Raw genomic sequence first — 230,686 nt, forward strand, 5'->3', positions numbered from 1 at the left:
CGGATTAACAGCCAGTCCTGAATACCAGTACGGCCTAAAGCTGAAGCATTACTTACCATACTAATATCCCCGCCAGAATTGCCAGAATGACCGTAATAACAAACGTAATTTTTGCAGATGAATTGCCTGCAACAAGCGTTTCATCAATACAGCCGAAATCCATTAACATGTGACGAATACCCCCACAAATGTGGTACGCCAATGCCGTTAGAATTCCCCAAAGAATGAACTTAGCAAAAAAGCCAGTCATTATTTCGGATGCATATTGAAAACCTTCTGGAGAGGAGAGAGATGTCCCTAACAACCAAAGCAGAATACCTACTGCGATGAAAGTGATGACGCCAGAGACACGGTGCAAGATCGAAGAGATCGCAGTGATCGGGAAGTGTATCGTCTGCAGATCAAGGTTGACAGGTCTTTGTTTTTTCACAATTTTGCCCACACAGCTCTTTATTATTTTCCTTCCTCCGGACCTGGGGCGGAAACTGACAGCGACAGGGGTACAAAATGCAACTTAAGCTAAACGCTAATCCATCATGTTCAAATAGAGTTGCATACTGATTACGCTGGAACTCCTACATCAGGGTAATCCGGAGACCTGCCGTCAGTATAAAGTCTTCACATTGCTATTACAATTCCCACACAAAATGTTTGGTGACATTTAGCCCGAACAGTGAGAGGGATCACGATTTAAACATTTTATATAAATGTGCTTATCTTATTTGACAATGATTCAACATTTATCTTACATATATGGCTGGTAGAATTATTTGAACGTCGCCAGTATCTCAACCGGCGTAAAAAAACAAAAGTTATGAAATTCGTTTCCCTTACTAAAAATAATGATATTGTAGGGAAAACAACAAAAAGAACATAACATCTACACACTCGTAAACAACCTAAAAAAACATTGTCGTCGGTCGTACGGTTTCAGAATTTAATGTGATAGCTAGCTGATTTCCACAACACACCGGTAGAACAATGCGCAAAGACACAGTATAACGCTGGGTTCTGGTTGTTGGGTGTTGATTATCAAGCGCTAAGGAGACCGTAAATGGCTGATAACAAAGCTAAGCTAACGACTGAGAGTGCAAGTACAATTGAACTAGACATTCTATCCCCAACTCTCGGTCAAGACGTTATCGATGTCCGAACTTTAGGTTCAAAAGGGTATTACACTTACGACCCTGGATTTACTTCTACTGCTTCATGTGAATCAAAAATCACGTATATCGACGGTGATAAAGGTATTCTGCTACACCGCGGTTTTCCAATTGACCAATTGGCAACCGAAGCCTCTTACCTTGAAGTCTGCTATATCCTGCTCTACGGCGAAGCACCTACTCAAGAACAATATGAAACATTCAAAAACACGGTCACTCGCCATACCATGATCCATGAGCAGATCACTCGCATGCTGACGGGTTTCCGTCGTGACTCACACCCTATGGCTGTTTTATGCGGCGTTACGGGTGCATTAGCCGCTTTCTACCATGATGCTCTGGATGTTAATAATCCGCGCCATCGTGAAATCACGGCTTATCGCCTGCTGTCTAAAATGCCTACCGTTGCGGCGATGTGCTACAAGTATTCAATCGGCCAACCTTTTGTTTATCCACGTAATGACCTGTCGTATGCAGGTAATTTCTTGTACATGATGTTCTCAACACCTTGTGAAGATTATGTGGTTAACCCAGTGCTTGAGCGCGCGATGGATCGTATTTTAATCCTGCACGCTGATCACGAACAAAATGCCTCTACCTCAACGGTACGTACTGCGGGTTCTTCCGGCGCTAACCCATTCGCTTGTATCGCTGCGGGTATTGCCTCTCTATGGGGACCAGCTCATGGTGGTGCTAACGAAGCTTGCTTGCGTATGTTGGAAGAAATTCAAACTGTTGAGCACATTCCTGCCTTTATCGAACGTGCGAAAGACAAAAATGATTCTTTCCGCTTGATGGGCTTTGGTCACCGTGTGTACAAAAACCACGACCCACGTGCAACCGTGATGCGTGAGACCTGCCATGAAGTTCTTAATGAGCTAGGCCTCAATGACAGCTTGCTTGAAGTGGCCATGGAACTGGAACGTATCGCACTGAACGACCCGTATTTCATTGAGAAAAAACTGTACCCAAATGTTGACTTCTATTCAGGTATCATCTTGAAAGCAATGGGTATTCCTTCATCTATGTTCACCGTTATCTTTGCAATTGCCCGTACTATCGGATGGATTGCCCATTGGAACGAAATGCATGATGACGGACTGAAAATCGCGCGCCCTCGTCAGCTATACACGGGTTATGGCAAACGTGATTTTAATTCGAACCTAAAGGCTAAATAATTCAAAGGGCAGCTAAGCGATCATTGAATACACAACGATACACAGGCACTAGCATGTGAATTCGTGTAAACAGATAAAATCGCCAATGCAGCCACTTGAAATATAAAGAATTAGTCAAAAATAATATTCTAACTAAATAACAAGATACAACCCTACATACCAAAGCCCCATTTTCGGGGCTTTTCTATTTTTTATCCGCAAGGTGCTGATATTCTTTTGGGGTAACACCACTCATTTTTCGAAAGAAACTAATGAAAGCACTATCACTACTCAATCCCAGCTCTTGAGTAATAAAAGAGTAAGTTTTCCCTTGCGCTAATAGCTCAACCGCCTTGATAAAACGCCATTGTTGCCTCCATGCCTGATAACTCATTCCTGTTTCGTGTAAAAATAGACGAGTAATGGTTTTTTCACTCGCGCCTATTGTTTTAGCCAGTTCCATCAAGGGCGGAGGAAGTTGTTCCATGTTTAAATTTTTCATACGACGATCTTGCGGTATCGCTAGTAGCATTGGCTCTTTGCTAGCATGTTGTAATTCATCAATAAACACGGGTAATAAATTAGCAAGCCTTCCCTGCTGCCAATTGCTATCAAATGGAGCCACTGCGATACGCTCAAGTAATTCCCTTAATAATGCGGTTACCGTTAAAATCATCACCTCATCACCTACTTGATGAGCAATTTGTTGGTTCAAATACACTGAACGATAGCCAACCGAAGCCCTCATTTGTGCTCGATGGACAATATTTGCGGGGATCCACGCCACTCGTCCTGGCGGTAATAACGATAAACGATTTTCTAATGAAATAAGAATACAACCTTGCTGAGTGAACAGTAATTGCCCCATGGTGTGAGAATGAAATCCCGAATCATGCCGACCCATTTCTGCTGCAATACCCAAGATAGGCGCCTGATACCAATGGGTTTCAAATTTATCATGCTGATTAAGCCAAGCCATAACATGTCCTGTTTTTGATATTTATTGTCTTTATTATTGTAATAAGACAGCGAAAATACAATTAAACTGCCCGCCATTAGTGACAACTATAGGATTATTAACATGAAACATCCTCTTTCATTATGGCTGGCTGTGGCCTTAATGATGTTTCCACAAATCGTAGAGACCATTTACAGCCCCGCATTGACCAGTATTGCCATTGCATTTCAGGTTAATGCCGAACAAGCTTCACAAACGCTTTCATTCTATTTCTTTGCGTTTGCATTAGGCGTGATATTTTGGGGAAGAATGTGTGACACATTAGGTCGCCGTCCAACAATACTTGCGGGACTTTTGTTATATGGCATAGCTTCCATATGTGCTTTATTTATATCACATTTTTATTTATTACTCTTTTTACGTATGGTCTCTGCTTTTGGTGCGGCAGTAGGCTCAATTGGTACACAAACGGCCATGCGCGACAGCTACCAAGGCCATGAATTAGCAAAAGTCTTTTCAATTATGGGGATCGCACTTGCTATCAGTCCTGCGCTTGGCATGTTAGCTGGCGCTATTTTGGTCAGTGGCGGTGGCTACCAAGCCGTTTTTATGGGTTTAGCCGTTTTAGCAATAGGGTTATTGTTATTGTTATGGTCTTGTTATCGCCTACCAGAGACGCGACCTGAAAATGTGATACGCCACCCATTTTTAAGCACGTTATTGGCCATGATTCAGGATAAAGAAATTATCAGAAATGTGATATTAATAGCATTTTTCAACATTAATTTATTCAGTTATTATCAGTTAGCGCCATTCCATTTTGAACAATTGGCGCTATCGCAACAACAATTTGGTCTAACTGGCATTTTATTAGCGCTAGGCGTAGGCATAGGTTCCATCGTAAATCGTCATTTACTGGCTAAAAATTGGACAGCAGAAAAGTTAGTGAAGCTATCAAGCTTTATTTCACTGCTTAGCAGCTGCTTAGTTTTTATACTTATGCATTCCGTTTGGTTTGTTTTGCCCGTTATTGGGGTCGTAATTGGTTATGGTATTGCCATCCCAAACATTCTTGCTCATGCACTTAATCGTTATTCGAGCAATAAAGGGACTGCTGGCGCAATATTAGGGCTGTTTTACTATGTTGGACTTGCGATAGGTTTACTGATTGCGGGTTGGAGTCAACATTTAGGCGCTACTTTAATCATTTCTAGCATCATACTTGGCGTATCATCATTACGTTATCGAACTCATTAATCTAATCATGTGCAGCACATACTGTCTTGTGCTGCACTTCTTTTATTTTTTATTCTAAAAACCGTTTAAGCTGGATTATCGATATCCACAAACACGGCATCTAACCCATGATTATCGACCAACCATTGGGTGAGTGCTTTAATTCCGTAACGTTCCGTGGCATGGTGCCCTGCCGAATAAAAATGGATCCCCATCTCTCTTGCAATATGAATCGTTTGTTCAGAAACTTCCCCTGTCACAAACGCATCAACACCAAATTCAGCCGCCTGAAGAATAAAACCTTGCCCGCCACCAGTACACCAAGCAATTTGACGGATCTCTTGTTTACCTGTTTCTCCACAATGGAGTGTTTTACGATTAAGACGAGTTTCCAATCGTTCATTGAGCTCAGCAGGCGTAATAGGTTGATCAAAATAGCCAAAAGGCATTAGCGGGTCGATGTGCCCATCAATTTTTACCCCCATGAGGTGCGCTAGCTGAGTGTTATTACCAAGGTGGGGATGTGCATCTAAAGGTAAGTGATACCCGTATAAATTAATATCATTTTCAAGCAAAGTTTTTAAACGCTTCCTCTTCATGCCCTTGATAACCACAGGTTCATTTTTCCAAAAATAACCATGGTGAACAATGACCGCATCGGCATTCATCTCAACCGCTTTATCAAGTAGAGCTTGGCAAGCTGTCACCCCTGTCACTATCTTTTGTACATGTGAACGGCCTTCAACTTGTAAACCGTTAGGTGCATAGTCATGAAACTCGCTAACCTTCAGCTCATTATTGATAAGTTCTTCCAACGCTAAATTACGCATAATCGAGTCCTTTTACAGCATCATTTTGTCTTTACTGGATAAAAATGATTTATTCATTGGCAAAATTCAATACTGCCTAGCTTATAAGCCTATGCCATAAAAGGAAACGGCTATTTTAAACAATTCGTAGAGAGCTGATCTCTACAGAAACTAAAGATGACTCCGTCGTTTATCCTATGCTGCAATCACAAAGCGCTTGTCAATATGTTATCTAGCGCTTTTAAACACAGATAGCCTACCTCAAACACTTGCTCCCATATGACGCGAGCTTATTTCAATAAGAGGAATATTTTATGCAAACACTTTTAACGTCAATAACATTAAGTTTGCCCTGCAACCTCTAAGCAAAAGTAATGTTATTATCTTTAGGCATACCCCTCTTAAATAAGCGTAAAATCAGACTGGGTATTTTACGTCGTTTTTCCTCTAAAGATTATCTACTTTAAATTAATCATTAAAATAAAACCCTTATTACAAGTATATAAATCAACTTATCATAGATTAATCATTTTTTATTTTTAAACAAACGAACATATTAAAAACAGGCAACCTAAACACTAAAATAAAAACAACAAAAATGTGTTAAACCCATTCTCAATGATAACCCTCTGTTATACAAAACCATTAATAAACACACCAATATAAAATATAAATCAATCTTTTGAATTTATTACCTTCATTATGATAAACAACATAAAAAAAACACAAATTATTTGTGTTTCCCCCGCATATATGTCAGCACCTTTTTATTTTATATTCATAGGGAAATTAAACGAAATTTAAATAATGTGTTATTTTTCGTTGCCATCAAAAACAATCTAAAATATTACTAATAATCCGATTCAGTCTTAATAGGTACTAATAATAATGATTAAATTACCCTTATTGGTGGTATTGTCTTTTTCTTTGGCGGGTTGTTCCTCAAGTGAGAAAATTAAAATTGGTTATCCTATTTTAATAACAGAAAGCACCAAACAAAAAATCAATGATATCATTAATAATGACGTCATACCGAACCAGACGTTGAGTTATGATGAAAAGATCAATCGTATCTCAGCTACATTTTTAGGCACGCCGTATGTTGCGAATACATTAATAGGTGGTCCAGAACAACAAGAAACCCTCGTCGCGAACTTTGAGGGTGTCGATTGTTTTACATATCTGGATTATGTCGTTGCACTTAGCCTTTCTAATAATGAAAAATCCTTTTTAAATTCATTGGTTAATACCCGTTATAAGGATTCCCAAGTCACTTATTATAAACGTAAGCATTTCTTCACAGATTGGTATGCCGTAGCACCTAAAAATGCCATTGATGTTACTGCAACAATTAGCCCAAATAGCATCACGGTAGAAAAAAATTTAAATATAAAATCAGATGGCAGTGAATACATAAAAGGATTAGGCGCTATTCCTAGAACAATCACTTATATTCCGGGTAATATGATCAACCAATCGGTGATTGATAACATAAAAACAGGTGACTATATTGGCGTATATTCACCAATAAGTGGTTTAGATGTCTCTCATACTGGCTTTGCGATTAAGAAGGATGGTCAATTATGGTATCGAAATGCCTCGTCTTTATCTAAAAATAATAAAGTCGTTGATACGCCCTTTCTTGAATATATGAGCACAAGGCCCGGTATTTTAGTTTTACGCTCGATATCTAAATAAATGCATATGAAAGTAAAGAGCCCCTTCACTTTTCACAAGTAATTTAAAACTGATAAAAACACTAAGCGCATTTTATTTTTCAACACCATCATTTCATATATTAAACGCTTTAATTAATACTGTTTGGAGGAATAATGAAATATACAATGTTACTTATATCGACATTTTACCTACTCCCTCTAACGGCAAAAGCAATTACCGTTGAAGGCAATGATGTTAAACCCATCAAAAAGATTGAATATTGTTTTGTCGATTGGGTTAATAACCCACTAAAATTACTCTCTTGTAGCTTAATTGGAGAAGTCCCACCTGATAGTGATAAATAAACCTATTCATCACTCGTCACGATACTCATTCTATCTTATGTTTGATTTATCAAAGAACATAAAAATTCATGATGAAAAATCGTCAGAAAAGGCGTGATAGAAAGAGGGAGATAACGAGTTAAAGTCATCGTTTGATTTAATCCCCTTTCCCCACAATATTTTGTCGTTATTGCGGGGACAGGGTCGCACTAATACGTATCGTTATTAACGATGCGTCTCCATTGTCATTTCAGAACGATCAAGCCAAACAGGCTTATCGCTTGTTTTTGCCCAAACTTTATGGAGATAACTATAAAACTTAGCGCGTTGTGGATAAAAAGCCATAACCGGAAATGCAAGTATGCCAGCGGTTAACGCTGCTGTGCGGCGTAAAAGCACCTGATTACGGGAATATTCGTGATATGTGGACATCGATATCCTCCTGTCAGTAGCCACATTATTTGCCGATTTTAACTTCTCTCTTTCACAACACATCATCTCATTGGAGAGTGACTAAAATCGGACAGATAGTATGAAAGGTAAATTAACTACCTTAATAATACTCTTCATTTGGTAATTTTACTACTGATCTGACCACTTAAATAAGAAAAAAATCACTAATTCACCCGTAAAAATGTAAGTTTATTACAGATATTAACAAAATAACGAACAAAAGAAACAAAATAACCACAGAAAATTAACACTGTATTGTTAACAAATCAGGCCATGACTGCTTTTGATTGCGATTTTTATACTTTTTTTACACCGCTCTCTGGTTTTTTTTCAGCTTATTTACAACGCAATTCTTATGCTGTCTCCATGGGAATAATAAGGAGAAACTACAGTGTCATTACTTTCCATCCTCGGGACAGTCTTCGTTGCTTTACTGTTGGTCTATCTAATTTATGTTCTGCTTAATGCGGAGGAATTTTAAGATGGCCGTAACTGCGCTTCTACTCATCGCCAGCTTTTTGCTGGTTCTTATTGTATTAGCAAAACCATTAGGTTTGTTTATTGCTCGTTTAATTGAAGGTGACATGCCACGTTTTGTTATGAAAACTGAAGCCGTGGTATGGCGTTGCAGTGGACTAAAACAACCAGGTCGAGAAATGACCGAAATGAATTGGTCACGTTACGCTCTGGCGATACTTCTATTTAACCTTTTAGGTTTTATCCTGCTGTTCACTCTATTGATATTTCAAGGGCATCTTCCACTTAATCCACAACAGCTGCCAGGAATGAGTTGGGATCTCGCGTTCAATACTGCGGTGAGCTTCGTGACGAATACTAACTGGCAATCGTACAGCGGCGAAAACAGCTTAAGTTACCTTAGTCAAATGGCAGGCTTAACAGTGCAAAATTTTTTATCTGCTGCGACAGGAATTGCAGTCGTCTTTGCATTAATCCGTGCTTTTGTACGCCACAATAGCAAAACGTTAGGTAATGCTTGGGTAGATATCACCCGCATTACCCTCTATTTACTCTTACCTTTAGCCATTATTTTTGCGCTATTCTTTGTAAGCCAAGGCGTCATTCAAAGTTTTTCCCCATACGCTTTAAGTGATAACTTAAATAGCTCCGCACAATTCATTCCAATGGGGCCAGTTGCATCCCAAGAAGCCATCAAACTATTGGGAACAAATGGTGGCGGTTTCTTCGGTGCTAACTCATCCCACCCTTTTGAAAACCCAACAGCACTGAGTAATTTTGTGCAAATGCTCGCGATATTCTTGATCCCAACAGCATTGTGCTTTGCTTTTGGTCGTACTGTTGGCGATAACAAGCAAGGCAACGCCCTGCTTTGGGTGATGGCCATTATCTTTGTTATTGCCGCAATGCTGGTGATCAATGCCGAATATGTTGGTAACCCTTTCTTAAGTGAGTTTTCCGCAAGCAGTACCGCCAATATGGAAGGTAAAGAAAGTCGATTCGGTATTCTTGGCTCTGCATTGTATGCCGTTGTCACTACCGCTGCGTCATGCGGCGCAGTAAATGGAATGCATGATTCGTTCACCGCTTTAGGTGGCATGATCCCAATGTGGTTAATGCAGATCGGTGAAGTGGTGTTTGGTGGTGTGGGTTCAGGCCTATATGGCATGCTGTTATTTGTTTTACTTGCCGTATTTATTGCTGGCTTAATGATCGGACGTACACCTGAGTATTTAGGTAAAAAAATTGAAGTCCGTGAAATGAAATTGGTCGCTATTGCCATTTTAGTCACGCCCACTTTAGTACTTTGTGGTACGACTCTGGCGTTAATGACCGAAACAGGACGTGCTGCCATTTTAAATCCAGGTGCTCATGGGTTTAGTGAAGTGCTGTATGCCTTCTCTTCAGCAGCAAATAATAACGGTAGTGCTTTTGCTGGACTCAGTACTAATACCCCGTTTTATAACACAATATTGGCGATTGTTATGCTACTAGGACGTTTTGGTGTCATCTTACCCGTCTTGGCCATTGCAGGTTCTCTGACCATGAAAAAACCACAAATAGCCAATACGGCAAACTTACCGACTCATGGCCCTGTATTTGTCGGCCTATTGATCTTAACCGTTTTACTCATCGGTGCGCTAACTTTCGTTCCCGCTCTCGCATTGGGACCGATAGCAGAACATTTGCAAATTAAGTTAGCAGCATAATGAGGGTCATTAAAATGAACAGTAAAAAAACTCAATTATTCGATAGTGCGTTAGTTCGTCAATCAATTATTGATGCAGTTAAGAAATGTGCTCCACAGGCGCAATGGCGCAACCCTGTTATGTTTGTGGTGTATATTGGCAGCATTATCACTACCCTGCTATGGCTAGCCATGTTAGCGAATTACGCAGAAGGTAATGCTTGGTTTAGTGGCATGATTACGCTATGGCTATGGTTTACCGTTTTATTTGCTAATTTTGCTGAAGCACTTGCAGAAGGACGCAGTAAAGCTCAGGCGGCGAGTTTAAAAGGCGTTAAAAAACGCAGTAGCGCTATCCGCCTTGCTGAGGCCAATTTAGATTCAGCACAAGAAACGGTAAATTCAGATCAACTTCGCAAAGGTGACATTGTTTTGATCCGTGCGGGTGACATCATTCCTTGTGATGGTGAAGTTCTGGAGGGGGGAGCTTCCGTCGATGAAAGTGCGATCACGGGTGAATCAGCCCCTGTGATCCGTGAGTCAGGGGGGGATTTCTCTTCTGTCACCGGCGGTACTCGTGTCTTATCCGACTGGCTGATCGTGGAATGTACCGTTAACCCCGGTGAAACCTTCCTTGATCGAATGATTTCCATGGTTGAAGGCGCACAACGCCGTAAAACACCGAATGAGATAGCACTCACCATTCTATTAACTGCGCTTACTATTATCTTTTTATTGGCCTGTGCAACCCTCTACCCATATACCCTGTTTTCAGCGGAATATGCTGGGGCAGGTAACGCCGTTTCCGTTCTCGTGCTTATTGCGCTATTAATCTGCCTCATTCCTACAACCATTGGAGGGTTACTTTCCTCGATTGGTGTTGCTGGCATGAGCCGTATGTTAAGTGCCAATGTCATTGCCACCAGCGGACGTGCTGTTGAAGCTGCTGGTGATGTTGATGTGTTGCTGCTCGATAAAACAGGAACTATCACGTTAGGAAATCGACAAGCGTCGGCATTTTTACCGTTAACAGGCGTAACCGAACAACAATTAGCGGATGCAGCACAACTGTCCTCTTTAGCGGATGAAACCCCTGAAGGACGCAGCATTGTCGTCCTTGCAAAACAAAAATTTAATTTGCGTGAAAGAGACATTCATTCATTAAATGCTACTTTTGTTCCCTTTTCAGCAATGACACGAATGAGTGGAGTTAATGTGGGTGACAGAATGATACGCAAAGGCTCTGCCGATGCGATACGCCGTTATGTTGAAGCCAATCACAGTAAGTTTCCACTTGAGGCGGATCAACTGGTAGAAAAAGTTGCTCACCAAGGAGGCACCCCATTAGTTGTTGTCGATAACCAAACCGTCCTAGGTATTGTCGCTTTAAAAGATATTGTTAAAGGGGGGATCAAAGAACGTTTTGCTCAGATGCGTAGCATGGGGATCAAAACCGTGATGATTACCGGCGATAACCATCTAACGGCTGCCGCTATCGCTGCTGAAGCAGGTGTTGATGATTTCTTAGCGGAAGCGACCCCAGAAACGAAATTAGCCTTGATCCGCCAATATCAAGCAGAAGGTCGGTTGGTTGCCATGACGGGTGATGGTACTAACGATGCTCCAGCTCTGGCTCAAGCCGATGTCGCTGTTGCCATGAACTCAGGAACTCAAGCGGCAAAAGAAGCGGGTAACATGGTGGACTTAGACTCTAACCCGACTAAATTAATTGAAGTCGTACACATTGGTAAACAAATGCTCATGACGCGAGGTTCGTTAACCACATTTAGTATCGCCAATGATATCGCCAAATATTTTGCCATTATTCCTGCTGCTTTTGCCGTGACTTGGCCACAGTTGAACGTATTGAATATTATGAACTTGCATTCACCTGCTTCGGCACTGTTATCGGCAGTCATTTTTAATGCGTTGATCATTGTCTTTTTGATCCCCTTAGCCTTAAAAGGGATCAACTACCGCCCTATGAGTTCGCAATCACTGCTACAACGAAATCTCAGTATTTATGGTCTTAGCGGCTTACTCGTTCCCTTTATCGGTATCAAGCTTATCGACATGATTATTAGCTTATTTGGTTTTTAAGGAATAGATTATGAACACGATTCGTTCATCAATTGTGGTATTAATTTTATTAGCGATAATAACTGGTGTGGCTTATCCTTTACTTGTTACAGGACTCGCGAATGTACTGTTTCCTTGGCAGGCGCAAGGGTCGCTCATAGAACAAAATGGGCGAGTGGTTGGATCAGCATTAATTGGTCAACACTACCAGTCCGACCGCTACTTTTTCGGCCGCCCTTCAGCAACGGCGGAGTTCCCATATAACTCATTAGCCTCTGGAGGCAGTAATCTTGCGGTAAGTAATCCAGTATTATATGAGTCATTTGAACAACGTCGTGAACAACTGAGAAAACAAAATCCAGATGCTGGACAAGCCGTTCCCGTCGATCTACTAACCGCTTCTGCAAGTGGCTTAGATCCCAATATTTCGGTTGCGGCTGCACTTTATCAAGCGCCTCGTATTGCGAAAAAAAGAGAGATTGCGCTGAGGGAGGTTGAATCTCTCATTGCAGCACAAACTGAAAGCCCCCTCCTTGCCTTTATGGGAGAACCCGTTGTGAATGTATTGCAATTGAACATCGCATTGGATGAGCTTAAACCACAAACGCATCAGCCCACTCACTGAGGTTAATTATGGATAATCAAGACCCAGTACGCCCAAATCCAGATGAGTTGCTCGTAAAAGCAAATGAAACTGGCCGAGGCAAGCTTAAGATATTTTTCGGCGCCTGTGCAGGCGTCGGAAAAACGTATGCGATGTTACAAGAGGCTCAACGCTTACGCACTCAAGGGTTAGATGTTGTGATTGGCGTTGTCGAAACACATGAACGGGAAGAAACGGCGGCATTACTGGATGGGCTATCTCAACTGCCGCCTCGTCGGTTAAACCATCGTGGGCGCCGCATGAGCGCCTTTGATATTGATGCTGCAATTGCAAGGCATCCAGCCATTATTTTAATGGATGAATTGGCATTTAGTAATCCAGCCGGTAGTCGCCATCCTAAACGATGGCAAGATGTGGAAGAACTTCTTGATGCCGGCATTGATGTTTTAACGACAATTAATGTACAGCATATTGAAAGTTTAAATGATGTGGTCGGTAGCATCACGGGGATCCGTGTGCGAGAAACCGTGCCCGATCATATTTTCGATGCAGCCGATGAAATTGTCTTAGTCGATCTACCTCCCGATGATCTCCGTCAGCGTCTTAACGAAGGCAAGGTCTATATCCCAGCACAGGCAGAACGCGCTATTGAGCATTTTTTTCGTAAAGGGAATTTAATAGCCCTAAGGGAATTAGCGCTACGTCGCACCGCGGATCGCGTTGACGACCAAATGCGAGAGTTTCGCGATGGTAAAGGACAAGCCCCTGTCTGGCATACGCGCGATGGCCTGTTATTATGCATAGGGCATAATCGTGGCAATGAAAAGCTCGTTCGTGCCGCAGCACGGCTCGCTGCAAAATTTGGGTCTGTCTGGCACGCCGTGTATGTTGAAACGCCAAAACTGCATCGGCTTCCAGAGGGGCACCGTAGAGCGATTCTTAAAGCATTACGTTTAGCTCAAGACTTAGGCGCTGAAACAGCAACGTTATCTGACCCTTCTGAAGAAAAAGCGATTTTACGTTACGCACGTGAACATAATCTTGGCAAAATTCTGGTTGGACGGCGCATTAAACGCCGTGGATGGTTAGGCTCACGCACTAGCTTTGCGGATCGATTAGGTGCATTAGGGCCAGATTTGGATTTAATCATCGTTGCACTCGAAGAAAAGAGTGATTGGGTGAAAGAGCCTGAACGGAAACCATTTTCTGAAAAATGGCGTACTGACATTAACGGTTTTTTAGTTGCGATCGCGATATGTGCGCTTATCACTGTATTTTCGCGTACTTTTTTACTGGCGCTCGATAAAGCCAACCTAGTTACCCTGTATTTACTCGGTGTGGTTCTTGTGGCGCTCTTTTATGGACGCAGACCATCCATTTTTGCAGCGCTTATCAATGTCATTAGTTTTGACCTCTTTTTTGTACAGCCCCACTTTTCTCTGGCCATTATGGACATGCAATACTTGGTGACCTTTACCGTAATGCTTATTGTCGGTGTGGTGGTTGGTAATCTCACGGCAGGTATGCGATATCAGGCAAGAATTGCCCGTTATCGAGAGCAACGGACTCGCCACCTGTATGAAATGACGAAAGAATTAAGCCAAGCGCTCACCGAGCAAGATATCGGTAAAGCAGGCTACCATTTTATTAACAATGCCTTTCAGGCGAAAACCTGCTTACTCTTGCCAGATGAAAACAATCAATTAATGCCATTGTTATGTGAAGGCCATAGCGCGATGCAAATTGATCAAGCTATCGCTAAATGGAGTTTTGACAAGCGTCAACCCGCGGGTGCTGGTACCGATACACTACCAAGTGTACCTTATCAACTACAACCCATTACCACGGTCGATCAAACGCTAGCCGTGCTCGCTATCGAACCCAATAATTTGCGCCAACTATTGATCCCTGAACAACAGCGCATGCTACAAACATTTACAGGGTTGATTGCTAGCGCGCTAGCGCGTTTACAATTAGCAAAACAAGCGGAAATCGCAAAACTCAACATTGAGCGCGAGCAGTTGCGAAACTCTTTGTTAGCAGCACTATCCCATGACCTAAAAACACCGTTAACGGTACTGTTTGGCCAAGCAGAAATTTTGACCTTGAACCTTAGCGCAGAAAACTCCCCTTATACGGAGCAAGTTAACCAAATGCGCCAGCAAATACTCAGTACTTCCCGTTTAGTGAATAACTTGTTGGATATGGCAAGACTGCAATCAGGGGGGATACAACCGAATTTTGAGTGGCAATCACTGCAAGAGATCACAGGCAGTGCGATAAGAACCCTTGATTACACATTGCATAGTCATCCTTTATCCATTGAAATCCCAGCTAATTTGCTGCTCTACTGTGATGGTAACTTAATTGAACGAGTATTAATTAACTTATTAGAGAACGCCATCAAATACAGCGAAAAAGATACACCAATGGGGATTTGTGCCAATATAGAGGATAACCAAGTACACATTGAAGTTTGGGATGCCAGTAATGCGATTCCCAATGGGCAAGAAAAAACAATTTTTGATAAGTTTTCTCGAGCACAAAAAGAGTCCGCAATCCCCGGTGTTGGCCTTGGATTAGCGATCTGTCGCGCCATTATTCAATTACATGATGGCACCATTTGGGCTGAAAATAACAAAAAAGGTGGAGCCAGCTTCCATTTTGTTTTACCTTTTAAACAACTTCCTGATATTGAAGAGATAGCTGACTATTGTGAACCCCCATCAAATATTGATCATTGAAGATGAAAAAGAGATTCGTCGCTTTGTCCGATTAGCTTTGGAGGGGGAAGGCTGGAAAGTTTTTGAAGCGGAAAATGGCCATCGTGGGTTAATTGAAGCCGGAACTCGCCAACCAGATTTGCTTATACTGGATCTTGGTTTGCCTGATGGTGATGGCCTAAACCTCATTCGTGACCTACGCCAATGGAGCAGCATCCCAATTATCGTACTATCGGCTCGCGAAGAAGAATCACAAAAAGTCGCCGCATTAGATGCTGGCGCAGATGATTACCTCACTAAACCCTTTGGCATTAGTGAGCTGCTCGCAAGAGTAAGAGTCGCATTACGCCGCTTCAGCAAAAATCAAGAAAGTTCACTATTTCAGTTCGGTGATATCTGTATTGATTTTATTAATCGCATCGTCACTAAACAAAATGAAGAATTGCACCTCACCCCCATTGAGTTTCGCTTACTCAGTGAGCTAGTCGCCAATAGCGGTAAGGTTCTAACCCAACGCCATCTGTTATTGCAGGTTTGGGGGCCAAATTATGTTGAACACAACCACTACTTACGCATTTATATGGGTCACTTACGGCAAAAACTGGAAAATGATCCAGCCCGCCCGATTCATTTGCTCACCGAAACGGGGATTGGCTATCGCTTTATGCCATAGCGATTGCATATCAAACGACGGGTTCTGCCGCATTAATACAGTGGAGCGACAGAACGTTAATTAGCTTCTAAGACTAACACCCCAGACGCCGACGATTCGCCAGAAGATAATGCAACACCGGTTAAACTGGCGGTGACATTAATATTGATTGTTTTTAGGGCATTTAATGCAATACCTGAGCCATTCGCGCTAACATTAATATCATTAAGCGCTATTTTAGCTGCGACACCATTTCCAAAACTTAAATTTCCATTTGTATCTACCTTTGAAGAGATTAATTTCAAGGTATAGTCTCTTGCATTACCGCTAGTACAATTTATGGCTAAGTTTCTATTTTGCTTAGCGCTATTTACATCCAATGCGTTCGATAAAAAGTTAAAGTTTAATAATTGATCATTTAGCGTACAGATACTTTTTTGATTTGGCGGATTAATAATCTCAATTTCCCCGTTACGACTATTTCTACCTAGACCTGCTGAAGCTCTATTTATTGCATCATAACAAGCATAAATAAACTCTACATTAATATTTTCCATAAGTTCTAAATTTAGCGGATCACCAAATGATATCGCTGGAATATTTATTCTATTGTTCATGAGATTTGTTATTGTATTTATTGCTGCTGCCCGAGAGCCCAACCGACCATTACACTCATTAGTTGACAGCCTTTCATAATAGGCCGTGTAATTGCCTCTATTTGGAATATAACCAAAAGCTTCCAAACCAACCCTTACCGATGTAGGAAGACCCGTTCCCGGTCTGTTATAAGTTATAAATGTAATCTGTCCTGTACCACCATTACTGACAACCGCGTTCCTATAAGGCCTAGGACCAAAGTCTACCCGTGAATCAGCGAAAGCATCAAAACTGAGGATTAGTGGGAATATTAAACATAGATTGATCTTGATTTTATGCATTGCCATATATCACTTTTCATGAAGTTATAGAATATTGTGTTGCTGATTTATTATCATTAACTTAAACTATATTAAAAATTCACCTTTAATCTTTTTTTTGATTGATGAAAATAAATATCCTCGCGCATCGCTATCAATATTCTCACCGAGAATAAAATCACCTTAAATAAAGAAAATAACTCACATAATTACTAACACAATCTTAATAATAAATGACAGCCAAGCTAGCGTGTATACCCCTCTATTGTTTTCACTATATAATGCGTTATTTATGAATTGCACGGTTATTTATGAATATATTTTAACTTTTTGAGATTTTTTAAAATTAACTTTACGTAATACGTTTTCTTTTTCATATCATGAATAGTTAATCGTTATAATAAATTAAATAATTATTAATAATATAAAATAGATGACTATCCCTCAATAAATGATAAAAAACACTGTAAAAATTATCAGGCATCACCATCAGAAAATCAACACCACCATTTATACCTATGAAAAAAAACACCGAACAAGGGTTTCTTTTTATATCTTAAATTAATATATAACAATGAGTTATATATTAATCGCCATTTATCGTCTTAATAAGATGGTGATAAACGCTATTTACTATAAAAAAAACAAAAAAGAACAATATATTAATCCAAAAATAATTATTATTAATAACCCCTCACCTTTTGACACATTTTACTCAACTCTAGCGTATTAACAGGCTATCACAACACATCTTAGCGCTTGGTTATTCTTTTGACACAACAAGGGCAACGTATTGTTATTCCGGTGATAGCCAACTATTCCTGCTGAGAACAAACCGCCCTTGATAAAACATTGCCATCCATTCAATCGCCAATAATAGAATTTGTACAGTAGGAAAAATTTTAAATTCCAATATGGTTCGTACCCGCCTTTTAATATTTCGACAGCCTTACCCCGCGGCTATGGCCTAAATAAATCATCCCGCGGTGCAGCGTTAAGTCAGCAACCTAGATATCCCTTCTTCCAGAAAAGCTAAGCTCAAAGAATTCGCTAAATAGCACCGGACACATAGTGCAATGATATCGGTTGGATCTTGGAGCCGTGTGAAGGCTTTTGGGTAAGTAAGATATGATATTTCCGTTCAATGGTGGCCCGCTTACCGTTATTGCGTCTTTCTTAGGCCGTCACCTTTAGCCACAATGGTTCTGAATACCGCACTGCCGATGCGGGATCACATCTACGCTTAAAACTGAGCAGAATACAAAAACGTTTGAAAATCCCTAAACAGTTTATCGATAATATTGCCTCAAAATCATCGTTTACTAGGTGAAGAGTATCAAGTTATCGGTGAAAAAAGTCAGGTGACCTTAGGCAGCAATGACCTTCATGATTGCTGAAATGAAAAGATGCCGCCCACAGCGCCTTAATGTATTTTATCGCCATAAAAAAATCTCAGGCTCCATTAAGAGTCTGAGATTTTTATTTGTGGCCTTGACATAGCAGACCATCATCGCATTTCCTTTCGATCATTCGTACCACAGCTAAGTGGTCAGCGAAGTCTGAGGAGGAAATTATTGAGCTTCGATCTTAGCCCAAGTATCGCGCAATCCTACTGTACGGTTAAACACCAACTTATCAGCGCTGCTTAAACGATTATCGGCACAGAAATAACCTTCACGTTCAAATTGATATGGCTTATCTGTTGCTGCATCACGTAGACTTGGCTCAACAAAGCCTTGTCGAATCACTAATGACTCTGGATTAATCACCGATAAGAAATCATCTTCAGCAGCAGGATTTGGTACAGTAAACAAGCGGTCATAAAGACGAATTTCAGCCGGTAGTGCATGCGCTGCACTTACCCAATGGATAACGCCTTTCACCTTACGGCCATCTGCTGGGTCTTTATTTAGCGTTTGTGGATCGTAAGTGCAGTAAATCGTTGTAATGTTACCCTCTGCATCTTTTTCAACACGTTCCGCTTTAATGATATAGGCATTACGCAAGCGTACTTCTTTACCTAATACTAAACGCTTATATTGGCGGTTAGCTTCTTCACGGAAATCCGCACGATCGATATACAACTCACGGCTAAATGGCACTTCACGAGTTCCCATCTCCGGTTTATTCGGATGGTTAGGCGCGGTTAAGATCTCTTCACCTTCAGGCATATTTTCAATGACTAAACGAACGGGATCAATTACCGCCATCGCACGTGGTGCATTCTCATTAAGATCATCACGAATACAAGATTCTAGCGCTGCCATTTCAACGTTATTATCTTGTTTAGTTACCCCAATACGCTGACAAAATTCACGGATTGATGCCGCTGTGTATCCTCGGCGACGTAAACCGGAAATAGTCGGCATACGTGGGTCATCCCAACCATCAACTAATTTATCAGTCACCAGCTGGTTCAGCTTACGCTTAGACATTACCGTATATTCAAGGTTTAACCGCGAGAACTCATATTGACGAGGGTGGCAATCAATGGTGATGTTATCGAGCACCCAGTCATACAAGCGACGGTTGTCTTGGAATTCCAATGTACATAACGAGTGTGTAATTCCTTCCAGCGCATCAGAAATACAATGCGTAAAGTCATACATTGGATAAATACACCATTTGTTACCTGACTGGTGGTGCTCCGCAAACTTGATTCGATACAAAACAGGATCGCGCATAACGATAAAAGGTGATGCCATATCGATTTTGGCGCGTAAACATGCTTTACCTTCTTCAAAGCCACCAGCACGCATTTTTTCAAACAGCGCTAAGTTCTCTTCAACACTACGATCGCGGTAAGGGCTATTTTTACCTGGCTCTTTTAATGTGCCACGATATTCTCGAATTTGTTCTGGGCTCAGTTCATCAACATAAGCCAAACCTTTGTTGATCAGCTCAATCGCATATTGATATAGAGTATCGAAATAATCAGAAGAATAGTGAACTTTACCGCTCCATTGGAACCCAAGCCACTTAACATCTTCTTGAATTGAATTCACATATTCAACATCTTCTTTGACTGGGTTGGTGTCGTCAAAACGTAAGTTGCACTGACCCTGATAGTCCTGTGCGATACCAAAATTCAGGCAAATTGATTTTGCATGACCAATGTGTAAATAGCCATTCGGTTCAGGTGGGAAACGTGTATGTATCGATGTATGTTTCCCGCTCGCCAGATCTTCATCTATGATCTGACGGATAAAATTGGTTGGGCGAGTCTCTGCCTCATTCATTGTCATCATTCCTCAATGCCAAAAGCGCGTAATAGCAAAATATATTCTACCATAATCTGTCAAGAAACAACCGTTTGATCAAATATGTATAATTAAAGATATATTAGCGGATATTTCTCGTACTCATGATGACTTAACCCAATTAATATTCAAATAATTAAGTTAACAACATGACAGCCAATACTATCAGTAATAGCAGTGGATAGCTTTGCGCATGGCGTTTATCACTCAAATATGGCATGAGTAAATTCGCGAAGCGGATCCCTAACCAAGAGCTGACAATTAAGATTAAAGCCCCTTTGACATAAATCATTCCAAGAAACCCATCACCTAGCTCAATATGCTGAGTAAAAGCAAAATAGAGATAAGTGAATGTTCCAGTCACTGCCATCGGTAATGTTAGCGGGTTAGCGAAAGCAGCTGCTTGGATCATACTCGCCCCACGACGGCGCATGAGTGGAACGGTCATCACGCTGCCACCTACCCCTAAAAATGCGGCGACAGCGCCAATCAATAAACCAATAGGTGTATCTGCAACATGGTGCCTATGTGAAGGTGTGATGCCCTCGCGCGATGTCTGCATAAACCCAGGCCTCAAGAAGCAATCTAAAATAGTGATAATAAGATAAATAATAAATAACCAACGGATCCATTCACTATTGACAGAAAGAGCAATAAAGGCACCTAAAACGCCCCCTAAAGAAATGGGGATAATAAATGGACGAATAATGTTCCAGTTTAAATGACCTTTACGATAATGTGCACTCGTCGAAAGTGAAGCCGAAAAAATCATTACACAAGTTGAGGTCGCCACAGCAATTTGCATTGCCACATCATTCGCCTCATTTTGAGGCCCCCATACCAAGGTAATAAGTGCATAAAGTAGCGGAACGGTAATAAAGCCACCACCAAAACCAAACAAAGCGGTAGTGATCCCTGATATAAAGCCAAAAAGACACAATAATAAAACCACAACTAAATCTCCACACATGATTGTTTTATTATCATATCGAGAAGAATTAAAGCCGACTTACGCAAATCAGACAAACTGCATTGAGATTCCGCCAAATTAACATTGGCCTGTCGATCAAAAAAGGGAGGCGATTGCCTCCCTTTGCTCTGTCAATTATATCTTTGCAAACTCTTATTTTAGTACGTTGTAAATAACGGTTTCGCCTGCCGTTACATTACCACTAGCTAAAATTTCAACACCGGCAAAATCATCAATATTACTGATAATTACTGGGCTAATCATGGATTTTGCATTCGCTTCTAAGAAGGCGATATCCAGCTTCAGAATCGGTGTTCCTGCTTGAACTTCACTACCTTCTTCCACTAAACGAGCACAGCCTTCACCTTTTAGAGCAACGGTATCGATGCCCATGTGAACAATTAACTCAACGCCATTATCTGTTTCAATACAGAATGCATGGTTCGTTTCGAAAATTTTCACAACGGTGCCCGCTACTGGTGCTAACACTTCATCACTAGTCGGTTTGATCGCAATACCATCCCCGACGATACGGCTAGAGAATGCTTCATCAGGCACATCATCAAGAGAATAAACTTCACCACTCACTGGCGCAACCAGTGACAGAATAGTTTCACCTTTCGCCTTTGTTGGCTCAGTTACTTTTGTCGTTTGTGCCGCTGCGGCTGGCGCCGAACCGGCAATGGCCCCTTTCGCCATCACTTCTTTCATGGCAGATGCAACCAACTCAGCACGGGTACCAACAATAACTTGAACGCTTTGTTTGTTCAGACGAATAACCCCTGACGCACCAAGACGTTTTGCCATCGCATCATTAACAACACTAGAATCTTTCACACTTAAACGAAGACGAGTGATACATGCATCAATACCTGTAATGTTGTCACTTCCCCCCACTGCCGCAACATATTGGCGCGCTTCTTTTTGAATGTCGCTTTCTGAGCTATCGGCTGGGCTTAGATTCTCATCATAGCCATCGATAGTTTCATCACCAGCACTCTCTTCACGGCCCGGCGTCATCAGGTTGAACTTACGGATCATGAAGCGGAAGATAACATAATAGATGCAGAAGAAGACAAGCCCTTGAACAATCAGCATCCACCATTGTAATGCAAGAGGGTTACGTGATTGCAGCAGCATATCGACTAAGCCCGCACTGAAGCCAAATCCTGATAACCACTGCATTGATGCAGAAATAAAGACCGAAATACCGGTTAAGAATGCATGGATAACATACAATACTGGTGCCACAAACATGAATGAGAATTCAAGTGGCTCAGTGATACCCGTAAAGAATGCGGCAAAAGCACCGGCCAGCATGATACCAGCGACTTTCGCTTTATTTTCAGGACGTGCACAATGATAGATCGCTAACGCCGCCCCTGGTAAACCGAACATCATGATCGGGAAGAAACCAGCCTGATAACGCCCCGTAATACCTGGAATTGCCAGACCTTCTTCAATTGACTTAGCACCGCCAAGGAAGTTAGGAATATCGTTAATTCCTGCAACATCAAACCAGAACACCGAGTTCAAGGCATGGTGTAGACCGACTGGAATCAGTAAACGGTTAAAGAAGGCATAAACACCAGCACCCACTGAACCTAAATCTTTGATACTCTCACCAAATGAGACTAGGCCATTATAAACTACCGGCCAAACATACATCAGCACAAAAGCAAGGATGATCATTAGGAACGATGTCAAAATCGGGACAAGACGGCGTCCACTAAAGAATGACAATGCTTTTGGTAACTCTACCCCGCTATAACGGTTATATAACTCAGCAGAGAGCACACCAACAAGAATACCGACAAATTGGTTGTTAATCTTATTGAAAGCCGCTGGCACATTTTCAAGCGGAACATTCATAATCATGGAGTAAGACGCCGGTGAACATAATGTTGTTACCACTAAGAAACCGACAAACCCCGTCAGTGCAGCTGCACCATCTTTATCTTTTGACATACCATAAGCGATACCGATAGCAAACAGCACAGACATATTATCAATAATAGCTGCACCTGATTTTATCAGTAACGCTGCGATTGCACTATTGGCACCCCACCCATCTGGGTCAATCCAATAGCCAATACCCATCAGGATCGCGGCGGCAGGTAATACTGCCACAGGCACCATCAATGCCCTACCAATCCGCTGTAAGTAGCTAAGAATATTCACAAACTCCCCCTTTATAGCCCAGTATTGCCCCATTTACGGGATCTTATTGTTCATACACCTTGATAATAGTTTAGGTGATTGAGCGTAGCAATTTCATAGTCTAGTTGAATTCTTTCGCGATACAAAATAAATAGGTGTGATTTGTGATAAATGTCAATGATAAATTTCATTATCCGCCTAAATTAGTGGCTATTATTGAAAACTTATTTTATGATTAAAAATAACTTATCCACTGGATTTAGCTTTATAGCTAATAGAGAATCTGTACTCCCTGAAACATCCTATAGTTAATTAATAAAACTCAGGGACATAGCAACTGGAGAGTAGCGAAAGTGCATATCGGCAACGGAAAACAATCACGGAATTGCAACCTATGCCATGTCGATTAAGCTACGCCAGATAAAAAATATTCAAGATTTCATAGAATTAACAGACTGTTACTAGAGGTAAGTATCATGAGGCTTCTGCCACTAAAAACGGCTCACGCCGTTGGGATTTGGTCTGCACAATATATCGTAGACAAAATCAATGCATTTAACCCAACTGCCGAGCGTCCTTTTGTGCTAGGTTTGCCAACCGGTGGAACCCCGCTTGCAACCTACAAAGCGCTTATTGCTCTATATCAAGCTGGCAAAGTGAGCTTTAAGCATGTTGTCACCTTCAATATGGATGAATATGTCGGTATCCCAGAAAATCATCCACAAAGTTATCATGCCTTTATGTATGAAAACTTTTTCAATCACATTGATATTCAAAAAGAAAACATCAATTTACTCAATGGTAATGCACCTGATGTTGATGCGGAATGTCAACGTTATGAAGACAAGATCAAATCCTACGGCAAAATTAACCTCTTTATGGGTGGTGTTGGTAACGATGGGCACATCGCATTTAACGAACCCGGTTCATCATTAAGCTCTCGTACGCGCATCAAGACGTTAACACCAGAGACTCGTATCGCTAACTCACGCTTCTTTGATAACGATGTGAACCAAGTTCCTAAGTATGCATTAACCGTTGGCGTCGCAACGTTAATGGATGCCGAAGAATTGATGGTATTAGCGACTGGTGCGAATAAAGCAAACGCTGTACAAGCCGCGGTTGAAGGTTCAGTCAACCATTTATGGACCGTCAGTTGCGTACAGATGCACCAAAAAGCACTGATCGTCTGTGATGAGCCAGCGACACTTGAGCTAAAAGTAAAAACGCTAAAATATTTCAGTCAATTAGAATCAGACATTATCGAAGCATTTAATTAATAATCATTCGAACACCCGACTTGTGAAAGCAAGTCGGTGACCCGAAGTTTATCTCTCCAGAAGTCAGGAGCCAAAGACTATGTATGCACTAACTCATTGTATTATATATACCGGTCATGAAAGACTAGATAATCACGCCGTCATCATTGATGGTGCTCTTATTAAAGATATCTGCCCATTAAACCAACTCCCAGCAGGTATCGAGCAACATGATTTACAAGGTGCGATTCTTTCTCCCGGTTTTATTGATCTACAAGTCAATGGCTGCGGTGGTGTCCAATTCAATGACAACAAAGAAAATGTGACACTGAAGCATCTGGAGATAATGCAAAAAGCCAATGAACGTACCGGATGCACAAGCTACCTACCAACGTTAATTACTTGTTCTGATGACCTCATGAAACATGCCATTGAGGTGATGACTGAATATCTAAAAACTCATCATCATCAAGCTCTTGGATTACATCTAGAAGGCCCTTACATCAACGTGATTAAAAAAGGTACTCACAATCCTGAGTTTATTCGTAAACCTTCAGCAGAAATGATAGCGCATTTAGTGGCGCATGCTGATGCGATTACCAAAGTCACTTTAGCGCCTGAAATAGTGGATGAGTCCTATATCCGACAACTCACTGACGCTGGTATTGTGGTTTCAGCGGGCCATTCAAACTCAACCTATGAAGAAGCTCGTCTTGGTTTTAAAGCAGGTATTGGTTTCTCGACCCATTTATTTAATGCAATGCCATATATCTCAGGGAGAGGCCCAGGCTTAGTTGGGGCAATTTATGATACTCCTGAAGTGTATGCTGGCATTATTGCAGATGGTCTTCATGTTCAATGGGCAAATATTCGTAACAGTAAGCGCTTGAAAGGTGATAAATTAGTTTTAGTTACGGACGCTACAGCGCCTGCTGGTATTGATCCACAAACTGGTGAAATGGATCATTTTATCTTCGCAGGCAAAACCATATACTACCGTGATGGATTGTGTGTTGATGAGAACGGAACCCTCAGCGGATCATCACTAACAATGATTGAAGCAGTTAAAAATACGGTAGAACATGTCGGTATCGCATTAGATGAAACATTAAGGATGGCAACACTTTATCCCGCAAGAGCCATTGGTGTCGAATCTAGCTTAGGCTCGATTGCACCGGGTAAGGTTGCAAACTTAACTGCGTTTAACCACGACTTCCAAATCCTATCAACTTATGTCAATGGAGAGGAAGTCTACAAAAAATGAGTATATAGCTGATGAACCATAGTCACTCGCTAAAGCAAATTGGTAATATTGATCTGGTAAAACAACTCAACGGTGCCGTGGTATATAGCCTAATTGACCAACAGGGTCCTATATCTCGCATCCAAATCGCAGAACAGAGCCAACTTGCGCCTGCAAGTGTCACCAAAATCACTCGTCAGCTACTCGAACGCGGCTTAATTAAAGAAGTCGACCAACAGGCCTCAACCGGAGGCCGACGTGCCATATCTATCGTATCTGAGTATAAAAACTTTCATACGATAGGTGTGCGCTTGGGTCGTTATGATGCTACCGTCGCACTGTATGATTTAAGCGGCAAACTGCTCAATGATGCCCATTACCCTATCTCAGCACCATCCCAACAAGCCTTAGAGCAAAAACTGACTGAAGCGATTGAAGATTTTATTGCTCTCAATCAGCGACGCATTAAAGAGCTTATTGCAATATCCGTGATCTTACCGGGCCTTGTGAACCCCCATAACGGTATCGTTCACTATATGCCGCATATCAAAGTAGATAATTGGCATCTCATTGATAATTTACAAGCGCATTTTAAAATTACCTGCTATGTGGGTCATGATATTCGCAGTCTCGCGTTAGCTGAAAGCTACTTTGGCGCCACCAAGGATTGTGAAGACTCACTACTGGTGAGAATACATCGGGGTACAGGTGCTGGGTTGGTTATCAACAATGAAATTCTGCTAAATCATCGGGGGAATCTCGGTGAAATTGGGCATATTCAAGTGGACCCTTTAGGTGAGCTGTGTCATTGCGGCAACTTTGGCTGTCTTGAAACAATCGCTTCCAATCAAGCTATTGAAAATCGGGTAAAACAACGCTTAGAACAAGGCTTTGTCAGCTCACTCTCACTGGAGCAATGCACCATTCAACAAATTTGCCAAGCCGCAAATAAAAATGATCCACTCGCAACGGAAGTCATTCAGCATGTGGGCCGCCAAATCGGTAAAGCTATCGCCATTTCAATAAACTTATTTAACCCTGAAAAAGTAGTGATTGCGGGTGATATCACCGAAGCTGAGCAGGTATTGCTACCTGCGATTCAAAGCTGTATTGATACACAAGCTTTGAAGGGATTTCGCGAAAATTTACCCGTTGTGACTTCGCAATTAGTTCATAACTCGGCAATTGGCGCATTCGCCCTGACTAAACGTGCCATGCTCAATGGTGAATTACTCCAAAAACTCCTCGATAACTAGTCCTTTTTATCATTGTTCAAAAAAACCAGAATTTGCCCGTTGCATTTCTGGTTTTTTGTGCATTAAATTAGACAAAAAATAAAGACTCAGATGTTTATATCGTGCCATGTTCATGCTAATAAACGTAAAAACTAAGCCTTAATTCGCACAATACCGTTGAGAATTTTGACGGAGACTGTTTGTTTTCTAACTTCATTATTTACATCATAATTTATTACGATATATCGCAGTAGAGATAATCGCCTTCATGTGACACACTTCCGTTATTTTGATGCAAGTCTTGTTTTTTGCTGTCTTTATCGACAAAATGATTATTCATCAAACAAACGGACGCATTTTCACAAAAATAGTGAAAAAAGCAGTTGACTGTCTCAGCTGTAATTAGCATAATGCGCCCCGCAACGCCGATGAAGGTAATGCAAAAAGATGGCTATGTAGCTCAGCTGGTTAGAGCACAACACTCATAATGTTGGGGTCACAGGTTCGAATCCCGTCATAGCCACCATGTTTGCGGGAGTGGCGAAATTGGTAGACGCACCAGATTTAGGTTCTGGCGCCGCAAGGTGTGCGAGTTCAAGTCTCGCCTCCCGCACCATTTTCCTTCTCGGTAATAGAATTTAAGATTGGGGTATCGCCAAGCGGTAAGGCACCAGGTTTTGATCCTGGCATTCCCAGGTTCGAATCCTGGTACCCCAGCCATCTTAAATCAACAAATTTGAAGACATCCTCGGATGGGGTATCGCCAAGCGGTAAGGCACCAGGTTTTGATCCTGGCATTCCCAGGTTCGAATCCTGGTACCCCAGCCATCTCTCCTCTCCAAGGAATGTCTTAAAAATCCCATACAGTAACTTTATAAAGATAGATTAACTGTATAGATGGCTATGTAGCTCAGCTGGTTAGAGCACAACACTCATAATGTTGGGGTCACAGGTTCGAATCCCGTCATAGCCACCATGTTTTGCGGGAGTGGCGAAATTGGTAGACGCACCAGATTTAGGTTCTGGCGCCGCAAGGTGTGCGAGTTCAAGTCTCGCCTCCCGCACCATTCCCTTCTAGGGAATAAAATTAAGTATTGGGGTATCGCCAAGCGGTAAGGCACCAGGTTTTGATCCTGGCATTCCCAGGTTCGAATCCTGGTACCCCAGCCATATTTATATAGCCGGTCTTAGTACGGGTTATAAGAAACCATCCTTTATTAAGGGTGGTTTTTTTTTGCTTATTATTATTCGCCTTCCAATAGAAACACTTAACCCTGACTTTTATTTATTTCACTTCAATTATTAAGTTTTACTCACATTTTCACAAATTAACTTTCAGACTTTTCCCTATTTAAGGTAACTACCCCCCTCCTTTTAATAACCATAATGCTGGGGTTTACCTGTTCTTATTACCTATAAGCATCATAAAATAACAATTAGAACATTTTTTTTACTTTTAATTATCTCTGATATCAATTATGTGATTTTAGTCATTTTTTCATAACGACTAATAGTGGTAATCTCCAGTCAGATTTTGGTTAGTACCGATTAATGGCTTTCGGGATCCCTCTACCTTCCGCCATGACTCATGCATTATCCAACTCATGACCCCAAATAAATAAAAAGTTCTCACAACCTAATAATTATAAATTGCAGCAATGCAATACTTTACAGAGAAAATTTATGCAAAACATGATGAAACAACCACTCTATAAAATCCTATATGTACAGGTCATTGTCGCCATCGTGCTAGGTATCGCACTTGGTCACTTTTTTCCTGATATCGGAGAATCCTTAAAACCACTTGGTGATGCCTTCATCAAGATCGTTAAAATGATTATTGCACCAGTCATCTTCTTAACCGTTGTGACAGGCATTTCCGGCATGAGCAACATGAAGGCCGTCGGGAGTGTTGCTGGAAAAGCCATGCTCTACTTTATTACCTTCTCAACCATTGCACTTATCATTGGTTTGATCGTGGCTAACATTATTCGCCCTGGCTCAGGTCTAAATATTGACCCTGCAACTCTCGATAGTAGTAAAGTCGCAGGTTATGTAGAGAAAGCTCACGAATCATCGATTGTCAGTTTCTTGATGAATATCATTCCTGATACTGTCATTAGCCCACTTGTGAACGGGAATATCCTTCAAGTGTTATTTATTGCGGTGATTTTTGGTTTAGCACTTGCTGCTACCGGTAAGCACGGTGAGCCAATTGTGAAATTACTGCAAAACTTTTCTGAACCTGTGTTCAAAATGGTTGCCATGCTAATGAAACTGGCTCCTATCGGTGCATTTGGTGCGATGGCATTCACGATAGGTAAATATGGTATCTCTTCTATCGGCAACTTAATGATGCTGATCATGACGTTCTATATTACGTCATTATTGTTTGTACTTATCGTATTAGGTGCGGTTGCTAAATATAATGGCTTCTCCATTATTGAACTCATCAAATATATTAAAGATGAGCTTTGGCTAGTCTTAGGTACGTCATCCTCTGAAGCAGCCTTACCGAGCTTGATGAGGAAGATGGAGCATGCAGGGTGTGAAAAATCTGTCGTTGGCTTAGTGATTCCAACAGGATATTCATTTAACCTTGATGGCACCAATATTTATATGACCATGGCAGCGTTGTTTATTGCCCAAGCAACAAATATTGACCTAACAATTTGGGAGCAAGTTTCACTGTTACTTGTGGCAATGATCAGCTCAAAAGGTGCCGCAGGCGTTACTGGAGCCGGTTTTATTACTCTAGCGGCAACACTGATGGTCGTTCCAAGTATTCCCGTAGCAGGTATGGCGTTAATCTTAGGTATCGACCGCTTTATGTCCGAATGTCGTGCACTCACTAACTTGGTGGGGAATGCTTGTGCCTGTATCGTCGTTGCACGTTGGGAAAAAGAATTAGATACCGACAAACTGGCTAGGGCATTTGCAGCAAAAGGGGAAAGTATCGATTCAATTATTACTGAAGAAAACGTTGAAATCCCTTCCCATCATGCTCAGCCATTTGATGTTGCGAAAGATAAATAATTAGCGCCTCGCGATAACCTCATCGGGGAAGCCTCATTGTGATGAGACTTCCCCTTATGACTTATTAATTTGAAATGATGCTCAAAGCCCTAAAGCATACTTCAGTGCTAGCTTCTTCGCTTCTCCAGCACGTTGCGCTGCCATCAAACCAAGATTTCTCAGTGCTTTCAAACCTGGCAAGTTCTCACTAAACGCCATGTAAAATACATCCATGCCCGCTTGCATGACTAAATTATCAGGTAAACGACGACGCTGATAACGCTTTAGCACTTCAAGAGACGACCAAGGCTCTAGGTATTCTTTCGCTTGCGTCACCACGTTAAGTAACACATCGACATCGCGATAACCTAAGTTCACACCCTGTCCAGCCAATGGATTGATGGTATGGGCAGCATCACCAACCAATGCAAGCCCCTCGATAACATAGCGATTCGCATGGTGACGGGTGAGTGGAAACGCCCCAGAAGCAACCGCGACGACATTCCCCACACGTTCAGGGAAAGCTTCATAAATGGCCCCCGTCAGTTGCTCCATCGACATTGACTGCAAACGGCGAATTTTGGCAGGGCTATCATACCAAACCAATGACGCCCAGTTATCATAAAGCGGTAGAAATGCTCTAGGCCCCGATGGGAAAAATTGCTGCCATGTTTTATCTTGCTGTGGCTCCGACGTTTTCACTGTAATCAACATGCAAGATTGGCGATACTGCCAACCACGGCTGCCAATCCCCACCAATTTGCGCACTTGAGAATTGGCACCGTCAGCACCAATAACCAGCTTCGCTTGCAAATCACGCCCATCATCCAAAGATATTACCCAATCTTTTTGACCATGAGGTTGATAAAGATGTGTTAACTGTGCCGGACAAATTCGCTCGAGGTTGGTGTATTTTTCGCATTCTCGCCATAACGCTAATTGTAAAACGCGATTCTCTACCATAAAACCCAGTTCAGGTAGCCCCAAGTCATGGGCATCAAAAACAACGTTACTCCCCTGCTCTTCCCACGTTTCTAATTGCCGATAAGGCGCACTACGCATCGCTTCAACATGCTGCCAAGCGCCAAGTTGCTTGAGTAAATCGACAGATGAACGACTAATCGCAGAAATACGAACATCAGGTGAGCTGTTCACATCGAATGCTGCTGGTTCTGCTTTTTCGAGTAATGCAACACTCAGCCCTTCTTGAGCAAACCCCAAAGCTGCTGCTGCACCTGTCATGCCAGCCCCAACCACGACAACATCATAATATTCTGTTAATTTATTCATTACATTAGCTACTATTAACTGTTTGATTTATGTAGTGTACCGAAAAATTGTTACACTGACAGGGAATATCTCTATCACAGACTCTGGTCACTGGTGCTTCAAATGAATACAATACACGTTAATCTTAAAACAATGGGCGATAACCTGTCTTTGAGAGTGCGTACCGCATAGCCTTAGAATTTTCGAGCCTGGCTATTTTGACATTTTTCGTATCATAGAGTGATGTTTGTGATCAAAAATGCGTACGCCTTCCCAAAACGGGACAGGACTTTGGATTTATACACAAAATAATTCGAGCACGCGCGTATAGCACTGCTGCTTGAAGTATAACGGGTATACAACGCGTTTCGGAGTCCATTATACTAAGCCACTTCGAAAACACCGGATATAAACATGTCGACGAATAAAAAGTTATACATTAAAACATGGGGCTGCCAAATGAATGAGTACGACTCATCTAAAATGGCATCATTATTAGAAAGCACCCATGGTTATCAGATCACTGAAATTCCTGAAGAAGCAGACGTCTTACTGTTGAACACCTGCTCGATCCGTGAAAAAGCGCAGGAAAAGGTTTTCCATCAGCTTGGGCGCTGGAAAAATTTTAAAGATAGTAATCCTGATATCATCATTGGTGTCGGTGGCTGTGTTGCCTCTCAAGAAGGGGATTTTATTCGTCAACGCGCACCGAGTGTCGACATTGTTTTTGGCCCACAAACGCTACACCGTTTGCCTGAAATGATTAATCAAGTAAAAGGCACTCGCAGCCCTGTTATTGATATTAGCTTCCCTGAGATTGAGAAATTTGACCGCCTTCCAGAACCTCGCGCTGAAGGCCCTACCGCATTTGTTTCTATCATGGAAGGCTGTAATAAATATTGTACATTCTGTGTCGTACCTTATACACGTGGTGAAGAAGTCAGTCGCCCTTGTGATGATATCTTATTTGAAATTGCACAATTAGCAGCACAAGGTGTACGTGAAGTTAACCTACTCGGCCAAAACGTAAACGCTTATCGTGGTGAAACTTTCGATGGTGAAATTTGTACTTTTGCCGAATTAATTCGTTTAGTGGCGGCAATTGATGGTATCGACCGTATTCGTTTTACCACTAGCCACCCCATTGAATTTACTGACGATATCATCGAAGTCTATGAAGATACTCCTGAGTTAGTCAGCTTCCTGCATTTGCCTGTACAAAGTGGCTCAGATCGCATCTTAACGTTAATGAAACGTGCTCATACCGCACTCGAATATAAAGCCATTATTCGTAAATTACGAAAAGCACGCCCAGATATTTTGATTAGTTCTGACTTCATTGTTGGCTTCCCTGGCGAAACCGATGATGACTTTGAAAAAACCATGAAGCTCATCGCCGATGTCAATTTTGATATGAGCTTTAGCTTTGTTTACTCAGCACGTCCAGGTACACCGGCAGCTGACTTACCAGATGATATTAGCGAAGAAGAGAAAAAGCAGCGTCTCTATCTCTTACAACAGCGCATAAATCAGCAAGCAATGAGCTATAGCCGTGCTATGTTGGGAACAGTGCAGCGTGTTTTAGTCGAAGGCCCTTCTCGTAAAAATGTTATGGAGCTTTCAGGACGTACTGAAAATAACCGTGTAGTCAACTTTGAAGGCTTACCCGATATGATTGGTAAGTTTGTTGACGTAGAGATTGTCGATGTTTATGCCAACTCACTACGCGGTAAAGTGATCCGCACAGAAGACCAAATGGACTTACGCGTTCACGAATCACCAGCTTCCGTCATCGCACGTACTCGTAAAGAAGATGAGCTTGGAGTGGGTAACTACCAACCCTAAAGATAGGATACTCAGTGACCGATAAAAAACCGTTGCAAATAGCAACACAAGAGATCTTTCTAGAGCCCGCAGATAACCAACGCTTAATGAGCCTTTGCGGGCCATTTGATGATAATATCAAGCAACTAGAACGCAGACTTGCGATCGAAATTAATCGTCGTGATAACCGTTTCAAATTATCAGGCAAGCCATTTAACGTTCAAGCTGCCAGTAAAATTTTACGCCAACTTTATGTTGAGACTGCCCCAATACGTGGCGTGATCCCTGATATTGACCCCGAACAAATCCATCTTGCTATCTCTGAAAGCCGCGTATTAGAGCAAGCCGCAGATAGCATCCCGGATTATGGCAAAGCCGTTAATATCAAAACCAAGCGTGGTGTTATCAAGCCGCGAACACCAAATCAAGCCCAATACATTGCGCATATCTTAGATCATGATATTACCTTTGGTATTGGCCCCGCTGGTACAGGGAAAACATATCTTGCCGTTGCAGCAGCCGTTGATGCACTTGAACGCCAAGAAGTACGCCGTATTCTCTTAACTCGACCAGCCGTTGAAGCAGGCGAAAAACTTGGTTTTTTGCCGGGCGATCTGAGTCAAAAAGTGGACCCTTATTTGCGTCCACTTTACGACGCACTCTTTGAGATGCTTGGGTTCGAGAAAGTTGAGAAACTCATCGAACGTAATGTCATTGAAGTCGCACCACTGGCTTATATGCGGGGTCGAACACTCAATGATGCCTTCATTATTTTAGATGAGAGCCAAAATACCACCATTGAGCAAATGAAAATGTTCCTGACTCGTATCGGTTTTAACTCTAAGGCCGTAATTACAGGGGATATCACTCAAGTCGATTTACCACGAGGCAATAAATCAGGCTTGCGTCATGCCATTGAGGTTCTCTCCGACGTCGATGAATTGAGTTTTAATTTCTTCCATAGCGAAGACGTTGTGCGTCACCCAGTGGTGGCGAAAGTCGTTATTGCCTATGAAAAATGGGAAGAGCAAGATAGCAAACGTCGTCAGCAACTCAAAGAAGAACGGGAACAACAAAAAGAATTAGAAAAGCAGGAAAACCATTAAATGCGTGAAGTCATTCTCGATTTACAACTTGCTTGTGAAGAAACAACTGATTTACCCAGCGAAGCCCTATTTCAACGCTGGTTGGAAGCTGTATTACCTAAGTTTCAAGCACAAAGTGAAGTCACCATTCGTATTGTTGATGAAGAAGAAAGTCACCATTTAAACCTGACTTATCGCGGCAAAGATAAACCGACTAACGTGTTATCATTCCCCTTTGAATCACCTCCGGAAGTTGAATTACCGTTACTTGGTGATTTAATTATTTGTCGCCAAGTGGTTGAACAAGAGGCCATTGAACAGCAAAAAAGTGCGGAAGAGCATTGGGCACATATGGTGGTACATGGCTGCCTACATCTGCTGGGTTATGACCATATTGAAGATGATGAAGCAGAAGAAATGGAAAGCCTAGAAACAGAAATTTTAGCTGAATTGGGCTATGCTGATCCTTATCTAGTAGAAAAAGAATGACCCATAGTCTATTTTTATGTTAAATATTAGCTGAGTAACTTTAAAGCCTGTCGTTTAGGGTGTAAATGTGAACAATATCACTTTTTGTTGAACACTCGCAGGAGTGTATTATCACCCCTAAACGACTGACTGGTTAACTTAATAAATCTTATTATTAATTGAGGAATAATTAATTAAACGCCATGAGCGACGATAACTCTTCGAGTAGTGACAACCCTGGCCCTAAGAAAGGGTTCTTTGCACTATTAAACCACCTCTTCCATGGTGAACCTAAAAACCGTGATGACTTGGTCGAGCTGATCCGTGATTCTCAGCAAAATGACCTTATCGATCCAGATACTCGTGACATGCTAGAAGGCGTCATGGATATTGCCGATCAGCGGGTACGTGACATTATGATCCCGCGTTCCCAGATTGTGACGTTAAAACGAAATCAAACGCTGGATGAGTGCCTTGATGTCATCATCGATTCCGCACACTCTCGTTTTCCTGTTATCAGTGAAGACAAAGATCATATTGAAGGGCTATTAATGGCAAAAGATTTATTGCCATTCATGCGTACCGATGCCGAGCCATTCAGTATTGACAAAGTGTTGCGCCAAGCTGTTGTTGTCCCTGAAAGTAAAAGGGTCGACCGCTTGTTAAAAGAGTTCCGTTCACAACGCTACCATATGGCCATTGTTATTGATGAATTTGGCGGTGTTTCTGGACTTGTTACCATTGAAGATATCTTAGAGCTTATTGTTGGGGAAATTGAAGATGAGTATGATGATGAAGACGATGTTGATATTCGTCAACTCAGTCAGCACTCCTATTCAGTAAGAGCGTTGACCCAAATTGAAGACTTCAATGACGCGTTTGACACTAACTTTAGTGACGATGAAGTTGATACTGTCGGCGGCCTAGTTATGCAAGCCTTCGGCCATTTGCCATCACGAGGTGAAACTATCACGATAGATGGCTATCAATTTAAAGTTGCAATGGCGGATAGCCGTCGGATTATTTTACTGCATGTAAAAATTCCTAATGGCGCTCCCGTCCCAACCTTAGATGAAGAAAAGAGTTAATGAACTTAGCGCCATCCTATCAAAGTCAGTGGTTACGCCTGCTACTGGCTTCAATTTTCGGAGCCAGTGGTACACTGGCTTTTTCGCCTTTTGATTTATGGCCTGCGGCACTCCTGTCGATTCTCTTTCTCCAATTATTAACCTTACATCGCACTGCCAAACAATCCTTTGCAATTGCCTTTGTCTGGGGCTTTGGCCTATTTGGCTCAGGTGTTAATTGGGTTTATGTCAGTATTGCTGACTTTGGCGGTATGCCGGAAGCCGTCAACGTTTTTCTCGTTATATTGCTCGCCGCATACCTTTCTTTATACACAGGGCTGTTTGGTTATCTACTCAGTCGATTTTTTCCAACAGCAAACGTATGGCGACTCGTATTTGCAGCCCCTGCAATTTGGCAGCTTACTGAATTTCTCCGTGGCTGGGTTCTTACGGGTTTTCCGTGGCTACAATTTGGTTACAGCCAAATCGACGGTCCATTGAAAGCGCTTGCCCCTATTTTCGGCGTGGAAATGATTACCTTAATACTGTTTAGTATTAGTGGATTGATTGTTTTATCTCTCGTGCGTCGTCGTTTTAGTGTACTTGCCATTGCGGCGGTACTACTTTTTGCGCCTTTTGCGCTTAAAAATCTTCAGTGGTATACCCCATTAGAATCAAAAGCGACCGACGTCGCTTTAGTTCAAGGAAATATCCCACAGGCAATGAAATGGGAAGCAAGCTACTTACAACAAATTAAAGATACCTATCTTAAGCTATCTAGCCCGTATATCGGCAAAGCCTCATTAATTATCTGGCCTGAATCAGCGGTTCCGTCCGTTGAGCTTGATAACCAATCTTGGTTAAAATCACTGGATAAAGTGCTGGCAGAATCAAATACTCGGCTCATCACGGGGATTGTCGATGCTCGACCTATTGATGGTGAGTATGAGTTTTACAATACAATCATAGTATTAGGTGACAAAAAACCTTACCTATATCCGTCCCAAAATCGCTACAACAAACACCACTTAGTTCCATTTGGTGAGTTTGTTCCACTAGAAGATATTTTACGCCCTATCGCACCTTTCTTTAACCTACCAATGTCTGGTTTTAGTCGTGGTGATTATCAGCAAGCTCAACTTGCGGTTGGTAATATGCATCTGACTGCTGCAATTTGCTATGAAATTATTCTAGGTACACAGGTTCGCGATAACTTTCAACCTGATAGCGATTACCTGCTCACCATTTCTAATGATGCATGGTTTGGTAAATCGATCGGTCCATGGCAGCATTTCCAAATGGCACGCATGAGAGCCTTAGAGCTTGGGCGCCCGCTATTACGCGCCACCAATAATGGTGTCACCGCCGTTATTCGTGCAGACGGAACTGTTCAAGCTGAATTACCTCAATTTAAAGCGGCAACACTATCGACATCAATTATTCCAACCACAGGTTTAACGCCGTATGCGCGCTGGAGTAATTGGCCTATGTGGGGAGTGGTTGTCATATTTATATTCATCGCGCTGTCATTAGATCGCCGGCCAAAAAACAATTCAAATAAATAATAATCAACCCCAATAGTATGCCAAATAAAACTACTGGGGTTATTATTTAACTTGTTTATTACTAAGTATTTAACCAATCAATTGCCCTTTTACCTTTGCAATACCAATAGAGGCAATGCAGCCCGAGTTGAAATGCAAATAATCGTCCTCAATCCCATCTGAAAAAATGATGCCATTTTCTGGCATAAGTGATTCCAGCTGAAGAGGTGAATGGCTATCAATGGCACCGAAAACCAATTTAACCCCTGTAGTTTTGCTCGGAAAAGGCTCCCTAACACTAAATTGCAATTTACTTTCCTCCCAAGAAAATCCTTGAGATAAAGGATGAGAGGTCTCCCCCATCACAGCTAAAGCGCCCGCTAAAATAGACTGGAACCACCCGGTTGAACCTAATCCTGTGGAAACAATGATGCCAGATGAAGATTGAAATTCCTGCTGACCATTCCAGTTAAGTTTATAACGAGCAGATGTGTGACTCTTAGGACCAATAAAAAGATCATTCACGGCTAATAATGTCTGTCCATCGTTGGTTGTCGCCTGCGCAAACGTAATGGATTTACTCGGCATCTTTTCTTTTAATGTCTTTAAAACGGTTTCTCGAAGCTGACTAATCTCAAAGGGCAATAACTTACCATCCCAGCGAGTAGGGTCTGGATTTACTGCAATGACAGGCTGACCATTTAAATATTTCAATGCATTTGCAACCAATCCATCCTGCCCTATGACAATCACAATATCACGATGAGAAAACTGATAGCTTGGCAGCAATGAGCGTTCTAATAGTTGGAATCGCCCCAATGACCTAAGAATCGCTTCAGCCTCAGTTAATTGCTTCAGATACCGATTATGCTCTTCCAGATAATCATTGACCTCAACATGATTGTGTTCTAAATAAAACTTGGCTTGTGACCATGTATTAAAACGTTCAATCAACTCCTGCATACGCGTTTTGCGCATAATCAAAACAAAGCGAACATCATCTAATCTATGCATGTTTAGCGCCCTTTTTAACTATTTGGCTAAATAGATCAGGCGAAATATTTAACTCACCAATTTTTCCCGCATTTAACGCTAATGACTCGAATGCCATTGCCATTAATTGCTCTGGATTCATTTTTGCCAACGCCATTGCTTTTAAGTTTTCCACGGGGAGTTCTCGATAAGCCTTCATTTTTGCTTGGATAGCATACGCATCGGCATCGGATTGAATGCGTTGATTTTCAACGCTTAAAGCCACCAGCTCATTGCGTTTAGCTTCCTCATTAACTTTGGCAGCCAATCTTTCTTGTTCGAGTTCAGCGCTTTCACGCAATAGAGTACGTTCATTTTCTAAGCGCGCCTCTTCAATTTGTTGCTGCTTGTTTTGAATAGACAAGTCTGTTTCAAGTTCAGCCTCTTTCAGCATGCGTTCTTGTTCAACAGAAAATTTACGTCTAGCGTAAATAGCATCGTCGGCTTCTTTAAGAATTGACTCTCTAGCCTCTGCTTCAAGCGCTTTTAAGGTCTCTGGTGAAGGGGTAATTGCGCTTATCGAAATATCCAGAACCTCGATTCCTAATGTTGCCAATGCATCATGGACAGCCAACTGATGAGTTACTTCAGAAACTAATGTTTGTCCCATCAACAATGCATCACGCATTGAAGTGCGTTGAATTTTGGCTTGGATGAGCGTTTGTACACTACGAACGATTCTATCACTGAGCTTTAGAGGATCTTCAGAGGCATAAGACTGACCATCTTGAGCAAGATTATAGTTGAGCACATCCGCCGTTTTTTCAGGATACCTAATTTGAAATGAAACCTGCCCCTGAATCCGTAAACTTTGAAAATCAGCAGATTGCATATTAAAAATAAATGGCGCTTCAAGTGCATTCAGTGGTAATACAGAAATGGATGTTGTCGCAGAGTTATACCAAAAACTGAGCCCCTTACCTTGCTTAATCACTTTGCCATTGACTGATTTGATAATAAAACTCGAAGAATTGGCCTTGAAATAATTAATATTAAACATAGTTAACCTCTTTAGTGTCCTTATGACAATAACAGATTATTGTCCTATAGACACTAACATGTCAAGCAATAAGTGTCTTAATGACACAAAGAAAATTTTAACGTATCATCATTACCATCAACATAAATCTGCTTTTATGGTCATAACACTATGAATGAACAACAATATTTAGCTAAATATGACAAAAACGCCTATCTTTCCCCGCTTGTCACTGTGGATGGCGTCCTGTTTACCTACCATGAAGAAACGCTGAAAGTATTGATTGTTGAACGCGCGAATTATCCGAATAAGGGGATGTGGGGATTACCTGGCGGGTTTATTGATGAAACTCAAGACAAAACACTTGAACACGCTATTTTACGCAAACTGAAAGAAAAAACGGGGGTCATCCCACCTTACATAGAACAACTCTGCACTATTGGTAATGATAGCCGAGATAAACGAGGCTGGTCAGTAACGGTTTGTTATACCGCTCTTATCGCCTATCAAGCATGCCAACACGATATTGATAGTGTTGAGTCGGCTAAATGGGTGACAATTGACGAAATTGAAAATATGTCACTGGCCTTTGACCATAATGAACTCTATCGACAAGCACGTGAACGATTAAAACAAAAATCGCTATATTCAATTGTGCCAGGGTTTGCCTTACCTGACGTTTTCACACTGACAGAATTGCAACGCGTTCATGAAGTTCTCATTGGTAAAACGCTGCAAAAAAAATCTTTTCGTCGTCGCTTAGAACAAGCCGACTTATTAATTGATACCGGAGAGAAACGCCAAGAAACAGGTAGACCAGCAAACTTATATCGTCTAAAACCGGAATCAGCAGATTACCGTTTTATCCGTAATTTGGAGTTTTAATCTTAATACTATAAAACCTTGTGTGTATTTTTAATACAGGGTTTTATATTACCAAACACTATACTGTCATACATCGATAAATATGATGATATATCCCAGTTCATTAATTGATTGGCTCTGGTCGCTCAAATCATTGCAAAAATGATATCGCTCACGAGAAAATTAATTTGCAAATGAGTTTATTATGCCATATTCATTTTTTATTAAAAATAGTGGCATACTCAATATAAAAATGCGTTCTATTCCCCTCCGCATCATTTATCCGTAAATAACATCATCTAATATGGCATTTTTTAAATTAAAGCATTTTTCTAACTCAGCTTAATAAGCTACAACCTTATTTTTTATTCTTATCGAGTAATGATGACTACTTCCCCCAAGACTAGAAGACTTGTTTAATAAAAGTAGTCATCATCAATTAATTATTTTTTAAAATGATAATAGTGCTTATTTATATCGACAAATAGCAATACCAACCGTGTTACTCGGCACATTTTCATTAGGTGGAAGGAATATAATTTCCAATTCCATTTTATCTGCTGGTTTTGAGTTTAGTTTACACTCTGTATAATAGTTCCAGTACGCCATAAATACCTCTGCGGATCCACCAAGAAATTTGAGGTCACCTTTAATAGGTGGTGATAAGAACTCACTACCATCCATTCTTTGGTAACTAAATTCAACCACGATTCCCTCAGAAGAAGTACCAGAAATCGAATATATATTTTTAACAATATTAGTCATCTTACATTCCTTTTTTAAATTAATATTTAACTTGCACCATTAACAATAGTATAAGTTGGTAAAATTTAAATTAAATAAAATCAAAAAAGACAATGTTTTTTATTTTCATTTTATTTTTTATCTTTATGCAGTTTGCGCTCTCATTAAGAACGACTACCCTGTTAAAATTCCACCATGATTTTCTTATTTAGATTTTCGATTTACCCATACTGAATTTGTTTATTCAAAATAAAGTTAAATTACTCAATTCCTTTTCGATTAATATTCATAATATCTAACCAAATTAAATCTGTAACATTCTCTAATTCTGATTAATTAAAGTCGCCTCGCCAAATATTAACTTATTAAAAGAATTTTAATTCATTACTCGATTATTTATCGAGCATGTATTTTTATCAATATTAAAAATAGTCATTTATCTATTATCATTAAACACCTTATCTTGCCAAATAGTAACCATAAAAACAGATAAGCATTCCTAACAGAGTAATGCTATTATCGGTTTAATCAAAAAAAGATAAGTTACGTGGAGACGTGAGATAACAACGTCAATATAGGCGATAAGCAACTGTACCAAAAATACCATTATAGAACACGAGAAAAGCATTGTAACAGTAGGCTTTTCAAGCCCACCAGCTAAGCTTAATGCGCCATTTAAGGATAAAAAAGCCTTACTTAGATTGAAGCAAGAAAGGCTAATTTGATAATGAGTCACACCATGATGTATTAGCCGTTTGGGATAAGAGCGATACGTCTATATAAATTAAGGGCACAGTAAAGTAATATTTTTAAGCTGATAACCGCGCTCACTAACGTAAAAAATAATACGCTCCAAATCGCGTTAACACGTTTTAAATTCACTCATACAATGCTTCTTTGCAACGACGTATATCGCTCAGCCTAATCCCTCACGCAAATTTGATAACACTGTCAAACCTTCTAACGAAGACATTCATTAAAAAGAAGCCATCCACAGGCGTGCTTTAAGTCCCCAATAGCTAGTGTAGCCACTGGTAAAACTGACCATTTCACCTTTATCAATAATCATAAATGTCGGCGTAGCACTTATACCAACGGCATTAGCGAGTTGCCCATTCATGTCATTAATGACAGGAAAATTAAGGTCCTTTTTTTCCATTCCCACCAACAAGCGTTGGCTATCACCTGAACGTATCGCAACAGAAATAACAGGAACACCTGATTTGGCTATATCAGCAACAGTCGGTGAGGTGATTTTACACACCCCACACCAAGTTGCCCAAAAATAAACCAAAACAGGCTGTTTTTTGCTTAATTCTGCTAACGAGACACTATCGCCTGTTGCAAGCATTTGTGGCTCAAGCAAAACGGGAGCTAGGCTTTCAGGTTTTCGCCAAAAATCCATTACCGTAAAGACGATGAACAGAATCACCACCAAACCAATAATTTCTTTTGACCACTTTCTCAGTCTAGCCATATTTTCCTTACTTAACTTTTTCTAATTGCGCTTTAACAATTGCTTCCAGTTGTTGAGTATCAATAGCTCCTGGGATCATTTCATCGCCAACTAGAGTTGCAGGTGTCCCATTAACCCCCAGTTTTTCAGCCAATATCATATTCGTACGGATAGTCTCCATGCTCTTATCATTAGCAACCAGTTTCTCGTTACCCGTTGCCTTCAATGCTTGCTTAATGTTTTCATCCGTTAACATTCCTTGTTTTTGCATAAATTTTTGATGCAAGGCTTGGAATGCTTTTGGATCTTTTTCCCACAATGTCAGCGCTAATTGTGAAGATTCAACAGACGTTTTACCTTTAAATGGTAGTGGCTTTATCACCACCGCAACATCTGGGTATTTCTTCAATATCTCTTCTAACTGAGGGTCAAAACGCTTACAGAATGGACAGTTATAATCGGTAAAGTTAACTAAAACTAATTTAGCGTCTTTAGCACCGATACGAGGGCTTGCAGGGTCATTAAACAGCTTATCATGCTCAGCTTTAAGGGTTTCTTTCATCTGCGCTTGCTGCTTTTCGCCTTGTTTAGCTTGCAACGCAACAATCGCTTCTTCTAGTATTTCAGGATTTTCAACCAACGTATCACGTACCAGTTTGCGAACTTGCGCTTCTTGGTCTGCTGTTAATGGAGCCGCATGAGCAGTTGCACCAAACACTAGCGATGAAAACAGGACAGCTACAATCGTTTTTTTCATTTTTCGGCTCCTTTGGCCTCATTCATAATTGATAATAAAACGTCACGATCAAGTATTGTTGACAGTATTTCACCCTCTGCCAACTTAGGGCCATAAATTTGGTTAAATGGTACGGCCACTTGCCCACGCTTTTGTAAAAACGCGGTAATTTCAGGTGAGGGTTTAGTCCAATCCCCTCTTAATGCCACAACATCTGGCTCGTTTAATAATTGCTGTACATCATCTCTCAACAATACATTATATTTATTTGCCTTACAGGTCACACACCAATCAGCAGTTACATCGATGAACACACGCTTATTTTCTGACAGGGCTTGTGTTATCGCCTCTTCACTTAAAGGCTGCCAATTCACATTATCTTGTACAATATTGCGGCTACCCGTGGTTTGTTCCATGGTCACCCAAGCGAATCCAGCCGCGAGCAACGCAAACAATACAAATGCGACAGATGCCGCTCGTAAACTGTATTTTTTCCAAATAAATGCAACAAGTAATAATAAAAAGACAATAGCGATTATTAATGCAGCTATTTCACCGAAATGCGGGATCAGCAAACTGATCAACCATAAGCATGACAACAGCATCATCATACCAAGGATGATTCTAAGTTTATTCATCCACGCGCCAGGCTTAGGTAGTAGACGTGAAATCGCAGGGAAAGCAGCGATCAGTAGCCAAGGCAAACTCATTCCTAAACCAAGCGCAGTGAAGACAAGCCACAACTCTTCGATAGGTGCCGCCAATGCAAATGCCACTGCTGTGCCCAAAAATGGTGCGGAGCATGGCGTAGCAAGTAACGTCGCAAATACCCCTTGCCAGAAATGTCCACGATTACCCTGTCCCCCCGCAGTTGCTAAACGCGTGTTCGCCTTACTGCCTAAGTGGATTTCGAACAAACCAAACAAGTTAGCCGTGAAGATTCCGGTGATTAAGACCATAAACCCGATAAACCAAGGATTTTGGAACTGGATCCCCCAGCCTACGGCTTGCTGACCTACCCGTAATAACGTCATTAACAACGCGAGTAACCAGAAGGATACAAGGATCCCCGAGGACGATAGGAGGAACTGCCGGCGGATAGTTTTTTGTTCACCTTGCGGCACCATTAAAACTGAACCGAGTTTCATGGCAAGAACAGGCAATACACAAGGCATCAGGTTTAAAATCAAACCACCCAGTAAGGCAAAGGCGAGGATCTGCCACAGTGGAATAGCCTGCCCGCTATTTCCTTGATTAATTGCCCCTGAAAAAGGCGTAGCGGGTACATCAATTTGTTGTGAGAGTTCACCCTCTGTGACAACAAAAGAGATATTTTTTCCTGTAAGATCAGGTGCTTTATCTCCCCAGTCATCACTGACGTCAATCGTCGCGGTCAATTTTCCATCCGCAACACTCACCTTCGGAACGCCTAACGTTGTTCCTTCTGGGGTGTCAGTGAAGATCCCAGCGTTGTGACGCCAAGGTTCCCCAGAGGCCTTTTGCAGCTCAATCACTAATTTATCGCCAGTGAATCCAACTGTCGGATCTTTCACTAAGCCTTTGGATGGCGGAACACTCCCCATCGCTTGATTAAACGCCCATTCAAAGTTTGAAGGCGCAGGCTCGGTTAAATCAAGCTCAAAAGGGTAATCCGTTAAGATGCAGACATTACTACAAGTCGATAGCGTTAACACACCCGAAAGTTTATTAAGCTTTTCATCCACATCGACAATAATAGGGAAAACAACATCCCCCATATAGCCCTGCGTTGAAATCCCTGCGACATCAAAACGCCCTGGAGCTGGCCACTGCCACTCCATATTCTTGATAGGTGATTGCCAATTGATCTCAGGGGCTATCCCCCCTTCTCCTGGAGAACGCCAATACGTTTTCCACCCATCCTGTAGTTGGACATCCAATAATAAAGCGACTTTCCCATCTTTTTGAGAAGCGCTTAAAAAACGTACTTTTGCGTGATCATTATGTTTATCTGTCAACCAGCCAGTATCCGCAGCATGTATCATGCCAGATAAAAGAGCAGACAAAATAATTAACGCATTAATAAAAAAACGCATAATTCCTCCAGAATAAAAAACACCAACATGCCGAACGCAATGGTGTTCTAATCTCGAAGATTACAATATTGTAGATGAAGTCTAACTTTAGGTGGTGGGTGCTTATCTTCACGATTTGTTCGACGTGAGAATAGATTAGAGCAAAAAAGACTTAATGCAGCGATTGATAGAAATAAAAAGAAAAAGGGTTCAATAACCGCTGGCGTTAATGTTAATAGGGATTTTGCACTCAACTCACAGGTAGACAGGTGAGAGCCTTTATCGTCTATTTGTGGGGTTTGGAAAATAGCTGACGGTGCATTCTGTTGCAGCTGTATAACAGGGGATTGAGGCGAAAAATGGGCGAAAAGACGCTCTCCGAGGGCTCTTTGGTTCATACAAAGTAAAACCATCAGACAGGCGAGTAATACTAATCCTTTGCCTAATTTAAGTTGCCTGTTCATGCGTGTCTCTATCTATTCGTCCTGAAATGCACACTGTTAAATACAGATTAGTTAATCCACTATTAAAATTTAACCAATTTACTAAAGGTTACATCTTACACAGCAAACGTCCTTACACAAGTAACATAATCTAACTTTACAAATCCTCGTCAGATTTATCCATTTTCTCTAAAAACTGGTACGTAAAATGCATTATAACTTTACGACATCGAAAAATAAGCTTGTTTTTCACTCTAATGGTGCATAACTCGCTTTTTTAGCGCATTTTTCCCAGCAATAGTGCAACAAATTAGGAACTGCCCAAATAATATGCGAGACAGCTCCCGATTTTGAAACAATTCGTTTTCATTATTTAACATTTTTATTTAGTTTTTAACAATAATAAAACATACAGCCGATGATCGCGACTCCAATTGAATCAACGAGACATCAGCAAGCACAACAAACAAGACAGATACCCGATCTCAGAAAGGAGCTGTAACTATGCGTATGAGCAAGATTGTATTATCTATGATGGTGTTAGGTGCGACCTGTGCCGTTCAAGCCGAAGAATTGACCGGTACACTAAAAAAAATTAACGACAATGGTGTCATTGTTGTCGGGCACCGTGAATCATCAGTGCCATTCTCTTATTACGATAACAGCCAAAAGGTGGTTGGTTATTCTCAAGACTATTCCAACGAGATTGTTAACGCGGTCAAAAAGAAACTTAATAAACCTAATCTTGAAGTTAAACTCATTCCAATCACATCACAGAACCGCATTCCTCTATTACAAAACGGTACCTATGACTTTGAATGTGGCTCAACTACCAATAATTTAGAAAGACAAAAACAAGCCGCTTTCTCAAATACTATTTTCATTGTAGGGACTCGCCTACTGACTAAAAATGACTCCGGAGTCAAAGATTTTGCGGATCTCGCGGGTAAAAACGTTGTCGTCACTTCAGGTACAACGTCTGAAATTTTACTCAATAAACTTAATGACGAAAAAAATATGAAGATGCGCATCATCAGTGCAAAAGACCACGGTGACTCTTTCCGTACACTGGAGTCTGGCCGTGCCGCTGCCTTTATGATGGATGACGCATTACTAGCAGGTGAGCGTGCGAAGGCGAAAAAACCCGATATCTGGGAAATTGTAGGTAAACCACAGTCTGAAGAAGCGTACGGTTGTATGCTGCGCAAAGATGACCCTCAATTCAAAGCACTGGTCGATGAAACTATCGCGAAAGTACAAACAGATGGCACCGCTGAGAAGTCATTTAACCAGTGGTTCAATCAACCTATTCCACCAAAAAATCTTAACTTAAAATTCACGTTATCGGATGAAATGAAAACACTATTCAAATCACCTAATGACAAAGCTCTAAACTAAATAAAAAAGACAAACAGGGTGTTACTGAAGTGAGATTTGCAAGGCGGTCGTTCCCCGCCTTGCACTTTCTTACCAGTAGTAGGGTCAATCTAATTGCCCACAGGAAGTAGAATTATGTCAATTGATTGGAATTGGGGGATTTTCCTACAGGAAGCCCCATTTGGGAATACCACCTATTTAGGTTGGTTATTATCTGGCTTAGAAGTTACCGTCGCACTTTCCATCTGTGCTTGGATCATCGCATTTCTCGTCGGTTCATTTTTTGGCATCTTACGGACTGTTCCAAATCGCTTTCTCGCGATGACGGGAACTGTTTACGTTGAGCTATTTCGCAATGTGCCTTTGATTGTACAGTTTTTCACTTGGTATTTAGTGATCCCAGAGCTGTTACCTCAATCTATTGGTGATTGGTTTAAAATGGATTTAGATCCTAACTATCAATTTTTTATCTCTTCTACGCTGTGTCTTGGTTTATTTACTGCTGCTCGTATGACTGAACAAGTCAGAGCCGCTATCCAATCATTGCCAAGAGGACAAAAAAACGCCGGCCTCGCGATGGGACTGACTTTGCCACAAACTTATCGCTATGTGCTGTTACCCAACGCATACCGAGTTATTCTGCCACCCATGACGTCTGAAATGCTTAACCTAGTCAAAAACTCGGCCATTGCTTCAACTATCGGCCTAGTTGATATGGCGGCACAGGCAGGTAAATTGCTGGATTACTCTGCACATGCTTGGGAGTCATTCACCGCGATCACCCTCGCCTACGTTGGCATCAATATCGTTATTATGGTGTTAATGACCTTGCTCGAGCGTAAAGTTCGCTTACCTGGCACATTAGGAGGGCGATAATATGTTCTATGAATTTGATTGGAGCTCCATCGTACCAAGCTGGCCATTCTTACTCGATGGCTTAATTATCACAGCGAAAATCACCATTACAGCGATTGTGGTAGGGATACTGTGGGGAACCGTTCTTGCCGTAATGCGACTTTCGACATTCAAACCAATTAGCTGGTTTGCGGCACTGTACGTGAACACCTTCCGCTCTATTCCATTAGTCATGGTGTTATTGTGGTTCTATTTAATTGTGCCTAACTTAGTCCAAAATGTTCTAGGCATATCGCCAAAAAGTGATATCCGTTTAATTTCAGCAATGGTAGCCTTCTCGCTTTTTGAAGCAGCCTATTACTCTGAAATTATTCGAGCAGGTATCCAAAGTATTTCACGAGGCCAAGCTTCTGCGGCATTGGCTCTCGGTATGACGAATATGCAAACCATGAGGCTAGTCATACTACCTCAAGCCTTCAAAGCTATGATCCCACTGTTATTAACACAAGGCATTGTGCTATTTCAGGATTCATCATTAGTCTATGTGCTGAGCTTAACGGATTTCTTCCGTACCGCCACCAATATCGGCGAACGCGACGGTACACAGGTAGAAATGATATTGTTTGCAGGCTTGGTGTACTTTATTATCAGTTTCGGCGCTTCAATGCTGGTGAATTATCTTAAGAAAAGGACTGTTTCATGATTACCCTGAAAAATATATCCAAATGGTATGGCCAATTTCAGGTACTTACTGACTGTACAACTGAAGTCAAAAAAGGTGAAGTTGTCGTGGTCTGTGGGCCATCTGGTTCTGGTAAATCCACATTAATAAAAACGGTGAATGGCCTTGAGCCTGTTCAACAGGGTGAAATTTTTGTAAATGGTATCCAAGTCAATGATAAAAAAACTGATTTGGCAAAACTACGTTCTAAAGTGGGTATGGTCTTCCAACATTTCGAGCTATTCCCTCACCTATCTATTATCGAAAATTTAACACTTGCCCAAGTTAAAGTGCTAAATAGAAGTAAAAAAGAGGCTGAAGCGAAAGGGTTGAAATTGTTAGAGCGTGTTGGGTTGGCAAACCATGCTAATAAATTTCCATCCCAGCTTTCCGGTGGTCAGCAACAACGTGTGGCGATCGCTCGTGCTCTATGTATGGACCCTGTAGCGATGCTATTTGATGAACCGACATCAGCACTTGACCCTGAAATGATCAATGAAGTGCTTGATGTTATGGTCGAATTAGCCAACGAGGGTATGACCATGATGGTCGTTACCCACGAAATGGGTTTCGCTAAGAAAGTCGCTAACCGTGTGATTTTTATGGATGAAGGTAAAATTGTCGAAGACAGTAAAAAAGAAGACTTTTTTGCTAATCCAAAATCAGAAAGAGCGAAAGATTTCCTCGCGAAAATACTGCATTAGTGGTGACTAATTCCTATTCCAAGCCATAGGGAGAGACTGTCTCTCTATGGCTTCCTCCCTGCACGACACGCTTATCCCTTTCTATTTTTGTTTATCCAAAGATTATTGCCCCCTAATACATACTGATATAGATTAGAAATCCAATTAATATCAATTTAATAATCTAAGAACCATAATGAAAAATATTCAGCAAATAACAATTACCCCTTTGCAAGATGATGCTGTTCTGGATATTTCGGGCTGTCATTTTACTGTGATGATAACCGATGAGTTACTCCATCCCTATGAGGATATCAACAGGAAAAAAGCAATTAAGCCCTACCTAAAGGATTATCATTTTTCTCCTGAGCAATGGTTGAATGAACAAGAGAGTTTAAGTGCTTTATATGTTGCTAAATTGGGTGATAAAACTATTGGCTATGCCTGTGCAAGTCTTTGTTGGAATGGCATGGCACAACTTGATGAATTGGCTATCGATGAGCCATATAGAGGTAAAGGTATCGCCAAACAATTACTCGAAAAAATTGAAGCTTGGGCAATCGATAATGGCTTAACCCATATCAGATTAGAATCTCAATCCACCAATACCACCGCCGCTAAATTCTACTACAAGCACGGTTTTCGCATTCATGGTTATGATAAGTCACTCTATTTGTGCACGGAAAATGCGCATGAAGTCGCATTATTTTGGTATAAGACATTATAAACATTAACGCACCATATTTACTTTTATAAATAAGTTGCCCCACCTTTTGAATGGCGATATTCCATCCCTCAAAACGATGCCAAATCAAAAAGAGAGACGCCTTCAGTGCAAGTCACGCTTACGCCTTATTCTTGTGGGCTTGCGCGTCGTTGATGGAAAGTATCAATTTCGCAAATTGAATAAAAAAATGGGCGGTTTGCTTTGTGTTAACCGCGTATTCCGTTCGTTTATCTTTTTCTTCTAAAATAGTGATGCCTCCCCCGCCTCTTCTGCAAGCAGGTAGTGACATCTTTTTGCTCTGTTGTATCTATCTGTCAAAGCAACCTTAAATTTCACTGTACCACAATAGTACTGGGCGTAGATTTCAATCATCACTCTCTCCCTAATAGCATATGCAAAAACGCAATCAATAGATTAAGGTCGTTAAACAGATTAAATGGGTTTTCTTCATTGATTTGATTTATTGATGCTTTATTTGGTTTCTAGGGCATCTTTGCACTTTAGCACTAATAAAATAGAGTGAATAAATACGCCACCCTAGATATTGGGCAATATTTGCTAATTTTTAAGTTTTTTTTGCGTAAAACACTACCAATCTTACTGTTTTTTGGTTAAGTTTGATGCTCATCGGAATAAAATATTCTGACTCCGCCCCCCAAAAACAATATCCAGCTTCCCCCACCGGTTCAGCTAATCAACTATTGTTGTTTTAGGGTATGATCCGCTATGCTATGCGGATCTAAATTATAGAAAGACATTAACGCTACTGAGTAGCATTTATTCACCATAGGATTATCGGTGCCATGCAAGAACAATATCGTCCAGAAGATATAGAGCCTAAAGTACAGCGTCACTGGGATGAAAAAGCCACATTTAAAGTGACAGAAGACAACAGCAAAGAGAAGTACTACTGCCTGTCCATGCTACCTTACCCTTCTGGTCGACTACACATGGGCCATGTGCGTAACTACACTATGGGTGATGTTATCTCCCGTTATCAACGCCTTTTAGGTAAAAACGTCTTACAACCTATTGGTTGGGATGCTTTTGGTTTACCCGCAGAAGGCGCGGCTGTAAAAAACAATACAGCTCCTGCACCATGGACCTATGCCAATATCGATTACATGAAAGGCCAGTTGAAAATGCTGGGGTTTGGCTATGATTGGGATCGTGAAGTTACCACTTGTACGCCTGAATACTATCGTTGGGAACAGTGGTTTTTTACTAAGCTGTATGAAAAAGGCTTAGTTTATAAAAAAACCTCCGCAGTAAACTGGTGTCCGCACGATTTAACTGTTCTCGCGAACGAACAGGTTATTGATGGCTGCTGCTGGCGCTGTGATACGCCCGTAGAGCGCAAAGAAATCCCTCAGTGGTTTATCAAAATCACCGATTACGCTGAAGAATTGTTGAACGACCTCGATAAACTCGATGATTGGCCTGAACAAGTCAAAACAATGCAACGTAACTGGATTGGCCGTTCTGAAGGGGTTGAAATCACCTTTAATGTTGCCGACCGTGATGACAAACTAACCGTATACACAACTCGTCCAGATACCTTTATGGGCGCCACCTATGTTGCCGTTGCGGCTGGTCACCCATTAGCCCAAGAAGCCGCAGCAAACAATGCAGAATTAGCTCACTTTATCGATGAATGCCGCAACACCAAAACAGCAGAAGCTGATATGGCAACCATGGATAAAAAAGGTATGGCAACGGGCCTGTATGTTATCCATCCGCTAACTCAAGAGAAATTGCCAATTTGGGTGGCTAACTTTGTATTGATGGAATACGGCACAGGCGCAGTGATGGCAGTACCAGCTCATGACCAACGTGACTGGGAATTTGCACATAAATATCACCTACCACTTAAAGCCGTTATTGCTGACGCAGAAGGCAATGAGCCAGATATCTCCCAAGAGGCGATGACTGAAAAGTATGCGTTGATCAACTCAGGTGAATTTAGCGGTCTCGACAATGCAGCAGGGTTCAACGCGATTGCCGATAAGTTAGTGGCTATCGGTGCTGGCCAACGAAAAGTGAACTATCGCCTACGTGACTGGGGCGTTTCCCGTCAACGTTATTGGGGTGCCCCCATTCCGATGGCGACATTAGAAGATGGCACGGTTGTACCTGTTCCTGAAGACCAACTGCCGGTTATTCTACCTGAAGATGTTGAAATGAATGGTATCACCAGCCCAATCAAAGCAGATCCTGAGTGGGCAAAAACAACCATCAACGGTCAACCAGCGCTACGTGAAACAGATACATTTGATACCTTTATGGAATCATCTTGGTACTATGCACGCTATACCTGCCCACAATTTGACGAAGGCATGTTGGATCCGGCAGCAGCAAACTATTGGTTGCCAGTAGACCAATACATTGGCGGCATTGAACACGCGATCATGCATCTGATGTATTTCCGTTTCTTCCATAAATTGATGCGCGATGCAGGTCTAGTCAACTCTGATGAACCAGCAAAACGCTTACTATGCCAAGGCATGGTACTGGCAGATGCATTCTACTATATCGGCAATGATGGTCAGCGCGTCTGGGTTTCACCTACCGATGCGATTGTTGAACGCGATGATAAAGGTCGTATCACCAAAGCGGTTGATAACGAAGGACATGAGCTGGTTTACACTGGCATGAGCAAAATGTCTAAGTCGAAAAATAACGGTATCGATCCACAATTGATGGTCGAAAAATATGGCGCAGATACCGTCCGACTGTTTATGATGTTTGCAGCACCACCAGAGTTAACCCTTGAATGGCAAGAATCTAGCGTCGAAGGTGCAAACCGTTTCGTCCGTCGTGTATGGCGTCTTGTTCACGAACATTCACAAAAAGGGGCCACTCAACCGCTGAATATTGATTCATTAACGACTGAGCAGAAAGACTTACGCCGTGATTTACATAAAACGATTGCCAAAGTCACCGATGACTTTGATCGTCGTTATGCCTTTAATACGGCAATCGCTGCCATCATGGAGTTCATGAACAAACTGGTTCGTGCACCACAAGAAACAGAGCAAGACCGTGCATTAATTCAAGAAGCTCTGGAAGCCATTACCTTGATGTTGTCGCCAATCATTCCACATGCTTGCTTTGAAATGTGGCAAGCACTGGGTCACAAAGAGGATATCGATTTTGCTCGCTGGCCTATTGCTGACGAAAACGCCATGGTTGATGATACCAAGCTGGTCGTGATCCAAGTTAATAGTAAAGTTCGTGGACGTATCACCGTGCCTGCGGATGCCGAACAAGATTTTGTTTTAGATATGGCGAAAAATGAGTATAGCGTCTCGAAATATCTCGAAGGCGTGACTATCCGTAAAGTAATTTATGTACCAGGTAAATTACTCAACTTGGTTGTTGGCTGATAAGGAGGCCAGGTGCGCTATCTGATAACTTTATTGCTGAGCCTGTCGGTGCTAGTCACCGCTGGCTGTGGTTTTCGTCTTCAAGGAACAACACAGATCCCTGACGAGCTGAAAACATTACAGTTAAGTTCGAATGCACCTTATAGCTCTCTAACCAGAGCCGTTAGGGAGCAACTCAGGCTGAATAATGTCAAGCTAGTGGAAAACGGCAGCGCTGATATCCCGATTTTAAAAATTACGGGATCGTCAGAAAAAACGGAAACCGTCTCGATTTATCAGGATGGTAAAGCCGCTGAGAAGCAATTAACTTTCGTTCTCAATGCGCAAGTTATGATGCCAAATGGCTCAGTTTATCCATTACAAACCCAAGTTGAGCGTACCTTCTTTGATAACCCATTAGAAGCTCTTGCAAAAGATGCTGAAAATGAACTGGTTAAACAAGAAATGCGTGAACAAGCTGCACGTATGTTAGTACGTAAGCTGTTAATCGTTCATACCGCAGAACTTGAGAAGGCTAACGCTAAAACGACAGTCCCTGTTGTTGAGCCATAATGATCCGTATCTATCCTGAACAGCTGGCCTCTCAGTTACAAGATTCACTGAAAGGCCGCTATTTAATCTGGGGCAATGAGCCCCTATTAATTCAAGAGAGCCAAGATGCGATTCGAAAAACAGCCCAAAGTCAGGGGTTCGAAGAACATTTTACTTTCTCACTTGAGCCACAGACTGATTGGGATGAAATTTTTAGCCTCTGTCAGGCTCTCAGTTTATTCGCCAGCCGCCAATCGTTAACCTTAATTTTGCCTGAAAACGGGCCTAATGCTGCCATGGCTGAAAAGCTGACTCAGCTAGCTCAGTTACTCCATCCTGATATTCTGTTATTGCTGCGTGGACAAAAACTCACGAAAGCTCAAGAGAATAGCGCTTGGTTTAAAGCTATAAGCAATGAAGGTGTCTATGTCAGTTGCCTAACCCCTGAATACCAACGATTGCCGCAATGGGTAGCTAAGCGCGCCAATACTATGCACCTAACCTTAGAAACAGAAGCGAACCAACTGCTTTGCTACTGTTATGAGGGGAATTTACTGGCATTAGCTCAAGCCCTAGAGCGGCTATCATTACTTTATCCCGACGGTAAGTTAACACTGCCACGCGTCGAAACAGCGGTCAATGACGCGGCTCATTTTACGCCTTATCATTGGGTCGATGCACTATTAGCGGGTAAATCGCGCCGTGCTTGGCATATCTTAGAGCAGTTACAACGCGAAGATACCGAGGCTGTGATTTTACTGCGTGCAATCCAGCGTGAACTAATGCTTTTACTGACTTTAAAGCGCCAGTCAGCGACAGCATCATTAAAATCCTTATTTGACCAACACAAAGTTTGGCAAAACCGCCGCCCATTACTGACGGCAGCATTACAGCGGCTGAGTTTACATCAATTACAATCGGCTCTTCTTTTGCTAACCCAAGCAGAACTACATGCTAAACAAGACTTTAGTCACTCGGTGTGGCCAGATTTACAATCCTTGTCTATGTTAATATGTACCAAAGCCTTACCAGAGAGTTTTATACATGACCTTTAAGCACAAAGGCCTTCAAGCGTTATTTGGTGGGACATTTGATCCAATACATTACGGCCATCTACGCCCCGTTGAAGCACTGGCAAAACAGGTGGGCTTGCAAAAAGTGATCTTACTTCCCAACCATGTTCCCCCTCATCGACCACAACCAGAAGCGAGTCCAGCTCAAAGGTTAGAAATGGTGCGCTTAGCGATACAAGATCAGCCACTTTTTACCATTGATACGCGGGAACTTGAGCGTAATAGCCCATCCTATACCATAGAAACCTTAACCGCATTGCGTAAAGAAATGGGCCCAGAGCAACCATTAGCCTTTATTATTGGACAAGATTCACTCTTATCGATTAATACATGGCATGGTTGGGAACAACTGTTGGATAATTGTCATTTATTAGTTTGTTCACGTCCGGGTTATGCCGCAAATTTTAGCGAACCACAAATGCAAGCATGGCTCAACAAACACAAGACAGACGATACCAATAAACTAAGCCAAACACCAAATGGATATATTTTTCTTGGTGATACTCCATTAGTGGATATTTCAGCGACAGAAATCCGTAATAATCTAAATAATGGCAATGTAAATGAAAACCTTATTCCCGCTGCGGTGATGGCTTATATAAAACAACAGCACCTCTATCAAAATTGATGTAATGCTCTGACTTTTTCACATCCAGAGTAAGGGGATAAATAAAATTGCTCACTGAGATAGCTATCAGGATACTGAGTGAGCAATTGTAAAATCATCGATAACGGATTATTGATCGACAAATAGCCTTCTTGGTAATCGTTAATTAGCCATCTTAAACGTGTTTTTTCGTCCTTGGTCGCTTTATATTTAAAATAGCCTTGTATATGCGAAATGGCATTCACCTGTCGTTTCCGTGTGGGGGTCGTGGCTAAAATGCTGAGTAATTGCGTTCGATACTGGCGATAAAAACCCGTCAATTCACTCCCTTTTGGTATACTAGCAACCAATTTTCCTGTCGTTTGATAGCCTTTGGGCGAATATGCCATTAACAAATATTTATACCTGCTATGAAAACGAATCACTTGATGATGAGTCAAATGATGGCTTAATTGAGCTAGACGATGTCCCGTATGCAACTGGATCAGGAAACGATCAAGATGCTCAGGGCATTGCCATTCAACGGTCGTTAATATAGGCGTATTTTCAGGAAGGTGCTCAAGTAGCTGCGCGCGAACAGCCTCACTGCAAATCACCCCGTGATATTTAAGCGGCATATCCAAAAGCTCACCCACGGGCAGTAAATTCATATGCTCGGTGGTTAGTTGAATAATATCCTCTGTGGGATAATCGATATCGCCAAACAAAACTACATCAAACATAATCATTTCCCATCTATTTTTATTTCGCTAAATTAAAACAAACCTTGCTGATTATTACCTGTATGGCTTTGTAAAGTTTGTACAAATCTCTTGCCCTAAGCGCTGGTTATTCATATAAATCACACTCGATAAGGAATATAAAATAATTTAGCCGATTTTTCTGAAAATCTAGGGTAAAATGTTCAAACCTTAACAGGTATATTACAAACAGTGTTTAACGTCGTTATATCCGCCATGCGTCAAGTTGTATCTGTATTGGCAACGCTAAGCTATTCGTTTCATTCAAATGGCTTTGCTTGACCACCAAAACACAACTGATTAGGTTATGTCGTGGCTGAGTATAATTAGAATAAAAGGTGAACCTTTTGCAAGGAACTGAACTCCAACAATTTATTATTAATCAGCTTGACGATGCAAAAGCTGAAGATATTATCTCGATCGATGTGCATGGGAAATCGAGTATCACTGACCAAATGATCATCTGCACTGGCACATCTAGCCGTCATTTAATGTCTGTTGCGGATCGATTAATTGAAGCTTGCCGTAAAAATGGTTTACAGCCTTTAGGCGTTGAAGGTCAAGGGATTTCTGATTGGATTGTCGTTGATCTGGGTGAAGCGATTGTTCATATCATGCAAGATGAAAGCCGTCGTATGTATGAACTTGAAAAACTCTGGAGCTGAGTTTGAAATTACAACTCATCGCTGTAGGAACAAAAATGCCGGACTGGGTTCAGACCGGCTTTATGGATTATCTTCATCGTTTTCCTAAAGATATGCCGTTCGAGCTAATTGAGATTCCAGCGGGAAAACGAGGAAAAAACGCAGATATTAAACGTATTCTCGAAAAAGAAGGTGAGCTAATGCTGGCCGCTGTCGGCAAAGGTAATCGGATTATCACATTGGATATACCGGGTGAGAAATGGGATACTCCCAAGCTCGCTAACCAACTTGAAAATTGGAAACAAGATGGACGCAACGTTAGCCTGCTGATCGGCGGCCCGGAAGGACTTGCGCCTGCTTGTAAAGAAGCTGCCATGCAAAGTTGGTCATTATCTCCACTGACACTCCCCCACCCTCTAGTGAGAGTGCTTGTTGCAGAAAGTCTGTATCGTGCGTGGAGTATTACGACTAACCACCCATATCATCGGGAGTAGTCAGTTTTTAATATGTTCAATATGGCAGTGGGATGAAAAATCAACGCACCCCTTTTCGCGACCATACAGCTGAATCAATGTTATTTATTCGCCGAGCATTAATTGCCTTTGGCGTCATAGTGCTATTAACAGCTGTTCTTGTCACTAACCTTTATCATATACAAGTTGTTCGCCATGAAGATTATCAAACAAGATCGAATGATAATCGGATCAAACTCGTTCCCATTGCCCCTAGTCGCGGTATTATTTATGACCGCAACGGAACTCAACTCGCTTTAAACAGTACTTTTTATCAACTGGAAATCGTGCCTGAAAAAGTGTCTGATCTCCAAGAGACACTCGATAAACTACGTGATGTCATCGGTCTAACCGATGAAGATATCGCCAACTTTGAAAAAGAGCGAAAACGTTCTCGTCGCTTCACTTCTATCCCTCTCAAAACCCAGCTCAATGAAGTGCAAGTCGCACGTTTTGCCGTCAATCAATATAGGTTCCCTGGCCTTGAGGTTAAGAGCTATCAACGTCGTTCCTACCCTTATGGTTCTGCATTAACCCATGTCATTGGTTATGTGGCTAAAATTAACGATAAAGATGTTGAGCGCCTTGATAAAGACGGAAAACTTGCTAATTATGCCGCCAGTCATGATATCGGTAAATTAGGTATCGAACGCTACTATGAAGATGTGTTGCATGGAAAAACGGGCTATGAAGAGGTTGAAGTTAATAGCCGTGGCCGAGTGATTCGCCAATTACATGAGCAACCCCCTCAAGCAGGCCGCGATATCTATTTGACTATCGATCTTGAACTGCAAATTTATATTGAGAAATTACTAACAACCAGTCGTGCTGCCGTTGTTGTCACAGACCCTCGCAATGGTGAAATATTAGCGTTAGTTTCTAACCCAAGTTATGACTCGAATTTATTTGTTAATGGTATCTCAAATAAAGATTATCAGGCACTACTCAATAACCCCGATAGGCCACTGATCAACCGAACAACACAAGGGCTGTATCCACCCGCTTCAACGGTGAAGCCATTTATTTCTGTTGCGGCCCTCAGTGAAAAGGTGATCACACCTTCCACAACCATTTTCGACCCAGGTTGGTGGCAGCTCCCCGGTTCCGAAAAACGCTACCGTGATTGGAAACGGTGGGGGCACGGTAAATTAAATGTGGTTAAATCAATCATTGAATCTGCGGATACGTTCTTCTACCAAGTCGCCTACGATATGGGGATTGATAGGCTATCCGACTGGATGAGTAGGTTTGGTTTTGGTGATTATACGGGGATCGACCTTGCCGAAGAGAGGGCGGGGATTATGCCAACCCGCGAATGGAAGCAAAAACGTTATAAGAAACCTTGGTATCAAGGGGATACTATTCCAGTTGGTATTGGACAAGGTTACTGGACGGCGACCCCAATTCAAATGTCTAAAGCGCTCATGACACTTATCAATGATGGGCAAGTTAAAACGCCACATCTGCTATATGGCACAAAACTAGGCAATGCGATGGTGCCTTATGAAGATAAAGAGACGAAGCAGATTGGCGATATTCACTCAGGCTATTGGGAGTTAGCCAAACAAGGTATGTACGGTGTGGCCAATGCACCAAACGGAACGGGTAGACGTAGTTTTATTGGCACTCCTTACAAAGCAGCAGCTAAATCAGGTACGGCTCAGGTCTTTAGTTACGAAACCTATAATGCGAGCAAATTAGCCGAGCATTTACGTGACCATAAATTAATGATTGCTTATGCTCCTTATGATAAACCGACCGTTGCTGTCGCCATTATTTTAGAAAATGGTGGAGCAGGCCCTGCTGTCGGCGATATCGTTAGGCAGATATTTGACCATGTTCTATTAGGCGACAATAAAACCCAAGTCAACAGCGTATCAACAGGCTCTGAGGAAGACCGTTAACACTATGACTGACGATAAGAAAAAATTATCACTTGCTGCACGTCTACATATTGATGTGCCTATGCTATTAATCATTTTGCTATTGCTTGCCTACAGTGCGTTTATTATGTGGAGCGCTAGTGGTCAAGATCCCGAAATGATGGAAAGAAAACTGGGGCAAATTGCCTCAGGGTTTATCGTCATGCTCATCATGGCTCAAATTCCTCCTCGAGTGTATGAGAACTTAGCGCCTCATTTATATATTTTTTGTGTCATTTTGCTTATTTTTGTCGATGTTTTTGGTCAGATCAGTAAAGGCGCTCAACGCTGGCTTGATCTTGGTATTATACGTTTTCAACCCTCTGAAATTGCAAAAATTGCGGTGCCATTGATGGTGGCTCGCTTTATGAACCGAGATCTCTGCCCACCCTCGTTAAAAAATACGATGATCGCGCTGATACTCATTTTTCTACCTACACTGTTAGTCGCAGCGCAACCCGATTTGGGAACCTCCATCTTAGTCGCGGCATCGGGCATTTTTGTACTCTTTTTAGCGGGTATGAGTTGGCGATTAATTACCATCGCCATTACCGCCCTTGCCGCGTTTATCCCATTATTATGGTTTTTCTTAATGCACGATTATCAAAGAACGCGTGTGATGATGCTACTCGACCCAGAAAGCGCCCCCTTAGGGGCCGGCTATCATATCATCCAATCAAAAATTGCCATTGGCTCCGGTGGTTTGATGGGAAAAGGTTGGCTGCACGGCACCCAGTCACAACTGGAGTTTTTACCTGAGCGTCACACTGACTTTATTTTTGCTGTATTATCGGAAGAACTTGGCTTAATTGGTGTTTTAGTATTACTCGGTCTCTATCTGTTGTTAATCATGCGAGGCCTTTATATTGCAGCCAGCGCCCAAAACACTTTCGGCCGTGTTATGGCAGGTGGTCTGATGCTGATCCTCTTTGTTTATGTCTTTGTTAATATCGGCATGGTCAGTGGGATATTACCGGTTGTCGGTGTCCCCCTTCCCCTTGTCAGTTATGGTGGCTCAGCACTCATTGTTTTAATGGCCGGATTCGGTATTATCATGTCTATTCACACACACAGAAAATTTCTGTCAAAGAGTTTATAAAAAGAGGCTTAGTATGCGTTTTCAATGGATTATGCTTGGCATTACCGCTGCATTACTTAGTGGTTGTGTCACGGAAGAAAACATTAAGCAGCCTAGTAACGTACCGGCTGTTCCTGTTCAAGACGTGCTTGGCGCTGAGCCTCATTATGAACCGTTTCATCCAACAGCCAACAGTGATTATCAACGTAATGGCCAGCAATACCAAATTGTCCGAGATATGTCGCAATTCTCGCAATTGGGTTATGCCTCTATCTTTGGCTCAGAATCAACCGGTAATATGACCGCCATTGGTGAGCGAGTGAATCCGCTTGAGCTTACGGCCGCGCATCCCACTTTGCCAATCCCAAGTTATGTACGCATCACTAATATGATGAATGGCCGCATGATGGTCGTTCGTGTTAATGATCGTGGCCCTTATACACAAGGTAAAAGCATTGCGGTGTCACGAGCAGTCGCTGATCGCCTTAATTTAATGCCAACTACGCGGATCAAAATTGACGCAATTCAAGTGGCACAAGATGGCTCACTATCCGGTCCGGGCACTGTTGGCTCCAACTTTGTTAAGCAAAGTTATGCCCTACCGGGTCGCCCTCAATTAGGCTCAGGTCCTATGGGCACACCTGTGATGGAAAACTTACCCACACCAGAAAACGTCTTACCCGTAAAACAACCCACAGCACCGATGGAGCCCGTTGTTCCTGAGAGTAGCCTCAAGTCACCAGAGCCAGAAGAGCCAGCAGCAGCACCTGTTGCAGCGCCAGCAGTCCCTGAAAAAGGCTATCTCGTGCAGGTTGGTGCAATCGGCAATCAAAACAACGCTAAAACAATGCTAGAGGGTTTAAAAAATCAGTTTGGAGTGCCAGGTCGCTTACAGCCTTACAACAATATTTATCGTGTTCAATTAGGGCCATTTGCCGATAGGCAACAAGCAGTTGATTTACAAGGGCGAATTCAATCTGAGTTAAATCAGACGTCGATGGTTATCGCTCCATAATCAATATAAATTCTGAATAATTCAAGGCGCGGCGTGATGATGAACAAACCATTGCCATCAATAACGCTGCAACTTGAAGTATGACGAGTATAAAATTTATGTAAAACATCGGTGCATAGCATTAATCATTGATGACACTTTTGCTACACTGCGCCTCCTTGTGTTAACCGAATTCCGGATGTAACAATACAAACATGAAAAATTTTGCCCCATCATGCACCGTTCGCCATACCTTACTGGGTGCTGCACTGCTATTTACGATGACGAATCTTGCACAAGCTAATGAGCCATTTCCGAATAGCCCGATCCCTGCTGTGCCTGATATTGATGCCGAAGCTTATATTCTGATTGATTACAATTCAGGTAAAGTGCTTGCTGAAAAAAAATGCCGATCAACGCCGTGATCCTGCCAGTTTGACTAAGATGATGACCAGTTATGTTATTGGTCAAGCGATCAAGTCAGGAAAAATTGGTGCAGAAGATATCGTCACTGTTAATGAAGATGCTTGGGCTACAGGTAACCCAATATTTAAAGGGTCGTCGTTGATGTTCTTGAAACCCGGCGATCGTGTTAGCGTTTCTCAATTAACTCGTGGTATTAACTTACAGTCAGGTAACGATGCGTGTGTTGCAATGGCCGATTATGTGGCTGGCGATCAGGCGAATTTCGTTCAATTGATGAATGGCTACGTGAGTAAGCTTGGGTTACAAAATACGCATTTTAAAACCGTTCATGGATTAGATGCCGAAGGTCAATATAGCTCAGCTCGTGATATGGCTTTGATTGGTCAGGCGTTAATCCGTGATGTTCCGGATGAATATGCTATCTACAAAGAGAAAGAATTCACTTTTAATAACATTCGCCAAACCAACCGTAATGGACTGTTATGGGATAAAAGTTTGACGGTGGATGGAATTAAAACAGGCCACACGAATGCCGCGGGTTATAACCTTGTTGCTTCTGCAACTGAAGGTGAAATGCGCTTAATCTCTGCCGTCATGGGCGGTAAAAGCATGAAAGGCCGTGATGCCGAAAGCAAAAAATTGCTCACCTATGGTTTCCGCTTTTATGAAACAGTCAAACCATTACAAGCAGGCGTCGAGTTTGCGTCTGAACCCGTTTGGTTTGGCGATGAAAATAACGTCAAACTTGGTGTTACTGAGGACTTATTTTTAACCATCCCTCGTGGACGTTTGAAAGATCTGAAAGCAAGCTATGATATTTCAACACCTGAGTTGGAAGCTCCGCTGAAGAAAGGGCAAGCGGTTGGTACCATTAATTTCCAACTTGATGGTAAAACGATTGAGCAACGACCTCTAGTGGTACTTAAAGATGTCGAAGAAGGTGGCTTTTTCAGTCGTTTGATTGACTACATCAAATTACTCTTCCATCGTTGGTTTGGTTAACCCTTGAATCAAATAAACACCATCCCCATATAAGGTATATCTGACGTTTGAGGGATGTTTTTCCCTCAAACACTATTATTGTTATTAGGAGCGCACATGAAAACGAAATTAAACGAACTACTTGAGTTCCCATGCTCTTTCACTTACAAAGTGATGGGTTTAGCGGAACCTGAGCTGGTTGATCAGGTCGTTGAAGTGGTTCAGCGCCATGCTCCGGGCGACTATTCTCCAGAAGTGAAGCCAAGTAGCAAAGGCAATTACCACTCAGTTTCGATTACCATTAATGCAACGCATATTGAACAAATCGAAAAATTATATGAAGAGCTCGGTGCATTAGAACGCGTACGCATGGTTCTGTAATTTACCTTGTATCTTATAAAAAAGCCGAGTCGCAATAGCCACTCGGTTTTTTGCTATTATCTGCTATTGACATTATTTGTAGATTGCTATTACACAAAGTCTACAGGAATAACCTCTCTTTTTAGCTCGTTTAAAACGCTAATTTATGCTTCACCTTGTAAAAAACAACAAACAGCCGCCACTGTAACATTTTAATAACATGACAGAACTGGCGATAACCCGCGACCAGCGTTATACTACTCGCACATTTCTAATGTGGATGTTAAAACATTGTCAGCACGAACTATTATTGTACGTCAATTAGGGCTTGCCCCTTATCAAAGCGTTTCTGATGCGATGCACCAGTTCACTGAAAACCGCGACAAAGACACTCCAGATGAGCTATGGCTTGTCGAGCACCCGCGTGTCTTTACTCAAGGCCAAGCCGGTAAAGCAGAGCATGTTCTCGCGCCGGGTGATATTCCCGTCATCCAAAGTGATAGAGGGGGTCAAGTGACCTATCATGGACCGGGGCAACAGGTCATGTATGTCATGCTTGACCTTAAGCGTAACAAATTAGGCGTACGCGATTTGGTGACCGCACTCGAAAATACAGTCGTCAAGACGCTCGCTCATTATCACATCGACGCTTACCCGCGCCCTGATGCACCGGGAGTCTATGTCAATAGTGATAAAATCTGTTCTTTAGGATTACGTATACGAAAAGGCTGCTCTTTTCATGGACTCGCACTGAACATCAATATGGATCTTGAACCTTTTAATCGCATTAACCCCTGTGGCTACGCTCAATTGAAAATGACCCAAGTACGTGATTTCATACCTAATGTGACATTACAAGATGTTCAACCCGTGCTAATTGAACAGTTCTGTGACACACTGGGATTTCATATTGTTCAATAATGATGCTATAATTTTTTAACATTTTTAAAAAAAATTTTAATGGATAAGTAACGGCTCCCATACTTTACATTTCTAATAATCGACTTATCCAATGACTCAAAAAGATAACTGGAACCGGTATAATTATGAGTAAACCAATTCAGATAGAACGCGGAATTAAATATCGTGACGCCGATAAAATGGCGCTGATCCCTGTCAAAAACGTTGTCACTGAGCGTGAAGAAATTCTACGTAAACCTGATTGGATGAAAATTAGGTTGCCAGCCGATTCTACTCGCATTCAAGGGATCAAAGCGGCCATGCGCAAAAATGGTCTTCACTCCGTTTGTGAAGAGGCATCCTGCCCTAACCTATCTGAATGCTTTAACCACGGCACTGCAACTTTTATGATCCTTGGTGCAATCTGCACACGCCGTTGCCCATTCTGCGATGTTGCTCATGGTCGTCCGAATGCACCAGATGCTAATGAACCCGTTAAATTAGCTCAAACGATCAAAGATATGGGGTTACGTTATGTCGTCATCACCTCCGTTGACCGTGATGATTTACGTGATGGCGGTGCTCAGCATTTTGCTGATTGCATTAGCGCTATCCGTGAAAAAAACCCATCAATAAAAATTGAAACATTGGTTCCCGATTTTAGAGGAAGAATGGACCGTGCATTAGACATTCTCACGGCCACACCACCCGATGTTTTTAACCATAATCTTGAAAACGTACCACGTATCTATCGCCAAGTTCGCCCGGGTGCTAACTATGAATGGTCTTTAAAGTTACTTGAAAGATTTAAAGAAGCACACCCCGACATTCCAACTAAATCAGGCTTGATGGTTGGATTAGGTGAAACTAACGAAGAGATTATTGAAGTGATGCGTGATCTGCGTCGCCATGGAGTCACCATGTTGACACTCGGTCAGTATTTACAGCCAAGCCGTCATCACCTCCCCGTTAAACGTTATGTCAGCCCTGCTGAATTTGATGAAATGAAAGAAGAGGCACTGGCGATGGGCTTTACACACGCAGCCTGTGGCCCATTTGTACGCTCGTCTTATCACGCCGATCTACAAGCAAAAGGCGAAGAGGTTAAATAATCGCAAAACGTGTCATCATCTCTCTAAGGCCTCGATTTTCGAGGCTTTTCATTTTATATCTAACCATCAATGCTTGAATCTGTCGCCAGCCTCATTAACACATCCCTGAGACAGATGAATAGCTATAAACAATCCATAAACCCCATGCAAAATAAAACTCGCTCCAGTTAAACTGGAGCGAGTTTAGAGGCTGTTCGTTTCTATTTGTTGAAATTACAGAGAGACAACGTTTACAGCAGATGGGCCTTTAGCGCCTTCAGTGATTTCAAATTCAACTTTCTGACCTTCTGCTAGGGTTTTGAAACCTTCGCTCGCAATAGCAGAAAAGTGAACAAACACATCTTTGCTGCCATCTTCTGGAGTGATAAAACCGAAACCTTTAGACTCGTTGAACCACTTAACGTTACCTTTAACTTTAGACATCAAATTATTACCTTTAAAATAGAAATAGACACACCATCAGTGTCAAGCTCAGTACAACAGATATACAACTTACTTGTCTACAACCTAGATCACGAAAATTGACAAAAAGCATAAAAAAATATTATTTATCAGGATAAATTTCTAATTTAGCATGAATTATTCTTTATAATAGCAATTAATCCGAATAATAATATTACTGTTAGCCGACTATTTAGCATATTACTTTTCATGCTCTAATAACCAGCCTTTAATGTCTAAACCACCAGTATAACCGACTAGCTTGCCATCATGTCCTAACACACGATGGCAAGGAACAATCAAAGAAATTGGATTACGTGAATTCGCCATACCGACTGCTCGGCAATAGTTCACCGACCCCAATTTCAGTGCGAGGTCTTTATAGCTCCAGCGTTCCCCAAAAGGAATACTACAGAGATGACCCCATACTTTTTTTTGAAATTCAGTTCCTTGTGGATTTAATTTTACGGTGAACACTTTCCGCTTGTGGTTAAAATATTCTTCAAGTTCTTTTGCACATAATTGAGAATGTTCATTCTTGTGCTCAGGATGACTCTTTTGTTCAACAAAATAGATACTTGTCACCCCTTCATCATCTGCCGTAATTTGTACCCAAGGCTTAGGAAATTTTTCCGGTGTCGCCAAATATTGATGATACATAATATCCCCTTAAGAGAATGCCATTATCTGATCGTATATACAGTTATAAACTGTATTATTTCTACTTGGCAATGATATTTTTTCTTAGTCTTGATAACAGAACTATTCAAAACCTCAAAATTTAATTCCTCAACATAAATAATCACCTAGCCAATAATTAGAATAATTATCATTCAATATTGCCAATCCACTATATATTGTGTGGTTGAAAAAAATTAGATCTATATATAGTCTTTAAATACTAATCATCACACTACTGATAGTCTTCAATACACTTAAAGGTACTCAATATGGCTGTTATTACAATTTATAGTAAACCCGACTGCGTGCAATGTAATGCGACTTACCAAGCCTTAGACCGTAAAAGTATTCCGTATCAAGTGGTCGATCTCACTCAAGATGATGAAGCCTTACAGTTTGTTCGCCAGTTAGGTTATCAACAAGTTCCTGTTGTCGTGGCAGATCAAGAACATTGGTCTGGTTTTCGTCCTGACATAATCAGCCGCCTTTCAGCTTAGGAGAGGGTTATGCAAACGGAATCACTGATCTACTTTTCGAGCCACTCAGGTAATTGCCATCGCTTTGTCGAAAAAGTTGGCCTTCCAGCAACCCGCTTACCTATCGGTGGACAGCAATGCGACATTATTGCGACGACACCATTTGTCCTCTTGCTACCGACTTATGGTGGTGGCGGAAGCCGAGGAGCGGTACCAAAAGAAGTGATCCGTTTTCTTAATATTGAATCAAATCGGCAGCTCATTCGAGGAGTTATCGCGGCGGGTAATACGAATTTTGGCGAGGCCTATGCCATTGCTGGCGATATCATCGCGAGCAAGTGCCAAGTCCCCTATTTGTATCGATTTGAATTATTAGGCACGGAGCGCGATGTACAACGTGTCCGTGATGGACTAAACGCTTTTTGGCAACAAAAACATCATTAGAGCAAGTCAATGGAAAATACCAAAACTAAAGCCACTGTTGATTATCATGCACTTAATGCCATGCTGAACTTGTACAACAGTGCAGGCGAAATCCAGTTTGAAAAAGATCGCGAAGCCGCGCATCATTATTTTCGCCAACATGTAAACCAAAACACCGTTTTCTTTCATGATTTAAAAGAAAAACTCGACTTTTTAGTTAACGAAAACTATTACGAGCCACAACTCCTTGAGCAATATGACTTTGCCTTTATTAAAACGCTTTTTAAGCAAGCCTATGCACACAAGTTTCGTTTTCAAACCTTTTTAGGTGCGTTCAAATACTATACAAGCTATACCTTAAAAACGTTCGATGGCAAACGTTATCTTGAGCGTTATGAAGATCGTGTATGTATGGTCGCCCTCACCCTTGCACAGGGAAATCAGGCACTAGCAAGCTCTTTGGTTGATGAAATCATTAGCGGACGCTTTCAACCGGCAACCCCGACGTTCTTGAATTGCGGAAAAAAGCAGCGTGGAGAACTGGTTTCCTGTTTTTTACTGCGCATTGAAGACAATATGGAATCTATTGGTCGCTCCGTTAACTCGGCTCTTCAATTATCCAAACGTGGCGGCGGCGTCGCTTTTCTGATGACCAATTTGCGTGAGCAAGGAGCACCAATAAAACTTATTGAAAATCAGTCATCTGGCGTCGTTCCTGTCATGAAAATGTTGGAGGATGCCTTTTCATATGCCAATCAATTAGGTGCCCGACAAGGCGCGGGGGCCGTGTATTTACATGCCCACCACCCTGATATAATGCGTTTTCTCGATACTAAAAGAGAAAACGCGGATGAAAAAATTCGCATTAAAACATTATCATTAGGCGTCGTCATTCCTGACATTACCTTTCAGTTAGCCAAAGAAAACAAAGAGATGTATCTATTCTCGCCTTATGATATTGAGCGAGAGTATGGGGTCCCGATGTCAGAAATCAGTGTGACTGACAAATATCATGAGATGGTGAATAATAAAGCCATCAAAAAATATAAAATTAATGCTCGCGAATTCTTCCAAACGCTCGCCGAGATACAGTTTGAATCTGGCTATCCGTATATTTTATTTGAAGATACCGCCAATCGTGCTAATCCCATCGCTGGCCGTATTAATATGAGCAATCTGTGTTCAGAAATTCTGCAAGTTAATCGCCCTAGCATCTATGAAGACGATTTAAGCTATCGAGAAATTGGAAAAGATATCAGTTGTAACTTAGGCTCCATGAATATTGCTAAAATGATGGACTCCCCTAATTTTGCCCACTCCATAGACATAGCAATTAGAGCATTAACCGCCGTTTCTGATATGAGCTATATCCGTTCAGTGCCTTCAATCGAACAAGGCAATCATCAATCGCATGCAATCGGCCTTGGGCAAATGAACTTACACGGCTATCTCGCAAGAGAGCGAATTCATTATGGCTCAGAAGAAGCGCTCGACTTTACCAATATCTATTTTTATACCATCACCTATCATGCACTAAGAATATCGAACCAATTAGCGATTGAGCGTAAAGAGGCTTTCAAAGGCTTTGAAGATTCAGATTATGCGAATGGTCGCTATTTCGATAAATATATCAACCAAAGTTGGTTAGCAAAAACACAAACCGTTCAGGAATTATTCCGACGTTCGGGCATCGAAATTCCAACTCAAGAGGATTGGCAATCACTTAAGCAATCCGTGATGGAACACGGTATTTATAACCAAAATCTACAAGCCATCCCTCCAACAGGGTCCATCTCTTACATTAATAACTCAACATCGAGCATTCATCCAATTGTTGCTCGAATTGAAATCCGTAAAGAAGGCAAAATTGGACGTGTCTATTATCCTGCGCCTTTTATGAACAATGATAATCTTGAATATTATCAAGATGCTTACCAAATTGGACCTGAAAAAATCATCGATACCTATGCGGTTGCCACTCAGCATGTCGATCAGGGGTTATCTCTCACTTTATTTTTTAAAGATGACGCGACCACGCGAGATATTAATCGAGCGCAAATTTATGCCTGGCGTAAAGGGATAAAAACACTGTACTACATTCGGCTTCGCCAAACGGCCTTAGAAGGCACAGAAATTGATGGTTGTGTTTCATGTACGCTTTAAAAGGAAAATCAGTATGACTACGCAAATTTCATCTGCTACCGTTAAAGCGATTAACTGGAATCGCATAGAAGATGATAAAGACCTTGAAGTCTGGAATCGTTTAACCACCAATTTTTGGTTACCAGAAAAAATTCCTTTATCGAATGATATTCCTTCGTGGAATACGCTAACGGCTGCCGAGCAACAACTCACAATTAGAGTTTTTACTGGGCTTACACTACTCGACACGATTCAAAATACCGTGGGTGCGCCAAGTTTAATGCCCGACGCCCTTACGCCACATGAAGAAGCCGTTCTGTCAAATATCAGTTTTATGGAAGCGGTACATGCTCGCTCCTATAGCTCTATTTTTTCAACGCTGTGTTCTACCACCGATGTGGATGATGCCTATCGCTGGAGTGAAGAAAACTCTGCGTTACAAAATAAAGCCAAGATTATCTTATCTTATTATTGTGATACTCATCCATTAAAGAAAAAAGTGGCCAGTGTATTTTTAGAGTCATTCTTATTCTATTCTGGCTTCTATTTACCCATGTATTGGTCCAGTCGAGGTAAATTAACCAATACTGCCGATCTCATCCGATTGATTATCCGTGATGAGGCAATTCATGGCTATTATATAGGCTATAAATTTCAAAAATCATTATTCAATTATGATGAAAAAACTCAAGCAGAAATTAAAGAGTTTACCTTTTCATTACTTTTTGATTTATATGAAAATGAAGTGAATTATACGCAAGAATTATATGACTCCGTAGGATGGACGGAAGATGTGAAAAAATTCCTCCATTATAATGCCAATAAAGCCTTAATGAATTTAGGTTATGAGGCATTATTTCCCGATATAGTGACTGATGTAAGCCCGGCTATATTGTCGGCACTCTCACCCGATGCTAATGAAAATCACGATTTCTTTTCTGGTTCTGGTTCTTCATATGTGATTGGTAAAGCGGTAAGTACAGAAGATGATGATTGGGACTTCTAATCAATCAATTTAGTTAACCCATCCCTTTATAAACAACAAAAAAACTATCTAGCTGAATAATATGGACTTTATTTTGATAGATAGTTTTTGGTTCAAAAAACACTCAAATCACTTCGAAATTAACATGCTTTCCTGTTAAATAATTCATTTTTTATAGCCATATCAAATAACATTTCTTCAATAAAGATAGTTACACGAAAGAATTGATAAATAATACTAATCATTCAGCGTTTATTTTTAAATTATTTCTATTTTTATTTTCAAAAAGACCTAAGCGTTAAAATAAACACTTTTTCTTTTTCATTATTACTTCAAATTCTGTTTTAAAAACAAAATAACTTCAAACACAACATAAAGTTAACATGTATATCTGAATTCAGGGTATTTATATATTGAAACGAATAAAAGTACCACTTTACTCAATTTAATCGCTAAATAACTCGCTATTTTTTGATTAATAGTCCTTAACCTAGGGTTGTCAGCACAATTTATTATGCTAGGTTATATTGCTTGTTTATTTTTCTAATAATTTAAAATGGAGTCATTCAAATTAAGCCATAATTATTAAATTCACTTTTAAAATAATAGGAATATCTACCCTTAATATTTTCAACCAATAGTCTAAAGCGTTAATTCGAATTTTGAGTCGCCCTATAAAAATCAGCTTCAATTCGATACCAGCTTTGAGTCATTTATTAATTGAAAAATGGGTAATCACTGTATGCCAATAAAATTAGAAGTTAAAAACTTATATAAAATTTTTGGGGAACATCCGGATCACGCGTTCAAACTTTTAGAATCGGGAATGGACAAAGATGACATCTTTGAAAAAACGGGCCAAACCGTGGGTGTTCAAAATGCCAATTTAGCCATTGAAGAAGGTGAAATCTTTGTTGTTATGGGACTTTCAGGATCAGGAAAGTCAACATTAGTACGTTTACTCAATCGACTGATCGAACCCACCAGCGGGCAAGTACTGATTGACGGAGAAGATATCTCTAATATCTCTGACAAGGCCTTACGTCAGGTCAGAAGAACAAAAATTAGTATGGTTTTCCAATCCTTTGCATTAATGCCCCATATGAATGTCATTGATAATACCGCTTTCGGTATGACGCTTTCTGGTATCCCTAAAGAAGAGCGCCATAAAAAAGCGATGGATGCCCTCCACCAAGTCAACCTTGAAAAATGGGCTTATTCTTATCCCGATGAATTATCCGGTGGGATGAGGCAACGTATCGGTCTAGCTCGAGCGCTAGCAAATGACCCAGATATTTTGTTGATGGATGAAGCTTTTTCAGCGCTTGATCCTTTGATTCGAACTGAAATGCAAGACGAGCTACTCTCTCTTCAGGGCGACAAGCAACGCACTATTGTGTTTATTTCTCACGACCTTGACGAAGCGATGCGTATCGGTGATCGGATCGCCATTATGCAAGGCGGCGTTATCGTTCAAACAGGTACACCAGACGAAATATTAAATAATCCCGCTAATGATTACGTCAAAACCTTCTTCCGTGGTGTCGATATTAGCCAAGTCTTTAGTGCCAAAGATATTGCCCGCAGAAGAGCCGATGCATTACTACACATCGCGCCAGGTTTTGGTCCTCGCTCAGCCCTCAAAGTGCTTAATGACGACGACCGTCAATATGGCTATCTACTTTCACGAGGCCATACCTTTGCAGGGGTCGTTTCTATCGAGTCATTAGAAAAAGCATTACAACAGAAACAAGGTATTGAAGCTGCTGTCATCACCAGTATCGAGCCAATCCAAGGTGATACACCTCTCAACGAGGTGATTTCAACGGTTGCGCAAGCTCCCTGTGCTGTTCCTGTGATCAATGAGAAAAACCGCTATCTTGGTGTGATCTCAAAAGGAATGCTGCTACAGGCACTGGATAAGGAGACATCAAATGAGCAATAACACACAAGAGCATAAAAATGACCATCAAGACCCATGGGCAGATGCGCAGGTCGATGAAACCTCAAAGCAAGAGGGGACAACAGAAACCAATACAGAAAGTGATCCATGGGCAATGAGCTCAGACAATCAGGCCTCAACGGATAGCGATCCTTGGGGAAATGCCACAGATACGTCTACACCGGCTGACACAGGGGGGAGTGATTGGCTTGATGCCGCACCAGCTGACAGTATTGTGCCTGAACATTTCAATATCATGGATCCTTTCCAGCAGACACTGATCCCTCTTGATTCTTGGGTTACTGAAGCAATTGATTGGATCGTATTACATTTTCGCCCTGTTTTTCAGGGTATCCGTATTCCAATTGATTTCATCCTCAGTGGTTTTGAACAATTTTTAACCTCCCTACCTTCGCCCGTAGCGATTATCTTATTTGCATTAATAGCATGGCAACTGTCAGGCCGTATGATGGGAGTTGCAACGCTGATATCGATGATTGTGATCGGTGCTATCGGCGCTTGGTCTGAGGCTATGGTGACGCTTTCTTTAGTACTCACCTCTCTCTTCTTTTGTTTGATCATTGGGCTACCACTCGGGATTTGGTTGGCGCGTAGTGACAAAGCCGCCAGCGTTGTTAGGCCAATACTCGATGCCATGCAAACAACCCCAGCCTTCGTTTACTTAGTACCTATTGTTATGCTTTTTGGTATTGGTAACGTCCCGGGCGTTGTCGTCACAATCATCTTTGCTTTGCCTCCGATTATCCGCCTCACCATCTTAGGCATTAAACAAGTTCCTGCTGACCTAATTGAAGCGGCGGAATCTTTCGGTGCAAGTCCTAGCCAATTGCTGTTTAAAGTCCAACTCCCTTTGGCAATGCCGACCATCATGGCCGGGGTAAACCAAACCTTGATGTTGGCGCTTTCGATGGTTGTTATTGCATCGATGATTGCCGTCGGTGGCTTAGGACAAATGGTACTACGCGGTATTGGTCGCCTTGATATGGGATTGGCTTCTGTCGGAGGTGTCGGCATTGTTGTACTGGCTATCGTCCTTGACCGATTAACGCAATCCCTAGGTCAAAAATCGCGTAACAAACAGTCTACTCGCTGGTACCAACACGGCCCAATAGGCCTAATCACCCGACCATTTAGTAAAAAATCGAATTAATTTTTAATTCCCTATTCACGATAGAGCCGTCAATGCGGCTCGTCGCTTGCAAAGGCAAGCCAAAACGACAAACAGAGGTATCAATAATGAAAAAACCGATGATATTGGCAACAGCCCTGACGACCTTACTTGCCGTTCCACTCGCTAATGCAGAAGATCTGCCTGGTAAAGGAATAAAAGTCACGCCAGTTCAAAGTACGATTAGCGAGGAAACGTTTCAAACATTGCTGGTAGCAAAAGCACTGGAAAAACTAGGTTATGAAGTCGAACCCATTAAAGAGGTTGACTATAACGTCGCCTATGCATCAATTGCGAATGGTGATGCAACCTATTTGGCGGTTAGTTGGGTGCCATTGCATGATGCTCAATATAATGCAGCCGGTGGGGATAAAGCCTTTTATCGCCAAGGTGATTATGTGGTTAATGCCGCTCAAGGCTACCTAATCGATAAAAAAACCGCTGAAAAATATAACATCACCAATATTGAGCAACTAAAAGATCCTAAAATTGCCAAGTTATTCGATACTAACGGCAATAATAAGGCGGATTTAACTGGTTGTAATCCGGGTTGGGGGTGTGAAGCCGCAATCAATAATCATTTAAAAGCGTATGATTTAGAAAAAACCGTTGAACACAATCAAGGCAACTATGCAGCCATGATGGCAGATACCATCACACGCTACAAAGAAGGCAAGCCTATTCTCTATTATACATGGACTCCTTATTGGATCAGTGATGTACTCAAACCCGGTCGTGATGTTGTTTGGCTAGAAGTTCCTTTCTCTTCGATGCCTAATAATGACAAAACAGAGACTAAACTGCCGAATGGTAAAAATTATGGTTTCCCACCAAATACGATGCATATCGCGGCAAATAAAAAATGGGCAGAAGATAACCCAGCAGCCGCTAAGCTATTTGAAATCATGAAACTGCCTATTGCCGATATTAATGCTCAAAATTTAAGAATGCATAACGGAGAAGCTTCACAGTCCGACATCCGCCGTCATACAGATGCGTGGATCAAAGCCCATCAATCCACCTTTGATGGTTGGGTCGAGGAAGCGCGAAAAGCGGCTGAAAAATAGTCTCAATCGCTAATCTGACTTCTAAGCCACCGCATTAGGTGGCTTTTTTTCGTTAATGAATAAATGACACTCGCTAACGCTAATCGACTCGTATTCTCATCACTCACCTGAAACCGGCTCATTAATTGATAAAATGTTCCAATGACATCGCTAAAAATTGTTTATAGTAGTGACCTTATGAATAATGAGTAGATAATGAATGAATAAAGCACCACAAGCAGAACTCACGACAGGTTTAGTTATCTTAATGGCCATTGCGACAGGCCTTGTCGTGGCAAGTAACTACTACGCACAACCCCTTCTGGAAACCATCGCAACACAGTTTAACCTGACAACCAACATGGCAGGCTTTATTGTCACCGCCGCCCAGTTAGGCTATGCCGTTGGCTTACTATTTTTAGTGCCTCTAGGGGATATCTTTGAACGCAAGCGTCTCATTTTAGTAATGACCACCTTGTCTGCCATCGGCCTACTCATTACAGCGCTATCTAATAATGTATGGCAAATACTTTTAGGAACTGCGCTTACAGGGCTATTTTCTGTTGTCGCTCAAGTTTTAATTCCCATGGCCGCAACCCTGGCAAAACCGCATCAAAGAGGAAAATCTGTCGGCATTATCATGAGTGGATTACTCTTAGGAATATTACTGGCCAGAACTATTTCAGGGGCAGTAGCAATGATCGGTGGATGGCGAACCATCTATTGGGTCGCTTTTGGGTTATTAATTATTTTGATTATTGTGCTTTCATTTAAGTTGCCACGTTATCACCAAAAAACAGAACTCAATTATTTTCAGCTATTACTTTCAATTGGTCGCCTATTTTGTGGAACGCCAGTGTTAGCCGTTCGCGCACTATTGGGTGCTTTGTCTTTTGCCAACTTCGCACTACTTTGGACGGCAATGGCTTTCTTGCTTGCAAGCCCCCCATTTCGTTTTTCAGAAGGCACCATAGGACTGTTTGGTTTAGTTGGTGCCGCTGGGGCGTTGATGGCTTCACAAGCGGGCCATTTGGTGGATAAAGGTAAAGGCAAGCGAGTCACGACGATTGGATTGATTCTCTTATTTCTGTCGTGGATACCCATTGGATTTGCCAAAGACTCTCTGATTGCTTTTATTATAGGCGTGTTAATTCTGGATCTTGCCATTCAAGCGGTTCATGTCACCAATCAAAGTACTTTGTATCGCATCCTCCCCGAGGCGCGCAATCGTATCACCGCGGGTTATATGACCAGCTATTTTATTGGTGGTGCTCTTGGCTCTTTATTATCTGGCTATGCTTATGAACAAGCCAGCTGGGAAGGGGTTGTGGTATGCGGAGCAGTATTATCTGTCGTTAGTTTGGTGATTTGGGCGATAGGATCGCGCTTCGATCCCGCCATATACCCATCAGATGAATAAAAGGTATTCGTTGAGAGTGACTGCGCTTCAGGAGCTCTCAACGAATTGAAAGCACAAACATCAGTAAATGTAATATATTGAAATACTCCTCTCGTATTTACTCCCCTCATCTTTCTCTATCGCCTCCCCATCACAATCACAAATTTTTACCGATGGTTTTATTTTGTAATAGTTACATAGGCAAAAATCATCAAATAACACAATTAAACAAAAAATGTCGCTCAATATAAAGTTACAATTTAGTTTCTAATTATGACTATTACCCAATGGTATGATGATCAATGAGTTAGTTTCCACTTGATTTTATATAGCTGATAGATGAAAGGTTTACAAATCCTGTTGAATAATGAATGTAACCGTAGTTTAGATCGTAATTACATGATTTTATTTTGTTTTACTCTGTGACTATCAGCCTTAAAAATAAAATAAAATGATTATTTTACTCCTATAAACTAATTTAAAAGGCAGAATGATAGAATTACGCTATACTAAACCGAGTAAATTACATTCATAAAATTTATGAATTATGTATCATTATCAAAATAAATTTGATGATATCAATTAACTACAATTGCTAATTTTAGCTTTTGATATACCATTTAGATGGTTGATGACAGTTGTAATCTTACCAACTGAAACTAATAAGGTATCTAAATAATGGAAAGTTCATTTACTCCGACAGAAGAGCTATTAAATGCTCGTGTCGCACAGCAAAATTCGCATAACAATCCTATTCCCTATCAGGAGATCCTCCTAACGCGTCTTTGTATGCATGTTCATGGTAAACTCCTTGAGTCACGTAACAATATGCTCAAGGCACAAGGGATTAACGAAACACTGTTTATGGCGTTAATGATCCTAGATACAAAAGATTCTCGAAGTATTCAACCTTCTGAGCTAAGTGCAGCTTTAGGTTCTTCACGAACCAATGCAACGCGTATCGCTGATGAGTTAGAAAAAAATGGTTGGATTGAGCGTAAGGAAAGTCACAATGACCGCCGGTGCTTACATCTTCACCTGACTGAAAAAGGCTCTGAGTTTTTAGCTGGGTTACTTCCGCCTCAGCACACTGCCTTAAAAGATATTTGGTCTGTATTAGAGCTAGAAGAGCAACAACAACTCAACAAATTGATGCGTAAGTTACTAATTAAGCTAGATACTGTTAAAGATTATAGCAATTATTAACCACTATAATTTTGTGGGTAATGTATTTGAGGCATTTATAAGCTAAAAGACGAAAAAAGACTTTTCTGTCTGAAAGATTTCGCTATCCTTTCTATCTTGTGCTTAAGATATCCCATCAAGCAAATATATCAGTTGTTGTCTCAGTTTCCAGTGGTTAGCGCTAACTACTGGGAACATTCGTGATCTAAAATGCCGATGAGCGGAGAACACCAGAATGAGTGCCCATGAGGAAATTCAATCAACCCCTAATCAACACCCTAATAAAAAAAGAAAACGCAGAAATGCTTTACTATTTCTCACCTTCCTTTTTATTGTCGTGGGTGTTGGCTGGGCTATCTACTGGTTCTTCGTCTTACGTCATTATGAAACGACTGATAATGCCTACGTAGCAGGTAATCAAGTCCAGATACAGTCACAAATATCGGGGAGTGTTATGACGGTTAACGTCGATAACACAGATTATGTGAAAAGTGGCACAATCTTAGTTGAACTCGATCCTAGAGATGCCCAGCTAGCTTTAGAAAAAGCGAAAACAACGCTCGCAAACAGTGTTCGCCAAACCCATCAACAAATCGTAAATAGCCGTCAATATCAAGCGAACATTGATATGAAACGCTCTGAATTAGTGCGACTGCAAAATGATTTAAAACGTCGTGAAGTTCTTGGCAGCAGTAATCTCATTGGTAAGGAAGAATTGCAACACGCGCGAGAAGCTGTTGTGAGCGCCAAAGCCGCTCTTGAAGTTGCCATTGAACAATTGAATGCAAATAATGCCATCATCCTAGATACCCCATTAGCCAAACAACCTGCCGTCGAAGCTGCCGCCACAGAGGTGAGAAATACATGGTTGGCGTTACAGCGGACAAAAATTGTCAGCCCTGTTGATGGTTATGTTTCACGCCGTAGCGTACAAGTAGGCTCACAAATCACGACCGCAACACCGTTGATGGCTATCGTACCTTCTGAGGGAATGTGGATCGATGCTAATTTTAAAGAAACTCAATTGGCTGATATGCGCATTGGTCAACCTGCCAAAGTCACTACGGACTTCTACGGCAAAAATATCACTTTCAACGGCACTGTTGTTGGATTAGATATGGGAACTGGTAGCGCGTTTTCTTTACTGCCAGCTCAAAATGCGACAGGAAACTGGATTAAAGTCGTTCAACGTTTACCGGTACGCATTGCATTAGACCCAACACAATTGGAACAATATCCATTACGTATTGGTCTATCCACAGAAGTGACCGTAGATACGCTTAATAAAGATGGCAAAGTGCTTTCAAAAGGTCTGCGTGATGCTCCGGCCTACCATACCTCTGCACTGGCGATTGATATGTCTCCTGCGGACAAAATAGTTACTGATATTATTAATAGTAACTCAGGCAACAAATAATCTGAGGTGTAATTGTGACAAATGCGCCTTTAACAGGATCTAAACTTGCATGGATGACGATAGCCCTCTCGCTCGCCACCTTTATGCAAGTTTTGGACTCAACGATTGCGAACGTTGCCATCCCTACAATCGCGGGTAATCTCGGCGCCTCGAACTCTCAGGGGACTTGGGTCATTACCTCATTTGGCGTGGCCAATGCAATCTCAATCCCGATAACGGGATGGCTTGCTCGTAGAATTGGTGAAGTACGATTATTTTTATGGTCTACGGGTCTCTTTGCTCTTACTTCATGGTTATGCGGCATCTCTGGTAGCTTAGAGATGCTTATTTTATTTCGTGTATTACAAGGGCTTGTCGCTGGCCCCCTCATTCCTTTATCACAAAGTTTATTGCTTAATAACTATCCACCAGCAAAACGTAATATGGCGTTAGCATTGTGGTCAATGACCATCGTGATTGCCCCCATTTGTGGGCCAATACTTGGCGGTTATATTAGCGATAATTACCATTGGGGTTGGATATTCTTTATCAACGTCCCCTTTAGTATTGCAATTATTTTTGCCATCATGCAGACACTAAAAGGTCGTGAAACAAAAATTTCTATTCAACCTATTGATACTATTGGCTTAGTGCTATTAGTGGTTGGAATTGGTGCTCTGCAAATTATGTTAGACCAAGGAAAAGAACTGGATTGGTTTAACTCTACTGAAATTATTGTTCTTACTATCGTTGCTGTCGTTGCCATTTCGTTCTTAATTGTTTGGGAGCTGACTGATGACCATCCAGTCATTGACCTTTCACTCTTTAAAGAGCGGAACTTTACGATCGGTTGCTTATCACTCAGTCTCGCTTATATGCTCTATTTCGGCACCATCGTACTACTGCCTCAATTATTGCAGGAAGTCTATGGCTATACCGCAACATGGGCGGGGCTTGCCTCAGCCCCTGTCGGTCTCTTACCTTTACTGATCACGCCAATCATTGGTCGTTTTGGTAATCGGATTGATATGCGCTATATCGTTACGTTCAGCTTTATTATTTATGCTGTTTGTTACTACTGGCGAGCCTATACGTTTGAGCCTGATATGGGATTTGCCGCGGCAGCATGGCCACAATTCGTACAAGGGCTCGCAATCGCGTGTTTCTTCATGCCTTTAACAACCATTACGTTATCAGGGCTACCCCCTGAAAAAATGGCGTCGGCATCGAGTTTATCCAACTTTACACGTACGTTAGCCGGCGCGATAGGCACATCGATCACCACCACGATGTGGACACAACGTGAAGCCATGCACCATGAGAATCTGACAGAATTTATCAACCCCTATAATCCAAATGCTCAGCATATGTATAGTGAATTGGCGCAAATGGGCATGAATGAACAGCAGAGTGCCGCTTATTTAGCGAAAACAATCACAGACCAAGGGCTGATCCTATCGGCAAATGAAATTTTTTGGTTATCAGCAGGGATCTTTATTTTACTCATGGTAATTGTTTGGTTTGCCAAACCGCCATTTGGTGCAGGTTCTAAAGGTGGCGGTGGCGCCCATTAATGATGAATTAAGATCCTCGTTATTCCTTTGACTTGGATGACAGGATCTTAATGGTTAATGCCTTCATTTAGAGCAAATTGCGCGATTCTTTCTGCGGCGTCTAATACCCGATTCGCTCGGCCAAGAAATATCATCGTGAGCATGCGCTGCTTTATTGGCTAACGACCTACTTTCTATCTCACTTGCTGTATAGTTATTAGTTCTCTTTAGTACAGTATGTTAGCGTTATGCATTCACCTGCTGACGCTAATTTCGAGATTACACTAATAGAGCAACAAGATTGCGTGAATTGGCGTTATCTTTGAAGCCCAACATAACAGGTAGCCGTATATTGGCATTGGCGGCTTGTCTCGTGAAGAATTTAGATAAACACAAGCATTGGCCTTCTTGACGGGTATGATGTTAAACGCCCTGAGACAGAAAAGTCGTTTTGCCATAAAAATACTGCATATAACCAGTCAGTTAAAAACTGTTTATATGCAGCTATATCATAAATGCGCGTGATTATTTGGCTTTATTTTGCTGCCACCATTGCGCCAGCATCACACCTGTCGCAACTGACACATTCAAACTTTCAACTTTACCTGTACCACCAATGCACAGACTCATATCACCTTCGTTCCATACACTGTCACTTAGGCCATCACGTTCTTGCCCTAACACTAAAACCATTTTTTCAGGGAGCTGTGCTTTCGCAATATCTTGACTACCTTTATGGCTGGATGTCGTCACAATGGTATAACCGGCTTGACGGAAATGGTTCAGTGTATTGCTAAGTCCATCAGCATCAATTGCTTTGATATGCTCGGCCCCACCTTCTGCTGTACGGATCGCCGCTCCCGACTCCAGCATGCCAGCATCTTGTAGAATGACACCTTGTACACCAAAATGGGCGCAGCTACGCATAATGCCACCTAAGTTATGTGGGTTACCCACATCTTCAAGCGCGAGCACACAATCTTTCGCTGGTGCTTGTTGCAAATAGGTTTTAGCATCCATACCACCACGTTTTTTAATGATGAAACAGACACCACCATGATGTTCAGTCCCCGATGCTTTGGTTAGCTCTTCATCATCCACCACGTGGTAAGCTTTACGGTTTGCCGCCATCCATTTTAACGCATCACGAAAGCGTGGAGTCACTGACTGCAAGAACCAAGCTCGCACGATGGCATCTGGGCGGTTCTTAAACATGGCCTGACACGCGTTTTCGCCATAAATACGCGTTTCTTCTAAACGTTGCTTGCGCAATTGCTCAGGATCGATTTGGCTTTTGCCAGAAATACCACCATGATCATTCATCAGCTCATCACTGTTTGGCTTCGATACTGTGCGCCAAGCCGAACGTTCACGAGGTGGCTGACCTCTTCTATCATCGGAGCGACCCGTACGATCATGACGACGCCCGTCTCTTTTATCATGAGATCGCTTATTATCCTGTTGACGCTTACCTTTGCTATTGCCGTCATCTTGGCCTTCGCTACGGACATACATCACTTTTACTTTGCCATTCTTACCATTAAAATCATTCGAGTCGTTCATTGCTATCCCCTACAAAGCTATGGCGCGAAGATTACATGATGTTACCGAGCTACGCCACTGATTCCCACTATTATTGCATCTAAAAGATCGCGAATATACTGCTATCGTCATGCAACAGATTTACGTACAATACGCGCTTTGTTTTATCGATATCGAAAACCAACGCCCAACATGACTAAAAATGCCGTTTATACATTACGCCAAGAACGTTTAGCGACTTCAACAAAACCTTTTAAGGCGCGAGGGTGTCGGGTTAAGCGCTGTCAATACTGCTTGCTACCTATCCCTCAATGTCTGTGTCAAGATATCGCTCCAACTCAAGCCAAAAGTCAATTCTGTTTAGTCATGTATGATGGCGAAGTATTCAAGCCAAGTAATACCGGAAAACTAATTGCAGATATTTTACCCAATACGCTGGCTTTTCAGTGGTCAAGAACGGATCCTGCCCCTCAATTACTCGCTGCCATTCAAGATCCAACACGGCAGCCTTATATTATTTTCCCAGAAAGTTATGCCCAAAATGGCAGAACCGTCGTTAATCAACCGACAATTTCGGATAAACCGGCCTTATTTATTTTATTAGATGGTACATGGCCTGAAGCCCGTAAAATGTTTCGTAAAAGCCCTTATTTCGATAACATTCCCGTGCTGTCGATCAACACTAAAATACGTACTGATTACCTGTTACGCACCCCATCAAAAGAAGACCAACATTGCACCGCAGAAGTTGCAGCTACCCTCTTAGAATTGGCTGGTGACACCCCGGCTTCCGAACAGCTTTTTAAACATTTCAGCTTATTTAGAGATAAATATTTAGAAGGCAAACCTCATCATCCGCTCGCTAAACAGCTACAAGCAGAAAAAAGCTTAACTCATTGTGAGTAGAAAAAACCATTCACACTGTTTTAGGTTCATTAACAAATATGTAATTTGAAGATTGCGGCTGATTTAAAACGTGAACGTCATTAGATTATTCCATTAAATAATCAGGATAAACTGGCACTAATAACCCAATACAGCATAGTATTAGTTGGCATCTCTATATTCGTTGAGGATGTTTTCGCTCACTAAAGCAAAAGGTTATCAGCCATGGGTTTACTGAGTCAGTTAGAATCGTTATTTAGACCGAAATCAATCGCGGTGATTGGTGCTTCTGAGAATCCGAATCGTGCAGGTTCGGTAATGATGAAAAACTTATTAACTAATGGTTTTAAGGGACCCATTCTCCCTGTCAATCCTAATCGAAGCTCTATACTTGGGGTACTCGCGTATCCCTCGATTGATAAGCTTCCTTTAAAGCCCGACCTTGCCGTTATCTGTACTCATCATTCCAAAAATCCTGATTGCTTAAGGCAACTAGGCGAATATGGCTGTAATGTCGTTATCGTTTTATCATCACCATCGATTCAATTTAATGAACTTAAAAAAATAGCCCAACAATATCAAATGCGCTTACTCGGCCCTAATAGCCTCGGTATTTTAGCGCCATGGCAAGGGCTTAATGCAAGTTTCTCCCCCATCCCCATTCTTAAGGGGAAACTCGCATTTATTTCTCAATCCGCAGCCGTGTCTAACACGGTATTAGACTGGGCTCGCCATCGTGATATTGGCTTCTCTTATTTTATTGCTCTGGGAGATAGCATCGACATTGATATTGACGATCTTCTAGACTATCTGGCTCGTGACAGTAAAACCAGTGCTATCCTGCTTTACCTTGAAAGTATCAGCGATGCTCGTCGTTTTCTGTCTGCGTCACGTAGCGCATCACGGAATAAGCCAATCCTTGTGATTAAAAGCGGCCGAACCCGTAAAGCCCAGCAGCTATTGGGAGAAAAACCGAGCCTTGATGCAGCTTACGATGCTGCTATTCAGCGAGCAGGCTTGCTGAGAGTACAAGATACTCATGAAATGTTTTCTGCTGTAGAAACATTGAGCTATATGACGCCATTACGTGGGGAACGTTTGTCCATTATCAGCAATGGTGCAGCTCCTGCCGCAATGGCGCTAGATGAACTATTACAGCGTAATGGTAAGCTAGCGACATTAAGTCAAGAAACGGAAAATGAACTAAGTTCGCTACTGCCACTTGACCTATCAACCCAAAATCCTATTGATTTAGGTGATGATGCGACCGTTGATCGCTACATCGATGTTTTAAATAAAATGCTCGATAGCCATGATCATGATGCCCTATTGTTGATTTATACCCCTAGCGCGATAACAGACAGCAAAACCATGGCTGAAAAAGTGATAAAAACGATCAAACAGCATCCAAGGGGTAAATGGCTAACTATACTGACAAACTGGTGCGGTGAATATTCTTCACAAACGTCGCGTCGCCTCTTTAGTGAAGCCGGTATCCCAACCTATCGAACACCAGAAGGGGCAATAACGGCCTATATGCACATGGTTGAGTATCGCCGTAACCAAAAACAGTTAAAAGAAACACCGGCACTGCCAATTGGAATCACCGCTGATACCCAACAGGCGCATACCTATATTCAGCAAGCCCTACAAAATCACACACTTCATTTAGATACACATGAAGTTCAGCCCATTTTACGGGCATATGGCCTAAATAGCTTACCCACATGGATAGCTCATTCAAGTGAAGAAGCGATTAAAATAGCTGAAAAAATTGGTTATCCCGTTGCTTTAAAACTCCGCTCACCGGATATCGTACACAAGTCAGAAGTTCAGGGAGTTATGCTTTACTTACGTAATGCCAAAGAAGTCGGAGATGCGGCAAAAGCGATTATGGAACGTGTATCAACCAACTTTCCAAATGCGCGTATTGACGGCTTGCTTGTGCAAAGTATGGCAAACCGTGCTGGAGCGCAAGAATTACGTATTGCCGTTGAACTCGATCCGGTTTTTGGACCTTTAATTATGCTAGGTGAAGGGGGGATTGAGTGGCAACAAGAAAGCCAAGCCGCCGTCGCCCTTCCTCCATTGAATTTGGCACTGGCTCGATATCTGGTCATTCAGGCGATTAAAGGGTATAAAATCAAAGCGCGAAGTGCGCTGGCCCCCTTAAATATTCCAGGTTTAGCAAGCTTACTGGTACGAGTTTCCAACCTAATCATTGATTGCCCAAACATTGCACGCCTTGATATCCATCCTTTGCTCGCTTCTGGTGATGAATTTACTTTGCTTGATGTTTCAATGACTTTAATTCCCGATCACGAAATTCAAAAATCAAGATTAGCGATTCGACCATATCCAAGTGAACTCGAAGAAACGATCGCATTAAAAGATGACCTCAGCTGTTTACTAAGGCCAATACTAAAATCGTTTATAGCGCAGGTTACTAAAGAAGATCTTTATTATCGATACTTTAGTGAAATTAGTGAGTTTACTCATGATGATCTCGCCAATATGACGCAAATAGATTATGACCGCGAAATGGCGTTTGTCGCCGTAAGAAATCAAGATTCAAACCCTGAAATTATTGGTGTCACACGTGCGATGGCGGATCCTGATAATCAAGAAGCTGAATTCGCTGTTCTTGTTAGATCGGATATGAAAGGATTAACACTTGGTTACCAACTCATGAGCAAGCTGCTGAGCTATACGCGCTCACATGGAATTAAAAAGCTTACCGCGATCACTATGCCTGAAAATCGCAACATGATCAGTTTAGCTAAAAAGCTAGGGTTTGACGTTGACCTTCAATTTGATGAAGGGGTTGTAAACTTAACATTACATTTATAAGTTATAGTCTTCGCCAATTTGTACAACAATTAAACGGAATTTTAATTTATACTAAATGGTTTGGCTAAATATGCTATCATCCATGGATCATTCGCTAACCTATACCCTAGCGTATATTTGAATAAAGCGATTTGCTATTAGACTAATAAGAGAAAATTTACACTGTGATGTTGTCAAAATTAAAACAAGCAAAACATCAACAATATTTAGGGAGTTTACCTAAACTCTCCCAATCTATTGCTGATGTTAAAACGCTATATAAGACAGAAGATTTTCGTGATGTTTTGCTTGAGCAAATATCAACCGCTCAACATTGCATCTACATCACTGCGTTATATTTAGAGCAAGATGATGCAGGTAAAGATATTCTTCATGCGCTGTATGCAGCAAAACAAGCGAATCCGTCTTTAGAAGTTAAAATACTGGTTGATTGGCATCGCGCGCAACGAGGAAGGATTGGAGCAGCGGCAAATTCAACCAATGCTGATTGGTACTATAGTGTTTCACAACAGTACCCTGACATTGACATTCCAATTTACGGTATTCCTGTGAATACTCGTGAAGCCTTAGGCGTCTTACACCTTAAAGGTTTTATCTTTGATGATACCCTGTTATACAGTGGTGCGAGTATTAATGACGTCTATTTACAACGTCATGAAAAATATCGTTATGACCGATATCAGTTAATCAAAAATAAACAATTAACTTCATCAATGAAAAACTATATTGATGAAGCATTGTTAAAATCAGATGCTATCCATCTACTCAATTCAGCCAATAGACCCAAAACGGCTGAATTCAAAAATATTATCAAGCAATTTCGCCTTTCACTCAGAGGGTGTTCATATCACTTTGACGGTAATGCTAACAATAATGAGCTGGCAGTTACCCCGCTTGTCGGATTAGGTAAGAAAAATGATCTTAACCGGACCATTACCCATTTAATGGGGTCAACACAGAATAAGCTCATTATCTGTACGCCTTATTTTAACCTCCCTGCGGTATTAGTCAGAATTATTAGTCGACTACTACGTGAAGGTAAACAGGTTGAAATAATTATTGGCGATAAAACTGCTAATGATTTTTATATTCCCCCCGAAGAGCCATTTAAAATTATTGGTGCTTTACCTTATTTATATGAAATAAATCTACGTAGATTTGTTAGCCGCTTACAAAAATTTATTGATAGTCAGCAGCTAACTATTCGTTTATGGAAAGATGGCGATAATACCTATCATTTGAAAGGTATGTGGGTTGATTCACAATGGCAGTTGATCACCGGAAATAATTTAAACCCTCGAGCATGGGGATTAGATCTTGAAAATGCCGTATTGATCCACGATCCAAAGCAAGAAATGCAAGAGCAGCGTCAACATGAACTTGAATGCATTCGCACTCATACAAAAATTGTGAATCATTATCGTGAATTAGATAGTATCCAAACCTATCCAATCAAAGTGAAAAAACTCATTCGCCGTTTAAGACGAATTAGAGTAGACCGCTTAATCAGTCGTATCTTGTAATTTATCGTAGCACCACCCTTGTGGTGCTTTTCATATATCATTATGTTGATAAATAAATTGAAACGATTTAAAAAAATACTTCCTTATTTGCTTATTGGCATATTATTCAATACCGCAAGTTGCTCAAGCTTTCGTGTCGCTAATGATAAATGGACAGGAAAGGATAAGGCCCAACATTTTGCTTTTTCAGCCGCAATGGCAATGGCCGGTAATGCATATGCTGATAAACAAAATTGGCAACATCGAGAAGCTGCACAATTTGGAATATTATTTTCTGTTTCACTCGGAGTAGTCAAAGAATTATATGACAGCCGCCCCAGCGGTACTGGATGGAGTTGGCATGATATCGCTTATGATGTCGCGGGCTCTATCGCCGGTTATAGCTTATATCAAAGTTTAAAATAAAAACCAGTAATGATTTAACCAACTTATGTGCCCCCTACTTTTTATTCGCATATAACGCGTATTCTTCACGAGTCATACCACCAAATTGCCGATTAAAATCATCAAATGTTATCTCTTCAGAGATACCAAAATGGGCAAAAGCCTGTTTTTCCAACGGTGTTTTACATCTCTCTACGGTTTTTATTTCTGAAAAACTGACACCAAAATTAACACCATGTCTCAACAACTCCATATCTTGAATACCACTAGGTAGCATTGATGCATGTTCATTTGGATGGCTTTTTATTCCAACTCCCCAACATAATCGAGTAAAAGAGTCATTAGATAATGATCTTCCCGCTTGAATGGGAAACTCAATATCATCGGCAGTTAAACTCTTATTTCCAATAACCTCATATACACCTCTCATAACATGGTCATCCATCATGAAAAATGAATCCGATAAGCTGTGCTGTATAATTTCCTCAATAGGCATATTTTTTTCTTGGCTTTTGAACTGATACGTTCGGACAATTAAGGGCACCGTCATGAGATCATTCCAAATATGCTCTTGCTTCAGTAGGCCTGCTTTTTTTATTTTGTTGACCTGACCTATAATCAGAGCAAATCCATAATATTCCAGATCTATTTCATAACAAAAAATATCGCCATTCTTATATTTCACATTCTTTCTCGGGGCATTTTTCATGCGTTCCACTTTGGAGAAATAACGTTCATCTCTTGAAGACACGAATGTGGCTAACCATTGGCGAAACGCCTCAACAGTGTCAATTTGCTGGGGAAATGGAATCGGTAGACGAAGACTATTTTGGCTATTCGTCACATTTAACGCCGCACCAATTCCTGAAGTGCTTAAAGTTAAACTAAAACGACACCCCGTACTTTTCATGCCATTAATCGATGTATAATTTAATTTTTTCTCTTTGCCTTTTGCTGTTCTAGGCAAAACGAATTCTCTATTTCTCGTTTTAATTAAATTATCTTCTTCAATATAGAGGGTATTGATAAAACCATCACCAATATGCTCATAGTTATAGATAATTTTACAGATATCATCACCATCAAAATAAACAGCCATCCCTTTTTTAATTTCAATTCTATCCCATTGAGCGGATATCAACTCCAAGCCAAAAAGCGCTCTTTCATCATTGGTGAGGATGATATTTTCCATGTATTGACTCCCCATAACCTATCCCTCTATAAATCTGAATATTTGAACTATAACAATACCTAAAGTGCTGGTCATCAATATCATCCATTCCCCCTATCAATACCAGAAAGTTTTTTTTATTTTTGCTAGTTATTTACCTATAAGTTGATGAGATGGATATCGAGTACTCAGTATGATAAAGCGATCTAAACCATGATGTTATTTAGATACCGATTGCGATTCATAAAAATAAACACCAGTCATCCTATAAAATGGTCTCAACCATGAAAATAAGTCGAATAGTGAGCCATTCCTTTATCTCTACTCAATGTATTGGCTATCAATATGCGGTTCGCTGGTGCAGGATTGGCAAGAAAGTGCCGTGGATGGGGTTGGTGGTGACAGTAAGGCAGAAGGATGATAAAACGGTATCACATCCCCCAAACGCAAAAAAGCCACCCATCGGGTGGCTTTCTCACTAATTTAATGTCTGGCAGTTCCCTACTCTCACATGGGGAGACCCCACACTACCATCGGCGCTACGGCGTTTCACTGCTGAGTTCGGCATGGGGTCAGGTGGGACCACCGCGCTATTGCCGCCAGACAAATTCGGTTTTCGTTCCCGTCGGCTTACACCAACCAGAACAGCAATCTTGAACAAGCTAATTTCTCGCACTCTGTGTGCGCTTCACAACGTTCTCTCTAAAACACCTTCGGTGTTGTCAGGTTAAGCCTCACGGTTCATTAGTACTGGTTAGCTCAACGTATCGCTACGCTTACACACCCAGCCTATCAACGTCTTAGTCTTAAACGTTCCTTTAGGACCCTTAAAGAGTCAGGGAAGACTCATCTCAAGGCAAGTTTCCCGCTTAGATGCTTTCAGCGGTTATCTCTTCCGCACTTAGCTACCGGGCAGTGCCATTGGCATGACAACCCGAACACCAGTGGTGCGTCCACTCCGGTCCTCTCGTACTAGGAGCAGCCCCTTTCAATCTTCCAACGCCCACGGCAGATAGGGACCGAACTGTCTCACGACGTTCTAAACCCAGCTCGCGTACCACTTTAAATGGCGAACAGCCATACCCTTGGGACCTACTTCAGCCCCAGGATGTGATGAGCCGACATCGAGGTGCCAAACACCGCCGTCGATATGAACTCTTGGGCGGTATCAGCCTGTTATCCCCGGAGTACCTTTTATCCGTTGAGCGATGGCCCTTCCATTCAGAACCACCGGATCACTAAGACCTACTTTCGTACCTGCTCGAGCCGTCACTCTCGCAGTCAAGCTGGCTTATGCCTTTGCACTAACCGCATGATGTCCGACCATGCTTAGCCAACCTTCGTGCTCCTCCGTTACTCTTTGGGAGGAGACCGCCCCAGTCAAACTACCCACCAGACACTGTCCGCACCCCAGATGATGGGGCCACGTTAGAACATCAAACATTAAAGGGTGGTATTTCAAGGTTGGCTCCATGCAGACTGGCGTCCACACTTCAAAGCCTCCCACCTATCCTACACATCAAGGCTCAATGTTCAGTGTCAAGCTATAGTAAAGGTTCACGGGGTCTTTCCGTCTTGCCGCGGGTACACTGCATCTTCACAGCGAGTTCAATTTCACTGAGTCTCGGGTGGAGACAGCCTGGCCATCATTACGCCATTCGTGCAGGTCGGAACTTACCCGACAAGGAATTTCGCTACCTTAGGACCGTTATAGTTACGGCCGCCGTTTACTGGGGCTTCGATCAAGAGCTTCTCCTTACGGATAACCCCATCAATTAACCTTCCAGCACCGGGCAGGCGTCACACCGTATACGTCCACTTTCGTGTTTGCACAGTGCTGTGTTTTTAATAAACAGTTGCAGCCAGCTGGTATCTGCGACTGGCTTCAGCTCCATCCGCAAGGGACTTCACCTAGCGCCAGCGTGCCTTCTCCCGAAGTTACGGCACCATTTTGCCTAGTTCCTTCACCCGAGTTCTCTCAAGCGCCTGAGTATTCTCTACCTGACCACCTGTGTCGGTTTGGGGTACGATTAATGATAATCTAGAGCTTAGAGGCTTTTCCTGGAAGCGGGGCATGAGCTACTTCGCCACCGTAGTGACTCGTCATCAGACCTCAGCATATAGTGAACCGGATTTGCCTAATTCACCTGCCTACATCCTTAAACCGGGACAACCGTCGCCCGGCCAGCCTAGCCTTCTCCGTCCCCCCATCGCAATTATCACCAGTACAGGAATATTAACCTGTTTCCCATCGACTACGCATTTCTGCCTCGCCTTAGGGGTCGACTCACCCTGCCCCGATTAACGTTGGACAGGAACCCTTGGTCTTCCGGCGTGCGGGTTTTTCACCCGCATTATCGTTACTTATGTCAGCATTCGCACTTCTGATACCTCCAGCATGCCTCACAGCACACCTTCACAGGCTTACAGAACGCTCCCCTACCCAACAACATCTAAATGTCGCTGCCGCAGCTTCGGTGCATGGTTTAGCCCCGTTACATCTTCCGCGCAGGCCGACTCGACCAGTGAGCTATTACGCTTTCTTTAAATGATGGCTGCTTCTAAGCCAACATCCTGGCTGTCTGAGCCTTCCCACTTCGTTTCCCACTTAACCATGACTTTGGGACCTTAGCTGGCGGTCTGGGTTGTTTCCCTCTTCACGACGAACGTTAGCACCCGCCGTGTGTCTCCCGTGATAACATTCTTCGGTATTCGTAGTTTGCATCGGGTTGGTAAGTCGGGATGACCCCCTAGCCGAAACAGTGCTCTACCCCCGAAGATGAGTTCACGAGGCGCTACCTAAATAGCTTTCGGGGAGAACCAGCTATCTCCCGGTTTGATTGGCCTTTCACCCCCAGCCACAAGTCATCCGCTAATTTTTCAACATTAGTCGGTTCGGTCCTCCAGTTAGTGTTACCCAACCTTCAACCTGCCCATGGCTAGATCACCGGGTTTCGGGTCTATACCCTGCAACTTAATCGCCCAGTTAAGACTCGGTTTCCCTACGGCTCCCCTATACGGTTAACCTTGCTACAGAATATAAGTCGCTGACCCATTATACAAAAGGTACGCAGTCACACCTAAAAGGTGCTCCCACTGCTTGTACGTACACGGTTTCAGGTTCTATTTCACTCCCCTCGCCGGGGTTCTTTTCGCCTTTCCCTCACGGTACTGGTTCACTATCGGTCAATCAGGAGTATTTAGCCTTGGAGGATGGTCCCCCCATATTCAGACAGGATAACACGTGTCCCGCCCTACTCGTCGAGTTCACAACACCAACACCTTCGGATACGGGGCTATCACCCTTTACTGCCGGACTTTCCAGACCGTTCTCCTGATGCTGACGCTGATTAAGACTCTGGGCTGCTCCCCGTTCGCTCGCCGCTACTAGGGGAATCTCGGTTGATTTCTTTTCCTCGAGGTACTGAGATGTTTCAGTTCCCTCGGTTCGCCTCGTTTGACTATGGATTCATCAAACGATAGTGCAACGAATTGCACTGGGTTTCCCCATTCGGACATCGTCGGTTATAGCGGTTCATATCACCTTACCGACGCTTTTCGCAGATTAGCACGTCCTTCATCGCCTCTGATTGCCTAGGCATCCACCGTGTACGCTTAGTCGCTTAACCTCACAACCCGAAATTGTTTCAACGATCACCTAACTGTCATGGCTGTGCGTGGTGAAATTCTTTGTTGCGCGGTGCTCGTCATGCTCACGTACCCATGTACGCTGCGCTGACTGCGCTCCTACGCCGCGAATTTCACACTGCTCGCTCATGCCACTCGTTTGAATGACCGAAAACTTCAGGTTTGAAATTTTGAGAGACTCTCACATTGTTTAAGCGATAAACAATGTGCGTTGTTTCAATTTTCAGCTTGTTCCAGATTGTTAAAGAGCATAATTATTCGCAATAGACTATAACTAATCTATTCTGAATAATTCAAAAGTATTATGGTGGAGCTAAGCGGGATCGAACCGCTGACCTCCTGCGTGCAAGGCAGGCGCTCTCCCAGCTGAGCTATAGCCCCATAACAGGTTTGACAGTATCGTCTTTTCTTTAATCAAGAAATTAAAAGCCAAATCGAATTTAGACAAGGCATAACTTGGCGACGTTTACGCGGGTAAACGAGCTAAGTTATAACGCAGTATTAATTCGATTTTGGTAGGCCTGAGTGGACTTGAACCACCGACCTCACCCTTATCAGGGGTGCGCTCTAACCACCTGAGCTACAAGCCTATTGATACCGTTGACTCTATTTCATCAGACAATCTGTGTGAACACTTCACAAGAACACTTCAATGGTAAGGAGGTGATCCAACCGCAGGTTCCCCTACGGTTACCTTGTTACGACTTCACCCCAGTCATGGATCACAAAGTGGTAAGCGCCCTCCCGAAGGTTAAGCTACCTACTTCTTTTGCAACCCACTCCCATGGTGTGACGGGCGGTGTGTACAAGGCCCGGGAACGTATTCACCGTAGCATTCTGATCTACGATTACTAGCGATTCCGACTTCATGGAGTCGAGTTGCAGACTCCAATCCGGACTACGACGTACTTTATGAGTTCCGCTTGCTCTCGCGAGGTCGCTTCTCTTTGTATACGCCATTGTAGCACGTGTGTAGCCCTACTCGTAAGGGCCATGATGACTTGACGTCATCCCCACCTTCCTCCGGTTTATCACCGGCAGTCTCCTTTGAGTTCCCGACCGAATCGCTGGCAACAAAGGATAAGGGTTGCGCTCGTTGCGGGACTTAACCCAACATTTCACAACACGAGCTGACGACAGCCATGCAGCACCTGTCTCAGAGTTCCCGAAGGCACTAAAGCATCTCTGCTAAATTCTCTGGATGTCAAGAGTAGGTAAGGTTCTTCGCGTTGCATCGAATTAAACCACATGCTCCACCGCTTGTGCGGGCCCCCGTCAATTCATTTGAGTTTTAACCTTGCGGCCGTACTCCCCAGGCGGTCGATTTAACGCGTTAGCTCCGGAAGCCACGCCTCAAGGGCACAACCTCCAAATCGACATCGTTTACAGCGTGGACTACCAGGGTATCTAATCCTGTTTGCTCCCCACGCTTTCGCACCTGAGCGTCAGTCTTTGTCCAGGGGGCCGCCTTCGCCACCGGTATTCCTCCACATCTCTACGCATTTCACCGCTACACATGGAATTCTACCCCCCTCTACAAGACTCTAGCTGACCAGTCTTAGATGCCATTCCCAGGTTAAGCCCGGGGATTTCACATCTAACTTAATCAACCGCCTGCGTGCGCTTTACGCCCAGTAATTCCGATTAACGCTTGCACCCTCCGTATTACCGCGGCTGCTGGCACGGAGTTAGCCGGTGCTTCTTCTGTCGGTAACGTCAATCGTTGATGATATTAGCATCAACGCCTTCCTCCCGACTGAAAGTACTTTACAACCCTAGGGCCTTCTTCATACACGCGGCATGGCTGCATCAGGCTTGCGCCCATTGTGCAATATTCCCCACTGCTGCCTCCCGTAGGAGTCTGGGCCGTGTCTCAGTCCCAGTGTGGCTGATCATCCTCTCAGACCAGCTAGGGATCGTCGCCTAGGTGAGCCATTACCCCACCTACTAGCTAATCCCATATGGGTTCATCCGATAGCGCAAGGCCCGAAGGTCCCCTGCTTTGCTCCTTAGAGATTATGCGGTATTAGCCACCGTTTCCAGTAGTTATCCCCCTCTATCGGGCAGATCCCCATACATTACTCACCCGTCCGCCGCTCGTCAGCGGGAAGCAAGCTTCCCCTGTTACCGCTCGACTTGCATGTGTTAGGCCTGCCGCCAGCGTTCAATCTGAGCCATGATCAAACTCTTCAATTAAAAGTGTTTGATGCTCAAAGAATTAAACTGTTTATCAATTCGCTTCTGTTCGGCTAACATTGTCGGCTTCGCTGCGCTTTCCTCGCCGTACCTCAGTACTGTCTCGGAAATGCTCACTCGCCTTCGCGTTATCCTTCCACAATCGAATTGCACATTGTTAGTTCATATATGAATTAACGTGTTAGTCACTCTTCAAGACTTAAAATCAAATATTTTTTTGATAGTGTCCTGTGAGTGCCCACACAGATTGTCTGATAAATTGTTAAAGAGCGTTGCGACTTTATCTTTCGATATTAACCGCTTAGGTCGTTGTCGCGAGGTGGCGTATGTTACGCTTTCCTCATCGAGAGTCAAGCTTTTTTTTTCGCTTATCTTTTCAGATTCTCTCGCCTGCCGTCGTTAGCCTTTTGGGCTTGCCATCACATTCTGTGTTGGCTCATCGTCGGTCAGTGGAGGCGCATTATAGGGAGTCAGAAAATTCTAGCAAGTCTTTTTTTTAAAAAATTTGACGACTGATTATTTTTTACACTTTTGGTGCATTTTTATAGCAAAAAGGGCCTCTTTTCATGAAAAAAGGTGATAAAAAGGCGACCCTAAGGCCGCCTTGGATTCTATTACCTAATTGAAAAGCGAATAGTTACTGTTTAGCGACTATCTCATCATTCTCCACATCTAAGACTATTGGTTTACCTGGGATCAATTTACCTGACAATATTTCTTGTGCCAGAGGGTTTTCAATCTCTTGTTGGATTGCTCTTTTCAATGGACGAGCACCAAAGATTGGGTCAAACCCTGCTTCACCAATTTTTTCCAATGCCGCAGATGATGCGGTAACTTCATAGCCGTGTTCTTCAAGACGTTTATATAAACGACCAAGCTGGATATTCGCAATGTTTGTAATATGTTCTTTACCTAATGGATGGAACACGACCACTTCATCGATACGGTTAATAAATTCAGGTCTAAAGCTATGTGCGACAACCTCCATAACCATATCTTTCATTTCTGAATAACCGATAGTACCAAAACGTTCTTGAATCAAATCAGAACCGAGGTTTGATGTCATAATAATAACGGTATTACGGAAGTCGACCGTACGACCTTGGCCATCCGTTAAGCGCCCATCATCCAATACCTGTAATAAAATATTAAAGACATCTGGGTGTGCTTTTTCAACTTCATCCAAAAGAATAACAGAATAAGGGCGACGTCTAACGGCTTCAGTTAGATAACCACCTTCTTCATACCCCACATATCCTGGAGGAGCCCCCACTAAACGTGAAACGGCATGTTTTTCCATAAACTCGGACATATCGATACGAACCATCGCATCATCACTATCAAACATAAAGTTTGCCAGTGCTTTACATAATTCCGTTTTACCAACCCCTGTTGGCCCCAAGAACATAAATGAACCTATTGGGCGATTAGGGTCTGACAAACCTGCACGGCTACGACGAATAGCGTTCGATACCGCAACTACCGCTTCATCCTGGCCTATTACGCGCTGGTGTAATTGCTGTTCCATACGTAATAGTTTTTCTCTTTCGCTTTCCAACATACGAGAAACAGGTATACCAGTCCAACGAGCTAAAATTTCAGCGATTTCGACATCAGTCACTTTATTTCGCAGAAGTTTCATACTCTTATTTTCTGCTTTAGTCGCTGCTTCTAACTGTTTTTCCAACTCAGGAATACGGCCATATTGCAGTTCAGACATTTTTCCGAGGTCACCACTACGACGTGCTTTCTCCATTTCGTAGCGTGCGTTCTCTAACTCGGCTTTTATATGCTGTGTACCTGTTAATGACGCTTTCTCTGCTTTCCATTCTTCTTCTAATGAAGAATATTCACGCTCTTTTTCCGCTAACTCTTCTTCGAGCATATCAAGACGTTTCTTACTCGCGTTATCGGACTCTTTTTTCAGGGCTTGCTGTTCCAATTTGAGCTGAATGATACGGCGCTCTAAACGGTCAAGCGATTCAGGTTTCGAGTCCATTTGCATACGCAAACTCGCACCAGCTTCATCAATTAAGTCAATCGCTTTATCCGGTAACATACGATCCGTAATATAGCGATGAGATAACGTTGCCGCTGCGACGATTGCAGGGTCCGTAATCTGCACATGGTGATGCAACTCATAGCGCTCTTTCAGACCACGTAAAATCGCGATTGTGTCTTCAACGCTTGGCTCTGCAACATACACTTTTTGGAATCGACGTTCTAAAGCCGGATCTTTTTCTATATATTGACGATACTCATCAAGTGTTGTTGCCCCCACACAGTGCAATTCACCGCGTGCTAATGCAGGTTTCAACATGTTCCCCGCATCCATGGCACCGTCCGCTTTACCCGCACCAACCATGGTATGCAATTCATCAATAAACAGAATGACATTACCTTCTTGCTTAGCAAGGTCACTCAGTACGCCTTTTAAACGCTCTTCAAACTCACCACGGTATTTAGCACCTGCGATTAAGGCTCCCATATCTAAGGATAAAACACGCTTGTTTTTCAGACCTTCAGGCACTTCACCATTCACAATACGTTGCGCTAATCCTTCAACGATCGCGGTTTTACCAACGCCAGGCTCACCAATCAGCACAGGGTTGTTCTTTGTACGACGCTGTAATACCTGAATAGTACGGCGAATTTCTTCATCACGACCAATCACTGGGTCTAACTTGCCTTGCTCCGCACGCTCTGTCAGGTCAACAGTAAATTTCTTTAACGCTTGGCGCTGGTCTTCAGCACCTTGGTCATTCACTTTTTCGCCACCACGCATTTGTTCTATTGCCTTATTTAAATTCGCTTTATTGACACCGGCTGCTTTAAGCATATCCGCAAGTGATGTATTCGCTTCTAAAGCTGCAAGAAGAAATAATTCAGAGGAGATAAATTCATCGCCATTTTTTTGTGCTAATTGATCACATAAATTTAAATGACGGATCAAATCACTTGAAGGCTGCACATCACCGGCAACCCCTTGCACTTGCGGTAAACGCGAAAGCGCTTCTTCAATTTTTTGTTGCAACTGCCCGACATTGACACCCACCGTTGTCAAAAGAGGTCGTACAGAGCCACCTTCTTGATTAAACAGTGCACTTAATAAATGAATAGGTTCAATAAACTGGTTTTCGCGCCCAAGGGCTAATGACTGGGCGTCAGCGAGAGCTTGCTGGAATTTATTAGTTAAACGATCCAGACGCATAACACCTCCACTAAAAATGAGATTAAAATTGCTTCTGGAGAATAGATGAGGTCTATTTTTATTTATTCAAGTTTATAAATGAATTATTTCATCCATATGGGTTAATTCAGAATAACTCTCTAAACACTAGTTATTTACCCATATTAATGAGGCCATGCGCCCCGTTTTTCCCTCACGACGGTAGGAGTAAAATCTGTTTTTGTCACTCACGGTACAAAACTCCCCACCATAAATTGAAGTTACGCCAACGGCTTGCAACTTTTTACGTGCCAATAAATAGATATCCGCTAAAAATTTGTCGCCATGAATAGCAAAACCTGCGGCCAGCTCAGTTGACTGCTTGATAAAAGCGTCTCTGACCTCTGGCCCGACTTCAAATTTGCTGGGGCCAATTGCAGGGCCCAGCCAAGCCATAATTTGATTTTTGGGGCACGAAAACTGAGCAACTGTATTTTCAAGAACACCATCGCATAACCCACGCCATCCGGCATGAGCAGCGGCAACTTCTTGTCCATCCTGACTACAAAAGAGAACCGGCAGACAATCTGCCGTCATGATGGCACAAACAACGCCCGTTTGATGAGTGTAAACGGCATCAGCTTGTTTATTTTCAATGTCGCTGCCATCTAAGCATAATACTTTTGTACCATGGACTTGTTCGAGCCATAACGGCTGTTGTGGCAACCCTGCTAATGCCTGAAGGCGGTAACGATTTTCACTGACGGCCATTGGCTCATCACCAACATGATCACCCAAATTTAGGCTATCAAATGGAGATGAGCTGACCCCACCAATACGTGTGGTGCTACAGCATGAGACCTTTTTAGGTTGTGGCCAGTCAGGAAAAATCAATGAGTTCATTACCAATCCATATCGTCTTTGTGCAGTTGATAGTCTGCTTTTAAGGCTTCAATAAGCTCAACCATATCATCTGGCAGAGGCGCATGCCACTCCATTTGAATACCAGAAATTGGGTGATACAACCGAAGCATCGTGGCATGCAGCGCTTGACGGTCAAATTTACGCATCACCTCAAAAAATGCTTCACTCGCCCCTTTTAACGGACGTGGACGCCCACCATACAGAGGATCACCAATAAGAGGATGATTGATATGTGCCATATGGACACGAATTTGGTGTGTTCTACCGGTTTCTAAGCGTAGACGCAAACGTGTATGAGCCCTAAAGTGCTCCATAACCCTATAGTGTGTCAATGCGGGTTTTCCCATTGGATGAACAGCCATATGTGTGCGTTTAGTCGGATGCCGTGAGATAGGCTCTTCCACCATGCCGCCAGCCGTCATTCTGCCAACCGCAACCGCTTCATATTCACGTGTAATTTCACGTAATTGTAACGACTCAACTAAACGAGTTTGTGCAGGAACTGTTTTTGCCACAACCATCAGCCCTGTTGTGTCTTTATCTAAGCGGTGCACAATACCTGCTCGTGGCACATCGGCAATCTCAGGGTAACGATACAATAAGGCATTTAATATCGTGCCATCTGGATTTCCTGCGCCAGGGTGTACAACTAATCCACGAGGCTTATTAATCACGAGAATATCATCGTCTTCATAAACGATATCAAGAGGAATATCTTGTGGCTCCCAACGATTGTCCTCTTCAATTAATGCATCAACTAAAATTTCTTCTCCGCCTAAAACTTTTTCCTTTGGCTTATTGATAACTTTCCCATTAACCTGCACTCTATCATCTAAAATCCACTCTTTTATACGTGAACGCGAATAATCAGGGAACAATTCCGCTAAAGCCTGATCTAAACGTTGACCGAGCTGTGATTCAGCAACAGTTGCATTAAGTTGTACTTGTTGAGCCATAAATTAATCTACTTTTTTAGTGTTTGTGTTTTGACGGCAGTGCCGTTTTATTTAAAATGTATGCTATTGTAACTCGAATTTTGCCGGGAGCCTTACGGATAGTCTCCCTCGAAACACTCAGAGGATAACCAACACGTGATGATACGTATAAAATATCTGGTGGCTGCTGCCACGTTGAGCCTGGTACTCACCGGATGCTCCAGCAATAATGAAGTCAGCCCTGATAGCACTCCGGCTGAAATGTACAGTATTGGTCAGCAAAAGTTGCAGGATGGTAACTACAAAGCAGCCATCAAACAACTGGAAGCATTGGATAACCGTTATCCATTTGGCCCTTACGCACAACAGGTGCAATTAGATCTGATTTATGCTTATTATAAATCAGCTGAGCTACCAATGGCGATAGCAGCAATTGACCGTTTTATGCGTTTAAACCCAACTCACCCAAATATTGACTATGTTCTTTATATGCGCGGGTTAACGGCAATGGCACTTGATGACAGTGCACTGCAAGGTTTCTTTGGTATCGACCGTTCAGACAGAGATCCTCAACATGCACGTGTTGCCTTCAAAGATTTTAGTCAGTTAGTTCGCTATTATCCTAACAGCCTCTATGCTAACGATGCTAGTAAACGTCTTGTTTATTTAAAAGATCGCTTAGCAAGGTTTGACCTTTCTGTCATTGAATACTACAACAAACGCGGGGCTTATGTCGCGGTTGTCAATCGTGCTCAACAAATGTTAAGGGATTACCCAGATACTGAAGCTACCTATAAAGCACTAAAATATATGGAAATAGCTTATAAGCAGATGGGGTTAGATGTCGAAGCTAATAAAGTTAATAGCTTACTCGCCGCCAATGCAAACTAACGCTAGTCAGTAACGATTGAAAACGGCAGCCTCGGCTGCTGTTTTTTTTATTCCAGTATGGCGTGATAAAGATAGGTTCATCCCGAAATAAATTCGGTTCTGTTGATTTTCCAGAGTATTTTTCGCATTTTACGCCAATTGCGAATTTTAACCCAAAAAGAGTACCGACTATTAACCGTATTGATAGTCAACTATTTCAGTTTCGCCCAAGAACCTTAACTTGGCAATCCCTTTCCCTTTCTTTTTTATCCTGAATCACAGTTCAGATCACGAAGTGTAACTGCATTCTTCAAGTGTGATCTATGTCAAGTTTTTTAGATAAATAGTCAGTATTCTGAATACATCAAAGGCGGAAACAATGAGAGGTAACTATATGATAGTGAACATAACTAGCAAACAAATGGATATTACCCCAGCTATCCGAGATCACATTGAAAGCCGTCTGACTAAACTTGAAAAATGGCAAGTCAATTTAATTAGTCCTCATGTTGTCTTATCAAAAGAACCACAAGGTTTTATGGTAGATGCCAATATTAAAACAGCCACAGGAAAACTCGTTGCTAGCGCAAAACATGAAGATATGTACGTTGCCATAAATGAATTGATTAACAAACTCGAAAGACAACTTAATAAAGTGCAACATAAAGGAGAATCAAGAAGAGCCAGCAATAGTGTAAAAGAAGCGAACCTCGTTACGTTATAATTTTATATTATCTACAAACTTATCTTGAAACCTTGCCAACGCGCCTACCATAGGCGCGTTTTTAGTTGAACAGCTTCTTTTTTGTTGACATCTGCTCTTGTATCAGGTCTATTTAAAGACTAGACAAACAATGGTGATATTATTATGCATATGAATTTTGTTTTCTTTTCTTTCTTTAGCTTTAGCCACTCCTATTAGGGGCTTTTGTCGTTTGAGAAAGAAAAGATGACAAGATTTGCAAGCCCCCTAAATTAGGGGGCTTTTTTGTTTCAGCGATGTTTTATAGGGCGGGTAGGATGGATAACAGCACTAATTTACTGAAGATACGAAAAAAAATTAGCCAATTGGACAGCGAACTTCTCGAACTCCTAGCCAAAAGGCGTGGATATGCCGTTGAAGTTGCACAGACAAAATTAGAAGATAACCGCCCAATACGGGATAAAGAACGTGAACGTCAATTATTAGATGTGTTGATTAATAAAGCTAAACCACTAGGGTTAGATGGTTTTTATGTGACACGTCTCTTTCAAATGATCATTGAAGATTCCGTACTTACGCAGCAAGCCATCTTGCAGCAATATTTAAACTTAACACCCAATGACTCTGCGCGTTTCGCATTTTTAGGCCCTAAAGGTTCATATTCTCATATTGCTGCACGCCAATATTCAGCTCGTCATTTTGACCAATTGGTTGAGTGTAGTTGCCATAAATTCCAAGATATTTTCTCTCTCGTTGAAAGTGGCCAAGCCGATTATGGTATTTTACCAATAGAGAATACTAGCTCAGGTGCAATCAATGATGTGTATGATCTATTGCAAAACACCACATTATCGATTGTGGGTGAAATTCGTCTCCCCATCAATCACTGCCTGCTTACCGTTGGGGGCACTGATCTCAGTAAAATAGAAACGGTTTATAGTCATCCGCAGCCATTCCAACAATGCAGTCAATATTTAGCTCAGTTCCCACATTGGAAAATTGAATACTGTGATAGCACTTCAACCGCGATGCAAAATGTCGCCCAACAAAACTCACCGCATGTTGCAGCACTCGGCAGCGAAGCGGGTGGTGCCTTGTATGGTTTACAGGTTCTCGAGCATAATTTAGCTAATCAGCAAATTAACATGACGCGTTTTATTGTCGTTGCTCAACAATCCATTGAAGTTACAGAGCAAGTACCTGCAAAAACCACATTACTTATCACAACAGGCCAACAAGCAGGTGCCCTTGTTGATGCACTTATCATCTTAAAAAATAATAAGATTATCATGAGTAAGCTCGAGTCTCGTCCTATCAATGGCAAACCTTGGGAAGAGATGTTTTATATAGATGTGCATGCCAACCTACGTTCTGGGAATATGCAACAGGCATTAAAAGAGTTATCAGCCATTACACGTTCTATTAAAGTTCTTGGTTGCTACCCTTCTGAAAATATCGTTCCTGTTGAACCCGAGAAAATCGCGCCATAATCGAGTGACATTGCAAAATATAAAGCCAGTCAATACACACTGGCTTTATATCATCACCAACCTATTTCAATGACATCATCAATAACACCATTATTTTGATTTAATAATATTATCTATTTGCAAAGTCGATACGGAAATAGTTCACCAATTGTTTAAGGTGCAATGCTTGTTCATTAAGTGACGCCGCTGCGGCAACCGATTCTTCAACTAAACTCGCATTTTGCTGCGTTGTCGCATCAAGCTGCCCAACTGCACTATTGATTTGCAAGATCCCCGAACTTTGCTCATGGCTTGCTTGGCCTATTTCTTGCAAACGTTGATCGATTTCATCGACATTTTTAACCATGTCATTAATTTGAGATTCAACATGTTCAACTAATTCCATGCCTTCCTTCGTCTGAGCGAGAGAATTTTCAATAAGGCCTCGAATATCATTCGCTGAATTCGCACTTTTTTGCGCTAATAATCTCACTTCACCTGCAACAACGGCAAAACCACGCCCATGCTCACCAGCCCTTGCGGCTTCAACAGAAGCGTTTAAAGCAAGAATATTGGTTTGGAATGCAATCGAATCAATGAGATTAATGATATCTGTCATCTGGCTTGATGAAGAATGAATAACCCGCATTTTTTCTGTCACTTGATTCATCATTCGCCCATTTTTGGTTACAGCAACAGCAGTATCTGCCGCAAGCTGCGTCGCTTGATGGGTATGATCAGCGGTATTTTGTACCGTGGATGTAATTTGCTCCATAGAACTCGCCGTTTCTTCTACGGATGTCGCCTGCTCTTCTGTTCTTGCCGCTAGGTTTTGGTTTCCTGCCACAATTTGGCCTGCGGCAGCTGAAATACTCTCGGAGCCATGTTGAACTTCTCTAACTATCTCAAGTAAGCGTGTTTTCATTTCAACTAACGCTTGTAATAGTATACCTGTTTCATCGCGATATCTGGCTGCAACATGTTGTGTTAGGTCTCCCGATGCTATCGCTTGAGCAAAACCAACGGCTTGGCTCAATGGGCGTGTGATCGATTGTGCAATAAACCAGCCCATACCACAGCCTGTTGCAATGCTAATAATCACAAGAGTCGCTAATAACCATTTATTAAAATTATAATTACTTTCTACAACCCCAGCAGCTGCTTGCATGCGTCTATTCTGAACTTCGATGAAGTTTTGAACTCTTTCACGGTACTCACGTTGAATAGCTGACGTATTATTCATCATCTCATCAATAGCAGCACTGCGATTGTTATTATTTAAGAATTCATTTAAGCGGGCCTGAGATTGTAGAAAGCGCTGACGAACATCACGGATCTGAATTAGCCCCTCTTTAGAGGGCTCATCCATTGCGTTTTCATCTAATTCCTTCAAAAGCTGGGCGACGTTTGAACTAATTTTTTTTAGTTCATTTCGACGCCTATCGCTATCTCGATCATCCAGAAGTATCAACTCCTGTATGCCAATATAAGAATAAAAATTATCCATTAGCTGATTAGCTCTAACAGTCATTGGATAATCTTTATAGATGATTGTTTGAATACCGTTGTTGGCTTTGTTCAAGCTGACGAAAGAAAACGCCGAACTCACTAATATAAGTAAAATAAAGAAAGCGAACGCAATGGATAATTTTGCGCTAATTTTCATATCCTTCAAAGACATAGATTCCTCACCGATAAAACTGTCACTTTATGAGAATTAATATCGGTAAATTATTCACTAACTTTATCAGTTAAATCGTTTAATTTATAAATATTCACTCTATAAACAGATATTATTAAAAAATAGCAATATAAATAACTATACAAGTAAATGAGTACAGTATTTTTAATTACAAAAAATCAAAATAAGTGAAATTACGTGTAGATGGTAAAGATCAGGTAGGTAAATTGCGGCGAATTTTTTGACGATACATAAAAATGACTCCTTATATAGGAGCCATTTTTAAAAGCTACTTGCGGTTGTCGTTGGCTCTTTGCAACAGCGATTGGCTTTCTTTCATAAAATGGTGAGCATCTTCCCCGAACCAATCGCTTACTTCATTAAATTGTCGAATAAATTCGGCTTTATCTTTACGTTCGAGCATCTCTATAGATTGGCCGAGTAACTGATAGTAACGGCGAATTAATTCAATATTTTCATCAGATGACATAATAATATCAGCGTACAATTGAGGGTCTTGAGCAAATAGACGCCCAACCATTGCCAGTTCCAAGCGATATATAGGCGATGACAACTCTAACAACTGCTGTAGATCCACATGTTCCTGCGCTAAATTTTGACCATACGTAAAAGTTGTAAAATGGCGCAACGCCTGAATAAAACTCATATTACGGTCATGATCACTGGCTGTAATCTTTTTCAAGCGGGCTCCCCAAACCTGTAATTGCTCTAGGAACCACTGGTAAGATTCGCTATCTCGGCCATCACAAAAGGCAAATACTTGTTTAGCAACACTTCCTACATCAGGACCAAACATGGGGTGTAAGCCTAAAACAGGTCCTGCATGCGCTGCTAACATCGCTTTTAAAGGCTTATCTTTAACCGATGCAATATCTATGAGGACTGTTTCTTTATCCAATTTTGGCAGTCGTTCAATTACCTGTACTGTCAAATGAATCGGTACACTGATTATAACAACGCTAGCACCAGAAAGAATTGACTCTGCTTGCGCCCAATCCTGTTCACCCAGCGTTTTAACTTGATAACCTGAGAGTGTCAGTAAACGATTAAACAAGCGCCCCATTTTGCCATCACCACCCACAATCACAATTGGGCCAGCATCAGGTTTCAGGGTTTTAAATCCTTTATCATTTTCGCGAGCGTAAGATTCTCTCATCACGCGGCGAAGAATATCTTCTATTAAATCAGGCGGTATCCCCATCCGTTCTGCTTCTTGGCGGCGAGCAGCCAACATGCTTGACTCTCGCTCAGGGACATAAATAGGCAAACCATGTTGGCTTTTGACTTCACCGACTTCAGCAACCAGTTGTAAGCGTTTAGCCAACAAATCTAATAACGATTTATCAACCTCATCAATTTGTTCTCTCAGATGAGATAATTCAGCAGACATACCTATACCTTGTATCAACTTGCAATTTCAAATTTTTCAGCACGTTCGTCAAGCACTGGCTGCAATGCATGATGAAGCTTACGCAATACTGTTTCGGTTGTTTCCCAATCAATGCAAGCATCGGTCACTGACACGCCATATTTCATTTCGCTACGTGGCTGTTCAGAACTTTGATTGCCTTCATGTAAATGGCTTTCTAACATAATACCGGTTATTGACTTATTTCCATGAGTAATTTGCTCGATGATAGAGTCAACAACCAACGGTTGACGCCTGAAATCTTTATTCGAGTTACCGTGGCTACAATCAACCATCAATGACGGTTCAAGTCCAGCTTTACGCATTTCAGCTTCACAGGCAGCAATATCTTCTGGGCTATAGTTTGGTGTTTTACCGCCACGCAAAATAACATGTCCATTTTCATTGCCTTTTGTATGCAACAAACTCACTTGACCTGATTGATTAATTCCCATAAAACGGTGAGGCATAGACGCCGCTTTCATCGCATTAATCGCTGTCGATAAGCTACCGTCGGTACCATTTTTAAATCCTACAGGCATTGATAGACCCGATGCCATTTCACGGTGTGTTTGCGATTCTGTTGTTCTTGCACCAATGGCAGACCAACTGAAAAGATCACCTAAGTACTGAGGATTATTAGGATCCAAAGCCTCTGTCGCCAAAGGTAGCCCCATATTAACAAGGTTTGTCAGCAAGTCGCGAGCAATATGTAAGCCTTTTTCCATATCAAACGAACCATCCATTAATGGGTCGCTAATTAAACCTTTCCAGCCAACAGTTGTACGAGGTTTTTCAAAATAAACACGCATCACAATATATAAACTGTCATTCAATTCAGCAGCAAGTTTCTGTAAACGTTGACCGTATTCAATAGCCGCATCGACATCATGAATAGAACAAGGGCCACATACCACGAGTAAGCGTGGGTCGCGTTGATGAATAATATCAGCAATGACTTTACGCGAAGCCGCGATGGCATGCAGGTTGCTGTGACTCAGTGGAAATTTTTGTTTTAGAGCCTCAGGTGTAATTAATACCTGTTCATCACGAATATTCACATTATTGAGTACATCTTTTTGCATGATCATTTTTATTACCTGCTTAACTGTTTATATATTGTGTTTGTGTGCTGGTTAATAACATACCATGGAACGTAAAGATTACAATCCAAAACTGTAAAATAATTACAGCGATGTAAATAAAGATGAACACACAGATAACCAATTGAAAAAGCAAATAATAAAATATCCACCTCTTTTATTAACGCTCAAAAAACATACAAACAGAAAGAGAGTGTAATCATAAGTTTACAATTTGGTAATAGTATGAAATGAGACAGATCAAATTAATAATATCTTAATAAATAAGAATCGGAATCCTTAATGATTGTTGAAAAGGATCATTCTTATCTGTCCATGTTGCCGGTAAGCAGTGTATAAGTGAGATATTGAGGGATTGATATAGCTGAAGGAGTGCAACCAGCAATGTACGGGCCGAAAGATGACAGAGATATAAAGGCCCGCACTGGGGCGGGCCTTATATTCTTTCGGATGTAGCGAAAGCGTATTACTTGGCGTTCAGACGCTCTTTAATACGAGCTGCCTTACCAGAACGCTCACGCAGGTAGTACAGTTTAGCTCTGCGAACGGCACCACGACGTTTAACAGTGATGCTATCTACGACTGGAGAGTGAGTTTGGAATACACGCTCAACACCTTCGCCGTTAGAAATTTTACGAACAGTGAATGCAGAGTGCAGACCGCGATTACGAATAGCAATAACCACGCCCTCAAATGCCTGCAGACGTTTTTTAGAGCCTTCTACGACCCATACCTTAACTTCCACAGTATCACCCTGACGGAATGAAGGTACGTCCTGCTTCATCTGCTCTTGTTCAAGTTGTTTAATAATGTTGCTCATAATAATTCTCTTACCCTAGGTAAACTGATATATGTTAGACAATTATTTTAATTGTCTGGATTCACTTGTTGCTCAGACCAATATTCATTTTGAAATTCAGTCAGCAACATCCTCTGCTCGTCAGTCAGAGCTAGGCTTTCCAGAAGCTCAGGTCTTCTAAGCCAGGTACGGCCAAGTGATTGTTTCATACGCCAGCTATCTATCTTTGCATGGTTACCGGATAATAAAACATCAGGTACTTGCATGCCGTCTAACACTTCAGGACGGGTATAGTGTGGACAATCAAGTAGTCCCTCTGCAAAAGAGTCTTCTTGTGCAGAAGCTTGATGACCAAGTACTCCCGGAATAAACCGAGACACCGAGTCAATCAACACCATCGCGGGGAGTTCCCCACCACTGAGAACATAATCACCGATTGACCATTCTTCATCAATTTCGGTTTGAATGATTCGCTCATCAATGCCTTCATATCGACCACAAACAAGAATTAGCTTCTCATTCGTTGCCAATTCGCAAACCCCCTCTTGGCTGAGTTTGCGTCCCTGAGGTGACAGATAAATAACTTTCGCACCCTCACCTGCCTCAGTTCTTGCTGTGTTGATAGCATCCTTTAAAGGTTGCACCATCATCAGCATGCCTGGACCACCACCATAGGGGCGATCATCAACTGTCTTATGTTTATCGTGAGTGAAATCGCGTGGATTCCAACACTCGACAGACAGTAGGCCATTTTTCACTGCCCGACCAGTTACCCCGTACTCGGTTATTGCGCGGAACATTTCGGGAAACAGGCTAATTACACCAATCCACATTATTTAGTCCCACTCATTAAAACCGTTCAACCGGAGATTTAAAAACCAGGATCCCAATCAACTTCAATGAGTTTAGATTTAAGATCGACTTTCTTGATAACCTGCCCATCAAGAAACGGAACCAGCCGCTCCTTGATGCCAAATGCATCTTTTAGATTTGCCTTAATCACAATGACATCATTAGAACCGGTTTCCATCATATCGGTGATGGTCCCGAGATCATAACCTTGCAGTGTCACTACTTGGCAGCCCATAAGGTCTTTCCAGTAATATTCATCATTATCTAATTCAGGAAGTTGCGTTGAATCAACGACTATTTCAAAATTAGTTAACAACGTTGCTGCATCGCGGTCATCGACCCCTTTAAGTTTAATAATGATATCTTTGTTATGGTGTTTCCAATCTTCCAGTTCCACATGTTGCCACTGACCTGAACGTTGAATAAACCAAGGCTGATAATCAAAAATACTTTCAGCATGTTCGGTGGAGGAAAAAACTTTGAGCCAACCACGAATTCCATATGCAGCGCCTAATTTCCCCAAGACGATTGGGTGAGTAGGAGTCGCTAGATTTACTTGCTTGCCCATAGTTACCACCGTGACAGATTAAGCTGCTTTTTTAGCTTGTTTGACCAGTTGTGCAACACGGTCAGAAATAGTTGCGCCTTTACCAACCCAGTGCTCAACACGATCCAAGTCTAAACGCAGTTCTTCTGCTTGACCTGAAGCGATTGGGTTGAAGAAACCAACACGCTCGATGAAACGACCGTCACGCGCATTGCGGCTATCGGTTACAACGATTTGGTAGAACGGACGCTTTTTTGCGCCGCCACGAGATAAACGAATTGTTACCATAACATCCTCATTAGTTAATAAAACAACCAGACTCCATCGAGGGATAGAGTCCGGCTGTCATATAAAAAGCCCGAAAATTTTACTCGCTTTGACGTAAAAATCAATCAAAAGTGCATATTCTTTCTAGCTTTGTTGCTTAACGCCCCGGAAAACCCGGAGGCATCATTCCTTTCATGCCACGCATCATCTTGGCAAGACCGCCTTTTTTCATCTTTTTCATCATGCGTTGCATATCATCAAATTGCTTCAAAAGGCGGTTGACTTCTTGAACACTCGTACCTGAACCAGCGGCAATACGACGTTTACGTGACCCCTTGATAATTTCAGGTTTTTCACGTTCTTTACGCGTCATTGAATTGATTATCGCTTCCATTCGGATAGTGATTTTATCATCCATTTGCGACTTAACAGCATCTGGAACTTGAGACATTCCAGGTATCTTACTCATCATACTCGCCATGCCGCCCATATTGCGCATCTGTTTTAACTGACTTAAAAAGTCATTTAAATCAAAACCGTCACCTGTTTTCAGCTTTTTAGCAAGTTTTTCTGCCTGATCGCGGTCAACTTTGTGTTCGATCTCTTCAATAAGAGATAACACATCTCCCATACCTAAAATACGGGACGCTACACGTTCTGGGTGGAAAGGTTCTAAAGCATCCGTTTTTTCACCAACCCCTAAGAATTTGATTGGCTTACCTGTAATTGAGCGAATGGATAAAGCCGCACCACCACGCGCATCACCATCAACTTTCGTCAACACCACCCCAGTAAGCGGTAGCGCTTCATTAAAAGCTTTAGCCGTATTCGCGGCATCTTGACCTGTCATCGCATCAACAACAAACAGGGTTTCTACAGGATTGATAATGCGATGGACCTCTTTAATTTCGTCCATCATCGCTTCATCAACGTGTAAACGACCTGCGGTATCCACCAACAACACATCATAGAACTGTAGCTGAGCGTGTTTTAAAGCTTTCTGTACGATTGCTGCGGGTTTTTCTTTGGCATCTGAAGGGAAAAAATCAATACCAACCGTTTCTGCCAATGTCTCTAGCTGTTTAATCGCTGCTGGGCGATAAACGTCAGCAGAGACCACTAAAACTTTTTTCTTTTGTTTCTCTTTTAAAAGCTTACCCAGTTTTGCAACGCTTGTGGTTTTACCCGCACCTTGCAAACCAGCCATCAAGACAACCGCTGGTGGCTGCGCCGAGAGGTTAAGTTGATGGTTTTCATCACCCATGGCTTTGGTCAGTTCATTCTGAACAATTTTGATGAACTCTTGACCTGGAGTTAAGCTTTTATTGACATCTTGGCCAACAGCGCTTTCTTTTACTTTTTGAATAAATTCACGGACAACGGGAAGCGCTACGTCTGCCTCCAGCAAAGCCATACGAACTTCACGCAATGTATCTTTAATATTCTCATCAGTCAGACGCCCACGCCCGCTGATGTTGCGCAAAGTGCGCGATAGTCTGTCAGTTAAATTATCAAACATATGTCTTAACTCAATTCTGTTTATGGGCCTACTGTCAACACTCTATCTGGTTATTGATACTTAAAAATACAAGTACGCAATGGCTAATTTAGACAACACTCACTCATTATTTTTCAAAGGTGCATAACCGATGACAGCCACAACTGAAACCAACGCCGAAATTTTTCGCCACAGTGTATCACACCTGACGTTTATTCGCTTCACTCTGTTAGTATTGATTTGACTGACTGAATAGTAAAATCAGATTTCAATCATAAAATGAACAGTCATACTCCGTGAGAGGCGCTCTTATCATGCGATTAACGATTAAGAAGAGGCTTATTAACTGTACCAATGGTTGGAGCCGGCAGCTCCACGAGTTATACTACACAATATAATCCACTTAAAATGAATAACGACACTATACTATGCCAGTATTTGCAGTCATAGCAGTTTGTACATACCTATTCAGCCTATCGCTGATCGTACCCGGCCAGGTTCGAAAACAACCTGTCTATCGCCGACTAGCCCTTTTATTGGCCGTTATTGCACTGATAACTCATGCAATAACGCTAAAGTTACTGATTTTTCGTGGTGATGAAGGACAAAACCTCACATTATTAAACTTAGGTTCCGCCGTGAGTTTACTCATGTGTATTATTATGACCGTCGTGGCTTATAAGGGCAAAGCTTGGTATTTGACGCCGATTGTCTATAGTTTTGCTGTCATCAATTTAATGTTATCCACCATTATGCCCGGTGAGTTTATCACCCACCTAGAAGGCAGTGTCCCTCTCTTCATTCATATTGGTTTAGCGTTACTGAGTTATGCGACACTCTTAATCGCTGCACTATATGCATTCCAAGTTGCACTCATAGATTTTCAACTAAAGAATAAAACCCTGAAATTCAGTTCAGATATGCCGCCTATGATGGTCATTGAGCGCAAAATGTTTCATATCACCCAAGTTGGAGTGATCCTACTCACCTTAACCTTATGCACTGGCTTTATTTATATGGATAATATCTTTGATAAAGAGAATATCCATAAATCTGTCTTATCGGTTATCGCTTGGTTCGTCTATATTATTTTACTGTGGGGCCATTTCCACGGTGGCTGGAGAGGGAAGCGAGTTCTATTTTTCCACGTCGCTGGAGCCTTTATTCTAACAATGGCATTCTTTGGCAACCGGTTGATGCAACAAATTCTGGTATCTTAACGCTAAGACGAATAAAATCATCTTATCTACACAGTATAAGGAACCTAGTTTTGGATCACGTATCTACCGGTACGCTCATCATTATATTAATCATTTTAATTATCATGTCCGCATATTTTTCTGCGTCAGAGACAGGTATGATGACGCTGAATCGCTACCGCTTAAAGCACCTTGCCAAACAAGGTAACCGGTCAGCAAAACGTGTCGAAAAATTACTTCGTCACCCCGATAAACTCATTAGTTTGATTCTTATCGGCAATAACCTAATCAATATTGTTGCCTCATCCCTAGCGACTATTGTTGGTATGCGCCTATATGGCAATGCGGGTGTCGCAATTGCCACGGGTATTTTAACCTTTGTGATATTAGTCTTTGCTGAAGTGATGCCTAAGACTATCGCGGCTTTATACCCAGAAAAAATTGCTTTCCCAAGCAGCTATATTTTAAAACCTCTACAAAAAATTATGCTGCCAGTGGTTTGGGCCTTCAACAAAATAACATTATTATTTATGTTTCTTTGTGGCATAAAACCCCCTGTAATACGCAGTGATGCAGTCAGTAAAGATGAGCTGAGAACCATCGTTAATGAGTCAAAAGCTAAACTCAGCAGACGAAATCAAGACATGCTGTTGTCGATTTTAGATCTTGAAAAAGTGACTGTTGGCGACATTATGCTACCAAGGAATGAGATCGTCGGTATTGATGTTAATGATGATTGGAAATCTATCATTCGGCAACTGACCCACTCACCTCATGGCCGCATCGTGCTGTATCGTGACTCCCTTGATGATGCGATTGGAATTTTGCGTGTCCGTGAAGCCTATCGTTTGATGATGGAGAAACGGGAGTTTACCAAGCAGAATTTGATCAAAGCAGCCGACAGTATCTACTTTATTCCAAATAGTACGCCACTAAGTACTCAGCTAATAAATTTCCAACATAATAAAGAAAAAATAGGCATCATTGTTGATGAGTATGGTGAGATTCAAGGGCTGATTACGGTTGAAGATATCCTTGAGGAAATCGTCGGCGATTTTACCACGTCGATGTCCCCTTCATTGTCTGAAGAAGTTTTACCGCAAAGCGATGGTAGTGTACTCGTTGATGGTACGGCAAATATTCGTGACTTGAACAAAGCCTTTGATTGGCACCTTCCTGTCGATGGGCCGAGAACAGTGAATGGTATGGTGTTAGAAGCGATTGGCGATATCCCTGAGCTGCAAGAAAAAATCGTCATTTCACACTATTTAGTCGAGGTCCTGCTCATTAGCGATAATATTATTAAGCAAGTCAAAATTACCCCTATCGCAACGAATGCTTCTACATCTGAAGCTCATTAAACATCAATAAAAAAACTGCACCTTAATGTGTTATTCGCTAACAAGTTAGGTGCAGTTTGTTGCATTAACGTTATTTAAACATGCAGTTCAGTCAGCTTTTCAGCCGGTAATGCAAGTTCATCATTTTTGTTAATTCGAATTTCTGACGCTAGGACATTGCGTGCAATTTGTTGAGCTTCGTCTAGTGAATGCATCTTATACGTGCCACACTGAAAAATATTCAGCTCAGGGATCTTATTCTGATCTTGCACTTTTAATACATCTTGCATTGCACTTTTCCAAGCATCGGCAACACGTTGCTCATCAGGTGCACCAATTAAGCTCATGTAAAACCCAGTACGGCACCCCATTGGAGAGATATCAATAATCTCAACACCATTGCCATTGAGATGGTCTCGCATAAACCCTGCAAATAGATGTTCAAGGGTATGAGTGCCTTTTTCAGACATGGCTTCCTTGTTAGGCACGGTGAAGCGCAGATCGAAAACGGTAATCGTGTCTCCGCTAGGTGTTTTCATCGTTTTTGCTACACGAACCGCAGGCGCAGCCATACGCGTATGATCTACAGTAAAACTGTCTAATAACGGCATTTATTGACCTCCTGAAAAAAAATTATTTTATTTGCAAAATAAATGAAACTATTTGGCAATCGCTGAGTCTTAATCTATGAAAGACGCGCAAATTTGTTATCATCCCTAATTCTCTAAGAGATTTTATATTTGGCCACTTCGTTGTGGCCATTTTCTTTTAGCGCCCTGCATGCCTCCGCAAATAATCCTCAAAGCTTTCAGTTTCATCTTTCTCTATCATAGCCTGTTTTTCTATGGAAGCTAATCGAGCAGCTTCAAACTGAGCTTCGGTAATCACTTCGTAAGGTTCACTAACCAATTGCGCATAGTATTTTTCAGCTAATTCTAATCCGTAGCCACCAATACCTTGTTCAACCATTTTATCCATCACTAATGCAGAATACGTCCGAGTTGGATCTTCAAACATTGAAATAAATTGGTGACAAACTTCCTGATATTTGGCATCACAACAGGTATCGAGGACTTCAGCAACACGGATTAAGTCATCAAATAACTGCTGCCCTACTTCCACCAATGGTTTCATTTCACTACCACAACCAATACCGATAACTTGACCCGGTTTACGCCCTTCAAGGATCACGCGGTTCCAGTTCTGGCGACTGCAATCTAATTCTTGAGCATTCATTGCTGGTGCATCAGCTAACACGCACCAAATCAAAAACAGGTCTAGGAAGCGCGTTTGCGTCTCATCAACCCCAATCGCGCTAAACGGGTTAATATCCAACGCACGAACTTCAATATACTCAATACCACCACGCAACAATGCATCAGATGGTGACTCATCACCTTTTGGCACACGCTTAGGTCGAATGGGTGCATATAGCTCGTTTTCAATCTGCAACACATTGGTGTTCAATTGAATATACTTACCTGCTTTTTTCACACCTAGCGCGGCAAATTCCTCAGACGGCTTATAAATCGCTTTTTTCAAACCAGCCACATAGCTATCTAAATCATTAAAGGTAATGTTTAAATCGCTCTGAGACTTATTCGTATAGCCTAAATCACTCATTCTTAACGACGTCGCATAAGGTAAGTAATACGTTCCCGTCGCTGTCTTTTCAAAGGTTAATTTAGTCTCTCTATCTTTAAGGAATGAGCCACAAATAGCAGGAGATGCCCCAAATAAATAAGGGATCACCCAGCCAAAGCGATAATAGTTTCTAATCAGGCGTAAATAACCATCAGAAATTTGCGCTTTACCGCTCTGTGCATCTTTAACACCTGCCCACGCCTGCCAAAATTCAATTGGCAATGAAAAATTATAATGAACACCAGCAATGGTCTGCATTAATGCGCCATAACGGTTTTTTAGCCCTTCACGATATAAGTTTTTGAAGCGGCCTACATTCGATGTACCGTATTGAGCAAGCGTTATTTTATCTTCGTTTTCGATAAAACAAGGCATGCTTAATGGCCACATCCTTTCATTGTGCAGATGACGAGCCGTATAACGGTGTAAATCCCTAAGAAAAGCCAAACTGTGCCTAGTACTTTTATCCACAGGTGTAATGAACTCAAGTAAAGACTCAGCAAAATCTGTCGTGATCCATTTATGTGTTAATGCTTTCCCCAATTCTTCCGGATGCAAAGTTTCAGCAATAGAACCTTTCGGAGTAACACGTAATGTTTCACGTTCGATACCACGTTGAATACCATTCAGTGCTTCTGGGTGCGCCTCTAACCATGAGAGCGCTTTAGATACGTCCGGGATCAAATCGACCTCCCGCCTGTGATGTAATTTTATTTTAGTAAGAAGCTTACTTTAGCGTAAATGAAGGAAATTGTCGCTGCTTAGATGTGTGGTTTATATAAGATACGCATTTGGAATAACATCAAATTATGATAAATCTGATTGATAGACGAAAAAAAAGCCCCTCTATGAGGAGCTTCTTGTTCTGGTGCATCCGGGAGGATTCGAACCTCCGACCGCTCGGTTCGTAGCCGAGTACTCTATCCAGCTGAGCTACGGATGCTTAATTCGTTCATTGAATCGTTGATTCAATAATTAGCCATCGTTTTGATAAAGGAAATTTTGATACACTAGACAAGGACTAGCTGAAGATGGTGCATCCGGGAGGATTCGAACCTCCGACCGCTCGGTTCGTAGCCGAGTACTCTATCCAGCTGAGCTACGGATGCATTACAATATCAAACTCTACACTTCATAACTACTGCTTGTTTTTAGTTGCTAAAAACTAAAAACCAACCCCACCAGTTTTACTCATAGGGTTAAATATGGTGCATCCGGGAGGATTCGAACCTCCGACCGCTCGGTTCGTAGCCGAGTACTCTATCCAGCTGAGCTACGGATGCAGCTATCTAAAATGGCGGTGAGGGAGGGATTCGAACCCTCGATGCAGCTTTTGACCGCATACTCCCTTAGCAGGGGAGCGCCTTCAGCCTCTCGGCCACCTCACCGTTTTTAGTCACAGACGATTTGTTTTGAACATCTCGTCTCTGTGTGGCGCACATATTACTTTCCTAGCTTTAGAAGTCAAACAATTTTTCCAAACTTTTTGGTTTATAATGACTGTTTGCACATTTCACAAGCAAGATGATTAGTTTAGCACCGAAAATCGGATTCATCACGGGGTAATTTCACAAAATTTTACCCGATAAAAAATGATGAATTGAAAAATGAATTCTCGAAAAATAGTCAGCGCTGCGTTCAAATTGAGAAGCTAGAGAGGAAGTTGTCAACGATAAGCATCAAATTGGTATCGTGGTAAGTTAAACCACTCGCTTGAAGGCCGAATAAATTAAAATATAGCAGGGTTAAGAATGAGGTCAAATGAAAGACAAGCGTCCATCTTTGCTGTGTGGTTCAAGATATGGACGCTTATTCATTATTATTGATTATCTGGTTGAGTCTTTTCAGCCTGGATCCGTTGATAAATTTCTTCACGGTGAACAGAAACTTCTTTTGGGGCATTGACACCAATACGAACTTGATTGCCTTTTACTCCCAGTACAGTAACTGTTACCTCATCGCCTATCATGAGTGTTTCACCAACTCGACGAGTCAGAATAAGCATTCTTTGCTCCTTGAAATATTAAAAGAGTCGGGTCTCTAGGTTTCCCCCGCTATTGTCCATCACACACCGTGAAAACGTAAAGCAATGATATACACCTAAAGCATCGATGCCATCAAGGCAATCATTTTAATTATATACGTACAAAATATAACACTACCCACAACATATTAACAACGTTGCAACAGATAAAGTTGCCTCACGGTGCATGAGGCAACCTAATCAGCGCTTATAGTCGTGAGTTAACCCACTCTTCTACACTGGCCATCGCCGCTGGTAACGCACTCACATCCGTACCACCCGCTTGAGCCATGTCTGGGCGCCCACCACCTTTACCACCGACTTGCTGTGCAACATATGATATCAAATCACCCGCTTTTATTTTAGCAGTCAAATCATTAGTTACACCAACAATTACACTGACTTTATCACCACTCGTTGTTGAAAGCACGATAATCGCCGATTTCAACTGATTTTTGAGATCATCAACCATCGTTCTCAAAAGCTTAGGTTCAGTGTTACTTAATTGGCTAACAAGTAATTTAATCCCTTTAATATCTTTTGCTTTACTACTAAGTGAAGCACTTTCTTGGGATGCTTGTTGATCTTTTAGTTGCAAAATCTCTTTTTCTAATTGGCGAGATTTTTCCAATGCAGACTTAACTTTTTCAACTAAGCTATTCATATCACCTTTTAAGAGGTGAGCTATCGCATTCAACTGATCAGATTGGTTATGTACGCTTTCAATCGCGCCTTCCCCTGTGACAGCTTCAATACGACGAACTCCCGCAGCCGTACCTGATTCACTGGTGATGCGGAATAAACCGATATCACCAGTACGGCTTGCATGTGTCCCACCACAAAGTTCGATAGAAAAATCGCCCATACTCAGAACACGTACACGTTCTTCGTATTTTTCACCGAATAATGCCATCGCACCTTTTTCTTTTGCACTTTCTAAATCCATAAGTTCCGTTTCAATTGGTGTGTTCTTACGAATTTGTGCGTTAACAATGTCTTCCACTGCGCGTAATTGTGCAGGTGTCATTGCTTCAAAGTGTGAAAAATCAAAGCGGAGATATTTATCGTTAACTAAAGAGCCTTTCTGTGATACATGATCACCAAGTACTTGGCGTAATGCCGCATGCAACAGGTGAGTTGCTGAGTGATTAAGGCGTATTGCATCACGTCTTTTCACATCAATTTTAGCATCTATACGGTGGTTAATGACTAGTGAGCCAGACTCTACCTGACCAATATGACCAATTGCCTGACCATATTTTTGTGTATCAGTGACAGTAAAATGACCACTCTCATTACGCAGCACACCCGTATCGCCAACTTGACCACCCGATTCAGCATAGAATGCAGTCTTATCAAGGATCACAAGACCTTCTTCACCAGCATTCAGGGAATCTACTGACTGGCCATCTTTATAGATAGCAGTGATAGTGGCTAATTGTTCATTATAGGCATAACCAGAAAATTCGCTGTGTTTTTCAACCTTAATTAACGAATTATAGTCGGTACCAAAACCACTCGACTCTCTTGCACGGCGGCGCTGATCTTCCATTGCGCGCTCAAAGCCTTCTTCATCAACTTTGATGTTACGCTCACGGCAAACATCCGCGGTAAGATCGATAGGGAAACCATAAGTATCATATAAACGGAACGCAGTTTCGCCATCTAAGGTGTCACCTTTAAGAGCCGCAAGTTCTTCATCTAATAATTGAAGACCACGCTCTAATGTACGTGCAAATTGTTCCTCTTCCGTTTTAAGCACTTTTTCAACCATAGCTTGTTGACGAGCAAGTTCATCTGCTGCTGATCCCATCACTTTAATCAGTGGAGCAACCAGCTTGTAGAAAAAGGTCTCTTTTGCCCCTAGCATATAGCCATGACGTACAGCACGGCGAATAATCCGGCGCAATACATAACCACGGCCTTCATTCGATGGGATGACGCCATCACTCACGAGGAATGCACAAGAGCGAATATGGTCAGCAATAACACGAAGTGATTTATTTGATAGGTCGCTAGCACCTGTAGCCTTTGCAGCCGCAGCGATAAGGTCGCGGAAAATATCGATATCATAGTTAGAGTTAACATGCTGCAATACAGCCGCAATACGTTCAAGCCCCATACCAGTATCCACAGATGGCTTAGGTAATGGTTCCATCGTGCCATCTGATTGACGGTTAAACTGCATGAAGACGATGTTCCAGATTTCAATATAGCGATCGCCGTCTTCTTCAGGACTTCCTGGAGGCCCACCCCAGATATGCTCACCATGGTCATAGAAAATTTCGGTGCATGGGCCACAAGGACCAGTATCCCCCATCTGCCAGAAGTTATCAGAGGCGTATGGTGCACCTTTGTTGTCGCCTATACGAATAATGCGTTCAACTGGAATTCCGACTTCTTTGTTCCAAATTTCATAGGCTTCATCATCGGTTTCATACACGGTAACCCACAATTTCTCTTTTGGTAGGTTAAACCACTCTTTTCCAGTTAATAGCTCCCAAGCAAATTTGATCGCATCATGTTTGAAGTAATCGCCAAAGCTAAAGTTACCGAGCATTTCAAAAAAAGTATGGTGACGGGCTGTGTAGCCAACGTTTTCTAAATCGTTATGTTTACCACCTGCTCGCACACATCTTTGTGCCGTAGTCGCTCGGGAATATGCTCTTTTATCCAGACCAAGAAATACATCTTTGAACTGGTTCATCCCTGCGTTAGTGAACAATAATGTTGGGTCATTATTTGGTACTAGCGAACTGCTACTTACCACCTGATGACCTTTTGTATGAAAAAAGTCGAGAAACGCTTGACGGATCTCAGCGGTGCTTTTACTCATATTTATCCCGATTTCAAGCTGGAAACTGAATTACGAATTGTTGAGATGGAATGTAACATCACCTCTAATCAACTCTCCGATTAAAAAGTGACTGATAAGATAAAGTCTCTTTGCGTAGAAGTAAAATTTATACTCTTCATACTGTAAGTTTCAGTACAGTTGATGACATTCATTCGCATTAGTCACACATTGATGAATGTTCCTATTGCCTATTTGGTCACTTAACTGCAACTTGAGCGTTTTAAAGTATAGATACATCCATTCGTGGCTTTCATTGTAAAGCGTCTGAGTATTTTCTGAAAGTATGTTTATACCTTTCAGTTGGCTATTTTTCCACTGGAAAACTATTGTTTACTCCCAATATAGTGCAAATGAAAAATAAAAAACGCCACTCTTTTTTGGAGTGGCGTTAATAATCTGCTTATTTATCAAACCAATGAATCAATATTAAAATTCTTCAGGCGATTCATTTTCTTCGGCTTCACTGATGTAATCAGTGGCTGCACTGCTAAATTCACCAGTGTGAGTTAGTAGCATTTCACGCAGTTTTTTATCAATTTCTTCGGCCGCTTCAGGGTGCTCTTTCAGATATATTGTTGCATTCGCTTTCCCTTGACCAATTTTATCACCGTTATAGCTATACCAAGCACCGGCTTTTTCAATCAATTTATGCTTAACACCTAAATCAATTAATTCACCGTAGGTGTTAATCCCTTCACCGTACAGGATTTGGAATTCAGCTTGTTTAAATGGTGCAGCGACTTTGTTTTTAACGACTTTAACACGCGTTTCGCTACCAACAATCTCTTCACCATTTTTCACAGCACCAATACGGCGAATATCTAAACGTACGGAAGCATAGAATTTGAGAGCATTACCGCCCGTTGTCGTTTCAGGGTTACCAAACATAACACCAATCTTCATACGAATTTGGTTAATGAAGATCAACAGCGTATTTGAGTTTTTCAAGTTACCCGCTAATTTACGCATTGCTTGGCTCATCATACGAGCAGCTAAGCCCATATGAGAGTCACCAATTTCACCTTCAATTTCAGCTTTTGGTGTTAATGCTGCAACGGAGTCAACAATGATGACATCAACAGCCCCTGAGCGCGTCAACGCATCACAGATTTCCAGTGCTTGCTCACCGGTATCAGGCTGAGAACACAGCAGGTTATCAATATCAACGCCTAATTTTTTTGCATAAATAGGGTCGAGAGCATGTTCAGCATCGATAAATGCACATGTTTTACCACTGCGCTGTGCGGCTGCAATAACTTGCAGTGTCAGTGTTGTTTTACCAGAAGATTCAGGCCCATAGATTTCAACAATACGCCCCAGCGGCAGACCACCAGCACCTAAAGCGACATCAAGAGATAAAGAACCCGTTGAGATAGTTTCAACATCCATTGAGCGATCTTCGCCAAGACGCATGATAGAGCCTTTACCAAATTGCTTTTCAATTTGACCTAGCGCTGCTGCTAATGCTTTTTGTTTGTTTTCATCGATAGCCATGTTCACTCCCTTTGATGCAGTGAAGTTACCCACTGCAAATAGAACGATTGAATTCGGTTTGTTAATGCTAAGTATACTGTATAATCATACAGTATCAAGAAGATTTTTCACTTATGATTTGTAAAAGTGTTTCAAGTGCATAAGCTGTTGATTGTAAACGTACAGAATTTCTATCACCTTGGAATATACAGTGCTTAACCGTCACATGAGCTCTGCCTGTAGCGTTTTTTTGGGCGAAACCGAACCAAACCGTTCCCACCGGTTTAGCGTCACTTCCGCCACCTGGACCTGCTATGCCACTCACTGAAATCGCCAAATCAGCAGCAGCTTCAGTTAAAGCTCCGAGTGCCATTTCAGAAACCACTTGCTCACTCACTGCCCCAAATTTTTGCAGTGACTCATTTGTCACACCAATCATTTGATGCTTTGCTTCATTACTGTAAGTCACAAATCCTCTATGAAAGTAATCCGAACTACCCGCAATATCCGTCAATACCTTAGCAATCCATCCGCCAGTACATGATTCTGCACAAGTAATCGTTTTACCTTGTTTTTTGAGGATTTCAGCAAGCTGAATACTCAATGTTTCGAGATAACTTTCATTTATCATGTGATTTTTACCTTCGGATAATTACTTTTTGCGTGCGCGATCCCAAACCCATAAACCCGCAATCGCTATAGCAAATACGCTACCAAAACCGACACCAACACTAATAACGGATAATCCTGCTTTCATGGCTAGGGAATATAATCCTAACATAATTAGCATTGCACTATTTTCACCAAGGTTTTGCACTGCAATCGCGTTACCAGCCCCAACGGTTTCCTTGCCTTTTTCCTGCAATAACGCATTAAGAGGAACGACAAATAGCCCGCCAAAAATACCGAGTACCGCTAAGATAGCATAGGATGGTAAGAGATTGGTTTGTAACGCAAGTAATACCACCATGATACCAATGACTACCCCAGCAGGAATACAGCGTGACACCGTTTTTAATGTAATGAATTTAGCAGCCACCCCAGCACCAACCACAATCCCAACGGCAACAGCGGCATTAAGATAGGTTGGCGTTGCGTTATCTTGTAGACCTAATGCAAACGGTACCCAAGCCACCAGTAAAAAACGTAATGTGACGCCCGCGCCCCAAAACATACTGGTTCCCACCAGTGAGAAACGGCTTTCTTGGTTTGCCCAAAGTGTACGGCAAGCAGAGACAAAATCGGTGAAAAGCTTCTTAAAATGCCAGCCTTTACCTGGGCGAGCAGCAACTAAATGCGGAATATAGAAGTTGGCAATCACCGCTAATGCGTACAATACCGTACAGGTACCCAACGCTAAAATAAGGCTAATATCCGATAAAATACCACCGACGACAGAACCAATCAAAATGGCCGCGATAGTTGATGCTTCCATCACGCCATTGGCCTTCACTAAATTATCACCACCGGTCAATTCACCTAAAATACCGTATTTTGCTGGTGAGTAAGAAGCCGCACCAATCCCAACCAACCCATAACAAAGAAATGGGTTAAGCCCTAAACAGATCCCCAAAGCCCCTAAAAATTTAAATAGGTTTGAGAACAACATGACACGCCCTTTAGAAAAGCGATCGGCAACTTGACCAACAAACGGGGCCAAAATGATATAAGTAAATACAAATACCATTTGTAGTATTGGATGGCTCCATTCAGGGTAAAACTCAGCTTTTAACTGCGCTAAAATGGCAAATAACAACGCGTTATCGGCAAAAGCGGATAAAAACTGTGACGTTAGCACAGCCTTCATTCCTCGACTCATCAATGGCGCATTCATTTCTTGCATATCATCAATCCTCTAACGCCATTTGTTTCAGTGTCACAAAGTCTGTTTTACCGGAACCGAGTACAGGTAGCTCTTTCACCAAACGAATATCACGGGGAACGGCCAATTCCGTTAAGCCTTTACTTTTAGCGGCAGAAGAAAGTGCGCTTCTATCGAGGTCTTTATCCGTCGTAAACAGAACTAAAGCTTCACCTTTACTGCTATCAGGTTTAGTGACAACAGCATGATGTGCATTAGGGGACAAACTCAGGACCATCTGTTCAATGCTTTCGAGGGATACCATTTCTCCCGCGAGTTTTGCAAATCTTTTTACGCGGCCTTTAATAGTGCAATAATTAAGCTCATCAAGTACAACGATATCCCCCGTGTCATACCAACCTTTTTCTTGTTCCCCATGTTGGTTTTCCGCTGATGGCGCTTCAAGAATGCCCGGCGCCTCAACACGCAAATACCCTTTCATGATATTAGGGCCTTTTAATTGTAATTTCCCCCCATTTTCAATGCCTGAAATAGGGATAATGCGAGATTCCATTTGCGGCAATATTTGCCCTACTGTTCCTTCTTTAGAGGCCATTGGCACATTGATAGAGACAATCGGAGCGCATTCTGTAACACCATAACCTTCAAGAATACGGATACCAAACTTGTCGAACCAAATTTTCTTAGTGCTATCCGACAATTTTTCAGCCCCAGCAACGACATAACGTAATCTTGCAAAATCATATTGATGAGCAAAACGTGCGTAATTAGCTAAAAACGTTGATGTCCCAAATAAAACGGTGCAATTTTTGTCGTAAACCAATTCAGGAATGATTCGATAATGCAATGGGCTGGGGTAAAGAAAGACTCGGCTACCAGAAAACAGTGGAATAAACAGCCCAACCGTTAAGCCGAAAGCATGAAATAGGGGCAATGATGACATAAAACGATCACGTGGTGTAAAGTCAGCGATCGTTTTGATTTGTTCCACATTCGCCATCAAACTTGCATGGCTATGTACCACCCCTTTAGGTGTTCCTTCTGAACCTGAAGTAAACAGGACGATAGCTTCATCATCGGCTTTACGCGGTATCACCGCTTTCGCTGGCATCAATAAGTGTTTAACGATCCAGAGTTTATCCCGCAGCGTGACCGTATCTTTTAAATCTTCAAGATAAATCCAATTCGCCTCGGTGACCTGCTCAGGAATATGGGTCAAATTCCCTTTTTCAAGGAACTGCCGTGATGTAAAGACAACTTTAGCTTGAGAAGCTTTGAGTGCATTACTGATACCATGACTACCCGCCGTGTAATTGAGCATCGCAGGCACTCGCCCACGCATTAATGCCCCAAAAATAGCGGCTGCCGTTACTGTTGTATTTGGCAATAATAAACCGATACGCTCATTTTCATGGGTATAGCGCTCAATGATTCTCCCTACACCTAATGATTTCTTTAACAATCCTTGGTAATTATCTTCTTTAAAATTAATGTCTTCAATACAAGGTGCACGGCGTCCAAAACGTTTTACGCTATCAATAAATTCTTCAACCAGTGTGACTTGAGGGCGACAAGCCATACGTGCTGATTTCATGATGTGATATAAGTGAACACCCGCTAAATGACGACGCTCAACCGCTTTAGGCGCTTCTGGCATCGGAATCATTTCAGCAGGTAAAATATGCAGGGTAATTTTAGGAAACCATTTAAGGGGAATGATGCCTTTTAAACGGCTAAAGTGACTACGTTCCGCCCCTTCAATACGAATAGGCACAACTTTTGCACCGGATTTGGCAGCGACAAACGCAGCACCATCATATATTTTCATCAAAGAGCCATGCACCGAAATACGCCCTTCCGGAAATATCACTATCGGACGGCCTTTTTCAACTTCTTTAACTAACTGACGTATGCCTAAAGGGTTTGCAGGGTCAAGAGGAACAATATCAACATAAGGTTTTAGCAGTTTGATCATTCTTGGTGTTGCGAACGTAGAATAAACTGCAAATACTGGCTTAATCGGTAAAAATAGCGCGACCAACACACCATCAAGAAATGAAACATGATTTGGTGTAATTAAGCATTTGTCTTGGTAGAGCGCTTTTTCATCCCCAACTAAGCGGACTCGAAATAAAAACCGAAGTACTGTCCTCAGCATGTTTGCCAGCATAATAAATCCCTATTATTTGATTTCATTTATCACTTAAGCGGATGATTATGTCGTAAAAACCCGTATAAAACTAAGTGTTTTATTCCTAAAATACCATTCAGAACAATATTATTTATCAAACTGAGTTAATTGATGAATAATTGATTCAATCGGCAACCCTGCATCAATCACATAGTGTGCCGTCTCCCGATAAAGAGACTCTCTTTGTGACATGACCTCTTCTATCTCTTCTAGTATCGATTTCCCTGTCAGACTTGGTCGTTGCTCTGCTTGAGGTTCTGCGGCAAGTCTCGCGGCTAAAATCTCAGGTGTAGCACTTAGATAGATAACCGTTCCATTCGTACGCATGACACGTTGATTTTCTTTTAATAAAATAATACCGCCTCCCGTTGAAACGACGGTATCTGAGTGCGAGATTGATTTTAATACTTCACTTTCTAAATGACGAAAGTGTTCCCAGCCATATTGTTCTACAATCTGTGCAATACTGCTTCCTGCTCGCTCAACGATTAATTTATCAGTATCAACGAATTGGCACGATTTCTGTTCAGCCAATTTTTTTCCGATTGTAGTTTTTCCTGAACCTCTTGGACCTATAAGGTAAAACATCTGCATTCATCCCATCGTCATCATTATTATGGTACATGTGCCACTTGTTATAGATTTAATGGCTCAGTCTAAAAATGGCAAATCATCATAAAAACAAAGCCACACGCTAAGTGTGGCCTAATTATTGTTATTGAATTATTAAGCTCGGTTCAGGAAGTCGCCGTAACCAATCCATTTATAGGTAGTCAACGCATCCAATCCCATCGGCCCTCGAGAATGAAGTTTTTGTGTACTTACCGCTACCTCAGCCCCTAACCCAAACTGCCCACCATCGGTAAATCTTGTGCTCGCATTCACATATACTGCGGCTGAATCAACACGCTGTACAAAGTAATCTGCTTGATTAATCGACTCCGTTAAAATGGCATCTGAATGCGCGGTACCATAAGTGCGAATATGATTAATTGCAGCATCAATTCCAGCAACCACCTCAACGTTAAGGTCAAGAGATAACCACTCGTCCACTAAATTTTCAGGCGTGACAGCAACCACTTTCGCTGGGCCATTTTGTAAATACGGCATCGCTTGTTGGCTGGCATGCAGAGTCACCTGTTGCTCCGCCATTTTTTGGCTCAGTAGTGGTAAAAAATCACCCGCAATTTTTTCGTGAACAAGTACTGTTTCCAGTGAGTTACAAGCACTTGGGCGCTGAACTTTAGCGTTAATCAGCACATCAATGGCTTTATCAAAATTCACTGACTCATCAACAAAAGTATGGCAAACACCAATGCCCCCTGTAATAACAGGGATCGTTGATTGTTCACGACATAATTTATGCAGACCTGCTCCACCACGAGGTATTAACATGTCCACATAACGATCTAATTTAAGTAATTGAGTCACTAGTTCACGATCAGGATTATTAATCGCTTGGATCGCATTTGCGGATATCCCACAATTTTTCAGTGCTTTTTGGATCACTTCAGTGATAGCCAAATTGGTATTGTGAGTTTCTTTACCACCCCGTAAGATCGCTGCATTACCTGTTTTTAAACATAATGCCGCAACATCAACAGTGACATTTGGACGCGCTTCATAGATAACACCAATCACCCCCAATGGCACACGACGACGCTGAAGATTTAGGCCATTATCAAGTTGGTTTCCATCAATAATTTGCCCTACAGGATCTGCTAATTGGCAAACTTTTCTCACATCAGAAGCTATATTTTTTAAACGTTCAGATGTCAGTAATAAGCGATCTTGTAATGCAGGCGACATACCCGTTGCCTGTGCTTGTTCAATATCTTTTTTATTCGCCTCAAGAATGACACGACTTTCTTGTTCCAGCAGATCAGCTATCTGCTCTAACACCGCATTTTTCTGTGTGGTATTTAATTGAGCGAGTTGCCATGAGGCTTCACGAGCCGCTTTTCCCATTTGTTCTAACATAATTAACCCACTATCATATCATCGCGGTGGACTGCAACAGAGCCGTGTTCATACCCAAGTATGCGGCCTATCTCTTGTGAATGATGACCCGCAATCATTCTTAATGCATCACTATTATAATGACTTACCCCATGAGCAAGGTCTTTGCCGGCCATGTTGCGTATTCGCACGACGGCACCACGAGAAAAGTCACCTTCGATTTTCTTGATCCCTTTTGGAAGCAGGGAACTGCCTTTTTCTAAAATGGCTAGTTGTGCACCGTCATCGATATATATATCGCCAGCAGCAGGGGCGCCGAAAATCCAGCGTTTGCGGTTTTCCATTGGGTTTTTCTGCCCATAAAAGCGCGTTCCTACCGGTATATTCTCAATAACGGCACTAATCACATCAGGTTTATTACCCGCTGCAATGATGACATCGATTCCGGCTCTTCCTGCCACATCCGCGGCTTGTAGCTTAGTGGCCATACCGCCTGTACCGAGGCCAGTAACACTTCCGCCTGCCATTTCTCGTAGCTCATCATTGATTCCATACACTTCGGGGATCAATTTAGCATTTGGATTACTGCGAGGATCTGAATCAAATAATCCTTCAATATCCGTTAATAGTAGTAACTTATCTGCATCTCCAAGAATTGCAGCAAGGGCGGATAAATTATCATTATCCCCAACTTTAATTTCTGCTGTTGCGACTGCATCATTTTCATTGATAACGGGCACAATGCCATTATCCAGCAGCGCTTGCAATGTATCTCGCGCATTCAAAAAGCGTTCTCTATCTTCGAGGTCGGCACGCGTTAATAACATTTGCCCAATATGGATGCCATAAATAGAGAATAACCTTTCCCATAATTGAATAAGACGGCTCTGCCCTACTGCGGCCAGAAGCTGCTTCGATGCAATCGTTGCGGGAAGTTCGGGATAATTAAGATGTTCGCGACCCGCTGCTATTGCCCCCGATGTCACGATAATAATACGGTGCCCTTTTTCATATTGCTGTGCGCATTGCCTGACTAGCTCGACGATATGCGCTTGATTCAATCGACGTGAACCCCCTGTCAACACACTGGTGCCTAATTTAACAACAAGTGTCTGGCTATTTTTCATCATTTTTCTGCCATTAAGATTAAAGAAACACAAACTAGCTATTATTTTTATCAGCTGGAGCGCGTTATGCCAACAGGCATAACGCTAAATTAAACAAAAGTTAGTTTAAAACAATTTTATACGCTTAATTCCAGCTTAAATTCTGCCATTTTTGCAGAAGGAAACAAAGAGAGCTCTAATTCCGCAAGCTGTTTTGAAAGAGATTGGTGAAAGGCGATGAGATTCTGTTCAATAGTATCAATGGTTGTATTGTCTTTTAAGGTCTTTGCTTGCCAATTACCTTGGCTATTATACAGACCAAAATGGTATGAATATTCAAATCCATTATCATTTGGCGATAGCAGCATCCACCATCCCCAAAATTCACGCTTTTCCGGCGCAATATTGACATTAACACAAACAGTGAGACTATCGAAAAAATAGCAACCGTCGACACATTGCTTTTCTCGTAGATAAGGTCCTAAAGCCGCAAACTTTTTTAAATACTTTCCATTAGAGTAATCATTAGGTAACGCCATGTAAGGATCTCCTTTTTGAGAAGATCCCTTTTTAGCAAAAGTTAAAAAATAATCAAGTCATTAAATAAAATTAAACTATTTTGCTTTTTAACCAATCAACCGTTTCGCTGAGTGCTTTTTGATAATTCACAAAAATCGGTGTTGTGGGTAAAGTTAGCATATGACCGTCCATTGATGAGCGCATAATCAAATCCGATTCCGCTTTAGGGCTATAAATGTCACCTTTCCAATATACTGACATCATAGGTACTCGGCAGCGCCGCCCTAACAATCCTTGGTTTTTCAATGAATAGCAACTTAGCTCATGACGTAACGCTGCACCGTCAACGTGATAGATACCTAAACGGCTAGCAAAAACGTCCAATTCCATACGCGGAATATCCCGCTGATATTTATCTTCATGCAATAAACTATGCACGATAGGACCTAATACCCCAACCGCTTTAATTTTTTCAGGACACATATAAGCTAGCCTTAAGGCTATATTTGCCCCAAAGCGTAATCCAACCAGCCCAAAACGTGTATGGTCGATCCATGGAATGGTATCTAATTGACGCACGACTTGCTCATGCAAGGCACTGGTCTCTTGAGATAGCTTATATTTAATGGAATAACCTATTGATGGCATATCCAATGTCAGCATCGCAATGCCGAGCGGCTCAAGATAATCACGGAAAAAACGGCAATAGTCGATTTGTAAACTATCGAGAGTTCCACATACCATCACCGTTGGATAAGGACCTTGCCCAGTTGAAGGTATGTGTAAAAAACCACAAACTTCTTTATTACCATCAACCTTAAATGCGATTTTTTTCAACTTATAACGAGAAAATTGTGCTGCGCTGTCATACGCTTTACAGGCTAATAAGACCGCTTGATCGGCTAATTCATCGCCTTTTATGAAAGGATAGGCGGCAATACTGTATAAATTCGCGGCGCGTAACCATGCTTTACTTGCCGCTTCTCCACCTTCAAACTGCAACGCTTTTTGTTGCCATTGCATCGCTTGATGAGACCATTCAAAACACCAGTTTCCTCGGCGGTTACCAATGACTGTATCAAGCAAATTATCATCACTTCGTTCAGCGTCAGTTACCGCAATACGGCTCAACACCTCTTCAATTTCTAACGCATCTATGCCTCGCCAAATCCACAATAAACGATTAATCATGCGATACCAGCCGGCATGCTGCGAGCCACTCAATACAGAATGGTTATTGATGATAGGCGCACTATAGGCTGAATAAGAAACGAGTGTCGATGTTTCAACCTGCCTAACTTTTGGTTTGAACAGTTTTTCGGAGAGATTTTGTTGAGTCATCCTAATAACCTGTTGGTTGATCTAAATAAAAAGGGAATGCCATCGCATCCCCTTATCTTATCGTTTTGTATTGAATTTTATTAGGTAATAATGTTTTAAGCATAATGTATAAAGGGATTCTCACCCTATATTAGCGTTATTTTTACCTATCATTTAGATCTAACTCAAAACAATAAAAGTTTATTTTTCTTGTTCACACAGAGGCTTAACAAATACAACCCCCATATCCCATGGCTGTTCAATCCATGTGTTTTGTGGGATATCGACGACGTAATCATCCACTAATGGACGACCCGCAGGTTTAGCGAAAATCGTGACAAAGTGTGCTTTCGGGTACATCTCACGAATAGCTTTTGCGGTACCACCAGTATCAACAAGATCATCGATGACAATGAAACCTTCACCATCACCTTCAGCGCGTTTAATCACATTCAATTCACGCTGGTTATCATGGTCATAGCTTGAGATGCACACAGTATCAACATGACGGATACCAAGTTCGCGTGCAAGAAGTGCGCCAGGAACAAGACCACCGCGGCTAACCGCGATAATACCGGTCCATTGGTCTACAGGTAATAAACGTTGTGCGAGTTTACGGGCATGTATTTGCAACATATCCCACGTTACGACATATTTTTCGCTCATAAAATTCGGGTCCCGACTACTGAGTAATACTGAAATGTGTCTTGCGGAAAAAAGGTTGCGCGAGATTATAGTGATTTGACGCAGCAAAAACCAGCAAAAACGGATAATTGTGATGAATTAATATTATTTGCACTGACTATTTATAACAATTAGGTGTATGCTGAGAAAATTAATCGTGTGGCCTGAATATCTGTGCTACGCCTTTTAAGCAGAATAAGTTGCTAAAAATAGATAAGACCAAAGTCGCTTAAGGAGATCCAACGTGTCTGAACTAGCCAAATTGTCACCACAGCCATTATGGGATATTTTTGCCAAAATTTGTTCAATTCCCCATCCTTCTCACCATGAAGAAGCGCTAGCAACACACATTATCGAATGGTCAAAACAAAAAGGGTTTCATGTAGAACGTGATCAAGTGGGTAATATTTTGATCCGCAAACCCGCGACCTCTGGTTATGAAAATCGTAAGCCTGTTGTTCTGCAAGCCCATCTTGATATGGTTCCACAGAAAAATAATGACACTGTCCATGACTTTACCAAAGACCCTATCCGTCCTTACGTGAATGGTGAATGGGTTACTGCTGAAGGGACAACCTTAGGTGCCGACAATGGTATTGGCATGGCATCTGCCCTCGCCGTCTTAGCTGATGACAGCGTTGAGCATGGGCCACTTGAAGTGCTATTAACCATGACTGAAGAAACCGGTATGGATGGCGCTTTTGGTCTACAAGCAGGATGGCTACAAGCTGATATTTTGATCAATACTGACTCAGAAGAAGAAGGCGAAATCTATATGGGTTGCGCTGGCGGTGTGGATTTTACAGCTACATTTGATCTGACTCGCGAAGCGATACCACAAGGTTACAAAACCTTTACCATGACATTAAAAGGCCTAAAAGGCGGACACTCTGGTGGTGATGTCCATTTAGGTTTAGGTAATGCCAATAAATTGTTAGCGCGTTTCCTTGCTGGGCACCAAGAAGAGCTAGGCTTGAAACTGCTAGAATTTACAGGAGGCACAGTTCGTAATGCCATTCCACGTGAAGGACATGTCGTTATTGCGATAGCCGCAGATAAAGTTGCTGAATTAACCGCACTCAGAGCGCGTTATGAAGCTATCTTGCAAAATGAACTCGCTGTTGTTGAACCCAACTTAGTTCTGCTATTAGAAGAAACTCAAACAACATTAACGGCACTCACTGAAGAGTGTCAAAAACGCTTTGTATTCTTCTTAAATGCCGCACCAAATGGGGTGATCCGCATGAGTGATGTGGCGAAAGGCGTAGTGGAGACATCGCTCAATGAAGGCGTTGTTACCATGACAGAAGAGAAAGCAGAAGTGATCTTCTTAGTTCGCTCCTTAATCGATAGTGGCAAAAACTATGTTGTGAATATGCTCACCTCTGTGAGTCAACTGGCGCAAGCTAAATACCGTGCAGAAGGCAGCTACCCAGGTTGGCAACCCGATGCAAATTCCCCCGTTATGCATCTCGTGAGTGAAACTTATCAAAAACTGTTTGGTAAGGTGCCGAATGTTATGGTGATCCATGCAGGCCTTGAATGTGGTCTATTCAAAAAACCTTACCCTGATATGGATATGGTTTCTATTGGACCAACCATTCGTGGTGCGCACTCACCCGATGAGCGTGTCCATATCGCAAGTGTTGGTGAATACTGGAAACTATTGACTGCGGTTCTAAAAGCAATCCCAGTTAAAGGCTAATGAACGACGGCTAATCAAAGTATCCGCTCTACTGGGGCGGGTACTTTAAAGTTCTAACAATAATTGCCTTTCTAATTGTGGGCTTTGCAAAGTCACATGCAAACCAACCAGCCTAACCCCTCGATTTTCGCGACGATTTTCCCAAACCTGTTTAGCCAAAAGTACAAGGTCTTGCTTATCGAGTATTGGATAAATATGTTCCTGAGTTGTTTGCTGGAAATCATTAAATTTTATTTTTACGCCTTGGCGTGCAATACGCCGGTCAGGTTTTACTTTTGTCAGCCTGACTTCCAACTCTTCATATAAATTATCCAATAATGGCAAACACTCCTCCCAGTGATAAATATCCTTCACCAGAGTCCGTTCAACCCCGACAGATTTACGCAATCTATCAGGATTAACGGGCCGTTCATCAATACCATGGCAGCGTTCCCATAAGACCTGCCCAAACTTCCCCATCGCTTTAATTAAAGTGACAGCATCATAATGTTGCACATCCGCACACGTTTCCAATCCCATATCTGATAACTTTTGCGCCGTGACTTTGCCAACCCCCGGAATTTTTTTCAACGGTAATGACAACACAAACTCCGGTAAACGTTGAGGTGTGATGACAAACTGCCCATTGGGTTTATTTAAATCCGAAGCTATTTTGGCTAAAAATTTTATTGGTGCGATCCCTGCTGAAGCAGTCAGCTGTAGCTCATCAAAAATTTGCTGACGAATAGCCTGAGCAATCAGTGTTGCTGAGCCATGACAGTATTGGCTATCTGTCACATCTAAATAGGCTTCATCCCATGACAGGGGTTCAATTAAATCGGTATAACGAGAAAAAATTTTATGGATATGCAAAGACGTTTCTTTATAGAGAGCCATCCTACCCGGTAGAACTTTTAGATGGGGACATAACCTTAATGCAACCGCTGTTGACATGGCACTATGTACACCGTAGCGCCTTGCCTCATAGTTGGCTGTACTAATTACACCACGACGCTCAGCACTCCCCCCCACGGCAATAGGAACATTACGTAGACTAGGGTCGTCACGCATTTCTATTGCGGCATAAAAGCAGTCCATATCAATATGAATTATTTTACGCATTACAATCTCACCGAATGGATACTGTTTAAATATACAGTTTATTTATTAGGTGTGCAATTATTCCTCAAAAAAACCGTCAATATAAAAATAATTATCATTTTCATTACCGGAAAAGCATTCTCAAACGACTAATAGTAGATATTGATAAGAATGGTGAATTATCGAGAATATAATGAATAAAAATTCCACTCAGCAAGTAAAAATAGATAAACCAACACGTGCCTTTTTGTCTAGGCTCAATCGTCTCTCCTTTGCGAGTTTACTGATCGCTACCACAGCAGCCTCTGCCGACGGAACAGAAACCGTTCTTGAGGCATCGCACAAACAAGAACAAGATCAACCCATTCAATTTCCAGCCCTATCTGTTGTTGGTCATTTAAATTCAAGTGTTGGCGCAGGCAGCTCAGTGCTTAAATTAAAAGATATCGAACGTACCCAAGCCAATAATCTGGCCGAGCTAGTCGATCAGTTACCGGGAGTCTCATCATCCGGTTCCCCTCGCCCTGGAGGGCAAACACTCAATATTTGGGGGATGGGAGATATGGAAGACGTTAAAGTCACTCTTGATGATGCGCCCAAGGGCTTTGAAAAATACCGCCAAGGTTCAGTGTTTATCGAACCTGAACTCATCAAACGTATCGATGTTGATAAAGGTCCACATAACATTATGGACGGCAATGGCGGCTTTGGTGGAACCGTCAAAATCACCACCAAAGATCCTGAAGACCTGTTACGGACAGGACAGCATTTCGGAGCGATGTTTAAATACAGCTATCACACCAACGACCGTCAAAATATTTATAGTTCAGCCTTATATGGCAAAACGCTTAATGGGATTGCCGATGGCTTATTGTATGTCAGCAAAAGAAAAGGGGATGATTTACGTCGTCCTGATGGGAGCCGATTCGGTTTTTCTCAATCAGATCAATTATCTTATTTAATTAAAAGCAATATTTACCTCAATGACCAGCACACTCTCAGTTTATCTGCAATGCGCTCAGAATCGGATAACTTAGTGCCTTGGGCTGCAAAACGAGATGAACTGAGCACACCAACACAAAGAGAGATCGACCAATATGGCTTTGATGGTGCGATCAAACGTAAATTGGTACAGCGAGATCAGCAAGATCAAAACTACAGCGTGAAGTGGAATTTTATCCCTGAAAATAGTGATTTGATCAATCTAACAGCCACATACGCATGGTCAAAAACCAAGCAGCATGACACTAGACCAGAAAATGCGTCTAAATTCTTAACGTCCAGCCTAGGTAATAAAAGCTGGGTTAACTATACAGATCAACTCTTTGATATTCATAATGAAAGTGTCTTCGATACGGGGAGGTTAGAACACCAAGTTACCATTGGTGCAAGATGGCATAAGAATGATCGTGGCATTTTGATGTTCGATGCAGGAAAAGCCAATAAGCCTGAATATAATTATGGCTATTTTCAACCGCAATTTATGCCTGCTGGAGTCCAAGAAACCACCAGCGCATATATCCAAGATGCAATAACTTGGAATAGGCTAACAATCACTCCGGGCGTACGCTACGATTATGTTACCAACAAGGGTAAAGGTAATTTAGCTGCAACCTATATGGAGCAAGACCCTCTCATCGGCCATGATTATCGTTCCGTCACTTATAGTGGTATCTCGCCTCATTTGGGGCTCCTTTGGAAAACAACACCTAACCTCACGCTTTTTGGTGATATTAGCCGTACATGGCGTGCACCTGTTATTGATGAACAGTATGAAGTGCAATTCGCTAATAGCAGTTTAACCGGCAGCAGCCGCAATCTAGGTAAAGAACGTATGCATGGAATTCGTTTGGGTGCAATCGTCGACTTCGACCAAGTCATACAAGCGGATGACCAGTTACAAATACGTACCACGCTATTTCGTAATAGAGGAAAAGATGAGATATTTCGTCGCCGTGGTGAATATTGTGAGGCAAAAAAATACGGTACAGGCGATTGCGGGAGACCCCTTTCGAACTATCGTAATTTACCCGGCTACACCATTGAAGGCTTAGAGATTGAGCTATTTTATGATAGTCCTAATCTTTTCGGTAAAATGGCCTATTCCACAATCAAAGGTGAACGTGATGCCTCTCCTCGTGACCCCTGGTTTGGACAAAAAACATGGATAGGTGAAATTCCACCCGATACCTTACATGTCATGTTAGGTTACAAATTACCGCAATGGCATACTCATTTTGGTGTAACAGGTGACTTTGTCGGACATCAAGTCCGTTCACCCGCAGATAGAGACCCTAAAGCCGACTCATGGGGATACCCAAAATCCAAAGGCTATGCGCTGTATGGCGCATTTGCGCAATGGAATCCTGAATTTATTCCTGATACAGAGCTCAGAGTTACTGCAACTAACCTTTTCGATCAAGATTATTATCCATATCTTGGCGAATCCGTATCCGGTGTGGGTCGAGATGTACGTTTAAGTATCACCAAATATTTTTAATATCGCGGATGGACTCTCTTTTTTGAGGGTCCATAATTGACTTTAAAATAAAAATGATAATAATTATTATTTTTATTTATGACTACACCAATTTTCTCTACTAATAGTACCTCACGAATAGAAGAACAGCGTCTCTTTCAGCAATATGCCCCTGATCTCCTTAGGTATATTCTTGCTCGCACCCCTAACGACGATATCGCAAGTGAAATTTTACAAGATGTCTTTGTTCATACGATTGAAACAAATCGCTGCCAAACTCTACACTTTCCAAAAGCATTTATGTACACGCTGGCACAACGCAATATTGCCAATTTTTATCGTCGACAACACATAGAAGCTAAATATCTCAATCTGCTGGTGGAGCCTGAGCCTGAGTGGCACTTGGAAACACAATTGGTACTAGAGGAGCAGTTGCAACGCATGTTTGAACAACTTGCTAAGCTACCGACAATCATTGAGCAAGCCTATCGGCTAGCCCAATTTGAAGGAATGACCTACCAACAGATTGCGGCGCAATTAAAAGTTAGTCCTAATTCAATCAAGTACTACTTACAAGAAGCCAGAAAAGTATTACAAAAAGGGTTCGCTGAATTCAATTTAACTTATTGAGATAATTATTACAGGTAATACATATGATAAAAATAACAACACCATATATTAAAAAAGGGATATTCGCTGGTTTGTTAATTCTTTCCAGCCAAAGTTGTTTCGCCCACTCGCTACAAATTGTTGCTCATCGGGCAGGTACTGCGGATGCGCCTGAGAATACGCTTTACGCAATTGAGCTCGCCAAACAAAATAATGCTGACATCATTTGGATAACCGCCCAACTGGCCAAAGATAAACACGTTGTTTTATATAGGCCAAGTAACTTAGAAGCCTTAACCACGCAAAAGGGGCTAATATCTCAGTACACCGCACAACAACTCGCCACATTCAATGCCGCTGAGCAATTTAACAAAAAACATCATCGTCAATTACCCATACTGCAAACAACGATCCCAACACTCGAATCCGTATTAAAAAAATACCCTAATACGCAATTTTATGTTGATTTAAAATCCCCTGATGCAGACCCAACCACGCAAGCCGATATTATTTATGCATTACTTGAAAAAAATAATGCGTTTAAAAATACGCGCTTTTATTCAACTAATGATGCATTCATCAAAGCCTTAACCAAACGCTCCGATAAAATTAATACCTTTGAAGGCCGTGATGAAACACGCACCATCTTAGCTAATAGCGCTATGAATCATCATTGTTCAGCCCCCACCGATAGACAATCTAAATCACGTTGGTATGGCTTTGAATTACACCGTAAAGTCGAGGTCGTGGAGAAATACACATTAGGCGAGGCTCGCTCACCTGCCACATTATCATGGGATAAAGAAGCTATTGATTGTTTTAGAAAAAATGGCCAAGCCCATATTGTTCTATTTGGTGTCAATAGTATGGAAGATTATCAATTAGCCAAAGACATTGGCGCAGATGCGGTGATGGTTGATTCCCCTAAAAGCTTTAAAGACGCAATCAGTAAGTAGTTCTTAACTTGCTTTATCAAAGTAGCCTAACGCTATGAGCATCAACTCTAATGCATAGCCTCTAAATAAAAAATAAGCCTTAACTGTGACAGTTCACAGCTAAGGCCATCATTATACTTATCAGATTTTAAATAATACGGTGTTTTTCAAGTGCCTTTTGGCGAGCCTCTTCCCGCGCCATACGCTTCTTACGTGCATCACAAGGCTCTGGGCAATCACACACTTTTTCAACACCAATGCTGCTTAATCCACCACAGCTACCTTGAATGCTCTTGCGCTTAATAATGTACCCAAGTGACATACCGAGAAATGCCAGTAGGAACAGGACGAAAGCTGCAATAAAAACATTTAGCATTCTTACACCCTCCTAATTACTGCTTTTTCTGTAAAAATGGCTCGAATGCCTTAGTGTAACGCTCTTCGAAACCTTTTTCTGTCTTGATGATCATAAACACAGGAATATCCAGCTTTTCAGCTAAGGCAAAACCCTCAACGGGTCCGAGCACATTAAGTCCTGTCGATAAACCGTCCGCACTCATGCAAGTTGGAGCAAGTACCGTTATTGATACCAAATTATGTTTAATTGGCATCCCTGTTTTTGGATCGATAGTATGGGAAAAACGGACACCATCTTGTTCAAAATAGTTACGGTAATCGCCCGATGTCGCTATAGACATATCACCCGGTTCGATCACTTCCTGAGCGGTTTGATTCACCCCATCAGTCGTCGGCTTTTCAATCGCAATACGCCAAGGAGCATCTTTACCATTTTTCCCTTTCGTACGGACTTCACCACCAATATCAACCATATAGTTATTAATATTGACTGACTCTAAATACTCAGCAACGACATCGACACCATAACCTTTCGCGATAGAAGATAAATCGACATAAAGCTCAGGGATCGTTTTAATCAGATTATTACCTTGTACAGATAATTTCTCTATGCCAACCCATGCACGACGTTTTTCTAATTCACTGTCTGTTGGTGCTTTGGTGACTCGCCCCTCAGGACCAAATCCCCACAAATTAACTAAAGGACCAACCGTGACATCCAGCGCCCCATTAGTTAACTCATTAATACGAATGGCTTCTTTCACCACTTTTGCTGTTGCAGCTGAAACAGGAAAAGGAACATTAACTTCTTTGAACTGGTTGAAACGGCTTAATTCCGAGTCAGGACGATAAGTTGACATTTGGTCATTCACTTCTTCCAAACGTTTATCTATCTCTGCTTGGATTGATTCACTACTTGGAGAGGAAGAATCAGCCACATATTTGATGGAATAGTAAGTTCCCATCGTCTGCCCCTGAAGGTTAGCTTGTTCAGGTCCGCCGCAAGCCGCCAATAATAGTGTTGCTGCAAACAGCAGCACTGGAGTTATCACTTTTCTGTTCAGCATAATTTTCTCTGCTTCAATAATAAGCGCCCACATAAGCGGGCGCTATACTCATCATATTGTTGATTGCCGTGTTGCTGACTACGTTCATTCGCACTAGTCACAGGAATTAACCTGTTCTTAGACACTCATTCTCTTGTCACCTAACTGCACCTCAACTATGTAAGTATATACAAACAACTAAGGGTTACTTAACCACCGAAATCATCCAGTAAGATGTTTTCATCCTCCACACCAAGATCTTTGAGCATCTTGATAACTGCTGCGTTCATCATTGGAGGTCCACACATATAGAATTCACAATCTTCTGGTGCGGGGTGATCTTTCAAGTAGTTTTCATACAGAACATTATGAATAAATCCTGTATAACCATCCCAATTATCTTCCGGCATTGCATCGGAAAGTGCAACATTCCAAGTGAAATTTTCGTGTTCAGCGGCTAATTGATCGAAATCTTCTGTATAGAACATTTCACGTTTAGAACGTGCGCCGTACCAGAAACTGATCTTACGCTTAGAATCTAAACGTTTTAATTGATCGAAGATATGTGAACGCATTGGTGCCATACCAGCACCACCACCGATGAAGACCATTTCTGCATCCGTCTCTTTCGCGAAGAATTCACCAAATGGACCCGAAATAGTCACTTTATCACCTGGTTTCAACGACCAAATATAAGAAGACATGATCCCTGGTGGAACATCTGGATTACGTGGTGGAGGTGTTGCAATACGCACGTTTAACATAATAATACCGTGCTCTTCTGGGTAGTTCGCCATTGAATAAGCTCGAACCGTAGGCTCTTTTACCTCAGAAACATAACGGAATAGATTGAATTTATCCCAATCTTCACGGTATTCCTCTGGTACATCAAAATCTTCATATTTCACCACGTGTGGCGGGCATTCAATCTGAATGTATCCACCTGCACGGAATGGTACAACTTCACCATCAGGAATTTTCAATTTCAGTTCTTTAATGAAAGTTGCTTTATTATCATTAGAGATAACTTCACATTCCCATTTCTTAACACCAAAAATTTCTTCAGGTAATTCAATTTTTAGATCTTGTTTGACGTTCACCTGACAGGCTAAACGGCAACCTTCTTTTGCTTCACGTTTGTTAATGTGGGAAAGCTCGGTCGGCAGAATATCACCGCCACCTTCTTTAATGTGCACGCGGCATTGTCCACATGAACCACCACCACCACAAGCAGATGAAACAAAGATCCCTTGGTTAGATAACATACCTAACAGCTTATCACCCGCTGGAGCTTCAAAGCTCTTATCAGGATCGCCGTTAACTTCAACTTTGATGTTCCCTGTATTGACTAACTTGGACTTAGCAAACAGGATTAAACCTGTTAGCGCCAAGACAATCAGGGTAAACATCACTACGCCTAGAATAATAATATCCATGAATTCTTCTCGCCTTTATAGCTGCACACCGGAGAAGGACATAAAGCCCAGTGCCATCAAACCGGTGGTGACAAAGGTAATACCTAAGCCTTTCAGACCCGCCGGAACATCTGAATATTTCATCTTTTCACGAATTGATGCTAACAACACAATCGCTAACATCCAGCCGATACCTGAGCCAAATCCATATACGATAGATTCGCTAAAGTTATAATCACGCTGAGCCATGAAAGAGACGCCACCAAAGATTGCACAGTTAACGGTAATCAACGGCAGGAAGATACCTAATGCGTTATAAAGTGACGGGAAATAACGATCTAGAATCATTTCCAGAATTTGTACGAGTGCAGCAATAACCCCGATAAAGGTAATGAAGTTAAGGAAAGATAAATCAACTCCCTCAACCAGTGCCCCATCACGTAGAACTAGGTTGTACACTAGGTTGTTTGCTGGTACTGAAATACCCAAGACAACCGTCACTGCAATACCTAAACCGAATGCAGTTTTAACATTCTTCGATACCGCCAAAAACGTACACATACCGAGGAAGAATGCCAACGCCATATTTTCAATAAATATCGCTTTTACGAACAGGCTAATATAATGTTCCATAGACTTAATCCTTCTCTACCTGAGCCGGTTTCAAGGTACGTAGTCCCCAAATCAGCATACCAATGATAAAGAATGCACTAGGTGCTAATAGGAACAGACCGTTAGGCATGTACCAACCACCATTTTGCAATGATTCCATAACGGTAATACCAAACAGTTTGCCTGAACCAAATAGTTCACGTAAAAAACCAACGAGGATCAGAATAACACCATAACCGAGGCCATTACCAATACCATCCATAAAGCTTTCTACAGGTGGCGCTTTCATTGCGTAAGCTTCAGCACGTCCCATAACAATACAGTTTGTAATGATAAGACCAACGAATACAGAGAGCTGTTTGGAGATCTCATAAGCATAGGCTCGCAAAATTTGGTCAACAACAATAACCAAAGAAGCAATAATTGCCATCTGAACGATAATCCGCACACTATTTGGAATATAGTTACGAATTAATGAGATAAAAAAGTTAGAAAATGCAGTGACCAAAGTTACTGCAATCGTCATCACTACAGCCGTTTCCAGCTTGGTTGTTACTGCTAATGCAGAACATACACCAAGAATCTGTAGTGCGATTGGGTTGTTATCAAACAAAGGCCCAAGCAGTACGCGTTTTACTTCTTTAGAATCAGCCATTATTCAGCGCTCCTTCACGAACTTTTTTCAGGAACGGACCAAAGCCGTTGTCGCCTAACCAAAAATCAAACATGTGTTGAATACCGTTTGAAGTTAGCGTTGCACCTGAAAGGCCATCGATACCATAAGGGCTATCTGTTGAGCCACTACGAACAATTTTTATCGCAGGAACACCCTGCTCATTAAAGAGTTTTTTACCCGGCCACTGAGCTTTCCATTGTGGGTTATCAACTTCCCCCCCTAGACCCGGTGTTTCACCGTGAGAGTAATAAGTAATACCACGTGAAGTTACGCCATCAATGTCGACTGCAACGAAGGCATACATGACAGACCACAGCCCTGAGCCATAAACAGGTAGAATAATTTGTGAAACTTTACCTTGATCATCTTTGACAAGATAAATCTCAGCACTGTTTGCACGACGACGAATTTTCGCAATGTCTTCAGCAGGAGAAAGTGCAATGCTCGTTTCTTCACTGCGCAATTCGCTATTAAGATCATAGCGACTGGTGCTGTCGGAAAGTTCATTAGTTTTGAAGTTCAATAATTTAGGCTCAATACGTTCGCCATAAATTTTTTGCACTTCTTCCGCTGTCATCTTCGGTTGTAAGAGACCAGCAACACTTAAAATATTCCGTTGCGTATCTAATAAAATTTGTTCTTGCTGTTTAGACTTTAAACCTACAGCAGAACCCGCTACGACGATAGAACACACTAGACATAGAATAAAAACGACTATGAACGTTCTGCCGACGCTATCTTTATTGGTTGTTTTTTCATTAGCCACGGGCTTTTCTCCGTTTAATATTTGCTTGAACGACCAGATAGTCAAACAGAGGAGCAAACAAGTTGGCGAACAGGATTGCTAGCATCATACCTTCCGGATATGCAGGGTTTGCAACACGGATAAGCACACACATAACACCGATCAAAATACCGTAAGCCCACTTACCTTTATCTGTGAAAGAGGCAGAAACAGGGTCTGTCGCCATAAAGATCATCCCGAACGCAAAACCACCTAAGACCATATGCCAGTACCATGGCATTGCGAAGAGAGGGTTTGTATCCGAACCGATAAAGTTAAAGAGATAAGACATCGCGATCATACCAGCCATAACACCAGCAACGATACGCCATGAAGCAATACGGAAGAAAATGATGAATGCACCACCGATAAAAATCATCAATGTGGAAACTTCACCAATAGAACCAGGCATATTGCCTAAGAATGCTTGCATCCAAGTGATAGGTTCACCTGATACTGTATTCATTAGAGCATGTTCACCGCCAGTCGCCCACTGAGAAAGTGGCGTTGCACCAGAGAAACCATCAGCAGCCGTCCAAACTAAGTCCCCAGAAATTTGAGCGGGGTAAGCAAAGAATAAGAAAGCACGTCCAGCAAGTGCAGGGTTAAGGAAGTTACGCCCTGTACCACCGAAAATTTCTTTCGCTATCACCACACCAAATGTAATCCCTAATGCTGCCTGCCATAATGGAATGGTAGGCGGAACAATTAATGCGAACAGAATGGAGGATATAAAGAAACCTTCGTTGATTTCATGGCCACGGATAAGAGAAAACAGAATTTCCCAAAAACCACCAACCGCAAAAACAACCGCGTAGATAGGCAGGAAATACACTGCACCAAGCAGCATTTTACTTCCCCAACCTGCATCAGGCGTAATGGATGCACCTAAAAACTGAGCAACACGATAATGCCAGTCTCCAGCCAATACCTGCTGTAACTCAGCACCACTATATAAGTGATAAAGAGCAGGAATAGCTTGGTTTCCTACATTATACATTCCCCAAAACATTGCAGGGAACACCGCTAACCAAACAAGGATCATCATACGTTTAAGGTCTATCGTGTCACGAACGTGAGAGCGACCTTTGGTGACGGTACCTGGTGTATAGAAAACTGTCGAAACAGCTTCAAATAATGGATAGAGTTTTTCTAACTTTCCACCAGGCTCAAAATGATGCTCATTCTTTTCAAATAAATTTTTCAACCCCATGGAATTACCCTTCTAACTCAATCTTGGTGAGTACATCACGAAGTACTGGGCCATATTCATACTTGGCCGGACATACATAAGTACACAGCCCCAGATCTTCTTCATCCAACTCTAGACATCCCAATTCCTGAGAAGAATCCGTATCTCCAGAAAGGAGGTCACGTAGGAGGTGGGTTATCATAATATCGAGAGGCATTACCCGCTCATAGTTACCAATTGGCACCATTGAACGCTCTCCACCATTCATCGTTGTGGTGAAATTAAAGCGTTTATTTTTCAAGAAATGCCCAACGGTTGTACGGGTGATAGTGAATTTATTGAAACCAGGCCAAATCCAACCAAACAACTCTTTCTCACGACCTTCACGTAACACGGTGATCTGATTATGAAAACGCCCTAAATAATGATGCGCTTCATCACAGGTTACGCCCCATAGCACAGAGCCAGAGATAATACGGTTTTCGCCTGCTTTGAGTTGACCTTTGGTTAATTCATACAGATCAGCGCCAAGACGTGTTTTAATCAAACGCGGTTTTTCAACCTGAGGGCCGGCAAGTGATACTACGCGATCAGTATATAGATAACCTGTAGTGAATAACTTCCCAAATGCAATCACGTCCTGATAATTAAGATGCCATACCTTTTTCTGAATGCTGACAGGCTCCAGAAAATGAATGTGAGTACCAACTAACCCTGCTGGGTGAGGACCCGCAAATTCGCTATAAGCGACTTGCGGATGATTACTAGACTTAGGTAAATCCCCTGCACCATGACATACATGCACTTTACCTTCAGTCAAATGACACAGAACGGTTAACCCGTCATTAAAGGCTTCTTGCTGAGCACGGATGACAACCAGCGGATCAGCCGCCAGTGGATTGGTATCCATTGCTGTCACAAAAATAGCGGCAGGCGAGGTGCCTAGTTCAGGTGAACGGCTAAATGGACGGGTTCTTAATGCTGTCCATAAGCCTGATTTAACCAAGTTTTCTTCGACTTGTTCACGAGTCAAACTTGCCAATTCATCCCTATTGTAAGAAGCAAAGGTCTCTTGTTCGTCACCATCAATTTCAATAACAACGGATTGGAGGACACGACGCTCACCACGATGAATCGCAATAATTTTACCGCAGGCTGGGCTAGTGAATAACACTCCTGGATTCTTTTTATCTTCAAAAAGAACCTGCCCTTTTTTTACGTGCTCACCTTCTTTCACCAGCATAGAAGGACGCATTCCGACATATTCTTCACCTAGCAATGCTACGTGTTGAATTTTCGGGCCGTCTTCTATTACTTGGGCTGGCTCACCTGCAATAGGAAGGTTGAGGCCTTTTTTAATTTTAATCATAAGATCTGCACAAGTTTCTAAGTTAACCCTAAGCTAATGATCCGGTGAAGGACCATAGCGACTCAGTAAATAAAAACAGCTCAAGTTACTCCCATAACTCAAGCAAATAATTCTCTCGATATTTTGACACTATTCTCTTATTCTGCCGTTCGTAATTTTACCAGTTCCCCCGACTTCTGTCCGGATATTCAAGTGACTTAGCTCAAGCAAATAACAATAAATTTTCAATTTTTCTTGCAATCATTCGTAATAAACGAGGTTTTAGCTCACATTTATCGAACGCTGTCCGTTTTTCACACAATATCGATTCATCACTAAATTATTAATGGACTATATCAAATCACTATCTGCTCGTTTAAAATATCGCTAAAATGATTTTTTTTTAAACAAAAAAACTCAACCTTATTTGGCTTAAGCATGAAAAAAAATACCTTTATTAGCTTTAGTTTTATCCTATTTTCTCTACAAGCTCTCGTTGCTGAAGCGAATAATCATTCATTTTTACTTAATAGTAAAACGATTAACCAACAAGATTCGACCCTCTTTATTCAAATATTTAAGCAAGAAGGCATATTAGAACTCTATAAAAAAGCGCCAAATGGGAAGTATAATCTGTCTAAAACTTACCCAATTTGTAAGTTTTCTGGCGGGCTAGGTCCGAAAAAGCTAGAAGGCGATTTAAAAAGTCCCGAGGGATTCTATCAAATAACCGCTTCTCAACTTAATCCAAACAGTCGGTATTACCGATCTATCAATTTAGGATTCCCTAACGAGTTCGATCGAGCGCAAGGCTATGAAGGTAACTACCTTATGATACATGGTGACTGCGTGTCTGTTGGATGCTATGCAATGACCGATAAATATATGAGTGAAATTTATCAAGCTGTTGAGACCGCTTTTAAAAATGGTCAAAACACTATTGATGTCAGCATCTATCCTTTTCGCATGACAAAAGAAAATATGTTACTTCATCGAAACTCAAGCCATTACGCTTTCTGGCAGCAATTAAAACCTGCTTATGATTACTTTCATGATGTAGGCAAGCCCGCACAAATCTCTGTTACATCAGGAAAATATGCCGTTAATAGCTTGCCAGAAACACAAGATAAGTTATTGAGACTTCGATCACAATATACGCTGGCCGAGGTGAAATAGCACAAAACTACCCGGCTCAATTTTATGCCAACTTTCATTTCCAGTAAGTGGCTGGGTAGCTATCACCGAAACAATATCCGTGGGTGTTGTGCAACTTTCAAAATCAATCTCAACATCCTGATCGAGTAATTTCGCTTTACCAAACGGTGCTTTACGCGTGATCCAGTAAAGGTTAGTGGAGCAAAAAGCCATTAAATAACGCCCGTCAGACAATAGCATGTTAAATACGCCTTTACGGCGTAATTGTTCAGCTAAAATCGCAATAAAACGAAAAACAGCAGGCCAATTAGCGGGGGTTCGCGGGTATTTCATGGCGAGTTGGTTTAACAGCCAACAAAATGCTTTTTCACTATCAGTTTCACCAATAGGCCGGTAATTCCCTGTATTCAGCGAGCGATAACCTTTTAATTGCCCATTATGAGCGTAAGTCCAATTACGTCCCCACAACTCTCGTGTAAAAGGGTGCGTGTTGGCTAATGTAACGTCTCCACGATTTGCTTGGCGAATATGTGCGACTACCGTTTCCGATTTAATCGGGTATTCCTGTACAAAACGTGCGACTGGAGACATAAAACTCGGTTGAGGATCTTTAAACGTACGACACCCTAGCCCCTCATAAAACGTGATCCCCCAACCATCTTTGTGTGGGCCTGTTTGCCCCCCTCGGGATATCAGTCCACTGAGACTAAAGTTAATATCTGTTGGCACATTTGCGCTCATGCCAAGTAACTCGCACATTTTAAGACCCTCTCTTGCCAGAGAATTATTTAACCATCTCTTTTTCAATCAATTGGATCAGGATATGAATCACTTTAATATGAATTTCCTGAATACGATCTGCATAACCAAAATGTGGCACGCGAATCTCAATATCGGCGCTCCCGGCCATCTTGCCGCCATCTTTCCCAGTTAACGTAATCACTTTCATGCCTTTTTCACGAGCAGCACTAATTGCTTTAATGATGTTGCCTGAATTGCCTGAGGTTGAGATCCCAAGAAGAACATCTCCTTCTTTACCGACAGCTTCAATAAAGCGAGAGAATACATATTCATAACCAAAATCATTACTGACACAAGATAAATGGCTCACGTCAGAAATCGCGATAGCTGGATAGCCCGGACGATTTTCACGATAGCGTCCTGTTAGCTCCTCAGCAAAGTGCATAGCATCACAGTGAGATCCGCCATTACCGCATGACAGGACTTTCCCCCCCGCTTTAAAGGAGTCTGCTAATAATACAGCAGCCTGTTGAATAGCCTGAATATTTGCATCATCACTAAGGAATTTTGCCAACGTATCGGCTGCTTCTGATAGCTCACCACGGATCAGATCTTGATACATGAGATTTCCCCTTAAATTTAACGGTTTCTGAGCCGTGATAAACGGCCTGAAGATAGGTAATTAATCTTTACTCCTCAGATTGTTACACAGGGTACATTTTCTTTCTACATCTGATTATGTTTGATTTAAGCATTTAGCACTAATCCGTGCTTTTTATCCCCCTTTCTCGCTTTGACGCTTTTTTTACGGCGTTATTTCTTCTTTTCTGAAACTGTTACAGGGCGTTACTTGGTGATTTTGTGAGCCAAGTTGTAATTAAGATGTAAATGTGTTGCTAATTCTTTATTAAAGGTTATAGATTAGATAAACAACAGGTCAGACCTCTTACAAGTATACAGGAGTTTTCCTATGACCCTACTCAGTATCATTCTATTTCTCGTATTAATTGGTATTCTCTGCTACCACAAAACATCATTGGCGCTTAGCACTGTACTGTTACTTGCCTATACCGCAGTGATGGGCGTACTCGATATCTGGAGTTACTGGATGCTGCTACCAGTTGCGCTAGTCTTATTTCCATTTGTCTTTACGCCAGTGCGCCAATCACTATTTTCAGCTCGCGCCCTGAAAATGTTCCAAAAAGTGATGCCTCCGATGTCTCGTACCGAAAAGGAAGCTATCGATGCTGGAACCACTTGGTGGGAAGGCGACCTTTTCCGCGGTGCGCCTGATTGGAATAAATTACATAATTACCCTAAACCTCAGCTAACGGCTGAAGAGCAAGCCTTCATAGACGGCCCCGTTGAAACCGTTTGTGGCATGGTTAATGATTTTGCTGTCAGTCATGAATTGTCTGATCTTCCTCCTGAAGTTTGGCAATATTTACGTGATCACCGCTTCTTTGCCATGATCATCAAAAAAGAATACGGTGGCCTTGAGTTTTCCGCCTATGCGCAATCTCAAGTCCTACAAAAACTGGCTGGTGTTTCAGGTATTCTTGCTATTACTGTCGGTGTACCTAACTCCCTTGGTCCCGGTGAGTTACTACAGCATTACGGTACCGAAGAGCAGAAACAGCGCTACTTACCGGGTCTGGCGACCGGTGAAGAGATCCCTTGTTTCGCACTAACAAGCCCTGAAGCTGGCTCCGATGCAGGCGCCATTCCTGATACAGGCGTGGTTTGTATGGGAGAATGGCAAGGTGAACAAGTTTTAGGTATGCGCCTAAGCTGGAACAAGCGCTATATCACGCTTGCGCCTATCGCAACAGTACTTGGACTTGCATTTAAATTGTCAGACCCTGATCGCTTACTGGGGGGTGAAAAACAATTAGGGATCACTTGTGCCTTGATTCCAACCAATACCCCAGGTGTTGAAATTGGTCATCGCCACTTCCCACTGAATATTCCGTTTATGAATGGGCCTACTCGTGGAAAAGATATTTTTGTTCCTATCGATTACATCATTGGTGGTCCAAAAATGGCAGGGCAAGGCTGGCGCATGCTGGTTGAATGTCTATCTGTTGGCCGTGGTATTACTCTGCCATCCAACTCAACGGGTAGCTTAAAAAGTATTGCAATGGCAACGGGAGCTTATGCCTATATCCGTCGTCAATTTAAATTACCTATCGGTAAAATGGAAGGTATTGAAGAACCTCTCGCACGTATCGCGGGTAACTCCTACCTAATGGATGCAGCGGCGACATTAATTACCTCTGGTATTATGTTAGGCGAAAAACCTGCGGTTCTCTCTGCTATCGTTAAATATCACTGTACTCACCGAGGACAACACTCAGTGATTGATGCAATGGATATTACCGGTGGTAAAGGTATCTGTCTTGGCCCATCTAACTTTGTCGGTAGAGCTTATCAAGGTGCTCCTATTGCCATTACCGTTGAGGGTGCGAATATTTTAACCCGTAGCATGATCATCTTTGGCCAAGGCGCAATTCGTTGTCATCCTTATGTACTGGAAGAGATGGCCGCAGCTCAAGATAATAATCTACATAAATTTGATAAAGCCGTGTTTGGTCATATTGGTCACGTTATTAGTAACCAATTCCGCAGCTTCTGGTTAGGTTTAACCAATGGTCGTGGAAGTAGTGCCCCAACAAAAGATGAGACACGTCGCTACTATCAGATGTTAAATCGCCAAAGTGCAAACCTTGCTCTACTCGCTGACATTTCTATGGCGGTGCTAGGGGGAAGCTTGAAACGTCGTGAACGAATCTCAGCCCGTTTAGGTGATATTCTGAGCCATCTCTATTTGGCGACCGCGACACTGAAGCGCTATGAAGATGAAGGACGTCAAAAAGCGGATTTACCATTAGTCAAATGGGCCGTGGAAGATTGTCTGTATCAGTCTGAAAAAGCGATGGACGATTTATTGAAAAACTTCCCAAATAGAATGGTTGCAGGCTTGATGCGTATTACGTTATTCCCTACAGGTCGTGCTATGTCAGCGCCATCGGATCGCCTTGACCATAAATTAGCACAACTGCTAATGGAACCGTCTGAAACCCGTGACCGAATTGGCCGTGGGCAGTATCTGACACCAACAGAGCATAACCCTCATGGTTTAGTGAATCAGGCACTGTATGACATTATCGCGGCAGAACCTATTTTTGAACGAATTTGTCGCTTGAAAGAACGTAAATTCAGCTTCACTCGCTTAGATAAATTAGCTGAGCAAATGTTGCCTGAAAATATTATCACCCAAGAAGAAGCAGATATTCTGCGCAAGGCTGAGGCTAGCCGTCTACGTACCATCAATGTTGATGAATTTGATTTTGAAGCATTGGGAACAGCTAGTACAAAAAATCCTCATACTGAAGGTGAAAATGACAAGCAAGCTAAAAAGAAACAAGCTGCTTAATTAGGTTATTTTAAATTAGACAAAAACTAGCCCTTAATATTGGGCTAGTTTTTTATTATTTTTCATCAAACCGCCTCGCCACTGTCACTATCCAACGATAAATATCTCCACTAAAGAGTAATTACATCTTTAGTAACATTATTATTACACAAATAAATTTAACTTAAGAATTTCTTATATTAGAATACGAGACTATTTTTACTATGGTTAGTGAAATCAATTATTATCATTTTTAGAACTGGAGATATAAAATGTCTTATTCGAATAAAGAAGTACCAGAGGGAATTAAGCGTTGGAACTGGGGTGCATTTATGTTCAATATCATATGGGGGTTTGGAAATAAATCGTACTTGCCGTTATTAATGCTAATTCCATTCTTTAATCTAATATGGATGTTTGTTTGTGGGTTCAAAGGTAATGAATGGGCTTGGAAAAATGGTGATTATGATTCAGCAGAAACCTTCATGAAAGTACAAGAAACCTGGAATAGAGCTGGATTAATTTATTTTATTATTACAGTTGTATTTTCTGTGATATTTTTCTTATTCTTTTTCTCGACGATGATGGCGACGTTAGCAAGCATTGCATCACAAAGCCAACACTAATAGCTAAAACTAGTATTACATTGTCATAGTGGTTTTAATCATTCTAAATCACTTAAAATCACTATGGCTAGCGACATACTATTTTTGTTTATGTCAAAGTCTATTCTATTAACAATATCCAACCAATCTTTTTAATACCCGTAAATACTGGATATACCCCCGCGTTTACACCCATATCAACCTAGAATTTAGTTTCCTTTATTTTATTATCAACGAGTTTTTTCTCGGTCAAGAAACATTAACCAACAATTTAATTGCCTAATTTTTGTATTTTCCATTCAGCTCAACAGATTTCTTAAGCACAATGGAATGCTTAGCAATTAGTGAGCATGTGTGCATAAATGTCTCCATACTGACTTCTTCTCACTGAATACATAATAAGTACAGCGGATACTACCAATCAAGGTAGTATCCAAATCAAAAAGAATTAAAGCTCTAACGCCAATAACTCTTCGATGGTTTGACGGCGACGAATAAGTTTTGGTTTACCATTAACGAGTAGCACTTCGGGTAATAATGGGCGACTGTTGTAGTTAGAAGACATTGAAGCACCGTATGCACCGGTGTCATGAAACACTAAATAATCACCAACTTGTACTTCTGGTAATAAACGCGTTTCCACCATGCCGCCTTCTTGTTGAGTAAATACATCACCTGACTCACACAAAGGCCCAGCGATAATCGCTTCTTTTTGTGGTGCATTATCCAGCGAACGCCCATCCGCAGGCAGGACTGAAATATGATGATAGCTTCCATACATGGCTGGACGCATTAAATCATTAAAACCACTATCCACTAACACATAATAGCGGCTCCCCATATGTTTAACTGCCCTAACCTCTGCGAGTAACACACCAGACTCTGCCACTAAATAACGCCCCGGTTCTATTTCCAACTCAACGGTATGGCCTAAATGCTGCTCAATACGTTGGCGAGCACGATTCCATAAGCTGAAATAATGCTGGACATCGATCAACTCATCTTCTTCCCGATATGGCGTTGATAATCCACCACCCGCTGAAATAGCCTGAATATCCACACCCGATGACACGACTTGCTCAACCATTGCATCACAGACATTCGCTAAATGTTGATAGTCAACCCCTGAGCCAATATGCATATGTAAACCAACTAACGACAGGTTATAACGACGAATTTGGGCAAGAGCTTCAGGCAGATCTTGATGCCAAATACCATGTTTACTATTTTCACCACCTGTATTGGTTTTTTGTGAGTGACCATGACCGAAACCTGGATTAATGCGTAACCAAACTGGATGACCCGCTTTTTTCTCACCAATTTGGCTTAACATATCAATAGAGCCAGCATTGACCGGAATATCCAGCTCAGTCACTCGAGCCAACGTCGCTCTATCGAGCACATCAGCCGTAAACACAATTTCTGCGTTTTCACGACCCGCTTGAAAACCCGCCACAAGCGCACGCTCTATTTCACCCAGTGAAACAGAATCAACTTTAACGCCCTGCTCACGCATTAGTCGTAGAATATGGATGTTTGAACATGCCTTTTGAGCGAAACGCACGGTATCAAAGATTTTCAATTGATTGATACGTTCAATAATCACTGAACTATCGTATACCCATACAGGTGTACCGAATTGCTCAGGTAAGGAGATTAAATTTTCAGGTGTTAAATATGAGCTTGTGGTGCTTGCAAATGAGGTCATGTTTTTCTCGCCGATAAATTTTTATTCTATCGTTCCATTATTCAGAGAAAGGCAGGGAAAAAAAATATCTATTTTGCTAAAATCTATTCATTTCTGATATAGGATGGTCAATACACTATGCAAACTCTCTCTTGGCGACACCTTGAAATTTTTCGTGCAGTTATGACCACCCCAAATCTGACGGAAGCCGCGTTATTGCTGAACACTTCACAGCCGACGATTAGTCGAGAGTTGGCTCGCCTAGAACACCTACTACAATTTAAATTATTTGATCGTATCAAAGGCCGATTACGCCCTACAGCACAAGGGCTACGTTTTTTTGAAGAAGTTGAACGTTCATATTATGGCTTAGAGCGAATAAAAAATTCAGCACAAACGATCCGACGCTTTGATAATACACAGCTCTCGGTTATTTGCTTACCGGCTTTTGCTCAATCTTTACTGCCAAATGTATGTCAAACCTTCATGGCTGATTACCCAGACGTCAGTCTTACCGTGATCCCACAAGAATCTCCGATTCTGGAAGAATGGCTCTCTGCACAGCGTTATGATTTTGGTTTAACTGAGCATTTACAACCCCCTCCGGGTACCGAACAACTCACATTAGGGTCACTTAATGAAGTGTGTGTATTGCCAGCAGGACACCCTCTTGAAAAGAAAGGAATGCTAACGCCTACTGATTTTCTGCATCAACCTTTTATTAGTCTGTCGCTGACAGATAGCTATCGGCAACTGATCGATACCATTTTTACCCAACATCAAATCGAAAGAAAAATGGTGATGGAAACTCATTCTGCATCCTCTATCTGTGCAATGGTTCTCAAAGGCATTGGTATTTCTATCGTAAATCCAATAACAGCATTGGATTTCCACCAGCAGTCCGCAGGTAAATTAATTATTCGCCCATTAAGTTTTTCAATTCCTTTTACTGTGAGTTTCATTAAGCCTGTTCATCGCCCGTCATCACAACTCTCTGATATCTTCACTCAATATTTAAAAGCGTCATTTGCTCAAACTGAGCGTGATTTAAGCGCCGCGTTGCTGCATCAATGACAACCAATATTCAGAGGTGGCAAACCAATGACCCAGAAAATCCAATACGGCTCTTAATGTTGTCGGCATGTTTTGACGGCTAGCATATACTGCATAAATACCTAACGGCTGAGGTTGGTAATCAGGCAATAGTTGAATTAACTCGCCTGACTCCAGATATTTTTTGACGGACAAATAAGGTTGCAGTGTAATTCCCGCCCCATTTAGCGCCGCTTGCGCTAAAAAGACAGATTCATCGGCACTGAGACGCCCCCCGACCAATACAGAAAAAGGCTCATTCGCTTTTTCAAAATGCCAAAGGCTACGACCAAAAAAATGGTAAGTTAGACACTCTAAGGGCGCTAGATCCTCTGGTTTAGTAGGGAGTTTTTTATCTTTTAAGTAAGATGGCGCAGCACACACCACAGAATGGCAAGTTGAAAGTGGCTTGGCGATCAGACTGGGTTCTAATTGGTTAGTAATTCGTATCGCAACATCAATGCGCTCTTCAATCAGGTTCACCGATTTATTCGTCACACTGAGGTCAATTGCCATATTCGGATAAGAGTGTAAAAACTCCGTTATCGCAACCGAGAGGGCCTGACTGGCAATAGATTGGGCGCAACTAATACGCACTAACCCTGATAGCTGATTCGCATCATGCTGTTGTTGAACAGGTAACATCTGAGAAAGTGCATTCAATTTTAACGCTTGCTGATAAACGCCCTCACCAGCCGATGTTAAACTTAATCTTCTTGTCGTGCGATTTAACAAGCGTACTCCCGCCCACTGCTCCATTTCAGCCAAATAGCGAGTTACCATTGCCCTCGACATATCCAATTTATCAGCAGCACCACTCATACTGCCCTGCTCAACAATACTAATAAACACTTGAACCGCTGTGAGTCTATCCATCTATTTGACCGATTTATGCAACAAACATTTGCTAATTATGACGTTTTTCTCATCATTATTGCAATTTAATATACATCTCATCGAACCAAACACGAAACAAAGATAATAATGAGGAATAAAGAATGAAACTCCGCACCGTCGCTCTAACGGCATTCGTTACACTAACGACCGCGTTTACCCAAGCCGCAACACTAAAACTGGATGTGTATAATCCCGGAAATAACAGCATCTTCCCTGTCTCTTCTGAAATCATCAGCGGCGATAAAGAAGTGATACTAATAGACGCGCAATTCCAAAAAAACGATGCTCAAGCGCTTGTTAACCAAATCAAAGCGCTCAATAAAACGCTAACAACCATTTATATCAGCCATTCTGACCCAGATTATTACTTTGGGTTAGACACCATTATTAAAGCGTTTCCCGATGCAAAAGTGGTCGCAACCCAAGAAACTGTCGAAGCTATCAAAGCGTCAAAAGAGAGTAAACTCGCGTACTGGCGGACAATACTGAAAGATGAAGCGCCAGCAGCTCTCATTGTTCCCGATGTAATACAAGGAGACCGTTTTACTATCGAAGGTGAAACATTATTGATTAAAGGAAGTGATGGCCCAGCCCCTGAACGTACTTATGTTTGGATCCCATCATTGAAGGCTGTTGTCGGTGGTGTCGTTGTCTCGGACAACATTCACGTTTGGGTTGCAGATACGCAAACCAAAGAGTCACGCCAACATTGGCAACAAACGTTAGAAAATATTCAGGCTTTGAACCCTAAGATTGTTGTACCGGGGCACTTTACAGGAAATTCAAAAAGGGATCTAACGTCAGTCACCTTCACCCAAAATTATTTAAAGACTTTTGAAACAATGGCTGAACAAAGTCAGGATGCCAAAATGTTAACGAGTAAAATGGAACAGGCTTACCCAAATCTTGATGACAAATCGAGTTTAGAACTAAGCGCTAAAGTTATTAAAGGCGAGATGCAGTGGCCACAATAAGCTCATTTTGATTGGTCTATTCCCATAAAAATAGACCAATCAAACCAAACAAAACCTAAGGATGACCGATGAATAAAATCACTTTACATTATATTTATGACCCCCTGTGTGGCTGGTGCTATGGTGCTTCACCACTTATCCAAATTGCCAATACCCATCCTGATATTGCTTTAGCACTACATGGTGGAGGTATGCTCGCTGGCACTTCACGCCTACAGATGGATAGCCAATTTCGTGAACATATCATCCAGTCCGATAAACGTATTGCAGCCATGACAGGGCAAACTTTTGGTGAGGGTTATTTAGCCATGTTGCATGAGCCTGACCTCATACTTGGCTCAGCCCCTCCGTTGTTAGCAATACTGGCGGCCGAAAAACAGCATCAAGCACTTACTATGTTGCAAGCCATACAGCAAGCGCATTATATTTCTGGGCGCCATATCAGCGACCCTAAAATATTATCAGAAATCGCACGGGAAATTGGGTTAGATACCACACAATATCTTTCAGACTATGCACAATTCACAGGTGAAAAGCTGCATTGTCACATTCAGCATAGCCGCCAATTACTGACACAATCAAACTCGTCAGGCTTCCCTACTTTACTCATAAAACAATCGGATAAATGGCTACGCATTCCACTACAGAACTACTTAGGTGAGCCGAAAAAATGGCAGCATTTTTTAGATTCTTTAGTGGCTGAAAATCAATGATAAGTCACTCATTTGTAGCATCGATAAGTCATGAGTTTATCAACAGAAAAAATAACCAATAATTTGCGCTGATAATAATTGCAGGGCCAAATGGAATATGGGTGATTGTTTTATGCCGATAAAAGAGATAAACACCCCCATAATAAGCACAACCAAGGCCCGCTGCCAAAGCAAAAAACTTAGGTAAATCCATAAGGCCCAACCATGCAGCGCAAGCGGCTATAAGCTTAAAATCGCCTCTCCCCATTTGTGGGGATTGCCGAATTTTTTCCACCATAGTGGTTATCAACATAATAGAGAGGTAACTGACCACCACGGCATAAATTGCTGAAACGACATTGCCTTGAGAAGCACATGTTTGATACAGCAAGCCTATCCATAGTAAGGGATAAGTTAACACATCCGGTAAATAACCTATTTTAATATCAATAATAAACAAACTAACAATTAAATTATAAAAAACACTCAATAAAATAATTAAAATCACTTCATGATTAAATAAAAAAACACTCACAACCAAATGTAAATAGACTAAATACAACCATTTACTACTAATATTAATTTCATTCTCATTAAAATACTTAACAGGTATATTCTTTAGAATCCATCGTGTGATTTTTACTGATAAAACAAGGATAAAAAGCAAGAATAAAAGTTTATAACCACATGTATTTAATAAAAAATAACCTTCAACACCGACACCTGTTCTTATGGGACAAAAATAATTTCGACATACGGTAAAAAATGAAAAAATAGGTGCCATAACACTATCAATATAACCAAACGATAATATAGATAAATTATGGATAATTTTTTGGTAGAGCCTTTCAACAAGTAATATCACATGTTCTCCTTATTCCCTTATGGAGTCATAGATGAATATACCGTAACTTTATGGTTCCCCCTACACTATTATTCCGACAAAAATGCTCGCTTTATCCATTATAATTCTACATAGCTTTGCATAGTTGACGGCTATTCACTCAACAAATACAACTCAAACCAGACTACAAAAATTTATGAGATCACGATAAACTAAGACACTAACCTTGTTTTTGGGGATTTCCCCCCCATATTTTCACTTTGTTATCGGTATTTTAACCTTGTATTTTTAAGGAAACCTTATGCGCATCCCACGCATTTATCACCCAGAGCCACTACACATTAACACAACAATCGCTCTTGGCGATGATGCAGCCAATCATGTCGGGCGCGTACTTCGTATGACCGCTGGCCAAAAACTGGAACTGTTTGATGGCAGTAATCAGGTATTTTACGCTGAAATAGTAGAAGCCACAAAAAAGAAAGTCTCCGTCGATGTCATCAGCGGTCATCTTGATGACAGAGAGTCTCCATTGGATTTACACCTTGGGCAAGTGATCTCTCGCGGAGAAAAAATGGAATTTACGATTCAAAAATCAGTAGAACTGGGTGTTAATACAATCACGCCTTTATTATCTGAACGTTGCGGTGTTCGACTTGATGCGGAAAGATTTGAAAAAAAATTACAACAATGGCAAAAAATTGCTATTGCCGCCTGTGAGCAATGTGGCCGCAACCGTATACCAGAAATTCGGCCTATTCAGTCACTTGAGACATGGTGCGCTGAAAATGATGGGGCGTTTAAAGTGAATTTGCACCCAAGAGCAACACAAAGCATCAATACATTACCGGCCGAATTAAATAAAGTTCGACTGTTAATCGGCCCTGAAGGTGGGCTGAGTGAAGACGAAATCGCCATGACAGCAAATTATCAATTTACTGATATTTTACTTGGGCCAAGGGTATTAAGAACTGAAACGACTGCGCTCACTGCAATCACTGCACTGCAAGTGCGCCTAGGTGATCTAGGTTAAGGAGAAAAAATGATCAAGCTCGGTATAGTAATGGATCCAATTTCATCCATTAAAATCAAAAAAGATACTAGTTTTGCTATGATGCTGGAAGCTCAACGTCGTGGTTATGAAATCCATTATATGGAGATGAACGACCTCTATCTGTATCAAGGTGAAGCGCGCGCAACAACAAAAACGGTCACGGTCGAAGAAAACCCAAATAATTGGTATCAGTTTACATCTGAGCAAGATATTGCGCTTGGTGATCTAGACGCCATTCTCATGCGTAAGGATCCACCTTTCGACACAGAGTTCATCTACGCCACCTATATTCTTGAAAGAGCAGAACAGGCTGGTGCACTGATCGTCAATAAGCCACAAAGCTTACGTGACTGTAATGAAAAGCTGTTTACTGCGTGGTTCCCAGAGTTAACGCCTGACACGCTTGTGACTCGTAATGCTAAACAATTACGCGAATTCCATCAAAAACACGGCGATGTCATCTTCAAGCCTCTTGATGGTATGGGTGGAGCTTCTATTTTCCGCTTGAAACAAGATGATCCTAACGTTGGCGTGATTATTGAAACGCTCACCGAACATGCGACACGTTATTGCATGGCTCAGAACTACCTCCCCGCGATTAAAGATGGCGATAAACGCGTACTCGTCGTTGATGGAGAACCAGTACCTTACTGTCTCGCCCGTATTCCCGCACAAGGGGAAACACGAGGAAACTTAGCGGCTGGTGGCCGAGGTGAAGCACGCCCATTAAGTGAAAGTGATTGGGCAATCGCCCGTGCTGTTGCACCAACATTGAAAGCAAAAGGCTTATACTTTGTTGGTTTGGATATTATTGGTGACAGACTGACTGAAATTAACGTCACCAGCCCAACCTGTGCGCGCGAAATTGAAGCCGCTTACAATATATCGATTACAGGTATGTTGATGGACGCAATTGAGCGTGATATCAAAAAGTAGCACTCTACTTATAAGAAAAGACCTACAATAGGTCTTTTCTTCAAAATATCGACTAAAAGAGGTTATAAGCCAAATAGTTATGAACTTACAGAACCATTTTTTGATAGCAATGCCAACACTCACCGACCCTTATTTTGAGCAATCCGTTGTTTATGTGTGCGAGCACAACGAAAAGGGTGCGATGGGAATTGTCATTAATAAACCAATTGATGATTTTTCCGTCAGCGCTATGCTCGAAAAATTAGAAATCACCATTTCAACGAGTACTAATGCGAGCAATCTAGCAAAACCGGTGATTGCTGGTGGCCCTGTCGCGGAAGAACATGGTTTTATTCTTCATACACCAATTAAAGGCTTTGCTTCAAGTTTGCACCTCAATGACAATATGATGGTGACAACGTCCAAAGATATTTTAGAAACGCTAGGTAATGATCAGCATCCAATGCAATCACTCGTCGCACTGGGTTATGCCAGTTGGGAGCCAGGCCAACTGGAAAGTGAAATCATGGAAAATAGTTGGCTAACGGTTGAGGCTATCCCTGAATTAGTATTTGATACCCCCATAAAAGATCGCTGGCAGGCAGCGGCAAATCTGCTAGGGATTAACATTCATACTATTTCTATGCAAGCAGGACACGCATAATGTCGAGCAGAACACTTATCGCCTTTGATTTTGGTACTAAAAGTATCGGTGTCGCCGTAGGGCAAGAAATTACAGGAACAGCTCGTTCACTCGCCTCACTAAAAGCCAATGATGGACGCCCTGATTGGCAACAAATAGAAAAACTGTTGCAAGAATGGCAACCCCAATTGGTGATTGTTGGCCTGCCTTTAAATATGGATGGTACCGAGCAACTGGTCACCAGCCAAGCACGTAACTTTGCCAATCGTATTCATGGCCGCTTTGGCGTCAAAGTCGAATTGCATGACGAACGCCTTTCTACCGTTGCGGCAAAAGCGGAACTCTTTGAGCGCGGTGGCTACCGAGCACTGAGTAAAGGTAAAGTGGATTCCGCTTCCGCAGTTGTTATCTTAGAAAGTTGGTTTGAACAGCACCTTTAAGATGACCGTTTTCTTTCGAAATGTAATTTTTTTCAATCTATACACGCAAAGGTGCCGTTATCGAGCAATATGCTTTACACTATGGGGATTATGATTATCCACCTAATGTAATTGAACAGAATAATGACCATTCAAAGTAATATCTCTGATGTAAAAGCTCGCATTGAACGAGCGGCTGCTGAATGCCATCGCTCTTCACAAGACATAACACTGCTTGCTGTCAGTAAAACCAAGCCTTGTGACGCCATTTTGGCGGCAATTGAGGCTGGACAGCGTCAGTTCGGTGAAAATTATGTTCAAGAAGGTGTTGAGAAAATACAATTTTTTGCGGATAGGCAAGATCTTGTGTGGCACTTTATCGGCCCATTACAATCCAATAAGAGCCGCCTCGTTGCTGAACATTTTGACTGGTTCCATACCTTAGATCGGCAGAAAATCGCCCAGCGTCTTAATGATCAACGACCAAGCACTAAAGCACCATTAAATGTATTAATCCAAATTAATATCAGTGATGAAAATAGCAAATCAGGCATAAAACTAGAGCAATTGGCTGATCTGGCGAAGCAAGTTAGCCAAATGCCAAATTTAGTTTTTCGTGGTTTGATGACAATTCCAGCTCCCGAAACCGACTATCAACGCCAATGCGAAGCCTTTCGCAAAATGGAGCAAGCCTATAAACAATTACAAATTCACTACCCTAGCGTTGATACTTTGTCGATGGGAATGACTGATGATATGACCGCCGCTATCCATTGTGGTTCAACCCTTGTTCGAATCGGAACAGCGATTTTTGGTGCCCGTGACTATCACAATGTATAAGGAGAACAGCATGCAACATCGCAAAATTGCCTTTATTGGGGCCGGAAACATGGCCCACGCTATTATTGCGGGACTGGTTAACCATGGCTATCCAGCCTCGATGATCACCGTCTGCTCACCAACACCGACTCGCCGCGATAAGATTGCCGAACAATATGGTGTTATTAGTCATAGTGATAATTTGTCAGCAGTACAACAAGCCGATGTGGTGGTACTCGCAGTCAAACCACAAATGATGGAAGAGGTCTGCCAACCGTTACAAAAAGAGGTTGATTTTAGCCAGAAGCTGGTACTGACCATTGCCGCGGGGATCCCTGCCCATCGTTACTCTGATTATTTAGCTCAGCCATTACAATTGGTGCGCATTATGCCAAATACACCGTCACTGGTTGGTAAAGGTGTGAGTGGTTTGTTTACTGAAAGTCATATTAACGCAGAAGACAAACAATTCGCAGAACAGTTGATGCAGAGTGTTGGCTCAACGATTTGGTGTGAACAAGAGCAAGAAATTAACCGTATTATTGCAATCACAGGTAGCTCACCAGCCTACTTTTTCCTGTTTATGGAATCTATGCAGCAAGAGGCTGAAAAGCTCGGTTATAGTGCAGAACAAGCACGCCAATTAGTCTTAGATGCCGCTGAAGGTGCAATTGCACTCGCCAAATCACAGAATGATACCGCCTTTGCCACTTTACGTGAGCAAGTCACCTCGAAAGGGGGAACAACCGCAATGGCATTGGCTCAATTTTATGATCAAGGTCTTCCGCAAACGGTAGCAAAAGCCATGCAGAGTGCTATCTCACGAGCAGAAGAAATGGAAAAACTTTTTTAATTAACAGTGGGACGAGACATGCAGACCTTACTTTTTGTCGTAACAACTCTTATTCAACTTTATATTTTTGTTCTGCTGCTACGTGTATGGATGCAGTGGGTACGAGCCGATTATTACAACCCGTTCTCACAGTTTGTGGCAAAGATAACTAAGCCTATTGTTATACCATTGCGTCGTCTTATTCCTGCTATTGGCCCTATCGATACCGCATCTGTTGTGGTTGCATTTATCTTAGCGCTAGTGAGCATCGTTGTCAGTTTATCACTCACAAACACATTGCCAATTCTCGGGATCACCGTCATTCCTATTGGTATTATTTTGTTATTAACCTATGCAGGTAAACTGATCTTTTGGATGATTTTAATCAGAGCCATCATGAGCTGGGTGAGCCAAGGCCGCAACTCTGTTGATTACCTACTGTACCAATTAACAGAGCCTTTAATGGCGCCAATCCGTCGTATCATCCCTGCAATGGGTGGATTAGATTTCTCTGCAATGATTGTGATGTTTATCTTGATTGCTCTAAATTATCTGCGTTTAGATGTGTCACTCATGATTGACCCAACATTGACGGGTATTCTCTACTCTATCGGTGTGATGTAATAAAGAGTCATTAATAATGCAAAAAGTTGTTTTAGCAACCGGCAATCCGGGAAAAGTGAATGAACTTGCAGACCTACTACGTGATTTTGGTATGGATATTGTTGCCCAAACTTCACTCGGTGTAGAGTCTGTTGAGGAAACAGGGCTAACATTCATTGAAAATGCGCTCTTAAAAGCTCGTCATGCATCTAAACACACAGGGCTTCCAGCGATTGCTGATGATTCAGGTATCTCAGTTGATGCCCTTGGTGGTGCACCTGGCATCTACTCCGCACGCTATGCTGGAGAAGATGCCAGTGATGAACAAAACCTGCATAAATTACTGGATGCCATGAAATCAGTGCCTGATGGCCAACGTCAGGCACAATTTAATTGTGTGTTAGTGTATCTACGCCATGCAGAAGACCCAACGCCACTGGTGTTTCATGGTCGCTGGCAAGGAGTGATTACCCATAAGCCTTGTGGACAAGGGGGTTTTGGCTATGATCCTATTTTTTATGTTCCCGAACTGAACTGTACTTCAGCCGAACTCACTAAAGCTGAAAAACAAGCTGTTTCACACCGAGGTAAAGCGTTAGCAATGCTATTGGATGCACTCAAAAATGCTTAAGCTCCCCCCTCTTAGTCTGTATATCCATATTCCTTGGTGTGTACAAAAGTGCCCATATTGTGATTTTAACTCACATACTCTGAAGGGGGAGATCCCCCAACAAGAGTATGTTGAGCACCTATTACATGATTTAGAAAATGACGCCAAATTAATCGGTGATCGCACCATCAAAACTATTTTTATTGGTGGTGGCACCCCGAGTCTCTTAAGTGCCGAGTCAATGCAATCACTCATGGACGGTGTACGACAACGCGTTAACCTTTCTCCAGATGCTGAAGTCACGATGGAGGCCAATCCCGGAACCGTAGAGGCGGATCGTTTTTCAGGTTATCAAAAAGCCGGTATCAACCGAATCTCAATAGGCGTACAAAGCTTTGGTAACGATAAACTAATCACACTAGGGCGGATCCATGGTGCCGAAGAAGCTAAGCGGGCAGCCAAGCTCGCAACCCAACTCAATCTACGTAGTTTTAACTTAGATTTAATGCATGGGTTACCTTCACAAACCCGAGATGAAGGGTTATCGGATTTACGCCAAGCGATTGAATTAGCGCCACCTCATCTATCTTGGTATCAATTGACTATCGAACCTAATACACAGTTTGGTTCTCGTCCCCCAACGCTACCGGATGATGATACCTTGTGGGATATTTACTCAGAAGGTCATAAATTATTAATCGCCGCCGGCTATGAACAATATGAAACTTCAGCTTATGCTAAGCCTGGTTTTCAATGTGAACATAACCTTAATTATTGGCGGTTTGGTGATTACCTTGGTATCGGCTGTGGTGCTCATGGTAAGGTTTCATTCTCAGATGGGCGTATCTTGCGCACGATCAAAACCAAGCACCCTCGCGGCTATATGGAAGGACGTTATTTACAAAAATCCTATGACGTTGCTAACCAAGAGAGGCCGTTTGAATACTTTATGAACCGCTTTCGGTTATTAGAAGCGATGCCTAGATGTGAATTTAGTGAGTATACTGGATTAGCTGAATCTGTAGTAAGAAGCTCAATTGATGAAGCGATTGCTAAAGGTTATATCACCGAAACTGAGCATGAGTGGCAGATGACCGAACACGGTAAATTATTTCTAAATTCATTATTAGAACTTTTTCTTAGTGAAGAATAACCCCTTTCAGCCAATATAAAAAAACCCACGCATGTCGTGGGTTTCTATCCTTATAATGCCTTGGCAACTTCGTTGACTTGTTCGGTCAAACTCACTAAGCCCCCACCGGATAAATACCACAGATCCGATTTAAGGTAGGTGATCTTACCATTTTTATATGCTTTCGTTTCTTGAATGTTTTGATCTTCAAAAACCGTTTTATCCAGCTTACCCGCCCCAATTGCTTCGCTACGATCCACAATTAAAATTACATCAGGATTTGCTTGTGCTATCGTTTTGGTATCAACAACGCGGCGCTTAGCTTTATCAGCCTCAGCAGGAGCAGGAAGCTCAACACGTTGTGCTTTCACAACATCATAAACAACACTTTGATTATTCGGGATTAGCTTGCCATCATTGTGTAGCAGTACTAACACGTTAGATTTCGATTGTTTCGCTTTTTCTTGTGCAGCAGCAATCGACTTATCCAGTTGTGCCAACTGTTCTTCTACCGCTTTTTGATTGCCATAAAGCTCACCAATTAGATTGATATTTGCTTTAACTGAATCAATATAATGCTTGCTATCTGTCCCTAAATTAACTGTTGGTGCAATCTTCGATAACGCTTCATAAGATTTGCCTTGACGGCCTGTAATCACGATAAGATCAGGCTTCAATTCAGCAATTTTATCCAAGTCTGGCTGCTTCATTCCACCTGCATTTTGCATCGTTGTTGGAATACTGCCTTTCACATATTCAGGTGCATTCCCTGTCGGCAAAGCCACCACTTTATCGCCTAATCCTAGCTTTTGCATGGAATCATAGATACCGAAATCGAATAAAACCACTTTCTGTGGCGCTTTATTCACTTCAGTTTCTCCAGACACATGTTTGATATTCACTTTTTCAGTGCCTTGTGCAATGACGGCATTTGGCGTAAAGACTGTCGATTCTGCACTCAGTGCATACGGCGCGGAAAAAGAAAGTAAGGAAACAAGTACAGCAGGAATGAATTTTTTCATATAAACAATACCAGTTAAGTCGCTAAACCAAACTCGCATTCTAGAGTGAGTTGTTAATAAGTCAATTAAATAAGAATCAATTTCATTTTGATTATTATTATTGATAAAAACATCACATTTTTGCAATAAAGATAATAGAAGGCAGCAATGCGATAAAAAACACGGCTACCTAACAATTTAATATGACTTAAAAAACGCCTATTCCGTTTTTACTTAAGCGCATTCATCAAGGCAATTCGTTGTTGTTCCAACGATGTCACTTTGCCGCAAACTTGCTGGCCAAATTGTTGGAAACTATTCTCTTGCTTTTTCCATTCTGCTTCTAAGTCTTGCTGCAAGCCACCTAGATTTCCAAGCAGTCCTTGTAAGGCCTTGCTGCTATCTCCACCTGAGAGTAGCTGTTTACGCCCCATTTCATTAATACTGTCTTGTAATATTCCCCCTAAGCTATCATTCACTAATTGACGCCCTTGAGTTTCAACTTTATTTATTGCGTCATGGTGAAAAGCATAGCCATTTGGGCGAGTTTCAATCACTTGGTTGATCTGCCCATTAAGGTCATTTTCTAATTTTGAGAGGCGCTTACGTACATTACTATCTTCTCCGATAACGCGTATGACCACTTTATCGAGCGTATTTTTTGATACAGACAGTTTCTGTTGGGTTTCCTGTTTAATCCATGGAAGATCATTGCGAACAGCCGTTTGGTAACGAATAGCCTGCTGCCTTTGCTGTTCAGTCAATGTAATGCTTTGACCATTAAGGGTCACATCACCATTTGGAGTGATTTTCAAATCACCACTGCGTCCGATAACTTGCACATTTTCAGGAGTCATAAAGATATCATCCTTAGGTGTCACTGAACATTTGTAGTCAGCGGCCTGACTGGTTGCACAAGCCAATAATGAGAATGCAATTAAAGTACGGCGTAACATAGTAACTCCTATTCGATCGTTTTATCTTTGGTGATAACTAGAACACTGAACGACCAATTCGTTTTGATAATAATTCTAACGCTGCACACCCCACCAGCGAGTTCCCTGCGGAATCTAGCTCGGGCGCCCATACCGCTACAGAGAACTGATTCGGTACAATGCAGACGATCCCACCGCCAACACCGGATTTTCCTGGCATGCCAATGCGAAAAGCAAACTCACCAGAGCCATCATACATACCACAAGTCATCATTAACGCATTAATTTGCCGTGATTGTAATGGCGTAATAACCGGGTCAACCGAGCAAGCTGAAACCCCTTGCGCAGTCAAATAAGAGAAACAGCGCGCTAGCTCTACACAGTTCATACTGAGAGAACAATAATGAAAGTAAGTTTCGAGAACTGTAAGGACATTATTCTCAAAATTACCAAAGGATTTCATTAAAAAAGCAATTGCGGCATTTCGGCTTGCATGCTCAAGTTCTGAACGCGCAACCTCAAGGTCATAGCTAATATCTGGTTCGCAAGCCAGTTTTCTGACAAACTCCAGCATACGTTGTTTCGGTGCACTTAGCCGTGATTGCAACATATCCGTAATCACGATAGCCCCTGCATTAATAAACGGGTTACGCGGAATACCTTTTTCCATTTCGATTTGGATCAAGGAATTGAAAGGTAAACCCGAGGGCTCTTTCCCAACTCGACTCCAAATTTCATCTTCTTCATAGCGCGTCATCGCCAAAGTCAAACTAAGCACTTTGGAAATCGATTGGATCGAAAAACGAGTTTGAGCATCTCCTGCCATAAAAGTCTCACCTTCTGCGGTGTGCACCGCAATCCCCAATTGATGAGGAGAGACTTTCGCTAATGCAGGAATGTAATCGGCAACTGCACCTTGACCAATCAATGGTCGCACTTGATCTAAAATATCATTCAATAGTTGATTAGAAAACAGACGACTCACTGCGCTTTACTCCAGAAAACAAAGGCATCCATTAAGGATGCCTTTGGTCGTAACAACCGTTAGAGTTCGTAAAACGAGGAAACCAAATAAATTGATTACCTAGTTAAGAACTTATTCCCACCAAACATCAAATAGTTCAGACACAACGATGTCTTTCATGCCTTTTGATTTCAGCCAATTTTCCACGATTGCACGGTGTTCTTCGGTACACTTACCAATTTTTTGCAAGCAAACAATACCTTCCCAGCTCATATAGCCACTCGCTTCGAATGCTAAGCCATTCGGTTCAATCGCTTCCGCAATCAGTGCATCAACAGCACGATCAACTTCTTCAATTGGAGTGCCTTCTTCAAAACTCCATTTTACGATAAACCCTAACTCTTGGAATTCATCAATACGTAATTTTTTGCGTAAACGACGACTACGTTGTTGCTTAGCCATTATTTTGTCCTCTCAAACATTAAATCCCATACACCGTGCCCTAATCGCTGGCCACGCTTTTCAAATTTTGTTTCTGGTCGTGTTGCTGGACGAGGAACATAATCACCAGATGCTGATAAGTTTTTATACCCTTGCGCATGAGTCATCACTTCCAACATATGCTCTGCATAAGGCTCCCAATCCGTTGCCATATGAAAAAACCCACCTACAGCAAGTTTTGTGCGGATCTTATCAGCAAAAGGCCCCTGAACGATACGACGTTTATTATGTTTCGCCTTGTGCCATGGATCTGGGAAAAATAACTGAACCATCGATAAGCTCTCATCTGGGATCATACGGTCCAAAACTTCAATCGCGTCATGGCACATCACACGCAAATTAGTCACATTCTCTTCTTTTGCTGAAGCAAGACATGCTCCAACCCCCGGCGCATGAACTTCAATCCCAAGAAAGTTTTTTTCAGGGTTTTGTGAAGCCATAGTGACCAAAGAGGCTCCCATCCCAAAACCTATCTCTAACACAACAGGGTTTTGATTATTAAAAACCGCTGCAAGATCTAAAGGCTGTGCGACAAAATCGATACCCATTGCCGCCCATTCACTTTGTAGCGCATCTTCTTGGCGTTGCGTCAAACGCCCTTGGCGACGAACAAAGCTGCGAACGCGGCGCATAACCCGCCCTTCTTCATTATATTCTGGGGAGATGACGTTATTGATCATAATATAAAAATTCTACGAATTAATTGCCTAATCAAGTAAATAAGCGAAACATGACTGTATCTGTCTACTCTCTTCCATGTATCAGTAGCACAACGAATAAAATAGATTGCATACTCTAATTCCCTCAGTCCACTGAGAGGCTAACACCGATATCTCAAAGTGCGCAGATAGCGACACCACTAAGCTAGCTCAACAAGGTAGCCAAACAAAGTCCAACATCCGTGCAGCATAGCGAGTATATATTAAAGAGCAGGGAGTTTATCAAAACTCCACCAAAGTTACAGGTGAAAATTGGATAACTTTACACTCTAGCACACAATAAGCGGTTTACAGTGTGTTCGGTCTATGTTGCAATCCTGAGCATCACTGACTTTTAATAGAACTACCGATAAAAACAATATACTCAATGGAAGCTCAACAATTTTCGCTCGCCGTGCTTAACTGGTATCACAAATATGGACGTAAAACTTTGCCATGGCAAAAAGAAAAGACGTCCTATCATGTCTGGCTTTCCGAAGTCATGCTGCAACAAACCCAAGTAAGTACGGTTATCCCCTATTTTGAAAAGTTTATCAGCCGTTTTCCTGATGTCATCGCGCTCGCAAATGCCCCCCTCGATGAGGTATTACACCTTTGGACGGGTCTTGGTTACTATGCTCGTGCACGAAATTTACATAAAGCCGCAAAAGTGATTGCTGAACGTTTTCATGGTCAATTCCCAACTTCATTTGATGACGTTGTCGCTCTTCCCGGAGTTGGCCGTTCAACAGCAGGCGCTATCTTGTCGCTATCACAACAACAGCACTACCCAATTCTTGATGGTAATGTTAAACGAGTACTTGCTCGTTGCTATGCTATTGAAGGATGGCCGGGAAAAAAAGAAGTGGAAAATCGCCTATGGGAAATCAGCGCTAAAGTCACCCCCAACGAAGGCGTGCAATTCTTTAACCAAGCCATGATGGATTTAGGCGCCATGGTATGTACCCGTAGTAAGCCTAAATGTGAATTATGCCCACTACAGTTAGGCTGCATCGCATACGCCAACCATTCATGGCAAAACTATCCGGGTAAAAAACCGAAACAAAAAATTCCTGAAAAAACGGCTTGGTTCCTCATTCTGCAACACGGAGAACAGGTTTGGTTGGAACAACGTCCACCGTCAGGTATCTGGGGAGGCTTATTTGCTTTCCCGCAATTCGAAACACAGCAACAAATGCATGAATGGCTGGCGCAAACGGGGATCAAACATGACACTCCAGAACAATTAATTGCGTTTCGCCACACTTTCAGCCATTTTCATCTGGATATTATTCCTGTTAAAGTTAATATTCAGGCATTTACTTCAGCCATGGATGAAGGCAAAGGACTTTGGTATAACTTAAATCTCGGTGCAACAATCGGCCTAGCTGCGCCGGTTGAAAGCTTACTTCAACAGCTTGCCGTGCCGCCTGATATTCTGAGGAAACAATAATGAGTAGAACAATTTTTTGTACTTTTTTACAACGTGATGCTGAAGGACAAGATTTTCAGCTATATCCGGGTGAGCTAGGAAAACGTATTTTTAATGAAATTTCCAAAGAAGCTTGGGGTCAATGGATGGCCAAACAAACCATGCTGATCAACGAAAAAAAATTGAATACGATGAACCCTGATGATCGTAAAATGCTGGAACAAGAGATGATAAAGTTCCTATTTGAAGGACACGATATCCATATCGACGGCTATACACCTGAAAAATAATCAATCGGTCTACCTGTTATTCGGTAGACCATTAGCTTGAATACTGTGGAATGTATGAAAAAACTGTTAGCCCTAACACTGCTGGTGCCTCTACTCATCTCCTGCTCCAGCAAGAAAGAATCTGATTTTAATCCTAACTATGTGAAAGACACCAATGGGTTCGATATTCTTATGGGGCAATTTGCCCACAATATCGAAAATATTTGGGGGATCAAAGAAGTTCTTATTGCCGGTCCTAAAGACTATGTGAAATATACAGATGAGTATCGTACTCGGAGCCACATAAACTTTGATGAAGGGACTATCACAGTTGAAACCATTTCCGCCGTAGAGCCTTCAGAACATCTGAAAAAAGCCATCATCACAACCTTATTAATGGGTGATGATCCCAACTCCATTGACCTATACTCAGATATTAACGATATTCCTCACAGTAAAGAGCCGTTCTTATTTGGTCAGGTATTAGATAATACTGGCGAACCCATTCGCTGGGAATGGCGTGCAACTAAATACGCTGATTATCTAATTAATAATAAAATGCAGCGCCGGCAGTCAGGAATGAATGTTGTCTGGTCTGTCACGATGCAACTCGTCCCTAACCACCTTGATAAACGTGCCCATAAATACCTGCCATTTATCAAAAAGGCTTCGGCTAAATATGGTGTCGATGAATCGCTTATTTTAGCCATTATGCAAATCGAATCGAGCTTTAACCCCTATGCAGTCAGCCGTTCTGATGCCTTAGGTCTAATGCAGATTATGCCAAACACGGCAGGAAAAGATGTTTTCCGTTCCCAAGGTAAATCAGGTGTACCAAGCCGTAGTTACCTCTTCGATCCAGAAAAAAATATCGATACCGGTACAGCTTACTTGGCAATTTTACAAAACAGTTATTTAGGCGACATTCAAAATGCAACCTCACGCCGTTATGCTGTCATCACGGCCTATAATGGCGGTGCAGGTAGCGTACTAAGAGTCTTCCATAGCGATAAAAAGACCGCTGCACAAAAAATTAATCAATTGGAACCTGGTGAAGTCTATGAAACGTTGTCAACAAAACACCCAGCAGCCGAATCGCGTAACTATCTAATCAAAGTTAATAAAGCGCAAAAAAATTATCGTCGCTAACCTTGTCATTGTATGAACAGAAAACACTCGTTTAAGCCTAGCGCTTTCGAGTGTTTTTTATTTCATTGTCTTTTTATTATGCTAATTGTTCAATCGTTGGCTAACATGTTGAAAAAAAGCGCATCTGATAGAAAGTTTTTTGAATTCACCTTGACTCCCACAGTGAAATCAGGTTTAATACGCCTCGTTGCCCGGATAGCTCAGTCGGTAGAGCAGGGGATTGAAAATCCCCGTGTCCTTGGTTCGATTCCGAGTCCGGGCACCACCTTATTATCAACAGACGTCAACCGACGTCTGTTTTTGTTTGTAAAGCCCGCTAAAATCAACTCTCTCCCAAAGTTTCAACTCCACTGAATTCTACTCGATTCTACCCACATCAACCCCATTGCGTGGGTACAATTGCGGGTATACACTAGTTCGATAGAATTTTGTACCCACTTTATCTTTCAGGAAGCTCACTATGGCACTGACTGACGCTAAAATTCGGGCGGCGAAACCCGATGTGAAATCCTATAAATTAACCGATGGTGCAGGTCTACACTTATTGGTTCACACTAATGGTTCTAAGTACTGGCGATTACGCTACCGCCACTTAGGTAAAGAGAAAACCTTAGCATTGGGTTTATACCCTGATGTCTCTTTATCAGAGGCGCGTTTAAAACGTGATGAAGCAAGAAAGTTGATTGCTGACGGTATTGACCCGTGCGAACAAAAACGTGTGGCTAAAGCAGCTTCTGATGCTAACCTCTCTTTTGAAACCATCGCAAGACAATGGCATGCCAGCAATAAAAAATGGTCTGAATCACACAGTGAAAAGGTTTTAAAGAGTTTGGAGTCGCATGTCTTTCCTTATATTGGATTACGCGATATCACTACCCTCAAAACCCCTGACCTGCTTATTCCTATCCGTGCAGCAGAAAGTAAAGAGATTTATGAGATAGCTGCGCGTTTACAGCAACGTATCGCTGCTGTCATGCGTTATGCGGTGCAATCCGGTATTATTGGCTATAACCCTGCTATTGATACCGCAGGGGCTGTAACGACTGTACAACGCCAACATCGTCCAGCTCTTAACCTTGACCGTCTACCTGAACTCATTGCCCGTATCGATGCTTATAAAGGGCAACCCGTCACTCGCCTAGCCGTGATATTAAATTTATTAGTGTTTATTAGGTCAAGCGAACTTCGCTATGCGCGTTGGTCTGAAATTGACTTCGATAAAGCCTTATGGACTATTCCTGCTCAGCGAAAGCCTATACCCGGCGTTAAATTCTCACACAGAGGCGCTAAAATGCGCACTCCGCATTTAGTTCCCCTTAGCCACCAAGCCATCACTATACTGAAAGAAATTTGGGCATGGACGGGTGAACATGAATTGATCCTAACGGGCGCTCATAATCCCTTTAAACCCATGAGTGAAAATACAGTCAATAAAGCCTTACGCGTCATGGGCTATGATACGAAGACTGAAATTTGTGGACACGGTTTTAGAACGATGGCGTGTAGTTCATTAGTTGAATCAGGTTTATGGTCTAAGGACGCCGTAGAACGTCAGATGAGCCACCAAGAACGTAACTCAGTGAGGGCTGCTTATATTCATAAGGCAGAACATATTGATGAACGTCGATTAATGGTGCAATGGTGGGCTGATTATTTGGATGCTAATCGGGAACAAACTATTTCGCCATTCGACTTTGCAAAGTTGAATAATCCAATGAGTCACTAAAACTTTAGCCATGTCATATAGGAGATCCATTTTCAATACGAGGAGTCGAATACTACGGTAGTATGCCGACTATATCGATTCATTGAGAAATGGTGGCAATATTGTTCATGGGAATTTTCATCGTCAAAACGCATGATAACTAACCACGATTTATCGTAATACATCTCATTCAATAAAAAAACTTTATCACTGAAAGCCTCTGTCCTCACGGACAGGGGCTTTTTTGCTTTTAAATCAACCTAAAAGGAAATTATCATGGAAAATTACATTCGTTGCCCGGCCTGCGATTCAACTCGCATTCGTGAACGTCATATCGGGAAAAAGACCGGAGCTGTTGCTGGTGGCGTATCAGGCGCACTAGCTGGAGCGTCTATCGGCTCTGCTGTTCCTGTTGTAGGGACGATTGCTGGTGCTGCGGTAGGCGCTCTATTTGGACGTTTAGTCGCTGGAGCTACTGCTGGGGCTGTGAGTGGTTCAGCTTTAGATGGCGTGGTATTTGATCGTTATGAATGTATCGAGTGTGAATACACGTTTGATTGATAGCGATAAGTTAACGGAAGCCCCTGATGGGGTTTCATATCTTAGGAGTCTGTGAGTCTGAACTGACCCTAGTTTATTGGACAGGGGCTTTTTTCGTTTTAACCCGCGCAAATTGAGATCATGATAGAAAGCATAACATGTTATCGGGATTGTAAGGCAACTCATTATCTTGCTCTAAACCGTCATTAATCATTTTTAAAACAGATTGTCTGTTTTCAGCTGATTGACTTTTTATATCAATATCATCTTCTAAAGGGAAATAGATCCCTTTATCAAAATATCGCCATTAATTAAATCACAATACATCAATAATAGGACATGAATATGCGCATAACAGCGACGGCTTCCCCATGCCTAAAATCGGGGGTGATTTCTGTTTTTATTACGAACTTAGGAAAATATAACGAAGGTGAACTAGTTGGTGAGTGGCTTGAGCTTCCAGCAACCTCAAAAGATATCGAACACTGTTTAGTGCGTATTGGTATTGATGGTATTCACTATGAAGAGTATTTTTTGACCGACTATGAATCCTCAATTGATGGCCTTTCCTCCTACATTTCAGAATATAGCCTTTTAGATGAGTTGAACGAGTTAGCCATCCAATTAGCCATGTTATCGCCTGATAAAATTGACCTTTATCAGGCAGCTATTGAAATCGGAGCTTCAGCGAGTTCAATCCATGATTTAATTCATTTAGCGGATAATTTAGATTCTTTCCAACAATTAGAAGATGTGAATGATGAATATGATTTAGGTTATTACTGGATTGAAGAAAGCGGTTGTTATGACTTAGACTCTCTCGGTGACTTACTACGCTACTTTGATTATGAACGTTATGGGCATGATATTTGCCTTGAACAAGGGGGCATTTTTTACGGTGGGGGATATGTTTATCACACGGGAGAGTAAGTAGAATAACATGATGATGGTAGAGCAGTTCTCTACCTTTATAGGGAAGAACAAATGATGTAGTAACATGCTAATTATATTCGCGAGTTAGAACACAATCCAAACTAAATCAATCTAGCTACCTTCACGCATATCCGTGAAGGTAGCCTAAAGGTTTTCTTTTATTTTTCACTAAAATATCCCCCAAAAAACCTAATAGTTGCTTATTCCAAACTCACGTTAAATTTTTAGCATTTGCATAAAGAATCATCAGAAAATTTGTGCTAAGTTCAATCTTCGTTAAAAATAACACTAATTTTAAATAGAACCTCTTCATGATGAAGGGACATTCATAAATATATAGGAATAAGTATGGAGTTACTAAAAAGTACACTTGGCTTAGGTGTCACTGCGATATTACTTAGTCATATCGCACAAGCGGACAATGGGGTTTATGTTACGGGTAAATTAGCCAATTCATCATCCAGTTGTCTGAGTAAGAATGGATATCAGAAGGTGCATTAGATGGAACTTATCATGGTGGAAACAAAACCAAAGGGGTATTTGGCAGTGAGTTCGTTGTTGGTTATTATTTTTATAATAAGCTTACACTCTAATCAGGTTTAAATTCAACATAATAATGTGTAGTTTGGAATAAATATTTATGATTAGCTTTGTTTATCAGGGATAAAAGCAAAAGGCACAGTATATAGATCAATATAATTGTGAGCTAGAAATTCAATAAAAGATAATTCCTCTATTTTCTCAGCAATATCGCAGCCAACAATCATCGGTACATATTTGTGCTCAGGAAGTATGTACTCAGGCTTCCCATAAATTACACGGCCACAAGCTTCACCAAAATATCTCGGTAATACCTGTGCTAACGTGCTCATAAAAGAAATATCTATGATAATCCCATTTTCGACTGTCAGCCAAGCATGAAAATTAAATCCAGAATAACTTTTAAAATCCATAGGTTGTATTCCTTTTTTTATCCATCGCTGAAAATCATCGACTGATGGACTATATACAAGAGTATCTTCTTTCCAAAGTTGTCCAATAGTAAGCCATACACGACACTTTAAAACATCCTGAAAATAAGGTTGCAAATAATGACTCCATTTTAAACACTGTCCAGCGGAAGGCGAAAAATCGGATATACCTGAAAGGGAACAAACTTTATTAAAAATATATTGATAATCATATTCTTTATATTTTAAAACGCCATTCCATTTTTCTTTAAAGCCTAAATTTTTTGTGAACAGAAACGCATTATTGAAATTATCAAAATAATCATGATTGACATTAAATGTTTCATGACTAACCTTCCTCTTTGTAAAGTATCGAAAAATGAAACTTGACATCAATTCAACCCCATTATTTATAGATTCACGATGTATTTAATTTTTATATTGAGAGCTTTTTCTTAATTAGTAGTTATTAGTCCACAATTATTGCCACATTAGAAATGATAGATCATCAGCTTAAATCATTGGCAAGCCCTAATCAGACTTGCCATCTTCATTTATTAATATGATATTTTCTGTTACTGAAAATATCATTACTATTTAGCCAAACCTACTTACATATTACGATAATAAAAAAACCATAAAGGTATACCTATCAATCCCCCAACTAAACCTATTTTAAAATAAGTAAACAATTTGGTGGTAAAAAATAAAAAAATATTATTCCCACCTCCAATCCAATAACCAAATACTCCAAAAAACACCGCTATCATGAATAATACGATAAAAAGACTGCCACATAGATAAAACAAAGTAATAATAGCTCTGAATTTATTGTTTATCATTGTTTTTCCTTCTTATCTTTTAATGCTTCATTCATTCCTTCGTTGAATGCTCCAGAAGCAGCAGAGTCACCCACATTACCAACAACTGATGGTAGAGGATTTTGTGGAACAGGTTTTGTAATAGTCCATACGCCTGTTGGTTCCCACTCATACTGTTTGGATATTGGGTTCAGTTTTTTATCAAATGGGATCTTAATTATATTACCAGATGCATAACCTACAGATGCCCCTGCTTTACTTAATAAAGCTCCAATGAAAGGATCATCGCCTTTTATTTCAGCTTGATAATATCCACCTAAAGCATTCCATGTTACCGTTGGGTTGTAACCTTTTCCTGCTGTAATTGATCCAATAACACCTGCACCAATGACATCAGAAAGCTTAACTTCACCAGTAAACCCGTATTGAATCCCTGCATTTGCTACTCCGGAAACACCTACAGCAATTAATTGCTCCTTTCCTTTGGTGACGCTATTAGTGAGAATGTTTTTTGTTCCTAGAACCATGACAGGCCAAGATGTTGGAGTCATCACAACATCTAATACTCTATCGCCTTCCGTAATATTATCTTTTAAGAATTTTAAATCAGTACCATTGAGGTAATTAACTAATGCGGCAGCTTCTGGGTCTTTAAGTTTCTCATCAAGCCGTATCTGTAAAGGATGTTCATCATTGGCTACATTAGTATATCCCATGATCATCTCTTCCCATGAGACACAAGAGACTCCCCCACTCGTACAGGCTTCAATCAGTTCTTGGCTATTTTTATTGCTAATATCAATATATTCTTGAAGAACTGGACGGCAATCTCTACCTTCTGCTTTACATGCAGCGAGATCTTTATCTAATTGGCGAGCTTCATCCCCCGTGAGATAGTTATTCTCAACAGTGGTCTTCCCAGCCTCGGCAGCATTCGCGGCACTGGATGTATCGCCACCCACTAATCCACCCGCAATACCTGCGGCTAAGGTTGCAAATGCACTCACAGTGGCTTTTTCATCTTCCGTCAGTTTACTAGGGTCTTTTCCATATAGCTCTTTGGATAACATCCCTACCGCTTCGGCAGTCATGGCACCGAGCGATTGTGCCCCCGCATTTTCACCTTTTGCCAGCGCTAATGCAACATTCGCAATACCGTGGGCAGCGACCTTCGCTTTATCATCTTCGATATGTTGACCGATGTAGTTCGCAATATACGGCGCGCTGGCATTCGCCACGGCTTTGCTCACATCACCACTGGCTAAGCCTTGGACCAGCGCGGTGCCAGCCTCAACTATCCGACGATTGTCACCGCCAACGCCCCAACCTGATTGATTGATTTCAGCTTGAATCGCATCGTCTCGTTCTTTGCCTGTCAACGTTGGGTTGTTTTTATTCACCTCTTTCGTCGCGTTAATGGTGGCTTCGGTCAACGCAACATCGGTAATCTGCTGACCAATTTCCCCAATCAACTGATTCTGCTCAATCCGTTTCTGCTCTTTTTCTTTATCAAAAATGGTGTTCAGCTTCTCATGGGCATTATCTGTATCACGGCTTAACTCGTTGATATCTTGTTTCTGATTATCCTTATCTCGAATTGTAATCTCGCCTTCTGATACCGCTGAGTGTGTCGTATTGCTGTCTTTCCCTTTGTTATTCACATTAGTCAACAAGGAGCCTGCGGCATTACCCGCAAGCTGGTCTGCAAATGGAGAGCCCCCTGTGCTAAAGCCGCCACTTTGGCTATCCACCTTGTACTCAGCTTTATTTTTGATATCCCCAAAGCCCAGCGTACCTGTATCTAATGTGTTCTTCTCAGCTTCCGCTGTGCTACTAATCACCGCCCCATCGAGTTGCGTATGATTACCGACGGTGATATCAAAACCGCCTTTGCCTGCATTAATACCCGTTTGTTTATCCACCGATTGGTAATCACTGTGCATCTCGGTTTTATTAACATTCACCGAAGCGGTGGTATTTAAGCCTGTTCCAATACTGCCGCTTAAACTGCCGCCCTGTTGCTTTGAGTCATACTTATCAGTAAGTTGTTGGCTCGATAAAGTTAAATCCCCGCCCACATTGGCTTTAACAGTTTCCCCGCTCGCGTGTGCGCCTGTCAGCGTGGTATCTTTGCCGCTGTTGAGAGTCAGTTGTTTGCCTGCGTTCACTTCCGTATCGGTGTAGGACTGGCTGTCACCTTTTTCAAAGCCGCTGCCTTTATTCACACTCGCATTGACATTCCAACCGCCCGTACTGATACCCGCACCGATTGAGCCGCCTTTGCTTTCGTTTTTCCCATCCACTTTTTGCGTGTTGGTGGCACTGGTCAGGTTGATATCATTTTTGGCGGTCAACGTAATATTTTTATCCGCATCTAACTGGCTGCCTTGCACTGTCAAGTTACCTTGGCTGCCATCTTTTTTACCTGTTGCAGTGAGGTTAATATTGTCACCAGCACTTAAGCTACTGCCCGATGCTGTATGTTGCTCTGTTTTCGTGGTGGATTTTGATGAGCTGCTGCCATAAGACACATTAACGCCAAAGGCATCTGCCACACTGCCGCCTTCTTTCAGCCCAGCCAGCTCACCCGCCTGCTGAGCTTGAACGCCTTGTAACCCTGCTTTCATGCCTTTGAGCGCAGCTAATTGTCCGTCATCTTCTTGTTTCGCAGATTTCGCGGTCTGCGCCATTCCATCTAACAGGCTGCCTGCTGTACCGCCGAGGGAAACCGTCAACCCACTGGATTTGCTTTCCACGGTAGTGATATCGGTACGGCTATTTTCAGCCGCCGTAATATTCACATCACTACCAGTCACATTGATATCTTTCGCCGCAATCACATCACTGCCATGAATGTTTGCCGTGCCACTCGCCGTCAATGTCACATCGCCTGCTGTACTACCAATCACACTGCCTTTTTTCTGGTTGCTATCCGTTTCGGTAGTCACTTTTTGTGAATTTGAACCCACCGTAAAACCAATGCCGCCGGTACTCATTAGACCTGATTTGGTTGTTTTCGACATATGCGTTTCATGAGACGCTTCATCAGAGGTCGTCAGATTGAGTTGATTTCCAGCCGTCACATTAACATCGTGGGTGCCGAGTAAATTACTCCCTTCGATATTGACGTTGTTCCCTGCGGTCACTTTCACACTGTCGCCGCTAAACGTACTACTGATAGCGGTACGTTCACTGACTTCATCATGGGTCTCTTTCGTTGTGCTTGATAAGAAACCTTTATCTGTATGTTTAGTGTGTTTCGCGTAGTCACTGGTTTCAATACCCGAAGTCATGTTGATGTTACGACCCACCTTTATCGCCAGTTCACCGCCACTTGATACATTCGCTGCACGGGCAGAAAGATCTTGCCCTGCCGATAAGGCTAAATCCCCTTGAGTTTGGATTTGTGTGCCAACTTCAGTGCTGTTAGCGCCACGATAGTAATTGCTTGAATTGTGCGTGTAATCAAATGCCGAGCTAACATCGCGAGTTTCTAAGCTAATATCGCGTCCCGCAATAATAGATGTTTTACCATCAACGCCTAAATTGCCGACGTCTGTGGCGATCAAGTTGATATCTTGTACTGCTTTTAAGGTAAGTTGCCCATTATCACCCGTGACATAAATACTGGCTGGGCGGTCGAGCCATTGTGATTTGCCGTCTCCACGCTGCGCAGTTTCGCTAAAAATATCCCGCCCTGCTGACAACGAAACGCTATCTAACCCACGGATTTCCCCACCGATATTTTTAATATCTTTTAGCGCATCAAGTTGTACGTCTTTACCTTGGATGCGACCGCTGTTTTCGATATTTTCAGCGCGTAAATCCGTCAATTCACGGCTACTGATTTCACCGCTATTAAGGATATTGCCAGTCATGTTAGCTGAAACATTACGCCCCGCTAACAATGCGCCATTACCGTTTAAGTCCCCTTGACGGGCTCGGACATATACCTGCGGAACACTGACCATTTCAACGCGTCCATCGGGCAGTGTGACTTCTTTATTCACCATCCACACAATGTCAGTGGTTAAATTCGCCATTTGTTCTGGTGATAATGCAATGCCCGGAGTCAGGTTAAATTGCTTACCAAACGCAACACCGTTAGTTAGCAGCGCGCGATATTGCTCTTCATCACTATTGTAGTTGCCTAATAAGCGTTGCCCTGTGGTTTCAATCAGTTGGTCACGGATTAAACGTTGCTCGTAGTAACCATCCCCTAAGCGCTTATGCAATTGCTCGTTGGTGACAATATCAATACTCGACAACCATTTTTTGTAATTAGTAAAACGTGGGTCGGTTTCAATTAAAAACTGGCTATCACTACCCGGTGTTAAGTTAAACAGACTGTTGTCGGGTAATTGAGTGTTTGGACCAACAGTTCTTATCATGGTATCGAGGTTGTCTTTTCCTTTAGGCCCGGTCTCCGCAGTGATGCTTTCCCCTTTACCTGCATCTGTTTGCCCTTGAATATCAGCCCCGTTGCCGATATTGGCATCATCAGCGTGTAATGATGAGTCAACCGATTTGTCGTCTTTAACATCCACTTTGTCTGAAATTGAAGGTAACTGCGTCACTTCCATTTGCTGACCAGGTTTCAGGTCTAATGGCGTGTTTTTACCGTCTTTTAATACCTGCTCAGTCACCGTGGCACCTGAGTTTTCTTGTTGATTGGCGTCAGAAACACGTTCGGCTTGCCCATCCAGTTGGTTAACTTTGACTGAATCGAGCTGAGTTTTATTGATCCCCCCCGCGTTCTCGGCAACTTCTAATAGGTGTAATGCTAAATCTTCTTCGCTATTAACCCCTTGGTAGGCATAGACCGACTCTCGCGTTTTCCATGTGCCGCCACCTTTGTAACGATAAATCGTGTTACCACTTTCCACGGTACGGCGAACGCCTTGCGCCTCTTCGTTAGTCAATTCATAGCCGGTCAAAATCAGGTTTTGCCCCGCAACTACACGGGAATTTTCATTGTTCAGTTGCTGCCCATCAATCGTCAAATGCTTTCCACTGGTAATCAATGCGGCATCGCGTTTGATAACTTGGGTTTCATAAATGATACGGTCGTAATCGTATTCATAAAAATCTTTTGTCCAGTTACCGTACTCAAACATCCGCCAGCGATTGGATTTTTCATAGTGAATACCGACTTCCTTGTTCAGCGTACCATCTTCATTAATGGCATAACGAGTTTGATTGCCATTACGCGGCTGAATTTTATAACGTCGCCCATTACCAAAATCAAACCAATCAAAGTGCTCACGGCTCACTTCCACCGCATCATCAGTCAGTTGTAAATGAATATCTTTATTTTCAAGTAAATCCGTTTTTAGTGTAAGGTTACCTGCCGCTTCAATGTTAGCACTGTGGTTTTTCACGCTTTTGGCATGACCGGTGGCTTTTAGCTGGTCGTTTAATTGGCTACCGATGGTTAAATCACCATCACTGTAAATTAAAGCATGATCACGGTTTAAAAGTGCACCGACCGCAAGATTGGCCTCTTTACGCCCTGCAATAACCGCCGCTTTATCCCCTTGTTTATCATTAGCTAAGGTATTTACTGCGATGGCAAGGAAATCACCATAAATTCGCCCTGTTCCTAAGTTATTTACAGAATTAGCAACAATGTGTGTTAGCACGCCATCAATGAGCCCAGTGTTTATTATTTGACCACTGGCTTTAATGCGGGTATTTTGCCCACTGATCTCACCGGAAAGTTGGTTAATAACGGTCGTTGTATTTAAAGCCAGCTCACCAAGGCTAGAAATTAATCCTTTATTAGTAAACCCTTGTGCAAAATTAGCCGTTAGGTTTTCCCCTGCCTGAATGCGCCCTGTATTTTCAAAAAGTTGGTTGAATGTTAGCGATAACGCTTTTTGCGCGATAAGTTTCCCTTCACCTGTTAACTGGTTCGCCGCGATCGTGGCTGAGCCATTACTGACTATCACCCCTTGCTGATTCGAGATAACTAAGGCTTTACCTTGCGCTTTATCGGTGACATTCAAATCCGTTCCCGCAGATAGCATCCCTTGAGTGTTATTCAGGCTTTGCGCGATATTCGCTTCAATCGCTTGCCCTGCACGAACCGCCCCACTTTGGTTATCTAAACGCGCAGTTTGGAGGCTAACATTTAACCCCTCTAGGCCTTTACCTGCTTGAGCTGTATTTTTATTATCAATAGATTGAGCAGATATATCAAGATTCTCATTGGCTTTGATCCAGCCTTGTTGGTTTTCAATTTGCTGTTTTACTGACAATTCAACATTATTGAGGCCTTGAATAACACCACTATTATTATTGAGTTGTTGGGTATTTACGTTCAGGTTTTGACCGGACAAAACCTGCCCTTGCTGGTTATCAATCCGTTGATGAATATCCAGCGTTGTATTTCCCTGAGATTGGACAATCCCCTGTGTATTATCGAGGTTTTTTCCTGTCACTTTTAACGCTGATTGGCTCAGTAATAACCCTTTTTGGTTATCAACCTGCTCCGCATTTACGGTGAGTCCCAGTTTTCCTTGCACAATACCTTGGGTATTGGTTAAATCCCCTGTATTCAGTTCGAGCTGGCCATGACTCGCTAATGTCCCTTGCTGATTTAGCAATATCTGTTGCTGGGTATGAATATCCATCGACTGGCCGGCAAAAATTTGTCCGTTCTGGTTTTCAACCCCTGTCGTAGTGAGTGATGCCGCCCCAGTGCTTTGAATTTGCCCTTGCTGGTTAAGTAGTTTGCCGCTTTCAATCGATAAACTGCCCCCACTTAATAAACCACCATTTTTTTGCGTGAAGCTATTGTTTATCTGCTCACCATGGGTGTTGAGTGTGAGCTGTTTCCCAGCTTGAAGTCGGCCTTTTTGGTTATCCAGCCCCCCCGTATTTGCCGTTAAATCAGTGACGGCAAGAATTTCACCCTCAGTATTATCAACTCGATTTTTTTGGCTATCGAGGGCGATTTGGTTCGCTTGTATTTGACCTTGACGATTAATTAACTCGCCAACGGTCATTGCTAGGTTTTGGCTCGCAAAGATGCCTTGATCGGCTTTTTTCGCAAGATTAATCAGTTTCTGGCCCTGTGTATCAATACTCACAGAGTTGCCTTTAATCACACCTTCACGGTTATCCAGTTGCTGCGTTGTCATTGAGAGCTCAGACTGGCTGCCCACTAAACCTTGCTGGTTGTTAACACCTTGGCTGTTCAGTTTAAGCGTGTCTTTCGTCACAAGTCGACCCTGCTCATTATTGAGCTCCCCTGTTGTTAGGGCTAACCCACCTTGTGCATAAATGCCTTTATTGTCACCGCTTTGAGTGTTGTTGAGCTGCTCACCATGTGTATCAATCAGCATGTCACTACCGGATTGAATGGAGCCTTGTTGGTTGTCAATTTGGCCGCTATTTAACACTAATGTTTGCTGAGCTAACAACGAGCCTTGTGTATTATCAAACCGCTGGTTATGGGTGTTAATATCAATGGCGTTGGCTTGTAGATACCCCAACTGGTTTTGTAGTGCTTGGTTTCGCATCTGCAACAGTTGCTCTGCGGCGATTAACCCTGCTTGGTTATTGATACCATTGGCCACATCCAGTTTTGCATCACCGTGGCGAGCCACCAGTTTTCCTTGCTGGTTTTGGATATCACTGGCCGCTATGCTCAGCCCATTCTCACCAATGAGTGCGCCGTTTTGGTTTAATAATTCATGGGTTAAATCAACCTTAAGATGACCCTTGTTTGCGGTGATGACTTGCCCATCACGATTGTCAAGACTATTGGCGGTTAATGAAAAATCGCCATTACTGCCTATTTCACCCGCTTGGTTATTCAGCTTTCCTTGTAAGGTGATTTTACCCGCTTTATCGCCAGTTTGTAATAATTTACCCCCTTGGTGATCAAGGGTGTTCCCCGTGATTAAGATGTGATCCGCTTGGGTGACAGCCTGATTTAGTGAAAGTGTTCCACCTACGATATTCAAGCTGTTAGCCGCCAGTATTTCCCCTTCATCACCCTCAAGTGATTGACCATTAAAGGTGACATCTCCCATGCTCGCAATCACTTTACCTGTGCGGTTAATCAGTGATTGGGTTTCAACAAATACACCTTGTCGGCCAGTCAATGTCCCACCGGTGTTATCCAGAGTTTGTTGAATGAGTAAATCAAGCTTACCCATTCTTGCACTGAATATTTTACCTTGCTGATTATCAAGGATATGGGTTTTGATCAGCCAAGAACCGTTACCACTAATATCCCCTGCGTTATTGTTAATCTGTTGGGATACCTCAATAGTGCCTTGGCGTTCACCCAGTTGGGCCATTGTCCCTTGCTGATGGATAAAATTATTCGCTCGCAATTGAATATGCTTTGCTTGCGTATTTGCGGTTGTCAGGTCAATGTCTTTACCACTTAGTGATAAGTCTCCTTGAGCGATAATTTCCCCGCGCTGCCCTTGCAGACTGTCAGTGGCAAGCTGCATATCCCCTTGTTTACTAATTGCTTTGCCGTCAGTATTGGTGAACGACTGCGTGTTAAGGGTAAAGTCCTGCTGCGCAAACAAGGTGCCTTGGGTATTATCGATGCTCTGTTTAGCATTTAGGATTAGCGCCCCGACTTTTGCCGCGACCACAACGCCTTGTTGGTTGGCGAGTTTATCCACATTGACACTCAATGCGCCTTGGCTGCTAATATTTCCTGACTGGTTATCAAGGGTATCAGCGAGCTTGATTTGCCCTTTTTCACTGCCCGTTTGCAGCATTTTTCCACGTTGATGGGACAGGTTTTGCCCTTCAATTTGGATGTTGTCTGCCTGCGTCACCGCGTCATTAAGATTAAGTTCCCCCCCCGTTAAGGCTAATTTGCCTTTCGAGAGAATTTCCCCTTTTTCACCATCTAATTGTTTAAGTGCCAATTGGTTATCACCAAAGCTGGCAATAATTTTACCGGATTGGTTAATTAAGCGCTCCGCTGCCACCTGAACACCTTGATTACCTAGTAATGTTCCTTGCGCATTATTCAGAGCTTGTTGGATGGTCAGCGTCAAGTGACCCAATTTGGCCGCAATAATTTTGCCGTCTTGGTTGTTTAGCCCATTTGCCACAATATCAATTTGGCCATTACTGGAAATTTCACCTTTCTGGTTATCAAATTGGTTTTGAATATGTAGCTCAGTTTTGCCTTCCCCTGTTTGCAGCAAGGTGGCAGCCTGATGGCTAAAGTTGTTGGCTAAAATAGAAATTTGGCTTGCTTGCGTGAAGCCTTGGTTTAAATTGATATCAGCGCTTTCTATGCGCAATGCCGTCTGCGCAAAAATAGTCCCTTTTTCCCCCGCTAGATGATTCGCCGTTAATAAAGCAGCCCCGGATAAACTGCTCATTTTGCCTTGCTGGTTGATCAGTTTATCGGCTTTGAGCATCAGGTACTTATCGGTTTGAATAACCCCACGCGTATTATTCAATTCGCCAGCAGACGTTAGGTCTAAACGATGATTCGTGCTGGTGAGTATTTTTCCATCCGTGTTGTCAACTGCCCCTGCCTGTAAATTCAAATCACCTTTGGATGCGATACTTCCTTGGTTATTATCCAACCCATTAGCAATATTAAGCTTCATCGTTTTATCACCCGTCTGTAACATATTACCTTGACGATGAGATAACGTATTGACTTGTAACGTGATTTGCTCTGCTTGTGTGGTACCTTGATCAAGGTTGGCCGATTTTGCCGTTAGCCCCAATGCACCACTGGTCAGAATTTCCCCTTTTTGCCCATCCAGAGTATCGGACTTGATGGTGAGGCCTTGCTTGCCTGATGCGAGTATCGTGCCTTGTTGGTTGTTCAGGTTTTGACTTTGGATATCGACTTTACCATCACGACTTAATAGTTGCCCAGACTGATTATTCAGCTGCTGCGTCGTTATTGAAGTATCACCTGCAAGGTTGATTTCCCCTTGTTGGTTACTCAATATCTGAGTGTTCAGGGTATTTTTTGAATTCCCTTTTTGAACCAGTTTCCCGTGCTGATTATCAATAAACTCAGGCGCTGACAGGGTCAGTTGATTGGCAACAATTTCCCCTTTTTGGTTATCAATGCTACGCTTAGCAATCAATGTTGCGTTGTTTGTTGCCAGTAAATGCGCCTCTTGGGTGCGAATATCCGCAGTACTCGCCGTCAATGCGATATTTTTAGCCTGAGTATTGGAATGGGATAAGTCTAAGGCGCTACCTGTTGCCGTTAAGTCGTCCTTAGCAAGGATATCCCCTTGTAATACAACCGATTTATCACCTTTTACCGTTAACGAGCCCACTGAAGTCAACTTACCTTTGCTATCAACCCCTGCCGCTAATAAAGCGCTACTGTCGCTGTTAATTTGCTCTGCACGCAGTGCCGCATCACGCCCTGCAACGATTTGGCCTTTATCAGTGTTAGTTATGGCCTGTTTCGCTTTGAGCTGGATATCATTTTTCGCCAGAACCGTTCCGCTGTTATTAATACTTTGCTGACTATCAAGGGCAATATTCTGGTTTGCGGTGATCACACCAGAGTTACCCACTTTACCCTCAGCTGACAAGGTAATATCCCCCGCTTGAGCTCCAATATGCCCCGCATTGCGCACGCCGACACCGTGCTCTGTCCCGCGCATTTTGATGGTATTGGCATACATGCCCCCTAATGCGGCAACATCTAAAGCAAATTCAGGCTTATCATCGGTAGAGGAATACTCTGTTTTGAGAATGGTTTGCCCATCCGCTGCAACGGTATTTTTCCCCGTTGTTATCGCTAAATCTTTGGCATGCAATTTGGCATTAATATTCACTGAGCGGGCGATCAGTGCGGTATAGTTTGTTCCATTGCCGTTGTAACCTTGCCCAACAAGGTTGATGCTGCCTTTGTCAACTTCAAATCCTTTGATTTTACCGTTTTCAATTACCGTTTTTCCCGCCGATAGCAACGCTTTATCGGCATTGATAAACCCGCAACCATTACAGGTAATCCCCGCAGGGTTAGCGATGATCACATCCGCTTTTTTCCCTGCCACTTCAATGAAGCCATTAAGCTGACTTGGATCGCGGCTATTGACCTCATTCAAGATAATCTTAGCTTCCCCTTTAGCCAGCCAATCATTACCTTGGATCATCCCACCAAGCTGTGTGTTCGTGTTGGTGCTGCTGTTATTGAGGATCGCCCCTTTGTGGTCAACATCAAACTGACTGTATTGGTTGCGAGAAACGCCATCGCGGTTTGGTGCTTGGATATTGACTTGGGGTAAACCATTTTGTGTATTTACAATGGTTGGCTGTTGGTTACCCGGCGCTTTACCATCGGCAACAATGGTCGATGAAGAAACGCTGAAACTCACCATGCCTAAAGTGAACCACAAAGAGGTCACTATCGGTTTAACTGACCAGCGCACTCGGCCACTTGTTGTTTTTTCGACTCGATTTTCACTCGAACCCGCAGGACCCGCACGATGGCTGCGCGTAATATCTGAAACCACCATCACCATTTGGCGAGCGGCATTAAAAATTAGGCGGTAAAATAACTTGTTCATCCTGAGCGTCCTTAATAATTCCAGTTTACAGAGAAAGCAAAAGTGGCAGGGTCTGTTCTAAAACCATCAGGTTTAGAGAAGGGCGTACCGAGCGATAAGTCATAACTCAAATTGGCAGGGGTTATTGCCCCACGTAGGCCAATTGCACCACCCGCAAGGTGAGTCCCTAAATTCTGGTCAGCCCAACGTCCACTGATTTTGCCGTAGTCAGCACCAACGTAAAGCTCTTGAGCGTGAATAGGCAGTAACCATGACAAGGTATTACGAAGTGTCCAGCCTTCATCGGCACTGAGCGTGCGTTCACCGTCAAAGCCGCGCACCGTCCAACGGTTGCCAATACTGAATTGATCTTGAGGCGTTAATGGCCTGTCACTGATCTGACGTGAATATTGTGTGTCGAAACGCAAAGATTGCTCTGCCAATGTGAAAGGAATGCTGGCCGAGGCATTAAATTGCATAACTACGGCTAGCGCTGTCGCATAATCTTGGGAATCTTTACTGCGAAACTCTTCAAAAGCAGGCATTGCCCCGAACCAACGTGTGCCATGCTGGTAACTCGCCCCCACGTTAATGGTTGATTGTCCGACGTATTGGCGATGGTTTAGCCCCAATTTCCACGCCGTCGTTCGTCGTTTTTGGTTTTCAATTTCGGTGTTTTGCACAAAGTTACGGGTTTCGCGCAAATTCACATCATAGGTGGCGGTTGTTTTGGCCGTCGCGTCACGGTATAAAACGTTGCTCAATTGCAGATTCAGACTTTTACTTTTACCGCGATATTCAATATCGCTGTTCGTGCCGGCGATAGTTTGCGTATACTCATAATCACTCGCGGTGGTGGCAAACTGCCAATAACCAAACGGGACTGAATAGTGGGCACTGTAGTTGGTGGTGTCTTTATCACTGGAAAAGCTTAAATCGCGAGTGGCGGTAAGGTAAAAAAGATCGCTAAGCGACGTTGGATTATCCAATGCAAGCATCACACCCGCTTGGTTTTTCCCCGTGCTTTTTGAGCCTGTATTATCCACCCACGCCCCTGCATGCCAATAACGTGACTGCTGGCGCTTGATCACAATTTGGGTTTCACCCGGGCCATCCCCCGGCACCATCTCCATTGAGGCTTGTACGGTCGGTAAGCGTTGTAAGTTTTCAAGACCTTGCTCGATGTCCCTCAGATCCAATAAATTGCCTGAATGGGCTGGCATTGCAGTGTACAGGGTACTGTATTGTGATGAATCATCGGTGAAAATGACTTTTTGTACTTTACCTGGCATCACAACTAACTGAAGAACGCCTGTTGATAAATCTTGCTCTGGAACCAATACACGGCTAGTTATCCAGCCATGGCTAATCAACCGATTTTGGATATCCGTGACTAAATGATTTATTCCTTCCACGCCGATACAATGCCCGATGGCTTGATTGGCTAATCGCTTAATGGGAACCCAATGCGGTAAGGCCTCTAGCCCTGTGACGGAGACTTGCTTAATCGTAAAACACGGTGTTTCATCAGGAAATTTCAGCCGGCTTTTTGCGATAGGCACAGATAAGCTCACATCCGGCGCTTTAGCCTCCAGTTGTTGCTGTTGTGCTTGCTGTTGCTGAGTTTGTTGCTGAAACAACGTGTCCGTATTCTCGGGTCGAAGCAGGGAGGCACTTGCCAGTAAAGGCGATAATGCCATAACCGGAATAAAGTGATATAAGTAGGTCAGTGTGGGTTTTAATTGCATTACGTGTATTTATTTTGTTTTGACTAAGTTAAATATTAAGACAAAACATGACATAATTTTACATAAATGACAATTGGACAATATCCCCTTTTTATACAAATGAGACTTCCCCCACAGAGACAATTAACTTTATGAATTATCTAGAAGCATACTTTATTATTCGTGCCAAAATTCTATTGATAATTGAATCTGAATATTGGAGCAAGGTCATGATACAAGCCGGCTATAGCTTTATTGAATAAATTGAATTTTTAGGTGATTGGCGGATCTGATTGCTAAACTCATTTCAACATCGGGTTCCAACCTGAATCTTTAACAGCAAGAAGGATAAATTTAGTGATGATGTCTGTTTCTATAGGTAAGTTTCATTCATACCCGCCCTAGCAGCCCTCCCAACGAAATTGGGATTTTCGTTTAATAATACACAGAATATAGGGTGAAGTTCGGTTATAAAGTGAATAGCATTATAATTATTAAAATCCATTAATATTTAAATCGCTTATTTATATGGAAATTACCTATTTTTAGGCTGATGCTCCTCTGTCACATCCTGTGCAGGAATACACCAAATCCCCTCATGGCACTTTGGGCAACATTTTTTATTACTAGTAAAATACTCATGACACCGCACACAAAACCAATCCATGACCTTTAAAATGGGTGAAGCTGATCGGACGTGTATGCTCAGTCGTGCCTTGTCTTCTAAGCTCTTGAGCTTACTGATGACTAGTGGACAATGTTCTGCCGTCTGGGGCTCTGAATGGGTAAACCATGACTCCGTTGGCGTCTTGTGCAGTGTGACGGGCTCACCGCAGTGAGCACAGTAATAGTTTTCTCGTGAATAACTTGGTTCCTGAGTGGCTCCCGCGAATCGATTGTTTTGTGTTAAGGCGAGAGACATTTTGATTTCATGTAATTTAAGCATGGTTGTGCTCCTTCTGTAAAATTTAAACTAAACGTTCTGAGTACCCAAAACTCCGAACCGATTCGGCCCACACTTTGAAACTCACAAGGCCACTGAGTAGTACCTGTGTACGTATCAAGTCAGGTTCGTATGTTTAGGACGTAGCTTTACCTAGAGCGCATTCAATCGCACCAGGTGTAGTTGAAAGTGAGTTGGTGGGTAATCGGTGGGTATGCTATGGAAAATGCACGACGACTCGCGCTAGTGCCTTAGGATCCAAGGGCTGAGTTGCCCCCTCTCGATTCATCAATGCGTGCTTGTAACCACTGTACGACTTCGCTCTTTAACCAGCGCGACATGCGCCCAAACTTGATGGGTTTGGGAAACTCACCCTTTTGGATTAATTTGTAAAACCATTTATCCGTCAAACCGGTTAGGCGGGTTATAAACTTCATATCAACGAATTGGTCATCTAGTAAGGGAATCGCTTGAGTAGTCATTATTGAACTCCTGTCTTTAAAGTTAAAAGGCAGAAGGGATATCGATAAGTGTTTAGGGATATCTCTCTTGCAAAAGATATCCCCCTCATGTTTTTTATTAGCGACTACATCCAAAAGAACGCTCACCATCACCATAATATTTTGTATGTTCTTTGGCTAAGTAACGACAGCGCTGGTTTAATTCGAATATCGTGCTTTCATTATTGGGTTTATTATTGTCTAGCCACGTTATGGAATTATCTGGAATATGAATTAAATAACGCTCCGCTGGGTAGTTCACACCAATAGCACTACACCATGCTTGCTGTATTAATGCATAGAGTGTTCCTTCAGTTTTGATGAAATTACCTAGGTTCCAATAAACATCTTTATTTAATAGCAAAAGTATATGGTAGTGTTTTTTGTTTTTTATCTCACCAAACTCTCTGACCCATACATAAAACAAAGGGCATGAATGGTTACGCTTCCATATTTTATTTTTACGTTTTAGGTCAGCATTTATTTTTGCTTTTAACGATTCAAAAAATCGGGTGATGGCATTGGAGTCACTTAAGTGAAGTATATCTGATGAAGGAAAGCGCAAGTCCACTCGAATAGCAGTAACTCGATTATAGGTTAAGAGCGATTTACGGATGGTGTGGTTTATCTTTTGAATGTAATGCTTGTTGTGGGTGTTTCTAGACATGATTGATACCTTTGGTTAGTTTTATTTCATATCTAGAAGGGATGTTGTTAAAAATAGGCATTCATCATTTAACCAAGATGATGAATATATGGATAGGTGAGTCAGTGACAGGGTAATGTTTAATCTTTTAGGTGTGGTTATGATGCTGGTTATCTTTATTAAAATAATACTATACCAACACGATAAAGCCTTTCTTTATCTTATCATCAATGCCCGTGACAGCGCGTTTTTGAACCACAATGAGCCGCTTCTTTTTGAGGAGAGTCAACTCTGATATTAACTTATCTAAAGATTAGCCTTTACTCTAATAATAATTAGTGCAGTTATCGTGAGTTTTAGCACATAAATAGGGGTTTTCATGTAGTACAATGACACCTTAAACACTACGTAAAATACTATGTAAACATATGCAAAAAATACTACGTGGAGAATAAATGATAAATATAAATGTCAATGATAATTATTTGGAGTGCAGACAATATTATGCTGTTCTGTTCTATATGTTTTCAGAAAAAACACTGTCGCCTAATGAGCTTTATAAAATGATATCTGAGGCAAAGAATAAGAATGTGTGTACATTACTTAGTGAGTTAAATCAGCATGTCGGGAATAGATTTAAAAATGTTGATTATTATCTCAGAACGATAGAGAAAAAGATTATCCCAATAGAACAATTATCTTTTTTAACGGATGAAAGAATATCATTTGTTATCTTAAACTTTCTCATGAAGTCGTATAATAAACATCTTATAGAAAATGATTACCCATCAATTATGGGGGGCGTGTATAATTACTCTCCCTTGAACTTGAACCCTATCATGGGCAGGAATATCCCTTTTCATTATATTGTTTGTTTTTTAGACTTTTTAGTTTTATTTATAAACCCTAAAGATTTTAATGAGACAGTCTTTTACATGAAAGATAAAGCTTCGTCTATTTCTAAAGAATACCCCGATCCTTTTTTATTTTTACCCAGAAAGAATGAAGCATTAAAATGGATAGCCGAGAGGATGATCCGCGCCAATATTGCTGTTGATGATGATGTTAATGTTCTTATTCAAAATGAAAAATGGAAATTGATTATTTCCTGTTTTGATTATTGGGCTATTATTTCAAGTGTAGAAGCGGTCAAGCTTTTTCTATCTCAAACAAGAAAAGCTTGGAGCCAAAAAAAATATCGTGATGGTGTTAAAGATAAGGCTGTACTGAATACGTATATTTCCAAATCATCAATGGTAAAATTAAAAAAAATAGCCAAAAATCATAATAAAAATATTAACGAAATTATCGAGGCGATGATTGATCAAATTGTTCTACCACGGGATTCCATTGAAGAACTCATACTGCTAGTTAAAAAGAAAAATTTAAAATAATTTCAAATATATATTATCACCTTGAATAATGATAATTTTATTTTCAAGGAGTTTGTATGAATCAACATATTGAACTGGAGAAGGCTCTCGCAGCCTTTCCCTTTTCATTTAAAACATCATTTTTTAACCAACTCAGTCAGCTCATCAATTACTCCCCCACCATCGGTTTGATGGGTAAAACGGGAGCGGGAAAATCCAGTCTTATCAACGCACTATTCCAATCGTCATTATCACCTGTGAGTGATGTTTCAGGCTGCACACGCCAAGCCCAACGCTTCAGCATGACGATGAACAACCATACTCTCACTTTTGTAGATTTACCCGGCGTGGGGGAAAGCCTTGAGCGGGATAAAAAGTACCACCAGCTCTATCGCAACTTATTACCAGAATTCGATTTAATCATTTGGGTACTCAAGGCCGATGACCGAGCATGGTCTTCTGATGATCAGTGTTATCGCTTTCTCACGAAGAAATGCGGTTACCAACCTAATCAATTTCTATTTGTCTTGAACCAAGCCGATAAAATAGAGCTGTCGCCAGTGGGATGAATACAAGCATCAGCCATCCTCAGAGCAGACCTATAACTTAAAATTAAAGCAACAAGCCGTCATAACCGCCTTTAAGCCGCATCATCCTGTGATAACAGTTTCTGCGGTCGAAAACTATCAACTCACTGAATTAGCAGAGCAACTCATACAGGCGTTACCGGCGCAAGCCAGTAGCGGAGTAGCTAGGCAACTGAACACCCCTTACCGGACGCAATCGGTGGAGAACGCCGCACGTAACGATTTTGGTCAATGTGTCAGTGATATTGTGGATACCTTAATCAATATCATTCCCTTGCCGCCATTGATAAGAAGTACGGTTAGCACCGTTAAAAACAGTATCGTCTCCGTCGCTAAATCCCTGTGGAGAATGTTCTTTTAACCTCTTACATTAAACCATTAATTATCACTCTCAGCGCCAGTCCCGTTAAGGACTGGCGCTTTTTTACTTCTTTTTCTTGGAGTATCAACTGATGAATAATTCAACTGAATGTGCAATTACAATGACACTCGTTCCCGATGAGCAACGCCTGGATTTTTGGATCAACCACTTCGGAAGCGTGAAAGGCTGGAGCACCTTTGAAGTGGTCATATTTACCACTATGGGACAGTTTTGTGAGGACTACCACGGCGGGTATTGGGAATATTGTACCTTATCCAATGGTGGCGCCTTTATTTATCCCGATTTACCTCAAGAGACACTGACGCTGTTCAACCCACATAACGGTAACGAAGCCAACGTCAGTTGCGAAGCGGCAGGCATTGCCGTGTGTTTGATGATGTACAGTTTATGGTCATTTCAAACGGAAAGTGACATCCTCGTCGATCGCTTTTATCAATTGCGTGATTATGCGGCACAACACCCAGAACGTTCCGCCATTTTCCATCTAATCGATTAACCACGTCCTTATTTACGCCTTCGTATTATCTGATTCATTATAAAAGCATCATCAGACTAACCCATTAATTAACTTGCATTTATTTTTATATCTATATTATTTTAGTGAATCAATCATCAGAATGAGTCACTAAAAATGATACTCAATATACCTATCATTTCTAGAAAGCTCTGCACCGCAAGGTGTAGGGCTTTTTTGCTTATTACTGTCTATCAATATCGACTGAATTGGAGTTCTATTATGTTTACCTTACAAGAGCAAGAATCAACTGTTATCAAAACCAATCTCGTTCACTCCAGTGGCCGTCATATCTTCTGGCGTTTCTACTTTGGGACGGTACCCGATTGGCAACGTATCGAGGGCGATATTTTTAACATGATGGCGAAGCTCTGTCATCGCTATCAGGGCGCGTTTTGGGAGTTCACCATGTTATCGAATGGGGGTGCTTTTATCTGGCCTGAGATGATTGAAATCACCTTGCCGATGTTTAACCCTCATAATGGTAACGAGGCTGAGTTAAGCCCTGAAGCAGCCGGTATCGCAGTCTGTCTAATGGTGTATAGCATCTGGTCGTTTAAAACCGAGAGTTCTGTGCTGGTAGAGTATTTTTACCAACTTCGTGACTATGCGATGCAACATCCCGAGCAAGCACAAATCTTTCACCTAATTGACTAAGTTATTGATAACGCTTTAATACAGCGTCCACCAGCTTATCACCTCACTTATTTCCTTTATCTTATTTTAATTTATCAGTGTTATCACTGAGGAGGCCCCCTATGTCTCGTTTAGCTTCTCGCTTTGGTGCGGCGAATAGCATTCGCCGTGACCGCCCGTTAACTCTCGAAGAGTTATTTCGCACCGTACCCAGTGTGTTCTCTGAAGAAAAGCATGAATCTCGTAGCGAAAAGTATACTTATATTCCTACGATTACCTTATTGGATAGCCTGCAAAAAGAAGGTTTTTATCCGTTCTTTGCATGCCAAACTCGTGTGCGAGATGACAGCCGTCGTGATCATACTAAGCATATGTTACGGCTCCGACGTCATGACCAAATTACGGGTAGCCAAGTGCCTGAAATCATCTTACTTAATAGCCATGATGGCTCCAGTAGTTATCAGATGTTACCGGGCTTTTTTCGCTATGTTTGTCAAAATGGGCTGGTTTGTGGCGATACCTTTGGGGAGGTCAGAGTCCCCCACCGAGGTCATGTTGTCGATAATGTCATTGAAGGGGCTTATGAAGTATTAGGCACCTTCGATACCATCGCTGAAAAACGTGAGCAAATGCAGTCCTTACTATTACCGCCACCAGCACAGCAGGCCTTGGCGCATGCGGCTTTAACCTATCGCTTTGGTGAGGAACATCAACCAATAACTGAAGCTCAAGTCTTACAACCTCGCCGTTTTGAGGATAAGAAAGACGATCTTTGGACAGTGTACCAACGATTACAGGAAAATTTAATCAAGGGAGGATTATCAGGCAGGAATGCCAAAGGTAAACGCGCTCGCACGCGTTCAGTGAATGGAATTGATGGGGATATTAAGCTCAATAAAGCGTTGTGGGTACTGACAGAACAAATGCATGCTCATTTTGCTGGACGCGAACAACTATAGCCACAGTATACGTTAAATAATTGGATCTTACGGTGAACGCGATGAAATTATCAGAACGGCAACTAAAAACCTTGAGTAATGTGAAACTCAATTATGGCTCACTCTGCAACAAAAGGACACTCAACTCGCTGGAGAAAAAAGGAATGATTCAATGGAATACATCAAACGATTGGGTCTTAACGGAGTTCGGTTTTCATATCGATAACATGAGTAAACGGCGTTGCTTATAAAGCGTTAGCGCTAACATAAAGACTTATCCCGTATTTTGGTATTTGATAATATCGAGCATACCAACCTATTCAATAAAGGAGAGCATTCTTTAAACATCATTTTATTCCCTTCCATTTTGACTCACTCTCTCATCAACTCTTTTTCTTATTTAAGCACCAAAACAACAGTTGATCGATTACGCCGATCGATAACCGTTTATTGATAGATATGATCGATATTACCGATCGTATTTTAATTATTGATAGGTAAAACAGATCGATTAAGTTAAACTATCTCACGCTAAATTATCTTTATGTCAGTGATATTAAGGTGATTGAGTCAAATCTTTCATGCCTTCCACTGACATAACGCGATTCAACCATACTTAATGTGATATTGATTAAAAGGAAATCAATCATGAAAAAAGCGTTTATTGTTTCCGCCCTAATGGGGTGCATTTCATTACCGGCATTCGCTAGCACGGATGACAGTAAAACGGGGCTTTATGTTACGGGAAAAATGGGCGCATCTATTGTGCAAATGTCCGGCCAGCAGTTTGTCTACAGCGGCTATGCTGATGCCGGTGATAATGGTACAAAAAATGGAGATAGCCATCGTACGGGTGTATTTGGCGGTGGACTTGCGTTAGGTTATGACTTTTCCAATCAGTTTGATATCCCTGTTCGCGCTGAATTGGAATTTATGGCGCGTGATAAAGCAAATTCAACCTACAACATCCGCGACCGTGTGCGTAATGGCGTACATCAAACTCGTGATATTAAAAACCAAATCAAACTCAATACGTTGATGGTCAATGGGTACTACGACATTAAAAATAGCTCAAATTTCACGCCGTATATCTCTGTCGGGCTAGGCTATGCGGCCGTGGATTTTAAAACCACCCGCGCTGATGCTTATACTCCAGGACTCTCTCTGCATGATACTCACACGCATACCGCCAATAACTTTGCCTGGAGTGTCGGTGCGGGGGTGAACTATGCCATCAATGACGATTGGGATATGGGGCTGAGTTATCGCTATTTAGATGCTGGAAAAGCCGACATCACGACAGCGGTAGGCGATGGGGAAAACACCTCAAAAATCAAAGTGAAGGCCAATGACATCATGCTTGGTTTGACTTACCGATTCTAATCTCTGGCATTCAGCCTTATAGATTACCCTCAACTTACCTAGCCAACATGCCTTTTTGATGTTGGCTATTTTACATCCTAAAAAAGGTGGTTACATGAACTCATCTTATTTTATTAAATACCTGCTAATTGCTTTCGTCATTAGCGCAATTGTCGTTGTTTATAATTGGATTTCGCCTACCGGTCATATCTACGGTGTTTGGGCAGGGATTAAGTTTTTCGTTGTCATGGGCTTAGGAACAGGGCTGGGCATGTTTATCGGTAATGCTATACGACTCGCGATTATGCCAGATTACATCACAACACGCGAAGGTGCGATAGGGCTGATACAAGCCAAGCTCTTTTGGGCTATTGGCCCTCAAGTCATTGGCTGGTTTGTCGGGCTAATCCCTGTGTACTCTTTCTTTTATGGCTGAATATCCAATGAAAAATCGCAACCTATTTCGTTTATATCTGCTTCTTTTAAGCTTATTCCTGATAACCAGTTGTTCAGAGTCGCCCAAAGAGGTTTTTATGCATCAATGTGTTAACAACAGTAATGCCTTTAATAAACAGGAGTGTGAATGCGCATTCACTCTTCTGACTAAAAAATTCCCTGAAGACAAACTCGCCCAATTTATGGCATCAAAAATCAATACGGCACAATCATTAACGGAAGAACAACGCCAATATCTCGGTTATTCCGCCAAAGTGCTTCAATATTGTTCTCGACATCGTAGAGGTTAAATGATGATGAAAAAAATACTATTAGCCTGTGTTCTCATGAGCGGCTCACTAAGTGCATTCGCTATCCCCAATTATTGGTCGGCAACCTTCGCACAAGGCTATATGGAGTACGGCATCAGTAATGATAAACATCTCAGTGTTATTCTTGCCTGTAATATTGCTGCTGATGAGGAATATGATAATGGCGTTTATCTTTATCAAGATGGACATCCTATCGATACAAACAATATCGCCTTTGTTATCGACGATGAAGTCTATTACATTCCTGAGGAAACCAAAACGCGTAGTGAAGGTAATGCCTGGACTCTCTTTACGCAAGCGATAACAAAAGCGAACTCATTTGCAGTGTACGCCAATGATAAACCGATTGGTCAGTTTACCCCCAATTCTAAAAACAGGGCAAAAATTTTTGCCGACTTTGATTGTAATGCCGTATTTTATCGCGATATTGCCCGCTGATCCCCCTTCTATTTTGTTTATCGGCCCATCAAAATTGGGCCATTTTTCATTGATATTAATCATCTCATTCATTATTATTGCAAGAGATCAAATAAACAGGCCTCCATGTGGATCCCTGCTCTTTTCGATATCATGGTGTATCATTATTTCCTAATAGAAATCGAAATCATATTCTCAAAAAAGAGACTATTTTGGTGCTCGGCAAATACTATTTTAGGGACTGAGGGCACAATTGAGGGTATAAATTAAACCAAATTCAATTAATTAATTTAAATACATAACGTTATGATAAAAAGTCGATTCCGAGTCCGGCACCACTTTCTCTTCTACAGTGGTCTCCTCAAGTCAAGTAAACTCCTTTATATTCAATCAGTTACCTTATACTATTACCTATTGTATTTCAGCAAATTCAACACTAAAGTCAGTACCTGTTGATGAATTTTTTAGGTTTATCTTGTTCAAAATCATTTAGACTTCCCCATAATGACCCCCAGTAGATACTGACTACCAAGCAAAAGGCAAAGAGTACAAGTTCTTTGATGCGTATGAGCTTTATCTTCTCATCAAACCTAATGCGGCTCATTACTGACATATAAAATACCGTTTCACAGTTGAAGAAAAAATAACTCTCCTGATATTTCTCTTGCTGACATTCGCGTTAAACGTGATGAAGCCAGAAAGCGATTAGCTGAAGGTAACGATCCTGCTGAACACAGGAATCCAGCCGTAGCGCTCACTGTAACGCTTAAGAAGCCCTCCAAAAAAGCAAACTCTCTGCTCATTTAAAATAACTCTTCCCCCTCCCCCGCTTTAATACTCATTAAGAATACGTTATCAAACCTAGATAAAACAAAAATTTCAAATATCACTAACTTTAATAGCTCAATATTGGCACTCAGGCATGAGTCATATTTTTTTACTTAGTTTCTCTAGATTGTGCAAATGCAGGCGACACCTAATCCACATAACTAACTGTAAAAATTAACATTTATTGCCCTAATGTTATCATCATCCCTCATTAAATATAGAATGCGAATAATATTGATAATTATTACCATTTGCAATAATATGATAGAAATTTAACATAGCTTTACTGAATTACAGACAACACAAATTCCATCCTTTAATGGAAAATATGCTTATTTCTATAGCAATAGCCTAGTGAGCAGATCAATCTAACTCTAATGGTATGTCGACAAAACTAGATAGCTGAAGAGATAAATACTTTTACGCTAATTGTTTTACCAACAAAACAATAAACCAATATTTTCAATAAAAACATGGAGTAGCAGGAGGCTAAATGTGTCTAGTGTGATGTGCCGGTCGTATTCTCATATACCGCTTACCATAAAAAAAGAGGATTTCATTTTTACTTCTCCTCATAAGAGTTTGCTCGCAAAAGGAATATTTGCCAATCTCACGCTACCTGCGGAACAAGGGCATCGTCACAATAGCGAATTCCAACGGCAAATAGAGCAATTGCTTATACAGGCAACTCGGGCGGGTATAAAAAACCCTATTATCGCTGGCGTCATTCCATTCGATAAACGACACGCCAGTGCATTATATATTCCTCAATCATACCAATGGTTCGATAGACATACGCTAGCGCTGCCCAATACTCCGGTTAACGTTATGGGCCAACTTCACCAATATTTAGATCATAATGACTTTTGTTCAATGGTGAAAAAGGCTCTTTGCGCACTTCATGGTGATACACTAGATAAAGTCGTACTCTCACGTTTACTCAATATTGAAAGTATCAAGCCACTCAATGCACTCAGCATCTGGTGCCAGCTCCATAAGCAAAACCCATCCAGCTACAATTTTTATCTGCCACTTTCAGACTGTACTCTGGTGGGGGCCAGTCCCGAATTACTACTACGTAAACAAGGGGATAAACTTTGGTCATGCCCATTAGCTGGTACAGCTAAACGAGGTGAAAACAGCGCTAGCGATAATTTAGCTAAAGAAACGTTACTTACTTCATCCAAAGATCGCTACGAACATGAGTTAGTGACCAAAGCGATTCATCACCAATTATCCGCACATTGCCAAGACCTTACGATCCCTGTCCCCTCTTTAATCAGCACACCAAAGCTGTGGCATCTCGCCACAGAAATCGAGGGACTGGTTAAAGATAAAAATGAAAGTGCCATTTCTCTAGCATGCTTACTACATCCAACTCCTGCATTATGTGGCACTCCCTCGATGATTGCTCGTGATTTGATAACTCAATTGGAACCTTTTGATCGTCAATGGTTTGGAGGGATTATAGGTTGGAGTGATGCTGAAGGTAATGGTGAATGGGTCGTCGTTATTCGCTGTGGAAAAGTTAGCACATACCGAATTGAATTATTTGCAGGTGCAGGAATTGTGCCCGATTCACAGCCAGAAAATGAATGGTGTGAAACCAGCAATAAACTCGGCACTATGCTCAGTGCTCTGAACTATCAACCATGTTGAATCCTATGCGTCAGACATACTTATCATGATTACATGTAAACGTACTCCCTCACAGAAAATACTGCTTAGAAACTTCTGCCGAGTCCTTGTCCATTCCAAGCTAGCCCCACTAAACATGAGAGCCAACAACCATGAGTATTCCTAAAATAGACAACTATCTACTGCCTGAACCACATGAATTACCCATCAATAAAGTAGCATGGCAACTTGAACCACAGCGTGCAGCTTTACTGATCCATGATATGCAGATGTACTTTCTCAACTTTTGGGCAAAAGATAGTCCGACTATTCATACCTTAATTGAGCATATTCGATTATTGCGTGAACGTTGCCATCAATTAGAGATCCCCGTTTTTTACACCGCCCAGCCCAATCAACAAAGTGATATTGACCGTGCTCTACTAAATGATATGTGGGGTCCTGGATTGACTCGCCATCCAGAACAGCAAAAGATCGTCACTGAATTATCACCTACACAGGAAGATACCCTGCTCACCAAATGGCGCTATAGTGCCTTCCAACGCTCTGATTTAGAAGAACGATTACAAGATAAACAGCGAGATCAGCTAATCATTTGTGGTGTATATGCCCATATTGGCTGCCTTATTACAGCGACTGACGCTTTTATGCGTGATATTCAGGCTTTTATGATTGGGGATGCACTAGCGGACTTTAGCCGTGAAGAACATATGATGGCTTTACGTTATACCGCCGGTCGCTCTGGCCGAGTACTCAATACAAAGCAAGCCTTATCTGAGCTTTGCGGTCATCCAGTAGACCAGCAGTAAAGCATGAACGATTAGCGACAATAACTCACAAAAACAACAAAATCGGCTGATGAGTTAAACACTTTCATGCTGAAAATAGTCATGAATCTCTCTGAATATTAAAGGAAAACAAAATGATTCTTTTTAATGGCAAGACCGTTTGGGTCACAGGCGCAGGTAGTGGTATTGGTGCCGAAACCGCTCGGCAGTTTCATGAATCAGGAGCAAAAGTCATCGGTTTTGATATATCATTTCCAGCAATAATGCCATTCGAAACTATTACGCTAGATATCAGCAATGCAGACGCAGTCCAGCTCACCTGCTCCGCATTATTAGAAAAGGTCGGGTTAGACATATTGGTCAATTGTGCAGGAACGTTACGATTTGGCCCGACTGAAACCTTCACGCGCCATGACTGGGAACATACGTTTAATGTCAATGTGGGGGCGGCATTTAATTTGTTTCATCTTCTCATTCCCCATTTTAAACGCCAGTGTCGTGGTAATATTGTTTCCGTTGTTTCAAATGCTGCCCATGTACCTCGAGTGAACATGTCTATTTATTGTGCATCTAAAGCGGCAATGCGTAGCCTGTGTCTCAGTGTAGGACTAGAATTAGCGCCGTTTAATGTACGTTCAAACCTTGTTTCCCCTGGCTCCACAAAAACCCCTATGCTAGAAAGCATGCTAAACGATACTGAAGGGTATCAACGATTAATACACGGCCTACCGGAACAATTTAAGCTTGGTATTCCATTAGGGAAAATTGCTCAGCCTAATGATATTGCCAGCGCTATTTTATTTTTAGCATCGGAGCAAGCTAATCATATAACATTACAAGATATTATCATTGATGGCGGGGCAACATTAGGCGCTTAAACATCATGAAAAAAGGTGAATTTAACGCGCTATTTCTGTGCATAGTAGCTAAAAGCCCATTATACACTTAGAGAATTAATGGCCAGCTTTACAGAAACAGCGCCACATTACTTAAGCGATTCTGCCTATTCACAATAATTAAATGTTGCCCCGTAATAAATTCAATATTGTCATTCATCGATGAACCATACAAATAACTACCCCTATTATGTAGCCAATAAATAACGTCTTTTTCTTATTAAGAAGATCATAATAAGCGCTAATGAACATAAAAAAGCGCCAATTGAAAGATAATAAAATAATATTGGGTTCTTGGCATCGGTCATTAACCAAGCGCCAGAATAAGACCCAACAATTGAGCCTAAGCGACCACTTGCCATTGCCCAACTCACCCCTGTTGCTCTAGCATATGCAGGATATACTGTTGCGCAAATTAAATTTAACCCGTTTTGCGCGCCTGCTATTGTAAAGCCAATAAAGAAAATAATTAGCAGTAATCCATAATATTGAAGGGTAAAATCAGCAATGACTAATAATAAGATCATTGCGGTAAAATAAGATAATCCTAGGATAAGAAAAGCCTCCTTTTTATAATCAATCCAAATAGCAAGCAACAAAGCGCCTAAAGTACCGCCAAGAGGTAGCATAGAAGTCATGTAATTAACTTGGCTATAATCATAGACTTCATTAAAAATAACAGGTAACCAATAGGTTAATAAATAAAAAACCAAGAGAGAGAAGAAAAATGCAATCCATAAAAAGACAGTTAAAACGGCTAATTTCCGTCCCAAAATGGTCGATATTGTTTGAGGATTACTAAAAAGTTCAGTATCTGAGTCAGTATTATATAGTTTCAATAAACTAATATTCTTATTTATATTAGATATAATGCTTTCAAGTTGTGCATGTGCTTTTTGTGATTTTTTCTTTACCAGATACTCAAATGATTCAGGTAACACTAAAGCAATAATAGGAATAGAGAGTAATGGTAATATTCCTCCTAAATAGAACAACCAATGCCAACTAAAGTACTGTAGTATCCAGTTAGTCATAACCCCTCCACTGGCGATACCAACAGTAAAACCACTCCAACTTAACGTGCAGAGTAGCATACGGTATCGCTTTGGCGAGTATTCAGAACATAGCGTAATACATATCGGCATTGCTGCGCCAAGACCAATTCCTGTCATTAATCGAAAAAAGACAAGCCAATAAAAATCACTTGATAATCCACATAGAATAGCCCCAAATCCATATAAAAAAGTTGAAATAATCAGTATTTTTTTTCTTCCACATTTGTCCGCTATAGGCCCGAAAATCATACTTCCTAGCATCAGCCCCAAAACACCAGAAACAAATAAATAAGAAAGGTCATTAGAGGAAAGGCCCATTTCTTTTTTTAGCACTGGGGCTAAATAAGCGACTATAGAAATATCAAATCCATCTAACATCACGATAAAAAAACAGATAATAATCACCTTCCACTGAAACACACTCATTTTATTATTATCAATGAATATTCTGATTGAGTTTATTGTTACCGTATTTCCTTTCATAACAAGAAAGTATGCTCCATTAGACATAAAATTAACGTTGACTTATCATATCTTTTCAAGATAACACTCATAGTAATTAGCTTGCTGCCATAAGATAAGACTCTAATTGTTTTGCTATCTCAATTTGATCTTCAAGCATATAAACCATATGTTCTTCATTAACATTAGGATTAAGAATAACGACTCTTAAGAAAACAAGCTCTTGATTATCATGCTGTGAAAATTTCCTAATACTTCTAGAAACAAAACTTGTTCCTTTATTCCGCTGCTCTTTTTGTAACTGATAATTAAAATGATTTATTATTATGTTATCTTCTGGTGTCATCATTTTATTTCTGAAAATCCTCGGTATATATCTATAACTCAATATATTAATTTTAGGATCATTCAATAATTCAAAGCATGGATTTTCCTGTATATGCTTAGCTAAAATTTTAATATTATTTAAAGCCACACTAAAAATTTCATCATATCCATTTTTACCAATTAAATGCAGGCAAGCATGAAGATAAAGCATATTTGCAGGGCGTGTGCCTTCTAAAGTAAACCTTCCTTGATCAAGAGACGTGCGACGAACAGCATAGGGCGCGGTATGTACGATATTTTGAGAAAATTGAGGATCCTTAAAAAATAACATTCCTGTTCCAATCGGCATAAACATCTGCTTATGTCCATCAATAGTGACTGAATCCGCTCTCTCAATACCGGATAATAAAGACACATGTTGTTTACTTAAAATAAATGCGCCAGCCCATGCAGCATCTACATGAACATGAATATGATATTTTCTCCCCAATTCAGCAATTTGATGTAATGGGTCTATCGAGCCAAAATCCGTCGTACCGGCGATTGCAACTAATGCAGCGATAGTCATTCCCTCAGCACGGCATTTTTTAATTTGTTGCTCTAATTCAGTAACCACAATTTGATTTTGGTGATCTACAGGTATGCGATAGAGCTCAACACCTAAAAGTGATGAGGCTTTATCGAAAGAATAATGCATTAATTCTGAGCCTATTACTGCAATTTTATTGACCCCACTCTGTTTTACTTGGCTGACAGCTCCCCACATAGCGGTTAAATTCGCCATAGTGCCACCACTAGTAAAAATACCTGTCGTTTTACTAAAATCCTTGTTTACATCAAAATAAAAATCATCATTAAAATGAAAAATTTCTTGGTGAAGCAACCTAAGTAATTGACGCTCTAATAGTGTTAGCCCCCGACTCGTTTCCATCTTAACCATATTTTGATTTAATGATTGAATAAGCCTACCTATCTGGGGAATAAACCAAGGTAATGGGCTTGTCATATGCCCTAAATAACTTGGATTAGCTAAATGGGAGCACATAGGAATGATAATTTCTTTAATATCTTTGATATAATCATCCATATTTGCTGTGTTTTCTGGAATTTTTAAAGTCGAAAAAAAATTATCAATCTCTTGTTTATTAAAACAACCCACTTCGTCACTTTGAGCTAGAAAATCACTAATACAATAATCTAATGCCTGATTAATATTATAATCACTAGGTTCAAATAAAGATTTAATCGAAAAATTTTCAGTCATTTTTACGCACCAAATTCGTTGTGTTTTATTACGTGTTATAGATTATTAAAATAATCACTTAACAGCTTTAGTTGCTAATAGGGTTGCCAAAAAGGCAATTAAGATAGAACCAATAGTGACAATAAAATATCCCCATGTTTGAGATAGATAAAAACTTAATGAAACCACAATAAAACCAAAAATAAATCCTATGGCTGCTTGCGCATTATAGGCTGTCGCTGGAGCTAAAGCATCAGCAACGTTATCCATAATAATGGTGGATATGGAAATAAAAACAAAGGGTAAGCTTAAATAATAGAGAAAAAATGCCGAGTAAACTAACATAGGACTGTTATATCCCATCGAGATAGGAATAAACGAAAGTAGACAACATGAATGAAGCCCCGTCGAATACACTAAGCTTCTGCGTCTTGTTAATTTTTTTACTACCTTAGAACTCAAGAAAATGGCGATTAGACTAATGATAGAACCAAAAAGTTTCAATAAAATTGCAATTTCAGGTAAAGACCAACCACTATCAATGAGCGCAGGTGACATTAAATTATATGAAGGTAAAATTCCAAATGGTAAGATAATTAAAAAAGCTAACCATCGTTTTTTTCCTTTCCAAATGGTAAATAAGCTTTTCCAATAATCTTTATCAACTCTTTCATTTATATTTTTCTTTCTTTCATATTGATATTCATTAAAAAACCATACTTGAAGCCAAGTGATAGCGAGTATCACCGAAAGAAATAACATGCATCCATTCCAGTCGATATAAGGATATAATAATAAAACCACTCCCCCACCAATAATATTTCCAAACATAGATCCGCCACTTTTGACGCTTGAAATGAGATAGCGGTCCTTTGCATCAAAAATATTACAAATCAGCCCTGATAAAGCAAGGTCTTGCGTTGCTGTCATAAATGAAAAGATAAAAATAACCAATAAAATCAATGAAAATTCATGCAAAGGATCAACAAAAGAAATAATAAATAAGCAAGAAATCATTAAAAATTGTGCAACTAACAACCAATTACGATAATGGCCCGTGTTTGTTTTTAGATGCTTATCTATAAATGGAGCCCACAAAGCTTTAAATGCAATGGGTAATGACATCAGCGGAATAAGACTTAATTTATCTAATGAAGCCCCATTCTCACGTAATATCAAAATAAGCACTATGGATAAAAAGCTAATACCAATATATTGGGTTGAATATAGACTAAAAAATAAAGCCCAGAATTTTGCAGGAACCTCTTTTATATTGTTATTATTCATTGATGAAAATCCTCATCCTGTTGTAATGAATGATTCATTGAATAAGCATTTTTTAGCCCTATAGAAAGAGGAAGAATACAAATCAAAACCAATATAGCTGAAAAAACAAAAGGATAACCATCACTACTAGGTAAAGAAAGATTCGCTGAATAATAATACATATTCGTTGCACACAGCGGTCCCAATACAGCCCAAAAACTACTGATAGACGATAAAGCCCCCATTAGCTGTCCTTGCTCCGAATCAGAAACTTGCGAAGAAAAGAGACTTACAATGGAAGAGTTACTTATGCTAGAAAAACTATAGAGAATGATAGCGATATACAAAGCGACTACACTCGTTGAGAATGCAATACTGATTAGCCCTATAATAAATAATAAAAAACCTAATAACGGAATTTTTTGATCGCTTAGAAAAACTCTGACTATTTTGAGTAATACCGTTTGTGCAAATAATCCGCCTAATCCAATAATCACAAAGGACGTAGCAATTTTCACATCATCCCATTCAAAACGATATTTCGTAAAAAATGGCCATAATGTTGTTGGGAACTGTACAGCAAACATAAAAACAATATTTGCAATAAATAAATAAACTAATCCTTTATACTTAAAAAAGTAGATAATTGACGAGAACGGATTATGGAGTTTAAATGCCCTTCGTTTTTCTATAGGTAACGTTTCTTTAAATAAAAAGATTACACATAATAAGCCAATAAAACTAAGTATACAGGCAACAAAAAAAGGCACTCTTACACCATATTGAACGGCGATCGATGCGATTGCTGGCCCTACAACTATTCCTAGGCTCATGATACCAAAAAGAAAACCATAATTTTGCATTTTACTTCTTTCATCACTCATATCAGCAACACTGGCTAATGAAACGATAATAGAAGAGCCTGCAATACCAGCAATGATCCTCGCTACAAATAATAAATAAAGATTATGACTAATGGCATATAAAAAATAATCTAGAGTAAAAACAACAAAACATACAATTAGCACAGGCTTACGCCCAAACTTATCAGATATCGCTCCCATGATCGGGGCAAAAATAAATTGCATAATACCAAAAGTGGCTAATAACCACCCACCGATAATAGCATTGTCAATGACAGAATCATGAGTAACAGATTCTAGTAGAGAGGGAATAATAGGATATATTAGAAATAAACCAATTTGATCTAAAAAAACAGTTATTAACAAACAAACAAATGACAAAGGTAGCATTTTCTTTTGCATAAATACCTCATAGAGATATAGCTAACATTTAAAAATGAATTAAATAATCGATTTAGTTATCTAAATAATTTATTCAATATAATGGAAAGAAATAGATTAAATTTGTTGTAAACTCCAAAACTCGGAATAAATTCTTTTTAATTGTAATAACTCACTATGAGTTCCTTGCTCAGCAACCTGACCATCATCTATTACCAAAATTTGATTAGCAGCAACAATAGTTGAAATACGATGTGCAATCACTAATACGGTTTTCCCTTGCACTAAGCGATTAATAACGTTCTGTACGGCAATTTCATTTTGAGTATCAAGAGCAGCTGTAGGCTCATCTAAAATAAGGATAGGCGCATTTTTTAAGATAGCACGAGCAATAGAAATACGTTGCCTTTCACCACCCGATAGACTTTTACCAAAATCCGTTAATTGCGTATGATACCCATGTTTAAATTTTTGAATAAAATCATGACAATTAGCTTGCTTACAAACTTCGATGATTTCTTCATCTGTGGCTGATATTTTGGCCATTCGAATATTATTCATTATGGTATCTTGAAACAGATAAACGTCTTGAAACACAACTGAAACTAAACTCATCAGTTGTTTTTGAGATAAATCACGAATATCAATGCCACCAATTTTAATACTGCCAGATGTTACATCAGCAAATCGTAAAATAAGTTTGGTAATGGTTGTTTTTCCGCACCCACTTGCGCCAACAAGTGCGGTCAGACCGTTCTCTGGAATACGAAAAGAAATATTATCAAGAACATTTCTATCAAGACCTTCGTATGAAAAATCAACCTTATCAAATTCGATATCATAACGACTTGGCATTACAGGTGATATTTTCTCTGGTAATGAAGGTGCATTCAGTAGCTCTTGTAACTTTTCATAACCTATAACGAGTGATTCTAGCATTGATGACATTTGTACAAAGAAATTCAAAACATCAGTAGACCTAGCAATCACTAATAACACACAAGCAAGAAGTAAATAGGAAATATGACCAACATTAACGAGATAAGCACCGACAGATATAATCAATATTAATCCTGTTTGAATCGCTATTGTAATGATTAAATTAGGTTTTTCTCCTTTTTTTGTACCAATACGTAAAATATTTGCGACATCTTTTGCAACTTTAATAAATTGATTTAATTTTTCCTCATGTTGTCCCGTCGATTTTAAGACTTCTAGCCCTTGAATAAACTCTACAGCCTCACCTTTTAATTTAGAATTGGCTTCAGCTAAAATACTAAAGCCTCTGCGATACGCTTTTCTACGCCATAAATATAATGGGATTGCCATAGGAAACACTAAAAACATAATCAAGGATAGCTGCCAACTATAAAACAACAGAGCTATCGCTGCAGATAAAGGAATGACAACACCAGTGATTATGATATTCAGTAGCATAAAGGTATATACCGCAGCCTCATTTACGCTTTGCATCAAAACATAATTAATCTCACCAGACCTAAACTGGTTAAGATATTCGATTGAGATATGCCTTAGTTTATCACCTAACTTTTCTCTTAACTCAGTCACTGCAAGTGTTGAGTATCCATCCGCGTCATAACGTTCTGACAGCATCTTAAACGTAAAACTAGCCACCAATAGTATAATGACCAGTGATAAGTGAATACTAACGGATACGCTATCCTTTGCATCTATTGCTTCAAACAAGGGATATAATAAAACTAAAGAAATGCCAAAAAGACATGATGATATCGTGGTATACACCAAGCTTTGAATAAATATTTTTTTCTGTTTCCCCGCGGCGTTGAGTAATCCTACATAGGTTTTAAACAATGATTTTGTCTCTCTTGTACTTTTATTAATATAGTTTTTCATTGTTTACTCCATGATCTGTAGGAATTGACCAATTTTTTGCTTTTTTATATTCATCCCATAAAGCCTGATAATCAGCACAATGCTCTATTAACTCATTATGTTTACCTTGAGCTTTTATCGTTCCTTTCTCTAAAAAAATAATTTGGTCTGCATCGGTCACTGTTGATAGTCGATGAGTCACCATAATGACGGTTTTATTTAATTCAATTAACCTTGAAAACGCCTTCAATAACAAAAATTCGTTTCTTGCGTCTGAAAATGCCGTTGGCTCATCTAAAATGATGATTGGCCTATCCTGTAAGAAGGTTCTTGCAATGGTAATTCTCTGCTTCTGCCCTCCGGATAATAGCTGGCCTCGTTCCCCAACTAGCGTGTCATATTTCTCAGGTAGCCTCATTATAAAATCATGAATTTCAGCTTTCTTGGCTGCTTCAATCACGTCTTCATCAGATATATCATGTAAGCCATAACGAATATTATCGGCAATCGAGCATGAAAATAAAAAATTATCTTGAAACACAAATGAAATTCGAGACATTAATTCCTGATAATGAATATCTTTTATATTAACCCCTCCCAATAAAACCTCACCTTCAGTGGCATCAAAAAATCTAGGTATCATATTGACTAAAGTGGTTTTACCTGAGCCAGAAGCACCAATAAGAACAGTAAAAGATTTCTCAGGGATCCTTAAATTAATATCCGAAAGTGTTTTATCTGTTTCTTCATAAGAAAACCCAACCTGTTTAAGTATAATTTCATTATTTTCTGGAACTTTAGGATCTAACGGAATAGATAATATAGGTAGATTTTCAACTTCAAAGATACGCTCTATTGAAGCTTTAGATTTTTGAATAATTTGAAATAGCCCCATGATAGGATGAATACTTTCCGCGATACCAACGGCAAGAAGAAGAAAGCAAAAGCTAGTGATAAATGAAACTTGTTCATTATACTGTGCAATTGTTAACCCAATAACAAGAATAAGGCTGATAGGCATGGCAGAAAATAAACTTCTAGCTATTTTTGCGGATAAGCGCATGGATTGTAACCAGTCAAAAATAACGCGACAATAATTTTCCAATGCTTTTTGATATTGAATAAATGAACCTTCACCTGCATCAAAAGTTCTAACGGCACTCATGCCTTGAATATACTCAATAATCCTGCTATTAATTTGAACCGTTGCATTATTATAGTTCTCCTTCATTAGCTTTCCTTTTTTCATAATAAAAGATAATAAGAAAAAAGTTACTAATGTCGTAACAAGAACAATACAGGCAAAAAACCAATTAAAAATAAACAAAACTATTAATGTAAATATCGGTGTAATAAAAGCTTCCGCTTTTAATGGTGGCGCGTCAGCAACAAATGCATGTAACTCTTTAATATCATCGATGAGAACTTTAACTAGATTTCCCCCTCCTATATTTCTCACTGTTTCTATAGGTAGTTGGTTAATTTTATTGACTAGTTTGGTACGTAATATCTCTTCCAGCTCAAATGCTGCATAATGGGATTTATCATGTGCATATATTCTTAATGTATAAAAAATAATGCTAATTACAAGTAAGGAGGTTATAGATAAAAAAGGAAAGTTTTTATCTACTGACATTAACTCATATAATACCCATATTAAATTTAGCCATATGCTTAATTTTAACACTTGAGCGATAGAAGCCCAAAAAATAGAAGCAGATATTTTTTTCTTCACAGGAAGAAATATATCATTATAATTCATCATGCTTACCTTATTTCTAGTAAAGAATTGAATCAAAATTAAGTTTATAACTCAATGAATAAAGAAATTAAATTTCAAGAATATTCTTGAGTCTAGTAACAATCGTATCCAATAACATTTTTCTGACTACTGGCTGATTTAAGTAAAAGTGCCCACCAGGAAATGTATAACTACCTAACCATTCCGTTGTATAAGTTGCCCACTTATTAATAGCGTCATGATTTATAATTTCAGAGTCTCTTTCTCCATAAAATGCCATTACAGGAATGTCAATTGAGATGGGTGGAACATCAGATAATTTATCATTTAGCTGAAAATCATTTCTTAATATTGGCAAGAAAAAATCAAGGATCTCAGGATTATTAATTAACTCTTCAGGTATACCTTCATAAACCGAAATAACCTTTAAAAACTCCTCTTTAGGTAATAAGTGATACCCTTTTGGCCTACGGGATAACATTGAGGTTTCCGGTCTGCCACTTAAAATAATTAACTCTAATGGATTATCATTATTTTGTTTTTGCAATTGCTTAACGACTTGTAAGGCAATAATACTACCGACACTGTGCCCAAATACAGCGATCTTTTTATCACATTTATTGATAATACCATTTGTAATTTCATCAATTATTATTTCAGGGTCATTCACGAGTGCTTCTTTCAGCCGACTACCATGGCCAGGATATTCTACAGGGCAAATATTTAACCAATCAGGTGTTATATCATTCCATTTATTATACATAGCAGCATTACCACCTGCTGAAGGAAAACAAACAAGATCAATAACAGCATTAGCCTTACTTTTAAAATGATATGGAAAAACAGAACTATTAATCATCATATCTCACTTAATATTTTTAGTTATAAGAACGATTACGTTTCGAAAAATAAATTAAAAATTCAATATATTTATCAAAGACATCATTAGAAATTTCTATTTCTTCTAACTTAATATCATTAATAACATTTCCATTATCCAACTGTGTAAATTTAGAGTTTAAAATGTCATGTATAAACCCAAGAGAGAATGATGCCGCAGATTTAATAACCATACTACTATTAATCTCACTAGCATACTTTTTTAATGTATCCAACCACTCTTCCATTAGAACAGCGTTTAACTCTATTCCCTTATCTCTTATTTTATTTACTATCTTATTTAATGATATATTTTGTGGATATAAAACATGATAGTTTTTGCCTACCCCTTTAATTTCCTTACTGATCATATTAATCGCTGTTACACAATAGTCTACAGGTATAATATAAGATAAAAATGCATCCGGTAATAATGGGAATTTTTTAATTTCAATTGATGCAGACAAAAGCATAAGTAAAGAGTCATTAGGATTTAATTGACCTGTAGATGAATCTCCCCATACTCTTGGTAGCCTATAAATGTTTATAGGAACACCTTTTTTTCGTGCATTATCCATCATTTTTTCAGAAGCCCACTTACTTCTAATATAGCCATTTTCCGGTAACATATCTTCGGATAGCATTTTAGACTCATGGATAATATCAACTTTCCCAATAATTCCAGCAAGCACTGAAACTGTTGATATATGATGTATAGGCTTTAACTTAATATGTGTAGCAAATTTAATAATATTTAATGAACCATTTACATTTGCACCCGACATTCTAGAATAGGTATTGGCTAAGTTAACATTCGCACCACAATGGATAATACTATCAATTTCCTTAGATAATTTATTATATAATTTGTCTTCTATTCCAAAGTTTGATATTGAAAAATCCCCTAAGACTATCAATATTCGTTTTAGATCATTCTGTGAGAACAAATTATAGTTAATCAGATTATCATGAACTCTACGTGTAGCATTATTAACATCATCGCCTCTAACTAAACAATATATATCAGCGGACGTATTTTCAATAAGCTCCTTAATGAAGTAAACACCGACAAATCCCGTACTACCTGTTAATAATATTTTCTTAGGCGAACTGACATTTTCCATTGGCAATAAATGATTAGTCGCTATCGAATCATCAAGAATACAATCAGAAGTTATGTTCTGCTGATTATTTTTAATATCGCTATTGTTTAGCTCTTCGATCCGCTTCGCGAGTTCACCTATACGGCTATTGTCATATACAAGTTGGAATGGTAGATCCATCTTGAATTTTTTATTTAGCCTTAATATTAATGTGGTAAGAGTTAAAGAATTTCCGCCTATTTCAAAAAAATCATCAAAACTTGAAATGATATCAGTATTAATTCTTAAAGTTTCAGCGATTTCATTAATAACGGCCTCTTCAAACTCTGTTTTTTTACCATCACATAAAGTCTGACGTTTTACTCTAGATGTACAATACATTTCCTTTAATTTAGCACGATCGATCTTTTTATTAATAGTAACTGGCCAATTTTCTATAAGGTGTAATTCACTGGGGATCATATAGCTAGGTAATATAGGCCTAAGAACATGTTTTATTTCTTTTAAATCTATGTTTTTACCCTCCGAAGAGAGTAAAAACAAATAGAGTTTTGTATTATTTAATACATTTTCTGAAATAATAACAGCATCTTGAAAATTAAAGCTTTTTCTAATAATATTTTCTATCTCTCCAAGCTCAACTCTGAAACCTCTAATTTGAACTTGCTCATCATTTCTTCCCATAAAATACAGCATATTATCACAATCATAGTATGCCAAGTCTCCTGTACAATAACCTCCATATTTAAAATTTCGAGAGGTTAAATCTTGGTTATGTAGATAACCTAAACCAACCCCTTCACCTATGATTAAAATTTCTCCAACAACCCCCGCAGGTAAAAGATTACCCTCATTATCAATAATTTTAATTTCCGTATTTGGTAAAGGATAACCTAAGGATAATGAATTTTTAGTTTCATGAATTGGGTTGTATGTCGCCATTATAGAGGCTTCAGTAGGGCCATATAGGTTATAGAATGATTTAGAGGGTTCAGTTATCCAATCACTAGCAAAGTTAACAGGGCAAACATCCCCACCTGTTAATAACATATCTAACTCATTGAGTTCATTTTTATCGAGATGAGTAATAATGATAGGAGGTAAAAATGCAAATTGTATTCTTTTATCATTTATATACTTAACTAGTTGACTTAAGTCCTGTCTTTTTTCTTCAGGGATAATATTTAAACAGCTACAACTAACGACGGATAAAACAAGCTCTAAGATTGATGCATCAAAGTTTATTGATGAAAATTGCATCGTTTGAGCAAACTTCATCTGATTATTCATCATGTTCTTACAGCTTGTAACCAATGATCTCATACCATGATAGGTATTAATTGCCCCTTTAGGGGTTCCTGTAGAACCAGATGTATAGATAATATAGGCGACATCAGAATTATCTAAATCCAATACTATTTCTCTATTTTCGATAGAACTATCAACCAATTTTAGGTCATTAATAAAAATATATTCAATATTTTCAAATATTCTATCAGTACTATTGGTAGTAATTATTCTTCCTATCTTAGAATCTTTGACTATATATCTTAATCTTTCAGGTGGATAAGATATATCTAAAGGTAAATAGCAACCTCCGCACTCAAAAATAGCAAGCATACTAAGAAATGAATCGATTCCTCTTTCCTGGTAAACGCCTATTACTTCACCTTTTTTAATAGCTAGTTTATACGCTATACTTTTTATCTTCTCTGAAAGCGCCAAATACGTATATGTGTTAAACTTATCAGAAATAGCGTTTTTATAAGGATTTAACTTAGCATTTAAATGTATTTCTTGATTTAAGCTTAGTTGATGAGGAAGATTCTCCCCTTTTAACTTAGGATATGAATTGGATAAGTCCTGCAATAACTCCCTAATCGTTAGGTTAGGACTTAATATTATAGCTCTCATTAATTTCAAAAATATCGAAACTATATTATCTGCATAGTCATCAGCTAAATAATGACTAAAATAAACTAGCTCCAGTTTATACAAATTACACTTGAACACGATAGGAAAATCAACTCGTGTTGGCTGATCTATAAATTTAAAATCTAAACCTAAAAGATTGCCTTTATTTTGAGTGGTATCTTTAAAGTGTTTTTCTACACTCACAATTGTGTCAAACAATTTTTGATCTATTTTATTATTACTTTCTATTCTTCCTACTTTTTCTAAAATCTCATTGATAGGTAAATAAGAATAGCTATAGCTTTCCATTAATTCATTTTGTACATACTTTAAAAAATCAGTTATGTTTTGTCTATCATCTACACCAATAATGATTGGGATACTGTTAATTAGAGGACCAACGATTTCATTTCCTCTCACCAAATCAATAGGTCTTTGAGATACCACACTTCCAAATACAACTTTATCAATGGAACATAATAAACTTAGCAGTATTGACCATGTCGCTGAAACAAAAGAATTTTCAGTTATTCCACATCGCGCACAAAATGCCAATATTCCCTCTGTAACTTCCTCTTCAATATATAATACCTTTTTCCCGAATATTTTTTCATGATTAGTGATAGTTTGAGGCTTCATAGATAGCGGAAATTTTGATACCTGCTCAAGCATTGCGATTTTTTTATCCCAGAATAAATTGGCTTGATTGAAATCTAACTTTCTATACCAATTAATATACTTTTTAAAACTGACAGGTTCCGACAATTCTAGGAAACTTCCATTTGATAGTGCTTGATAGATTTTTGTAAATTCTTTAGTTAGTATTTGGATTGACCATCCATCTATAATAGCATGATGAATTGTTAATATGATATCAAATGTGTTTTCTCCTAATATAAAAACAGTTATTCGCATCAATGGTGGGACTTTAAAATCAAAACCTTTTTTAGCATCATATTCTATATAATCATTGATTATATCCATTTTCTCTGAGTGTGAATATCCCTTTATATCTTTTACATTAACTTTAAAAGAGAATTTATTTAAAATAACTTGATGAATATCTTTCAGTTGTTCCCACAAAAAAGCAGATCTTAAACAATCATGTCTTTCTATTAATAAACGCCATGATTCTTCGAATAAATCTATTTTAAAATTGCCTGTAACTCTTAAATGAGACTGTTCAACATATAATTCCAGATTACTACCGGTGATAGCAGAGTTTATTAATGCTTTTTGCATTTGAGATGGTATAAATATTTCCTGTATATTATCTTGTTTTTTTTCTTTATTAAGCATAATCATAACTCCACTAGGATTTTAAAATTGTGTTATATAGAACAAACCACCATCAATTAACTAGTTATTAGTTTTATTTCTTTATTTATTAACAACATTAAATCATTAATTAAACTTTCTGATATAGCGGAAACTGCAAAATCAAAATCTATCGATAAATTACGCGTATTAGTGAGCTGTATTCTTATATCTAATGCCACTTGAGGTGTTTGCGTTAATCCAGAATGGTAATAAAAACTTGAGTCATATGGTTCGACTTTCCAAGAAAGGGCATTAGTAATAACGATAGGAAATGGTATGCTATTTTTAAATTTACTGCATAACTCTCTAGCAATCTCTATCCCTGAATATGAGACATGATTTAATCCATTCATGGTGTCAGATTGTATATTTTTAGCATTATTGACTAATGAATCATCATTAGTTCTGTAATATAGCGGAATGATTGTTGATAAATTTGATAACTCCTTATTGTAAAGAGAAAAGGAGATAGGTAGACCCACATAAATATCTTCACGTTCACTTAATGTGCATAATGATTTCAAAATTATAGTGTTTATTAAGGAGTTAGGAAAAATAGCATTTTTTTTCGCGTAGCCAGATAACTCATCCCATCTATTTTTTTTAATTACAATATTAGATCTTTTATATCTTGAACTAGGAATTTCTTCTAAATTGGTCTTCCATGGAAAGCTAATTTTACTTATTCCTTCTAACTTTTTTAGCCAATATTCTTTATCGATATCTTTAACTTTAAAAAGGTTATCACAATCTAATAAATTACTGCTAACTTGAGGGGAAACTGACTCTATACCGGTTTTATTTTTTCTATATAAAATTATAATTTCATTTATAATTGAAGATATAGAATAACCATCTAAAATTAACCCATCGAAACTAAATAAAATAACAGTATGATAATCAACATCTAACTTTTTATTTAATTGAATAAACCACACCCCCCAAGGTGATTTATTCGATTCATGTTTATAATGAGAAACCTGCTCTCTGAGTTGTTCTATATTTGATAATGTCTCTGTCTTTATATCATTTTGATAATCTATTATTTTTAAATTTAGATCTAAATCTGTGCTTTCCTTCTGTGAAAATTTTTTATGGTCAATAACGATTCTTAATGCATTATGCTTTTCTACTACCTCTCTTAAGCAATTTTTAAAAACATCAAGATCCACATCTCCTCGATATTCTCTAAAATCGTGCATAGCAACGCCGCCTAATGGCAAATAATTTTGCCTTCCCAATACATATGCAACTTGCAATTTATTTAATTTTCTTTCCATCTTATTAAGGTCCGTATTGTTATTAATATTATCGTTTCATACCAAAAAACACGGCTTAACGAATAGCTTTTTTATTTATCTTTCCAACTAAGGTATATTCAAATGAGGAAACGACTTCAATTTGATCTGGGAGCTTATGCCATACAACACTTTTATCTAATAAATATCTTCTAATTTGCTGAAGTGTTAATATCTCTTCGCTAAAAGTAATTATATACGCTTTTATTTTTTCACCCAGCAAATAATCTGGAATACCAACAACAGAAACATCTTTAATCGATGGATGGTCTATAAGTAATGACTCAATTTCACTTGGTGAGATTTTCTCCCCCCCTTTATTAATGATTTCTTTTAATCTTCCCGTGACGACAATATTTAAGTTACTATCGAGATATCCTATATCCCCAGTTTTATAGTAACCATCTTCTGTAAAAGAAATCTTATTAACGCTAGGTAAATTATAATAACTATTTATTGTATAAGGTCCTTGAGTAATAATTTGCCCTATTTCTCCTAATTTTAATTCTTCACCATTCTCATTAACAATTAATATTTTATCATCTTGTGATATTTTTTTACCTTGAGTGTATAGTATTGTTTCTAGGTCATCATCTAATCGTGTATAGTTAACTAATCCTTCCGCCATTCCATACACTTGTTGTAATGTTACATTAAATTTATTGATAAAATCTCTAGCAATTTCTGGTAAAAATTTCGCACCTCCTACTTGTACTATATTCAGGCTAGATAAATCAAACTGATCATAACAACTTGAATTAAGCCAAAGAATAACCAATGATGGCACTAATGATACTTGGTTTATTTTATGTTTTTCTATTAAAGGAAAACAAATCTCAGGAGCCGAAGACTCACTTAAATAAACCGTTGCACCTGCATAAAAAGCACCAAGAAAACCTGGTGAACTCATTGGAAAATTATGAGAAACAGGTAACACCAATAATATTTTTGTTTTTTCATTTAACCCACATATTTTAGCGCTTTCTCTTACTGAATATAAATAATCATCATGTGTACGTGGGATAAGTTTGGGAATATCGGTTGTTCCTCCAGATAATAATAGAAATGCTACTGATTCAGGACTAACGTCGTTATAATCTAATATACCATTGTTTTTTTCTCTCATTAATTTTGAAATTAAAGATGAGTCAATGACTTCTGCATATTTTAGGCTATTACATTTATTCATGAAATGAATATGGGAGCATTCATTTGACTTTTCATTTGAATATTTAATATATCCTATAGCATTACTCGTATTAATTATATTTTCAACTTCGTATTCTCCATACCCATTCAGACAAAAAATTGGTCTGGCTCCTGCATAAAAAATGCCAAAAACGATAATAAAGTACTCTAATACATTAGGTGATTGTACTAAAATAAAATCATCTTTACGTATCCCTTTCCTTATTAAATAGCTACCAAATATAGATGAGTATTTAAATAGCTCCGCATATGTTAACTCTCTATCATTGTCAACAAGTGCAATATTATTTTCATATTTCCGAGTACAATTTTTTAAAAAGTCGATTAACGTTTCACCTAACCAATACCCTCTCTTCCTATACCTTTCTATCCTTGATTGGCTATACGAAACAAATGGTAGGTCATCTATTATAGTATTCATATATTAGCCTTCATCTTAATAAGCTATTTAAATATTAGTTATGATTTTCAATTATTTTTAACCAATCATTAATGGTAGGACTACTAACAAACTCGGCATATTCAAATTTTTTCTTAGTTAATTCAGTCAACTTTCCTAGTATAAACATCAACGCTAAAGAATTGAGGCCAAACTCTATCAAGTTAGAGTCATTTTTTACTTCATCTACATTGATATCTAATAATTCTTTTAAGTAATTGCGGATAATATTTTCCATTATTTACCTTATATAAGATAGAATATTCACACTATAAAACAGCATCAATCTAAATTTAGCTGCTTAAATATATTTGACATATCATCAGTATCAATAACATCTTTTATATCTTTATCCTGCTCCTGTTCTTTTTCATTTTTTTCTTTACTTAAATAAATATGCTCAACTAAATCTTTTATGTTAGAGTAAGATAATATGTCTGATAAGTTTACTATTACACCATGATTTTTATACTCTCGTGTTATTTCTAATGCTTGGAGGGAATCGCCTCCTAATAAGAAAAAATCATCTTGTTTAGTAATGTCATTATTTATAATGACTTTTCTCCAGATCATTAGCGATAGTTCTTCGAGCTCATCCCTTGATTTTATTAATTTTGATTTATTATTACTCGAATTGGCGGGCTGTGGTTCTATTTCTGTATTATCAGGAACAATCCAATAACTTTTAGAATCTAAATTAGCGACAGGTAGCTCTACGACATAGCTCTTTGGAATGAAATCCGAAAAATTCACATTGACCCCCAATGACCATATTTCCCCAAGGGCATTTAAAATATTTTTTTGCTCAACACCATGGCCCCTATTCGATACTGAAACAGTATAAATATCTTTGTTATTCATCAATGAAATAGCCGTTAAAGCGTTCTTAGCTGATAAATCAATAAATATAGGAGCACATTCTCTCTCTAATATATGTTGTGTTAAGCTATTGATACCATCTGAAAAATGAACAGTTTCTCTTAAATGTTTTATCCAATATTCACTATTAGTTAATGTATTCTTTGTTAGTATTTCACCTGTCAAATTTGATACTATAGGAATAGTCATTTTCTTGAAGTTCACTTGTAATAAATATTCTTTCCACTTATCGATAATGTTATTCATTAATTTGCTATGAAAGCCTTTTTTGACATCTAACGGTTTACTTTTTATTTCAAGCTCATTCAAATAGCTTATCGCCATATTAATATCATCAGCTTTACCTGAGATCACAAATTGTGTTGGACTATTAATAGCTGCAATATCTAACTTATTTTTGATTTCTTCTGGGAAGATATGAAAGATTTCATGATTAGAAAATATGACCAGCATCATTCCTTCGGGGGTGTCATTCATTAATAACGCCCTAGTGGCAATACATTTGACAGCATCATCCTCATTAAAGGCTCCCGCAATATACGCAGCTGATAGCTCACCTAAACTGTGCCCCATCAGATAATCAGGAGTTATCTCATAAGATTGCAGAACCTGACTTAAACTTGTTGAAATAATAAACAGTGCTGGCTGAGCCCATTTAGTTTGAATACTTTTCTCCAAAGCTTCATCTCTTATATCCTCGCTTGGAAATAGGATCTTACGAATATCTTCCCCCAAATAAGGTTCAAACTTCTGGCTAAGCGTATCAACACTATTCCTAAATAATTCATTCTCCTCATATAATGTTGTGTATACATCAACAAAATCAGTGCCTTGTCCAGGAAACAAAAATACAACCTTATTTTTTTCAAGCGCTTTTCTATGGTATGTCATTTCAGGGGCATAATGAGTCGCTTGTATTGAGTCTGTGACTGCATATGTTCGATAAGCATATTCATGTCGGCATAGCCCTAATGTATACGCTATTGCATTGAGCTCACTATCATTATACCTCTTAAAAGAGTTTATCGTTTTGTTGACGTATTCCCTTAATGCGCTTTCACTACGGTCTGACCATAACAGCAATTTATGTTTGCATTTTGTCTTAGATATAACTAACTCATTTGGAAGGTAATCCTTTGGTGCTGAAGCTAAAATAGCATGTGCATTCGTTCCCCCAAAACCAAAAGAGCTAACTCCTCCATATAAAATTTCTTTTTCTGCTTTAAACTGGTAATTATTATCACAAATAAAGAATGGGGTATTGGCTATATCCAGTTGAGGATTAGCTTTAGTATAATTTATAGTCGCCGGTAATATTCTATTTTTTATCGCTAAAGCCGCTTTAATTATCCCCGTAACCCCACTTGTTGTATCCGTATGCCCTACATTTGATTTTATGGAGCCTAAAGCACAATACTGCCTTTTCGTTGTAGCAAAAGCCGTACTTAACGCTTTAACCTCAATAGGGTCACCAAGATATGTTCCTGTGCCATGCGCTTCAATAAAATCAATATCATCTGGGTTAACTTTAGCGGCTTTAAAAGCAGCTTTGATCACCTCGGATTGTCCATGTATGCTTGGAGCTGCTATATTCAAGCTATCGTTGCCATTATTATTTATCGCACTTCCTTTAATAACCGCATAAATATTAAATCCATGTGCGATAGCATCCGATAAACGGCATAAGGTAATCACCCCAACGCCATCGGTAAATATTGTGCCATCTGCCTTTTCATCAAAGACTTTGCATTGACCATCAGAAGATACAGCTCCACCGGGTGTAAATAGATACCCCGTCTTGCTCACCGTGGGGAGCGATGCTCCCCCGGCAAGTGCAAAATCGATTTCTCCCCTTCTTAAATAGCCACACGCTTCATGTATTGCGACTAAAGAGCTAGAACATGCAGACTGAATTGTGATAGCAGGACCAGTTAGGTTTAATTTGTAAGCGACCCTAGAAGATATAAAATCTTTTTCGTTTGCCAACAAAATTTGCATTTTATCTCGACTCAGAAACTCGTTAGACTTAAAGATATTCAGAATTAAATATGTATTGATCGTGCTTGTAGCAAAGACGCCCGTTTTAAATCCTGATGCTGTAGGATATGGCAGCCCAGCTAAATCTAATGCTTCTAAACAGCACGTCATAAATAAGCGCTGCTGTGGATCTGTTAACATTGCTTCTAATCTATTCATTTTGAATAAATCAGCATCAAACATGTCTTTTTCATGTAGCATTCCACATTTTGCGACGTAACTTATATCGTGGCACACATCAGCATGTTCTGATTTCGCTAACTCTTCGATAGCGATATCAGATATAGTAGTGCCACCATTAAGTAGAAGCTCCCACAGCTCAGGAACCTTAATATTATTTGGGTATCTCCCTGCCATTGAAACTATCGCAATATCATTGCTGCTATATTTCATCTTTTTTCCTTAATAATTATTACGCATAAACGATTCATTGCATTATCATTTAAATTAATCATGTATTAACTTAAACAAGATTTATTTATGCATCATTTTCAGCTATTAATTGGATAATATGCGTTGAAAGTTTACGGAGAGTTGAAAACTGTAATATATCAACTAAGCTAATATTGATATTAAGAGTGTTATTTATAGAGCGATGAAGTCTTGTTAGATCGATTGAGGTTAACCCCAACTCAAAGAAATTATCATTAATGTTAACATCATCTATAGATAGAATAGACTTTATTAAACTAGCCAAAGTATTGTCGATACTTCTCTCTTCATTAACTGAAGGACTAATGGCTACCTCTTCTAAACTAGATCTATTACTTATGCCAATTAAAAAATCTTTATTTTGATCTTTAATTGACATTAATACATTAATTCCCTCTGTTTTATCAACTAACTGTAGGCCTATTTCATGTAAAAGGTCTCTATCTTGTCCTTTCCCCATTCCTATCCCTTTCCAAGCACTCCAACCAATCCATGACATAGAATAACCATTATTTCTTTTATCTTGGGCATACCCTAATAACTCGCTATTAGCAGCAATATAAGGTCCTAGCATTGGAGAGCTTTTGAATACCGCCACTGAGCCAAAAAGTTTAAACTGTATATTTTTACAAGACGTGGGATACAAAATAGACATTGTTTTGCGTAGATTTTCTATTGCAAACACCTTAGGTATTCTTGATTTATTAAGCTTTTCTACAGAAATCTCTTTTAAAAAAGAAGGTTCAAAAATACCGGCTAAGTGATATACATATTTAGGTGGCTTTTTATGTAAAAAAGATTTAAATGTTACTATTAAACTTTTCAAATCACTACAATCTGTTTTAATCCAAGTTAATTTATCTCTATTCTTAATTACGTACTCAGGTTCATCACTTCTGCCGATAAGGATTATATTCTTATACAGAGGCATTATCTCTTTTATAATTAACTGAGCAATAGCGCCACCTGCGCCTGTGATTACCACATAATCATCAGGTTCAGTATTTTTTATATTTGATATATTTCTGATATTCCCAACATTAATATCAGTTAACTTTTCTAACTGATATTGATGCCTTTGCTTATACCAACCAGAATCTAAGTTTTTAGGAAAAATCAAATCTAATGAAGATTTTTTTTGTATTACAATATTATGTTTTAGTGAACTCTCAGACGATATACTCGTTAATAAACCGTAGATTAACCCTGCCATTTGCTCGTTATCAGTAACACAACATAGAGTGATATCTTTTAGCGTATTTTCATTAATAATTAAATCAATAAATTCAAGTAAGTCACCTTCATTTTCACATATAGTTCTTCCAAATATAATACCGTTATAACTATTCGTTTCTAATGATTTTTGCAATTCACTCAAAGGTATATTCTTAATATTTTTATGTGTATCAATAGCATCACCTACCGATAACCATTTCATATTTTGTAGATTTTCTGTATGCTCAGTGACAACCCAATCTAAATTAATTAGATTTAGACTATCAGAATTAGATTGAGTAATTGCTGTTAGCTCGCCATCAACATATTTTTGAGCCATTTTGGCTCTTTGAATCTTTCCACTTGTTGTTTTCAGAAAGAAACGCTTCTGAAGAGGTATAATTTTGTTGATATATAATCCTATACTCTTAAATAATAACTGTGAGATTTCAGTATTAATGACATCTACTGCCACTCGGCCATTAGGAACATAACAGACAACTATCTCTTCTTGATCATCTTTTTTTATGCTAAATGCTGCAATATAAGTACTTTCAATTCCTTTTATTTGTTCCAACTGTTCTTCAATCTCGTGGCAAAAATAATTTTTACCATTAGCTATTAACATTTCTTTTGTTCGCCCAACAAGATACAAATTACCGTTTGCAATAAAGCCATTATCACCGCTATCAAACCAACCATCTTCAGTAAATACAGAGTTGTTTAAATCTTTCTGCTTATAATAACCATTCGTCACATTTGGGCCTCTGATTTGGTAATGGCCTACCTGAAATTCCTCTAATACACTATTTGTATCATCAACAATTCTTATTTCTACACCCGGAATGACCTTTCCCAAAGATGTAAATAAGCTTGAGCCAGCCTGAATACTATGCTGCTCATTAAAATTGAGACAGTTAATTGATATTTCAGGATCATCTTCATGTCCATACGTAATACATGTACAACTTTCAGCCATCCCGAAGCTTGGAGTTAACACACCTGAATTTAATCCCAATGGCTTAAGCAATTGACTAAAACTTTTCAGTGTTAGCCCAGAAACCATTTCCCCCCCAGTGACTAGCTCCTTCAAACTAGAAAGATCAATAGATAAATTAGAATCAAAAGATTTATTCATCTCATTTATAACGAGCTTATATGCAAAATTCGGTGCCCAGCTATGAGTCACTTGATATTTTGATATCAATTCTAACCATAACAATGGTTTCTCTAGGATTAGTGGCGTTGAGATATGGATTTGGTTGCTACCAACGCAAACGGCTCTCATATGATATAACCAAAGAGGACCGATATGATCCATTGGTAGCCAGTTTAATAAAATATTCTTCTCATTGTAGTCACGAGCATGGCCACTTAAAAATACGTATGAAGCTAACGCTTCATGACGTTGATTAATCGCTTTAGATTTTCCGGTGCTCCCAGACGTCAGTTGATAGAATGCTGTATCTTCAGGTAATGGTTCTATTAATTTAAAATCTTTATTCTGAGCAGATAACTGAATATTTAAAAATTTAATCTTCTTATGTCTTTGGCATAGCGTTGTCATTTCACTCACCAATTCACCATTAGTGACTATCGGCGAGTAATCAAATAGTCTACAAGCATCTATTAATTTATAGCAATTATCATCACTTTCAAAATCAAGTGGTTTAGCAACCGTGATAGGAATAATTCTAGCTAATATAGCTCCCCACAATAAGCAAAAATATTCATTATATTTTTCAGGTATTAAAATAATAACATCACCACTTTTAAGTCCTGAATTATTTAGTTTTTTAGCAAACTGAACACTTTTTTCATATAATTCATTATACGATATAAAAGTCGTGCCGTAGTCATCAATAATAGTAATTCCGTTTGTTGAGTGATTTTTAGCCGTTAATTTGAGAAATTCAGGTAATGTTTTAGGAAAGCATTTAGGTATATCAATATCCCCTGTCTTTTGATATGCTGCATTTCTTTTATTTAATTTAATATCTATCAATTTTTCATTTTTAGAAATGCTATTCAGTAACATTAACAACATATCAATTAGCTTAACGACTTCATATTCTTTAAAAAATGAATCATTATATTCGACAAGAATATCTAAAGTGCGACTATCTATCTGAGCTGTTTGTAAAACCAATTCAAACTTAGCTTCACTTTCACCTAAATAAGCTTCAACATGAGTATCAACACCTTGTATATCTAAATCCCTATAATCTATATTTTGGTGAACACACATAACTTGCATTAAAGAAGATATTCCATCTCCCATTTTTCTTGTGCTTGCACTATTCACAATTTCATCAAAAGGTAGATCTTGATACTTTAATAAGTTTCTTCTTTCAGAGACTAAAGATAATAATATCTCATTAAATCCTAGATTCGGATCTATATCAATTTTAACTGGAATAGTATTAGCTAAAAAACCAAGAATATTTTCGCTTTCTGAATGTAGGTGTCGCCCAGCGGAAACCGTACCAATAAAATAATGATTAACGTTTTTCCAGACTGCCAGTACACAAGCAAAAGTCGTCAGTATAATATCATAAGGATCAATATTTAAATTTTTATAATTCGAATCTATTATTTCATTAATATTTAATGAACAACGTCTTCTAACTACTTTAGAGATATTACGGTCACTACTTATATCTTTATTAAAAAGCTTGCCGCCTTTATCATTCTGAAGGTGATTTTTCCAGAATTTTTTTAAAGTTGATTTTCGACTATCCTCGCTAATCCTATTATTTAACCAATTAGCATAATCAACATGACGGTAAGGTAATGATTTTAAGATTTTTCCATTATATAACTCACTTAGCTCCTTAAACAAAATAGCGATAGACCATCCATCTGCTATAATATGGTGCATACAAATGACAATTGCACTTTTTTCCTGTTTAGTGTCTATTAACGTGACTCGCATTAATGGTGATTGTGATAAATCAAAAGGGATATGATGCTGTTCATACAGTTCATCTTTTATTGCCTGCTCAAAATCACGCTGTCCTACAACTTTATAAATAGGAAAAATATATCCAGAGTCATTAACGAAAACTTTAAATTCACTAATACCTTTATCATCAACAACTTCAATAAAACGACTTCTCAACGCATCGTGCCTATTAATTAGCTCATTTAATGAGAAAGTCAATTTTGATAAATCAACATGACCTATCATAGTTAATGAAAAAGTCATATTATAGCTAATAGATTTAGGTTCTATACTTTGCAAGTAGAATAGCCTTTGCTGATTAAATGATAAGTCATATAGATTATTTTCAGAGTGAATCTTATCGATATTGACACTATCCTTTTCGCTTTCAGATATTAAGCTTGCTATCCCTTTTATTGTCGGAAAATCAAATATATCTGATAAATTTATATCTATACTGAATTTTGTTCTAACAATACTTAACAATCTACTTGCTAATAATGAATGACCGCCTAATCTAAAAAAGTTCTGATCTATACTTATTCTGCCATCAAATCCTAATAGCGATTTCCATATCTGCTCTAATTCTTGTTCTATTAGAGTTTCAGGAATAATATCTTTTGCTGTTAACTCATTTTTGTAACGTGAATCTTGTAATATTGTAGTACATGCTATTTTATCTATCTTGCCGCCAAGTAAAGTGGGAATTTTATTTATTGATACCATTAAACTAGGAATATGTGTTTTTGGTAGTTTTTTATTTAATTGAGCGTAAACATATTCTTTATCCCGTCCATCTGATAATTCCAGTAAAACAGCTAATATTTTTTCATCGTTAGAATCTGTTACTATTGAAGATAAACATTGCCTAACACCATCACATGATAATAGAACACGATCAATTTCTTTCAAATCAATCAAAATACCACGAACTTTCTTCCTATCATCTTTGCGGCCTATAACAACGAGTTCATTTTTACTATTCAAATATGCGTAATCCCCCGTTTTATACCATAACTCATCATTATTATAAAAAAAATTATCTCTTTGTTTAGCATTAGCTTTTAAGTATCCGTCACATAAAATACTGCCTGTTACCCACAATTCTCCAACTAACCCTTTAGCTATAGGCTTTTCTTTTTTATTAATAATCATAGCTTTACTATTAAAAACAAGCTTACCTGCCGGAATAATTTCATTTTTTTCATTCTCAATAACATTATAGCAGGTTAAATCGGCACTCATTTCTGAAGAACCGTATATATTAAAAATCTTAGCTTTAGGAATGTATTTTTTAATTTTATTTACAACATTTAAGCTAAGTACTTCACCACTAGAAATAAGTTTCCTTATTGCCATTATATAAATATTGTTTTCTTGCAGTACTCTATACATTTCCAAAATAACTGACGGCGTTAATGTAATATTATTAATGTTATTCTTAATGATATAAGCAATTAAATCTTCTGGGTGTCTTCTTGTATCATCATTAGCAATATATAGAATTTTCCCCAAGACTAAAGGCAAAAAGAGTTCAGCATAAAAATCAACGAAACTAACCGATGTTTTCAATAAAAACTTATCATCATAAAATGGGTTAAGTTCATTAAACCAATATATTCTATTAAGCAAACCATATCGTTTGTTTAATAATAATTTAGCGTTACCTGAAGAGCCTGATGTATGTATCATATATGTAACCAATGTTTCTTTAATATTAAAGGCTTCTTCTGCATTTCTATTACAATTTGAAAGCAACTCATTGATTAATAAGCAAGGCGTATCATTATTAATATCGTCTAATAAATCACTATTGGTAATAATAAATTTACACTCAGATTCATCTAATATACTTTCAATTCTCTCCGACGATTCATTAATATCTAATAAAAATATAATACCACCACATTTTAATATCGATAAACAACTGATGACCAAATCTATCCCATAAGGTAAAAGTACACCAATGATAGGAGAAGGCGTAGATTTCAATTCATTTAAACCTCTCGCAATACAATTACTTTTCTCCTCAAGGTAAGCGTAACTATACTCGATATCACCATCAACAATAGCTATCTTGTTGGGACTTTTACTTGCATTATCTCTAATTAACTGAGTTAATGGATAGTTATTAAATTCATAGGCAGCACTATGTAATTCAGAATATTCATATGAGCTAGGAAAAAGTGCTAACTCATTTAAAGTAGTGTCACTGTGTTGCTCTATAAAATTAATTAAAATATGATTTATACTCTCTAAGAGTATTTTTGCAAATCGTTTATTAACTTTATTAACCTGTATATTTAATTCACACTGAAAGCCTCCAGATTTTAAGTTGGGCCTTACCCAAAACTCGATATCTGTTCTATTCGTTTCAAGCTCTTCAAGTTGATGGTTACAAGACTCAATTGATAAGTATTCATTTTCATATTTACCTTCAAAAATAGAATTATTATAAATAAAAGTAAACTCAAATAGTGAGTGTTCACCTTTTTTTCTGTCAGGATTCATTTTTTTCACTATTGATTCAAATGGAATATGTTGTCTGATAAAGTCCTGTGTTATTTGTTCATGCGTTGCTATTAACGCATTAGAGATAGTGTGTTCTTCATTATAATCAAATCTTAATAATAAAGGATTTACAAAGTTACCAATGACACTGTTAAATTCAGCTAAATGACGATTAGAAACATAGGTACCAAAAGCGATATCACCTGTTGTTTTAAATTCATTTAAAACAATCTGCAATGCGACTACAAATACTGTATATAATGTTGTGTTATGCTTTCTAGCTAACACGTTTAATTCACTCACTTGCTCAGCCGTTAAGTCAAAAAATAGTGATGAATTATCTTTTTCAGTTGATGATGTTATATATTTATATGGTAACTCCATTGGCCTAAAGCTATCTAGTCTTAACTGCCAGTAAGTTAATCCATCCTCTAAGTAAGATTGATATTCATCACTATTTTCCCAGATAGCATAGTCTAAATAATCTAACTTTAGATCTTCTAATTGATTTCCTTGATAAATCTCAATTAATTCTTTTAATAAAATATCATATGAAACACCATCAAATATCATATGATGGCTTGTTATAAACATATAATAAAGTTCTTCAGAATACTTTATTATTGACACAAAAAATAGAGGACCAGATTTTATGTCTATGACTTTATTTTGTTCTTTGAATTTTATTTCACTGAACTTTTCTTCTTTTTCATTATTGCTAAGTTCGGAAACATCAATAACGCTTATTTTTATCTCATTCTCTTTCAGTACGATACCTGGATAGCCATTAGTATCGCTAATAGATGAGTTTATTACTCTATGCCTTTTAATTATTTCTTTCAAGCTATAGTTCAATCTAGTGATATCTACTATTCCTAAAACTCTAAACACTAA

Annotated in this window: 183 protein-coding genes, 14 tRNA genes, 3 rRNA genes, 4 pseudogenes and 1 other annotated feature (2 of these 205 cut by a window edge); of the genes and pseudogenes, 108 read left to right on the top strand and 96 right to left on the bottom strand. The window is 40.7% G+C overall.

Annotated elements, in window-relative coordinates; translation table 11 throughout:
• Together sdhD and sdhC are read right to left on the bottom strand one after the other, a co-directional pair.
• On the bottom strand, positions 1-59 hold the 5' end (the start) of the coding sequence (sdhD, locus tag O7C57_RS15110) for a succinate dehydrogenase membrane anchor subunit (RefSeq protein WP_154621923.1). Its footprint begins 286 nt before the window's first position; 59 of the gene's 345 nt are visible here — the first part of the coding sequence; it begins with the start codon at positions 57-59; the stop codon falls past the left edge of the window.
• Complete coding sequence (sdhC, locus tag O7C57_RS15115; RefSeq protein ID WP_163862765.1) at positions 53-442, bottom strand: succinate dehydrogenase cytochrome b556 subunit; 390 nt, start codon at positions 440-442, stop codon at positions 53-55. The genes sdhD and sdhC overlap by 7 nt, the downstream gene beginning before the upstream one ends.
• Before the next feature lie 612 nt (positions 443-1,054).
• On the opposite strand from sdhC, the gene O7C57_RS15120 reads away from it, so the two are divergent.
• A complete protein-coding gene (locus O7C57_RS15120; protein ID WP_154621922.1) occupies positions 1,055-2,341 on the top strand; it encodes a citrate synthase in 1,287 nt (428 codons plus the stop codon).
• A 184-nt stretch (positions 2,342-2,525) separates the two neighbouring features.
• Here the strand turns inward: O7C57_RS15120 and O7C57_RS15125 are convergent, their stop codons facing one another.
• Positions 2,526-3,299, bottom strand: coding sequence for an AraC family transcriptional regulator (locus tag O7C57_RS15125; protein ID WP_269723297.1), 774 nt, complete (start codon positions 3,297-3,299; stop codon positions 2,526-2,528).
• A 102-nt stretch (positions 3,300-3,401) separates the two neighbouring features.
• Between O7C57_RS15125 and O7C57_RS15130 the strand changes: the two genes are divergently transcribed.
• Positions 3,402-4,535 (top strand): multidrug effflux MFS transporter, encoded by a 1,134-nt coding sequence (locus O7C57_RS15130; RefSeq protein WP_269723298.1) that lies wholly within the window; start codon positions 3,402-3,404, stop codon positions 4,533-4,535.
• Positions 4,536-4,600: 65 nt separating this feature from the next.
• On the opposite strand, the gene O7C57_RS15135 is transcribed toward O7C57_RS15130, so the two are convergent.
• On the bottom strand, positions 4,601-5,344 hold the full coding sequence (locus O7C57_RS15135; RefSeq protein WP_154621919.1) for a type 2 GTP cyclohydrolase I: 744 nt from the start codon (positions 5,342-5,344) through the stop codon (positions 4,601-4,603).
• 867 nt (positions 5,345-6,211) lie between these two features.
• On the opposite strand from O7C57_RS15135, the gene O7C57_RS15140 reads away from it, so the two are divergent.
• Positions 6,212-7,021, top strand: a complete 810-nt coding sequence (locus tag O7C57_RS15140; RefSeq protein ID WP_196714035.1) for a DUF1460 domain-containing protein — start codon at positions 6,212-6,214, stop codon at positions 7,019-7,021.
• Between the two features lie 134 nt (positions 7,022-7,155).
• Complete coding sequence (locus tag O7C57_RS15145; RefSeq protein WP_154622182.1) at positions 7,156-7,347, top strand: hypothetical protein; 192 nt, start codon at positions 7,156-7,158, stop codon at positions 7,345-7,347.
• Positions 7,348-7,551: 204 nt separating this feature from the next.
• On the opposite strand, the gene O7C57_RS15150 is transcribed toward O7C57_RS15145, so the two are convergent.
• Positions 7,552-7,758 carry a YbfA family protein gene (locus O7C57_RS15150; protein ID WP_154622181.1) on the bottom strand — a complete coding sequence of 69 codons (207 nt, stop codon included), beginning with the start codon at positions 7,756-7,758 and terminating at the stop codon, positions 7,552-7,554.
• A 412-nt stretch (positions 7,759-8,170) separates the two neighbouring features.
• Here O7C57_RS15150 and O7C57_RS21900 point away from each other — a divergent pair, with 412 nt between their 5' ends.
• From O7C57_RS21900 to kdpE, 6 genes are read left to right on the top strand one after another with little or no spacing between them, the layout of a single operon-like run.
• Positions 8,171-8,260 (top strand): potassium-transporting ATPase subunit F, encoded by a 90-nt coding sequence (locus tag O7C57_RS21900; protein WP_163862769.1) that lies wholly within the window; start codon positions 8,171-8,173, stop codon positions 8,258-8,260.
• A 1-nt stretch (position 8,261) separates the two neighbouring features.
• On the top strand, positions 8,262-9,965 hold the full coding sequence (gene kdpA, locus O7C57_RS15155; RefSeq protein ID WP_249999222.1) for a potassium-transporting ATPase subunit KdpA: 1,704 nt from the start codon (positions 8,262-8,264) through the stop codon (positions 9,963-9,965).
• Positions 9,966-9,979: 14 nt separating this feature from the next.
• On the top strand, positions 9,980-12,043 hold the full coding sequence (kdpB, locus tag O7C57_RS15160) for a potassium-transporting ATPase subunit KdpB (RefSeq protein WP_154622179.1): 2,064 nt from the start codon (positions 9,980-9,982) through the stop codon (positions 12,041-12,043).
• A gap of 10 nt (positions 12,044-12,053) precedes the next feature.
• On the top strand, positions 12,054-12,647 hold the full coding sequence (kdpC, locus tag O7C57_RS15165) for a potassium-transporting ATPase subunit KdpC (RefSeq protein ID WP_154622178.1): 594 nt from the start codon (positions 12,054-12,056) through the stop codon (positions 12,645-12,647).
• Between the two features lie 8 nt (positions 12,648-12,655).
• Positions 12,656-15,370 (top strand): two-component system sensor histidine kinase KdpD, encoded by a 2,715-nt coding sequence (kdpD, locus tag O7C57_RS15170; RefSeq protein WP_154622177.1) that lies wholly within the window; start codon positions 12,656-12,658, stop codon positions 15,368-15,370.
• On the top strand, positions 15,342-16,022 hold the full coding sequence (kdpE, locus tag O7C57_RS15175; protein ID WP_163862776.1) for a two-component system response regulator KdpE: 681 nt from the start codon (positions 15,342-15,344) through the stop codon (positions 16,020-16,022). Before kdpD ends, kdpE begins: the two co-directional genes overlap by 29 nt.
• Positions 16,023-16,078: 56 nt before the next feature.
• Here kdpE and O7C57_RS15180 read toward each other — a convergent pair whose 3' ends face one another.
• The gene (locus tag O7C57_RS15180) at positions 16,079-16,945 is read right to left on the bottom strand and encodes a hypothetical protein (protein ID WP_154622175.1); all 867 of its coding nucleotides are present in this window, start codon (positions 16,943-16,945) and stop codon (positions 16,079-16,081) included.
• Between the two features lie 1,216 nt (positions 16,946-18,161).
• Between O7C57_RS15180 and O7C57_RS15185 the strand changes: the two are divergent.
• Positions 18,162-18,248: pseudogene (locus O7C57_RS15185) on the top strand (hypothetical protein); the annotation flags it as partial.
• Positions 18,249-18,489: 241 nt separating this feature from the next.
• Here the strand turns inward: O7C57_RS15185 and glnS are convergent.
• The 3 genes from glnS to nagE all read right to left on the bottom strand — a co-directional run bounded on the left by glnS (position 18,490) and on the right by nagE (position 23,287).
• Positions 18,490-20,157 (bottom strand): glutamine--tRNA ligase, encoded by a 1,668-nt coding sequence (gene glnS / locus O7C57_RS15190; protein WP_154624770.1) that lies wholly within the window; start codon positions 20,155-20,157, stop codon positions 18,490-18,492.
• A 157-nt stretch (positions 20,158-20,314) separates the two neighbouring features.
• Positions 20,315-21,130, bottom strand: coding sequence for a sulfite exporter TauE/SafE family protein (locus O7C57_RS15195; protein WP_163862778.1), 816 nt, complete (start codon positions 21,128-21,130; stop codon positions 20,315-20,317).
• A gap of 171 nt (positions 21,131-21,301) precedes the next feature.
• Positions 21,302-23,287, bottom strand: coding sequence for an N-acetylglucosamine-specific PTS transporter subunit IIBC (gene nagE / locus O7C57_RS15200; protein WP_231131860.1), 1,986 nt, complete (start codon positions 23,285-23,287; stop codon positions 21,302-21,304).
• 497 nt (positions 23,288-23,784) lie between these two features.
• On the opposite strand from nagE, the gene nagB reads away from it, so the two are divergent.
• The 11 genes from nagB (at position 23,785) to O7C57_RS15255 (ending at position 30,081) form a co-directional block, all read left to right on the top strand.
• The gene (gene nagB, locus O7C57_RS15205) at positions 23,785-24,588 is read left to right on the top strand and encodes a glucosamine-6-phosphate deaminase (protein ID WP_269723299.1); all 804 of its coding nucleotides are present in this window, start codon (positions 23,785-23,787) and stop codon (positions 24,586-24,588) included.
• A 79-nt stretch (positions 24,589-24,667) separates the two neighbouring features.
• A complete protein-coding gene (gene nagA, locus O7C57_RS15210; RefSeq protein ID WP_154624766.1) occupies positions 24,668-25,831 on the top strand; it encodes an N-acetylglucosamine-6-phosphate deacetylase in 1,164 nt (387 codons plus the stop codon).
• An 11-nt stretch (positions 25,832-25,842) separates the two neighbouring features.
• Positions 25,843-27,066 (top strand): DNA-binding transcriptional regulator NagC, encoded by a 1,224-nt coding sequence (nagC, locus tag O7C57_RS15215; RefSeq protein WP_154624765.1) that lies wholly within the window; start codon positions 25,843-25,845, stop codon positions 27,064-27,066.
• A 428-nt stretch (positions 27,067-27,494) separates the two neighbouring features.
• A tRNA-Met gene (locus O7C57_RS15220) sits at positions 27,495-27,571 on the top strand.
• A gap of 5 nt (positions 27,572-27,576) precedes the next feature.
• Positions 27,577-27,661: transfer RNA gene (locus O7C57_RS15225), tRNA-Leu, on the top strand.
• Positions 27,662-27,690: 29 nt separating this feature from the next.
• Positions 27,691-27,765 (top strand) — tRNA-Gln (locus O7C57_RS15230).
• Positions 27,766-27,798: 33 nt separating this feature from the next.
• Positions 27,799-27,873: transfer RNA gene (locus O7C57_RS15235), tRNA-Gln, on the top strand.
• 71 nt (positions 27,874-27,944) lie between these two features.
• Positions 27,945-28,021, top strand: a tRNA-Met gene (locus tag O7C57_RS15240).
• 6 nt (positions 28,022-28,027) lie between these two features.
• Positions 28,028-28,112: transfer RNA gene (locus O7C57_RS15245), tRNA-Leu, on the top strand.
• Between the two features lie 28 nt (positions 28,113-28,140).
• A tRNA-Gln gene (locus O7C57_RS15250) sits at positions 28,141-28,215 on the top strand.
• Positions 28,216-28,740: 525 nt separating this feature from the next.
• Positions 28,741-30,081, top strand: coding sequence for a dicarboxylate/amino acid:cation symporter (locus O7C57_RS15255; RefSeq protein ID WP_195848205.1), 1,341 nt, complete (start codon positions 28,741-28,743; stop codon positions 30,079-30,081).
• Positions 30,082-30,162: 81 nt separating this feature from the next.
• Here the strand turns inward: O7C57_RS15255 and ubiF are convergent, their stop codons facing one another.
• A complete protein-coding gene (gene ubiF / locus O7C57_RS15260; protein WP_269723300.1) occupies positions 30,163-31,350 on the bottom strand; it encodes a 3-demethoxyubiquinol 3-hydroxylase in 1,188 nt (395 codons plus the stop codon).
• Between the two features lie 393 nt (positions 31,351-31,743).
• On the opposite strand from ubiF, the gene miaB reads away from it, so the two are divergent.
• The 5 genes from miaB (at position 31,744) to lnt (ending at position 37,338) form a co-directional block, all read left to right on the top strand.
• Positions 31,744-33,174, top strand: coding sequence for a tRNA (N6-isopentenyl adenosine(37)-C2)-methylthiotransferase MiaB (gene miaB, locus O7C57_RS15265; RefSeq protein ID WP_269723301.1), 1,431 nt, complete (start codon positions 31,744-31,746; stop codon positions 33,172-33,174).
• Between the two features lie 86 nt (positions 33,175-33,260).
• Positions 33,261-34,259, top strand: coding sequence for a PhoH family protein (locus tag O7C57_RS15270; RefSeq protein WP_230085934.1), 999 nt, complete (start codon positions 33,261-33,263; stop codon positions 34,257-34,259).
• Positions 34,260-34,727, top strand: a complete 468-nt coding sequence (gene ybeY, locus O7C57_RS15275; RefSeq protein WP_154625083.1) for an rRNA maturation RNase YbeY — start codon at positions 34,260-34,262, stop codon at positions 34,725-34,727.
• A gap of 182 nt (positions 34,728-34,909) precedes the next feature.
• Positions 34,910-35,794: a CNNM family magnesium/cobalt transport protein CorC gene (gene corC, locus O7C57_RS15280; protein ID WP_154625084.1), complete on the top strand. Its 885-nt coding sequence runs from the start codon at positions 34,910-34,912 to the stop codon at positions 35,792-35,794.
• Complete coding sequence (lnt, locus tag O7C57_RS15285; RefSeq protein ID WP_269723302.1) at positions 35,794-37,338, top strand: apolipoprotein N-acyltransferase; 1,545 nt, start codon at positions 35,794-35,796, stop codon at positions 37,336-37,338. The genes corC and lnt overlap by 1 nt, the downstream gene beginning before the upstream one ends.
• 69 nt (positions 37,339-37,407) lie before the next feature.
• Here lnt and O7C57_RS15290 read toward each other — a convergent pair whose 3' ends face one another.
• Positions 37,408-38,331, bottom strand: a complete 924-nt coding sequence (locus O7C57_RS15290; protein WP_154625086.1) for a sugar kinase — start codon at positions 38,329-38,331, stop codon at positions 37,408-37,410.
• The gene (locus O7C57_RS15295) at positions 38,324-39,349 is read right to left on the bottom strand and encodes an SPFH domain-containing protein (RefSeq protein ID WP_154625087.1); all 1,026 of its coding nucleotides are present in this window, start codon (positions 39,347-39,349) and stop codon (positions 38,324-38,326) included. Before O7C57_RS15295 ends, O7C57_RS15290 begins: the two co-directional genes overlap by 8 nt.
• A 150-nt stretch (positions 39,350-39,499) precedes the next feature.
• Here O7C57_RS15295 and O7C57_RS15300 point away from each other — a divergent pair, with 150 nt between their 5' ends.
• Positions 39,500-40,213: an NUDIX domain-containing protein gene (locus tag O7C57_RS15300; RefSeq protein ID WP_269723303.1), complete on the top strand. Its 714-nt coding sequence runs from the start codon at positions 39,500-39,502 to the stop codon at positions 40,211-40,213.
• A 447-nt stretch (positions 40,214-40,660) separates the two neighbouring features.
• On the opposite strand, the gene O7C57_RS15305 is transcribed toward O7C57_RS15300, so the two are convergent.
• The 5 genes from O7C57_RS15305 to O7C57_RS15325 all read right to left on the bottom strand — a co-directional run bounded on the left by O7C57_RS15305 (position 40,661) and on the right by O7C57_RS15325 (position 45,646).
• Complete coding sequence (locus O7C57_RS15305; protein ID WP_269723304.1) at positions 40,661-40,957, bottom strand: hypothetical protein; 297 nt, start codon at positions 40,955-40,957, stop codon at positions 40,661-40,663.
• Positions 40,958-41,912: 955 nt separating this feature from the next.
• The gene (locus tag O7C57_RS15310; protein ID WP_154622632.1) at positions 41,913-42,413 is read right to left on the bottom strand and encodes a protein disulfide oxidoreductase; all 501 of its coding nucleotides are present in this window, start codon (positions 42,411-42,413) and stop codon (positions 41,913-41,915) included.
• Between the two features lie 7 nt (positions 42,414-42,420).
• Positions 42,421-43,149, bottom strand: a complete 729-nt coding sequence (locus O7C57_RS15315) for a DsbA family protein (RefSeq protein ID WP_269723305.1) — start codon at positions 43,147-43,149, stop codon at positions 42,421-42,423.
• Entirely contained in the window at positions 43,146-45,203 is a 2,058-nt protein-coding gene (locus O7C57_RS15320) for a protein-disulfide reductase DsbD family protein (protein ID WP_154622630.1), read from the bottom strand. Before O7C57_RS15320 ends, O7C57_RS15315 begins: the two co-directional genes overlap by 4 nt.
• A 47-nt stretch (positions 45,204-45,250) precedes the next feature.
• The gene (locus O7C57_RS15325) at positions 45,251-45,646 is read right to left on the bottom strand and encodes a metal resistance protein (protein WP_154622629.1); all 396 of its coding nucleotides are present in this window, start codon (positions 45,644-45,646) and stop codon (positions 45,251-45,253) included.
• 483 nt (positions 45,647-46,129) lie between these two features.
• Between O7C57_RS15325 and O7C57_RS15330 the strand changes: the two genes are divergently transcribed.
• From O7C57_RS15330 to O7C57_RS15350, 5 genes are all read left to right on the top strand, one after another.
• Positions 46,130-47,023 carry a glutamate/aspartate ABC transporter substrate-binding protein gene (locus tag O7C57_RS15330; RefSeq protein ID WP_154622628.1) on the top strand — a complete coding sequence of 298 codons (894 nt, stop codon included), beginning with the start codon at positions 46,130-46,132 and terminating at the stop codon, positions 47,021-47,023.
• Between the two features lie 114 nt (positions 47,024-47,137).
• Positions 47,138-47,878 (top strand): amino acid ABC transporter permease, encoded by a 741-nt coding sequence (locus O7C57_RS15335; RefSeq protein WP_154622627.1) that lies wholly within the window; start codon positions 47,138-47,140, stop codon positions 47,876-47,878.
• Between the two features lies 1 nt (position 47,879).
• A complete protein-coding gene (gltK, locus tag O7C57_RS15340) occupies positions 47,880-48,560 on the top strand; it encodes a glutamate/aspartate ABC transporter permease GltK (protein ID WP_154622626.1) in 681 nt (226 codons plus the stop codon).
• Positions 48,557-49,282, top strand: a complete 726-nt coding sequence (locus O7C57_RS15345; RefSeq protein WP_154622625.1) for an amino acid ABC transporter ATP-binding protein — start codon at positions 48,557-48,559, stop codon at positions 49,280-49,282. The genes gltK and O7C57_RS15345 overlap by 4 nt, the downstream gene beginning before the upstream one ends.
• Before the next feature lie 175 nt (positions 49,283-49,457).
• Complete coding sequence (locus O7C57_RS15350; RefSeq protein WP_154622624.1) at positions 49,458-49,988, top strand: GNAT family N-acetyltransferase; 531 nt, start codon at positions 49,458-49,460, stop codon at positions 49,986-49,988.
• Positions 49,989-50,106: 118 nt separating this feature from the next.
• Here the strand turns inward: O7C57_RS15350 and O7C57_RS15355 are convergent, their stop codons facing one another.
• Positions 50,107-50,277 (bottom strand): hypothetical protein, encoded by a 171-nt coding sequence (locus tag O7C57_RS15355; protein WP_196714023.1) that lies wholly within the window; start codon positions 50,275-50,277, stop codon positions 50,107-50,109.
• Positions 50,278-50,791: 514 nt separating this feature from the next.
• On the opposite strand from O7C57_RS15355, the gene leuS reads away from it, so the two are divergent.
• From leuS to nadD, 4 genes are read left to right on the top strand one after another with little or no spacing between them, the layout of a single operon-like run.
• Positions 50,792-53,374: a leucine--tRNA ligase gene (leuS, locus tag O7C57_RS15360; RefSeq protein ID WP_269723306.1), complete on the top strand. Its 2,583-nt coding sequence runs from the start codon at positions 50,792-50,794 to the stop codon at positions 53,372-53,374.
• A 12-nt stretch (positions 53,375-53,386) separates the two neighbouring features.
• Positions 53,387-53,926, top strand: coding sequence for an LPS assembly lipoprotein LptE (gene lptE / locus O7C57_RS15365; protein WP_163862806.1), 540 nt, complete (start codon positions 53,387-53,389; stop codon positions 53,924-53,926).
• A complete protein-coding gene (gene holA, locus O7C57_RS15370; RefSeq protein ID WP_154622622.1) occupies positions 53,926-54,960 on the top strand; it encodes a DNA polymerase III subunit delta in 1,035 nt (344 codons plus the stop codon). The genes lptE and holA overlap by 1 nt, the downstream gene beginning before the upstream one ends.
• Positions 54,950-55,606, top strand: coding sequence for a nicotinate-nucleotide adenylyltransferase (nadD, locus tag O7C57_RS15375; RefSeq protein WP_154622621.1), 657 nt, complete (start codon positions 54,950-54,952; stop codon positions 55,604-55,606). The genes holA and nadD overlap by 11 nt, the downstream gene beginning before the upstream one ends.
• On the opposite strand, the gene O7C57_RS21680 is transcribed toward nadD, so the two are convergent.
• Positions 55,597-56,307 (bottom strand): YbgA family protein, encoded by a 711-nt coding sequence (locus tag O7C57_RS21680; RefSeq protein ID WP_154622620.1) that lies wholly within the window; start codon positions 56,305-56,307, stop codon positions 55,597-55,599. The two genes, nadD and O7C57_RS21680, sit on opposite strands and share 10 nt — an antisense overlap.
• Positions 56,308-56,663: 356 nt before the next feature.
• Between O7C57_RS21680 and rsfS the strand changes: the two genes are divergently transcribed.
• From rsfS to lipA, 9 genes and pseudogenes are all read left to right on the top strand, one after another.
• Positions 56,664-56,990, top strand: a complete 327-nt coding sequence (gene rsfS / locus O7C57_RS15385; RefSeq protein ID WP_163862811.1) for a ribosome silencing factor — start codon at positions 56,664-56,666, stop codon at positions 56,988-56,990.
• A 2-nt stretch (positions 56,991-56,992) separates the two neighbouring features.
• Positions 56,993-57,463 carry a 23S rRNA (pseudouridine(1915)-N(3))-methyltransferase RlmH gene (rlmH, locus tag O7C57_RS15390; RefSeq protein WP_154622618.1) on the top strand — a complete coding sequence of 157 codons (471 nt, stop codon included), beginning with the start codon at positions 56,993-56,995 and terminating at the stop codon, positions 57,461-57,463.
• 32 nt (positions 57,464-57,495) lie between these two features.
• Entirely contained in the window at positions 57,496-59,385 is a 1,890-nt protein-coding gene (gene mrdA / locus O7C57_RS15395; protein WP_154622617.1) for a peptidoglycan DD-transpeptidase MrdA, read from the top strand.
• A gap of 4 nt (positions 59,386-59,389) precedes the next feature.
• Positions 59,390-60,502 (top strand): peptidoglycan glycosyltransferase MrdB, encoded by a 1,113-nt coding sequence (gene mrdB, locus O7C57_RS15400; RefSeq protein WP_269723307.1) that lies wholly within the window; start codon positions 59,390-59,392, stop codon positions 60,500-60,502.
• Positions 60,503-60,515: 13 nt separating this feature from the next.
• Entirely contained in the window at positions 60,516-61,496 is a 981-nt protein-coding gene (rlpA, locus tag O7C57_RS15405; RefSeq protein WP_154622615.1) for an endolytic peptidoglycan transglycosylase RlpA, read from the top strand.
• Positions 61,497-61,756: 260 nt separating this feature from the next.
• Positions 61,757-62,903 (top strand): annotated as a pseudogene (gene dacA, locus O7C57_RS15410) (D-alanyl-D-alanine carboxypeptidase DacA).
• A gap of 96 nt (positions 62,904-62,999) precedes the next feature.
• Entirely contained in the window at positions 63,000-63,263 is a 264-nt protein-coding gene (ybeD, locus tag O7C57_RS15415; protein ID WP_004917614.1) for a DUF493 family protein YbeD, read from the top strand.
• Positions 63,264-63,599: 336 nt separating this feature from the next.
• Positions 63,600-64,163, top strand: coding sequence for a lipoyl(octanoyl) transferase LipB (lipB, locus tag O7C57_RS15420; RefSeq protein WP_375097500.1), 564 nt, complete (start codon positions 63,600-63,602; stop codon positions 64,161-64,163).
• A gap of 125 nt (positions 64,164-64,288) precedes the next feature.
• The gene (gene lipA / locus O7C57_RS15425) at positions 64,289-65,254 is read left to right on the top strand and encodes a lipoyl synthase (RefSeq protein ID WP_154622612.1); all 966 of its coding nucleotides are present in this window, start codon (positions 64,289-64,291) and stop codon (positions 65,252-65,254) included.
• A gap of 213 nt (positions 65,255-65,467) precedes the next feature.
• On the opposite strand, the gene cspE is transcribed toward lipA, so the two are convergent.
• Together cspE and O7C57_RS15435 are read right to left on the bottom strand one after the other, a co-directional pair.
• Complete coding sequence (gene cspE, locus O7C57_RS15430) at positions 65,468-65,677, bottom strand: transcription antiterminator/RNA stability regulator CspE (protein ID WP_014657708.1); 210 nt, start codon at positions 65,675-65,677, stop codon at positions 65,468-65,470.
• Positions 65,678-65,896: 219 nt separating this feature from the next.
• Positions 65,897-66,355, bottom strand: coding sequence for a methylated-DNA--[protein]-cysteine S-methyltransferase (locus tag O7C57_RS15435; protein WP_154622611.1), 459 nt, complete (start codon positions 66,353-66,355; stop codon positions 65,897-65,899).
• A gap of 290 nt (positions 66,356-66,645) precedes the next feature.
• Between O7C57_RS15435 and nrdH the strand changes: the two genes are divergently transcribed.
• The 11 genes from nrdH to emrB all read left to right on the top strand — a co-directional run bounded on the left by nrdH (position 66,646) and on the right by emrB (position 80,133).
• The gene (gene nrdH / locus O7C57_RS15440) at positions 66,646-66,873 is read left to right on the top strand and encodes a glutaredoxin-like protein NrdH (protein ID WP_154622610.1); all 228 of its coding nucleotides are present in this window, start codon (positions 66,646-66,648) and stop codon (positions 66,871-66,873) included.
• 9 nt (positions 66,874-66,882) lie between these two features.
• On the top strand, positions 66,883-67,296 hold the full coding sequence (gene nrdI, locus O7C57_RS15445) for a class Ib ribonucleoside-diphosphate reductase assembly flavoprotein NrdI (RefSeq protein ID WP_154622609.1): 414 nt from the start codon (positions 66,883-66,885) through the stop codon (positions 67,294-67,296).
• Positions 67,297-67,305: 9 nt separating this feature from the next.
• Positions 67,306-69,438, top strand: a complete 2,133-nt coding sequence (gene nrdE / locus O7C57_RS15450; protein ID WP_154622608.1) for a class 1b ribonucleoside-diphosphate reductase subunit alpha — start codon at positions 67,306-67,308, stop codon at positions 69,436-69,438.
• Between the two features lie 13 nt (positions 69,439-69,451).
• Positions 69,452-70,423, top strand: a complete 972-nt coding sequence (gene nrdF / locus O7C57_RS15455; RefSeq protein ID WP_154622607.1) for a class 1b ribonucleoside-diphosphate reductase subunit beta — start codon at positions 69,452-69,454, stop codon at positions 70,421-70,423.
• Positions 70,424-71,144: 721 nt separating this feature from the next.
• Positions 71,145-72,347, top strand: a complete 1,203-nt coding sequence (gene proV, locus O7C57_RS15460; RefSeq protein WP_154635681.1) for a glycine betaine/L-proline ABC transporter ATP-binding protein ProV — start codon at positions 71,145-71,147, stop codon at positions 72,345-72,347.
• Entirely contained in the window at positions 72,337-73,515 is a 1,179-nt protein-coding gene (gene proW, locus O7C57_RS15465) for a glycine betaine/L-proline ABC transporter permease ProW (RefSeq protein WP_154624420.1), read from the top strand. Before proV ends, proW begins: the two co-directional genes overlap by 11 nt.
• An 86-nt stretch (positions 73,516-73,601) precedes the next feature.
• The gene (gene proX / locus O7C57_RS15470; RefSeq protein ID WP_154624421.1) at positions 73,602-74,600 is read left to right on the top strand and encodes a glycine betaine/L-proline ABC transporter substrate-binding protein ProX; all 999 of its coding nucleotides are present in this window, start codon (positions 73,602-73,604) and stop codon (positions 74,598-74,600) included.
• Between the two features lie 199 nt (positions 74,601-74,799).
• Positions 74,800-75,999: an MFS transporter gene (locus tag O7C57_RS15475; protein WP_154624422.1), complete on the top strand. Its 1,200-nt coding sequence runs from the start codon at positions 74,800-74,802 to the stop codon at positions 75,997-75,999.
• Positions 76,000-76,656: 657 nt separating this feature from the next.
• Positions 76,657-77,184, top strand: a complete 528-nt coding sequence (gene mprA / locus O7C57_RS15480; protein WP_154624423.1) for a transcriptional repressor MprA — start codon at positions 76,657-76,659, stop codon at positions 77,182-77,184.
• Positions 77,185-77,398: 214 nt separating this feature from the next.
• Positions 77,399-78,580 carry a multidrug efflux MFS transporter periplasmic adaptor subunit EmrA gene (emrA, locus tag O7C57_RS15485; protein WP_163862820.1) on the top strand — a complete coding sequence of 394 codons (1,182 nt, stop codon included), beginning with the start codon at positions 77,399-77,401 and terminating at the stop codon, positions 78,578-78,580.
• Between the two features lie 53 nt (positions 78,581-78,633).
• Entirely contained in the window at positions 78,634-80,133 is a 1,500-nt protein-coding gene (emrB, locus tag O7C57_RS15490) for a multidrug efflux MFS transporter permease subunit EmrB (RefSeq protein WP_231131859.1), read from the top strand.
• A 504-nt stretch (positions 80,134-80,637) separates the two neighbouring features.
• On the opposite strand, the gene O7C57_RS15495 is transcribed toward emrB, so the two are convergent.
• The gene (locus O7C57_RS15495; protein ID WP_269723308.1) at positions 80,638-81,675 is read right to left on the bottom strand and encodes a tRNA/rRNA methyltransferase; all 1,038 of its coding nucleotides are present in this window, start codon (positions 81,673-81,675) and stop codon (positions 80,638-80,640) included.
• A 171-nt stretch (positions 81,676-81,846) separates the two neighbouring features.
• Here O7C57_RS15495 and O7C57_RS15500 point away from each other — a divergent pair, with 171 nt between their 5' ends.
• The 4 genes from O7C57_RS15500 to O7C57_RS15515 all read left to right on the top strand — a co-directional run bounded on the left by O7C57_RS15500 (position 81,847) and on the right by O7C57_RS15515 (position 87,317).
• Positions 81,847-82,560 carry a tRNA-uridine aminocarboxypropyltransferase gene (locus tag O7C57_RS15500; RefSeq protein ID WP_154624426.1) on the top strand — a complete coding sequence of 238 codons (714 nt, stop codon included), beginning with the start codon at positions 81,847-81,849 and terminating at the stop codon, positions 82,558-82,560.
• A gap of 204 nt (positions 82,561-82,764) precedes the next feature.
• A complete protein-coding gene (locus tag O7C57_RS15505) occupies positions 82,765-85,389 on the top strand; it encodes a bifunctional acetate--CoA ligase family protein/GNAT family N-acetyltransferase (RefSeq protein WP_269723309.1) in 2,625 nt (874 codons plus the stop codon).
• A 167-nt stretch (positions 85,390-85,556) separates the two neighbouring features.
• Complete coding sequence (gene pssA / locus O7C57_RS15510; protein WP_269723999.1) at positions 85,557-86,912, top strand: CDP-diacylglycerol--serine O-phosphatidyltransferase; 1,356 nt, start codon at positions 85,557-85,559, stop codon at positions 86,910-86,912.
• Positions 86,913-86,954: 42 nt separating this feature from the next.
• Complete coding sequence (locus O7C57_RS15515; protein ID WP_154624429.1) at positions 86,955-87,317, top strand: YfiM family lipoprotein; 363 nt, start codon at positions 86,955-86,957, stop codon at positions 87,315-87,317.
• 34 nt (positions 87,318-87,351) lie between these two features.
• Here O7C57_RS15515 and O7C57_RS15520 read toward each other — a convergent pair whose 3' ends face one another.
• A complete protein-coding gene (locus O7C57_RS15520; protein ID WP_269723310.1) occupies positions 87,352-88,488 on the bottom strand; it encodes an immunity 26/phosphotriesterase HocA family protein in 1,137 nt (378 codons plus the stop codon).
• A gap of 263 nt (positions 88,489-88,751) precedes the next feature.
• Between O7C57_RS15520 and O7C57_RS15525 the strand changes: the two genes are divergently transcribed.
• Positions 88,752-88,949, top strand: a complete 198-nt coding sequence (locus O7C57_RS15525) for a hypothetical protein (RefSeq protein WP_269723311.1) — start codon at positions 88,752-88,754, stop codon at positions 88,947-88,949.
• Between the two features lie 6 nt (positions 88,950-88,955).
• On the opposite strand, the gene rrf is transcribed toward O7C57_RS15525, so the two are convergent.
• From rrf to rluD, 8 genes are all read right to left on the bottom strand, one after another.
• A 5S ribosomal RNA gene (gene rrf / locus O7C57_RS15530) occupies positions 88,956-89,071 on the bottom strand.
• A 119-nt stretch (positions 89,072-89,190) separates the two neighbouring features.
• Positions 89,191-92,096: ribosomal RNA gene (locus O7C57_RS15535) — 23S ribosomal RNA — on the bottom strand.
• Positions 92,097-92,420: 324 nt separating this feature from the next.
• Positions 92,421-92,496 (bottom strand) — tRNA-Ala (locus O7C57_RS15540).
• 132 nt (positions 92,497-92,628) lie between these two features.
• Positions 92,629-92,705 (bottom strand) — tRNA-Ile (locus O7C57_RS15545).
• A gap of 66 nt (positions 92,706-92,771) precedes the next feature.
• Positions 92,772-94,311: ribosomal RNA gene (locus O7C57_RS15550) — 16S ribosomal RNA — on the bottom strand.
• Together the 16S, 23S and 5S rRNA genes with 2 tRNA genes alongside form the textbook arrangement of a ribosomal RNA operon.
• A gap of 637 nt (positions 94,312-94,948) precedes the next feature.
• Positions 94,949-97,522, bottom strand: coding sequence for an ATP-dependent chaperone ClpB (gene clpB, locus O7C57_RS15555; RefSeq protein ID WP_269723312.1), 2,574 nt, complete (start codon positions 97,520-97,522; stop codon positions 94,949-94,951).
• Positions 97,523-97,648: 126 nt separating this feature from the next.
• Positions 97,649-98,383: a purine nucleoside phosphorylase YfiH gene (gene yfiH / locus O7C57_RS15560; protein WP_251463684.1), complete on the bottom strand. Its 735-nt coding sequence runs from the start codon at positions 98,381-98,383 to the stop codon at positions 97,649-97,651.
• Positions 98,383-99,360: a 23S rRNA pseudouridine(1911/1915/1917) synthase RluD gene (gene rluD, locus O7C57_RS15565; RefSeq protein ID WP_154624346.1), complete on the bottom strand. Its 978-nt coding sequence runs from the start codon at positions 99,358-99,360 to the stop codon at positions 98,383-98,385. The genes yfiH and rluD overlap by 1 nt, the downstream gene beginning before the upstream one ends.
• Before the next feature lie 138 nt (positions 99,361-99,498).
• On the opposite strand from rluD, the gene bamD reads away from it, so the two are divergent.
• The 3 genes from bamD (at position 99,499) to pheA (ending at position 102,402) form a co-directional block, all read left to right on the top strand.
• Positions 99,499-100,230, top strand: a complete 732-nt coding sequence (gene bamD, locus O7C57_RS15570; protein WP_154624350.1) for an outer membrane protein assembly factor BamD — start codon at positions 99,499-99,501, stop codon at positions 100,228-100,230.
• A 373-nt stretch (positions 100,231-100,603) separates the two neighbouring features.
• Positions 100,604-100,933 (top strand): ribosome-associated translation inhibitor RaiA, encoded by a 330-nt coding sequence (gene raiA / locus O7C57_RS15575; RefSeq protein ID WP_154624347.1) that lies wholly within the window; start codon positions 100,604-100,606, stop codon positions 100,931-100,933.
• Between the two features lie 140 nt (positions 100,934-101,073).
• Positions 101,074-101,202: a sequence feature (Phe leader region), on the top strand.
• Positions 101,203-101,229: 27 nt separating this feature from the next.
• The gene (gene pheA, locus O7C57_RS15580) at positions 101,230-102,402 is read left to right on the top strand and encodes a bifunctional chorismate mutase/prephenate dehydratase (RefSeq protein WP_167520911.1); all 1,173 of its coding nucleotides are present in this window, start codon (positions 101,230-101,232) and stop codon (positions 102,400-102,402) included.
• 109 nt (positions 102,403-102,511) lie between these two features.
• Here the strand turns inward: pheA and O7C57_RS15585 are convergent, their stop codons facing one another.
• The 8 genes from O7C57_RS15585 to ffh all read right to left on the bottom strand — a co-directional run bounded on the left by O7C57_RS15585 (position 102,512) and on the right by ffh (position 110,578).
• Positions 102,512-104,062 (bottom strand): methyl-accepting chemotaxis protein, encoded by a 1,551-nt coding sequence (locus O7C57_RS15585; protein ID WP_163860774.1) that lies wholly within the window; start codon positions 104,060-104,062, stop codon positions 102,512-102,514.
• A 289-nt stretch (positions 104,063-104,351) separates the two neighbouring features.
• The gene (gene tyrA, locus O7C57_RS15590) at positions 104,352-105,473 is read right to left on the bottom strand and encodes a bifunctional chorismate mutase/prephenate dehydrogenase (protein ID WP_163860773.1); all 1,122 of its coding nucleotides are present in this window, start codon (positions 105,471-105,473) and stop codon (positions 104,352-104,354) included.
• A 14-nt stretch (positions 105,474-105,487) separates the two neighbouring features.
• On the bottom strand, positions 105,488-106,582 hold the full coding sequence (locus O7C57_RS15595) for a 3-deoxy-7-phosphoheptulonate synthase (RefSeq protein WP_269723313.1): 1,095 nt from the start codon (positions 106,580-106,582) through the stop codon (positions 105,488-105,490).
• A 478-nt stretch (positions 106,583-107,060) separates the two neighbouring features.
• On the bottom strand, positions 107,061-107,414 hold the full coding sequence (rplS, locus tag O7C57_RS15600; protein ID WP_154625119.1) for a 50S ribosomal protein L19: 354 nt from the start codon (positions 107,412-107,414) through the stop codon (positions 107,061-107,063).
• 47 nt (positions 107,415-107,461) lie between these two features.
• Positions 107,462-108,226 carry a tRNA (guanosine(37)-N1)-methyltransferase TrmD gene (gene trmD, locus O7C57_RS15605; protein ID WP_154625118.1) on the bottom strand — a complete coding sequence of 255 codons (765 nt, stop codon included), beginning with the start codon at positions 108,224-108,226 and terminating at the stop codon, positions 107,462-107,464.
• Positions 108,227-108,264: 38 nt separating this feature from the next.
• Positions 108,265-108,813 (bottom strand): ribosome maturation factor RimM, encoded by a 549-nt coding sequence (rimM, locus tag O7C57_RS15610; protein ID WP_154625117.1) that lies wholly within the window; start codon positions 108,811-108,813, stop codon positions 108,265-108,267.
• An 18-nt stretch (positions 108,814-108,831) separates the two neighbouring features.
• The gene (gene rpsP, locus O7C57_RS15615; protein ID WP_154625116.1) at positions 108,832-109,080 is read right to left on the bottom strand and encodes a 30S ribosomal protein S16; all 249 of its coding nucleotides are present in this window, start codon (positions 109,078-109,080) and stop codon (positions 108,832-108,834) included.
• A gap of 136 nt (positions 109,081-109,216) precedes the next feature.
• Positions 109,217-110,578, bottom strand: a complete 1,362-nt coding sequence (gene ffh / locus O7C57_RS15620) for a signal recognition particle protein (protein ID WP_154625115.1) — start codon at positions 110,576-110,578, stop codon at positions 109,217-109,219.
• A gap of 407 nt (positions 110,579-110,985) precedes the next feature.
• Between ffh and O7C57_RS15625 the strand changes: the two genes are divergently transcribed.
• Together O7C57_RS15625 and O7C57_RS15630 are read left to right on the top strand one after the other, a co-directional pair.
• Positions 110,986-111,777: a cytochrome C assembly family protein gene (locus tag O7C57_RS15625; RefSeq protein ID WP_154625114.1), complete on the top strand. Its 792-nt coding sequence runs from the start codon at positions 110,986-110,988 to the stop codon at positions 111,775-111,777.
• A gap of 50 nt (positions 111,778-111,827) precedes the next feature.
• Positions 111,828-113,117, top strand: coding sequence for a CNNM domain-containing protein (locus tag O7C57_RS15630; protein ID WP_163860772.1), 1,290 nt, complete (start codon positions 111,828-111,830; stop codon positions 113,115-113,117).
• 74 nt (positions 113,118-113,191) lie between these two features.
• On the opposite strand, the gene luxS is transcribed toward O7C57_RS15630, so the two are convergent.
• The 18 genes from luxS to gpt all read right to left on the bottom strand — a co-directional run bounded on the left by luxS (position 113,192) and on the right by gpt (position 130,676).
• A complete protein-coding gene (gene luxS / locus O7C57_RS15635) occupies positions 113,192-113,707 on the bottom strand; it encodes an S-ribosylhomocysteine lyase (RefSeq protein ID WP_154625112.1) in 516 nt (171 codons plus the stop codon).
• A 157-nt stretch (positions 113,708-113,864) separates the two neighbouring features.
• Positions 113,865-115,424, bottom strand: a complete 1,560-nt coding sequence (gene gshA, locus O7C57_RS15640; RefSeq protein WP_154625111.1) for a glutamate--cysteine ligase — start codon at positions 115,422-115,424, stop codon at positions 113,865-113,867.
• 182 nt (positions 115,425-115,606) lie between these two features.
• A tRNA-Arg gene (locus O7C57_RS15645) sits at positions 115,607-115,683 on the bottom strand.
• Positions 115,684-115,772: 89 nt separating this feature from the next.
• Positions 115,773-115,849, bottom strand: a tRNA-Arg gene (locus O7C57_RS15650).
• A 97-nt stretch (positions 115,850-115,946) separates the two neighbouring features.
• A tRNA-Arg gene (locus O7C57_RS15655) sits at positions 115,947-116,023 on the bottom strand.
• 12 nt (positions 116,024-116,035) lie between these two features.
• Positions 116,036-116,128 (bottom strand) — tRNA-Ser (locus tag O7C57_RS15660).
• Between the two features lie 431 nt (positions 116,129-116,559).
• Entirely contained in the window at positions 116,560-116,745 is a 186-nt protein-coding gene (gene csrA, locus O7C57_RS15665; RefSeq protein WP_004264815.1) for a carbon storage regulator CsrA, read from the bottom strand.
• Between the two features lie 226 nt (positions 116,746-116,971).
• A complete protein-coding gene (gene alaS / locus O7C57_RS15670; RefSeq protein ID WP_250000060.1) occupies positions 116,972-119,599 on the bottom strand; it encodes an alanine--tRNA ligase in 2,628 nt (875 codons plus the stop codon).
• 447 nt (positions 119,600-120,046) lie between these two features.
• On the bottom strand, positions 120,047-121,114 hold the full coding sequence (recA, locus tag O7C57_RS15675; RefSeq protein WP_154625109.1) for a recombinase RecA: 1,068 nt from the start codon (positions 121,112-121,114) through the stop codon (positions 120,047-120,049).
• A gap of 94 nt (positions 121,115-121,208) precedes the next feature.
• Positions 121,209-121,724 (bottom strand): nicotinamide-nucleotide amidase, encoded by a 516-nt coding sequence (pncC, locus tag O7C57_RS15680; RefSeq protein WP_154625108.1) that lies wholly within the window; start codon positions 121,722-121,724, stop codon positions 121,209-121,211.
• 21 nt (positions 121,725-121,745) lie between these two features.
• Positions 121,746-122,936 (bottom strand): lysophospholipid transporter LplT, encoded by a 1,191-nt coding sequence (gene lplT / locus O7C57_RS15685; RefSeq protein ID WP_154625107.1) that lies wholly within the window; start codon positions 122,934-122,936, stop codon positions 121,746-121,748.
• 4 nt (positions 122,937-122,940) lie between these two features.
• Positions 122,941-125,085, bottom strand: coding sequence for a bifunctional acyl-ACP--phospholipid O-acyltransferase/long-chain-fatty-acid--ACP ligase (gene aas / locus O7C57_RS15690; protein ID WP_154625106.1), 2,145 nt, complete (start codon positions 125,083-125,085; stop codon positions 122,941-122,943).
• 108 nt (positions 125,086-125,193) lie between these two features.
• Positions 125,194-125,694: a shikimate kinase AroL gene (aroL, locus tag O7C57_RS15695; protein WP_154625105.1), complete on the bottom strand. Its 501-nt coding sequence runs from the start codon at positions 125,692-125,694 to the stop codon at positions 125,194-125,196.
• A 138-nt stretch (positions 125,695-125,832) separates the two neighbouring features.
• On the bottom strand, positions 125,833-127,086 hold the full coding sequence (gene proA / locus O7C57_RS15700) for a glutamate-5-semialdehyde dehydrogenase (protein WP_163860770.1): 1,254 nt from the start codon (positions 127,084-127,086) through the stop codon (positions 125,833-125,835).
• A 2-nt stretch (positions 127,087-127,088) separates the two neighbouring features.
• Entirely contained in the window at positions 127,089-128,192 is a 1,104-nt protein-coding gene (proB, locus tag O7C57_RS15705; RefSeq protein WP_154625122.1) for a glutamate 5-kinase, read from the bottom strand.
• 116 nt (positions 128,193-128,308) lie between these two features.
• Positions 128,309-128,710: a sigma factor-binding protein Crl gene (gene crl, locus O7C57_RS15710; RefSeq protein ID WP_154625103.1), complete on the bottom strand. Its 402-nt coding sequence runs from the start codon at positions 128,708-128,710 to the stop codon at positions 128,309-128,311.
• A gap of 70 nt (positions 128,711-128,780) precedes the next feature.
• A complete protein-coding gene (frsA, locus tag O7C57_RS15715; protein ID WP_154625102.1) occupies positions 128,781-130,031 on the bottom strand; it encodes an esterase FrsA in 1,251 nt (416 codons plus the stop codon).
• 180 nt (positions 130,032-130,211) lie between these two features.
• Positions 130,212-130,676, bottom strand: coding sequence for a xanthine phosphoribosyltransferase (gene gpt / locus O7C57_RS15720; RefSeq protein ID WP_154625101.1), 465 nt, complete (start codon positions 130,674-130,676; stop codon positions 130,212-130,214).
• Between the two features lie 262 nt (positions 130,677-130,938).
• On the opposite strand from gpt, the gene pepD reads away from it, so the two are divergent.
• Positions 130,939-132,399 carry a beta-Ala-His dipeptidase gene (pepD, locus tag O7C57_RS15725; RefSeq protein WP_247046749.1) on the top strand — a complete coding sequence of 487 codons (1,461 nt, stop codon included), beginning with the start codon at positions 130,939-130,941 and terminating at the stop codon, positions 132,397-132,399.
• 45 nt (positions 132,400-132,444) lie between these two features.
• Here the strand turns inward: pepD and dinB are convergent, their stop codons facing one another.
• The gene (dinB, locus tag O7C57_RS15730) at positions 132,445-133,500 is read right to left on the bottom strand and encodes a DNA polymerase IV (protein ID WP_269723314.1); all 1,056 of its coding nucleotides are present in this window, start codon (positions 133,498-133,500) and stop codon (positions 132,445-132,447) included.
• A 172-nt stretch (positions 133,501-133,672) separates the two neighbouring features.
• Between dinB and O7C57_RS15735 the strand changes: the two genes are divergently transcribed.
• The 3 genes from O7C57_RS15735 (at position 133,673) to O7C57_RS15745 (ending at position 137,523) form a co-directional block, all read left to right on the top strand.
• On the top strand, positions 133,673-135,979 hold the full coding sequence (locus O7C57_RS15735) for a TonB-dependent hemoglobin/transferrin/lactoferrin family receptor (protein WP_269723315.1): 2,307 nt from the start codon (positions 133,673-133,675) through the stop codon (positions 135,977-135,979).
• Between the two features lie 78 nt (positions 135,980-136,057).
• Positions 136,058-136,588: an RNA polymerase sigma factor gene (locus tag O7C57_RS15740; RefSeq protein ID WP_154623973.1), complete on the top strand. Its 531-nt coding sequence runs from the start codon at positions 136,058-136,060 to the stop codon at positions 136,586-136,588.
• A gap of 23 nt (positions 136,589-136,611) precedes the next feature.
• A complete protein-coding gene (locus O7C57_RS15745; RefSeq protein WP_269723316.1) occupies positions 136,612-137,523 on the top strand; it encodes a glycerophosphodiester phosphodiesterase family protein in 912 nt (303 codons plus the stop codon).
• 127 nt (positions 137,524-137,650) lie between these two features.
• On the opposite strand, the gene nqrM is transcribed toward O7C57_RS15745, so the two are convergent.
• The 9 genes from nqrM to O7C57_RS15790 form a co-directional block, all read right to left on the bottom strand.
• The gene (gene nqrM, locus O7C57_RS15750) at positions 137,651-137,878 is read right to left on the bottom strand and encodes a (Na+)-NQR maturation NqrM (protein WP_004923200.1); all 228 of its coding nucleotides are present in this window, start codon (positions 137,876-137,878) and stop codon (positions 137,651-137,653) included.
• Positions 137,879-137,894: 16 nt separating this feature from the next.
• Positions 137,895-138,926 carry an FAD:protein FMN transferase gene (locus O7C57_RS15755; protein WP_154623956.1) on the bottom strand — a complete coding sequence of 344 codons (1,032 nt, stop codon included), beginning with the start codon at positions 138,924-138,926 and terminating at the stop codon, positions 137,895-137,897.
• Positions 138,920-139,051 carry a hypothetical protein gene (locus O7C57_RS21685; RefSeq protein ID WP_255427370.1) on the bottom strand — a complete coding sequence of 44 codons (132 nt, stop codon included), beginning with the start codon at positions 139,049-139,051 and terminating at the stop codon, positions 138,920-138,922. The genes O7C57_RS15755 and O7C57_RS21685 overlap by 7 nt, the downstream gene beginning before the upstream one ends.
• A gap of 63 nt (positions 139,052-139,114) precedes the next feature.
• Positions 139,115-140,341, bottom strand: a complete 1,227-nt coding sequence (gene nqrF / locus O7C57_RS15765; RefSeq protein ID WP_154623957.1) for an NADH:ubiquinone reductase (Na(+)-transporting) subunit F — start codon at positions 140,339-140,341, stop codon at positions 139,115-139,117.
• 15 nt (positions 140,342-140,356) lie between these two features.
• Entirely contained in the window at positions 140,357-140,953 is a 597-nt protein-coding gene (nqrE, locus tag O7C57_RS15770) for an NADH:ubiquinone reductase (Na(+)-transporting) subunit E (RefSeq protein WP_154623958.1), read from the bottom strand.
• Between the two features lie 4 nt (positions 140,954-140,957).
• Positions 140,958-141,587 (bottom strand): NADH:ubiquinone reductase (Na(+)-transporting) subunit D, encoded by a 630-nt coding sequence (locus O7C57_RS15775; protein ID WP_154623959.1) that lies wholly within the window; start codon positions 141,585-141,587, stop codon positions 140,958-140,960.
• Positions 141,580-142,374, bottom strand: coding sequence for a Na(+)-translocating NADH-quinone reductase subunit C (locus O7C57_RS15780; protein ID WP_163860764.1), 795 nt, complete (start codon positions 142,372-142,374; stop codon positions 141,580-141,582). Before O7C57_RS15780 ends, O7C57_RS15775 begins: the two co-directional genes overlap by 8 nt.
• Positions 142,367-143,605 (bottom strand): NADH:ubiquinone reductase (Na(+)-transporting) subunit B, encoded by a 1,239-nt coding sequence (locus O7C57_RS15785; protein WP_154623961.1) that lies wholly within the window; start codon positions 143,603-143,605, stop codon positions 142,367-142,369. Before O7C57_RS15785 ends, O7C57_RS15780 begins: the two co-directional genes overlap by 8 nt.
• Before the next feature lie 4 nt (positions 143,606-143,609).
• Positions 143,610-144,953 carry a Na(+)-translocating NADH-quinone reductase subunit A gene (locus O7C57_RS15790; RefSeq protein ID WP_154623962.1) on the bottom strand — a complete coding sequence of 448 codons (1,344 nt, stop codon included), beginning with the start codon at positions 144,951-144,953 and terminating at the stop codon, positions 143,610-143,612.
• Between the two features lie 417 nt (positions 144,954-145,370).
• On the opposite strand from O7C57_RS15790, the gene O7C57_RS15795 reads away from it, so the two are divergent.
• Positions 145,371-146,108 (top strand): L,D-transpeptidase family protein, encoded by a 738-nt coding sequence (locus O7C57_RS15795; protein WP_163860763.1) that lies wholly within the window; start codon positions 145,371-145,373, stop codon positions 146,106-146,108.
• Here the strand turns inward: O7C57_RS15795 and O7C57_RS15800 are convergent.
• Both O7C57_RS15800 and lpcA read right to left on the bottom strand, forming a co-directional pair.
• Positions 146,079-146,846 (bottom strand): class II glutamine amidotransferase, encoded by a 768-nt coding sequence (locus tag O7C57_RS15800; RefSeq protein ID WP_154623964.1) that lies wholly within the window; start codon positions 146,844-146,846, stop codon positions 146,079-146,081. The two genes, O7C57_RS15795 and O7C57_RS15800, sit on opposite strands and share 30 nt — an antisense overlap.
• A 25-nt stretch (positions 146,847-146,871) precedes the next feature.
• Positions 146,872-147,450: a D-sedoheptulose 7-phosphate isomerase gene (lpcA, locus tag O7C57_RS15805; RefSeq protein WP_154623965.1), complete on the bottom strand. Its 579-nt coding sequence runs from the start codon at positions 147,448-147,450 to the stop codon at positions 146,872-146,874.
• 348 nt (positions 147,451-147,798) lie between these two features.
• Here lpcA and fadE point away from each other — a divergent pair, with 348 nt between their 5' ends.
• Complete coding sequence (fadE, locus tag O7C57_RS15810) at positions 147,799-150,264, top strand: acyl-CoA dehydrogenase FadE (RefSeq protein WP_154623966.1); 2,466 nt, start codon at positions 147,799-147,801, stop codon at positions 150,262-150,264.
• A gap of 251 nt (positions 150,265-150,515) precedes the next feature.
• Positions 150,516-150,869 carry a ribonuclease G gene (locus O7C57_RS15815; protein ID WP_154623967.1) on the top strand — a complete coding sequence of 118 codons (354 nt, stop codon included), beginning with the start codon at positions 150,516-150,518 and terminating at the stop codon, positions 150,867-150,869.
• A 427-nt stretch (positions 150,870-151,296) separates the two neighbouring features.
• Here O7C57_RS15815 and lysA read toward each other — a convergent pair whose 3' ends face one another.
• Positions 151,297-152,556, bottom strand: coding sequence for a diaminopimelate decarboxylase (gene lysA, locus O7C57_RS15820; RefSeq protein ID WP_247046753.1), 1,260 nt, complete (start codon positions 152,554-152,556; stop codon positions 151,297-151,299).
• 117 nt (positions 152,557-152,673) lie between these two features.
• Here lysA and O7C57_RS15825 point away from each other — a divergent pair, with 117 nt between their 5' ends.
• A complete protein-coding gene (locus O7C57_RS15825) occupies positions 152,674-153,609 on the top strand; it encodes a LysR family transcriptional regulator (RefSeq protein WP_154623969.1) in 936 nt (311 codons plus the stop codon).
• On the opposite strand, the gene O7C57_RS15830 is transcribed toward O7C57_RS15825, so the two are convergent.
• Complete coding sequence (locus tag O7C57_RS15830; protein ID WP_269723317.1) at positions 153,583-154,503, bottom strand: LysR family transcriptional regulator; 921 nt, start codon at positions 154,501-154,503, stop codon at positions 153,583-153,585. The two genes, O7C57_RS15825 and O7C57_RS15830, sit on opposite strands and share 27 nt — an antisense overlap.
• 122 nt (positions 154,504-154,625) lie before the next feature.
• Between O7C57_RS15830 and O7C57_RS15835 the strand changes: the two genes are divergently transcribed.
• Entirely contained in the window at positions 154,626-155,498 is an 873-nt protein-coding gene (locus O7C57_RS15835) for an MBL fold metallo-hydrolase (RefSeq protein ID WP_154623971.1), read from the top strand.
• Between the two features lie 68 nt (positions 155,499-155,566).
• Positions 155,567-156,211: a DsbA family protein gene (locus tag O7C57_RS15840; RefSeq protein ID WP_269723318.1), complete on the top strand. Its 645-nt coding sequence runs from the start codon at positions 155,567-155,569 to the stop codon at positions 156,209-156,211.
• Positions 156,212-156,239: 28 nt separating this feature from the next.
• Here the strand turns inward: O7C57_RS15840 and O7C57_RS15845 are convergent, their stop codons facing one another.
• Positions 156,240-157,055 carry a prepilin peptidase gene (locus O7C57_RS15845; RefSeq protein WP_251465225.1) on the bottom strand — a complete coding sequence of 272 codons (816 nt, stop codon included), beginning with the start codon at positions 157,053-157,055 and terminating at the stop codon, positions 156,240-156,242.
• Between the two features lie 280 nt (positions 157,056-157,335).
• Here O7C57_RS15845 and rsmE point away from each other — a divergent pair, with 280 nt between their 5' ends.
• The 9 genes from rsmE (at position 157,336) to hemW (ending at position 164,082) form a co-directional block, all read left to right on the top strand.
• Positions 157,336-158,067 (top strand): 16S rRNA (uracil(1498)-N(3))-methyltransferase, encoded by a 732-nt coding sequence (rsmE, locus tag O7C57_RS15850; RefSeq protein ID WP_269723319.1) that lies wholly within the window; start codon positions 157,336-157,338, stop codon positions 158,065-158,067.
• Between the two features lie 9 nt (positions 158,068-158,076).
• Positions 158,077-159,024 carry a glutathione synthase gene (gshB, locus tag O7C57_RS15855; protein WP_154624087.1) on the top strand — a complete coding sequence of 316 codons (948 nt, stop codon included), beginning with the start codon at positions 158,077-158,079 and terminating at the stop codon, positions 159,022-159,024.
• 79 nt (positions 159,025-159,103) lie between these two features.
• A complete protein-coding gene (locus O7C57_RS15860) occupies positions 159,104-159,667 on the top strand; it encodes a YqgE/AlgH family protein (RefSeq protein ID WP_154624086.1) in 564 nt (187 codons plus the stop codon).
• Entirely contained in the window at positions 159,667-160,086 is a 420-nt protein-coding gene (gene ruvX, locus O7C57_RS15865) for a Holliday junction resolvase RuvX (protein ID WP_154624085.1), read from the top strand. Before O7C57_RS15860 ends, ruvX begins: the two co-directional genes overlap by 1 nt.
• A gap of 123 nt (positions 160,087-160,209) precedes the next feature.
• Entirely contained in the window at positions 160,210-160,905 is a 696-nt protein-coding gene (locus tag O7C57_RS15870; RefSeq protein ID WP_154624084.1) for a YggS family pyridoxal phosphate-dependent enzyme, read from the top strand.
• Positions 160,906-160,915: 10 nt separating this feature from the next.
• On the top strand, positions 160,916-161,737 hold the full coding sequence (proC, locus tag O7C57_RS15875) for a pyrroline-5-carboxylate reductase (RefSeq protein ID WP_154624083.1): 822 nt from the start codon (positions 160,916-160,918) through the stop codon (positions 161,735-161,737).
• An 18-nt stretch (positions 161,738-161,755) separates the two neighbouring features.
• Positions 161,756-162,340, top strand: a complete 585-nt coding sequence (locus O7C57_RS15880; protein ID WP_154624082.1) for a YggT family protein — start codon at positions 161,756-161,758, stop codon at positions 162,338-162,340.
• Between the two features lie 16 nt (positions 162,341-162,356).
• Positions 162,357-162,950 (top strand): XTP/dITP diphosphatase, encoded by a 594-nt coding sequence (locus O7C57_RS15885; protein ID WP_154624081.1) that lies wholly within the window; start codon positions 162,357-162,359, stop codon positions 162,948-162,950.
• The gene (gene hemW, locus O7C57_RS15890; RefSeq protein WP_154624080.1) at positions 162,943-164,082 is read left to right on the top strand and encodes a radical SAM family heme chaperone HemW; all 1,140 of its coding nucleotides are present in this window, start codon (positions 162,943-162,945) and stop codon (positions 164,080-164,082) included. The genes O7C57_RS15885 and hemW overlap by 8 nt, the downstream gene beginning before the upstream one ends.
• 50 nt (positions 164,083-164,132) lie before the next feature.
• Here the strand turns inward: hemW and O7C57_RS15895 are convergent, their stop codons facing one another.
• From O7C57_RS15895 to trmB, 5 genes are all read right to left on the bottom strand, one after another.
• The gene (locus O7C57_RS15895) at positions 164,133-165,083 is read right to left on the bottom strand and encodes a siderophore ABC transporter substrate-binding protein (RefSeq protein ID WP_154624079.1); all 951 of its coding nucleotides are present in this window, start codon (positions 165,081-165,083) and stop codon (positions 164,133-164,135) included.
• A gap of 209 nt (positions 165,084-165,292) precedes the next feature.
• Positions 165,293-166,018, bottom strand: a complete 726-nt coding sequence (locus O7C57_RS15900) for a DUF2884 family protein (RefSeq protein WP_154624078.1) — start codon at positions 166,016-166,018, stop codon at positions 165,293-165,295.
• A 37-nt stretch (positions 166,019-166,055) separates the two neighbouring features.
• Positions 166,056-166,982, bottom strand: coding sequence for a glutaminase B (gene glsB, locus O7C57_RS15905; protein WP_269723320.1), 927 nt, complete (start codon positions 166,980-166,982; stop codon positions 166,056-166,058).
• Positions 166,983-167,093: 111 nt separating this feature from the next.
• Entirely contained in the window at positions 167,094-167,423 is a 330-nt protein-coding gene (locus tag O7C57_RS15910) for a YggL family protein (protein WP_163860759.1), read from the bottom strand.
• The gene (gene trmB, locus O7C57_RS15915; RefSeq protein ID WP_269723321.1) at positions 167,423-168,142 is read right to left on the bottom strand and encodes a tRNA (guanosine(46)-N7)-methyltransferase TrmB; all 720 of its coding nucleotides are present in this window, start codon (positions 168,140-168,142) and stop codon (positions 167,423-167,425) included. Before trmB ends, O7C57_RS15910 begins: the two co-directional genes overlap by 1 nt.
• 406 nt (positions 168,143-168,548) lie before the next feature.
• Between trmB and mutY the strand changes: the two genes are divergently transcribed.
• From mutY to O7C57_RS15955, 8 genes are all read left to right on the top strand, one after another.
• The gene (mutY, locus tag O7C57_RS15920; protein ID WP_196713846.1) at positions 168,549-169,613 is read left to right on the top strand and encodes an A/G-specific adenine glycosylase; all 1,065 of its coding nucleotides are present in this window, start codon (positions 168,549-168,551) and stop codon (positions 169,611-169,613) included.
• Positions 169,613-169,882: an oxidative damage protection protein gene (locus O7C57_RS15925; protein WP_154624074.1), complete on the top strand. Its 270-nt coding sequence runs from the start codon at positions 169,613-169,615 to the stop codon at positions 169,880-169,882. The genes mutY and O7C57_RS15925 overlap by 1 nt, the downstream gene beginning before the upstream one ends.
• Positions 169,883-169,936: 54 nt before the next feature.
• On the top strand, positions 169,937-171,010 hold the full coding sequence (gene mltC, locus O7C57_RS15930; RefSeq protein WP_163860757.1) for a membrane-bound lytic murein transglycosylase MltC: 1,074 nt from the start codon (positions 169,937-169,939) through the stop codon (positions 171,008-171,010).
• A 189-nt stretch (positions 171,011-171,199) separates the two neighbouring features.
• Positions 171,200-171,275, top strand: a tRNA-Phe gene (locus tag O7C57_RS15935).
• Between the two features lie 195 nt (positions 171,276-171,470).
• Complete coding sequence (locus O7C57_RS15940) at positions 171,471-172,736, top strand: tyrosine-type recombinase/integrase (protein ID WP_269723322.1); 1,266 nt, start codon at positions 171,471-171,473, stop codon at positions 172,734-172,736.
• A 255-nt stretch (positions 172,737-172,991) separates the two neighbouring features.
• A complete protein-coding gene (locus tag O7C57_RS15945; RefSeq protein ID WP_008913927.1) occupies positions 172,992-173,276 on the top strand; it encodes a hypothetical protein in 285 nt (94 codons plus the stop codon).
• Positions 173,277-173,600: 324 nt separating this feature from the next.
• Positions 173,601-174,185, top strand: a complete 585-nt coding sequence (locus tag O7C57_RS15950) for an antirestriction protein ArdA (protein ID WP_269723323.1) — start codon at positions 173,601-173,603, stop codon at positions 174,183-174,185.
• 351 nt (positions 174,186-174,536) lie between these two features.
• A complete protein-coding gene (locus O7C57_RS15955) occupies positions 174,537-174,689 on the top strand; it encodes a hypothetical protein (protein ID WP_269723324.1) in 153 nt (50 codons plus the stop codon).
• 143 nt (positions 174,690-174,832) lie between these two features.
• On the opposite strand, the gene O7C57_RS15960 is transcribed toward O7C57_RS15955, so the two are convergent.
• The 6 genes from O7C57_RS15960 to O7C57_RS15980 all read right to left on the bottom strand — a co-directional run bounded on the left by O7C57_RS15960 (position 174,833) and on the right by O7C57_RS15980 (position 191,315).
• On the bottom strand, positions 174,833-175,531 hold the full coding sequence (locus O7C57_RS15960; RefSeq protein WP_269723325.1) for a hypothetical protein: 699 nt from the start codon (positions 175,529-175,531) through the stop codon (positions 174,833-174,835).
• A 445-nt stretch (positions 175,532-175,976) separates the two neighbouring features.
• On the bottom strand, positions 175,977-187,499 hold the full coding sequence (locus O7C57_RS15965) for a hemagglutinin repeat-containing protein (protein WP_269723326.1): 11,523 nt from the start codon (positions 187,497-187,499) through the stop codon (positions 175,977-175,979).
• Between the two features lie 11 nt (positions 187,500-187,510).
• Positions 187,511-189,226 (bottom strand): ShlB/FhaC/HecB family hemolysin secretion/activation protein, encoded by a 1,716-nt coding sequence (locus tag O7C57_RS15970; protein ID WP_269723327.1) that lies wholly within the window; start codon positions 189,224-189,226, stop codon positions 187,511-187,513.
• A gap of 514 nt (positions 189,227-189,740) precedes the next feature.
• Positions 189,741-190,151 (bottom strand): putative zinc ribbon protein, encoded by a 411-nt coding sequence (locus O7C57_RS21905; RefSeq protein ID WP_282561563.1) that lies wholly within the window; start codon positions 190,149-190,151, stop codon positions 189,741-189,743.
• Positions 190,152-190,399: 248 nt separating this feature from the next.
• The gene (locus O7C57_RS15975; protein WP_269723328.1) at positions 190,400-190,630 is read right to left on the bottom strand and encodes a helix-turn-helix transcriptional regulator; all 231 of its coding nucleotides are present in this window, start codon (positions 190,628-190,630) and stop codon (positions 190,400-190,402) included.
• Between the two features lie 97 nt (positions 190,631-190,727).
• Complete coding sequence (locus tag O7C57_RS15980) at positions 190,728-191,315, bottom strand: inovirus Gp2 family protein (protein ID WP_269723329.1); 588 nt, start codon at positions 191,313-191,315, stop codon at positions 190,728-190,730.
• Between the two features lie 434 nt (positions 191,316-191,749).
• On the opposite strand from O7C57_RS15980, the gene O7C57_RS15985 reads away from it, so the two are divergent.
• The 14 genes and pseudogenes from O7C57_RS15985 to dhbA all read left to right on the top strand — a co-directional run bounded on the left by O7C57_RS15985 (position 191,750) and on the right by dhbA (position 202,402).
• Positions 191,750-192,688 carry a hypothetical protein gene (locus tag O7C57_RS15985; protein ID WP_193450854.1) on the top strand — a complete coding sequence of 313 codons (939 nt, stop codon included), beginning with the start codon at positions 191,750-191,752 and terminating at the stop codon, positions 192,686-192,688.
• Positions 192,689-192,744: 56 nt separating this feature from the next.
• A pseudogene (locus O7C57_RS15990) lies at positions 192,745-193,615 on the top strand (GTPase family protein).
• 91 nt (positions 193,616-193,706) lie between these two features.
• The gene (locus O7C57_RS15995) at positions 193,707-194,132 is read left to right on the top strand and encodes an antirestriction protein (RefSeq protein WP_113532857.1); all 426 of its coding nucleotides are present in this window, start codon (positions 193,707-193,709) and stop codon (positions 194,130-194,132) included.
• Positions 194,133-194,372: 240 nt separating this feature from the next.
• A complete protein-coding gene (locus O7C57_RS16000; RefSeq protein ID WP_004927121.1) occupies positions 194,373-194,807 on the top strand; it encodes an antirestriction protein in 435 nt (144 codons plus the stop codon).
• A 101-nt stretch (positions 194,808-194,908) separates the two neighbouring features.
• Positions 194,909-195,745 (top strand): DUF932 domain-containing protein, encoded by an 837-nt coding sequence (locus O7C57_RS16005; protein ID WP_196715759.1) that lies wholly within the window; start codon positions 194,909-194,911, stop codon positions 195,743-195,745.
• A 41-nt stretch (positions 195,746-195,786) separates the two neighbouring features.
• On the top strand, positions 195,787-195,975 hold the full coding sequence (locus O7C57_RS16010) for a hypothetical protein (protein ID WP_269723330.1): 189 nt from the start codon (positions 195,787-195,789) through the stop codon (positions 195,973-195,975).
• Positions 195,976-196,372: 397 nt separating this feature from the next.
• Positions 196,373-197,107: an outer membrane protein gene (locus O7C57_RS16015; protein WP_269723331.1), complete on the top strand. Its 735-nt coding sequence runs from the start codon at positions 196,373-196,375 to the stop codon at positions 197,105-197,107.
• A gap of 94 nt (positions 197,108-197,201) precedes the next feature.
• Positions 197,202-197,522, top strand: coding sequence for a hypothetical protein (locus O7C57_RS16020; protein ID WP_040132871.1), 321 nt, complete (start codon positions 197,202-197,204; stop codon positions 197,520-197,522).
• A gap of 97 nt (positions 197,523-197,619) precedes the next feature.
• Entirely contained in the window at positions 197,620-197,832 is a 213-nt protein-coding gene (locus tag O7C57_RS16025) for a hypothetical protein (protein WP_230085219.1), read from the top strand.
• On the top strand, positions 197,833-198,291 hold the full coding sequence (locus O7C57_RS21690) for a hypothetical protein (RefSeq protein ID WP_040132869.1): 459 nt from the start codon (positions 197,833-197,835) through the stop codon (positions 198,289-198,291). It abuts the gene before it with no gap.
• A 651-nt stretch (positions 198,292-198,942) separates the two neighbouring features.
• Positions 198,943-199,077 (top strand): hypothetical protein, encoded by a 135-nt coding sequence (locus tag O7C57_RS21910; RefSeq protein WP_350588836.1) that lies wholly within the window; start codon positions 198,943-198,945, stop codon positions 199,075-199,077.
• A 516-nt stretch (positions 199,078-199,593) separates the two neighbouring features.
• Positions 199,594-200,757 (top strand): isochorismate synthase, encoded by a 1,164-nt coding sequence (locus O7C57_RS16035; RefSeq protein WP_244316475.1) that lies wholly within the window; start codon positions 199,594-199,596, stop codon positions 200,755-200,757.
• A 131-nt stretch (positions 200,758-200,888) separates the two neighbouring features.
• Positions 200,889-201,509, top strand: a pseudogene (locus O7C57_RS16040) (isochorismatase family protein); the annotation flags it as partial.
• A 149-nt stretch (positions 201,510-201,658) separates the two neighbouring features.
• Positions 201,659-202,402, top strand: coding sequence for a 2,3-dihydro-2,3-dihydroxybenzoate dehydrogenase (gene dhbA, locus O7C57_RS16045; RefSeq protein ID WP_247047520.1), 744 nt, complete (start codon positions 201,659-201,661; stop codon positions 202,400-202,402).
• A gap of 206 nt (positions 202,403-202,608) precedes the next feature.
• Here dhbA and O7C57_RS16050 read toward each other — a convergent pair whose 3' ends face one another.
• The 13 genes from O7C57_RS16050 to O7C57_RS16110 all read right to left on the bottom strand — a co-directional run.
• The gene (locus tag O7C57_RS16050) at positions 202,609-203,958 is read right to left on the bottom strand and encodes an MFS transporter (RefSeq protein WP_247047521.1); all 1,350 of its coding nucleotides are present in this window, start codon (positions 203,956-203,958) and stop codon (positions 202,609-202,611) included.
• Positions 203,959-204,034: 76 nt separating this feature from the next.
• Positions 204,035-205,528, bottom strand: coding sequence for an aminotransferase class V-fold PLP-dependent enzyme (locus tag O7C57_RS16055; protein WP_163860753.1), 1,494 nt, complete (start codon positions 205,526-205,528; stop codon positions 204,035-204,037).
• Positions 205,529-205,582: 54 nt separating this feature from the next.
• Complete coding sequence (locus O7C57_RS16060; protein WP_269723332.1) at positions 205,583-206,794, bottom strand: MFS transporter; 1,212 nt, start codon at positions 206,792-206,794, stop codon at positions 205,583-205,585.
• Entirely contained in the window at positions 206,791-208,038 is a 1,248-nt protein-coding gene (locus O7C57_RS16065; protein ID WP_154635767.1) for an MFS transporter, read from the bottom strand. The genes O7C57_RS16060 and O7C57_RS16065 overlap by 4 nt, the downstream gene beginning before the upstream one ends.
• A gap of 96 nt (positions 208,039-208,134) precedes the next feature.
• On the bottom strand, positions 208,135-209,892 hold the full coding sequence (locus O7C57_RS16070; protein ID WP_269723333.1) for an ABC transporter ATP-binding protein: 1,758 nt from the start codon (positions 209,890-209,892) through the stop codon (positions 208,135-208,137).
• A complete protein-coding gene (locus O7C57_RS16075; RefSeq protein WP_251465175.1) occupies positions 209,876-211,636 on the bottom strand; it encodes an ABC transporter ATP-binding protein in 1,761 nt (586 codons plus the stop codon). The genes O7C57_RS16070 and O7C57_RS16075 overlap by 17 nt, the downstream gene beginning before the upstream one ends.
• Before the next feature lie 64 nt (positions 211,637-211,700).
• Entirely contained in the window at positions 211,701-212,474 is a 774-nt protein-coding gene (locus O7C57_RS16080; RefSeq protein WP_269723334.1) for a thioesterase II family protein, read from the bottom strand.
• A gap of 16 nt (positions 212,475-212,490) precedes the next feature.
• Entirely contained in the window at positions 212,491-216,807 is a 4,317-nt protein-coding gene (locus O7C57_RS16085) for a non-ribosomal peptide synthetase (protein ID WP_269723335.1), read from the bottom strand.
• A gap of 56 nt (positions 216,808-216,863) precedes the next feature.
• A complete protein-coding gene (locus O7C57_RS16090; protein WP_269723336.1) occupies positions 216,864-218,108 on the bottom strand; it encodes a condensation domain-containing protein in 1,245 nt (414 codons plus the stop codon).
• A gap of 55 nt (positions 218,109-218,163) precedes the next feature.
• Entirely contained in the window at positions 218,164-219,756 is a 1,593-nt protein-coding gene (locus O7C57_RS16095) for a (2,3-dihydroxybenzoyl)adenylate synthase (protein WP_269723337.1), read from the bottom strand.
• 34 nt (positions 219,757-219,790) lie between these two features.
• Positions 219,791-220,012: a phosphopantetheine-binding protein gene (locus tag O7C57_RS16100; protein ID WP_154635567.1), complete on the bottom strand. Its 222-nt coding sequence runs from the start codon at positions 220,010-220,012 to the stop codon at positions 219,791-219,793.
• A 44-nt stretch (positions 220,013-220,056) separates the two neighbouring features.
• Positions 220,057-223,083 (bottom strand): beta-ketoacyl synthase N-terminal-like domain-containing protein, encoded by a 3,027-nt coding sequence (locus O7C57_RS16105; RefSeq protein WP_269723338.1) that lies wholly within the window; start codon positions 223,081-223,083, stop codon positions 220,057-220,059.
• 85 nt (positions 223,084-223,168) lie between these two features.
• Positions 223,169-230,686, bottom strand: the 3' portion of a protein-coding gene (locus O7C57_RS16110) for a condensation domain-containing protein (RefSeq protein ID WP_269723339.1). Its footprint extends 366 nt past the window's final position; only the last 7,518 of its 7,884 coding nucleotides appear in the window; the start codon falls outside the window, past its right edge; it ends in the stop codon at positions 223,169-223,171.

The sequence above is a fragment of the Providencia sp. 21OH12SH02B-Prov genome, from assembly GCF_027362595.1.
In the GTDB taxonomy this organism is placed as follows: Bacteria; Pseudomonadota; Gammaproteobacteria; order Enterobacterales; family Enterobacteriaceae; genus Providencia; species Providencia zhejiangensis.

What these genes read in the sequence shown, in the direction of transcription:
- O7C57_RS15120 (WP_154621922.1), top strand. Translation starts at nt 1,055, where the DNA reads ATGGCTGATAACAAAGCTAAGCTAACGACTGAGAGTGCAAGTACAATT.
- O7C57_RS15125 (WP_269723297.1), bottom strand. Translation starts at nt 3,299, where the DNA reads ATGGCTTGGCTTAATCAGCATGATAAATTTGAAACCCATTGGTATCAG.
- O7C57_RS15130 (WP_269723298.1), top strand. Translation starts at nt 3,402, where the DNA reads ATGAAACATCCTCTTTCATTATGGCTGGCTGTGGCCTTAATGATGTTT.
- O7C57_RS15135 (WP_154621919.1), bottom strand. Translation starts at nt 5,344, where the DNA reads ATGCGTAATTTAGCGTTGGAAGAACTTATCAATAATGAGCTGAAGGTT.
- O7C57_RS15140 (WP_196714035.1), top strand. Translation starts at nt 6,212, where the DNA reads ATGATTAAATTACCCTTATTGGTGGTATTGTCTTTTTCTTTGGCGGGT.
- O7C57_RS15145 (WP_154622182.1), top strand. Translation starts at nt 7,156, where the DNA reads ATGAAATATACAATGTTACTTATATCGACATTTTACCTACTCCCTCTA.
- O7C57_RS15150 (WP_154622181.1), bottom strand. Translation starts at nt 7,758, where the DNA reads ATGTCCACATATCACGAATATTCCCGTAATCAGGTGCTTTTACGCCGC.
- kdpA (WP_249999222.1), top strand. Translation starts at nt 8,262, where the DNA reads ATGGCCGTAACTGCGCTTCTACTCATCGCCAGCTTTTTGCTGGTTCTT.
- kdpB (WP_154622179.1), top strand. Translation starts at nt 9,980, where the DNA reads ATGAACAGTAAAAAAACTCAATTATTCGATAGTGCGTTAGTTCGTCAA.
- kdpC (WP_154622178.1), top strand. Translation starts at nt 12,054, where the DNA reads ATGAACACGATTCGTTCATCAATTGTGGTATTAATTTTATTAGCGATA.
- kdpD (WP_154622177.1), top strand. Translation starts at nt 12,656, where the DNA reads ATGGATAATCAAGACCCAGTACGCCCAAATCCAGATGAGTTGCTCGTA.
- O7C57_RS15180 (WP_154622175.1), bottom strand. Translation starts at nt 16,945, where the DNA reads ATGGCAATGCATAAAATCAAGATCAATCTATGTTTAATATTCCCACTA.
- glnS (WP_154624770.1), bottom strand. Translation starts at nt 20,157, where the DNA reads ATGAATGAGGCAGAGACTCGCCCAACCAATTTTATCCGTCAGATCATA.
- nagE (WP_231131860.1), bottom strand. Translation starts at nt 23,287, where the DNA reads ATGGTGCCTGTGGCAGTATTACCTGCCGCCGCGATCCTGATGGGTATT.
- nagB (WP_269723299.1), top strand. Translation starts at nt 23,785, where the DNA reads ATGAGGCTTCTGCCACTAAAAACGGCTCACGCCGTTGGGATTTGGTCT.
- nagA (WP_154624766.1), top strand. Translation starts at nt 24,668, where the DNA reads ATGTATGCACTAACTCATTGTATTATATATACCGGTCATGAAAGACTA.
- nagC (WP_154624765.1), top strand. Translation starts at nt 25,843, where the DNA reads ATGAACCATAGTCACTCGCTAAAGCAAATTGGTAATATTGATCTGGTA.
- O7C57_RS15255 (WP_195848205.1), top strand. Translation starts at nt 28,741, where the DNA reads ATGAAACAACCACTCTATAAAATCCTATATGTACAGGTCATTGTCGCC.
- ubiF (WP_269723300.1), bottom strand. Translation starts at nt 31,350, where the DNA reads ATGAATAAATTAACAGAATATTATGATGTTGTCGTGGTTGGGGCTGGC.
- miaB (WP_269723301.1), top strand. Translation starts at nt 31,744, where the DNA reads ATGTCGACGAATAAAAAGTTATACATTAAAACATGGGGCTGCCAAATG.
- O7C57_RS15270 (WP_230085934.1), top strand. Translation starts at nt 33,261, where the DNA reads ATGAGCCTTTGCGGGCCATTTGATGATAATATCAAGCAACTAGAACGC.
- ybeY (WP_154625083.1), top strand. Translation starts at nt 34,260, where the DNA reads ATGCGTGAAGTCATTCTCGATTTACAACTTGCTTGTGAAGAAACAACT.
- corC (WP_154625084.1), top strand. Translation starts at nt 34,910, where the DNA reads ATGAGCGACGATAACTCTTCGAGTAGTGACAACCCTGGCCCTAAGAAA.
- lnt (WP_269723302.1), top strand. Translation starts at nt 35,794, where the DNA reads ATGAACTTAGCGCCATCCTATCAAAGTCAGTGGTTACGCCTGCTACTG.
- O7C57_RS15290 (WP_154625086.1), bottom strand. Translation starts at nt 38,331, where the DNA reads ATGCATAGATTAGATGATGTTCGCTTTGTTTTGATTATGCGCAAAACG.
- O7C57_RS15295 (WP_154625087.1), bottom strand. Translation starts at nt 39,349, where the DNA reads ATGTTTAATATTAATTATTTCAAGGCCAATTCTTCGAGTTTTATTATC.
- O7C57_RS15300 (WP_269723303.1), top strand. Translation starts at nt 39,500, where the DNA reads ATGAATGAACAACAATATTTAGCTAAATATGACAAAAACGCCTATCTT.
- O7C57_RS15305 (WP_269723304.1), bottom strand. Translation starts at nt 40,957, where the DNA reads ATGACTAATATTGTTAAAAATATATATTCGATTTCTGGTACTTCTTCT.
- O7C57_RS15310 (WP_154622632.1), bottom strand. Translation starts at nt 42,413, where the DNA reads ATGGCTAGACTGAGAAAGTGGTCAAAAGAAATTATTGGTTTGGTGGTG.
- O7C57_RS15315 (WP_269723305.1), bottom strand. Translation starts at nt 43,149, where the DNA reads ATGAAAAAAACGATTGTAGCTGTCCTGTTTTCATCGCTAGTGTTTGGT.
- O7C57_RS15320 (WP_154622630.1), bottom strand. Translation starts at nt 45,203, where the DNA reads ATGCGTTTTTTTATTAATGCGTTAATTATTTTGTCTGCTCTTTTATCT.
- O7C57_RS15325 (WP_154622629.1), bottom strand. Translation starts at nt 45,646, where the DNA reads ATGAACAGGCAACTTAAATTAGGCAAAGGATTAGTATTACTCGCCTGT.
- O7C57_RS15330 (WP_154622628.1), top strand. Translation starts at nt 46,130, where the DNA reads ATGCGTATGAGCAAGATTGTATTATCTATGATGGTGTTAGGTGCGACC.
- O7C57_RS15335 (WP_154622627.1), top strand. Translation starts at nt 47,138, where the DNA reads ATGTCAATTGATTGGAATTGGGGGATTTTCCTACAGGAAGCCCCATTT.
- gltK (WP_154622626.1), top strand. Translation starts at nt 47,880, where the DNA reads ATGTTCTATGAATTTGATTGGAGCTCCATCGTACCAAGCTGGCCATTC.
- O7C57_RS15345 (WP_154622625.1), top strand. Translation starts at nt 48,557, where the DNA reads ATGATTACCCTGAAAAATATATCCAAATGGTATGGCCAATTTCAGGTA.
- O7C57_RS15350 (WP_154622624.1), top strand. Translation starts at nt 49,458, where the DNA reads ATGAAAAATATTCAGCAAATAACAATTACCCCTTTGCAAGATGATGCT.
- O7C57_RS15355 (WP_196714023.1), bottom strand. Translation starts at nt 50,277, where the DNA reads ATGTCACTACCTGCTTGCAGAAGAGGCGGGGGAGGCATCACTATTTTA.
- leuS (WP_269723306.1), top strand. Translation starts at nt 50,792, where the DNA reads ATGCAAGAACAATATCGTCCAGAAGATATAGAGCCTAAAGTACAGCGT.
- holA (WP_154622622.1), top strand. Translation starts at nt 53,926, where the DNA reads ATGATCCGTATCTATCCTGAACAGCTGGCCTCTCAGTTACAAGATTCA.
- nadD (WP_154622621.1), top strand. Translation starts at nt 54,950, where the DNA reads ATGACCTTTAAGCACAAAGGCCTTCAAGCGTTATTTGGTGGGACATTT.
- O7C57_RS21680 (WP_154622620.1), bottom strand. Translation starts at nt 56,307, where the DNA reads ATGTTTGATGTAGTTTTGTTTGGCGATATCGATTATCCCACAGAGGAT.
- mrdA (WP_154622617.1), top strand. Translation starts at nt 57,496, where the DNA reads ATGAAAAATCAACGCACCCCTTTTCGCGACCATACAGCTGAATCAATG.
- mrdB (WP_269723307.1), top strand. Translation starts at nt 59,390, where the DNA reads ATGACTGACGATAAGAAAAAATTATCACTTGCTGCACGTCTACATATT.
- rlpA (WP_154622615.1), top strand. Translation starts at nt 60,516, where the DNA reads ATGCGTTTTCAATGGATTATGCTTGGCATTACCGCTGCATTACTTAGT.
- ybeD (WP_004917614.1), top strand. Translation starts at nt 63,000, where the DNA reads ATGAAAACGAAATTAAACGAACTACTTGAGTTCCCATGCTCTTTCACT.
- lipB (WP_375097500.1), top strand. Translation starts at nt 63,600, where the DNA reads ATGCACCAGTTCACTGAAAACCGCGACAAAGACACTCCAGATGAGCTA.
- lipA (WP_154622612.1), top strand. Translation starts at nt 64,289, where the DNA reads ATGAGTAAACCAATTCAGATAGAACGCGGAATTAAATATCGTGACGCC.
- cspE (WP_014657708.1), bottom strand. Translation starts at nt 65,677, where the DNA reads ATGTCTAAAGTTAAAGGTAACGTTAAGTGGTTCAACGAGTCTAAAGGT.
- O7C57_RS15435 (WP_154622611.1), bottom strand. Translation starts at nt 66,355, where the DNA reads ATGTATCATCAATATTTGGCGACACCGGAAAAATTTCCTAAGCCTTGG.
- nrdH (WP_154622610.1), top strand. Translation starts at nt 66,646, where the DNA reads ATGGCTGTTATTACAATTTATAGTAAACCCGACTGCGTGCAATGTAAT.
- nrdI (WP_154622609.1), top strand. Translation starts at nt 66,883, where the DNA reads ATGCAAACGGAATCACTGATCTACTTTTCGAGCCACTCAGGTAATTGC.
- nrdE (WP_154622608.1), top strand. Translation starts at nt 67,306, where the DNA reads ATGGAAAATACCAAAACTAAAGCCACTGTTGATTATCATGCACTTAAT.
- nrdF (WP_154622607.1), top strand. Translation starts at nt 69,452, where the DNA reads ATGACTACGCAAATTTCATCTGCTACCGTTAAAGCGATTAACTGGAAT.
- proV (WP_154635681.1), top strand. Translation starts at nt 71,145, where the DNA reads ATGCCAATAAAATTAGAAGTTAAAAACTTATATAAAATTTTTGGGGAA.
- proW (WP_154624420.1), top strand. Translation starts at nt 72,337, where the DNA reads ATGAGCAATAACACACAAGAGCATAAAAATGACCATCAAGACCCATGG.
- proX (WP_154624421.1), top strand. Translation starts at nt 73,602, where the DNA reads ATGAAAAAACCGATGATATTGGCAACAGCCCTGACGACCTTACTTGCC.
- O7C57_RS15475 (WP_154624422.1), top strand. Translation starts at nt 74,800, where the DNA reads ATGAATAAAGCACCACAAGCAGAACTCACGACAGGTTTAGTTATCTTA.
- mprA (WP_154624423.1), top strand. Translation starts at nt 76,657, where the DNA reads ATGGAAAGTTCATTTACTCCGACAGAAGAGCTATTAAATGCTCGTGTC.
- emrA (WP_163862820.1), top strand. Translation starts at nt 77,399, where the DNA reads ATGAGTGCCCATGAGGAAATTCAATCAACCCCTAATCAACACCCTAAT.
- emrB (WP_231131859.1), top strand. Translation starts at nt 78,634, where the DNA reads ATGACGATAGCCCTCTCGCTCGCCACCTTTATGCAAGTTTTGGACTCA.
- O7C57_RS15495 (WP_269723308.1), bottom strand. Translation starts at nt 81,675, where the DNA reads ATGAACGACTCGAATGATTTTAATGGTAAGAATGGCAAAGTAAAAGTG.
- O7C57_RS15500 (WP_154624426.1), top strand. Translation starts at nt 81,847, where the DNA reads ATGACTAAAAATGCCGTTTATACATTACGCCAAGAACGTTTAGCGACT.
- O7C57_RS15505 (WP_269723309.1), top strand. Translation starts at nt 82,765, where the DNA reads ATGGGTTTACTGAGTCAGTTAGAATCGTTATTTAGACCGAAATCAATC.
- pssA (WP_269723999.1), top strand. Translation starts at nt 85,557, where the DNA reads ATGTTGTCAAAATTAAAACAAGCAAAACATCAACAATATTTAGGGAGT.
- O7C57_RS15515 (WP_154624429.1), top strand. Translation starts at nt 86,955, where the DNA reads ATGTTGATAAATAAATTGAAACGATTTAAAAAAATACTTCCTTATTTG.
- O7C57_RS15520 (WP_269723310.1), bottom strand. Translation starts at nt 88,488, where the DNA reads ATGGAAAATATCATCCTCACCAATGATGAAAGAGCGCTTTTTGGCTTG.
- O7C57_RS15525 (WP_269723311.1), top strand. Translation starts at nt 88,752, where the DNA reads ATGAAAATAAGTCGAATAGTGAGCCATTCCTTTATCTCTACTCAATGT.
- clpB (WP_269723312.1), bottom strand. Translation starts at nt 97,522, where the DNA reads ATGCGTCTGGATCGTTTAACTAATAAATTCCAGCAAGCTCTCGCTGAC.
- yfiH (WP_251463684.1), bottom strand. Translation starts at nt 98,383, where the DNA reads ATGAACTCATTGATTTTTCCTGACTGGCCACAACCTAAAAAGGTCTCA.
- rluD (WP_154624346.1), bottom strand. Translation starts at nt 99,360, where the DNA reads ATGGCTCAACAAGTACAACTTAATGCAACTGTTGCTGAATCACAGCTC.
- bamD (WP_154624350.1), top strand. Translation starts at nt 99,499, where the DNA reads ATGATACGTATAAAATATCTGGTGGCTGCTGCCACGTTGAGCCTGGTA.
- raiA (WP_154624347.1), top strand. Translation starts at nt 100,604, where the DNA reads ATGATAGTGAACATAACTAGCAAACAAATGGATATTACCCCAGCTATC.
- pheA (WP_167520911.1), top strand. Translation starts at nt 101,230, where the DNA reads ATGGATAACAGCACTAATTTACTGAAGATACGAAAAAAAATTAGCCAA.
- O7C57_RS15585 (WP_163860774.1), bottom strand. Translation starts at nt 104,062, where the DNA reads ATGTCTTTGAAGGATATGAAAATTAGCGCAAAATTATCCATTGCGTTC.
- tyrA (WP_163860773.1), bottom strand. Translation starts at nt 105,473, where the DNA reads ATGTCTGCTGAATTATCTCATCTGAGAGAACAAATTGATGAGGTTGAT.
- O7C57_RS15595 (WP_269723313.1), bottom strand. Translation starts at nt 106,582, where the DNA reads ATGATCATGCAAAAAGATGTACTCAATAATGTGAATATTCGTGATGAA.
- rplS (WP_154625119.1), bottom strand. Translation starts at nt 107,414, where the DNA reads ATGAGCAACATTATTAAACAACTTGAACAAGAGCAGATGAAGCAGGAC.
- trmD (WP_154625118.1), bottom strand. Translation starts at nt 108,226, where the DNA reads ATGTGGATTGGTGTAATTAGCCTGTTTCCCGAAATGTTCCGCGCAATA.
- rimM (WP_154625117.1), bottom strand. Translation starts at nt 108,813, where the DNA reads ATGGGCAAGCAAGTAAATCTAGCGACTCCTACTCACCCAATCGTCTTG.
- rpsP (WP_154625116.1), bottom strand. Translation starts at nt 109,080, where the DNA reads ATGGTAACAATTCGTTTATCTCGTGGCGGCGCAAAAAAGCGTCCGTTC.
- ffh (WP_154625115.1), bottom strand. Translation starts at nt 110,578, where the DNA reads ATGTTTGATAATTTAACTGACAGACTATCGCGCACTTTGCGCAACATC.
- O7C57_RS15625 (WP_154625114.1), top strand. Translation starts at nt 110,986, where the DNA reads ATGCCAGTATTTGCAGTCATAGCAGTTTGTACATACCTATTCAGCCTA.
- luxS (WP_154625112.1), bottom strand. Translation starts at nt 113,707, where the DNA reads ATGCCGTTATTAGACAGTTTTACTGTAGATCATACGCGTATGGCTGCG.
- csrA (WP_004264815.1), bottom strand. Translation starts at nt 116,745, where the DNA reads ATGCTTATTCTGACTCGTCGAGTTGGTGAAACACTCATGATAGGCGAT.
- alaS (WP_250000060.1), bottom strand. Translation starts at nt 119,599, where the DNA reads ATGAGTAAAAGCACCGCTGAGATCCGTCAAGCGTTTCTCGACTTTTTT.
- recA (WP_154625109.1), bottom strand. Translation starts at nt 121,114, where the DNA reads ATGGCTATCGATGAAAACAAACAAAAAGCATTAGCAGCAGCGCTAGGT.
- pncC (WP_154625108.1), bottom strand. Translation starts at nt 121,724, where the DNA reads ATGATAAATGAAAGTTATCTCGAAACATTGAGTATTCAGCTTGCTGAA.
- lplT (WP_154625107.1), bottom strand. Translation starts at nt 122,936, where the DNA reads ATGCAAGAAATGAATGCGCCATTGATGAGTCGAGGAATGAAGGCTGTG.
- aas (WP_154625106.1), bottom strand. Translation starts at nt 125,085, where the DNA reads ATGCTGGCAAACATGCTGAGGACAGTACTTCGGTTTTTATTTCGAGTC.
- aroL (WP_154625105.1), bottom strand. Translation starts at nt 125,694, where the DNA reads ATGTTTTACCTTATAGGTCCAAGAGGTTCAGGAAAAACTACAATCGGA.
- proA (WP_163860770.1), bottom strand. Translation starts at nt 127,086, where the DNA reads ATGTTAGAACAAATGGGAAAAGCGGCTCGTGAAGCCTCATGGCAACTC.
- proB (WP_154625122.1), bottom strand. Translation starts at nt 128,192, where the DNA reads ATGAAAAATAGCCAGACACTTGTTGTTAAATTAGGCACCAGTGTGTTG.
- crl (WP_154625103.1), bottom strand. Translation starts at nt 128,710, where the DNA reads ATGGCGTTACCTAATGATTACTCTAATGGAAAGTATTTAAAAAAGTTT.
- frsA (WP_154625102.1), bottom strand. Translation starts at nt 130,031, where the DNA reads ATGACTCAACAAAATCTCTCCGAAAAACTGTTCAAACCAAAAGTTAGG.
- gpt (WP_154625101.1), bottom strand. Translation starts at nt 130,676, where the DNA reads ATGAGCGAAAAATATGTCGTAACGTGGGATATGTTGCAAATACATGCC.
- dinB (WP_269723314.1), bottom strand. Translation starts at nt 133,500, where the DNA reads ATGCGTAAAATAATTCATATTGATATGGACTGCTTTTATGCCGCAATA.
- O7C57_RS15735 (WP_269723315.1), top strand. Translation starts at nt 133,673, where the DNA reads ATGAATAAAAATTCCACTCAGCAAGTAAAAATAGATAAACCAACACGT.
- O7C57_RS15740 (WP_154623973.1), top strand. Translation starts at nt 136,058, where the DNA reads ATGACTACACCAATTTTCTCTACTAATAGTACCTCACGAATAGAAGAA.
- O7C57_RS15745 (WP_269723316.1), top strand. Translation starts at nt 136,612, where the DNA reads ATGATAAAAATAACAACACCATATATTAAAAAAGGGATATTCGCTGGT.
- nqrM (WP_004923200.1), bottom strand. Translation starts at nt 137,878, where the DNA reads ATGCTAAATGTTTTTATTGCAGCTTTCGTCCTGTTCCTACTGGCATTT.
- O7C57_RS15755 (WP_154623956.1), bottom strand. Translation starts at nt 138,926, where the DNA reads ATGCTGAACAGAAAAGTGATAACTCCAGTGCTGCTGTTTGCAGCAACA.
- nqrF (WP_154623957.1), bottom strand. Translation starts at nt 140,341, where the DNA reads ATGGATATTATTATTCTAGGCGTAGTGATGTTTACCCTGATTGTCTTG.
- nqrE (WP_154623958.1), bottom strand. Translation starts at nt 140,953, where the DNA reads ATGGAACATTATATTAGCCTGTTCGTAAAAGCGATATTTATTGAAAAT.
- O7C57_RS15775 (WP_154623959.1), bottom strand. Translation starts at nt 141,587, where the DNA reads ATGGCTGATTCTAAAGAAGTAAAACGCGTACTGCTTGGGCCTTTGTTT.
- O7C57_RS15785 (WP_154623961.1), bottom strand. Translation starts at nt 143,605, where the DNA reads ATGGGGTTGAAAAATTTATTTGAAAAGAATGAGCATCATTTTGAGCCT.
- O7C57_RS15790 (WP_154623962.1), bottom strand. Translation starts at nt 144,953, where the DNA reads ATGATTAAAATTAAAAAAGGCCTCAACCTTCCTATTGCAGGTGAGCCA.
- O7C57_RS15795 (WP_163860763.1), top strand. Translation starts at nt 145,371, where the DNA reads ATGAAAAAAAATACCTTTATTAGCTTTAGTTTTATCCTATTTTCTCTA.
- O7C57_RS15800 (WP_154623964.1), bottom strand. Translation starts at nt 146,846, where the DNA reads ATGTGCGAGTTACTTGGCATGAGCGCAAATGTGCCAACAGATATTAAC.
- lpcA (WP_154623965.1), bottom strand. Translation starts at nt 147,450, where the DNA reads ATGTATCAAGATCTGATCCGTGGTGAGCTATCAGAAGCAGCCGATACG.
- fadE (WP_154623966.1), top strand. Translation starts at nt 147,799, where the DNA reads ATGACCCTACTCAGTATCATTCTATTTCTCGTATTAATTGGTATTCTC.
- O7C57_RS15815 (WP_154623967.1), top strand. Translation starts at nt 150,516, where the DNA reads ATGTCTTATTCGAATAAAGAAGTACCAGAGGGAATTAAGCGTTGGAAC.
- lysA (WP_247046753.1), bottom strand. Translation starts at nt 152,556, where the DNA reads ATGACCTCATTTGCAAGCACCACAAGCTCATATTTAACACCTGAAAAT.
- O7C57_RS15825 (WP_154623969.1), top strand. Translation starts at nt 152,674, where the DNA reads ATGCAAACTCTCTCTTGGCGACACCTTGAAATTTTTCGTGCAGTTATG.
- O7C57_RS15830 (WP_269723317.1), bottom strand. Translation starts at nt 154,503, where the DNA reads ATGGATAGACTCACAGCGGTTCAAGTGTTTATTAGTATTGTTGAGCAG.
- O7C57_RS15835 (WP_154623971.1), top strand. Translation starts at nt 154,626, where the DNA reads ATGAAACTCCGCACCGTCGCTCTAACGGCATTCGTTACACTAACGACC.
- O7C57_RS15840 (WP_269723318.1), top strand. Translation starts at nt 155,567, where the DNA reads ATGAATAAAATCACTTTACATTATATTTATGACCCCCTGTGTGGCTGG.
- rsmE (WP_269723319.1), top strand. Translation starts at nt 157,336, where the DNA reads ATGCGCATCCCACGCATTTATCACCCAGAGCCACTACACATTAACACA.
- gshB (WP_154624087.1), top strand. Translation starts at nt 158,077, where the DNA reads ATGATCAAGCTCGGTATAGTAATGGATCCAATTTCATCCATTAAAATC.
- O7C57_RS15860 (WP_154624086.1), top strand. Translation starts at nt 159,104, where the DNA reads ATGAACTTACAGAACCATTTTTTGATAGCAATGCCAACACTCACCGAC.
- ruvX (WP_154624085.1), top strand. Translation starts at nt 159,667, where the DNA reads ATGTCGAGCAGAACACTTATCGCCTTTGATTTTGGTACTAAAAGTATC.
- O7C57_RS15870 (WP_154624084.1), top strand. Translation starts at nt 160,210, where the DNA reads ATGACCATTCAAAGTAATATCTCTGATGTAAAAGCTCGCATTGAACGA.
- proC (WP_154624083.1), top strand. Translation starts at nt 160,916, where the DNA reads ATGCAACATCGCAAAATTGCCTTTATTGGGGCCGGAAACATGGCCCAC.
- O7C57_RS15880 (WP_154624082.1), top strand. Translation starts at nt 161,756, where the DNA reads ATGCAGACCTTACTTTTTGTCGTAACAACTCTTATTCAACTTTATATT.
- O7C57_RS15885 (WP_154624081.1), top strand. Translation starts at nt 162,357, where the DNA reads ATGCAAAAAGTTGTTTTAGCAACCGGCAATCCGGGAAAAGTGAATGAA.
- hemW (WP_154624080.1), top strand. Translation starts at nt 162,943, where the DNA reads ATGCTTAAGCTCCCCCCTCTTAGTCTGTATATCCATATTCCTTGGTGT.
- O7C57_RS15895 (WP_154624079.1), bottom strand. Translation starts at nt 165,083, where the DNA reads ATGAAAAAATTCATTCCTGCTGTACTTGTTTCCTTACTTTCTTTTTCC.
- O7C57_RS15900 (WP_154624078.1), bottom strand. Translation starts at nt 166,018, where the DNA reads ATGTTACGCCGTACTTTAATTGCATTCTCATTATTGGCTTGTGCAACC.
- O7C57_RS15910 (WP_163860759.1), bottom strand. Translation starts at nt 167,423, where the DNA reads ATGGCTAAGCAACAACGTAGTCGTCGTTTACGCAAAAAATTACGTATT.
- trmB (WP_269723321.1), bottom strand. Translation starts at nt 168,142, where the DNA reads ATGATCAATAACGTCATCTCCCCAGAATATAATGAAGAAGGGCGGGTT.
- mutY (WP_196713846.1), top strand. Translation starts at nt 168,549, where the DNA reads ATGGAAGCTCAACAATTTTCGCTCGCCGTGCTTAACTGGTATCACAAA.
- O7C57_RS15925 (WP_154624074.1), top strand. Translation starts at nt 169,613, where the DNA reads ATGAGTAGAACAATTTTTTGTACTTTTTTACAACGTGATGCTGAAGGA.
- mltC (WP_163860757.1), top strand. Translation starts at nt 169,937, where the DNA reads ATGAAAAAACTGTTAGCCCTAACACTGCTGGTGCCTCTACTCATCTCC.
- O7C57_RS15940 (WP_269723322.1), top strand. Translation starts at nt 171,471, where the DNA reads ATGGCACTGACTGACGCTAAAATTCGGGCGGCGAAACCCGATGTGAAA.
- O7C57_RS15945 (WP_008913927.1), top strand. Translation starts at nt 172,992, where the DNA reads ATGGAAAATTACATTCGTTGCCCGGCCTGCGATTCAACTCGCATTCGT.
- O7C57_RS15950 (WP_269723323.1), top strand. Translation starts at nt 173,601, where the DNA reads ATGCGCATAACAGCGACGGCTTCCCCATGCCTAAAATCGGGGGTGATT.
- O7C57_RS15955 (WP_269723324.1), top strand. Translation starts at nt 174,537, where the DNA reads ATGGAGTTACTAAAAAGTACACTTGGCTTAGGTGTCACTGCGATATTA.
- O7C57_RS15960 (WP_269723325.1), bottom strand. Translation starts at nt 175,531, where the DNA reads ATGTCAAGTTTCATTTTTCGATACTTTACAAAGAGGAAGGTTAGTCAT.
- O7C57_RS15965 (WP_269723326.1), bottom strand. Translation starts at nt 187,499, where the DNA reads ATGAACAAGTTATTTTACCGCCTAATTTTTAATGCCGCTCGCCAAATG.
- O7C57_RS15970 (WP_269723327.1), bottom strand. Translation starts at nt 189,226, where the DNA reads ATGCAATTAAAACCCACACTGACCTACTTATATCACTTTATTCCGGTT.
- O7C57_RS21905 (WP_282561563.1), bottom strand. Translation starts at nt 190,151, where the DNA reads ATGCTTAAATTACATGAAATCAAAATGTCTCTCGCCTTAACACAAAAC.
- O7C57_RS15975 (WP_269723328.1), bottom strand. Translation starts at nt 190,630, where the DNA reads ATGACTACTCAAGCGATTCCCTTACTAGATGACCAATTCGTTGATATG.
- O7C57_RS15980 (WP_269723329.1), bottom strand. Translation starts at nt 191,315, where the DNA reads ATGTCTAGAAACACCCACAACAAGCATTACATTCAAAAGATAAACCAC.
- O7C57_RS15985 (WP_193450854.1), top strand. Translation starts at nt 191,750, where the DNA reads ATGATAAATATAAATGTCAATGATAATTATTTGGAGTGCAGACAATAT.
- O7C57_RS15995 (WP_113532857.1), top strand. Translation starts at nt 193,707, where the DNA reads ATGAATAATTCAACTGAATGTGCAATTACAATGACACTCGTTCCCGAT.
- O7C57_RS16000 (WP_004927121.1), top strand. Translation starts at nt 194,373, where the DNA reads ATGTTTACCTTACAAGAGCAAGAATCAACTGTTATCAAAACCAATCTC.
- O7C57_RS16005 (WP_196715759.1), top strand. Translation starts at nt 194,909, where the DNA reads ATGTCTCGTTTAGCTTCTCGCTTTGGTGCGGCGAATAGCATTCGCCGT.
- O7C57_RS16010 (WP_269723330.1), top strand. Translation starts at nt 195,787, where the DNA reads ATGAAATTATCAGAACGGCAACTAAAAACCTTGAGTAATGTGAAACTC.
- O7C57_RS16015 (WP_269723331.1), top strand. Translation starts at nt 196,373, where the DNA reads ATGAAAAAAGCGTTTATTGTTTCCGCCCTAATGGGGTGCATTTCATTA.
- O7C57_RS16020 (WP_040132871.1), top strand. Translation starts at nt 197,202, where the DNA reads ATGAACTCATCTTATTTTATTAAATACCTGCTAATTGCTTTCGTCATT.
- O7C57_RS16025 (WP_230085219.1), top strand. Translation starts at nt 197,620, where the DNA reads ATGCATCAATGTGTTAACAACAGTAATGCCTTTAATAAACAGGAGTGT.
- O7C57_RS21690 (WP_040132869.1), top strand. Translation starts at nt 197,833, where the DNA reads ATGATGATGAAAAAAATACTATTAGCCTGTGTTCTCATGAGCGGCTCA.
- dhbA (WP_247047520.1), top strand. Translation starts at nt 201,659, where the DNA reads ATGATTCTTTTTAATGGCAAGACCGTTTGGGTCACAGGCGCAGGTAGT.
- O7C57_RS16050 (WP_247047521.1), bottom strand. Translation starts at nt 203,958, where the DNA reads ATGAAAGGAAATACGGTAACAATAAACTCAATCAGAATATTCATTGAT.
- O7C57_RS16055 (WP_163860753.1), bottom strand. Translation starts at nt 205,528, where the DNA reads ATGACTGAAAATTTTTCGATTAAATCTTTATTTGAACCTAGTGATTAT.
- O7C57_RS16060 (WP_269723332.1), bottom strand. Translation starts at nt 206,794, where the DNA reads ATGAATAATAACAATATAAAAGAGGTTCCTGCAAAATTCTGGGCTTTA.
- O7C57_RS16065 (WP_154635767.1), bottom strand. Translation starts at nt 208,038, where the DNA reads ATGCAAAAGAAAATGCTACCTTTGTCATTTGTTTGTTTGTTAATAACT.
- O7C57_RS16070 (WP_269723333.1), bottom strand. Translation starts at nt 209,892, where the DNA reads ATGAAAAACTATATTAATAAAAGTACAAGAGAGACAAAATCATTGTTT.
- O7C57_RS16075 (WP_251465175.1), bottom strand. Translation starts at nt 211,636, where the DNA reads ATGATGAATTATAATGATATATTTCTTCCTGTGAAGAAAAAAATATCT.
- O7C57_RS16080 (WP_269723334.1), bottom strand. Translation starts at nt 212,474, where the DNA reads ATGATGATTAATAGTTCTGTTTTTCCATATCATTTTAAAAGTAAGGCT.
- O7C57_RS16085 (WP_269723335.1), bottom strand. Translation starts at nt 216,807, where the DNA reads ATGCTTAATAAAGAAAAAAAACAAGATAATATACAGGAAATATTTATA.
- O7C57_RS16090 (WP_269723336.1), bottom strand. Translation starts at nt 218,108, where the DNA reads ATGGAAAGAAAATTAAATAAATTGCAAGTTGCATATGTATTGGGAAGG.
- O7C57_RS16095 (WP_269723337.1), bottom strand. Translation starts at nt 219,756, where the DNA reads ATGAATACTATAATAGATGACCTACCATTTGTTTCGTATAGCCAATCA.
- O7C57_RS16100 (WP_154635567.1), bottom strand. Translation starts at nt 220,012, where the DNA reads ATGGAAAATATTATCCGCAATTACTTAAAAGAATTATTAGATATCAAT.
- O7C57_RS16105 (WP_269723338.1), bottom strand. Translation starts at nt 223,083, where the DNA reads ATGAAATATAGCAGCAATGATATTGCGATAGTTTCAATGGCAGGGAGA.